The organism is Streptomyces sp. NPDC002935, from assembly GCF_040611295.1.
Taxonomy (GTDB): Bacteria; Actinomycetota; Actinomycetes; order Streptomycetales; family Streptomycetaceae; genus Streptomyces.
This window is the reverse complement of sequence record NZ_JBEXNW010000004.1, coordinates 1-230,686: the sequence shown is the minus strand read 5'-3', so window position 1 is coordinate 230,686 and position 230,686 is coordinate 1. Positions and strand designations below refer to the sequence as shown.

Below are 230,686 nucleotides of genomic sequence, written 5' to 3'. Positions count from 1 at the left end.
CGTGACGGGCACGCCGTCCAGCAGGCCCGCGGGCTCGCCCCGGCGCCAGCGGTCCGCCGACTCCCGTGCCCGGACCAGGGCTTCGTCCGCGAGGAGACCGACGAACGCGTTCACGCCCGGCTGCACGCGGCCGGCCCGTTCCAGGGTCGCGCGCGTCGCCTCCTCGGGGCTGAATTCGCCCTTGCGGTACCCGTCGACGAGTTGTACCGCCGTCAGCTCGGTGAGTTCCGGCATAGGCCCCTCCTGCGGGAGTTCAGTGTCCGGGCACGTACCCGCGCTTCTTGTCGACCACGTTCGGCAGCGGCTTGCCCGCCGCCCAGCGCTCGTACAACTCCACGAACTGCTCGCCCAGTTCGTCCCGCCAGCCGACCGTGTCCCCGCTCATGTGCGGCGACACGATCAGACCCGGGACCTCCCACAACGGGCTGTCGCGGCCGAGCGGTTCGTCCTGGAAGACATCGAGGGCCGCACCCGCGATCCACCGCTTCGACAGCGCCTCGGCGAGCGCCTCCTCGACCACGAGCTGCCCGCGCCCCACGTTGATGAAGCGGGCCGAGGGCTGCATCATCCCGAAGCGCCGCGCGTCGAACATGCCGCGCGTCTCCTCGGTGAGCGGCGCCGCGGACACCACCCAGTCGGCCCGCGCCATCAGCCGGTCCAGCTCCTTCGGGCCGTGGATCCCGGTACGCGGGACACGCCCCACCAGAGCCGTCGTGACATCCAGCGCCTTGAGGGTGCGGACGATCGCCCGCCCGATCGGCCCGGACCCCACCACACAGGCCCGGGTCCCGGCCACCCGCTGCGACTCGCGGTGCCGCCACTCGTGGCGCCGCTGCAGGTCCCAGGTCCGCGGCAGGTCCTTCGCCATGGCGAGCACCAGAGCGGCGACGTACTCGGCGATCGGCCGGTCGAAGATCCCGCGCGCGTTGGTCACCACCGTGTCGGAGGCGGCGAGCTCGGCGCACATCAGATGGTCCACACCCGCGCTCGCGGTGTGCACCCAGCGCGGCCGCGGCCCCTCGCCCGGCCAGGCGCGGCGCACGGCGTCCGAGGTGAAGTCCCACACGAGCAGCACGTCCGCGCCCGGCAGCCGCTCCGCGAGGGTGGACGCGTCGGCGTGCTCGATCCGTACGCGACCGGTGAGCCGGCCGAGACGGGGGAGCGGGTCGGCGTCCAGGACGAGCAGGGTGACCGGGGTCGACGGGTGGGACGCGCCAGGGGACATACGGGCGTTCATCGGGAGAAACCGTTTCGCAATGCGAGTCCGCTTTTCTGGGGGAACCTGAGGCGGGATGACCGGGGAGACGTGCGGGCGAACGGGGGCCGAGCCGTCTGAGATGCGCGGATTGACCACGCTCGCACCCGAACCTACCTTCGTCAACACGGGCTCGCATACGGTCCGTTGCCCGCCTGTTTCCCTCTCCGAGGCCGGTGCCTGCCGTGGACGTTTCCTTTCTCGGCGGTCCGCATCCGCAGCGCGGGGTCGGCGTCGTCGCCCCGTTCGACTTCGCCCTCGACCGTGAGCTGTGGCGGTGGGTCCCGGACGACGTCTCCCTGCATCTGACCCGCACCCCGTTCGTGCTCGTCGAGGCCGGCCTGGACCTGGCCCGCCTGGTCTCCGAGCACGAGACGCTCGGCGACGCGGTCCGGGCCCTGAACGCGGTCGCGCCCGAGGTCGTCGCGTACGCGTGCACGTCGGGCAGCTTCGTCGGCGGAGTCGCCGGGGAGCGGGCGATGTGCGAGGCGATGACACGGGCGGGCGCGCTCCCCTCGCTCACCACCTCCGGCGCCCTCCTCGCCGCACTGGAGGAACTCGGTGCCCGCCGGGTCGCCCCCTACACGGTCTCGGTCACCGAGTCCCTGGAGGAGTACCTCGCGGAGACCGGCATCACCGTCACGGAGCGCGCCTTCATGGGCCCGACCAGGCACATTTGGAAGGTTCCGTACCGCGATGTGGCCGACATGGCCCGCCGGGCGGCACGCGGCGCGGCGGACGCCCTCTTCATCAGCTGCACCAACCTTCCGACGTACGACGTCATCCCCCAGCTGGAGGCCGAACTGCGGATGCCGGTGATCTCGGCCAACCAGGTGACGATGTGGGCGGCGCTGCGCCAACTGGGTACCCGGGCGGTGGGTCCCTATCAGCGGCTGATTGATCAGGCCGCCCGCCGGGGACCCGTACTTCCCGAAGAACAGGAAGGTTGGGCATGACCGCACTCGGATTCCTCTACCCCGGCCACGCGGCCGAGGACGACTACCCGCGCATGGAGCAACTGCTCGGCAGCGACATCCGCCTGACCGTCGTCCACACGGACATCGGGGAGGACGCCCACGGTGTGGACGCGCTCCTCGAGATGGGCTCGGCGCAGCGCCTCGCGGCGGGCGTCGAGGAGCTGCGCCTGTCCGGCGCGGAGGCCGTGGTCTGGGCGTGCACCAGCGGCAGCTTCGTCCACGGACTGCAGGGCGCCCACGAGCAGGTCCGCGGCCTCGCCATGGCGGCCGGCCTGCCCGCCTCCTCGACATCCTTCGCCTTCGCGCACGCCGCGCGGGAGATCGGGGCGCACCGGGTCGCGATCGGGGCGACCTACCCCGACGACGTGGCCGCGCTCTTCGCCGCGTTCCTGAAGGAGACCGGCACGGAGGTGGTGGCGGTGCGCGGCTGCGGTGTCGTCACCGCCGCCGAGGTCGCCGGCTGGGACTACGACCGGGCCCTCGCGCTGGCCCGCGAGGCGGACCGCCCGGACGCCGACGCGATCCTCCTCCCCGACACGGCCCTGCACACCGTCTCCCACCTCCCGGCCCTGGAGAAGGCCCTCGCCAAACCGGTCCTCACCGCGAACCAGGTCACGGCCTGGGAGGCCCTACGCCTCACCGACCGCCGCGTGAACGCCCCCGACCTGGGCACCCTTTTCACGAGGGAACCGCTCGTCCAGGTGTGAGAACCCAGCCCTCCGGCGTGAAAATCCAGCCCCTCCGGCGTGAAGATCCAGCCCCTCCGGTTTGAGGATCGGGGTCTGGGGCGGAGCCCCAGGTAGGGACGGGCAGGGGCGGAGGGGGCGAATCAACTCGACCCGAGCCCCGGGAGAAAGCCTCCCGCCATGGGGCCCGGGGAATAACCGGAGTCACCCTCCTGTTCGTACGCGGAAGACAGCATCGCGTACGCAACAGGAGGCACCCCGGTGAACGAGACGGCCGAGACGGGCGAGATCCGAGGCACGGCACAGGGCACCGCCCCCGTGCCCCTGTCCGTACTGGACCTGGTCACCGTGGGCGCGGGCCGCACCGCGACCGACGCACTGCGCACCAGCGTCAAGATCGCCCGCCTCGCGGAATCCCGCGGCTTCCACCGCTACTGGGTGGCCGAACACCACTCCATGCCCGGCGTGGCCAGCTCCTCGCCCGCGGTGATCCTCGCCCACCTGGCCGCCCACACGGACCGCATCCGACTGGGCTCAGGCGGAGTGATGCTCCCGAACCACGCCCCCCTGGTCATCGCGGAGCAGTTCGGCACCCTCGAAGCGATGGCCCCGGGCCGCGTCGACCTGGGCCTCGGCAGGGCCCCCGGCACGGACGGCGCGACGGCCGCGGCACTGCGCCGCACCGAGCGCCTCAACGAGGGCGCCGACGACTTCCCCGAGCAGCTCGCGGAACTCACCCGCTTCCTGGACGACGACTTCCCCGACGGCCACCCCTACGCCCGTATCCACGCCGTCCCCGGGCCCGTCCAGTCGACCTCGCCGGGCGGGGTCCAGTCCCCGCACCGGCCCCCGATCTGGCTGCTCGGCTCCTCCGGCTTCAGCGCCCGCCTCGCCGGAGCCCTCGGTCTCCCGTTCGCCTTCGCGCATCACTTCTCGGCGCAGAACACGATCCCGGCGCTCGACCTCTACCGCGAGTCGTTCAGGCCGAGCGCGGTCCTCGACGCCCCGTACGCCCTCATCGGCGTCTCCGCCCTCGCCACGGACGACGAGAAGGAGGCCCGCCGCCAGGTGCTGGCCGCCGCGCTGAACATGGTGCGTCTGCGCACCGGCCGCCCGGGTCTCGTGCCGACCCCGGAGGAGGCGGAGGCCTATGAATTCAGCCCGCTGGAGCGGGAGTTCATCGACTCCTGGAACTCCAACGTCATCCACGGCACCGCCGACGAGGTGCGCGCCGGCCTCGACGACCTCCAGAAGCGCACCGGCGCCGACGAGTTGATGATCACAGGCAACGCGCACAGCGGTGACGTACGCCTGCGCTCGTACGAACTGATCGCGGACGCCTACGGGTTGCCGAAGGAGCGGGACACTCGGCTCTGAGGGCCGGGGCGCTCAGGTCTGCGGGCAGGCGGCCGACATCAGCAGCGCGGAGATGCGGTCCGGGGCCACCGGCCGGGAGTAAAGCCAGCCCTGGCCGGTGTCGCAGCCGATCCCGCGCAGCCGGGACGCCTGCGACGCGGTCTCCACGCACTCGGCGGTGACGGTCAGGCCGAGCCGGTGGGCGAGTTGGATGAGCGCCTCGACGATGACCTCGTCGGCGGGGTTGGGGTGGGCGGACGTGCCGTCGGCGTTCTCGTACTGGAAGCCGCGGACGAAGGAGCCGTCCAGCTTCAGCACGGACACCGGGAGCCTGCTCAGGTAGGCGAGGTTGGAGTAGCCGGTGCCGAAGTCGTCGATCGCGATGCGCACGCCCATGTCGCTGAGCGCCTGCAGCGCCTGGAGCGGCCGGCCCGCCGAGCCCATCACCGCCGACTCCGTCAGCTCCAACTGGAGCAGATGCGGGGCCAGTCCGGTCTCCGCCAGGATCTCCGCCACGTCCGCCACCAGATCGGAGTCCCAGACCTGACGCACGGCGACGTTGACGCTGACGAAGATCGGCGGGGCGTCCGGATGGTCCAGCTGCCAGCGGCGGGCCTGGCGGCAGGAGGTGGCCAGTACCCAGCGGCCGAGCTGGACGATCGAACCGTCCTCCTCGGCCAGTCCGATGAACCGATTCGGCGTGAGCACCCCGAACCGCGGGTGGTTCCAGCGGACGAGCGCCTCGACCCCGTGCACGCCACCGTCCTCCATGCCCACCAACGGCTGGTATTCCAGGGCGAATTCACCCCGCTCGACGGCCGCGCGCAGCGTGGACGACAGGGCCTGGCGGGTCATGCGGTGCGCGTTGCGCTCCGGGTCGAAGAGCGTCCAGCGGCCCTTGCCGTCCGCCTTCGCCCAGTACAGCGTCGTGTCCGCGGCCTGCATCAGACCGGTCGCGGTCGTGCCGGTGGCGCGCCGCTCGACGACCCCGATGGACGCCGACAGCGACAGCCGCTGCCCCGACAGGTCGAAGGGCGCCTGGAGCGCCTTCAGCACGGACTCCGCGAGGTCCGCCAACTGGTCGGTGCCCGTGGAGTCCTCGACGAGCAGCGCGAACTCGTCGCCGCCCAGCCGCGCCACCAGGGGAGTGGCCGCCCTGGTGAGGCCGGCCTCGTCCGCGCAGCGCGTCAGACGTTCCGCGACGGCCGCGAGCAGCCGGTCCCCGACCCGGTGGCCGAGGGTGTCGTTGACCGCCTTGAACCCGTCCAGGTCCAGATAGCAGAGCCCGATCCGGCCGGTGCCGCCCTCCTCGTACGCCTCCGCCTCCAGAGCCGCCGACAGGCGCTCGAAGAACAGGGTGCGGTTGGGCAGCCGGGTCACCGCGTCGTGCATCTGCAAGTGGCGCAGCCGCGCCTGGAGTTCGCGCCGGGCACCGATGTCGGCGACCGAGATCAGGACCGCCCGCTCCTGCGGGGGCAGTGGCGCGACCGTGACCTGCACCCAGATCGCGTGGCCGTCGGGGTGCTTGAGCCGACGGGTGCAGCGCAGCCGGGCCTGCCGGCCGCCCAGCACCTCGCGGTACGCGTGCCAGGTGCGGGCGTCGGTCGCCAGGCCCACCAGGTCGGCGGCGAGCCGCCCGGCGAACGTCCGCGCCTCGGCGCCGAGCAGCGTGCCCAGTGACTCGTTGGCGGTGACGACGAGACCCTCGCGGTCCACGACGGCCATCGCGAGGGGAGCGGTGGCGAAGGCCGCGTGGAAGGTCCGAGGTGACGTTCCGTCGGGAACCGCCGTCGGCGCGAGCGTCCCGGGAGACGGTCCCGCCGTTACGTGCGGTGCGGAAGGGACGGGTGGGCCGGGAGATGACCCCGCGGACGTACGAGGAGATGTGTCGACGTGACGCTCTGTGACGGTCGGCCGGACGAGGTCTCCCGCGGGCGCCGGCCCTTCGGACGTTCCGCTCACCGCTCGCTCCCGCAGTGCACTCGTTCTTCGTATGGGTCTCTCGGGGTGGTCGGCCGGTGATGGGCGGCCGCACAAGCCGTGTCCGTGCAGGAAAGTGTGCCGATCATAGAGGCTGACCTCCGGATGGTGCAGCCACTGTCCAGTGTCCCGGAACAACCACCCGTTCTGACAGATCGTTTCTGCCTGTATCTGGACGGGTTCCCTCCCCCGCCGACCGCATGTGACGTTCCGTGAAGGTCCGGGGGTGTCGGCGCGTCTGCCCTCTCACTCTTCCGGGGCAGACAAACAGGGCGAAGTAATACAAATTGAATCAGGCTGGGTGCGGTGTCCCGAAATCCGCATCCGGAGGTCGACGTGCCGCGTCCGCTCCCCCTGAGGGTTCTCACCCGTGAGGTCCTGCGCGGCCTCGCCCGTGACGGGGCGCCGCGCTGGCGCAGCACCGCGGCCGTGTTCACCTCGATGACCGCGCTCGCCGCGACCTCCCTGGTGCCGGGCCCCGCGCTCGCCGAGTCCCTCGCGTCCCCCTGTGCCCTGACGCGGACGGCCGCGCATCACTCGGAGGGCGTCGACACCTGGAACTCCGCCTATGTGCGCCCCACTCGTCCCCTCGACGCGGTGATGGTCTTCCTGTCCTTCCCGGACTCCACCCCGCGCACCACGCCCGCCGAGCTGACCGGCGACTACTTCCCGGCCACCAGCCGATTCTTCGAGCGTGCCTCGTACGGCAGGTTCACGGTCCGCCCCCATCCCCGGCGCGCCTGGATCCAGATGCCGCACGCCTCCACCTCGTACGCCATACAGCGCGACTGGAACGCCTCCGACCGTGCCGCCTATCTGCGCGACGCCCTCGCCGTCGCCGATCCACAGGTCGACTTCTCGCGCTACGACGTCGTCTACTTCGTGGCCGACCCGGACGCACCGGGCGTCGACTCCGACGCCACGAAGGTCGTCAACCTGGACACACCCCTGCGCGCGGACGGCAAGGACATCCGCCGCGTCGTCACGGTCTTCGAGAAGCACCCGCCGGACCGCCTCGTCCTCGCGCACGAGACCGGCCATGTCTTCGATCTGCCCGACCTCTACCACCGCCCCTCGGACGGCAAGGGCGACTGGGACACCTATGTGGGCGACTGGGACCTCATGGGCAGCCAGTTCGGTCTCGCCCCCGACCTCTTCGGGTGGCACAAGTGGCGGCTGGGCTGGCTGGAACCGCACCAGGTGGCGTGTGTACAGGGCACCGGCAGCACCCGCCTCACGCTGGAGCCGCTGGGATCCGGACCGGTCGGCTCCGCGACGGGCGCGGCGGGCGCGAGCGCCGGCCGGGCGGTCGGCGCCGGGGTTCTGGCTTCCACCCCGGCCGCCCAGGCTGCCCAGGCCGCACCGAGTGGGCCGAGGGCGGCCTCGCGCGGTCCCGGCGCGTCCTCGCGCTGGTCGGATCCCTCCCCGTACGGCCCGGATGCTTCCCCGTACGGCCCGGATCCCTCCTCGCGCGGGAAGGGGGCGGCCTCGGACGGCTCGGGTGTGCCGGGCGCCTCCTCGTCCGCGGTGGGCGTGGCGGCCCTCCCCGGCTCGCAGATCTTCGGCTCCGGCCGCGGCACCAAGCTGGCGGTGGTCCCGACGGGCCCCGACAGCGCGCTCGCCTTCGAGGCCCGCGGCTCGGCGGGCAACGACGACTCGACGTGCGCGCAGGGCATCCTGGTCTACCGGGTCCGCAGCGAGACCGAGTCGGGCAGCGGCCCCATCCAGGTCCTCGACGCCCACCCCGACTCCGAGTCCTGCTGGGAGGAGTCGGTGTACCCGCCTCTCGCGGACGCGCCGGTGGGCCTCGGTGAGAGCTTCACGGTCCCGGGCGCGAAGGTCCGCGTCGAGGCGGAGGACCGGACGGCTTCGGGGGCCTGGACGGTGAAGATCACGACAGGCTGAACCCTCGTGGCGCTGTTCGCTGCGGTGGGCGCGGGCGCGGGCGGTGGGCAGAAGTGTACGGAAACGACGAGAGCGGGATGCTCGCGTTTCCGCGAATCATCCCGCTCTCGTTGGCGTGCGCCGCCAGGGACTCGAACCCCGGACCCGCTGATTAAGAGTCAGCTGCTCTAACCAACTGAGCTAGCGGCGCCTGCTGACGTCGTAGACCTTAGCATCCTGATCGGCGGGAGGAAAAATCGATATCCGCACCGCCGCCGACGCCGCCGCACGGGCCGCCCGTACGGCGGCCCAGAGCAGGATCTCGGGGCCGGGGAGCCAGGGCTGCCGCGTGTCGGGGGCGACCAGCCAGCGGGAATCGGGCCGCGCGGTGTCCGGCCCGCCGCCCTCGGCGCCCGTGCTCGGCGCGGGCACGGTGACCGCGTCCCCCGTGCCGTGGCAGAGCAGCGGCGGCACCTCCCGGCACCGCCCCACATGCCCGCCCTGTCCCCCGTACTCACGTCCCGCGGAGGCGTCCGAGCCCCACTCCTCCCACCGCATCAGCGACGGGAGGCGCTGGGCGGTGCCGGGCGCGGCGAACAGCAGCATCCGCCCGCGGTGCACCGCCACCGGGCCCGAGCCCGGTCCGTCCTCCCAGAGCCGGTCGAGCATCCGCCGCCCGAAGAGCGCCGGCGCGCTGACGATGTCGAAGGTGCTGCCGCAGGGCAGGACGACCGGGGCGCTCGGCCGTTCGCGCCAGAGGGCGAGCGTGCTCCGCGGATATGTCCCCGCCGAGGCGAGCCAGGCGGCTCCCTCGGACGTGACGCCCGAGAGGTCCAGCCGCTCGGGCAACGGCGCTCCGGGGCTGTGGGGGGTGCTGCTTGCCGGGTTCCGTGTGCTGCTCATGCCGCATACATCTACCGGGGGTGAGCGGTCCGTCCCGGAGGGTTGCCGGAAATCGGGACAGGAGTGGGTGAGGTGGAGTATCTTGCCCGGCTGGCATATGCCAAGGGGGTGCGCAGGGGGTGTGGACCGGCGGGGGTGAGCCTTTCCGCCGCCGGTCGCCGAGCGGGCCCCGAGGTCCCCCGATCGGCCCCCGCAGTCCCGAGCGCGAGGGGGTCGGGGCTGCTCCTCAGTGCCGAGCGCGAGGGTCGGAGCCGTCCGCAGCCCCGTCCCCACTCCCAGCCCCGGTCCCGGTCGCGCGTGGCTCAGATCGGGTCGGTCACGCCGTGACCGTGTCCGTTGCCCTCCGTGCCCCGGAGCAGGTCCTGGCCGAACTCGACCATCTTCTTCGCGTAGTCCTCGGTCCACTCGGCGCGTTCGGCGATCGAGGCGGCGGTCAGCCGGTCGAAGCGGCGCGGATCGGCGAGCTGCGCGGCGGCGATGGCCTGGAACTCGACCGCCCGGTCCGCGGCGGCGCGGAACGCGTGCGTCAGCTCCGTGGCCCGGTCCAGCAGGGCACGCGGATCGTCGATCGACTCCAGGTCGAAGAAGTGCTCCGGATCCCCGGCGGCTTCCGCGGGCTCGAAGAGCAGGGGCGCGGGGCGTAGCCGCGGTTCGTTCCGACGCGGCGTGGGCTCCGCCATGTCTTCTCCTCCTCGTACGGTTCAGGGGCCCCTCTCGGTAAAGGGCCACCGTCCATTGTCCCCCGGTCGCGCAAGTGGGCCCGGAGGGTCGAATGCGCCCCCTGGGCCGGGACTCCGTGCGCCGGGTGCGCCCGGCGCACGGGGCTCAGGACCGCCACGCCACCCGATGCTCCGCCAGATGGGACAACACCGAATGATTGGCCTCCCAACCGTCCGGGAATTTCACGGTGACTCCGAGCTGTACGGGCTCGGTCGACGGATGGTCGTCCAGCAGTTCGGCGACCCCTTCCCGGCAGACCACGATGCACGCGTGCCGGTGCCGGGAGGCGAGCACGCACAGGCGCCCGGTCTCCAGATGGAACGCCGTCGCGTCGGGCCGCCCCGACAGCGGATGCAGGACGACCGTGACGTCGAACTCCCGCCCCTGGAGCCGGTTCGCCGTGTCGACGGTGACGTCCGCGACCCCGAGGCCGGCCAGCGCGGCCCGTACGGCCGCGGCCTGGTCCCGGTGCGCCGTGCCGACGGCGATCCGGTCGGCCGTCAGCGGCACCGGATCCTCCGACCGCTCCGACGTGGCCGCACCACCCCGGTCGAGCAGCCGCCGTACGACCTCGGCCACCGCGTGCACCGCCTCCGGGTCCGTACGCGGTGTGTGCCGGGCGGGCAGCTCCAGCAGGCCCCAGCCCGACTCGGCCGCCTCGTCGATGACCCGGTCGGTCCCCGAACCGTCCGACGGGACACCGAAGTTCAGCCGCCGGTCGCCGTGACCGGTGCCGCTGCGGAACGGCGTGTACGGGTAGAAGGCGTGCGAGACCAGGGGCGCCGCCGACGCGGGCAGCCGCCAGGACACCGGCAGCCGGTGCTGCGGCAGTCGCGGATTGTGCGCGAGCAGCGTGGTCACCGCGGACGCCGACGGGTCGTAGGACAGTCCCGCCCACTGCTCCGAACCGACGATCGCGAACGGGTCCAATTGCCCGGGGTCGCCCACGAACAGCGCCCGCTCGAAAAGCCCGGCCACGGCGAGCAGCGCGTCCGAGCGCATCTGGTACGCCTCGTCGACGATCGCGTGCCGCCAGGGCTCGACACCCTTGACGTGGGCCCACTTCGCGGCGGTGGAGATGACGACGTCCAGGCCCGCCAGGTCGGCCGCCTTCGTCGACTTGCGCACCTGGTCCAGGCCGTCGAGCGCCTTGTCGTACGGGTCGGAGTCGCTGCTGTGCAGCCGCCCCACCGGCAGCTCCGGGGCCTTCTCGGCGAGCCGCAGCACCAGGTCGTCGACCTGGGCGTTGGTCTGCGCGATGACCATCAACGGGCGCCCCGCGGCGGCCAGTTCGAGTGCCGCCCGGACGACGAGGGTCGACTTGCCCGCGCCGGGCGGAGAGTCGACCACGACACCGCGGTCGGTGCCGTGCAGGGTGTCGCGCAGGATCGCGTCGGTGGCGCGGGCGGCCTCGGCACCCGGGTCGAACACGGCGGTCAAAGGACGTCCTCCTCGGTCACCGGGTCCGGCAGCGGCAGGGCGTCGGGCTCACCCGGCGGCCCTCCGTGCGTCCACGGCGTCTCCTCCGGGTCGGGCAGCTTGGCGCCGCCGCGCTGCTCGTGCTCGAAGAGGGTGAAGCAGACGAGGTCGCCCTTCTCCGGCAGGGACCCGGTCTCGGGTTCCTTGCCGCGCCCCATCTTGTCGACGATCCGCAGCACCACGGAGGCGCCCTCGTCGTCGAGCTCCACGAACTCCGCGGCTTGCGGCTTCCCGCCCAACGACCGGTACACCCTGGCCCGTTCCCCCAGGTGCGGACGGTCGTCGGTGCGGACGGTCACCAGCGGGCGGGGGCTCGGACGCTTGCCCTCGCTGTACGCCATCACGACGTCGGTGACCTCTCCGGCGAACGCCTCTCCGGCGAGCCGCCGGCCCGCCATGACCAGCGGGTCGTCGAGGGCCTCCTGTGCTTCCAGACGGGACTGTTCGCGCTCGCGCGTGGCCAGTTTGTTCGCGGCGGTGACCGCGTCGTCGCGGCGCGGCTGCGGCGGCTCGCCCGCCACGACCCGGTCGCGGTGTCCGGTGAACGACCAGCGGTCGCGGGTCCACCGGTCGGCGGCGTGCGCCCCTTCCGGCAGCGTGCGCAACAGGTCGAGCCCCCGCCAGACCGCGTCCCAGGTGGGCCGGGTGACGCGCTCGACGAGTTCGCGGATGTCCCGCTCGGCGGCGGTGAGTTCACCGAGCCGGTCGTCGGCCTCGATGCCGTCCTCGGCGGCGGCCAGCGCGGTGCGCGCGCGGTCGTATCGCTCGATGGCGGGGGCCAGCAGCTGGTTGTCGAAGGCGGGGTCGGTGGCGGGTCCGGCGGGCGGGCAGACGAGCTGGCCGCGCCCGTCCCGCTGGAGCTCGGCCCGCACCGCGGCCTCGGCCCCCGGCTCGCCGTCCGGCGGATCGATCCAGGCGAGCAGCGCGCCGAGGTGCTGGTCCTCCAGGCTGCTCTGTCCGGTGGCCCAGTGCCGGGACAGGACGTCGGTGAGCGCGAGGAGCAGGGCGGAGCCGGGCACCCGGGCGCGCTCCCCGAAGTGGGTCAGCCAGCGCCCGAACAACGGCACCCGGGGCGGTGCCGGATGCGGTGCCTCGGGATCCTGCTCGGCGGTCCGGCGAAAACGCGTGGAGCGCCCGAGAAGGCGGATGAACTCGATGCCCGCGCGGCCCGGCACGATCAGCTGCGGCGCGTCCGCGCACAGCTCGACCTCGACCTTGACGCGCTTGCCGGTCTCCGGGTCGGTCTCGCTGCGCTCGGCCGCCTCGACCACGTCCGCGTACGTGTCGATGTACGGCAGGACGACGTCCGCCAGCTCGGCGAGGAACGCGAAACGCAGGTCGCGGTCGCGGGGCTGCGGCACGACCAGCAGCCGGGGCGCGTCCCGGTCCGTGCCGACGAGCGCGCCCAGCGGGGCTCCCGCCTCGCCGGCGGTGGTGAGCGGCACGAACACCAGAGGCCGTTCGACGAGATGGCGGTGGCGCACGGTGGCGGCGGGCTGCGCCCGGCCGCTCTCGACGGCTTCCAGCCGGGCGAGGGTGGCGATCAGCGACATGCGGTCGCCCCCTGGCCTTCCGAGGCGCCGGTCAGCGGCACGGGGGCCACCACGGCTCGGGCGTGGGCCCGTGACGTGGCACCGGTCAGGGCCTCCGCCCGCAGCCGCGCCGCTCTCCTGAGGGCCGCGACGGCCGGGTCCTCGGGGTCGCCCGCCTCCCCGTGCGCCGCCGCCAGGACGTCGGTGACGGTCGTCAGACCGCCCAGCTCCGCGCGCAGCGAGCGGCCCAGGGACGTCACCGCGCCCTTCTCGCGCGAGCGGGCACGGCAGTGGAAGGCCAGCTCGCAGGCGGACAGGCACTCGGGGGCGTAGGTCGCGGGGACCGCCTCGACGGCCGTGATCAGCTCCTCGGCCGGCAGGCCGGGGAAGAAGCAGCTGCCCTCGGGGAGGGCGGCCGCGATGTCCTCCACGCGGGTGAGGCGGGCGAGCTGGCGGCGGGTGACCGCGCGCTGCTTGCGGACGTCGACGGCCGAGGCGGCCGGGAGGTTGGAGAAGTCCTTGGGGCAGACCAGCAGGACGCGGTGGCGGACCTCGGGGGCGGGGTCGAGGCGGGCGGCGACCTCCTCCAGGGCGAGGACGTACACCGCGGACTGCCGGGCGGCGGCGCCCACCTTGGCCGGGTCGGCCGAACCGTCCAGCATCGGGAACGACTTGATCTCGACGACCGTCCAGCCGCCGTCGGGGTGCACGACCACGGCGTCCGGCTCCAGGAAGGCGGCGGAGCCCGCGACGTCGAGGGCGAGCATGGGGTGGTCGAGCAGCGTCCAGGTGCCGGCCCCGGTGGCCTCGCGCAGCGCCAGCGCCGTACGCGCAGCGCGTCCCTCGGGGCCGATCGCGCTCAGGTCGGGCACCGCACCGGAGCCGGGCGGCTCGGCGTCGGGGTCCAGCTTCTCGTGCACCAGCCGCAGCAACTCGGCACCGCCGTCGGCCTTGACCCGCGCCTCGAACGCGTTGCCGCGCATGAAGGCGAACTGCGACATCCCGAACGCGGACGGGGCGCCGAGCGCACTCGCCAGCTTGGCCTTGTCGACGCCCGCGCCGTCCAGCAGGGCGCGGCGGTCGCATCCGGGGTTGGCGGCGAGCGCCGCGAGGGCCCGCGCGTCGAGCGCCTTCGGTGCTACGTCCGGACCGCGCAGCTCAGCGAGCTGCTGCCGCAGCGCCGTCCCCCGCGTCCGTGGGGGAGGCACCCGGCTCGGCTCCCGGCCCGGTTCGGGACTCGCGCTGTCGGGGAATTCGTTCACCCGGGGAAGTCTGGCACCCCGCACTGACAATTGTGGAACCCTCGCCCCGTGCGGCACCCGCGACCCACGGGACACGGGCCGCCGGCAGCGTCCGCAGCCGGTTCGCCGTCCGCGTCACGAACGGGGTCAGCAGCAGGCCGGCCCCCATCACCGCGGCGCCCGCGACGGCGTCCAGGAAGTAGTGGTTGGCCGTGCCCATCACGACGATCGTGGTGAACAGCGGATACACGACGCCGGCGACCTTCGCCGCGGGTGTGCGGCCGTGGCGCCACAGCATCACTCCGCACCACAGCGCCCAGCCCACGTGCAGGCTCGGCATCGCCGCGTACTGGTTCGTCATCCCGCCCAGACCGCGCGGCGCGCTCGCCTCGCCGCCCCACCAGCCGTAGTCGCTGTACTGGGCCATCGTGTCGACGAAGCCGTGGCCGGGCGACAGCAGCCGGGGCGGGCAGGTCGGCAGCAGGGTGAAGCCGATCAGACCGATGAACGTGGAGGTCATCAGCCAGGTGCGGGCCGCGCGGTAGCGCACGGTGCGGGAGCGGAAGAGCCAGATCAGGATCGCGGGCGTCACCAGGTAGTGCAGCGACGCGTACCAGAAGTCGGCGGGCACACCCAGCCAGGCCTCACGCGTGAACCACCGGTTCAGCGGGTGTTCGGCGTTGAGGTGGAGGAGCTTCTCGATGCGCAGGATCTCGAGGCCGTGGCCGACGGCGCTCGCGGTGTCGCCCCGGGCGAGCAGCCGGCCCGCCGAGTACGACGCGTACACGAGCAGGATCAGCGGGAGTTCGGTCCACCAGCGGAGCCGGACCCGCGCCGCCGCGGACGTGAGCGGTTCGGTCCACCGGCCCGACCGGGCGCGTGGTGCCGCTTCGGTACGCGGTGCATCGGTCTGCGGCATCCGATCGCCCTCCCCCATCTGCTCGTGGTGCCCGACAGTCCGCAGTCTGCTGACGACGGTCCGTGGCCACCCGGATTTTACGGTGTACGTGAATGCCCCGAAGGGGCGCCCCGGTCCTCAAAGACGCGGAGATCGCCCCCCGGGTTGCCCGGAGCGGCGGTGAGCGATGATGGAGTGACCGACTCCTCAGTCGTCATCGGGTGAACCCAGCCCTCACTCGTGGCGCCCGTTCCGGAAAGGCTCCTCTTCATGGCACCGCGCATCCTGCTGGCCCGGCACGGACAGACGGAATGGTCGCTGTCCGGAAAGCACACCGGCAGGACCGACATCCCGCTCCTGGAAGAGGGGCGGCGCGGTGCCAAGCTGCTGGGCGAGCGGCTCCACCGGGCGCCCTTCGACTTGCTCTCCGGAGTCGAGGTGCTCACCAGCCCGCTCGCGCGTGCGCGCGAGACGTGCGAACTCGCCGGTTTCGGGGAGCGCGCGACCACCTGGGACACGCTCATGGAGTGGGACTACGGCGCCTACGAGGGCATGACACCGGCGGAGATCCAGGGGATCCGCCCCGGCTGGTTCATCTGGCGTGACGGTGTCCCCGAGGGGGAGACCCTGGAGCAGGTCACCGCGCGCGCGGACGAGGTCGTCTCCCGGGCCCGCTCCGAGGACCGCGATCTCCTGATCTTCGCCCACGGGCACATCCTGCGTTCCATAGGCGCCCGCTGGCTGGGCCTTCCCCTGGACTTCGCGGCCCGCATCCGCCTCAATCCGACCTCTCTGTCGGTGCTCGGCTGGGCCTACGGGGAGCCCGCGATCGAGGTGTGGAACGACTGCGGACACCTGAGCGCCTGACCGGCGCCCGCGGCGGCGTTCACGCCGTGCGCGGCAGGCTCGCGTGACGGTCGAGGAACGCGGAGACGCCCGAGGCACGGCGGTGCGGGAGCAGGACGCGGGCCGTGGCCGCCAGCATGGTCTGGATGCGGGAGGACTGGACCTCGTTCAGCAGGTCCAGGACGCGCAGACCGGCGAGGGCGGCCTCGTCGGGGCGGCCGCCGCGGGCCAGGTCGTCGGCGAGTTCGGCGGTGTAGAGGGCGATGTTGCGGGAGAAGTGCGGGTCCTGGAGGTGGGCTGCGCGGCGTGCGTGGCGGGCCGCCCGGGGCCAGTCGCCCAGCGTCGACCAGCACTGTGCTTCGAGACCCTCCAGTTCGGCCTCTCCGTAGAAGGTCATCCACTCGGGGTCCGTCTCCGAGGGGCCCCGCTCGTAGAGCGCCTGGGCCCGTGCCATCGCCTGCTCGCATCCCCTGCGGTCGGCGAGCCCGGCCCAGCCGCCCGCCTCGCGGAGCGCGAGCAGGGAGAGCAGCCGGGGGGAGCCCAGCGGGCGCGCGGCGCGTTGTGCCGCCTGGGCCGCGCGCACGGCCTCACGCGGCCGTCCCGCGTCCCGCGCGAGGAACGCCGTGTTGCAGAAGGCGTGGGCTTCGAGGCCCGGGTCGCCCGCCATCCGGGCGGTCGCGAGGGCCTCCGCGTAGTGCGAGCGCGCGTCGTCGAAGCGCCCGGAGTCGTGGGCCAACCAGCCCACCGAGATCGCCAGTTCGCCCGCGCCGGAGTACAGCCGGTCGGCGGTTGCCTGCCGGGTCGTGCCCGCGTCGAGCAGCGCGTACGCCGTGCGCAGCGGTGTCGCGGCGCGCCGGTAGAGCCCGTCGGCCCCGTGCCGATCGTCGAGCAGCCGGATCCTGCGGACGGCCTCTTCGAGGGCGCCCGCCTCGGACGTACCCGCCCGGTGGACGCGTCGTCCGGCGGCCGCGGCGTTGCCGCCGAAGGCGCCCGCGAAGGGTCCCAGTGAGGCCGCCGCCACGGTGGCGGTGCCTCCGGTCATGAATGCGCGACGTTGCACGTCGCTCTCCTCGTGGTTCTGATCGCGTTTCTCGTACGGGTCGTACGGGTCCCGCGAGTGGTGCGGGTCGTACGGATGATGCGGGTCGTGCAGGTGGTGCGCGGTGTGCGGCGTCGGGGGGCGATGCCGGCCCGGCGTCTCATACGTCTCGTGCGCCTCGTCCGTCTCATAGGGGGCGTGTGAAGGGTCCGTGGAGTGCGAGAGGGGAGCCTCGTCCGTGTCGCGCGCCCCGCGTCCGCGTACCCATGAGCGGGGAGTGAAACCGAGGTCGGTCAGTGTGCGGCCGGGGAACATGTGCAGGAACACCCGCTCGTACGCGTAGTTGGGGCAGCGGATCTCGCCCGCCTCGACGCGCCCGATGTAGCGCGCGTCGCAGCTGACCCGCTCTCCGATCTCGCGCGCGGCCCGCCGCACCGCCGCGGCGAACTCGCCCGGGGAGCGCTGGCCGCGCAACCGCCGGAAGGCGAGATTCGGCCGTGGTGGCCGGGGGGACGGGGACGAGGTCACCGTTGACGACGCCATGGCCGGGCCCTCTCTTACGAACCGTCGAACCATGCCGGAATTCGGGGCGAGTTGACCGGGTTGTGCCCAGTAGGTGCCCTGCGTCCGGCGGGCAAGAACGTACCTGCTGTGACAACGCCGCAACGCTGGGTTTGGCTACAAACCGGATATCTCATCCACGATCTGCCATGAACTGCCATCCTTTGTGGCGGAGTTTCGCCGTAGCCGTTGACGTCCTGGCGCGTTGAACCGTGTGGACCGGGAGCCGCCCGAACTCCCGACCCACTCGTCATGAGGAGGGGTTCCGTTGGAGGCCGGGATGCAGATCATGCAGAGCACCGAGTTCCGTACACCGCCGTCGACCGCGCAGCACGGTCCGTCCCCGGAGCGCGGCGTCCCGCCGCGGCCGGCCACCGAGTGCGACCTGGTGACCGTTCCGGCACGCCAGGGGCTGGAGGCGGTCGACATCCTGCGCCGCGGCGCGGGCGACGCCGTGGGGCCCGTCCTGCACGACGGCGGCTGCGACACCCTCGGCTTCCTGGTGCCGCCCGGCACCGCCGACGCCTGGGACGTGCCCGGCAGCACCTGCACGCAGACCGACGGCCGAGGCCTGCGGATGGCCCCCGAGCCTCCGGTCGAGGGCTCGGACTGGCTGCTCCCGCCCGGCGGCGCGGATCTCGCGACCGACCCGGCGGTGCTGCGGGCCGCGCTGGGCGAGGCGGCGCGGCTGATCGAGGCGGCGGACGGCTGCCGGTGAGCGCGCCTGGCCGCGCTCCGACGACGGCCGGGTGAGCGCCGCCCCGATCCCCGCGCCCCGATGCCCAAGGGCGGCCGCGAGCGAGGCCCGGGGACGACGGCCGTGAGCCCGTCGGCGCTCGTGGCGATGTCCCGCCCCGCCTCGCGGCCTCGGCGGCCTCCGTGCGTGGGTGGTCGTGGTCGCGGTCGCCAAGGAGCGCGGCCGCCTTCGTGGCCGGGACGGCTTCGGCCCCGGACATCCCCGCGCTCGTCGGGGTGCCCCAGTGACCGGTCGCTGAGCCGACCCGCCCCCGCGCCCCGATAATGGCGGGATGGCACGGGCGAAGAATCAGCGGGTGGACGACGGCCGCGACACGGGGCGCGGCGGGCGGCGCGGACAGGCCGCGGCCGAGGCGGTCGTCGAGGCCGTCGACGGCGGGCTCGCCGAGCTGATGCCCGACCGCGACCGGGCACGCGCCTGGACCCTGCTGATCGACGGCGCACCGCAGTCCCACGTCGACCTCGACGACCCCACCTACCTGAGCTTCGAGTACCAGCGCCGCCTCGGCCATGTCATCGACCTCGTCGCCCCGCCCGGCAAGCCCGTGCACGTCGTGCACCTCGGCGGCGGCGCCCTCAGCCTGGCCCGCTACACGGCCGCCACCCGCCCCCGGTCCACCCAGCAGGTCGTCGAACGCGACGCGGCCCTCGTCCAACTGGTGCGCCGCGAACTGCCGCTGGATCCGAACGCCCGGATCAGGGTGCGGTCCATGGACGCCCGGGAAGGCCTCGCCAAGGTGCCCGACGGCTGGGCGGACCTGGTCATCGTGGACGTGTTCAGCGGCGCGCGCACACCGGCGCATCTGACGTCCGTCGAGTTCGTCACGGAGATCCGCCGGGTGGTGAAGGACTCCGGCGTCTACGCCGCGAACCTCGCCGACGGGCCTCCGCTCGCCCATCTCCGCGGCCAGATCGCCACCGTGGCAGCCGTCTTCCCCGAAGTCGCCCTGGTCGCCGATCCGACGGTGCTGCGTGGCAAGCGCTTCGGGAACGCCGTCCTCGTCGCCTCCGGCCGGCCGCTGCCGATCGCCGAACTGACCCGCCGCGCCGCCTCCGACCCGCATCCCGCCCGCGTCGAACACGGCAAGGAACTCCTGGACTTCACGGGCGGCGCGGCACCGGTCACGGACGCGGTGGCGGTGGCTTCACCGGCACCGCCGCCGTCGGTGTTCCGCTGACCCGGCGTCAGCAAGCCCCGGCCTCCGACTCCGTTCGCGCCCGCGGGTCCGGCAGCCCGCTCGCCGGGTCGGGCGGTCAGTACGTCCCGATCTCCACGTGCGGCGGCCCGTCGTGCCAGGTGCAGAACACCGACACCCGGTCCGCGCCCGAGGAGAACTCCACGCGGATCCACGACTCCGTCTTCCACACCTGCATCGACCAGGCGGTCTCCGGCGTCGCGGACACCAGCGTCGCGTAGGCGCCGCCGATGTCGAAGACCACCCGGCCGCCGTCGGTGGCGTAGCTCTTGACCTGCCCGGAGGAGCCAGGGGAGGCCGCCGAGGTCGCGGCGGCCGACGAGGGGCTGCCGCTCGGAGGCCCGCTCCTCGAGGGCGTCGCGCTCGGTTTCGCGCTCGTGGACGGACTGTTCGACGCGCTCCGGGAGGGCTCGGCCCGCCGCGTCGAGGACGCCAGCGGCTTCGACTCCTGCGTCGTCGCGCCGCCCGCCGTGATGGGCAGGGCCCGCGGCGGGTCGTACGCCGTCCCCGTCATCACGGTGTGGACACCCCACCACGACAGCGTGACCGCCGCGCCCGTGGCGAGCGACCACGCGAGTACGTGAACGAGTCCTCTGCGCATCGCGGCCATACTGCACCACGCGCCCCACGGGTGTCTCACGGCCCTGTCAGGAACCGAGTTGTCCACCGAAGGCGGGCCGGGCTTGTCCACAGGCGCCCCGCGGGCGTTGTCCACAGGCACCGGACGGCATCGCCCGGATGGCGTACGGTGCCGCCCATGGCAAGTGTGCTCGTCGTCGAGGACGACCAGTTCGTTCGCTCGGCCCTCATCCGGCATCTGACCGAGGCCGCGCACATCGTGCGCAGCGTCGGCACCGCCCTGGAGGCGCTGCGCGAGGTCGCCCATTTCTCCTTCGACGTCGTGATCCTCGACCTCGGACTGCCCGATCTGGACGGGTCCGAGGCGCTGAAGATGCTGCGCGGGATCACCGATGTCCCGGTGATCATCGCCACCGCGCGGGACGACGAGACGGAGATCGTCCGACTGCTGAACGCGGGCGCGGACGACTATCTGACCAAGCCGTTCTCGGTCGAGCACCTGTCGGCGCGGATGGCGGCGGTGCTGCGCCGCTCGCGGACGAGCGCGGGCGAAGCGCCCGCGTCGACGGTCATCCGCGTCGGCGGGCTCGCCATCGACCCGCTGCGCCGCCAGGCGGAACTGGACGGCGTACGACTCGACCTCACCCGGCGCGAGTTCGACCTGCTCGCCTTCCTGGCCGGGCGCCCCGGCGTCGTCGTGCCGCGCAAGGAACTGCTCGCCGAGGTGTGGCAGCAGGCGTACGGCGACGACCAGACCATCGACGTCCATCTGTCATGGCTGCGCCGGAAGTTGGGGGAGACGGCGGCGCGGCCGCGCTATCTGCACACGCTGCGGGGCGTCGGCGTGAAGCTGGAGCCGCCGCGAGCGGAGCGGCCGCTATGAGGTGGGCGCTGGTCAAGGTGTGCGTGGCGGTGACGACGATGGTCGTGGTCGCCTTCGCGATCCCGCTCGGCCTGGTGATCAAGGAGATGGCACGCGACCGGGCGTTCTCGAACGCCGAGCGGGAGGCCGCCGCCGTCGCGCCCGCGCTCTCCATCACCACCGACCGGGACGAGCTGGAGCGGGTCGTCGCCTCGGCCGGCTCGGACGAGGGCATGGGCGTGCACATACCCGCCGCCGACGGCAAGCCGGCGGTCGAGATCGGCAAGCGGCGCGCCGCCGGCAGGGACATCACCATGACCCGCAGGCTCGGCCGGGCCTCCACCACGGAGGTGCCCGGCGGCTCCACGCTGCTCCAGCCCATCGCGCTCAGCTCCGGCGAGATCGCGGTCGTCGAGGTGTACGTCCCCGAGGCCGAGGTCAGCAATGGCGTCGGTACGGCCTGGGCGGTCCTCGCCGCGGTCGGCGTCGCCCTCATCATCGGTTCCGTCGCGGTCGCCGACCGGCTGGGCGTGCGGATGGTGCAGCCCGCGCAGCGCCTCGTGGAGAGCGCGCACGAGCTGGGCGAGGGGAAGCTGGGCTCCCGCGTGCCCGAGGAAGGGCCCACCGAACTGCGGCTGGCCGCCGTCGCCTTCAACTCCATGGCCGACCAGGTCGTCCAACTGCTCGCCAACGAGCGGGAGCTGGCCGCCGACCTCTCGCACCGTCTGCGCACACCGCTGACCGTGCTCCGTCTCAACACCGCCTCGCTCGGCGACGGTCAGGCCGCCGAGCAGACCCGGGCCGCCGTCGCGCAGTTGGAGCGCGAGGTCGACACGATCATCCGGACGGCCCGGGAGGCCAAGCCGCAGACCGCGGCGATCGGCATCGGCGCCGGGTGCGACGCGGCCGAGGTCGTCCGTGAGCGCATGGACTTCTGGTCGGCGCTCGCCGAGGACGAGGGCCGCAAGGTGCGGGTGGCCGGAGTGGACCGGCCGGTCCGCATACCCGTGGCCCGCGCCGACCTCGCCGCCGCGCTCGACGCCCTCCTCGGCAATGTCTTTCGCCACACCCCCGAGGGCACGGCCTTCGCGGTCGACGTGCACAACGGCGAGGACGCCGTGATCATGCTGGTGTCCGACGCGGGCGCGGGAATCGTGGACCCCGTGGCGGCGATGGCGCGCGGACGGGGCTCGGGCAACGACGGGTCGACGGGCCTAGGCCTGGACATCGTGCGACGGCTCGCGGAGTCGACGGGCGGGGACGTCCGGATCGGTTCCTCCGTGCTGGGCGGAACCGAGGTGCGCATCTGGATCCAGCTGGACGGAAGGGCCCCGGTCCGGCGTGGACACCGGGGCAGCGTACGGCGCCGGAAGCGCGGCGCGGGTGTGAGCTGGGGGCGTGGCGCGGGCGTGAGTTGAGGCCGCGGCGTGTCCGCCGCCGGACCCGCCCATCCGCCCACATTGGTCTCGACCATTAACCGCTCCCGATGCCTTCCTTAAGCGCACCCTAAGATCCTCGACCTCCGTCCGAATGAACCGGTTTGACCGATTCCGGATCGCTAGCGTGATGCCGCACCCCCTGGGACGTCCCCAGCGAACCCCCGTGAATCCGCGAAGGCAGGCACGCGATGAGCAGTACGCACCGGCGCAAGGTCAGTGGCAGGAACAAGGCGATAGGCGGCATCGTCGCCGCGGCCGTGGTCGGTGGTGGCGCCCTCCTGTTCACCGGTACCGCGCAGGCGGCGAGCGTCGGCGCCGCGTACACCAAGACCAGTGACTGGTCCACGGGTTACACCGCGCAGTACGTCATCACCAACGACACCGGTGGGACGAAGGCGGACTGGACGCTGGAGTTCGACCTCCCGTCCGGCGCCAAGCTCAGCTCGCTGTGGAACGCGACGTCGACGGTGAGCGGACAGCACGTCACCGTGAAGCCGCCGTCCTGGGACAAGGACGGCCTGGCGGCCGGCGAGTCCGTCACCGTCGGCTTCGTCGTGAACGGCACCGCGAACCCGACGGGCTGTGTCATCGACGGCACCAAGTGCTCGGTGGACGACGGCGCGACGCCCGAGCCGAGCGGCCGTCCGACGCAGACCGCCTCCCCGACGGCCACGCCCACCCCGACCGCCACCGCCTCGCAGAGCGCGACCCCGAAGCCGACGGCGACCGCCACCGCGACGCCGTCCCCCTCGCAGACCTCGGGCAGCGGCAGCACGACCACCGCGGGCTTCGCGCCCTACGTCGACACCTCCCTCTACCCGGCCTTCGACCTGGTCAAGGCGGCCGAGGCCACCGGCGTGAAGAACTACAACCTCGCGTTCATCACCGACGGCGGCGGCTGCACGCCCAAGTGGGGCGGCGTGAGCGACCTCGCCAGTGACGCGGTGGCGTCGCAGATCGGCGCGCTGCGCGCCAAGGGCGGCGACGTCCGGGTCTCCTTCGGCGGTGCCTCAGGCTCGGAGCTGGCCACGACCTGCTCCTCGGCCGACGCGCTGGCGGCGGCGTACGGCAAGGCCGTGGACGCCTACAAGCTCACGAAGGTCGACTTCGACGTCGAGGGCGGCGCGCTGCCCAACACGGCCGCGAACACGACCCGCGCGAAGGCCATCGCCAAGCTCCAGCAGCAGCACCCGGACCTGGACGTCTCCTTCACCCTGCCGGTCATGCCGGAGGGCCTCACCCAGGACGGTGTGAACCTGCTCTCCAACGCCAAGTCCAACGGCGTGAAGATCAACACCGTGAACATCATGGCGATGGACTACGGTCCCGCGTACAGCGGTGACATGGGCACCTACGCCGAGCAGGCCGCGACGGCCACGCAGGCGCAGGTCAAGAGCGTCCTCGGCCTCTCCGACAGCGCCGCCTGGAAGGCCGTCGCCATCACCCCGATGATCGGGGTCAACGACGTCGCGTCGGAGATCTTCAAGGTCGACGACGCCTCGCAGCTCGTGACCTTCGCGCAGTCCAAGGGCATCGGCTGGCTGTCCATGTGGTCCGCCACCCGCGACAAGCAGTGCGCCGGCGGTGCCAAGAACTCCGCCGACGCGGTCTGCAGCTCCATCGTCCAGAGCGACGGCGCCTTCTCCAAGGCGTTCGGCGCGCTGAAGTAGCCCGACAAGCCACTGTGAAACGGGGGTTGCGCGCCCCGGCCGGACTTCTCCACCCCCCACCCGGCCGGGGCGTCGTAGTCGTTCTCACCGGCCCCGGGGCGGCCCCCAGGAGTCGTCCTTGAGCGCGTGGAGCAGGCCGGCCAGGGCGTGGGGTGTGGAGGTGGCGATGTCACCGGGCCGATCGCTTTCACGGAGGTGGATGTGACCGGTCGCCGTCGCCGCCAGCTCTACGCACTCGCCCTCGCCGCCACCGCTGAACGAGGACTTCTGCCAGACGAGTTGGGGCATTTCAGTTCCTCTCAGAGGGCGTACATGACGTGTTGCACCAGGCTCAGCGAGTCGCGCGACGCGTGGCTCTCCGGGGCCGACTCCGGGTCGACCGGAGCCAGGGCCAACTCGGTGAGCCGCTCGAACATTTTGGCGTACTCGGCGAGGTGTTCTCCATCGCTGAGGAAGAGCGAAGTCATCGGGTGCTCCAGGTAGACCGTGTCCAACTCCGGTGCGACGCCCCCGAAAATGGCGAAGCTGCGGCTGTACGCGGAGTACCCGCCGCCCGCGAACGGAAAGATCTGCACGGTCACGTTGGGCAGTCGGGAAACCTCGATCAGGCGGAGGAGCTGGCGGCGCATGACCTGTGGGCCGCCGACCTGCGCGTGCAACGCGGCCTCGTGGATGACCGCTCGGTACGTCACTGCCGCGTCGCCGCGCAGGGCGCGCTGCCGAGCGAGGCGGAACTCGACGTACCGGCGGGCCCGTTGAGGATCCATCTCCGTCTCACTGAGCACCGCGTGTGCGTACTCCTCGGTCTGAAGCATCCCGGGGATGAACAGCGGTTCGTGTGTGCGCAGTACGGCGGAGCGGGACTCAAGCTCCGCCAGGTTCCGAGCCGTGGGGCCGATCGTGTCGTCGAACTCGTCCCACCAACCCTTTCCGCTCGCCTGGGCCATGCTCATGAGTTCGTCGAAGTGGGCCCCCGCTGGGCAGCCGTACTCGCGGAGCAGCCCGTACAACCGGTTGTGGGAGACGTTCAGCCGTCCGGCCTCGATGTGGCTGACTCGCGAGCGCTCACCCTCCAGTAGTTCGGCGGCGACATCGGTGGACATCCGCGCACGCAGACGGAGTTTGCGCAGCTCGGCGCCCAAGCGCCGCTGACGCTCGCTGGGCCTGCTCCTTGGTGGCATGTTCCCTCCCTGTAGCCGTGCGCAGTGTGCCGCGATCACATCGGCGGCGGCACCCTGTTGCCTCCGAGGTCACCCACATGGGTCATATGTGGCGTTCACGATTGAACTCAGATCACAGATGAACGTACCGTCGAAGCGATCCACCCGCCCCGCGCCCCGAGGAAGTACCCCCACCCTCAGCGGAGTTGAGGACCCCGGACCTGGTCACCACGGTCGCGCGCAACCCGAAGGAGCCCCTCCGATGGAGGACCCCCCACGCCCCACCGACGTCTCCCTCGTCTTCCCGCCCCACCCCGTCTGGGTCCGCACCGCCCGGGAGACCGTCCGCACTCTCCTCGCCGCGTCCCACCGGCCCGAACTGACCGACATCGCGGTGCTCTTGACCTCCGAGGCGGTCACCAACGCCATCAACGCCTCCACCGGACGCGGCTGTTCGACCCATGTGACCCTGCACGCGGGCTGGGCCGGCCCCCGGCGCCTGCGTGTCCTCGTCCACGACCAGGCGCCCGGCCTCCCCAACTTCCGCACCCCCGGCCCCGATGAAGAGGGAGGCCGGGGGATGCAGCTCATCTCGAACGGTGCCGACCGCTGGGGTGTGTGCGGGCACGGGCCGGGCCGGGGCAAGGCGACCTGGTTCGAGCTGGGTCGGTCAGACCTCGGCGGGTGACCGTCCCGGCGCGGCCGACGTGTCCTCGGGGATCGAGCCCTCACTGAGGCCGAGCCGTCCGTGCACCGCCCGCAGGGGCTTCGGCGCGTACCAGGCGGTGCGGCCGAGCAGCCGCATGGCGGCCGGGACGAGCACCCCGCGTACGGCCACCGCGTCGATCAGGATCGCCAGACCGCTGCCGAGGCCGAACATCTGGATGAAGCTGACATGCGCCGTCCCGAAGGCGAAGAAGCTCACCGCGAGCAGTCCGGCGGCCATGGTCACGATCCGGCCGGTGTGCGAGAGCCCGCTGGTCACCGCGGTCTCGGTGTCCGCGCCCGCGTCATGGAGCTCCTTGATACGGCTGGTCACGAAGACCTCGTAGTCCATGGACAGACCGAAGGCGATGCAGAACATCAGCACGGTCATCGAGGTGTCCATCGGCTGCGGCGTGAAGCCGAACAGGGAGGACAGATGACCGTCCTGGAAGATCCACACCATGACACCGATGGCCGCGGTGAGACTCACGGCGTTCAGGACCAGGGCCCGCAGGGGCTGGACCACACTGCCGGTGAAGAGGAACAGGATCACGAAGGTGCTGCCGGCCACCAGGCCGATGGCGGCCGGGAGCCGGTCCGCGATCGAGGACTTGGAGTCGACCAGCCGGGCGTCCGTACCGCCGACCAGGGCTTCGGTCCCGCCGGGCGCGTCGACGGCCCGTACGGCTTCGACCAGGTCCTGGGCCTCGTCCGACTTCGGGGTGAGATCCGTGACGACGCTGATCCGCTGGGCGTCGGGGCGGCCCAGCGAGACGGCCGCGGGTCCGGGCGGACCGGACCGGCCGTCGGTGTAGGTGCCGGCGGAGGTCTCGACGCGGGCCGCGCCGTCGAGCCGCGAGAGCGTGGTCGCGTACGTGCTCAGCTCGGCGGGTGACACCCGGCCCGTCGTCACGATCTGCACCGCCGACTCGTCGCTGCCGGTGAAGTCGCGCTGCACGGCGGTGGCGACCTGCCGGCTCTGCGCGCTCTCGGGCAGGACCCGTTCGTCGGGTGTGCCGAAGACGACACCGAGCAGCGGGGAGGCCGCGAGCAGCAGGACGGCCAGGACGGGGAGCGCGGTCAGGGCGGGCCTGCGCATGACCGTGCGCGACAGCCGGGCCCAGAGCGGGGCCTCGGCGCTGCGTACCGTCTTCGCCCAGGGCAGGCGGCCCTTGTTGATGCGGTGGCCCAGCACGGCGAGCAGCGCCGGCATGACCAGCAGCGCGCTCAGGGCGGCGATGGCCACCACGCCGATGCCCGCGTAGGCGAAGGAGCGCAGGAAGAACTGCGGGAAGACCAGCAGCGCGGCGAGCGCGGCGGCGACGGTCGCGGCGGAGAAGGTGATGGTGCGTCCGGCGGTGCGGACCGTGTGCCGCAGGGCGTCCGGCACCTCGGCCCCCTCCGCGAGGTGTTCGCGGAACCGGCTGATCATGAGCAGCGCGTAGTCGATGCCGAGGCCCAGGCCCAGCGCGGTGGTGAGGTTGATCGAGAACACCGACACGCTGGTGAGGCTGCCCAGCACATAGAGCTCGGCGAAGGTGCCGACGATCGCGATCAGCCCGATGACCAGCGGGAGCAGCGCCGCGACGACACTGCCGAAGGCGATCACCAGCAGGACGAGGATCAGCGGTACGGCGATGGACTCGGCCACCGCCAGGTCCTTGGCGACCTGGGTGGGCACCTCGTCACCGACCGCGGCCTCGCCGCCCGCCCGCACGGTCAGCCCGTTCCGGTCGCCGGTGTAGCGGTCGATGACCTTCGACGCGTTGTCGCCCTGCTCGGTCTCGTCGCCCTTGACGTGGGCCAGTACGAGGGCCTGTTTCCCGTCGCGGGAGGTCAGCGCGGAAGCGCCGGTGTCCCAGTACGAGATCACGTTCGACAGGGTGGGATCGGCCTTGAGGCGGGAGGTCAGGTCGCGCCCGGCGCGCTCGGTGGCGGGGGAGCCGATGGCGCCGCCGTCGTCGGACCGGGCGAGCAGGACGAGGTTGCTCTCGCCGCCGAACTTCTCGTCGATGAGGGTCTGCGCGCGGGCCGAGGGGGCGCTCGGATCCTCGAAGCCGCCGCTCTGGAGCTTGCCGAATGCCCCGAGACCGACGGCCGCCATGGCGACCACGGCCACTGCGGCGAGGGTGAGCAGGAGCCGGCTCCGATGGAGAGCCAGCTGTGCGATGCGGTCGAACACGATGATCGCCTCCGGATGTTCACGCTGTTAACATCGACGATGGCATAGGATGTTAACGGCGTCAACTTTAAAAGTCGGCGGCGTGGTGGAAGGCGGGACGGGGGGCTGGCGGAACCACTGATTCGGGCAGGATGGGGACATGGAATCGATCACGGGCGGCAGAGCGGACACCGGCGGTGACGCGGGGACCGGTGTCGGCGGCGGCTCCGGTGCGCGTGGCACCGGCACCGGAGCCGGTGGCGACGATGGATCTGGCGTGGACAGTGGCTCCGGTGCGGGCGGGGGCCCCGGTACGGCCGGCGTCGGCGGCTCTGGCGTGGACGGCGGTTCCGGTGCCAACGGCGGATCCGGCACGGGAGGTGTGGGCGCCTCCGGTGGGGACGGCGCCCCCGGTACGGATGGCGACGACGGCCCCGTCGCGGACGGCGGTGCCGCCTCCGGCGCGGTCGGCAGGGGGAGGGCGGGTGCCCGCGCGCGAACGGGCGGCGGCAAGGCGCGTTACCACCACGGCGACCTCCGCAACGCCCTGATCGAGGCCGCGGTCGAACTCGCGACGGAGGGCGGCCCCGAGCGGGTCGTGCTGCGGGAGGCGGCTCGCAGCGTCGGGGTGTCGCCCACCGCCGCCTACCGCCACTTCGAGGGCCAGGGAGAACTGCTGGAGGAGGTGAAGATCCACGGCCAGCAGGCGCTCGCCGCCTCGATGACCGAGGCCGTACGCGCCCTGCCCGCGACCGGCGACCCGGGCGAGGAGGCCGTGCGCAGGGCCGAGGCCATCGGGCGCGGCTACGTCCGCTTCGCGATCGAGCACCCCGGCCTCTACCGGACCGCCTTCTGCCGCACCACGTCGGCGGCGGAGCGGGACTTCACCGGTCTCGAAGCGCCGGACACCGGCGCGGAGTTCGCCGCGTTCAGGGAACTCTCCGACAGCCTCGACACCCTGGTGGCGACGGGCCGCATGCGGCAGGAGAACCGCCCCGCCGCCGAGGTGGCCGCCTGGTCGACCGTGCACGGACTGTCCCTGCTCATCCTCGACGGCCCGCTGGCCCTCCTGCCTCCGGACCAGCGCGACGCGGTGGTGGAACGGACGCTGACCGCGATCGTCGCGGGACTCGTCCGGTAGGCGTCGCGAACCCGCGGATGCTCGTCCGGCCGGCCGGAACGCCGGTGGGGCGCGGCACCCCCCTCGGGTGTCGCGCCCCTTCCCCCGTGTCCCCCGGGCGGTGGCCTACTCGGCGGGCGTCACCGGCGCCAGCGTCCCCGTGCGGGCCGCCCGGCCGTACCAGTGGGCGCTCGACTTCGGGGTGCGGATCAGGGTCGCGTAGTCGACGTAGACCGCGCCGAAGCGCTTGCCGTAGCCGTAGGCCCACTCGAAGTTGTCCATGAGGGACCAGAGGTAGTAGCCGCGCACGTCCGCGCCGTCGGCGATCGCGCGGTGCACGGCGGACAGGTGGCCGTTCAGATAGGCGATGCGCTCGGGGTCGTGGACGCGGCCGTCCGGGTCCGGTTTGTCGTCGTAGGCCGCGCCGTTCTCCGTCACGTACAGGGGCAGGCCCGGAGCCTCCCGGCTGTACCGCATGATCAGGTCGTGCAGGCCCGTCGGGTCGATCGTCCAGCCCATCTCCGTGCGCTCGCCCGGGGTCTGATGGAAGGTGACGTCGTCCGCTCCCGGCCAGGGGGAGTGCGAGCTGGCGCCGTGGCCGTCCGCGCGCGGGCCGTCCGCGGGCGCGGCGGCCGCCGAGACCAGCGCCGGCGTGTAGTAGTTGAGGCCGAGCGCGTCCAACGGCTGGTGGATCGTCCGGAGATCGCCGTCCTGGACGAACGACCAGTCGGTGACCGACCGCGTCGCCGCGAACAGGGTCTGCGGGTAGGCGCCGTGCAGCATCGGGCCGTGGAAGACGCCGTTGGCCAGGTCGTCGATGCGCTGGACGGCGTCCAGGTCCGCCGGGTCCTGCGAAACCGGCCTGACCACCGAGGAGTTGAGGCTCACCGCGACCGAGTTGCGGGACGGCATCACGGAGCGGAGCGCCGAAGTGCCGAGCCCGTGCGCGAGGTTCAGGTGGTGGGCCGCGCGCAGCGACGCCGCCGGGTCCGTCCGGCCAGGGGCGTGCACCCCGGAGCCGTACCCCAAGAAGGCGCTGCACCAGGGCTCGTTCAGCGTGATCCACTGCTCCACGCGGTCGCCCAGCGCCTCGCCGACGATCTGCGCGTACTCCGCGAACCGCAGCGCGGTCTCGCGCTCGGGCCAGCCGCCCGCGTCCTCCAGCTCCTGCGGCAGATCCCAGTGGTAGAGGGTGACGGCCGGCTTGATGCCGTGCGCCAGCAACTCGTCGACCAGGCGCCGGTAGAAGTCGAGGCCGCGCTGGACCGCGGGGCCCCGGCCGGTCGGCTGCACCCGCGACCAGGAGACCGAGAAGCGGTACGCGGACAGTCCGAGGTCCGCCATCAAGGCCACGTCGTCGCGGTAGCGGTGGTAGTGGTCGACAGCGATGTCACCGTGCTCGCCGCCGGCCGTCTTGCCGGGTGTATGGCTGAAGGTGTCCCAGATCGAGGGCGTACGGCCGTCCTCCCGTACCGCCCCCTCGATCTGGTACGCGGAGGTCGCCGCGCCCCAGAGGAAGGCCGGAGGGAAAGTCACGGGCGTTACGGACTCAGGCATGGAAGCGCTCCCAAGGGGGTCGTCAAGACCGACGGGTTGGAGGAGGGGAGGAGAGGCGGACGGAGGGGGCCGAGGCGGCGGTGACCCGGCCCCCGGAGGGGCGGTCAGCCCTTGATGGCGCCCTGCATGATCCCGCCCACGATCTGCTTGCCGAACAGGAGGAAGGCGATGAGCAGCGGCAGCGTGCCGAGCAGCGCGCCCGCCATGATGACGGCCTGGTCGGGGATGTAGCCGGTGCCCAGCGAGTTGAGGGCGACCTGCACCGTCGGGTTCTGCTGGTTCAGGGCGATGATCGGCCACAGGAAGTCGTTCCAGGCCATCACGAACGTCAGCAGGCCGAGCACCGCCATCGCGGGGCGCGCCGCCGGGAACACGACGTGCCACACCACGCGCAGACTGTTCGCGCCGTCCACCCGCGCCGCTTCGATCAGCTCGGAGGGCAGGGCCTGTATCAGGTACTGCCGCATGAAGAACGTGCCGAAGGCGCTCACCAGGGTGGGCAGGATGACCGTCTGCAGCTGGTTGGACCAGCCCAGGTCGCTCATCCACAGATACAGCGGTACGACGGCGAGCTGCGGCGGGATCATCATCGTGCCGATGGTCAGCAGCAGAAGAAGACCGGAGAACTTGAACCGCAGCTTGGCGAAGGCGAACCCGGCGAGCGTGGAGAACACGACCGTACCGACGGTGATGGTCCCGGCGACGATCGTGGAGTTGACCATCGCGGTGCCGAGCCCGGCCTGCTCCCACGCGGCCTGGAGGTTCTTGAACAGGTTCCCGCCGAACCACAGCGGCGGGGGCGCCTGCGCCAGCCGCACGTTGTTGCGTGAGGCCGCGATGGCCGTCCAGACAAGCGGAGCCAGCGAGACCAGCGCGAAGACGGTCAGGACGACGTAGGTGACCGGGCCCGCGTGCAGCTGCTTGCCCGCGCCGAGCACCCGGCGGCGTCCGGGCGCCCGGCCGGCCGGGGTTCCCTTCGCCTCTGCCTGAGGGACAGTCAGTTCAGTGGTGGTCATTGGGATTTCCTCAGCCGTCGGGTGATCAGCAGGTTGATCGCGGCGACGATCAGCAGGATCAGGAACATCGTCCATGCGATCGCTGACGCCTTGCCGAGGTTGCCGATGCCCCAGCCCTGGTCGTACATGTACAGGCCGAGCGTCTGGTACTGGTGCGCGGAGCCGCCCTTCGAGCCGCTGACCCCGCCGAACAGGAGCGGCTCACCGAAGAGCTGGGTCGCGCCGATGGTGGAGACCACCACCGTGAACAGGATGGTCGGCCGGAGCATCGGGACCGTCACATGGCGGAACTGCTGCCAGCGGCCCGCGCCGTCGAGAGCCGCCGACTCGTACAGATCGGCGGGGATCGCCTGCATCGCCGCGAGGTAGATCAGCGCGTTGTAGCCGGTCCATCGCCAGATCACGATCGAGGAGACGGCGAACTGGCCGCCCCAGTCGGACTCGCGCCAGTTGATCGGGTCGACCCCGACGAAGTGCAGCAGCCAGTTGACCATGCCGCCGTCCCACGAGTAGAGCAGCGTGAAGACCAGCGTCGCCGCCGCCACCGAGGTGGCGTACGGGGTGAGCATCACGACCCGCCACACGGTCGAGCCGCGCAGCCGGTAGTTGAGCAGGTGGGCGATCCCGAGCGCCATGATCAGCTGCGGCACCGTCGAGATCACGCCGATGGTGAAGGTGTTCCCCAGGGCGTTCCAGAAGAACTCCGAGGACAGCAGGTTCGTGTAGTTGTCGAGGCCGACCCAGGTCTGGTGGTCCAGGCCGGACAGCTGCACGTTGTGCAGCGAGTACCAGGCCGTGTACAGCAGCGGGAACAGCCCGAAGGCTCCGAAGATGATGAAGAAGGGGGCGACGAACGCGTACGGCGACGCCTTCATGTCCCAGCGGTACAGCCGGCTGCGCCAGGAACCCGGGCCCGGCGGCGGCGTACCGCGACCCTGAGCGCCCCGGGCCGCGCCCGGCTGGGAGCCGGGCGCGGCGTCGGCGCTCGTCGCGGGGTGCGCGAGAGCCTGCTTGGAGCTGGTCACTGGCCGAGCACGTCCTTGACCTCAGCCTTTGCCGCGTTCCAGCCCTGGTCGGGGGACTTGCCCTTCTGCTCGACCTGGAGGATGCCCACGTCGGTGATCGCGGTACCGATCGGCTGGTCCTTGGTGCCGAAGTACTGGACCGGGATGGTCTTCGCCGAGTCGCCGAAGATCTGCGTGATGGGCGCGTCGGAGAAGTACGCCGTGGTGGCGGCGGCCGGCTTCAGGTCCGCGTACGCCGACGGGGTCGACGGGAAGCTGGCCTGCTTGGCGAAGACCTTCGCCTGCTGCTCGGGCGCGGTCAGCCACTTGGCCAGCGCGACGGCTTCCTTCTGGTGCTTGCCCGCGGTCGGGACACCGATGAACGAGCCGCCCCAGTTGGCCGCGGTCGGCGCGGCCGCCACGTCCCACTTGCCCTTGCCCGCGTCACCGGACTTCTCCTGGATGTAGCCCATCATCCAGGCGGGGCAGGCCACCGTCGCGAACGATCCCTTGGCGAAGCCCTGGTCCCACGTCGGGTCGAACTGCTTCAGCTTCGCCGACATGTTGCTGGTCGCCACGGTCATCGCGGCGTTCCAGGACTTCTTCACGCCCGAGGACTTGTCCCAGATGACGTTGCCGTCCTTGTCGTAGTACCGCTCGCTCTCGCCACCGAGCGCCGCGTTGTAGACCGAGGAGGCGGAGTCCACGAACTTGGTGCCGCTCGGCGCCTTCTTCATGTAGTCCTTGCCGACGGCGACGTACTTGGACCAGTCGCCCTTCCACTGCTCGGCGAGCTTGACGCGGTCCGTCTCCAGACCGGCCTTCTCGAACAGGTCCTTGCGGTAGCAGATCGCCATCGGACCGATGTCGGTGCCGAGCCCGATCGTCTTGCCGTCCTTGGTGGTGGCCTGGGCGGTCTTCCAGTCCAGCCACTGCGACTTGTCGACGTCCTTGCCGAGGTCGACGAACTTGTCGGCCTGCGTCTGGACGGCCTCGGTGATGTTGCCGACCTCGATCGCCTGGATGTCGTCGGTGCCGGAACCGGCCTGGAGGCGCGTGAGGGTCTTGGGCCAGTAGACGTCGGTACGGGTGGTGACGTTCTCCTTGATCGTGATGCCAGGGTGCAGCTTCTGGTACTCGTCGTAGAGGCCGGCCTGCTTGTAGCCGAAGACGCCGAACGTGCCTATGGTCAGGGTCGTCTTGCCCTTGCCACTTCCACCGTTGTTCGCGTCCGACGAGCCGTCGTCCGGGTCGCTGGAACAGCCGGCCAGCAGTCCCGTAGCCAGCGCGGCGACGACCGCGATGGCCCCCAGCCTGCGGGACCGGCGGGTACTCGTGCGCATTGCGTCCTCCTGTTGCCTGACGTGCCGACCCCCCGGCCAACTGCATTGGTGGCGCCCGTTGTTTCTCGCTGCGGCTCGGGCGGGGAACGTGCGGGATGTGTATGTGTCAGGTACTGTGGGAGCGCTCCCACAGGTGATGTGTTGAAGAGTCGTCGGTTCCAGCGGGGGTGTCAAGGGTGGGGGAGCGGAGAGATGCGTTCAGTTATCGGCCTGTTAGCTGAAGATGTCATTCCGCCACATGGCCAGAAGAGTCTTATAGCTCGTTCGGTGTCCGAAGACGAGCGGCCGGTGCGGCAAGGGCTCCTGGGACGGTGGCCCGGTGACGCTCGCCTCCTCGGACGGGGCTGTTAGATTCCAGGCCACTTGGTATCGACGGGAGGCGGAGGCCATGGCAGTCCACGGAGCGCGGGGCCGCAGCGGCGGGCGGCCGACCCTCGAAGAGGTGGCCGCGCGCGCCGGGGTGGGCCGCGGCACGGTCTCCCGGGTGATCAACGGTTCCCCCAGGGTCAGCGACGCGACCCGCGCCGCGGTCGAGGCGGCGGTGGCGGAGCTCGGGTACGTCCCGAACACGGCGGCCCGCGCCCTCGCGGCCAACCGCACGGACGCGATCGCTCTGGTCGTCCCCGAACCCGAGACCCGGTTCTTCGCTGAACCGTACTTCTCGGACATGCTGCGCGGTGTCGGTGCCGAACTCTCCGAGACCGAGATGCAGTTGCTGCTGATCTTCGCGGGCAGCGACCGGGAGCGCCAACGCCTCGCCCAGTACCTGGCGGCGCACCGCGTGGACGGCGTCCTGCTGGTCTCGGTCCACGCCGACGACCCGCTCCCGGACCTGCTCTCCCAACTGGAGATCCCGGCGGTGATCAGCGGCCGGCGCTCGGCGGAGGAGACGCTTCCGTCGGTGGACTCCGACAACTACGGCGGCGGGCGCGCGGCCGTGGAGCACCTGATCGCCCGGGGCCGTCGCAGAATCGTCCACCTGGCCGGCCGCATGGACGTCTACGGCGCCCAGCGCCGCGTCGACGGCTACCGCCAGGGCCTGCTCGACGCGGGCCACGCGGTGGACGACCGGCTGATCGTCCCCGGCGACTTCACCGAGGACGGGGGCCGGCGCGCCATGTCCCTGCTGCTGGAGCGCTGTCCCGACCTCGACGCGGTCTTCGCCGGCTCCGACGTCATGGCGGCGGGCGCCCGCCAGGTGCTGCGCGAGAGCGGTCGCGGCATCCCCGACGACGTGGCGCTCATCGGCTACGACGACTCCGCCATCGCCCGCCACATGGACCCGCCCCTCACCAGCGTCCGCCAGCCGATCGAGGAGATGGGCCGCGCGATGATCGACCTCCTCCTCGGCGAGATAGCGGACCGCCGTCCCGCGGTCTCCCGGGGCCTGGAGAAGCGACAGTTGGTGCTGCCGGCGGAACTGGTGGTGCGGGCGTCGTCATGAAGCCGATGCCCCCGGCGCGGTGTTCGGTCCCCGGCTGACGACTCGGGGTGGGCCGGGGTGCCCGAGCCCTCCCTGGTTGCTCAAGCGTTGAAGGACTGGCGGGAAGCGGTGCGTGGCGAGCGTCACATCTGCCAACGAAAGCATTCGCGCACGCGGTGAAAGCCCTTCCAGGGTGAGTTGCGCGGCCGCTGTCACCTGTGGCGTATGCAAACGGAAGGGGCGTTTCGGCCGTCCATGGACTGCCGGCTCAGGGGAGCGGGATTACCTATGGAGTCCTCTGATCGCTTTCGCATAGCGTTGCCGTCGAACCGGGGGAGCCGTCCTTGACCAGGACTTCGGCGCGCCCCCACATCGATGATCAGGGGGAACAATGCGAAAGACTGTAGCCATGGCTACTGCCGCGACCGCGTTCGTCGGTTCGCTGGCCGGGTTCGGGGGTCAGGCGATGGCCGAATCGAAGAGCTCGGCGCCGCGGGTGTCGCAGGTTTCGTCGCAGGCGAGCAACTGCGTGACAGTGGTGCGCTGGTACAACAAGCGCTTCAACCGCCTTGTCGAGGTGAAGAACAGCTGTTCCCACAAGGCGTGCTTCAGTGTCACGGTGGCCGCACGGCGGGACCCGGACTTCTCGATCGGTAAGAACAAGAAGGAGTCCTTCGTCTACGGCGGGATCGCCTGGACCAAGGGCTCGGGCATCAAGAACAAGGCCTGCTAGCCGGCACGTTTCGCTCAGGGGCGCGTGCGGACCCTGAGCGGCGACGCGAAAGTGCCTTCTGGGCTCGGATGAATGAGACACGTCCAGGTCTCCGCAGTCCGAGCGGGAAGGCACTTTTCGCGTGCCCGCCACCGGGCACGACCGCTGCGGCGATCTCGCCGTCGAGCGGCGCCACGTCGGACCCTCGCGACCGCGCGGGACGCGTGACCCTGCCGCGTTCTCGTGGGCCGGCGATGCCTGCCGTGCGGGGAGACCAGAATGTGAACGGGCTTGCGGACAGGGGTCCGGACGGGGGGTGGCGCTACCCCCGACCATCCCCAAAGGTTGCGGCAAGGCGAAAGACCGACCTGTGTTCACCCTCGGCCGCGCCGCCCGCCTCCTGCTCAACTCGGGTGACGAGGAACGCGCCTGGCGTGGCACCGCGCGGCAGCCGGCGGTCATCGAACGCGCCACGTTTCCCGCTCCGGACGACCGCTTCCCCGACGTGCACCGTTTCGCTGCCGCGTGGCGCGCCGCCGGCGGAACCCGGGACGCCGCCGGAGGGACCCGGGAGAGGTGAGATCACCGCCGTACGGTCAGCTCCCAGCGGACCTCGCCGTCCTGGACGTTGCCGGTCGGGGCGAGTCCCGCCGCGGCGGCGACGGCGGCTGACGCGTGATGAGCGGGGTGCACGTGGGCCACGACCGTGCGGACGGGGAACGCGCGGATCACGTGCCGGACCAGCGACCGCGCCGCCTCCACCGCGTATCCCCGCCCCTGCCAGGGCGTGCCCACCACCCAGGCGATCTCCGCAACCTCTCCCGAGACGGTCGCCTGGACCGTCCCCACCAGGAATCCCTCCGTACGCTCCCGCAGCACCCAGTTGCACCAGAGCACGGCGGGATCGGGGGAGCCCGCGACGAGGCGTTCGTACCGGGACCGCAGCGACTGCGGAGTGGAGGGTTCCCCGCCGATGAACGTGTGCAGCGCCGGATCCGACAGCACCTCGGCCATCTCCTCGGCGTGCTCCACCCGCAGCGGCACGAGATCGAGCCGCGAGGTGTTCCCGGCTTCCATCACACCCCCCGTTTCGCCCGCTGGATCACGGACCGATGCCGTCGTGGAACGCAATCAGCCGGTGACCTGTTCAACAGGTCACCGGCTGATTACTCAGGGTGAGTGACGGGACTTGAACCCGCGGCCACCTGGACCACAACCAGGTGCTCTACCAACTGAGCTACACCCACCATGTCCGGTCTTCAGGATTTCCCTGACCGGCCGAGAAAAAGTGTACAGGGTCTGAAGGGGTGCTCGCGCACGGCTTTTTCCGGGGCCCATCAGGGCCCCGTCAAAGGCCTATTCGGTGGGCAGGACGTGCTTCGCCGCGATGGTGCGGGCGGTGTCGGAGTCGGGGCCGGGCTGCGGGACGAAGATCGCCTCGCGGTAGTAGCGGAGCTCGGCGATGGACTCGCGGATGTCGGCCAGGGCGCGGTGGTTGCCGTTCTTCTCCGGGCTGTTGAAGTACGCCCGGGGGTACCAGCGGCGGGCCAGCTCCTTGACGGAGGAGACGTCCACGATCCGGTAGTGGAGATAGCCCTCCAGCGTCGCCATGTCGCGCAGCAGGAAACCGCGGTCCGTGCCGACGGAGTTCCCGCACAGCGGGGCCTTACCCGGCTCCTTGACGTGCTCACGTACGTAGGAGAGGACCTGCTCCTCGGCGTCCGCCAGGGTCGTGCCCCCGGCGAGCTCCTCCAGCAGACCGGAGGCCGTGTGCATCTGGCGCACCACCTCCGGCATCGTCTCCAGGGCCGCGTCCGGCGGGCGGATCACGATGTCCACACCTTCGCCGAGCACGTTCAGTTCCGAGTCGGTGACCAGCGCGGCCACTTCGATGAGCGCGTCATCCGACAGCGAGAGCCCGGTCATCTCGCAGTCGATCCACACCATGCGATCGTTCATGTGTCTCACCCTACGGCCCGCCCCGGTCAGGTGGACCCGCCCGTGCGCCCCGCCGGGTCGGCGGATCGTGTCGGGGCCGCGCACGCAGGCGAGGGGGCCCGCACCCGAAGGTGTGGGCCCCGCGCGCGTCTTCCCGCCGCCGGACTACGGCGCGCTGCGCTGCCCGGGCAGGCTGGGCCTGCTCGCGGCGTACAGCTCCGAGCGCTCCCGCAGCGCCTCCGCGGAGAGCGACGCCGTCGCGCCGAGCGCGCCGGCCGCCGCGGTGCGACGGGTCTGCATCGGGACCGGGCCCGGGTGCTCCTGGTGCATCGACGGTGGCGGTCCGACCTGACCTGTCGGGCCGTCCGCTTCCGTCGAGCGGTCGGCCTGTGGCCTGCGAGCGCGGTACGCCGCCCGATACGCGGCCGGGGACGAACCCAGCTGGCGCCGGAAGTGACCCCGCAGCGCGACCGGCGAGCGGAAGCCGCAGCGGCCCGCGACCTCGTCGACCGAGTAGTCGGAGGTCTCCAGGAGGCGCTGCGCCTGCAGGACGCGCTGAGTGATCAGCCACTGCAGGGGAGCGCTACCGGTCAGCGAGCGGAACCGGCGGTCGAAGGTGCGGCGGCTCATGTACGCGCGAGCCGCCAGCGTCTCGACGTCGAACTGCTCGTGGAGATGCTCCAGCGCCCAGGCGACGACCTCCGCGAGGGGGTCGGCGCCGATCTCTTCCGGCAGTGACCGGTCGAGGTAGCGCTCCTGGCCGCCACTGCGCCGGGGTGGGACCACCAGGCGCCGGGCCAGCGCGCCGGCCGCCTCGTTGCCGTGGTCCGTCCGCACGATGTGGAGACAGAGGTCGATTCCGGCCGCCGTACCCGCCGATGTCAGGACGTCGCCGTCGTCCACGAAGAGTTCGCGGGGATCGACGTGCACCGACGGATAGCGCTTGGCCAGGGTCGGTGCGTACATCCAGTGGGTGGTCGCCGGACGGCCGTCCAGTAAACCGGCCGCCGCGAGCACGAAGGCGCCGGTGCACAGTCCGACTATCCGGGCGCCCTCCTCGTGGGCGCGGCGCAGTGCGTCGAGCGCCTCCTCCGGTGGTGGCGAGGTGATCGACCGCCAGGCGGGCACGACCACCGTGCCTGCCCTGGAGATCGCTTCCAGGCCATGTGGTGCGGTGAGTTCCAGGCCCCCTGTGGTCCGCAGCGGGCCTTCCTCGCCGGCACACACCAAAAGGCGGTAGCGCGGCACGCCGGCGTCCTGGCGGTCAATCCCGAACACCGACAGCGGTATGGAACTCTCGAAAATGGGGCCGCCGCTGAACAGCAGCACCGCGACGATCTCCTTGCGGCGTCGCCCGGACAGCTTCCGGGCCGCGGCTTCCGGCGCGGCAGTGGAGTCGTGGCTCATCCTGCTAAGCCCCCCTCGGTGGTCGCGGCTCCTCGGTTGTGTCGCTCCTGCACGTTTCCCCTCGGTCCTGCACGAGTCCCCCGCCGTAAGACAAGATCGAATCTACTGTGTCCCGTGGCGCCAAGGTGACCAGTTCGGTACTCCGCAGAATGTCGACATGGCAACTTGGCGTGAAGCATTCGATCACGAAGCGTTGCACTCGTGGGCCGTGCAGGGAAGTGCGCCTCGTGGCAGTGGCCAATCCACGTAGGGTGTGCGCGCCCTCCGTACCCCTTTCAGTGCAGGTGGAACGGGGGTTGGGGGGTCGTTCGAGCAAGGGATGCGCCACAACCAGAAGTTGGCTGAAAAGAAGCGTAGTCGTGCGCGCAAACCGGTCAGTCGTCCGGCAGGTTTCCCCCGCCGCGCCGACCGCCTCGGTGAGCTCCAGCGCCGCTTCTGCCGCGCGCGTCGGCTCCCGTCCCCGCTCCCGCTCCACTCCCGCGCGCTGTGTCCCCCGCCGTCCCCGGGCCGGACCGTCCGTGGCGTCCGCGCTGCTGCGGAGTCCGCTGCCGCGCACGGGAGCGCGACGCGTCCCGTTGCGCCTCGGGCGGCAGTGCGGCGCCCCGCTCGGACCGGCGCAACAGGACCAGACAGGCCCCGGTCACGGCCGCGAGACCCAGGGCCGTGCCGGCCGCGCCGGCGAGCGAGGTGCCGTACCAGAGGAGAACCACCGGGACCAGGACACAGCTGAAGGCCGCCCAGCGGACCACGTCGCTCACCGTGTCCGTCACCGGGGGCGCCGAGGGGTGTGATCCGGAGCGCGAGCCGGACGGGGGCGGCGCGGGGGGCGTGGCGGAGGCGGAGGGTGTGGAGGGCGCGAAGGGTGCTGAGGGGGCGGAGGGATGCGGGGTGGCGCCGGGTCCGGGCGCGTGCTGCTCCCTGGTACTCACGTGCTGCTCCCTGGTGCTCCGGTGTGCTCCATGCTCTCCATGGCGGCGGCTGCGACCGGTTCAACGCGTGTTCGACCGGCCGGTCACTGCCCGGCCGGTGGTGCGTGTGTCCGGAAGGGGCCGTACGGCCCTGCGGGGGCGATGGAATCCCGTCCCTCGGTGAACCCTGTGCAAACCGCCTGTACGGGGCAGCAACCATTGCGTTACGGGCGCCCTCTCGTGCATGCTCCCTGGAATGCCGCGTAAGGCGCGCGGGATCTGGGCAGAGGAGGCGTGCCGCCGTACCCTTGGGGGTATGGGGTTGGGAAGATGTTTCCCAGACACTGCTCTGCCGATCGTTGTCGTCCCCACCACGAGGATCCAAACGCCGAGACACCCATGGCCGGTCACGAATTCTTCGATCCCGCGGACCGCAAGCGCCCGCTCGCCGATCCCACGGCGGCCGAGCCCCTGGCGGCGGAAGAACCCCGCCAGTCCTGCGATCCCGCCTTCAAGCACGGCGTCGTCGTCGGTTTCGACGGTTCGACGTCCAGCGAGCGCGCCCTCGCCTACGCGATCGGGATGGCCCACCGCTCGGGCTCGGGCCTGATCATCGTCCATGTGGCCAACCGGCTGCCCACCACGGTGTGGGCGGGCTGCGAGCCGCCGGTCTTCGTCGACGTTCCCGACCATCGCACCGAGGTGCTGGGGCTGGAGCTCGCCTGCGCCGAATACCTCGCCGAGGTGCCCTGGATCCTGGTCGAGCGCGGCGGTGACATCTGCCACGAACTCGAAGAGGTGGGCCGGGAGTACGAGGCGGACGCGATCGTCGTCGGCTCCACGCACGGCATCGTCGGGCGCATCTTCGGCTCGGTCGCGGGGCGGCTCGCCAAGCGCGCCAAGCGTCCTGTCATCGTCATTCCGTGACGCGCCGTCGTCCCAGGTGGGACGGCCCCCGGACGGAGCGGTAGGCGTCCTGTGCGCGGTGCGTGAACCTACTGGCGCGTAGAGGTGTTTGTGCCTTTGTGAAGGGCATATACGGGACGCCGGTCCTTCAGCGGCGACCGGTACGACGCAGCACAACTGCACAGGCATGAAGGGAGCCCGCCGTGGACAATGACGTCTCTGCGGGAAGTACCACCACGATCGTCGGCCGACTCGCGCTCGGCATCACCCTGTTGGCCTTCGGCCTCGGATACACCGACCTGATCGACGGCGTGAAGGCGGCTGACGCCACATCACTTGCCCACTACGTAGGCGGCGTTGCGCTGTTCGTCGCCGGCCTGCTCGCGTTCCGTGACCGTGATACCGCCGGCGGTACGGCCTTCACGGGACTCGGCGCCCTCTGGTTCACCTGGGCCGTCTCGGCCGGTGGCCAGGTCTCCGACAACGCGGCGGGACTCTTCCTGCTGCTGTTCGCCCTCGTCGTCCTGTCGCTCACCCTCGCGGGCGGGGACGTCCTCGGCCAGGGCACCTACGGGCTGTTCTTCGTCTCCCTGCTGCTCCTCGCCATCGGCCGCTTCGCGGACAACGCCGACCTGTCCAAGGCCGGCGGCTGGTTCGCCGTCGTGGCGGGCGCGGTCGCCTGGTACGCGGCGACCGCGGCACTCGCCCACTGGCCCACGGCACTTCCGCGACGCGCCGCCGGCCGGGGGGTGACGGCCACCGGCTGACCTCGGCGCGGGCCGGGGTATTGGGCGGCTCCGGCCCTTGAAGAACGATCCCCGTGCGCGGGTGGTGCGCACGGGGATCGTTCATGTCCGGCCGACGGCGGGGGACTTGCGCGCCGGCGGATCAACCGACCGCGGATTACTCGACGGTGACCGACTTGGCCAGGTTGCGCGGCTTGTCGATGTCCCGGCCGAGCGCCAACGCCGTGTGGTAGGCGAGGAGCTGGAGCGGGATGCCCATCAGGATCGGGTCCAGCTCGTCCTCGTTCTTCGGGACGACGATCGTCTGGTCGGCCTTCTCCTGGTGCCGGTGCGCGACGGCGAGGATCTGCCCGCTGCGCGCCTTGATCTCCTCCAGGGCGGCGCGGTTCTTCTCGAGCAGGTCGTCGTCGGGGACGATCGCGACGGTGGGCAGCGCGGGCTCGATGAGCGCCAGCGGGCCGTGCTTGAGCTCCGAGGCCGGGTAGGCCTCGGCGTGGATGTACGAGACCTCCTTGAGCTTCAGAGAGGCCTCACGGGCCACCGGGTAACCCCGGACGCGGCCGATGAAGAGCATCGAGCGGGCCTCGGCGTACTGCGCGGCCAGCTTCTTGATCTCGTCCTCCTGCTCCAGGATCTCGGCGATCTGGGCGGGCAGCCTGCGCAGGCCCTCGATGATCCGCTTGCCGTCGCGGACCGAGAGGTCGCGGGTGCGGCCGAGGTGCAGGGCGAGCAGCGCGAAGGCGACGGTGGTGTTGGTGAAGCACTTCGTCGAGACGACGCAGACCTCGGGGCCCGCGTGGACGTACATGCCGCCGTCCGCCTCACGGGCGATCGCCGAGCCGACGACGTTGACCACGCCGAGCACCCGCGCGCCCTTGCGCTTCAGCTCCTGGACGGCGGCCAGCACGTCGTAGGTCTCACCGGACTGGGAGACGGCGATGTACAGGGTGTCCGGGTCGACGACCGCGTTGCGGTAGCGGAACTCGGAGGCCGGCTCGGCGTCCGCGGGGATACGGGCCAGCTCCTCGATCATCTGGGCGCCGATCATGCCCGCGTGGTACGAGGTGCCGCAGCCGAGGATCTTCACGCGGCGCACCGCGCGGGCCTCGCGGGCGTCCAGGTTCAGGCCACCGAGGTGGACCGTCGAGAACCGGTCGTCGATACGGCCGCGCAGCACGCGGTCCACGGCCTCGACCTGCTCGTGGATCTCCTTGTGCATGTACGTGTCGTGGCCGCCCATGTCGTACGACGCCGCCTCCCACTCCACGGTGGTCGGCTCGGACGTCGTACGGGTGCCCTCGGTCGTGTACGTCCGGAAGTCGTCGGCCTTGAGCGTGGCCATCTCGCCGTCGTCCAGCGTGACTATCTGGCGGGTGTGGGTGACCAGCGCGGCGATGTCCGAGGCGACGAACATCTCCTTCTCGCCGATGCCGAGCACGACGGGGGAGCCGTTTCGCGCCACGACGATGCGGTCGGGGAAGTCGGCGTGCATGACCGCGATGCCGTAGGTGCCCTCTATGACGCGCAGCGCCTCGCGGATCTTGTCCTCCAGCTTCTCCTGCTGGGAGCGGGCGACGAGGTGGGTGAGGACCTCGGTGTCGGTCTCGGAGAGGAACTCGATGCCGTCGGCCTCGAGCTTCTTCCGCAGGTCGGAGGCGTTGTCGATGATGCCGTTGTGGACGACCGCGACCTTGTTGTCGGCGGACATGTGGGGGTGCGCGTTCACGTCGGAGGGGGCGCCGTGCGTGGCCCAGCGGGTGTGGGCGATGCCCGTGGTGCCGGCGAAGCGCTTGGGGACCTTGGCCTCCAGGTCACGCACGCGGCCCTTGGCCTTGACCATCTTCAGGCCCGCCGACTTGGGGGACGTCACGACGATGCCCGCCGAGTCGTAGCCGCGGTACTCCAGGCGCTGGAGGCCTTCGAGCAGCAGCGGTGTCACGTCACGCCTGCCGATGTATCCGACGATTCCGCACATACAGGTGAAGTCCCTCAGCCGTAAACGATGCGGCGCAACTGCCTGAGCGAGAGCTCCGGCGGTGCGACCGCGCGATATTTCAGGTCCGCCTCGATCCGTTCGAAGATCGACGCGTTCACCAGGCCCTGGGCCTGGAGTTCGCGGTGGCGGCGACGGACGTACTCCTCGGTCGTCTCGTCGAAGTAGGCGAGCACGTCCTGGATCACTCGCAGCGCCTCGCCCCGGTTCAGGGGCGTCGACCGCGTCAAATGATCAACAAGTTCGTCGTGCACCCGTTGATCCTGGAGTACCGCAAACCGATTCGCAAGAATCCTGCCCGATATCGGGCAAGGCCTTGTTGAATCTCTTATGGACCGCTGTTTACAGGCTGTCCATCCAGCGTCTTGCGCAGCGTCGATCGCCCGGAGCAACTTCTGGAGCCATGGACACTCCACGCATGGGCGTACCCGAGCAGCTCGCCGAGAAGATGACCATGGCCGAGCAGCACGAGTACCTTCGCGCCACGTTCTCGCGGCGCAACATGATCAGAGGCGGCGCCGTGACCATCGGTGCCGTCGCCGGCGGCGCCTTCGTACCCGGCGTCGCGCAGGCCGCGGCCCCGGCGCAGCGGACGGCCGCCCCGACCTCGACGGAGAAGGTGGACGGCGCCCTCGTCGCCCCCTTCGGCCGCCACCTCGCCTTCGGCAACGACCCGCGCACCGAGATGACCGTCTCCTGGCAGGTGCCGACGGCGGTCAGCAAGCCCTACATCCGCATCGGCGCCCACCCCTGGGACCTCTCCCGCAAGATCGAGGCCGAGGTGCGCACCCTCTACACCCCGGCCGGCGTGGGCGCGAGCGGCGACCACACCCAGTACTACCTGCACGCCAAGCTCACCCACCTGCGCCCCGGCAGGACCTACTACTACGGCGTCGGCCACGCGGGCTTCGACCCGGCCGCGCCCCACCTCCTGGGCACCCTCGGCACCTTCACCACCGCGCCCTCGCACGCAGAGCCGTTCACCTTCACCGCCTTCGGCGACGAGGGCGTCGGCTACCACGGCCTCGCCAACGACGCCCTGCTGCTCGCCCAGAACCCGGCCTTCCACCTGCACGCCGGCGACATCGCGTACGCGGACCCGGCCGGCCAGGGCAAGACCGCCGACACCGGCTTCGACTCGCGCATCTGGGACCAGTTCCTCGCCCAGACCGAGACGGTCGCCAAGCAGGTCCCGTGGATGCCGGCCTACGGCAACCACGACATGGAGGCCTGGTACTCGCCCAACGGGTACGGCGGCGAGGAGGCCCGCTGGACGCTTCCGGACAACGGCCCCGACAAGGCCAACCTGCCCGGCGTCTACTCCTTCGTCCACGGCAACACGGCGATCATCTCGCTGGACGCCAACGACGTCTCCTTCGAGATCCCGGCCAACCTCGGCATCTCCGGCGGCACCCAGACCAAGTGGCTGGAGGCGCAGCTCAAGAAGTACCGCGCCTCGCGGGACGTCGACTTCATCGTCGTCTTCTTCCACCACTGCGCGTACTGCACCTCCACGGCGCACGCCTCGGAGGGGGGCGTGCGACAGGAGTGGGTGCCGCTCTTCGAGAAGTACACCGTCGACCTGGTGATCAACGGCCACAACCACCAGTACGAGCGCACGGACGTCATCAAGGCGAACGCGGTCACCAAGAAGCTGCCGATCGGCGGCACGGCGTACCCGGAGACCGACGGTGTCGTGTACGTGACGGCGGGCGCGGCCGGCCGCAGCCTGTACGCGTTCACCGCCCCGCAGTCCTACGAGGGCCACGAGAACGAGGTCGAGTCCGTCGCCTCCTTCATCAACCTCAAGGACGGCAAGCAGAACGAGACGGTCACCTGGTCGCGCGTGCGCTACCTCAACTACTCGTTCCTGCGCGTCGACGTCACCCCGGCCCCGAAGGGCCGCCTGGCCACGCTGAAGGTCCGCGGCATCGCCGAGACCGGTGAAGAGGTCGACCACTTCACGGTGGCGCGCCGGGCCAAGTAGGTCCCGGCTCCGCGGTACGCCCGGAAGGCGGGGCGTACCGCCTCCCTGGCGGGCGGCCGGCCCCCGCGAGCGGCGGTCCTCCAGCGCCCGTTCCTACAGGCGCTTGAGGACCGCCTGCTTGGCCAGGGTGAACTCCTCGTCCGTCAGGACGCCCTCCCTGTGCAGCTCGCCGAGTTCGCGCAGCCTGCGCAGCAGGGCGTCGTGGTCGGCCTCGGACGCGGGCCCCGGGATCGCCGCCCGGGCCGGCTCCTCGGCCGGCGGCCGGTCCTCCAACGCCGCGGCCGGATGCGGCAGCCGTGCCTGCACGGCCGCCGCGACCAGCGCCATCAACGGGTCCTTCTTGAAGCCCCACAGCTCCACGGAGTTGGGGTCGTACTTCGCCGGCGCCTTGGTCTCGGCGCCGCGCACGACGAAGCGCAGACAGCCGTTCTCCAGGCCGGCCGCCGGATGCCACTCGACGGCCGTGATGTCACCGAGGGCGAGCGTTCGGGCGCCCGCCGCCGACTTCGCGTCCTCCGTCTTCCAGTTCCACTCCAGGCGTACGCGCTCGCCGTCGAAGCTCGCCGTGCCGTCACCGGCGGAGGCGGACAGCGGAACCGCCGGGCCGGGGAGCAGATAGCCGTCGACCGGGTCGGACGGCACCTGGTCGAGAAGCAGCGCGCTCCGGACCTCGTCCACGAAGTACTCGGCGACGCCGAAACGGTCGGCCTCCACCGTGAGCTGGTACGGGTCGTTCGGCTCCGCGAGCTTGCCGCCCGTCGCCTGGAGCAGCGGGTCGGCGCCGTCGCGCAGCCGGAGCCTGAGCCGCCCGGCCTTCCTGCCCTGCTCCAGCGAGACACCCGCCAACGCGCCGAGCGGCACGGTCAGTTCACCCAACGTCCTGCGCAGCAGGCCGACGTTCTTGTCCCGCCCGGGGGTCAGTCGCAGCGCGTCCCCGTCGAAGATCCACGTGCCGTCCCGCTGGATGATTTCCGCCATGAGGGGGATTGTTTCACCGCGTCTGCGGGAGAGTGGTCTCGACCAATTCGAAGGGCACGGCGAAGGGCGCGGCCGAGGGCAGGCCGCGGGCCTCGGCCGGGCACCGAAGGGAGCGCATGTGAGACAGCACCACAGAACGCCCCGCCTTCTCGGTACGCTGCTGCTCGTGGCGGCAGCCGGTATCTCCCTCGTCGGCGCGGCACCGCGCGCCGAGACCGTCACTCCGCTGGGCCGCGTCGTCCCGGCCCCCGCCTCGGTCGACCCGGGCGGGTCCCCCTACCGCATCACCGGTGACACCCGCATCCGCGTCGACGACTCGCGCGAGGCCCGCACGGTCGGCGCGTACCTCGCGGACATCCTGCGGCCCTCCACCGGCTACCGGCTGCCGGTCACCTCGCACGGCGGGGGAGAGATCCGGCTCCGGCTCGGCGGCAAGGGACTGGGCGAGGAGGGCTACCGCCTCGACAGCGGCAGCTCGGGCGTCACCATCACGGCCGGACGGCCCGCGGGCCTCTTCCACGGCGTCCAGACCCTGCGTCAGCTGCTGCCCGCCGCCGTCGAGAAGAAGTCCGTACAGCGGGGACCCTGGCTGATCGCCGGCGGCACCGTGAAGGACACCCCGCGCTACGGCTACCGCGGCGCCATGCTCGACGTCTCCCGGCACTTCTTCACCGTCGCCCAGGTCAAGCACTACATCGACGAACTGGCGCTCTACAAGGTCAACAAACTGCATCTGCACCTGAGCGACGACCAGGGCTGGCGCATCGCCGTCGACTCCTGGCCGCGGCTGGCGGCCCACGGCGGCTCCACCCAGGTCGGCGGCGGACAGGGCGGCTTCTACACCAAGGCCGACTACCGCGAGATCGTCCGGTACGCCGCCTCGCGCTACCTGGAGGTCGTCCCGGAGATCGACATGCCCGGACACACCAACGCCGCCCTCGCCTCGTACGCCGAACTGAACTGCGACGGGATCGCGCCGCCGCTCTACACCGGCACCGACGTCGGCTTCTCCTCGCTGTGCGTGAACAAGCCGCTGACGTACGACTTCGTGGACGACGTGATCCGGGAGCTGGCCGCGATCACTCCGGGCGCGTACCTCCACATCGGCGGCGACGAGGCCCACTCCACCAGTCACGCCGACTATGTGACCTTCATGGACAAGGTGCAGCCCCTCGTCGCCAAGTACGGCAAGAAGGTGATCGGCTGGCACCAGCTGACCGGGGCCACCCCGGCGAAGGGCGCCATCGCGCAGTACTGGGGTCTCGACGACACCAGTGCCGAGGAGAAGGCGCAGGTCGCCCGTGCCGCGCAGAACGGGACCGGGCTCGTCCTGTCGCCCGCGGACCGGCTCTACCTCGACATGAAGTACACCGCCGACACCCCGCTCGGCCAGGACTGGGCCGGTCTGGTGGAGGTACGGCGGGCCTACGACTGGGACCCGGGCGCCTACCTTCCCGGTGTGCCCGCCTCGGCCGTCAAGGGCGTCGAGGCGCCGCTGTGGACGGAGACGATCGTGACCTCCGCCGACATCGACGTCATGGCCTTCCCGAGGCTGCCCGGGGCCGCCGAACTCGGCTGGTCGCCCGCGTCGACACACGACTGGGACACCTACAAGGTGCGGCTCGCCGCCCAGGGACCGCGCTGGGACGCCCTGGGCATCGGCTACTACCGCTCGCCCCAGGTTCCCTGGCCCACCCGCTAGCGGAATGCCGACGGGCGCCCCGGAGGACCGTACTCCGGGGCGCCCGCCTGTCTGTGGGGCTCCTGGCGGGCCCGGTGCTCAGAACCCGGCGATCGGGTTCTTCAGTGTGCCGACCAGCTGCAGCGCGCCCGACGGGTCCGCCAGGTCCACCATCTGCCGGTTGTCGCGCAGCTGGAGCCGGTTGAGGCAGGACAGCGCGAACTCGGGGGCGAACAGGTCGTACTGCCGGAACTTGTCGTCGAGTTCGGGCGTCGCCTCCTGGTACGCGCGCACCGACTCGGCGACCGTCCGCCAGAAGTCCTTCTCGCCGAGGACGCCCTCGTCCGCCAACTGGGCCGCCAGGAAACGGAAGAAGCAGTCGAAGACGTCCGTGAAGACGGACAGCAGCTTCGTGTCCTCGGGGACCTCGACCCGGATCCGCTCGACCGCGGGCGGCAGCACCGCCTGCGCGTCCATCACCGCGATCTCCTCGGCGATGTCCTTGTAGACCGCCCGCCGCACGGCGCCGTCCTTCAGGACCAGGATGACGTTCTCGCCGTGCGGCATGTAGACGAGGTCGTAGGCGTAGAAGCTGTGCAGGAGGGGTGTGAGGTAGGCGCGCAGATAGCGGCGCAGCCACTCCACCGGCGTCAGGCCCGACCGCTCGATCAGCGCGCCCGCGAACGAGTGGCCCTCGTGGTCGACATGGACGAGGGACGCCATGGTCGCCAGGGTCTCGCCCTCCTGGAGCGAGGGGACGGGGCTCTCGCGCCACAGCGCGGCGAGCATCTTGCGGTACGGGGAGTAGTGGTCGGTGGCCGCCTCGTACTCCAGGTGCCGGTAGCCGACGGCCGCCCGCTCACGGATGATCGACAGACCGGTGGACTTCAGCACCGGGTCGTTCTCGACGAGCTGGGCCAGCCAGTCGTTGATGGCCGGGGTCGCCTCCATGTACGCGGCGGAAAGCCCGCGCATGAAGCCCATGTTGAGGACACTCAGCGCCGTCTTCACATAGTGCTTCTCGGGGCTGCTGCTGTTGAAGAACGTCCGGATGGACTGCTGGGCCAGGTACTCGTCGTCGCCCTCGCCGAGGCACACCAGGTGCCGCTGGGCGACCTCGGCGGCGAAGGTCACGGACAGCTTGTTCCACCACTGCCAGGGGTGCACGGGTATGAGCAGGTAGTCCTCGGGGTCGAGGCCCTGATCGGTCAGTGTCCGGGCGAACCGCTCGACCGTCTCCGCGCCCAGTTCCTCGCGCACGAAGGACTCGTACTCGATGCCGACCCCCGCCGTGAAGGCGGCCCGTGAGCGGTGCGCCGCCAGCCACACCAGCCGGACCGGGCTCGCGGTCTCGGGGGCGTAGGCGAGGTACTCGTGCACACCGAAGCCGAGCCGCCCGTTGTTGGCGACGAAGCAGGGGTGGCCCTCGGTCATGCCGGTCTCGATGGCCTGGAATCCGGCGCCGGCCAGCTCGCGGACCGGGATCCGCGGCTTGGTCAGTTTGAAGCAGGTGCCGGAGAGGGTGGAGGAGATCTCCTCCAGGTAGACCGGCAGGACCTCGTCGCTCAGGCCGAGCGACTTCTTCAGTTCGATGAAGAAGTCCAGCGCGGACAGCGGGAGTTCGACGCCGTCGCGGTGCCGGGTGATCGACTCGGCGTCCACCTGCCAGTGGTCGAGGGAACGCCGTACGGCGCTGTAGCGGTACCGCGTCAGTCCGTCGTCGCCGCGGACCTCGAACCGGCCGTCCGGCAGGGTCTGCGGGGTGATCAGCCGCTCGTGGGCGAACTCGGCGAGCGCCTTGCGGAGAAGGAGGCGGTTGGCGAGGGCCCAGCGCTCGGGGGAGAGATGGGCGACGCTGTCGGCGAGGGTCATGCCGCCACCGCCTTCGTGAACCGCTCCCGGGTGCAGAAGCTCAGCAGCGCCTTCTTCTCCGGCTTCTGGATCTCCCGCTCGGGGACGAAGCCGACGGCCTCGTTGAGGGCGTGCACGGCCGTGTTGTTCACGTCGGGCTCGACGACGACGCGGTGGGTCGCCGGGTCGGCGAACAGGTGCTCCATCACCGCGGTGATCACGGCCCGGGTGAAGCCGTGCACGGGTGTGTCGCTCGGCGCGACCAGGAAGTGCATGCCGACGTCGCCGGGCTCCAGCTCGTACAGGCCGACGAGTTCGACGTGCGCCGGGTCGTAGCGCTCCATCAGGAAGACGGGCTCGCCGTCCAGCAGCCCGAGGAAGGCGTCGTGGTGCTCGCTCGCCGCGATGGCCATGTACTCGCGCTCCACGTCGTGCAGTCTCGCCTCCTGCATCATCCAGAAGGCGGCCTTGGGATGGGTCACCCACCCGTGCAGCAGCGGGGCGTCCTCGACGGGGTCGAGGGGGCGGACGGTGAAGGTGCCGATGGCGGTCGTGGTGGTCATACGGAGAACTCCTGGAACGCGATGGTCTTCTCGACCGGGTAGTACTCGGTGCCGAGCAGCTCACGGATGATGGACGCGTTGCGGTACGGGCCCATGCCGAGATCCGGCGATGTGATCGAGTGCGTGTGGACTCCCGCGTTCTGCAGGAAGATCCCGCTGCCCGTGGTGTCGATGGCGTAGTTGCGGGCCACGTCGAAGTTGCCCCGGTCGTCGTAGCGCAGCCGATCGCGGACAGGTGCGAGGAACGCGGGCTCGGCGTAGCGGTAGCCCGTGGCCAGGATCAGTCCCGCCGAGCTCAGCTCGTAGTCCTTGCCCTGTTCCTGCTGACGGAGGCCGAGGGTGTACGAGCCGTCCTCGTAACGCGCCGATTCGAGGCTGGAGTTGGTGAGGAGCCGGGCGGGGACCGGGCCGCCGAGGTTCTTCTGGTAGAGCAGGTCGAAGATCTCGTTGATCAGATCGCCGTCGATGCCCTTGAAGAGGCCCTTCTGCTCCGACTGGAGGCGGTAGCGGGTCGCTTCGGGCAGCGCGTGGAAGTAGTCGATGTACTCCGGGGAGGTCATCTCCAGGGTGAGCTTGGTGTACTCGAGGGGGAAGAAGCGCGGCGAGCGGGTCACCCAGTTCAGCCGGTAGCCGTGGACGTCGATCTCGCTCAGCAGGTCGTAGAAGATCTCCGCGGCGGACTGGCCGCTGCCGACCAGGGTGATCGACTCCTTGGCCTGCAGCTCCTGCTTGTGGTGCACATAGCGGGAGTTGTGGATGAAGTCGCCGCCGAGGTCCGCGCAGGCGTCCGGGACGTGGGGCGAGGTGCCGGTGCCGAGGACCAGGTGCCGGGCGCGGAACACCTCACCGGCCTCGGTCCGCACGACGTACACCTCGTCCTCGTACGTCACCTCCGCGACCGTCGTCCCGAAGCGGACGCTGCCGAGCTTCGACGCGGCCCAGCGGCAGTAGTCGTCGTACTCGACGCGCAGCGGGTAGAAGTTCTCGCGGATGTAGAACGCGTACAGACGGCCCGATTCCTTCAGGTAGTTGAGGAAGGAGTACGGGGACGTCGGGTCGGCGAGCGTGACCAGGTCCGACATGAAGGGGGTCTGGAGGTGCGCGCCCTCCAGGAACATTCCGGAGTGCCACTCGAAGTGCGGCTTCGACTCCAGGAACACGCCGTTCAGTTCGGCGATCGGCTCGGTCAGGCAGGCGAGGCCGAGATTGAAGGGCCCGAGCCCGATCCCCACGAAGTCGTAGGTCGTGTTCGTGGATTCAGCAAGCGCGGTCAAGGGACTCTCCCAGGTACTGCTCGGCGTGGCCGGCGATCAGATCGAGGACGGCGGCGATGTCGTCCGTCGTGGTCTCGGGGTTGAGCAACGTGAACTTCAGGTAGTGGCGTCCGCCGACCTTGGTGCCCGCGACGACGGCGTCGCCGGAGGCGAACAGGGCTTTGCGGGCGTACAGGTTGGCGCGGTCGATCTCGGCCGGGTCGGTGACGGCGGCCGGGATGTGCCGGAAGACGAGGGTGGACAGCGAGGGCTGCACGACGACGTCGAAGCGCGGGTCGGCGGCGAGCAGTTTCCAGCCCTCCGCAGCCAGGTCGCAGACCTCGTCGAAGAGTTCTCCGATGCCGTCGGCGCCCATCACGCGCAGCGTCATCCACAGCTTCAGCGCGTCGAAGCGCCGGGTCGTCTGGAGGGACTTGTCGACCTGGTTGGGGATGCGCTCCTGGACCATGCGGCGCGGGTTGAGGTACTCCGCGTGGTAGGTGGCGTGGCGCAGCGTCGAGGCGTCCCGGACCAGCACGGCCGAGGAACTCACCGGCTGGAAGAAGGACTTGTGGTAGTCGACCGTGACGGAGTCGGCCCGCTCGATGCCGTCGATGCGGTCCCGGTTCCTCAGCGAGGTGAGCAGTCCGCAGCCGTAGGCCGCGTCCACGTGCATCCAGGCGCCGAACTGGGTGCACAGCTCGGCGATCTCGGGCAGCGGGTCGATGGAGCCGAAGTCGGTGGTGCCGGCGGTGGCGACGACGGCCATGGGGACCAGGCCGTCCTGCTTGCAGCGTTCCAGCTCACGGGCGAGGGCGACGGTCTGCATGCGCTTGTCGTGGTCGACGGGGATCGAGACGACGGCGTCGGCGCTCAGGCCGAGGAGTTTGGCCGACTTCCGCACGCTGAAGTGGCTGACCTCGGAGGCGAAGACGCGCAGGTCGGCGAGGTGCTCCGACTTGGCCTCCTCGCGAGCCAGCAGCAGGGCCTGGAGGTTGGACTGGCTGCCGCCGCTGGTGAACACGCCGTCGGCGGCCGGGCCGAGGCCGATCCGCTCGTTGGTCCAGTCGATGAGTTTGCGCTCGATGAGGGTGCCGCCGGCCGACTGGTCCCAGGTGTCCAGCGAGGAGTTGACGGCGGACAGGACGGCCTCGCCGAGCACGGCCGGGATGACGACCGGGCAGTTGAGGTGGGCGAGGTAGCGGGGGTGGTGGAAGTAGATCGCGTCCTGGAGGTAGACCTCTTCCAGCTCGTCGAGGACGGCCGTGGTGTCGTGCAGGGGCTTGTCGAGGTCGATCCGCTCGATGCGGGGAGCGAGTTCGTCGACCGTGACACCCGTGAACGGGCGGTCGGTGGTGGCGAGTCTGGCCGCCACCCGCTCGACGCCTTCTGTCACGGAGCGGCGGTACCGGTCCGCGGTGGTGTCGTTGAGCAGGTGCGAGCGCATGTGGGGGTCCTCCGTGCGGGGGAGAGTCCGAGCGGGACAGGAGAAAGGGCGGAGTCGCGACGTTCAACTTAGGTTAGCCTAACCTAAGTCGATCGTGCGACCCCGCCCCACCTGGGTCTTTCGTTTCGCACGCCTCGGTCCGAACCTCCGGGAGGCGTTGTGGCGAGCGGCGCGAACTACTCGCCCTGCTCGCGCAGTTGCTCCTCGCTCAGCCCCTGGCGCCAGTAGCCCACGAAGGTGACCCGCCTGCGGTCGAAGCCGCGCTCGCGCACCAGATGACGGCGCAGTTCCTTCACGCGGCCGGACTCGCCCGCGATCCAGGCGTACGGGGCCTCGGCGGGCGGGAGTTCATCGGCCCGCAGGGCGGCGAGGGCCAAGGGGGAGCCCGGGGCGCTCGCGTCGGAGTGTTCGTCCCGCACGAGCCAGGTGATCTCGGCGTCGGCCGAGGTCACCACATCCTGGATGTCGGCGGCGTGATGGACCTCCAGCCACGCTCGGACACGCAGGCCCGCCGGCAGCGATTCGAGGATGGCCGAGGCGGCGGGGACGGCCGTCTCGTCGCCCCACAGGACGACGAGGTCGGTGTCCGCGGGCGGCCGGAACCGGATGGCCCGGTTGTCCTCGACAGCGGGGCCGAGCAGCACGACACGGTCACCGGCCCGCGCGCCGGACGCCCAGCGCGAGGCGGGTCCGGCGGGAGCGGTCGCACCCGGCTCCGTGCCGTGCAGCACGAAGTCGATGTCGATCTCGTCGGGGTCGCGGCGCAGTTCGCGCAGAGTGTACGAGCGCATCACCGCCCGTACGTCGTCGGGCAGTTCGCGCCAGCCCTGCCACCAGTTGTCGCCGAGCTCGATCGGCACGGCCGGCTCGCTCTGGCCGGGGTGCGGCAGGAACAGGGACAGGGACTGGTCGCGCCCGTCGGAGTGGAACGCGCGCAGATCGGGTCCCGCGAAGGTCACCCGGACCAGGGACGGACCGAGCCGCCTCGTCCGTACGACCTGGAGGGAGAAGAAACGGAACGGGGCGGCTACGGCCGTCGTCATAAGTGCTCCTGAGTCATCGTCAGGTGGTCACGGGAGGGGGATCAGGCGACCTTCTTCGCGTTCTCGATGGCCTCGGCGAGCTTGTCGAGGATCGGGGTGCACTTGTCGTACGACAGGATCGGCTCGGGCGTCCGGGCGATGACCTGACCGGCCTTGACGGCGGGCAGCTTCTTCCAGGTGGCCTCGGTGATGTCGGCCGGCTGGATGGTCGCGGAGCGGTCGTCCATGATGATGATGTCGGCCGGGTACTTGTCGACGTTCTCCCAGCTCAGGTTCTCGTACCAGCCACCGCTGGCCTTCAGGGCCTTGGCGGAGGGCTCGACGATGTTCACGCCGAGCGCCTTGAAGTACTCCAGGTCGATGGAGAGGTTGGAGCCGGACACGTAGAAGATGTCCTGGCTCGCGCTGCCGGCGAGCACCTTGATCTCGGGGCGGGCCTTGGCGGCCTTGCGCAGCCGCTCGGCGGCCGTCTCGAACTTCTTCTTCGCCTCGACGATCTTCGCGGACTTCACGTCGGCGCCGAGGGACTCGGCCAGCGCGAACATGCGCTCCAGCGGCTGGGGCAGCTGGATGTCGAAGACGGAGACACCGACGCTCGGGGCCACCTTGAGGATCTTGTCCGCCGACTCCTTGGGGACGTACCAGAGGGTGCCCGCGCCGTCGAACATCGTCGAGATCAGGACGTCGGGGGCGAGGCCCGCGTACTTCTCGATGTTGAACTGGCCCCACTCCTGTCCGAGGATCGTCAGCTTGCTGATGTCCATGTCGCCGGCCTGGACATCGGCCTTGCCGTCCTTCGTCCTGGTCGGGCCGAACACGCCCTTGACCTCGATGCCGTAGTCGAACAGGGCGGCGGCGACTCCGGTGAAGGCGACGATGTTCGCCGGAGCCTTGTCCAGCTTCACCGTCGTGCCGCGGTCGTCCTTGAACGTCCAGGGGCCGGACTTCTCGGCGGCCTTCGTCGAGTCCGAGCCACCGTTTTTCGAGGCGTCGTCGTCGCCGCAGGCGGCGAGGACGGCACCGAGGCCGAGGGCGCCGCCCGCGGCGAGGATGCCGCGACGGGTGAGGTGAGTGGCACGGGCGTTGGGCATGAGAGTGACTGCTTTCGGCACGGGGCGGGGAAGCGCCCGCCGGACAAGTTCGAAGGTAGGTTAGCCTAACCTCACCACTTGTCCAGAGGGCGGGGGCGCGGTGACGGGTCCGCGCCCCGCCTGTGCGGTGCGGCTGACGCGACGGCGTGGCTCCCGGTCCGGACCGGGAGCCGCGCCGCGTCAACTCATGGTCTGAGCCTGATCGGTTCGGCAAGGTGACGGACGGTCAGGCCTTGCCCCCGGGTGACCACCCAGTGGCCCTTGACCCAGTTGCCGACGGTCTCGTAGCCGGAGCGGAAGGAACCGAGCCGGTCCAGGGATCTCCGGGGTGGCGGCGCCGGACGCACCGCGGCCACCGTCGGGCGGGTGCCCGATGGTGGCCGCGGTGTTCCGGCTGTACCCGAAGGATCAGCCTGTGAGCCCCAGCTCACGGGCGATCAGCATCCGCTGGACCTCGCTCGTGCCCTCGCCGATCTCCAGGATCTTGGAGTCGCGCCACATACGGGCGACCGGGTACTCGTTCATGAAGCCGTAGCCGCCGTGGACCTGGGTGGCCTCGCGGGCGTTGTCGACGGCGATCGTGGAGGAGTAGAGCTTGGCGATCGCCGCCTCCTTCTTGAAGGGCTCGCCCGCGACGAGGCGGGACGCGGCGTCGCGCCAGCCGACGCGGGCCATGTGGGCCTTCATCTCCATGTCGGCGATCTTGAACTGGATCGCCTGGTTGGCGCCGATCGGGCGCCCGAACGCGTGCCGCTCCTTGGCGTACTTGACCGACTCGTCGACACAGCCCTGCGCGAGACCCGTGGCCAGCGCCGCGATGGCGATACGGCCCTCGTCCAGGATGCGCAGGAACTGCGCGTAGCCGCGGCCCTCCTCGCCGAGCAGGTTCGCCGCCGGGACCCGCACGTCCGCGAAGGACAGTTCACGGGTGTCGGAGGCGTTCCAGCCGACCTTCGAGTACGGGGCCGCGACCGTGAAGCCCGGGGTGCCGGAGGGGACGATGATCGCGGAGATCAGCGGCTTGCCGTCGGGCTTGCGGCCGGTGACCGCGGTGACCGTCACCAGGCCCGTGATGTCCGTGCCGGAGTTGGTGATGAAGCACTTGCTGCCGTTGATGACCCACTCGTTCGTCTCGGGGTCGAGCCGGGCCGTCGTACGGGTCGCGCCCGCGTCCGAGCCGCCGTCCGGCTCGGTCAGGCCGAAGGCGCCGAGGATCTCGCCGGAGCAGAGACGCGGGAGCCACTCGGCCTTCTGGGCGTCCGTGCCGAACAGGTGGATCGGCATGGCGCCCAGCGAGACGCCCGCCTCCAGGGTGATGGCCACGGAGGAGTCGACCCGGGCCAGCTCCTCCAGGGCGATGCCGAGGGCGAGATAGTCGCCGCCCATACCGCCGTACTCCTCCGGGAACGGCAGCCCGAACAGGCCCATGCGGCCCATCTCCCGCACGATCTCGTACGGGAATTCGTGCCGCTCGTAGAAGTCGCCGATCTTCGGCGCCACGACGTCATGGGCGAACTCCTCGACCGTACGGCGGAGTTCTTCGAGTTCGGGGGAGAGGCGGTGGTCCAGGGACATGGGGATCACTCCTGGTGGGACTGAGTCGTTTTACCGAGTGCTTTGACGGTGCGGGACGGGCTGGGTCGGCCCAGTTGTCCGGCCATCCACACGCTTGTGGCGGTGAGGCGGCCGAGGTCGACCCCGGTGTCGATACCGAGGCCCTGGAGCATCCATACGAGGTCTTCGGTGGCGAGGTTGCCGGTCGCGGACTTCGCGTACGGGCAGCCGCCGAGGCCGCCCGCGGAGGCGTCGACGGTGCTGACGCCGTGCTGGAGAGCGGCCAGCGTGTTGGAGAGCGCCTGGCCGTAGGTGTCGTGGAAGTGCACGCCGAGCGCGCTGGTGGGCACGCCCTCCTCGTTCAGCTCGGCGAGCAGGGCCTGCACATGACCCGGTGTCGCCACGCCGATGGTGTCGCCGAGGCTCAGCTCGTCACAGCCCATGTCCATCAGCGCCTTGCAGACGCGGACGACCTGATGGACCGGGACGGGCCCCTCCCAGGGGTCGCCGAAGCACATCGAGATGTAGCCGCGGACCGTGAGGTTCGCGGCCTTCGCGCGGTTCACCACCGGTTCGAACATGGCGAGCGACTCGTCGACCGTCCGGTTGAGGTTGGCCTTCGCGAAGGACTCCGTCGCACTGGCGAACACGGCCACGTGCCGGGCGCCGAGCGCCAGCGCCCGCTCCAGTCCGCGCTCGTTGGGGACCAGCACCGGAAGCGCCACCGGCAGGTCGGCGACCTGAGGGAACAGCTGCTCCGCGTCGGCCAGTTGGGGAACCCACTTGGGGTGGACGAAGCTGGTCGCCTCGATCGTGGTCAGCCCCGAGTCCGCGAGGCGCCGGATGAACTCCGCCTTGACCTCGGTCGGAACGGTCGTCTTCTCGTTCTGCAGCCCGTCGCGCGCGCCGACCTCGTAGATCCGCACCCGGGCGGGCAGGTTTTGGACGGGTACAGCCTGGGCGGGTACGGCCATCGGCAGGCCCAGTTCGGGAGTGCTCATTCCGTTTCCTCCGCGGGGGTGATGACCGCCAGTACCTGGTCCATGGCGACCGTCGTGCCCGGTGTGACGTCCAGCTCGCTGACCGTTCCGGCGTGCGGCGCGGAGATGACGTGCTCCATCTTCATCGCCTCGACCACCAACAGGCTCTGCCCCGCGGTCACCTCGTCGCCGACGGCGACCTTCACGACGGTCACCGTGCCCGGCATGGGGGCGGTCAGTGAATCGGCCCCGGAGTACGCGGCGCCGGTGAGCGACGCGGCCACCGGGTCGTGATCGCGCACATGCCAGGCGTCGCCGTCGCGGCCGATCCAGTCGGCGGCGCGGTGGAAGGTGTGGCGCACCCCGTCGAGGGTCACCGCGACCCGGTCGGCGGTGACGGTGTGGGTGCCGCGCGGGGTGTACTCCACGGGGTCGAGGACCCGCAGGGAGAAGCCCACCGGCCTGGGGGTGCCGCCGAGCCGCCATCCGCTCGGCACGGAGAACGGGTCGGTCCAGCCCTCGCCCGACGGGGCCAGCTCGTCGAGCCGTACGGCCGCCGCCGCCTCGTACACCTCCTCCGGCACCTCGGCCGGGACCAGCCCCGCGGCCTCCCGCTCGACCAGACCGGTGTCCAGGTCGCCCGCCACCACGGCGGGGTGGGCCAGCAGACGGCGCAGGAAGCCCGCGTTCGTCTGGACCCCGAGCGTGACCGTCTCGGCGAGCGCGGCCCGGAGCCTGCGCAGCGCCGTCGCGCGGTCGGGGCCGTACGCGATGACCTTGGAGAGCATCGGGTCGTAGAGGCTGCCGACCTCGGTGCCCTCGGACAGGCCCGAGTCGGTGCGCACACCGTCGCCCTGCGGCTCGCGCAGCGAGAGCACCGTGCCTCCGGAGGGGAGGAAGCCGCGCGCCGGGTCCTCGGCGCAGATGCGGGCCTCCACCGCGTGCCCGGTCAGGGTGATGTCCCGCTGCTCGTAGGGCAGGTGCTCGCCGGCGGCGACCCGCAGCTGCCACTCGACGAGGTCGAGGCCCGTGACGAGCTCGGTGACCGGGTGCTCCACCTGGAGGCGGGTGTTCATCTCCATGAAGTAGTACGACGACGGGTCGCCGCCGGGGACGATGAACTCCACCGTGCCCGCGCCCCGGTAGCCGCAGGAGCGGGCGGCCTGGACGGCCGCCTCTCCCATCGCGGCCCGCGTGGCCGGGTCGAGGAGCACGCTGGGCGCCTCCTCGATGATCTTCTGGTGGCGGCGCTGCAGGGAGCACTCGCGCTCGCCCAGGTGCACGACATGGCCGTGCCCGTCCGCGAGGACCTGGATCTCGATGTGCCGGGGCCGGTCGACCCAGCGCTCGACGAGGAGGGTGTCGTCGCCGAACGACGCCCGCGCCTCGCGTCGGGCGGCGGCGATCTCGTCGGCCAGGACCGCGGTGTCCCGCACCAGGCGCATGCCCTTGCCGCCACCGCCGGCGCTCGGCTTCAGGAGCACCGGCACGCCGATCTCGCGGGCGGCCGCGATCAGCTCCGCGTCCGTCAGGCCGCTGCCCGAGGAGCCGGGGACGACCGGGACCCCGGCCGCCTTCACCGTCTCCTTGGCGCGGATCTTGTCGCCCATGAGGGAGATCGCCTCGGGGGACGGCCCGATGAAGGCCAGACCCGCCTCCGCGCAGGCCCGCGCGAAGGCGGCGTTCTCGGCGAGGAAGCCGTAGCCCGGGTGCACCGCCTGGGCGCCGGTCCGGGCCGCCGCTTCCAGCAGCCGCTCCACCGACAGATAGCTCTCCGACGCGGGCGCCGGTCCGATCCGTACGGCCGTGTCGGCCTCCCGGACGTGCCGGGCGTCGGCGTCCGCGTCCGAGAAGACGGCCACCGAACGCACGCCGAGCGCGCGCAGGGTACGGATGACGCGTACGGCGATCTCGCCCCGGTTGGCCACAAGCACCGTGTCAAACATGGGTGGGTCCCCTCACATCCGGAAGACGCCGAACTGGGGGTCACCCAGGGGCGCGTTGGCGCAGGCGGTCAAGGCGAGTCCGAGGACCTGCCGGGTCTCCATCGGGTCGATCACTCCGTCGTCCCAGAGCCGGGCCGTCGCGTAGTAGGCGTTCCCCTGACGCTCGTACTGCTGCCGGATCGGCGCCTTGAAGTCCTCTTCGTCCGTGGCCGGCCAGGACTCGCCGCGCGCCTCGATCTGGTCGCGCTTGACGGTCGCGAGGACCGAGGCGGCCTGCTCGCCGCCCATCACGGAGATCTTGGCGCCCGGCCACATCCACAGGAAGCGCGGCGAGTACGCCCGGCCGCACATCGAGTAGTTGCCCGCCCCGTACGAGCCGCCGATCACGACGGTCAGCTTCGGCACGCGTGTGCAGGCGACGGCCGTCACCATCTTGGCGCCGTGCTTGGCGATGCCACCGGCCTCGTACTGGCGGCCCACCATGAACCCGGAGATGTTCTGCAGGAACACCAGCGGGATGCCGCGCTGGTCGCACAGCTCGATGAAGTGGGCGCCCTTCTGGGCCGACTCGGAGAACAGGATGCCGTTGTTGGCGACGATCCCGACCGGGTGGCCGTGGATCCGCGCGAAACCGGTGACCAGGGTCTGCCCGAACTCGGCCTTGAACTCGGCGAAGCGCGAACCGTCCACCACGCGTGCGATGACCTCGCGTACGTCGTAGGGGGTGCGGGAGTCGACCGGCACCGCGCCGTACAGCCCGTACGGGTCGACCTTGGGCTCGGCCGCTGCGGTGACCTCCCAGGGGAGCTTTCCGCGCGCGGGGAGCGTGGCGACGATCGTGCGCACGATCCGCAGCGCGTGCGCGTCGTCCTCGGCGAGGTGGTCGGTGACGCCGGAGATCCGGGAGTGGACCTCGCCGCCGCCCAGCTCCTCGGCCGTGACGACCTCGCCGGTGGCGGCCTTCACGAGCGGTGGCCCGCCCAGGAAGATCGTCCCCTGGTTGCGGACGATCACGGCCTCGTCGCTCATCGCCGGGACGTAGGCGCCGCCCGCCGTGCAGGAGCCGAGGACGGCCGCGATCTGCGGGATGCCGGCGCCGGACATCCGCGCCTGGTTGTAGAAGATCCGCCCGAAGTGGTCGCGGTCGGGGAACACCTCGTCCTGCATCGGCAGGAAGGCGCCTCCGGAGTCGACGAGATACACACAGGGCAGGCGGTTCTCCAGCGCCACCTCCTGGGCGCGCAGGTGCTTCTTCACCGTCATCGGGTAGTACGTGCCGCCCTTGACGGTGGCGTCATTGGCGACGATCACGCACTCGCGCCCGCTGACCCGGCCGATCCCGGCGATGACGCCGGCGGCCGGGGCCTGTCCGTCGTACATCCCGTCGGCGGCGAGCGGCGCCAGCTCCAGGAACGGTGAGCCGGGGTCGAGAAGGGCGTCCACGCGGTCGCGGGGCAGCAGCTTTCCGCGCGCGGTGTGCCGGGCGCGTGCCTTCTCGCCGCCGCCGAGCCGCGCCGCGGCCAGCTTGTGGCGCAGCTCCTCGCCCAGCGCGCGGTGTGCCGCCTCGTTGGCCCTCCAGGCCTCCGACGCGGGATCTGCCGCGCTCGTCAGCTCCGGTGCCTCTTGCATCCTGCGGTCCCCTCACCAGTGGTCGACCAGTTAATGAGCGTTAACGCACTTCCTTCAGGTTAACGACCGCTAACCTCAATGTCTAGAATTGTTTTCATGGCCACCAGAACCGACGCCCCGACCCGTCGTGAGCAGATCCTCAAGGAAGCCGCCCGGCTCTTCGCCGAGCGTGGTTTCCACGGTGTGGGAGTGGATGAGATAGGAGCGGCGGTCGGCATCAGCGGCCCCGGTCTCTACCGGCACTTCGCCGGCAAGGACGCGATGCTCGCCGAGCTGCTGGTGGGGATCAGCGGACAGCTGCTCACGGGCGGCAAGCGCAGGGTGGCGGAGGCCGAGGGGGGCGCCGAGACGCTCCTCGACTCGCTCATCGAGGGGCACATCGACTTCGCGCTCGACGACCGCCCCCTGATCACCCTGCACGACCGCGAGCTGGACCGCCTGCGGGACAGCGACCGCAAGCTCGTGCGCCAGCTCCAGCGTCAGTACGTCGAGCTGTGGGTGGAGGTGGTCCGCGAGGTGTACCCGGAACTGACCGAGCCCGCCGCGCGGTCGGCCGTGCACTCCGTCTTCGGCCTGCTGAACTCGACCCCGCACCTGGGGCGGCCGGGCGCGCTCCCGGGGCGCGCGGGGACGGCGGAGCTGCTCCACCGGATGGCACGGGGGGCCTTCGGAGCGGCTGCGGTGGCCCCTGGGACTTCCGTGGCTCCCGGGGTGGCGGCAGTGGCTCCGGAGGCGCCCGTGGCCCCTGGGGCGTGACGAGCGTCTCGGGGGGTGACATCTGGACGGCGCTCGTGACCGACGGGTAACCTCGTATCTGAGCAAGCGCTTAGAAATATCCCAAGGTATCCAGGCGGAGGTGGCGGCGGTGCGCCGTACTGTGTTCAACGAGGACCACGAGGCGTTCCGGGAGACCCTGCGCGCCTTCATCGAGGCCGAGGTCGTCCCGGTCTACGACGAGTGGTTCGCCGCCGGCCAGGCGCCGCGCGACTTCTACTACAAGCTCGCCGAGCTCGGCGTCTTCGGCATCCGCGTGGACGAGGAGTTCGGCGGCGCCGGCATCGACTCCTACAAGTTCGAAGCCGTGATGTACGAGGAGACCGCGCGCGCCGGTGTCCAGTTCGGCGGCTCCGGCGTGCACGTGCTGCTCGGCCTGCCCTACATCAAGTCGCTCGCCACCGACGAGCAGAAGAAGCGCTTCCTGCCGAAGTTCGTGAGCGGCGAGGAGATGTGGGCCCTCGCGATGACCGAGCCGGGCACCGGCTCCGACCTCGCGGGCATGAAGACCACCGCCAAGCTCTCCGAGGACGGCACGCACTACGTCCTCAACGGCTCCAAGACCTTCATCACCGGTGGCGTCCACGCCGACCGCGTGATCGTCTGCGCCCGCACCTCCGCGCCCACCGCCGAGGACCGCCGCTTCGGCATCTCCCTCTTCGCCGTGGACACCAAGTCCGAGGGCTACTCCATCGGCCGCAAGCTGGACAAGCTCGGCCTGAAGACCTCCGACACCGCCGAGCTGGCGTTCGTCGACGTGAAGGTGCCCGTCGAGGACCTGCTCGGCGAGGAGAACAAGGGCTTCTACTACCTCGGCCACAACCTCGCCTCCGAGCGCTGGGGCATCGCCTTCGGCGCCTACGCGCAGGCCAAGGCCGCCGTCCGGTTCGCCAAGGAGTATGTCCAGGAGCGCACCGTCTTCGGCAAGACCGTCGCGTCCTTCCAGAACACCAAGTTCGAGCTGGCCGCCTGCCAGGCCGAGGTGGACGCGGCCGAGGCCGTCGCCGACCGCGCCCTGGAGGCCCTCGACGCCGGTGAGCTGACCCCGGCCGAGGCCGCCAGCGCCAAGCTGTTCTGCACCGAGGTCGCGCACCGCGTCATCGACCGCTGCCTCCAGCTGCACGGCGGCTACGGCTTCATGAACGAGTACCCGATCGCCCGCCTGTACGCGGACAACCGTGTCAACCGCATCTACGGCGGGACCAGCGAGATCATGAAGACGATCATCGCCAAGGACATGGGCCTGTAAGGTCCGCGAAAAGACTGCGCGGTACAACTGCCCCATGAGTGAGGCACTTCAGAGTCTCCTCGATCTGCTCGACATCGAGCGGATCGAGGAGAACATCTTCCGCGGCCGGTCCCGGTCCGCCGTCGTCCCCCGGGTCTTCGGCGGGCAGGTGGCGGCGCAGGCCCTGGTCGCCGCCGGGCGCACGGTCCCCGAGGACCGGCTCGCCCACTCCCTGCACGCGTACTTCCTGCGGATCGGGGACCCCGGCGCGCCCATCGTGTACTCCGTGGACCGCATCCGCGACGGCCGCTCCTTCACCACCCGACGGGTGGTCGCGGTCCAGCACGGACAGCCGATCTTCCACCTCTCCGCGTCCTTCCAGACGTACGAGGAGGGCATGGAGCACCAGGCCCCGATGCCGCCCGCGCCCGACCCCGAGACGCTGCCCACGGCCGCCGAACTGCTTCCGCTGTACGCCGACGTCTTCTCCGACGCCGACGTACTGGAACGCATCCTGGAGGCCCGCGAGTCCGTCGACCTGCGCTATGTCGACGCGCCGCCGTACGGCACCGTCGGCGAGGTCCGCGAGCCGCGCTCCCAGGTGTGGTTCCGCACCAACGGCAAGCTCGCGGACGACCCGCTGCTGCACGTCGTCCTCGCGACCTACGTCTCGGACATGACGCTCCTCGACTCCATCCTGCTCGCCCACGGGCGCGGCGGCTGGGTGACCGGCGACGTCGTCGGAGCCTCCCTCGACCACGCGATGTGGTTCCACCGCCCGTTCCGCGCCGACGAATGGCTGCTGTACGACCAGGAGTCGCCCTCCGCGTCGGGCGGCCGCGGCCTCGGCCAGGCCCGGATCTACACCCAGGACGGCAAGCTGGCCATCTCGGTGATCCAGGAAGGTGTGGTCCGCGTCCCGCGATAGCGGCGCATTCCTCGGTAAGACTGAGGCATGACTGAAGCAGCGGCGCGGCCCGCGGACGGCGGCGGGGACAGCGGGGACGACGGCGGCGGCGAGAGTGTCTTCACGGTGATCGTCGCCGCCGTCGCCAATCTCGGGATCGCCCTCGCCAAGGCGGTCGCCGGTGTCATCAGCGGCTCCAGCGCGATGCTGTCGGAGGCCGCCCACTCCGTCGCCGACACCGTCACGGAACTGCTGCTGCTCACGGCTCTCAAACGCAGCGAGAAACCCGCCGACGAGGAGCATCCGCTGGGCTACGGCCCCGAGCGCTACATCTGGGCGCTGCTCGCCGCCGTCGCCACCTTCGTCGGCGGCGCGGTCTTCTCGATCTACGACGGAATCCACACCCTGGTCGCGGGCGAGGAGCTCGGCGACCCGCTCGTGTCGTACATCGTGCTGGCCGTCGCCTTCCTCCTGGAGGGCTTCTCCCTGCGGACGGGGCTGCGCCAGGCGCGCGGCGAGGCCGCCCGGGTGGACGCCCCCTTCAAGACCTACCTCCGGCGCACCCCCGACACCGCCGTGAAGGCCGTCGTCATGGAGGACTCGGCGGCCCTGGTCGGTCTGGTGTTCGCCGCGGGCGGCCTGCTCGGCGGCCAGCTCACCGGATCGGGCGTCTGGGACGGCATCGCCTCGCTGCTCATCGGGCTCCTGCTGCTCTACGTCGCCTGGGTGCTCGGCCGTTCCAACGCGGAGCTGCTGATCGGACGGCCGCTGCCCCGGCCGATGCGGGAGCGGATCCGGGCGGAGCTGCTGGCGTTGGAGCACGTGGAGGCCGTACTGGAGCTGACGACGCTCATGCAGGGACCGCGCGAGGCACTCGTCGCCGCCAAGGTCGACTTCCGGGACGCGTCGACCGCGGCCCAGATCGAGTGGGCCTGCGAACAGGCCGAGGACCGGATCCGGGCGGTGCTCCCCGCGGTGAGCAGGGTGTATCTGGACCCGACACCGGGGTACGCCCAGCGGCGGTCCGAAGGGCTGAATCCCTGGCCGTGAAAGGCGGTTGAGGCGGTCCGGCGGCTGAGGTTGGATGGCGGCCATGACCTATGGGGAAGAGTCGTGGAACTGGCGCGGGGCACGCATCCGGGAAGTCTTCCTGGAAGCGGCGGACACGGTCGTCGGGCTGCTCGCCGAACCCGCCGTCGCCGCCGCCTGGGAAAAGCCCAGCGCGCTGCGGGACTTCAGTGTCCAGGGACTGGCGGGGCACACCGTCTGGCCGGAACTCGCCCTGCCGGACCTGCTGGCGCAGCCGGTTCCGGTGGAGCCGGTGGTGTCGCTGCGGGAGTACTACCTGGAGCGGGTGACCTGGCTCGACGCCGGAGTCGACGGCGCGGTCAGCATCCGCATCCGGCGCGGCGGAGAGGCCACGGCGGCGGACGGCCACGAGGTGCTCGTGGGACGGGCCCGCGAGGCCGTCGAACGGCTGCGGGCGGAGCTTCCCGGGACCCCCGCCGTACGCCCGGTCCGGATGCCGTCCTGGGGCGACTGGTCCCTCGAACTCGACGACCTCCTGCTCACGCGGCTGATGGAACTCGTCGTCCACGCCGACGACTTGGCGCACAGCCTGGGCCTGCCCGCACCGGACTTCCCCGAGCGGGTGACCGCGCCGGTGGTCGACCTGCTCGCCCGCCTCGCGGTCCGGCGGCACGGCCCGCTCCAGGTGATCCGGGGACTCGCACGCGCCGAACGCGCCCCCGGATCGATCGCCGGGATCTAGGACCTGTCCGGTCGACAGGTCCTAGGCGGCGCCGGGGTTCACGCCAAACCCGCCGCGTTGAGCAGGTACGCCGTCATCGGGTCGTAGTGGCGCGGGCTGAGGACGTGGTCGTCGAGCGGGACCACGACCTGGAGCGTGCCCTCCGACTCGGCGAGGAACAGCGCCGGGTCGTTGCAGTCGGCGTAACCGACGGAGTCCAGGCCCTGTTGGCCCGCGAATCCGGCCCAGCCGTGGTCGGCCACGACCAGATCCGGCAGCGGACGGCCCTCCCGCTCCAGAGCGGTGAGGATCGCGCGCATCGGCTCGCCGGAGTGCGTGTGCCACAGCGTGGCGCCGTGTTCCAGGACCGCCACGTCCGCGAACTGCATGACGTAGCCCTCGTCCGTCCGCAGCCCGTCCGGGATCACCACGATCTCGCAGCCGGACGCGCGCAGGGCGGCGGCCGTGGCACGGTGCACGTCCAGCAGTCCGCCGGGGTGGCCGGTCGCGAACAGCACCCGCTGCCGGTCCTCGGCCGCCTTGCGCAGCCGGGCCGCGAGGCGGTCCAGGGCGTCCAAGGTCAGCTCGGGGTCGATGGTGTCCTGGCCGTACCGGTACTCCGGGTCGTCATTGACGCCGACCCGCTCCGCCATCACCGCGAGCACGTCCTGCTCGTCGGTCCAGCGGGCGCCGAGTTCCAGACCGAGCCACCAGTTGCGCTCGCCGTTCGCCAGTTTGCGGTAGTGGGAGAGGTTGTTCTCGCGGGGCGTGGCGACATCGCCCGCGATACGGGTCTTCACGAGATGGTCGACAAGTTCGGCGCGGCTGGGAGTCCCGGGTATCGGCATACCACCATTGTGCCGGTGCTCTCCCGCCGAGGGTGCGGCTGTCCCGGTCGCTGGGATGTGCGTCACTCAGGTGTACGGGACCTGGGGTGGAGCCACCCGCGGCCCCCGTCGGCCGGCTCCGTGCCGCCCGCTCAGTCGTCCCTTAGCGCGAACCACAACTCCATCCGTACGTCGGGGTCGTCGAGGTCCGTCCCCAGCAACGCGGCACAGCGGGCGATGCGTTGGCGGACCGTGTTGCGGTGGACGGAGAGGGCCACCGCGGTGCGGTCCCAACTGCCGTGCAGGGAGAGCCAGGTGCGGAGCGTCTCGGTCAGGGCCGGGGTCCCCGCGACGGGAGCGAGAAGGGCCTGGGCGTGGGCCTCGGCATCGGCCGGGGGGACGAGGTCCGCGAGCGCGGGACGGTCGCCGTGGCGGACCAGGGCCGCCCGGGTGGCGCGGGCGCGGGCCAGCGCTCGGGCCGCCTGGGTGTCGGCGGTCGCCCACGCGTGCGGGCCCGCGGGCGCGCTGACCCCGCAGGTCCAGCCCGGCTGCGCGGTGGGCTCGCGGTCGCCGGGGACGAGGACGCGGACGATGTCGCCGCTCACGTCGACCAGCGCCGAGCCAAGCGCCGCTCCCAGCGCGGACGCGGCGACGGCGTCCGGGGCGGGGCCGTCCCCGGCGGGGCGCGCGTGCACGACCACCCACCGCTCGCCGCCGAGAAGGGGTGCCACCGCCTCCGGCGCGGCACCGAGCAGCAGCCGCACCAGGGCCGCCGACCGAGCCGCGCCGCTCCCGCTCTGGTGCTCCCCGGTGAGCAGGGAGAGCAGCACGGACGCGACGGAGGCGATCGTGTGGTCGCCGGGGTCACGGCGTGGCGCGGCGACGCCCAGGACGAAGCCCTGGCCGCTGCCGAGGGCGTAGGCCGCTAGATGGATGCCGCCCACGGTGTCGGTGGCGGAGGAAGGGGTGGGTCCCTGAGCGGCCCCGGGCCGTACGACACCGGCGAGCTCGGCGAGCACCTCCCCGAGAGACGCCGGCGCCGGGGGTGCGCCGGGGGAGGGTGCGCCGATCGCGGGAGACGGGCCCCGGGTGGTCCCGGTCGAGGCTGTCCGCTCCGTCGGTCCCCCGACCGTGGGCGCTGCTCCCGACGGTCCCGTGTCCGCCGGGTGGGCCGGGATGCCCGGGCGGGTCCGGGGTGCCGATCGGGTCGCCTCCGGCGGGCGGGCCGGCGGGATCCTGCCGGCCCGTGCCAGCTCCGTGCCCTCCGGGCCGTACAGCACCGCCCAGCCCCCCACCCGCTGGGCGAGCTGCCGGAGCACCGCCGGGACCGGATCGGGGCGGGCGGCGGCGGCCGCCAGGCTCTGCTGGGCCTCGGTCACCCGGCGGAGTTCGGCCAGCCGGGCCTGGGCCATGAGCTGCCACACCGCGCGGGCGACCCCGGAGAACGTCGTCTGGGGCGGGACCTCCAGGAGGGGCAGCCCGTAGGTGTCGCAGGCCGCGACCAGGGCGCGCGGGACCGTGTCGTGGACCGGGGCCAGGCCGAAGCCGAGCGCCGCACCGCCCGCCGCGACGATGCGGGAGACATAGCCGTCGAAGTAGCCCCCCGGGCTGTCGGCCCCGCCCGACCCGGGGATGCCCTCGTCCGAGCCGGCCGCCTCGGGGACGTGGACCCCCGCCGTCAGCAGCAGCTCGCCGCCCAGCAGGTAGGGATAGGGGTCCGCCATCTCCGACGTGTGCGCCCAGTGGATCACCGTGTCGGGCTCCGCCGGTCCGGCGATCAGGCGCAGGGCCAGGTCCTCGCGGGCGAGGAGCGCCGACAGCGGTACGGGAGGGGTCGGCGGTACCGCCGGGGCGGACGGTGACTGTGGGTCCGGCATGGTGGACAGTTCCTCCATCCCGTTCGGAGCGAATGGATGAAACGTACACTTCGCAGTCGCTTTCCGGCCACCTAGTGTCGTCCCGACCGGCAGCCGTGGGTACGGGCGGATGTCCCCGCGATCAGTTGCCGGCTCGTCCCCACCTCATCTGCACGACACGCCACCGAGCGCTCGGAGGAGACCCCATGGCCGTCGACTACACAGTGATCGTCGTCTATCTGGCCGGCATGCTGGCCATGGGCTGGTGGGGCATGCGCCGCGCCAAGTCCAAGAGCGAGTTCCTCGTCGCGGGACGCAGGCTCGGACCCGCCATGTACTCCGGCACCATGGCCGCCATCGTCCTCGGCGGCGCGTCCACCATCGGCGGTGTCGGGCTCGGCTACCAGTACGGGCTCTCCGGTGCCTGGATGGTCTTCACCATCGGCCTCGGCCTGCTGGCGCTCAGCGTTTTCTTCTCCGCCCGCATCGCCCGCCTGAAGGTCTACACCGTCTCCGAGATGCTCGACCTGCGCTACGGCGGCCGGGCCGGTGTCATCTCCGGTGTCGTCATGTGGGCGTACACCCTGATGCTCGCGGTCACCTCGACCATCGCGTACGCCACGATCTTCGACGTCCTCTTCGACATGAACCGGACGCTCGCGATCATCCTCGGCGGCTCGATCGTCGTCGCGTACTCGACGCTCGGCGGCATGTGGTCGATCACCCTCACCGACATGGTGCAGTTCGTGGTCAAGACCGTCGGCGTGCTGCTCCTGCTCCTGCCCATAGCGGTCGTCAAGGCCGGCGGGTTCAGCGAGATGAAGGCCAAGCTGCCCACCGAGTACTTCGACCCGCTGGGCATCGGCGGCGAGACGATCTTCACCTACGTGCTGATCTATACGTTCGGCATGCTGATCGGGCAGGACATCTGGCAGCGCGTGTTCACCGCGCGCAGTGACAGGACCGCCAAGTGGGGCGGCACGGTCGCCGGTACCTACTGCCTGGTCTACGCCGTGGCCGGCGCCGTCATCGGCACCGCGGCCAAGGTCATGTACCCGAAGCTGCCCAGCGCCGACACCGCCTTCGCGACCATCGTCAAGGACGAACTCCCGGTCGGTGTGCGCGGACTGGTGCTCGCCGCGGCCCTCGCCGCTGTGATGTCCACCTCCTCCGGCGCCCTGATCGCCTGCGCCACCGTCGCCAACAACGACATCTGGTCCCGGCTGCGCGGCGCCGTGAAGCGCGACGCCGAAGACCACGACGAGGTCAAGGGCAACCGCGTCTTCATCCTGGTCATGGGCATCGCCGTGATCTGTACGGCGATCGCGCTCAACAACGTCGTCGAGGCGCTGACCGTCGCCTACAACCTGCTCGTCGCCGGCCTGCTCGTCCCGATCCTCGGCGGTCTGCTGTGGAAGCGCGGCACGGTGCAGGGCGCGCTCGCCTCCGTCGTCGTCGGCGGTGTCGCCGTCATCGGGCTGATGGCCTCGTACGGCATCCTCGCCAACGAGCCCGTCTACTACGGACTGCTCCTCTCGCTGGCCGCGTACCTGATCGTGTCGCTGGCCACACCGGCGACCGACACCGCGGTGCTGGCCGCCTGGCGGGAGCGGCTCGCGGGCCGCGACGCCGAACCCGTGTCCGAACCGGTCCCGGTTCCCCAGTAGAGTCGTACTAGTTGTACTTAGTTGTACATACGCGACGAAGCGTAGGAAAGAAGGCAATCCCTCATGAGCAGCAACGAGACGCCCCGCGGACCCGTCGACTCGTCCCGCATTCCGCGGTACGCCGGTCCCGCGACCTTCGCCCGGCTGCCGCGCCTCGACGAGGTCGGCACCGCCGACGTCGCGGTGGTCGGTGTGCCGTTCGACTCCGGCGTCTCGTACCGGCCGGGCGCCCGCTTCGGCGGCAACGCGATCCGCGAGGCGTCCCGGCTGCTGCGCCCCTACAACCCGGCGCAGGACGCCTCCCCGTTCGCCCTCGCGCAGGTCGCGGACGCCGGTGACATCGCGGCGAACCCGTTCAACATCAACGAGGCCGTGGAGACGGTGGAGGCCGCCGCCGACGAGCTGCTCGGCACCGGCGCCCGCCTGATGACCCTGGGCGGCGACCACACCATCGCGCTGCCCCTGCTCCGCTCCGTCGCCAAGAAGCACGGCCCGGTCGCGCTGCTCCACTTCGACGCGCACCTCGACACCTGGGACACGTACTTCGGTGCCGAGTACACGCACGGCACCCCGTTCCGCCGCGCCGTCGAGGAGGGCATCCTCGACACCTCGGCGCTCTCCCACGTCGGCATCCGCGGCCCGCTGTACGGCAAGCAGGACCTCACCGACGACGAGAAGATGGGCTTCGGCATCGTCACCTCGGCGGATGTCTACCGCCGCGGCGCCGACGAGGTCGCCGACCAGCTGCGCCAGCGCATCGGAGACCGCCCGCTCTACATCTCCATCGACATCGACTGCCTCGACCCGGCGCACGCGCCCGGCACGGGCACCCCGGAGGCGGGCGGCATGACCTCCCGCGAGCTCCTGGAGATCCTGCGCGGCCTCTCGTCCTGCAACCTCGTCTCGGCCGACGTCGTCGAGGTCGCCCCGGCGTACGACCACGCCGAGATCACCGCGGTGGCGGCGTCGCACACCGCCTACGAACTGACCACCATCATGTCCCGCCAGATCGCGGAGGCCCGGAACAAGTGACCCACGACCACGACCTGGTGCTCCGCCCGTCGGCCGCACAGACGGAGGCCGCGCTCAACCCTCCCCCCGGCCGCAACGGCGGAGACCTGGTCGTGGAGACCCTCTCCGGTCTCGGCGCGACGACCGTCTTCGGGCTGCCGGGCCAGCACGCGCTCGGCATGTTCGACGCGCTGCGCCGCTCCTCGCTCCAGTACGTCGGACTGCGCGTCGAGAACAACGCCGGGTTCGCGGCGGACGCGTACGGCCGGATCACCGGTGAGGCCGCGCCGCTGCTGCTCTCCACCGGCCCCGGGGCGCTGACCTCGCTCGCCGCGCTCCAGGAGGCGCGCGCCGCCTCGGCACCCGTCCTCGCCATCAGCAGCCAGGTCCCGACCGCCGGCCTCGGCGGCGGCCGCCACGGCTATCTGCACGAACTCCCCGACCAGCAGGCCTCGTTCCGGGGCGTGGTCAAGTCGGTCCACACGGTCCGTACGCAGTCCCAGATCCCCTCCGCGATCGCGGCGGCCTGGGAGTCGGCGCTGACCGTTCCGCACGGCCCGGTCTGGGTGGAGATCCCGCAGGACGTCCTCCTCGACGAGACGAGCCTGCCGGTGGTCACGGCGATGGACGCGACCCCCGAGGACGTGGTCCCGCGCCCCGAACTGACGGCGCTGGCAGCCCACTTGCTGTCCTCGGCTGTCCGTCCCGCGATCATCGCGGGCGGCGGTGTCGTCCGGTCGGACGCGTCCGGCAAGCTGCGCGCGCTCGCCGAGAGGCTGAACGCGCCCGTCGTCACCACCTTCGGCGGCAAGGGCGCCTTCCCCTGGGAACACCCGCTCTCCCTCCAGTCCTGGCTGGAGGACCGGTACACGACCGACTTCCTGGAGGACGCGGACGTCCTGCTGGTGGTGGGCTCGGGCCTCGGCGAACTCTCCTCGAACTACCACACGTTCAAGCCCCGGGGCCGGGTGATCCAGATCGAGGCCGACCTCGGCAAGCTGGAGTCCAACCACCCGGCGCTGGGCATCCACGCGGACGCCCGCCTCGCGCTGTCCGCGCTCCTGGAGACGGTGGAGGAACGCCCCGACCCGACGGCGGCGGACCGCGTGAGCACGGTCCTCGGCCGGGTCGCGGAGCGCATCGCCTCCCAGGAACTCACCCTGGAACAGGACGTGCTGGCGTCCGTCCGCCGGGCCCTGCCGGCCACGTCGCCGTCCTTCTGGGACATGACGATCCTGGCGTACTGGGCGTGGTCGGCCTTCGACCCGCGCGGCGCCAACACCATGCACTCCGCGCAGGGTGCCGGCGGCCTCGGCTACGGCTTCCCGGCGGCGCTGGGCGCGGCCGCGGCCGACCCCTCCCGCCCGGTCCTCGCGGTCTCCGGCGACGGTGGCGCGCTGTATTCCATCGCCGAACTGGCGACGGCGAAGCAGTGCGACCTCCCGGTCACCTGGCTCATCGTGGACGACGGCGGATACGGCATCCTCCGCGAGTACATGACCGGCGCCTTCGGCCGGGCGACCGCCACGGAACTGTCCCGCCCGGACTACGTCGCCCTCGCCGAGTCGTTCGGCGTGCCGGGCGTCCTCACGAGCCCCGAGACGCTGGAGGAGGACCTGGCCAAGGCCCTGGCCGCCCCCGGCCCCTCGGTGGTCGTCCTCCCGGCGGTGCTGCGGATGTTCGCCCCGACGCACTTGGGCTGACCGCGCCGGCCGCGGTCGCGGGAACGCGAGAGCGCCGGGGAGTGTGCGACACACTCCCCGGCGCTCCGTCGCCCAGGTCCCGGCAGTCGCCTGAACTCCCTTTGTCACGGAGGGAGTTCAGGCGGTCACGCTGACTACCAGATCGCTTCCACCCATTCCGGGTGGTCGATGAACGGGTTGCGGTTGTGCTGGTAGGTGTCGTAGATCGCCTGGTTGCGCTTCTCCTCGAAGGTGCTCGGCGGGTCCTCGTCGTTCCACTGCTTGAGCACGGACAACTTGCCGATGTACGGGGTGCTGCCGTTGTTGACCTTCTCGTCGGGCTCCAGGTTGGCGAAGCCGTCGTCGCCCTCGTAGCGGACCGCCATGTAGAGGATCATGCGGGCCACGTCGCCCTTGTCGGCGTCGCGCGGCTCGAACGAGTCGGAGTCGACGAGGCTGCCGCCGCCGTTGGTGACCGTGCTGCCGCCGTTGTCGAAGTCCAGATTGCCGCGGATGCTGTTGACCTGGACGTCCGCCGGGCGCAGATGGTGCAGATCCGTGCCGGGGCCGGTCACCTCGCCGAAGTTGCCGTGCGACTTGGCCCAGGTGTGCTCGCGGTTCCAGTCGCCGACGTCGCCGCCGTTGAGGGACTTGCTGCGCGAGACGCCGCTGTACAGCAGGATCACGTTGCTGCTGTTGTTCGGGTCCTGGTCGGTGACCTTCAGCGCGTCCCAGACCGCGGAGTACGAGATCTTGGTCTGGCTGCTGATGATGGTGTGCAGCGAGGACTTCAGGGTCGTGCCGGTCTTGCCGACCGCGTTCTTGTAGTACGTGCTGTCGTACGCGGTCGTCGTGGCGCTCGCGGGGGTCGCGGCCACGGTCGGCAGGGTGAGGCCGACGAGGACCGCGGAGGTGCTCAGCGCCAGGGTCTTCCAGCGGCGTATGTGCGTGGCGGGCATCGTGGGGTGTCCGTTCTACGCGGGTTGAATGGAGCGGGTAACCGGGAGGGTGACATGTGCATGAGGTGCTGGGGGTTAAGGGGAGGTGTCGGTTCAGTGTCGGGATTCAACAACTCGTGCAGTCCACGCGAGACATGACAGAACGACCGAGCGGCCCCTGACCGGACATGTGGTCAGGGGCCGCCGGGTGTCGGGCGGATGGGTCAGCCGACGTCGGAGGTGTCCAGCCGGTAGAGCGTCGAGGCCGACTGTCCGCTGCCCTGCGCGCCGGATCCGGAACTCGATCCGGAGTCGGACCCGGCACCGGACGCGGACCCGGACTCCGAAGTGGAGTCGGACGCCGCGGATTTGTCGTACGCGCTCTCCTTCACCGCCGTGCCGTTCTTCTCCACCCACGCGGTGATCTGCGAGTTGAGCGTGTTGTTTCCGCCCATCCCGCCGCCCATGCCGCCGCCGAGCTGGATGTAGTGCAACTCGCCCTTGCGCACGAGCTCCTTGAGCTTGGCGAGCGTCATCGCCTTGTCGGAACCGGTGAAGCCGAACATGGAGATGACGGGCTTGCCGGTGCTCACGATCAGCTGCGCCGCGCCCTGCGAATTGGGCACCGCCAGCAGCCACTTGGCGCCGTCCTGGTGCTTCTCCAGATAGGAGACCAGGGCGCTGCTGGTGGTGCCGCCCATGCCGCCACCGCCGCCGCCGGAGCCGCCCGCGCCGCCGGGCCGCTCAGCGGTACCGCCCGCGGCGCTGCCGTTCCCGGCTTCCGCCTGGCCGCCACCGGGGAACTCCCCGTTCCCGGCGCCCTGTTGGCCCGCGTCCTGGCCGACGCCGGGGGAGCCGCCCTGGGGCTGCTCGCCGTTCCCTCCGGGTGCCAGGCCACCGCCGGGGGCCTGCCCGCCTTCGGGGAGGCCGCCCGCCTGTCCGCCCGCCTCGGCGTTCGGACCGCCCTGCGGGGCGCCGCCGGGGGCCTCGCCTCCGAAGCCGCCCCGGCCGCCGCCCGGACCGCCCCCGAAGCCGCCGCTGCCGGTGGTCGGCCCCGCGGTCGGGTTGGTGCCGCCCATGCCGCCGCCCATACCGCCGGCGGCGGCCGCGGGTTCGGCGACGGCGTACGCCGCCGGGCCGGCGAGGGCCGCGACGACCGCCGCAGCCACGGACGCGGTGAGCAGCCGGGCGCGGTTGCCGGAACGGAAGAGGAACAGGCCCGTGATCGCCAGGGCCATGACCACCCCGACGGCCGGCCACAGCCAGCCGTTCCAGTCGGCGGCCCGGCGCAGCAGCACGATCGCCCAGATCGCGGTGACCGCGAGCCCGGCGGGCAGCACCCACTGCCACCGGGCGTCCGAGCCGCGGAAGGCGCCCAGCAGCATGACGCCGCCCGCGCCGGTCAGGGCCGCGATGCCGGGAGCGAGCGCGGTCGTGTAGTACGGGTGCATGGTGCCCTCGGCCATGCTGAACGTCAGGTAGTGCAGGACGGTCCAGCCGCCCCACAGCACCAGCGCGGCGCGCCTCACGTCGGTACGCGGCGCGCGTCCGCACAGCACCAGGCCGCCGACGAGCGCGATGCCCGCGAAGGGCAGCAGCCAGGAGATCTGGCCGCCGAGGATGTCGTTGAACATCCGGCTGAGGCCCGCGGTCCCGGCGAAGGTGCCGCCCCCGCCACCCCCGCCGCCTCCGCCGTTGCCCTCGCCGCCCAGCACCCGGCCCAGGCCGTTGTAGCCCATGATCAGGTCCCAGGCGGAGCCGTCCGTGGAGCCTCCGATGTACGGGCGGTCGCCGGCCGGTACGAGCGAGACGGCGGCCGCCCACCAGAAGCTCGCGACAGCCAGGGCCACGGTGGCGAGCAGCAGGTTGCGGACCTTCTTCGCCCAGCCGAGCCGGGAGGCGTACACGTACACGGCGAGGACGGCGGGCAGGGCGATGTAGGCCTGCAGCATCTTGGTGTTGAAGGCGAGCCCGAAGCACACCGCCGAGCCGAGCAGCGGCAGGAGTCTGCCGTCGCGGGTGGCCCGCAGGCCGAGGGCCGCGGCCGCGACCATCAGCAGGACCAGGAGGGTGTCCGGGTTGTTGTCGCGGTTGATGGCGACCGTGATCGGGGTCAGCGCGAGGACCAGCGCGGCCACGGTGGCCGCCGGGTGGCCGAAGACCCGCTTCACGCAGGAGTGCAGGATCCAGATCGTGCCGAGCGCGGCGGCGACCATGGGCGCCATCATCTGCCAGGTGCCGAAGCCGAGGACCCGACAGGACAGACTCATGATCATGAGCGCGAACGGCGGCTTGTCGACCGTGATGAAGTTGCCCGCGTCGAGCGAGCCGAAGAACCAGGCCTTCCAGCTCTGCGTACCGCTGAGCACCGCGGCGCTGTAGAAGCTGTTCAGGTCGGCGGACGACAGGTTCCAGGAGTACAGGACCGCGGCCAGGACGAGGATCGCGAGCAGCGCGGGCAGCGACCAGCGGGGCGCGGCCGGCGCCGGCTCCGCGGGCTCCGCGTGCGCGGGCGCCGGCGGCGGGGCGTGGGGAGTCGTGGGGGCGTCGGGCAAGGGGTCAGTGGCAGACGTCACCACCGCACCATGACGCGACGTGATGGGTGCGGACTGTGGTCCGCCTGGGGGCGAGCTGTGTGTCCGGACCCCGCCGCCGAAACACCCGGACACCCGCCGCCGGAACACCCGAACCCCCGTCCCCGGAACACCCGTACAACTTTCGGACCCCCCTGTGAGTCATCTGGGGCGAGCGCGCCGGGGGCGCGTTCGTATCGGTTCAAGGGGATGGGAAGCCTCCATGACTCACCGGATATCCCGGGGTGCCCGTGTGCTCGCAGCGAGCCTCGGTGCCGGCGTGATCGTGCCGTTCGCGGTCGCCGCGGCCCCCGCGGTCGCCGCGCCGGCGCCCACGGTCAGCTGTACGTCGGGCAAGGCCGGCCTGGCCGCCAAGCTGCAGAAGGACATCACCGCTGCCCTCGCCAACCGCAGGGGCACGGTCGCGGTCGGCCTCTACGACCGCACCACGAACACCACCTGCACACTCCGCGCCACCACCGCCTTCGACTCGGCCAGCACGGTGAAGGTCACCGTCCTCGCCGCGCTGCTCTGGGACGCGAAGAAGCACAACCGCTATCTGACGAGCACCGAGACGTCGCTCGCCACCAAGATGATCACCCAGTCGGACAACGCCTCGACCACCAAGCTGTGGAACCAGCTCGGTCTGACGAAGATCAAGGGCTTCCTGACCGCGGCGGGGATGACGAAGACCACGCCGGGCACCGGTGGCTACTGGGGTCTGACGCAGATCAACGTCACCGACGAGCAGAAGCTGCTGAAGCTCGTCACCGCCAAGAACACGGTGCTGAGCGACAACTCCCGGGCGTACATCCTGAAGCTCATGGGCCAGGTCATCTCCTCGCAGCGCTGGGGGACACCGGCCGGGGCGCCCTCGACGGTCGCGGTGCACGTCAAGAACGGCTGGCTCTCGCGCTCCACGAACGCGTGGCGGGTGCACAGCCTCGGCACCTTCAACGGCGGCGGCCACGACTACATGATGTCGGTGCTCACCGTCGGCAGCGGCACCATGGACTACGGCGTCGCCACCATTCAGGCCGTCGCCAAGGTCATCCACAAGGACCTCGTGCCGGTCACCGTCGCCGCCCAGCGGTTCACGCCGACCTCGCATCCGACGGAGGCCTTCCCGGCCGTCCCGGCCGACTGACCGAGGCCGCACCCCGGGCATCCTTACGCCCGTACTCCCGCGTTCGCACGCCTGTACGTCTTCTTCCGTCCGCCCGGCCACTCTGCCCGGCGGGCGGATGATTGTTGCGGAGGGATGAAATCCGCTCCGCCCGGCGTTGGTGCCTTCCGGCGGAGTGAGATCTACGGAAGGCACCGGAGTGGCAACGGAGCAGGGCTGGGCGCGGCGGCTCGCCGGGTACGCGTGGCGGTACCCGAAGGACGTGGTGCTCGCGCTCGGCTCCTCGCTGGGCGGCATGGCCGTGATGGCGGTGGTCCCGCTGGTCACCAAGGTGATCATCGACGACGTCATCGGCGACCACAGCCGGGGCATGGCCCCCTGGGCGGGCGTGCTCCTCGGCGCGGCCGTCGTCGTCTACGTCCTCACCTACATCCGCCGCTACTACGGCGGCCGGCTCGCCCTCGACGTCCAGCACGATCTCCGTACCGACATGTACGAGACGATCACCCGGCTGGACGGGCGGCGCCAGGACGAGCTGTCCACCGGCCAGGTCGTGGGCCGCGCGACCAGTGACCTCCAGCTGATCCAGGGCCTGCTCTTCATGCTCCCGATGACCATCGGGAACATCCTGCTCTTCCTGATCTCCCTCGGGATCATGGCGGCGCTCTCCCTGCCGCTCACCCTGGTCGCGCTGGCCGTCGCCCCGGCCCTGTGGGTCGTCGCCAAGCGCAGCCGCTCCAAGCTGCACCCCGCCACCTGGTACGCGCAGGCGCAGGCCGCCGCCGTGGCCGGGGTGGTCGACGGCGCCGTCAGCGGCGTCCGCGTGGTGAAGGGCTTCGGGCAGGAGGACCAGGAGACCGGCAAACTGCGCGAGGTCGGGCGGCGGCTCTTCGCGGGGCGGCTGCGGACCATCCGGTTGAACGCCAAGTACACCCCGGCCCTCCAGGCCGTGCCCGCCCTCGGCCAGGTCGCGATGCTCGCGCTCGGCGGCTGGCTGGCGGTGCGCGGCCAGATCACGCTGGGCACCTTCGTGGCGTTCTCCACGTACCTCGCGCAGCTCGTCGGGCCGGTGCGGATGCTGGCCGTCGTCCTCACCGTCGGACAGCAGGCCCGCGCCGGTGCCGAGCGCGTGCTGGAGCTCATCGACACCCAGCCGTCGATCAAGGACGGCACCAAGACCCTGCCGGCCGACGCGCCCGCCACCGTCGAGTTCGACGACGTGTCGTTCGGATACGAGGAGAGCCGGCCGGTACTGGACGGGCTGAGCTTCGAGATCCGGCCCGGCGAGACCCTCGCGGTCGTCGGCTCGTCCGGCTCCGGCAAGTCGACGGTCTCGCTGCTGATGCCCCGCTTCTACGACGTGACGCACGGCGCCGTCCTCATCGGCGGGCACGACGTCCGCGAGCTGACCACGGAGTCCCTGCGCGCCGCGATCGGGCTCGTCCCCGAGGACTCCTTCCTCTTCTCCGACACCGTGCGCGCCAACATCGCCTACGGCCGCCCCGACGCCACCCAGGACGAGATCGAGACCGCGGCCCGTGCCGCCCAGGCGGACCGTTTCATCGCGGAGCTGCCCCGCGGCTACGACACCAAGGTCGGCGAGCACGGTCTCACCCTCTCGGGAGGGCAGCGCCAGCGGGTCGCGCTCGCCCGCGCGATCCTCACCGACCCCCGGCTGCTCGTCCTCGACGACGCCACCTCTGCCGTGGACGCCCAGGTCGAGCACGAGATCCACGAGGCGCTGAAGCACGTCATGCAGGGCCGCACGACCCTGCTGATCGCCCACCGCCGCTCCACCCTGAACCTCGCCCACCGCATCGCCGTCCTCGACGGCGGCCGGCTCGCCGACATCGGCACCCACGACGAGCTCCAGGCCCGCTCCGCGCTCTACCGGCGACTGCTCACCGACCCCGACGAGCTGGGCGGCGTTTCCCCGGGCCACGCCCTGCCGGCGGCACCGCAGGAGGACACCTCGGTACGCGACGAGCTGGACGCCGAGTTCGACGCCGAGCGCGGGGTGACGCCGCACCTGTGGACCGGCGACCGCGAGCCCAGGGACAACGCCCTCGAAGGAATGCCCGCCACCCCCGGACTCCTCGCCCAGGTCGAGGCGCTGCCCCCGGCCAACGACGTCCCGGACGTCGACGAGGCCCGCGCGGTCAGGGCCGAGGACTCCTACGGACTGCGCAGACTGCTGGGCGGCTTCGGGGCCCCGCTGCTCGTCAGCCTCGCCCTGGTCGCCGTCGACGCGGTGATGACCCTGCTGCTGCCCATCCTGATCCGGCACGGCATCGACCAGGGCGTCACCCGGCTCGCGCTCGGCGCGGTGTGGGCGGCGGCCGCGCTCGCGCTGATCACCGTGCTCGTCCAGTGGGCGGCGCAGATCGGCGAGACCCGGATGACGGGCCGCACCGGTGAGCGGGTCCTCTACGCGCTGCGCCTGAAGATCTTCGCGCAGCTCCAGCGCCTCGGCCTCGACTACTACGAGCGCGAGCTCACGGGCCGGATCATGACCCGCATGACGACCGACGTCGACGCGCTGTCGACGTTCCTGCAGACCGGTCTTGTCACCGCCTTCGTCTCCGTCGTCACCTTCTTCGGCATCATGGTCGCCCTGCTCGTGATCGACGTACAGCTCGCGCTGGTCGTCTTCGTGACGCTGCCGCCCCTGGTCATCGGCACGTTCTTCTTCCGCCGCGCGAGCGTCAAGGCGTACGAACTCGCCCGCGAGCGGGTGTCGGTGGTCAACGCCGATCTCCAGGAGTCGGTGTCCGGGCTGCGGATCCTCCAGGCGTTCCGGCGCGAGGGCGCCAGCGCACGGCGGTTCGCGGAGGGCAGCGACAGCTACCGCAGGGCGCGGATCCGCGGGCAGTGGCTCATCTCCGTCTACTTCCCGTTCGTGCAGCTGCTGGCCTCGGGGGCCGCGGCCGCGGTGCTGATCGTCGGCGCCCACCGGATCGACTCCGGCACGCTCACGACCGGCGCGCTGGTCGCCTACCTCCTCTACATCGACCTGTTCTTCGCGCCCGTCCAGCAGCTCTCGCAGGTCTTCGACGGCTACCAGCAGGCCACCGTCTCGCTGGGCCGCATCCAGGAACTGCTCAGGGAACCGACGTCGACGAAGGTCGCCGACGAGCCCCTGGAGGTGCCGTCGCTGCGGGGCGAGATCGCGTTCGAGGACGTCGACTTCGCGTACGGCCTGGCGGACGAGGCCGAAGAGGCGCTCAGCGCGGTGTCGTTGCGCATCCCCGCCGGGCAGACCGTCGCCTTCGTCGGGGAGACCGGCGCGGGCAAGTCGACGCTGGTGAAGCTGGTCGCGCGGTTCTACGACCCGACGGGCGGGCGGGTGACGGTCGACGGCACGGACCTGCGCGACCTCGACATCACCGCCTACCGGCACCGGCTCGGTGTCGTCCCCCAGGAGGCCTACCTCTTCCAGGGAACCGTCCGCGACGCCATCGCCTACGGCCGTCCGGGCGCCACCGACGCCGAGGTGGAGGCCGCAGCCCGCGCGGTCGGCGCGCACGACATGATCGCCACGCTGGACGGCGGCTATCTCCACGAGGTCGCCGAGCGCGGCCGCAACCTCTCCGCGGGACAGCGCCAGTTGATCGCGCTGGCCCGCGCGGAGCTGGTCGATCCGGACGTGCTGCTCCTCGACGAGGCGACGGCGGCGCTGGACCTGGCGACGGAGGCCCTGGTCAACCAGGCCACCGACCGGCTGGCGGGCCGCCGCACGACACTGGTGGTCGCCCACCGGCTGACGACGGCCGCCCGCGCGGACCGGGTCGTGGTGATGGACCACGGCCGCGTCACCGAGGACGGCACCCACGACGAACTGCTGCGCCTCGACGGCCGTTACGCCGCGTTGTGGCGGACGTTCGTGGGCGCCCCGGAAACCGAGGAGCCCGTCAGCTCCTCGGCTTGATGTCGGAGATCTTCTTCGTCGCCAGATCCGACTGCACCGTCAGATAGGTGTACGTCGGATGCCGGTCGGAGCCCCAGGTCAGCCGGACCGTCGACCAGGTGTGCCCGGCGCCGCTGTCGCCCGGCGTCACCTTCCAGGCGCGCGGCACGTCCTGGGCGCGCAGCACCCCGTCGGCGTGCTGGCGGTTCTCCCAGGAGGCCAGGCGCGAGCGGAGCCCCGCGGTCAGATAGAAGGAGCGCAGCTGGGTGTCGAGGCGGCCGGAGCCCCCGTCGGTCACGGCGTCGATGTAGGAGCCGTAGAAGTCGGCCACCCGGTCGTAGGCCGGACCGTTGCTCCCGCTGCGGGCGGGCGGTGGGGCGACGGAGCCGGCGACGGCCGGCACCGAGGCACCGGCGGTGATCAGAAGAGCCGCGGCGACGACTGCGCGGCCGGTCGTGCGGGAGGGCTTGATGCCGGACATGAACTACCGCCTTTCGTTTTCTGATCAGTTGGACCCTCCATAAACGGGCACGGTTGCCCCAAAGAAGGAAAAAACCTCTCCTGGGTGAGGCGCGGATCGACAGAGACACTCGCGCGGTACGCAACCATCCGCCGTACGTCCTGCGTCCGTACACCAGTACGCTGATTGCTGCGGGAGGGACGACAGTGGACAGTGGTGCGATACGCCGACGGCTGGCGCTCGGCGTGGCCGTGCTGACCGCGTCCGGGTTGCTCGCGCTCATGAGTCCGGGCAGCGCCCAGGCCGCCCCCTCCTCCTGCTCGGGTCGCAAGGTCCGCACGCTGCCCTTCACGACCGGTTCCGTGCATGTGTACAAGCGCAGCGGCTATGTCTGCGCCGTGACGTTCCCCGAGGCACGGGGCTCCCGCAAGCGGATGTCCGTCAGCGTGCAGGCGCGGGGCGGCCGGCCGGTGGTCGACTCGGGGCACTTCGCCCATCGCGCGGGCCCGGTGACCGTGTACGCGGGCCACCGCTGCGTCCGGATCAAGGGCTCGGTCGGCTCGGGATCGGTGAGCTCCGGCTGGATCCTCTGCTGAGCCGCTGAGCCGTACGCCTTCGGGGACTCTCCCCTTCTGGCGGTGCCGCTCGGCCGGCCTGCCCCGCCGCATCACAGAAACTCCACAGCGTTGGCCCAAGAACCCCTGGTGTCACGGGAGTTGCTCCGCTAGGTTCCGGCGGACATCTGCGTATTCCCAGGGGAGGGTGCATGCGCAAGGCGCTCAGATGGCTGCTGGCGCTCACCGTGCTCATAGGCACGATGAGCACGGCCGGGGCGGCCACCGCTGCCCAGCCGGAGGCCACCGACACCGGCACGACAGGTACCGTCGGCACGGCCGACGAGGACATCCTGGACCGGCTTCTCGCGGTCCCGGGCATGAGCCTGATCCAGGAGAAGCCATACACCGGCTACCGGTTCTTCGTGCTGAACTACACCCAGCCGGTCGACCACCGGCACCCGTCCAAGGGCACGTTCCAGCAGCGCATCACCGTGCTGCACAAGGACACCGCGCGCCCGACCGTCTTCTACACCGGCGGCTACAACGTCTCCACCAACCCGAGCCGCCGCGAGCCGACCCAGATCGTGGACGGCAACCAGGTCTCGATGGAGTACCGCTTCTTCACGCCGTCCCGTCCCGACCCGGCCGACTGGTCCAAGCTCGACATCTGGCAGGCGGCCAGCGACCAGCACCGCATCTTCCAGGCGCTGAAGCCGATCTACGGCCAGAAGTGGATCTCCACCGGCGGTTCCAAGGGCGGCATGACCGCCACGTACTACGAGCGCTTCTACCCGCGCGACATGGACGGCGTCGTCGCCTACGTCGCGCCCAACGACGTCGTCAACGACGAGGACTCGGCGTACGACCGATTCTTCACTGCCGTCGGCACCAAGGAGTGCCGCGACAAGCTGAACGCCGTGCAGCGCGAGGCCCTCGTCCGCCGGGAGCCGCTGGAGAAAAAGTACGCGGCGTACGCCGCCGACAACGGCTACACCTTCACCACGGTCGGCAGCCTGGACAAGGCGTACGAGGCGGTCGTCCTCGACTACGTGTGGGGCTTCTGGCAGTACAGCCTGCTGAAGGACTGCGACGCGATCCCGGCGGACGCCGCCCACGCGAGTGACGACGACATCTGGAACTCCGTCGACACGATCTCCGGCTTCTCCTTCTACACCGACCAGGGCCTGGAGCCGTACACGCCGTACTACTACCAGGCGGGCACCCAACTGGGCGCGCCCACCATCCACTTCCCGTCCATCGAGAAGAAGTACATCCGTTACGGCTACCAGCCCCCGCGCGACTACGTGCCGCGCTCCATCCCGATGAGGTTCCACCCGTCGGCGATGCGTGACGTGGACGGCTGGGTCCGCCACCACGCGCACCACATGCTCTTCGTCTACGGCCAGAACGACCCGTGGGGCGCCGAGCGCTTCCGTCTCGGCTCCGGAGCGCGCGACGCCTACGTCTTCACGGCGCCGGGCCTGAACCACGGCGCCAATGTCGCGGGCCTCGTCGCCGACGAGAAGGCACTCGCCACCGCCCGCATCCTCGAGTGGGCGGGCGTGGCCTCCGCGACGGTCCGGGCGAACCCGTCGGCGGCCAGGCCGCTCGCGACGTTCGACGCCAAGCTGGACCGGCGTGACGTCGAACGCGAGATGACGCTGCGTCCGTAGCGTCCCGGTCCCGGCTGTGCCCGCCCCCCGTTCACAGCGGGCGGGCGCAGCCCACCGGCCGGGTGCCGCCGAGTTCGACATAGAGCTCCGTGGCGGACGGGCAATCGGAGCGGGCCGTGACCGCCGACGTCACCTTGTACTCCGGGCGCTTCTTGCCCGTGCCGTCGCACGCCGTCTCGCGGACCTGCCCGCGCCCCGCGCCGTAGACGCAGTCGCCGACGACGGTACGGGGCCCTCCGCCGCCGCCCGGGTCGCCGGGGTGCGGGGGTTCGAGCTTGCGCATGCAGGCGTAGCCCCGGGGGACGGCGCCGTCGCCGTTCTCGTCGGAGGCGGGCCCGGTCTCGCTGATGTGCAGGACGAAGTCCGTGGTCGCCGGGCAGGACGGGCCGTCGGCGATGTCGCCGTCGTAGCGGGCGATCACCCGGGCGGCGGCCCGTTCGCTGCCGCAGGGCACCTCCGTGAAGCTGGTCGTGCCGAAGGAACTGCACTCGTCACGGCCGAGGAAGACCGATCCGTAGCCGGAGGGGCGCGTCGAGGCCGGTGACGGGTCGGGTTCCGGGGCTCCGGAACCGGACCAGTGGTCGCAGCCCGCGAGGGCGGCCGCGGCCAGCAGCAGAGCGCACACCATTCCCGCGGAACGCCGACACACCGAGCTGGCTCGCATGGCTTCCCCCCAGAACCCCCGCCCAGCGTGACCCGCCGAGGCGGGCACACGCCAGACATGCGGGTCCCTTTGGCGCACTTGGAGGTGGTGCGCCGGGTGGGCTGCGTACGGGCTAGTACGTCAACCCGTACCCGATCGGGTACAGCACCTGCGCCGGGTCGTCCGCGCGCTGCACCGGCACCGGCAGCCTGCCCCGGGGGTCCGCCCGGCCTGCGATCACCCGGGCGGCGGCGCGCAGTTCGACATCGGTCCAGGAGTAGGCGGCCAGGCAGGCGCCGACGCCCGGGAGCCGGGCGACGTCGTACGGGTTGCGGATGGCGACGGCGATCACCGGGACACCCGTGGCCAGCAGACGCTCGACCAGGGTCTTCTGGGACCCGGTCGCCGTTACGTTGTACGTCCCGACGACCACCGCGTCCGCGTCGGCCGCCGCCGCGACGGCCTTGGCGATCGTGGCCGCCGACGGTGCCGTACCCGTGGACAGGGCCGTCGCCGTGAAGCCCAGCTCGGTCAGCGCCCCTGCGAGGACGGTGGTGGGCGGCCCGTCGGACAGCGAGGGGGAGGCGGGATCGGCGCCCACCACCAGCACCTTCGGGGTGCGCAGCCGGGACAGCGGGAGCAGCCCCTCCTTGTTGACCAGCAGCGTGGTGGTGCGCTCGGCGATCCGGTCGGCCGCCCGGAGATGCGCCGGGGTGCCGACCACGCGGTCGACGCCCGCGTCACGGACGTACGGGTCGCTCAGCAGCCCGTGCTTCGCCTTGAGCCGCAGGACGCGCAGGATCGACTCGTCGAGGCGGGCCTCGGTCAGTTCGCCGCCGCGTACGGCGTTCAGCACCGCGTTCCACGCGACGTTCAGGTCGGGCGGGTTGAGGAGCTGGTCGACGCCGGCCTTGAGAGCGAGGACGGGGACGCGGTCGTCGCCGTACTTCGTCCGGACGCCCTCCATGCCCAGCGAGTCCGTCACCACGACGCCGTCGTAGCCGAGTTCCCCGCGCAGGATGCCGGTGAGGATCGGGTGGGAGAGGGTGGCGGGGTCGCCGGCCGGGTCGAGCGCCGGGACCATGATGTGCGCCGTCATGATCGAGTCGATGCCGGCGCGGATCGCCGCCCGGAAGGGCACCGCGTCGAGGTCCGACCACAGCTCGCGGCTGTGGGTGATGACGGGGAATCCGAAGTGGCTGTCGACGGCGGTGTCGCCGTGGCCGGGGAAGTGCTTGGCCGTGGCCGCGACGCCCGAGCTCTGGTACCCCTTCACCTCGGCCGCGACCAGGCCCGCCACCGCGTCCGGGTCCGCGCCGAAGGAGCGGACGCCGATCACCGGGTTGGCCGGGTTGACGTTCACGTCGGCGACGGGGGAGTAGTCCTGGCGGATGCCGAGCGCGCGCAGTTCGGCGCCGCCGATATGGCCCACCGTTCGGGCGTCGGCCCGCGAGCCGCCCGCGCCCAGCGCCATGGCGCCCGGGAACAGCGTCGCGGGCTTGCCCACCCGTGCCACTATCCCGTGCTCCTGGTCGGTGGAGATGAGCAGCGGAAGTCCGCGCGGCAGTTCCAGCGAGGCCCGCTGGATCCCGTTCGACAGAGCGGCGATCTGGTGCGGATCGCGGGTGTTGTGCGCCCAGGCGAAGTAGATGATGCCGCCGACGCGGTACTTGGCGATCAGCTCGGCGGCCGTGCGGACGCCGATCTCCTTGAGGTTGGCGTCGATGTCGGCCTGGTCGGGCGCGGTGGCCGAATGGCCGTACACCCGCATCACGAACAGCTGGCCGACCTTCTCCTCCAGTGTCATACGGGAGATGAGGGCGCGCAGTGCCTTGTCGCCGTGCGGGCCGGCTTCGGCCGCGTGGGCGTGGGGGCCGGCGGCCAGCGCGGCGGTGATGCCCGCGGTGGCGGCGAGGACCGTACGCCGGGAGGGTCTTGACGGTCTGTCCGGCTCGGCTGGTCCGGACGGTCTTGTGGTGCTTCCCGTGCTGGAGTCGCGCACAAGCGCTCCTTCCCTCGTGAAGGAAACTTCCGAGGAGTCACGAATATCCGGGAAGTTTCTTCCAGTCAAGGGTGTGCACAGTATCCGGGAAGGGGCCGCCACCGGCGCAGTTGGAGGGGGGCGCGCCGGTGGCGGCGTGCTGCCGTCCGCAGGCGGCGGAGAGGGTTGGTCAGCGATCGCAGCCAGCAGCGAGGCCGACACCGCACTGCGGAGACTCATCCGGCAGCATGCGGATGGGACGAAGCGGGAGGGGCCCGGGTTCCCGGGATCGGGGGGAACGCCGGAAGTCGGTGCGGCTGGGGTGGGTGAGGGTCCTGGGCCCTTCCGGCGTAGGGTTCCGGGCCTCTCAACGGCGCGCCGACACCTTCGGCCAGTGCGCCTGGAGGGTGCGGACCGTTTCGGCGATGGCCGGCCGGCGCGCCGCCCCCGAGCGCCACAGCGCGTACAGATGGCGGACGGGCAGGGGGTCGAGCGGCACCTCCACCACCCCGGCGGGGAGCGGGCCGCGGCCGAGACGCGGGACGAGGGCGACGCCGAGACCGGCGGCGACGAGGGCGATGAGGGTCGGGTTCTCCTCGGCCTGGTGGACGATGTCCGGCTCGTGGCCCGCCTCGCGCAGGGTGCGGACCAGCCAGTCGTGGCAGACCCGGCCCGGCGGCTGGCAGATCCACCGCTGACCGCCCAGATCCTCCCGCCGTACGGAGGCCCGCCCGGCGAAGGGGTGCCCGGCGGGTACGAGCAGATCGCACAGGTCGTCCCCGATCACCGCCTGCTCCACCCCCGGCGGGGCGGGCAGCGGGGCGATGTCCCAGTCGTGCGCGACGGCCATGTCGACCGCGCCCTTGGCGACCAGGTCGACGGACAGATGCGGGTCGATCTCCGTGAGACGGGTGTCCAGGGCCGGGTGCCGCGCGGCCAGGTCGGCGAGGACGGCCGGCATCAGACCGCGTGCCGCAGAGGCGAACGCGGCCACCGTCAGCCGACCCGCCGGCATCCCCCGGCGCTCCTCCAGATCGGTCTCGGCCCGCTCCACGATCGCCAGCAACTCCTGTGCGGTGGAGGCGAGTTGTTCGGCCTGCTCGGTGAGACGGACACCGCGCCCCCGTCGTTCCAGCAGCACGGTCCTGGTCTCCCGTTCCAGTTTCGCGATCTGCTGGGACACGGCGGACGGGGTGTAGCCGAGCGCGGCCGCCGCGGCCCCGACCGTGCCGTGCACGGAGACGGCGTGCAGGGCGCGCAGGCGCTGGAGATCGAGCATGGGAGCCTCCCGGGTCGCGGCGTCGCTCACCTCCCAGCTTACGTAAGCGCTGCTTCATCCATCCCTGTAGATATTCGCGCTGGTGCTACATGGTGGAGGCGTCAGATGCTCGACGCATGCGACCCACCCACATCAGCCTCGCCGTCCTCGTCGCCGCCGTCTGGGGCGTGAACTTCACCGTCATCGAGGTCGGACTCGACCACTTCCCGCCCCTCCTCTTCTCGGCCCTGCGCTTCCTGGTGGCGGCCCTGCCCGCCGTGTTCTTCGTGGGCCGTCCCAAGGTGGCGTGGAAGTGGATCGTGGCGGTGGGACTCACCCTCGGCGTCGCGAAGTTCGGGCTGCTGTTCATCGGCATGGACGCGGGGATGCCCGCCGGACTGTCGTCCCTCGTCCTCCAGATCCAGGCGGTCTTCACCGCGCTGATCGCCTTCGCCTTCCTCGGCGAACGCCCCACCCGCGTCAAGCTGTCGGGCATGGCGGTGGCCCTGTGCGGAGTGGGCCTGGCCGCCGTCGACGAGGGCACGGCCGGTCCCCTCGGCGCCTTCGCCCTGGTCATCGCGGCGGCGGCCTGCTGGGGCCTGTCCAACGTCCTCACCCGCAAGGCGTCCCCGCCCGACCCGCTGAACTTCATGGTGTGGGTGAGCACCGTCCCGGTCCTCCCGCTGCTCGGCCTGTCCCTCCTCACCGAGGGCCCCTCCCGCGACCTCGACGCACTGCGCGCCCTGGACTGGCAGGGCGCGTCCGTGGTCGTCTACGTCGCCTGGGTCACGACCGTCTTCGGCTTCGGCGCCTGGGGCTGGCTGCTGCACCGGTACCCCGCCTCCACCGTCGCGCCCTTCTCGCTCCTCGTCCCGGTCTTCGGGATGTCGTCGGCGGCGCTGTTCCTCGGCGAGTCGGTCAGTCCGCTGCGGTGGGCGGCGGCGGCCCTGCTGGTGGGCGGGGTGGCGCTCACCTCACGGACGCCACGGAAGGTCCCGTCGGCGGAGGTTCCGGCGCGGGAGCGGGCCGGGACGCCGGCATGACCCCAGGGCCGTTGCCGGCGTTCCCGGTCTCCGGGCCATCACCGCCAGGGGTGTTCGGGGCGGGGCCGGCCGCCGGGGAGAACGCCTGGCCGGACCGCTGACCGCCGCGGGCGTCTTGTCGCGCGGATCCCGGGCGGCTAGCTTCGCGACGGACAGCGCCAACCGCGCCTGCGACCCGACTGGGAAAGCGGTCCACAGATGTCTCTGGTCGCCTCCGTTGTGACACTCGCCGTCGTCGGTGCCGGAGACCGGGGGACCGGCCACGCGCGCTGGGCCCTGGACCGTCCGGAGCGGGCCAGAGTCGTCGCCGTGGCCGAACCGCGGGAGACACGGCGCCGCCGGTTCGCCGCCGCCCACGCCCTGGAGCCGGACGCCGCGGTGGACGACTGGCGGGTGCTGGCCGCCCGCGGCCGGATCGCGGACGCCGTGCTGATCTGCACCCTCGACCGCGAACACCTGGAACCGGTACTGGAGTTCGCCGCCCTCGGCTACCACATCCTGCTGGAGAAGCCGATGGCCCTCACCGAGGACGAGTGCCGGCGGATCGTCGACGCCGTGGAGAAGGCCGGGGTGATCCTCGCGGTCGGGCACGTCCTGCGCTACACCCGGTACACCCGTGCCGTGAAGGAGGTCCTCGACTCCGGCCGGCTCGGTGACGTCGTCAATGTCCAGCACCTGGAACCCGTCGGCTTCTGGCACCAGGCCCACTCCTTCGTGCGCGGCAACTGGGGCCGCACGGACCGGGCCACGTCCATGCTGATGGCCAAGTCCTGCCACGACCTGGACTGGTTGCAGTACATCCTCGGTCAACCCCCCGTACGGGTCTCCAGCTTCGGACGCCTCTCGCACTTCCGGTCCGAGAACAGGCCCGAGGGCGCCGCCGACCGCTGCCTCGACTGCGCGGTGGAGAACGACTGCCCCTACTCCGCCCGGCGCGAGTACGGCGACCGGCTCGCCCGCGGCGAACACCACTGGCCGCTGAGCGTGCTGGTCGACGACTACACCCCAAAGGCCCTGGAGACGGCCCTGCGCGAGGGCCCCTACGGGCGGTGCGTGTACGCCTGCGACAACGACGTGGTCGACCATCAGGTGGTGTCGATGGAGTTCGCCTCCGGGGCCACCGCCACCTTCACCATGACCGCCTTCACCGAACAGGCCGACCGGCAGACCCGGATCTTCGGGACCCGCGGCGAACTGCGCGGCGACGGAAAGAACCTGAGCGTCTACGACTTCCTGACCCGCACCGAGGAGGCCGTCGACCTCGCCGCCACGGGCGGCATGAACGCGGCGGGCGGCCACGGCGGAGGCGACGCCGCTCTGATGGACGCGTTCGTCGCCGCCGTCGCCACCGAGAACCCCGACCTCGTGAAGTCCGGCCCGCGGGAGTCCCTCATCAGCCATCTCACCGTCCTGGCCGCCGAACGCGCCCGGTACGCGGGCACCGTCGAGGACGTTTAACCGCTGGACACACGCCGCCCCCACCGCATAGGAATCGCACCGGACACATACCGGTCGGCGAAGGAGTGCGGGGCGTTGGGTTTCCAGATGAAGGGGCCGGTTCTCGAAGGTGCGCTCGTACGGCTGGAACCGCTCGGCCGCCGGCACACGGCCGACCTCGCCGAAGCGGCGGAGGAGCACCGGGACTCGTACGCGTTCACCTGGGTGCCCCGGGCCGACGAGGTCGGGGACTACGTCGACGCGCAGCTCGCCCGCGCCGCGACGGGCATGCTCGCGCCCTACGCCCAGGTGTCCCTCGCCTCCGGACGCGCGATCGGTGCCACGGCGTACTGGGAGCCGCGCTGCTGGCGGACGGACGACCGGCTCGACGCCGTCGAGGTCGGGTTCACCTGGCTCGCGTCCTCCGCGCAGGGCACGGGCCTGAACGCAGAGTCGAAGCTCCTGCTCTTCCGGCACGCCTTCGAGGAGTGGGGCGTCTCCCGTGTGGACCTGAAGACCGATGCCCGCAACTCCCGATCCCGCGCCGCGATCGAGCGCACCGGCGCCCGCCTTGAGGGTGTCCTGCGCAACTGGTCCCGCTCCTGGGCGCCGGGCGAGGACGGACAACTGCGCGACTCCGCGATCTACTCGGTGACGGCGACGGAATGGCCCGAATGCCGGGACCGGCTGTCCGCGAGGGTGCGCAGAGCGGCCCGCGCGGCCGCGGACACCGTGGGCTAGGGCGGAAAGCGGTGGGCGTACAGCGGCCGGACGGAACGTGGGATCAGGGGCACGCCCCGGCTTGCCTGTTCCACCACGAGAGATGAGCTGGACCGAGAGGCCGGCCATCGGAAACGATCGGCCCATGACCTCGTACGACACGGACGACACCGCCCCGGCCGCGCGCGCCTTCCTGATCCTGCACGGCTGGCAGAACCACCGCCCGGAAGGCCACTGGCAGCACTGGCTCGCGGGCCGGCTCGGCGAGCTGGGCCAGCACGTCGTCTATCCGCAGCTCCCGGACCCCGACGACCCGGACCTGGAGGTGTGGCTGGCGGAAGTGGCCCGCCATCTCGGCGCGTTGGCCGGTGCCGAGCGCGTGGTCGTCGCCCACAGCGCCTCGGCCGTGCTGTGGCTGCACGCCGCCGCCCGCGGGCTGCCGGGACTGGCCGACGTCGACCGGGTACTGCTCGTCGCCCCGCCGTCGGCCTCCGTCCTCGCGGGGCTGCCGGAGATCGCCGCGTTCGCCCTGACCGAGCTGGACTTCACGCTTCCCGGGCACACCCGGCTGGTCGCCGGCGACGACGACCCGTACTGCCCCGAGGGTGCCGACACCGTCTACGGCGACCCTCTGGACGTACCGACTCGGATCCTGCATGGGGCCGCGCACCTCGACATGGACGCCGGGTACGGCCCGTGGCCCGCTGTTCTGGAGTGGTGTCTCGACGGAACGGCGGAGCTCACCGCCCGCGCTGGGTAGCCCGCCGGCCCGCCCGATGGTCCCGGGGCTCGAAGAGGGAGCCGGGGGAGTGCGCCGCGGGGCGCTCGGGCGGGGCGGCCGCGACGGGGCGCCGACGCGGGGCCGCCCGGCTCCAGTCCCCGTCGCCGAGGACGAGCTGGGGGTCGAACATGACCACCACTCCGGCCAGGATCAGGAACACGACCGGGCCGATGAGCATGGGGAGCAGGTTCGAGGCAGGCGTGTCACTGCCGTACGAGCCGCTGATGTACGACGCGTCGGTCGCGCCGTGGAGGTGTACTCCGACGGCGGCCATGCCGGTGTAGTGCATGCCGGTCAGGGCGATGCCCATCAGGAGACTGGCGCCGAGGGCGGACAGGAAGCCCCGGAACGAGGCGGCGGCCCACAGCGCGGCCGTCGCGGCGCCGACCGCGATCAGCACGGAGAGCGCGACCGTGAGCGAGTCGTACTGGATGGACCCGTTCAGCTGGACCGCCGACATGCCCAGGTAGTGCATGGCGGCCACGCCGAGCCCGGTGAAGATCCCGGCGGCGGTCAGGGTGGCGGTGGTGGCGCCGCGATATCCCACGGCGAAGACGCCGACACCGACCACCGCGATCGCCACGGCGAGGCTGAGCGCCGTCAGACGCGCGTCGTAGTCGATCCGGATCCCCTGGACGCGGAAGCCGATCATCGCGATGAAGTGCATGGTCCATATGCCGCAGCCGATGGTCGCCGCCCCGAGCGCCAGCCAACCGGGCTTCCACGACTGCCGGTTGTGCAGGGAACGGACGACGCAGCGCAGCCCCAGAGCGCTGCCCAGGCAGGCGACGAGGTAGGAGGCCACCGGAGTCACCACCCCGTATCCGAAGCCGTCCACTGTGCCTTGCATATATGCCAACTCCCCCTGAGAATGGGCTACTTGAGAGAGCCAAGGTCCCGCATCCAGGTTGCGTGGGCAGTCACGTACGGTAGGCGTTTGAGTTAACTCTGTGATGCGGCTTCGCTCAGCAGGCGGACGAGATGTTCACGCCCTGGACCCAGCAGCGCGCCCAGGGGCGCCGCCGTCTCGTACCAGCGCTTCTCGTACTCCCAGCACAGCCACCCGTCCCACCCGTGGCGCATGAGTTCGTCCACGCACGCGCCGAGCGGGAGGACCCCCGAGCCGAGTGGCAGCGGGGTCGTGTCCTCGGCCGAGGCGATGTCCTTGACCTGCGCGTACCCGAGGAACGGGGACAGCGCCGGGTAGGTCTGCGCCGGTGCCTCGCCGCCCAGCCAGGTGTGCATCACGTCCCACAGCGAGCCCACGTGTCGGTGGCCGACCCGGCCGAGGACACGGATCGCGTCCGCGCCGGTGCGGTGCGAGTCATGGGTCTCCAGCAGGACGCGCACGCCGAGATCGGCGGCGTACTCGGCGGCGGTTCCGAGCCGCCGCGCGGCCGTCGCGTCCGCCTCCTCGGCGTCGCCCCCGGGGTCGCCGCCCGGGAAGACCCGGATGAAGGGCGCTTTCACGTCCCGTGCCAGTTCGAGGAGTTCACGCATCTCGGCGAGGACGGGGCCGTCGTCCCCCGGCGCCGCGACCCGCGCGTATCCGGCGATCCCGAGCACCTCGATCCCGCCCGCCTCGAACTCCGCGGCCACGGCGGCCCGTTCACCCGGGCCGATCCCCGGATGCACGGGCTCCTCCGGATGCGCCCGCAGCTCCACCCCCTGATAGCCGTTCGCGACGGCCAGCCGTACGACGTCGGCGACGGGGAGTCCGGGGACGCCGAGGGTGGAGAACGCCAGCTTCATGGGGCGGACCTTACGGGCCGGGGGTGCGCCGCCAAAGGGGTCGCCCGTGTCGCACGGGGGGCGCGGGCGCACCCGGCGTCCGCCCCCGCACCCTGGGTGGTCGTCAGGGCCGCGTCACTCCGGTCCGGCGCGCAGATCCAGCCGCCAGTCCTGACCCACCAGGTCCGCGCCGAAGGACCGGTGCGGCTTCTCGGCGACCAGGACGAAGCCGTGGCGCTGGTAGATGCGGCGGGCGGCGGCGAGTACGTCGTTGGTCCACAGGACGAGCTCGTGATAGCCGACGCCGCGCGCGAAGTCGACGACGGACCCGACGAGACGGTCGCCGATGCCGAGGCCCCGTGTCTCCGGCTCGACGAGCAGCAGGCGCAGCCGGGCCGCGCCGGGAGCGTCGTCCCGTACGCACATCACGCATCCGACGGGCCGGCCGTCGAGCTCGGCGATCCACACCCGCTCCAGGTGGGGGTCGTGATCCTCGGCGAAGTCGGCGACGATCCTCGCGACCAGGCCCTCGTAATCGGTGTTCCAGCCGTACTCGGCCGCGTACAGCGCCGCGTTGCGCTGCACGATCCAGCCGAGGTCGCCGGGGCCCGGTTCACGCAGGACGACGTCCTCAGGGCCGGGCGCGGCCCGTCCGTCGCCCAGGAGCGTCCGCACCGTGCGCATCGCCTCCGCGAGCCGCGGCCGGTCGGCGGGGGCGACGGTCGCCAGCAGGGAGCCCACGGTCTGGCGCGCCCGTTCGTCGAGCAGGCCGGCGGCCTCCCGGCCGCGCGCGGTGAGCGTGATCCGCCGACGCCGCGGGTCCTTCTCGGAGGCCGCGCGTTCGACCAGCCCGTCCTGCTCGAACTTGTTCAGAATCCGGCTCAGGTAGCCGGAGTCCAGCGAGAGTTCGGTTCGGAGGTCGGCGGCGTCCGTCCGGGGTGTGTGCGCCAGCTCGTAGAGGACGCGGGACTCTGTCAGCGTGTACGGCGCGTAGAGATGGCGGCCGTAGTCGAGCGCGCCGATGACGTTCGTGTAGAAGCGGTTGAAGGAGCGGATGTCCTGGACGGTCATGATCGGCCCCGAGGTCGGCTCTGGATGGTCGAGGTGGCCTTTCGGCCCAGATATCTGACTCAGTCAGAGATACAGCCCACCCCGAGCATAGAACGCCCCACCGCGACCCGCCTACCCCTCCGCACCCGAGGCCCTGGAGTACCCCGGGGAAGGGCCAAGCCGGCCCCGGGATTCCCCGGGAAAGGGAGGTCAGTCCCGGGGAACCCCGGTGGACCCCCGCACCATCAGCTCACCGCGCACCGTGGCGATCCCGCCCGGCGGCGGCTCCTCACGGCCCATCGCTATCCGCCCTGCGCGCGCGCCCGCCTCGGAGAGCGGCAGCCGTACGGTCGTGAGGGCGGGCACGGCGTCGATGCTGAACGGCAGATCGTCGAAACCCGCGACGGACACGTCGTCCGGGATGAGCAGCCCGGAGTCGCGCAGGGCCGCGCATGCGCCCAGCGCCACGGTGTCGTTCGCGGCGACGACGGCCGTCAACGACGGGTCGCGGCGCAGGAGTTCGAGCGTCGCCTCGTAACCGGACCGGCGGTCGTAGCGGCCGTGCACGGTGCGCCGCGGGTCGTCCTCGATGCCGTGGGCGTCCAGCGCGACGCGGTGGCCCTCCAGACGGTGGCGGGTCGTCGTGCGCTCCTCGGGGCCCGCGATGTAGCCGAGCCGCCGGTGGCCGAGGCCGATCAGGTGCTCGGTGAGCTGCTTGCCGCCGCCGCGGTTGTCGAAGGTGAGCGCGATCGCCTCGGGTGCCTCCGGCGCGGGCGGCCGCCCGCACAGCACGACCCGGGTACCCGCCTCCGCCAGCCTGCGCAGCTTCGCGGCCACGGCACCGGCGTGGGCGGTGTCCTCGATGGCGCCGCCGGTCAGAACGACCGCGGCGGCGCGTTGGCGCTGAAGGAGTGTGAGGTAGGTGAGCTCGCGCTCCGGGGAGCCGCCGGTGTTGCAGACGACGCCGAGCCGCTCCCCGCCCGCGCGCCCCCCGGGACCGCCGATCTCGGACTGGATCGCGGCCGCCATGATCCCGAAGAAGGGATCGGCGATGTCGTTGACCAGGATTCCGACGAGGTCGGAGGTCGCCGCGGCCAGCGAGCTCGCGGGCCCGTTCAGTACGTAGTCCAGCTCGTCCACGGCGCGCAGCACCCGCTCGCGCGTGGAGGAGGCCACGGGATAGTTCCCGTTCAGCACGCGCGACACCGTCGCGGGAGAGACCTGCGCGCGAGCCGCCACGTCCGCCAGGGTCACCGTCATCTCGTCGTCCTCCGGTCGCGCGTTTCGTCGTACCGATTCGTACGTCTCGTACGTCGTCGTGCCTGGCCATGCCTCGTCGTACGGCGTCGAACGCGGAGTCGAAGGCCGAGTGCGCCGCTTGCCGTGGCCAGGGTTCGTGCAGACCATACGGCCATCGGCCCGAGTTGTTCGCCCCCTCGAACAACTCGTCTTCGCGGTGGTCTTGTCCGGACCGCTGCACAGAGGCTAGCTTCTCAACGGATAGAAAGCGCTTGCTAGTACGCTCACCTGTGAGCGCGCTCGGCGCCTGACGCGTACGAAGGGAATGACGTGACACGCAAGACGGTGCGTATCGCCATGAACGGCGTGACGGGACGCATGGGCTACCGCCAGCACCTCGTCCGTTCGATTCTCGCCCTGCGTGACCAGGGCGGTCTCGACCTGGGCGACGGCACCGTGCTGTGGCCCGAGCCCGTCCTCGTCGGCCGCCGCGAACGCGCCCTGAAGGAGCTCGCCGAGCGGCACGGCCTCGAACACTGGTCGACCGACCTGGACGCGGTCCTCGCCGATCCGACCGTCGACCTCTACTTCGACGCCCAGGTGACGTCCGCCCGCGAGGAGGCCGTCAGGAAGGCCGTCGCCGCGGGCAAGCACGTCTACACCGAGAAGCCCACCGCCACGGGCCTCGACGGAGCGCTCGAACTGGCCCGGCTCGCGCACGCCGCCGGCATCAAGCACGGTGTCGTCCAGGACAAGCTCTTCCTCCCCGGCCTGCTCAAGCTGAAGCGGCTCATCGACGGCGGCTTCTTCGGGCGGATCCTGTCCGTCCGCGGGGAGTTCGGCTACTGGGTCTTCGAGGGCGACTGGCAGCAGGCCCAGCGGCCCTCCTGGAACTACCGCGCCGAGGACGGCGGCGGCATCGTCGTCGACATGTTCCCGCACTGGGAGTACGTCCTGCACGAGCTCTTCGGCCGTGTCACCTCCGTGCAGGCGCTCACCGCCACCCACATCCCGCAGCGCTGGGACGAGCGGGACAAGCCGTACGACGCCACGGCCGACGACGCCGCCTACGGCATCTTCGAACTGGAGGGCGGCGCGGTCGCCCAGATCAACTCCTCCTGGGCCGTGCGCGTCAACCGCGACGAGCTCGTCGAGTTCCAGGTCGACGGCACGGAAGGATCGGCCGTCGCCGGGCTCCGCAACTGCCGTGTCCAGCACCGTAGTTCGACCCCCAAGCCGGTCTGGAACCCGGACATCCCGGCGACCTACTCCTTCCGCGACCAGTGGCAGGAGGTCCCCGACAACGCCGAGTTCGACAACGGCTTCAAGGCCCAGTGGGAACTGTTCCTGCGGCACGTCTACGCCGACGCCCCCTACCGCTGGGACCTCCTCGCCGGCGCCCGTGGCGTGCAACTCGCCGAGCTGGGCCTGAGGTCCTCGGCCGAGGGCCGCCGTCTCGACGTACCGGAGATCGCGCTGTGACCATCCGACTCCCGGGCGCCGACGGCCGGTTGCGGACCTACGAGCCGCGCACCGAGCCCCTCGCCGTCCTCCCCGACGGTGCGCCCCTCGCCTCCCGTACGGTCTTCTCGGCCGCGCACGTCGTCGCCGACCCGTACGCGGACGTCTCGCCCGACGGGCCCGCCGCCGTCGACTGGGACGCCACGCTCGCTTTCCGGCGCCATCTGTGGTCGCACGGCCTCGGTGTCGCCGAGGCGATGGACACCGCCCAGCGGGGGATGGGCCTGGACTGGGCCGGGGCGGCCGAACTCGTCCGCAGGTCCTCGGCCGAGGCCAGGGCCGTCGGAGGCAGGATCGCCTGCGGCGTCGGGACGGACCAGCTCACGGGCCCGGCCACGCTCCCCGAGGTGCGGGCCGCGTACGAGGAACAGCTCGCCCTCGTCGAGGAGACGGGCGCCCGGGCGATCCTGATGGCCTCCCGCGCGCTCGCCGCGACCGCCGCCGGACCCGAGGACTACCTCGACGTCTACGGCCACCTCCTGCGCCAGGCCGCCGACCCGGTGATCCTGCACTGGCTGGGCCCGATGTTCGACCCGGCCCTGGCGGGCTACTGGGGATCGGACGACCTGGACGCGGCGACGGAGGTGTTCCTGGAGGTGATCGCCGCCCACCCGGACAAGGTGGACGGCATCAAGGTCTCGCTGCTGGACGCCCGCCGGGAGGTCGAACTGCGCCGCCGCCTCCCGGACGGCGTCCGCTGCTACACCGGCGACGACTTCAACTACCCCGAGCTGATCGCGGGCGACGAGCGGGGCTTCAGCCACGCGCTGCTCGGCATCTTCGACCCCCTCGGCCCGGCGGCCGCTCAGGCCGTACGGGTACTGGACACGGGCGACGTCAAGGGCTTCCGTGAACTCCTCGACCCCACCGTCGAGTTGTCCCGGCACCTCTTCCAGCCCCCGACCCGCTTCTACAAGACGGGCGTCGTGTTCCTGGCCTGGCTCGCGGGTCACCAGGAGCACTTCACGATGGTGGGCGGACTGCAGTCGGCACGCTCGCTGCCGCACTTCGCGCGCGCCTACGAACTGGCCGACGGCCTGGGCCTGTTCCCGAGCCCGGAACGCGCCGAGACACGTATGAAGACCTTGCTGGCCCTGTACGGGGTGACCTCATGAGCAGCCTCGCCCGCTTCTCCGTCAACCAGATGACGGTCAAGCAGCTCTCGATACCCGAACTCGTCGAAGCCTGCGTGGAGATGGGCATCCCGGGCGTCGGTCTCTGGCGCGAACCCGTGAGGTCGTACGGCCTCGACGCCACCGCCCGCCTCGTCCGCGACGCGGGTCTGGCCGTCACCACCCTCTGCCGGGGCGGCTTCTTCACGGCGATCGACCCGCGGGAGCGAAAGCTCGCCCTGGACGACAACCGGGCGGCAGTCGACGAGGCCGCGGCCCTGGGCACCGACACCCTCGTCCTGGTCTCCGGCGGTCTGCCGCCCGGCTCGAAGGACCTGTACGGCGCCCGCGAGCGCATCGCCGACGCGCTCGCCGAACTGGGCCCCTACGCCGCCTCCCGTGGTGTGCGGCTGGCCATCGAGCCGCTCCACCCCATGTACGCCGCCGACCGCTGCGTGGTCTCCACCCTCGCCCAGGCCCTGGACCTCGCGGAACGCTTCCCCGCGGACCAGGTGGGCGTCACCGTCGACACCTACCACCTCTGGTGGGACGACACGGCACCCGCCCAGATCGCCCGCGCGGGGGCCGGCGGCCGCATCCACACCTTCCAGCTCGCCGACTGGACCACCCCGCTGCCCGAGGGCGTCCTCAACGGCCGCGGCCAGCTCGGCGACGGCTCGATCGACTTCCGCGCGTGGCGGGGTCATGTGGAGGCGGCGGGTTACGCCGGACCCATCGAGGTCGAACTCTTCAACGACGAGCTGTGGGCCCGGGACGGGCGCGAGGTGCTGGCCGAGACGGCGGCCCGGTTCGTGGAGCACGCCGGATGAGGCCAGCGAGCGGCGCCTGACCAGCGGCGGGTCCGTACGGCCGCGGTCGTCCGAAAGAATCTTCAGAAGTCCGTGCAACCCTTCGCCGACCTCGCGGGTCTACGTGGCATCAGGACTTCTTGGGGGAGGATCTGGGGGGATCGCGGGGGTTCTGATACGGAGGGGAAAGCCGAGGGGCCCGGTCGACAGACCGGGCCCCTCGAAGTCTTTTCCGCCCGCCGTCGGAGGTGACGCGCGCCCCGGACGACATCCCCTGGTTGTCCACAGTGCCGGAGCGCTGTCGGAGGCGGACGGTACCGTCGGATCATGTCCAATCAGGCGGGGGACGCCCAGACCGGCGAGCGGCGACTGGCCACGCTGGAAGGCGTGCTCGAACGCATCACGTACGCCAACGAGGAGAACGGATACACGGTCGCCCGGGTGGACACCGGCCGGGGCGCCGGCGATCTGCTCACCGTCGTCGGCTCGCTTCTCGGCGCCCAGGCCGGCGAGTCCCTGCGCATGGAGGGCCGCTGGGGCTCCCACCCGCAGTACGGCAAGCAGTTCACGGTGGAGAACTACACGACGGTGCTCCCCGCCACCGTCCAGGGCATCCGCCGCTACCTCGGCTCCGGCCTGGTCAAGGGCATCGGCCCGGTCTTCGCCGACCGCATCACCCAGCACTTCGGACTCGACACCCTGCGGATCATCGAGGAGGAGCCGAAGCGGCTCATCGAGGTCCCGGGACTCGGCCCCAAGCGCACGGGGAGGATCGCCGACGCCTGGGAGCAGCAGAAGGCGATCAAGGAGGTCATGCTCTTCCTCCAGACCGTCGAGGTGTCCACCTCCATCGCGGTCCGCATCTACAAGAAGTACGGCGACGCGTCGATCTCGGTCGTGAAGAACCAGCCCTACCGCCTGGCGTCCGACGTCTGGGGCATCGGCTTCCTCACCGCCGACAAGATCGCCCAGTCCGTCGGCATACCGCACGACAGCCCGGAGCGCGTCAAGGCCGGCCTTCAGTACGCCCTGTCGCAGTCCACCGACCAGGGCCACTGCTACCTCCCCGAGGAGCGGCTGATCGCGGACGCGGTGAAGCTGCTCCAGGTCGACACCGGCCTGGTCATCGAGTGCCTGGCCGAGCTGGCGGCGCCCGCGGAGGAGGGCGAGGACCCCGGTGTCGTACGGGAGAGGGTGCCGGGGCCGGACGGCGGCGACCCCGTGACGGCCATCTATCTGGTCCCCTTCCATCGCGCCGAACTCTCGCTCTCCGCACAGCTGTTGCGCCTGCTGCGCACCGACCGGGACCGGATGCCCGGCTTCCACGACGTGGTCTGGGACAAGGCCCTGGCCTGGCTGAAGGGGCGTACGGGCGCCGAGCTGGCCCCCGAGCAGCAGGCGGCGGTCCGGCTCGCGCTCACCGAGAAGGTCGCCGTGCTCACCGGAGGTCCGGGCTGCGGCAAGTCGTTCACGGTCCGCTCGATCGTGGAGCTGGCCCGCGCCAAGGGCGCCAAGGTGATGCTCGCCGCGCCCACCGGCCGTGCCGCCAAGCGTCTCGCCGAGCTGACCGGAGCCGAGGCCTCCACCGTGCACCGGCTCCTGGAGCTCAAGCCGGGCGGCGACGCGGCGTACGACAAGGACCGGCCGCTGGACGCCGACCTCGTGGTCGTGGACGAGGCCTCCATGCTCGACCTCCTGCTCGCCAACAAGCTGGTCAAGGCGGTGCCGCCGGGCGCCCATCTGCTCTTCGTCGGCGATGTCGACCAACTGCCGAGCGTCGGCGCGGGCGAGGTGCTGCGCGACCTGCTCGCCGACCGCGGCCCGGTCCCGGCGGTCCGCCTCACCCAGGTCTTCCGCCAGGCCCAGCGGTCCGGGGTGGTGACCAACGCGCACCGGATCAACTCCGGGCAGCACCCGGTCACCGACGGCATGAAGGACTTCTTCCTGTTCGTCGAGGACGACACCGAGGAGGCGGGGCGGCTCACCGTGGACGTGGCGGCCCGGCGGATTCCGGCCAAGTTCGGTCTCGACCCGCGCCGGGACATCCAGGTCCTCGCTCCCATGCACCGGGGCCCGGCCGGCGCGGGCCACCTCAACGGCCTGCTCCAGCAGGCCATCACCCCCGGCCGCCCGGACCTCGCCGAGAAGCGGTTCGGCGGCCGTGTCTTCCGGGTCGGCGACAAGGTCACCCAGATCCGCAACAACTACGAGAAGGGCGAGAACGGCGTCTTCAACGGCACCGTGGGGGTCGTGACCTCGCTCGATCCGGTCGAACAGCGTCTGACGGTGCGTACGGACGAGGACGAGGAGGTGCCGTACGAATTCGACGAACTCGACGAGCTGGCCCACGCCTACGCGGTGACCATCCACCGTTCCCAGGGCAGCGAGTACCCGGCCGTCGTGATCCCCGTGACCACGGGCGCGTGGATGATGCTGCAGCGCAATCTGCTCTACACGGCGGTCACCCGGGCCAAGAAGCTGGTCGTCCTCGTCGGTTCGCGCAAGGCGATAGGCCAGGCAGTGCGTACGGTGTCCGCGGGACGCCGGTGCACGGCCCTGGATTTCCGGCTGTCCGGCGCGTGAACCGCTGCCTCCTCGTCCGGTGAACCGGCCCGTTCGGCCGCCGAACGGGGCCTTTCGGGCGCGAGACGCGGTCGATCACAAAAAATGATCGATCAAACGAGTCATGAAGGTCACAGAACACTTCCAGATGCTGGACGAACGGGGCAGGATGAGCAGGTTGGCGGCACTGAGTGCCGCCAATAGGCCCAATGGTCGACCCCGAGTGCACTCTCCAGGGCCAAATGGGGGATGGTAGAGACAGTCAGGGCACCTCGAAGAAGAGGCACAACGTCGGTGAGGGATGACGTGAGCGACAACTCTGTAGTACTGCGGTACGGCGATGGCGAGTACACCTACCCGGTGATCGACAGCACCGTCGGCGACAAGGGCTTCGACATCGGCAAGCTCCGCGCCCAGACCGGTCTGGTGACGCTGGACAGCGGGTACGGCAATACCGCCGCCTATAAATCCGCGATCACCTATCTCGACGGTGAGCAGGGCATCCTTCGGTACCGCGGCTACCCGATCGAGCAGCTGGCCGAACGCTCCACCTTCCTGGAGGTGGCGTACCTGCTGATCAACGGTGAGCTTCCGAACATCGACGAGCTCTCCACCTTCAAGAACGAAATCACGCAGCACACCCTGCTGCACGAGGACGTCAAGAACTTCTACAGGGGCTTCCCGCGAGACGCCCACCCGATGGCGATGCTGTCGTCGGTCGTCTCGGCGCTGTCGACCTTCTACCAGGACAGCCACAACCCGTTCGACGAGAAGCAGCGCAACCTCTCCACGATCCGGCTGCTCGCCAAGCTTCCGACCATCGCGGCGTATGCCTACAAGAAGTCGATCGGCCACCCCTTCGTCTACCCGCGCAACGACCTCGGGTACGTCGAGAACTTCCTGCGCATGACCTTCTCGGTCCCCGCGCAGGAGTACGACCTCGACCCGGTGGTCGTCTCCGCGCTGGACAAGCTGCTGATCCTGCACGCGGACCACGAGCAGAACTGCTCGACCTCCACCGTGCGTCTGGTCGGCTCCTCGCAGGCGAACATGTTCGCCTCGATCTCCGCCGGCATCTCCGCGCTGTGGGGCCCGCTGCACGGCGGCGCCAACCAGTCCGTCCTGGAGATGCTCGAGGGCATCCAGGCCAACGGCGGCGATGTCGACTCCTTCATCCGCAAGGTGAAGAACAAGGAGGACGGCGTCCGCCTGATGGGCTTCGGTCACCGGGTGTACAAGTCCTTCGACCCGCGCGCGAAGATCATCAAGGCCGCCGCGCACGACGTCCTCTCCGCTCTCGGCAAGTCCGACGAGCTGCTGGACATCGCCCTCAAGCTGGAGGAGCACGCGCTCTCCGACGAGTACTTCGTCTCGCGCAACCTCTACCCGAACGTCGACTTCTACACCGGCCTGATCTACCGCGCCATGGGCTTCCCGACCGAGATGTTCACGGTCCTGTTCGCCCTCGGCCGGCTGCCGGGCTGGATCGCGCAGTGGCACGAGATGATCAAGGAGCCCGGCTCCCGCATCGGCCGCCCGCGTCAGATCTACACGGGTGTCGTCGAGCGCGACTTCGTGCCGGTCGAGGCCCGCTGAGGTTCGCAGACTGACTCGCCGGGCCCCGTACACGGGGCCCGGCGAGCCCGTACGAAGGCAGAAAAACGGAAAGCGCCCTGCTACTGGTCCCCCCACGGGCCGGCAGTCAGGGCGCTTTCCTTGTCCCGGTGCGGATTCCCCCCACGGGATCCGGCCGGGCGTCTGCGGGACAGCGCCTGAATCGCTGTGTGCCGGCACGGGGCCGGCGGTGAGCCGAGCGAGCAGAACTCGCTGTACTGCGGTGGTGCGGTGCGATCTGCCGGGACGCGTACGGATCGGGAGGGCCGCTCAAAGCTCCCCGGTGTACGTGCCCCGGCGACGCAATTTCCGGGAACGTCCCCCAAGACATCCCCAGATGTCAGTCACGCCCCCCAAGACGCTTCTGACATCGCCAACTTAGACTGACGAACCCCTTCGATGGTTACGTTCACATCACTGTGATCTGTGTCTCTTGCATATGTCCTGAAGATAGGCAAGAGCCCCGATATGGGAATCGAGGACCAAGCGTAAGGAAGATGCGTGAGCCCTGTGAAGAGCTTATGTGAGGCTCCCGTTGGACTCTAGGGGGACTCCTGCTCTGTCGTCACGCAAATGCTCTGAGTCGAAGGCTGTTCGTGACCACGAACACGGACGAGAAGGCCATCGCCGCTCCCGCGATCATGGGGTTCAGCAGGCCCGCGGCGGCCAGCGGCAGCGCCGCCACGTTGTAGCCGAAGGCCCAGACCAGGTTTCCCTTGATCGTCGACAGGGTGCTGCGCGCCAGCCGGATCGCGTCCGCGGCCACCCGCAGGTCTCCGCGCACGAGCGTCAGATCGCTCGCCTCGATCGCCGCGTCCGTCCCGGTGCCCATCGCGAGGCCGAGGTCGGCGGTGGCGAGCGCCGCCGCGTCGTTCACCCCGTCGCCGACCATCGCGACGGTCCGCCCCTCGCTCTGGAGCCGTCGGATCACGGCGACCTTGTCCTCGGGCAGCACCTCGGCGATCACCTCCGCGGAGCCGATGCCCACCGCCCGCGCCACGGACTCGGCGACCGCCCGGTTGTCCCCGGTCAGCAGCAGTGGCGTGAGTCCGAGGGCGCGCAGTTCGCGTACGGCCTCGGCGCTGGTCTCCTTGACGGTGTCGGCGACGGTCACGACGCCCACCGCCGCGCCGTCCCGGGCGACGACGACGGCCGTACGGCCCGCCGCCTCGGCCGTGCTCTTCGCACGAGCAAGCGTCTCGGGGAGCGTGTCCGGGAACCGGCCGACGGTGACGTCATGACCGTCCACCCGCCCGCGTACGCCGCGGCCGGGCACGTTCTCGAAGTGTTCCGGCGCGGGAAGGTCACCGGCGCGCTCCTGGGCGCCTGCCGCGATCGCCCGGGCGATCGGATGCTCGGAGGCGTGTTCCAGGGCTCCGGCGAGCCGCAGGACGTCCTTCTCGGCGGTGCCGTCGACGACGTACACCTCGTGGAGGCTCATGCGTCCCGTCGTCACCGTGCCGGTCTTGTCCAGGACGACGGTGTCGACGCGGCGGGTGGACTCCAGGACCTCGGGCCCCTTGATGAGGATGCCGAGCTGGGCGCCGCGGCCGGTGCCGACCATGAGGGCGGTCGGCGTGGCCAGGCCGAGCGCGCACGGGCAGGCGATGATCAGCACCGCGACGGCGGCGGTGAAGGCCGCGACCGTGTCGCCGGTGACCGCGATCCAGGCCCCGAAGGTGCCGAGCGCGATGAGCAGCACGACGGGCACGAAGACCCCGGAGATCCGGTCGGCGAGACGCTGCACCTCGGCCTTGCCGTTCTGCGCGTCCTCGACGAGCCGGGCCATCCGCGCGAGCTGGGTGTCCGCGCCGATCCGGGTGGCCTCGACGACGAGCCGGCCCCCGGCGTTCACGGTCGCACCGGTGACGGTGTCCCCGACGGTCACGTCCACCGGCACCGACTCGCCGGTCAGCATGGACGCGTCGACGGCCGACACGCCCTCGACGACGGTCCCGTCGGTGGCGACCTTCTCGCCCGGCCGTACGACGAAGTGGTCGCCGACCGCCAGCCGTGCCACGGGGACGCGGACCTCACGGCCGTCCCGCAGGACGGAGACGTCCTTGGCGCCGAGCTCCATCAGCGCCCGCAGCGCCGCCCCCGCGCGCCGCTTGGAGCGGGCCTCCAGGAAGCGGCCGAGCAGGATGAACGCGATGACGCCCGCGGCGACCTCGAGGTAGAGCGTGGACGCCCCGTCCGTACGGGAGACGGTGAACTCGAAGCCGTGCCGCATGCCCGGCATCCCCGCGTCGCCGAAGAACAGGGCCCACAGGGACCAGCCGAACGCGGCGAGGGTGCCGACCGAGACCAGGGTGTCCATGGTGGCCGCGCCGTGCCGCGCGTTCGTCAGGGCTGCCCGGTGGAAGGGCAGCCCGCCCCAGACCACGACGGGCGCGGCGAGCGTCAGTGAGAGCCACTGCCAGTTGTCGAACTGGAGGGCCGGGATCATCGACATGAGGACGACGGGCAGGGCGAGCAGGGCGGACACGGTCAGCCGCCGGCGCAGAGCGGCCGTCTCGGGGTCGTCGTCGGCGGGCGGGGCCGCCTCCTGGGGTGCCACCGGCGGCGGGGGCTCCTCGGCGGTGTAGCCCGTCTTCACCACGGTGGCGATCAGATCGGCGACCTGTACCCCCTCGGGGTAGGAGACCTTGGCCTTCTCCGTCGCGAAGTTGACGGTGGCGGTGACGCCGTCCATGCGGTTGAGCTTCTTCTCGACGCGGGCCGCGCAGGAGGCGCAGGTCATCCCGCCGATGGAGAGCTCGACGTCCGAGGTCGCGCCTATGGGTGTCTCGGGTGCTGCGGTGGTCATGGTCCGGCTCCAGGAATGAGCCGGGCCGTACGGAGCCGGTATGAGCCGGTCGGCACGGCCCGGTGCGGAGGAGAAGAGCTGCTGGGGTCCGCTCAGGCCAGGCCGACGAGCTCGAAGCCCGCCTCGTCCACCGCGGCGCGGACGGCACTCTCGTCGAGCGCGGCCGCGGAGACGACGGTGACCTCGCCGGTCGAGGCGACGGCCTTCACCGAGCTGACGCCGGGGATCCCGGAGATCTCGCCGCCGACGGAGCCTTCACAGTGTCCGCAGCTCATTCCGCTCACCTGGTAGACGGTGGTGACGGAACCCGTGGTGCCGGTCTGGGCGGTCATGGCGTTACTCCTCGTCGAGGCGTCTGGGGTGTGCGTGTACGGGAGGGATCCCTGGGAACCCCAGGGTTCTCCTCGATGGTCACCACACTATACCCCTAGGGGGTATGAAACCAAGTAGGGTCGCGTGCGTCGGCGGGCCGAGCCGCTCGTCCGTCCGGAGCGCGAGGACGACGGGCACCGGAGGGCTGCCGGGTGGGATCGGCGGCGGGGATCCGGGGTGCGGGAACGGCGGGCCCGGGGTGCGCCCGGTGGCTCATTCCGGTTCACGGCCGTCCCTTGGTGTCGCGGGGTCGGCCCCCGGGGTCCGGACGGGGGAGCCGCGTTTCGGCTCGTGGGCTCATCGGCTCGTCGGTGCATCGGGGCCTCGCCGGGGAGCGTGACACAGGGGTGCGCGGATGGGTCGATGCCGCGGATCGCTGATCGATTTGTCCGAACCTTATGGTATGTGTCCCCGGTGTCGCCGGCCGCAGTGCTGGTGGCGCCCCGGTCGCGCGCGGTTCAGCGGCAGGCGGGCTGCCCGACCTCGAGGATCGGTTCCAGGTAGCGGTGCATGACCGTTTTCAGCTCCGCGATGTAGGCGTCCCGTTCGGTGCCCTCGTGCGACATGATCAGGGTGAGGCCGGCCTTGAAGAGGTGGAGCGTCATGTTCGCCGTGCGGGCGCGCTCGTCGGACGCGAGGTCCGGCAGGCGGGTCGCGATCACCTCGTCGACGCGGGCGAGGAGGGTGTCGTGCAAGGTGCCGATCTCCTCGGCGATCGGTCCCGGGGTGTCGGGGCCGTGCATCAGGACGGCGAAGGCCGGGTTCTCGACGTTGAACGCGATCAGCGGGTCGAGGACCGCGTCGAGCATCCGGTCCAGCGGGAGGCCGATGTTCTCCGGCGTGAGCGCCCGTCCGTGCGACTGCGCCCAGTGCTCCAGCAACTGGTCGCTGAGGCCGACCGCGATGGCCTCCTTGTTCGGGAAGAACTGGTAGAGCGTGCCGGGTGACACACCGGCCTCGCGGGCGATGGCGTTCGTGCTCGCCGCCGTGTAACCGCACTGGCAGAACACCGAGGCCGCCGCCTCCAGGAGCTGGGCGATACGGCGCTCGCCTCGGGCCTGACGGCGGCGCGGCTTCTCTTCGGCGCGCTGCTGCCGCGTCGGCGACTCCTCGGTCTGCTGTTTCTCGGGCACGGGTTATCCCCAGCTTCTCGGGACGCGATTGACAAACGCGAGTGGCCGCTCGCATTCTTGAAAAACGCGAGCGCCGACTCGTGTTTGCCATTCTATGGCAATGGGCGATCCATGCTGCCTGCACGGATGCGGGTCATCGGGATCACGGTGAAGGGGACACCGCATCATGTCCGAAGTCAACAGCGCGGGTGACGGGCCAGGGGCGAGGCCCGACGAAGGCGCGGGCGGGGGCTCAGGCGGGGGTGCGGGCCGGGGCTCCGGCGACGGTGCGCGGCTCGGCGGATGGACCCGCTTCGTGACCGCCCGGCCACGGCTCTCCCTGCTCGTCGCCCTCCTGCTGACCGCGCTCGCCGTGGTCGCCGGCAGCGGAGTCGCGGACCGGTTGGGCAGCGGCGGCTGGGAGGACCCGACCGCGCAGTCGACGTACGCGACCAAGGCGCTGGAGCGCGAGTTCCCCGCCTCGCAGCCCAATCTGCTGCTCCTCCTCGACGCGGGCGGAGCCTCGGTCGACGATCCCTCGGTCGCCGCCGAGGCCAAGCGGCTCGCGGCGCGCCTGGCCGGCGAGCGGGGCGTCACGGGCGTCGGTTCGTACTGGCAGTCCGGTTCACCCGCGCTGAAGGCACGCGACGGCCACGAGGCGCTGATCGCCGCGCGCATCACCGGCGACGAGACGACCGCGGCCGACACCCTGGACCGCCTCGCACCCTCCTACCGGGGAAAGAGCGGCCCCGTCGAGATCGAGGTCGGCGGACCGGTCGCCGTGCGGCACGAGATGCAGACGACCATCCGTGAGGACCTGACGCGGGCCGAGATGATCGCCCTTCCGGTGACCCTCCTGCTGCTGGTCATGGTCTTCGGGAGCGCCGTCGCGGCCCTGCTGCCGCTCGGGGTCGGCATCATCGCGATCCTCGGCACCAACGCCGTGCTGCGCGGACTCACCGAGGTCACGGACGTCTCGGTCTTCGCGATGAACCTGACGACCGCCCTCGGGCTCGGTCTCGCCATCGACTACGCCCTGTTCATCGTCCGCAGGTTCCGCGAGGAGCTGGCCACCGGCGCCCCACCGCGCACCGCGGTCGGCACCACCCTGCGCACGGCGGGCCGCACGGTGCTCTTCTCCTCCCTCACCGTCGCGGTGTCGCTGGCCGCGATGCTGCTCTTCCCGCAGTACTTCTTGCGCTCCTTCGCCTACGCGGGCATCGCCGTGGTGCTGCTCGCCGCGGCCGCCGCCCTGATCCTGCTCCCCGCGGCGCTGGTGCTCCTCGGCGACCGGGTGAACTCCCTGGACCTGCGGCGTCTGTTCCGGCGCGGAAGGCCGGCTCCGGCCGACGGCGGGGCCGCCTGGGGACGTATGGCCTCCCTGGTGATGCGCAGGGCACCGCTCTTCGCGATCGCCACCACGGCCGGCCTGATCGTCCTCGGACTGCCCTTCCTGGGCGTGAAGTTCGGCACGGCCGACGACCGTCAGCTGCCCTCGGCCGCCGAGTCCCACGTCGTCCAGCAGCACATACGCGACGGCTTCCCGGGCAGCCCCGGCGGCGGTCTGGAGATCCTGGCCGAAGGCCGGGCCACCGAGACCCAGTACGCCCGGTACAAGGACCGGATCGCCGCCCTGCCCGAGGTGCTGCGTGTGGACGGACCCCTGGTGAAGGGCGACGCGGCCTACTTCACGGTCCTTCCGAAGGGCGAGGCCGTGGACGAGGGAGCCCAGCGGCTGGTGGGTGAACTCCGTGCGACGGACGCTCCGTTCGACACCTCCGTGACCGGCACGGCGGCCGTCCTGGTCGACTCCAAGCACGCGATAGCCGAGCGGCTCCCGTGGGCGGCCGCGTTCATCGCGATCGTCACACTGCTCCTGGTGTTCCTGCTGACCGGCAGTGTGCTGATCCCGGTCCAGGCGGTGCTGCTCAACGCGCTCAGCCTGACCGCGATGTTCGGTGCGATGGTCTGGGTCTTCCAGGACGGCCACCTCTCCGGCCTCCTCGACTTCACCAGCACCGGTTCGATCGAGACGACCCTCCCGGTCCTGATGTTCTGCGTCGCCTTCGGCCTCTCGATGGACTACGGCGTCTTCCTCCTCTCCCGCATCAAGGAGGAGTACGACCAGACCGGCGACCACCGGGAGGCGGTCCGTTTCGGACTCCAGCGCACCGGCGGGCTGATCACCGCGGCCGCGGTCATCCTCGCGGTGGTGATGGTCGCGATCGGCACCTCCCGGGTGGCCAACACCAAGATGCTCGGCCTGGGCATCGCGCTCGCCGTGCTGATGGACGCGATGGTCGTCCGCAGCCTGCTGGTCCCGGCGGTCATGCGCCTGACCGGCCGGGCCACCTGGTGGGCGCCCGGACCACTGCGGCGCTTCCACGACCGTTTCGGCCTCAGCGAGGCGGAGGCGCCGGAAGCGAAGCCGGCGGCGGAGACGGCACCGGAGGCGGCAGCGGACGTGGCACCGGCGGCGGAGGCGCCAACGGCAACGGAGCCCGGCCGGGACAAGGCCCCGGCACGCGGCTAGGGCCTGTCCGGCGGATCAGGTCGGAGGAAACCTGCGGCGCCTGATCAGCGCACGTGAGTGGGGCCTGGTGCGTGCAACTGCAAGGCGGAGGAGGGCGTCGATGCGGAGCATCGGCAACCGACGACAACGCCGCTGGGGGTCCCCCCTGCTCGAAGAGCTTGGGGGAGGGCGTGCCAGGCCCCGCGTCTCCGGCATGATCCGCCGGACAGGCCCTAGCGTTCCCCGCGGAAGGTGATCTCCGAGCGGAGGGCGGGAGCCGATGCGGGCAGTGGTGTTCGAGCGGTACGGAGAGCCGGCCGAGGTACGGGAGGTGTCGGACCCGGCGCCCGCGGAGCACGGGGTCGTGGTGCGGGTCGAGGCCACCGGACTGTGCCGGAGCGACTGGCACGGCTGGATGGGCCACGACCCGGACATCACGCTGCCGCATGTGCCGGGGCACGAACTCGCCGGGGTGGTCGAGGCGGTGGGTGCCCGGGTGACCGGCCGGCACCCCGGCGACCGGGTCACCGTCCCGTTCGTCTGCGCCTGCGGAAGCTGCCCCGCGTGCGCGGCGGGCGACCAGCAGGTGTGCGAGCGGCAGACCCAGCCGGGGTTCACGCACTGGGGTTCCTTCGCCCAGTACGTGGCGCTCGACCACGCCGAGGTGAACCTGATCGCCGTGCCGCCGGAGTTGTCCTTCGCGACGGCGGCCTCGCTGGGCTGCCGCTTCGCCACGGCCTTCCGTGCGGTGGTCGCCCAGGGGAGGGCGGCCGCGGGGGAGTGGGTCGCGGTGCACGGCTGCGGCGGGGTCGGCCTCTCGGCGGTGATGATCGCGGCGGCCTCCGGGGCACGGGTCGTGGCCGTCGACGTGTCACCGGCGGCGCTCGACCTGGCAAGGAAGTTCGGGGCGGCGGAATGCGTGGACGCGTCCGTCGTCGCGGACCCGGCGCAGGCGGTCCGTGAGCTGACCGGCGGTGGAGCGCATCTGTCGCTGGACGCCCTCGGATCGCCCGCCACCTGCGCGGCCTCGGTGAACGGTCTGCGCCGTCGCGGCCGGCACGTCCAGGTCGGCCTGCTGCCCTCACCGACCGGCGCCACCCCGGTCCCGATGGCCCGGGTGATCGGCCTCGAACTCGAACTCCTGGGCAGCCACGGAATGGCGGCCCACGCCTACCCGGCGATGATGGAGCTGGTCCGGGCCGGGGTCCTGCGGCCCGATCTGCTGGTGACGTCCACCATCGCGCTGGACGCGGTACCGTCCGCCCTCGCCGCCATGGGATCGGCGCCGGGTTCGGGGGTGACGGTCATCGAGCCGTGGAGCTGACGGCGGGGTGTCCCCGGCGGGCGGTCCACTCGTGGGCGAGGACCGACATCCGTACGGCGTCGATCCACTCGCCGTCGTGCAGCAGCGTCTGGCGCTCGACCCCCTCGGCCACGAAGCCGGCCTTCTCGTAGGCGCGGCGGGCCCGGGGGTTGAAGGCGAAGACGAGCAGCGAGACGCGGTGCAGGGCCAGTTGCCCGAAGGCGTGGCCGACGATCAGCCGGGTGGCCTCGGTGCCGAGTCCTCGGTTCCGGCCGCGCGGGCCGATGAGGATGCGGAACACGCAGTTGCGGTTGTGCCGGTCCCACTCGAACAGGACGACCTCGCCGACCAGTTCACCGGTGGCGCGGTCCACCACACCGAGGTCCAGCCTGTCCGGCTGTTCGTTGCGCGTGCCGTACCAGGAACGCAGCCGCTCCGGCCCGAACTCCTCGTCGGGGCTGCCGGTGAGCCGCAGGACCTCGGGGTCGCCCAGGATCTCCGTCATCACCGGGACGTCGTCCTCGGTGAAGGGGCGCAGCAGGGTCTTCTCGCCGGTGAGGACGGGTTTCACGGAGAAGCTCATCCATGGATCTTCGGCGGACGACCAGCATGAGGGCAATCCCTTTTGGGGCGTGCCTCACCCCGGTGCCCCACCGGCGAGGCACTGGGGTGAGGCACCGGGCGGGGCGGGTCAGGCCTCTCTGCGCCTCCGGTTTCCCGGTCGGGAGGCGTCCCAGGCCCGGACGGTGTCCGCGTACCAGTAGGGTTTTCCGCCCTCGACACGGTCGGGCGGCGGCAGCAGCCCGTGCTTGCGGTAGGAGCGGACCGTGTCCGGCTGCACCTTGATGTGCGCGGCGATCTCCTTGTACGACCAGAGCCTGCGGTCGGTCATGAGTGGCACCTCCCTGCGCGCACCGCGGCGGCGGCCTGGGGGCGGCCGTCGGGGGAGCCGGGCGCTGCGCTGGTGATCACAAAGCGTGTGCCCGTTGAACGACGCGGCGTGAGCGCTGGGCAGCGGCTGTCGACCGGGTGTGACGCAAGACCCGCGTACACGCGACATGTGTGACACAGCGGTGGTTTTTGTGACACGAGTGACGCAATAGCCATCGAGGGACGTAGGACCCGCCGAGCCCCGAGCGCTCGGCGGGTCCCCGGGATGCGGCGGTCACGCCCCGCAGGACCTCAGGAACGCCCGGGTGCGCCGGGCGATCGGCAGTGGCTTGTCCGGCGGGCACGGGTACATGTCCTGTTCGACGATCGCGAAGAGCTCGACGCCGAGCCGCTGAGCGGCGGCGAGAACGGGCTCCAACGCCGGTACACCGGACGGTGGTTCGCACATCACGCCACGCGCGACGGCGGGCCCGAACGGCACCTCCTCGGCGCGTACTCCGGCCAGCACCAGCGGGTCCACCTGCTTGAGGTGGAGGTAGCCGATGCGTTCGCCGTACGTCTCGATGAGCTTGACGCTGTCGCCGCCGCAGTAGGCGTAGTGGCCCGTGTCCAGGCACAGCGACACCAGGGAGGAGTCGGTCGCGTCGAGGAAACGCGTGACGTTCTCCTCGCCGTCGATGTGCGTGTCGGCGTGCGGGTGGACGACGATCTTCAGCCCGTACCGCTCGCGCACCTCATGGGCGAGCCGCTCGGTCTGGGCGGTCAGATTGCGCCATTGGGTCGGCGTCAGGGTGCTGTCCTCCAGCACCGCGCCGGTCTTGTCGTCGCGCCAGAAGGCGGGGATGACGACAAGATGCGCGGCGCCCATCGCCTGGGTGAGCGCCGCGATGTCCGAGACGTGCGCCCAGGTGGACTCCCACACATCGGGACCCCGGTGCAGCCCGGTGAAGACCGTGCCCGCCGAGACGGTGAGCCCCCGCCGGGCGGTCTCCACCTTGAGGACGTCCGGATCGGTCGGCAGATAGCCGTACGGGCCGAGCTCGATCCACTCGTAGCCCGACCCCGAGACCTCGTCGAGGAAGCGCTGCCAGGGGACCTGTTGCGGGTCGTCGGGGAACCAGACGCCCCAGGAGTCGGGAGCCGAACCGATCCGGATGCGCGACAGTGAGGAAGGAGGCGAGGACCGTGGTGACGACTTCGGCGAGGGCTCGGTCCGTGACCGCGGCGATGACTGAGGCGATGACTGAGGTGACAGCGACGTCATGGGCGTCAGCTTCCGGCGGCTCCCGAGACGTGTCAAGCCTCGTCCGAATGTCTGGACAAAACGTTGACAGGCTCCGCGTGCGGGACTAGACCTGGGGGCAGCCGTAGCGAAGGGAACTCGATGGCGTACGAGCTGATCACCATGGGGCGGATCGGTGTGGACCTCTACCCGTTGCAGACGGGGGTCCCGCTGTCCCGGGTGACGTCCTTCGGCAAGTTCCTCGGCGGCTCGGCGACCAATGTCGCGGTGGCCGCCGCGCGGCTCGGACGGCGTACGGCCGTCATCACCCGGACGGGCGACGATCCCTTCGGCGTCTATCTGCGCGAGGCGTTGCGCGATTTCGGCGTCGACGACCGCTGGGTCACCCCGGTCCCCGGACTGCCGACCCCGGTCACCTTCTGCGAGATCTTCCCGCCGGACGACTTCCCGCTCTACTTCTACCGGCAGCCCAAGGCCCCCGACCTGGAGATCCGCGCCCACGAACTCGATCTCGACGCCGTGCGCGCCGCCCGCGTCTTCTGGATGACGGGCACGGGGCTGAGCGCGGAACCGAGCCGCACGGCCACACTCGCGGCGCTGGCCCACCGCGCCCGGTCCGGTACGACGGTCTTCGACCTCGACTGGCGCCCGATGTTCTGGGGGGACACGGTCGGGGAGAACCCGGCCGGGAAGAACGGAACTCCGCACGACAGGGCGCGGCAGGACCTTGCCGCCTCGGCGCGCCCCTACTATGCCGAGGCCCTGCGCCACGCCACCGTCGCCGTCGGCAATGTCGACGAGGTCGAGATCGCCACGGGGGAGCGCGAGCCGCACGCCGCTGCCGCCGCCCTCCTCGAAGCCGGTGTCGAACTCGCCGTGGTGAAACAGGGACCCAAGGGCGTCCTCGCCGTGCATCGCGACGGCACCACCGCCGAGGTCCCGCCCCTTCCCGTCGAGGTGCTCAACGGACTCGGCGCGGGAGACGCGTTCGGCGGCTCGCTGTGCCACGGACTGCTCGCCGGCTGGGACCTGGAGCGGGTCATGCGCCACGCGAACGCGGCGGGCGCCATCGTCGCCTCCCGGCTCGAATGCTCCTCCGCGATGCCGACGCCGGACGAGGTCGAACAGGCCCTCGCCGCCGGAGCGGTGCGGTGAGGGCGGGCCACGTCGGGGGAGCCCACCACGAGCAGGGCGGCGACGCACCCACACCCCCCGGGACGACCGGCCCGGCCCGCACGAACGCCCCCGACGGCGCCCGGGACGCCGACCGGCTCACCGCCACCCCCGTCACCCCCACCACCTACGACCGGCTGCGCCCCGCGTTCCCCCGCGTCGACGTCCTCGCCCTCGTCCAGGTCCGTGCCCGTCACCCCGAGGCGATCGCGGAGGCCGCCGCGCGGCGGGTGCGGCGGCCGCTGATCGACGGCTCGGGGCGCCTGATGATCGTCGCCGCGGACCACCCGGCGCGCGGCGCGCTGGCCGTCGGTGACCGGAAGCTGGCGATGGCCGGGCGCGCCGATCTGCTGGAGCGGCTGTGTCTCGCGCTCTCCCGCCCCGGAGTGGACGGCGTGCTCGCCACCGCCGACATCCTCGACGACCTGCTGCTGCTCGGCGCGCTCGACGGCAAGGTGGCCATCGGGTCGATGAACCGGGGCGGACTCGCGGGCTCCGCCTTCGAGCTGGACGACCGGTTCACCGGGTACCGCCCGAGGGACATCGAGCGGTTCGGCTTCGACGCGGGCAAACTGCTGCTGCGCATCGGCTACGACGATCCGGGCTCGCTGCGCACCCTGGAGTCCACCGCCCGGGTGATCGACGACATGGCCGAGCGGCAACTTCCGGTCTTCGTCGAACCGTTCCTCTGCCGTCGCCGGGAGGACGGCACCCTGCGCAACGATCTGAGCGCCGAGGCCGTCACCAGATCCATCGCCATCGCCAGTGGCCTGGGCGGCAGTTCGGCGTACACCTGGCTGAAGGTCCCCGTCACCGAGAACCCCGACGACATGGCCCGCGTCATGGAGACCTCCACGCTGCCCGCCGTCCTGCTCGGCGGCGATGTCGGCGAGGACCAGGAGGGTGCCTACGAGAAATGGCGCGGGGCGCTTCACCTCCCCACCGTGCAGGGCCTGGTGGTGGGCCGTTCGCTGCTGTACCCCGCGGACGGCGATGTCGCCGCGGCCGTGGACACCGCCGTAGGACTTCTGTGAGGGCCGCATGAGTCGTCCGAGCAACGAGCTGTACGTCCCCAGGGGCACGACCGCCGACGCGTACTACGCCCTCGACATCGACCCCGAGCGGGCCGGCTGGACCCACAGCAGTCTGCGGGTCGTGGAACTGGCACCCGGTGGCACCCACACCTTCACCACCGGGGACAGTGAGTGGATCGTGCTCCCGCTCAGCGGCGGCTGCACGGTGCGCACCAAGGACGGCATGGAGCAGGAAGAGTTCCAACTCCTGGGCAGACCGAGCGTGTTCGACGGAGTCTCCGACTTCGCGTACGTGCCCCGTGAGGCCCGGGCCCAGATCGCCTCCGGCGTGGGAGGCCGCTTCGCCCTGGCAGGAGCGAAGTGCGAGCGCCGACTCCCCGCCCGCTACGGCCCCGCGCCGGAGGTTCCCGTCGAAGAGCGCGGCAGCGGCAACTGCGCCCGCCAGGTGCGCAATTTCGCCGCCGCGGACGTCTTCGACTGCGACCGCCTCATCGCCGTCGAGGTGATCACCCCCGGCGGCAACTGGTCCTCGTATCCGCCCCACAAGCACGACGAGGACCTGCCCGGCGTCGAGTCCCGGCTTGAGGAGATCTACTACTTCGAGATCGACGGCCCGAACGGTTTCGGCTATCAGCGCGTATTCCCTTCCCGTGAGGGCGGTTCGGACGTCCTCGCCGAGGTCCGCACCGGCGATGCCGTCCTCGTCCCCGACGGATGGCACGGTCCGTCCGTCGCCCAGCCCGGTCACGCCATGTACTACCTGAACGTCATGGCGGGACCGGGCGGGGACAGGGAGTGGCGGATCCGCTTCCACCCGGGACACGCAGAGAGCACAGGGGGATACCGATGACCTCGACGACGAGGCTGACGGTCGCGCAGGCACTGGTGCGGTTTCTGGCCGCGCAGTACACGGAACGGGACGGCGAGCGGCGTCGCCTGATCGGCGCCACCTGGGGCATCTTCGGCCACGGCAACGTCGCCGGGATCGGCCAGGCGCTCGTCGAGTACGCCGACGAGATGCCGTACCACCAGGGGCGCAACGAACAGGCCATGGTGCACGCGGCGGTCGGCTACGCGCGCCAGTGCGGCCGCCTGTCGGCGCACGCCGTGACCACCTCCATCGGGCCCGGCGCCACCAACCTGGTCACCGGCGCCGCGCTCGCGACGATCAACCACCTCCCGGTGCTGCTCCTGCCCGGCGACGTCTTCGCGACCCGCCCCGCCGACCCGGTGCTCCAGCAACTGGAGGTCCCCTTCGCCGGGGACGTGTCGGTCAACGACTGTCTGCGCCCGGTGTCGAAGTACTTCGACCGGATCAACCGCCCCGAAGCCCTGATCCCGGCGGCCCTCCAGGCGATGCGCGTGCTCACCGACCCCGTCGACACCGGCGCCGTCACGCTCGCGCTGCCCCAGGACGTGCAGGCGGAGGCGTACGACTGGCCGGAGGAGTTCTTCGCCGAGCGGACCTGGGCCGTGCGGCGCCCGGCGGCCGACGCCGGCGAACTGGCGCGTGCCGTCGCGGCGGTCCGCGAGGCCCGCCGCCCGCTGATCGTCGCGGGCGGCGGCGTCCATCACAGCCGCGCCGAGGAGGCGCTCGCCGAACTCGCCTCCGCCACCCGCATCCCCGTCGCCTCCACCCAGGCGGGCAAGGGCTCGCTGCGCTGGGACCACCCCCAGGACGTCGGCGGCGTCGGCCACACCGGCACCGCGACCGCCGACGAGCTCGCCCGCACCGCCGACCTGGTGATCGGTGTCGGCACCCGCTACACCGACTTCACCACCGCTTCCGGCACGCTGTTCGGCGCGTCGGGCGTCCGTTTCCTCAACCTCAACATCGCTCCGTACGACGGCCACAAGCTCGCCGGCATACCGCTGATCGCCGACGCCCGCGCCGGTCTGGAGGCCCTCACCGAGGCGCTGCTGATGCACAAGCACCGCGCCGAGCCCGCGTACGTCACCGAGTACACGGACGACAAGGAACGCTGGGAGTACCGCGTCGACGCGGCCTACGAGGCCGAGGACGTCGACATCCGGCCCACCCAGCCGCAGGTCCTCGGTGTCCTCGACGAGCTGGTCACCGAGGACGACATCCTGATCAACGCGGCCGGCTCGCTCCCCGGCGACCTGCACAAACTGTGGCGGGCCCGGTCGCGGGACCAGTACCACGTCGAGTACGGCTACTCGTGCATGGGCTATGAGATCCCGGCCGCGATCGGTGTGCGGATGGCGGCCCCGGACCGGCCCGTGTGGGCGCTGGTCGGCGACGGCACCTATCTGATGATGCCGACCGAGATCGTCACCGCGGTCCAGGAGGGCATCGCGATCAAGGTGATCATCCTGCAGAACCACGGGTACGCCTCCATCGGCGGCCTCTCCGAGTCCGTGGGCGGCGAGCGGTACGGCACGGCGTACCGTTACCGGGCCGGGGACGGTACGTACACGGGGGCGCCGCTGCCCGTGGACCTCGCGGCCAACGCGGCCAGCCTGGGCATGCGGGTCCTACGCGCGAAGACCGTGCGTGACCTGCGGGCGGCCCTGGCCGAGGCGCGCGACGCGGACACTCCCACTTGTGTCTACGTGGAGACCGAAACGGCAGACACAGTGTCGGGCGCGCCCCCGGCCCAAGCCTGGTGGGATGTACCTGTGGCCGAGACCGCGACCCGATCGTCGGCGGTCAAGGCCCGTGAGGAGTACGACCGGCACGTCGTCGCCCGACGCCGCCATCTGTGAAGGAGTGCATGGCCATGACGAAGACCGTCGACCACTGGATCGGTGGCAAGCCCGTCGGAAATGCTGCGGGTGCGTCGGGTACGTACGGGCCGGTCACCGACCCGGCGACCGGCGTCGTGACCACGAAGGTCGCGTTCGCGAGCGTCGAGGAGGTCGACGCCGCGGTCGCCGCCGCGAAGGACGCGTACGCGACCTGGGGCCAGTCCTCGCTGGCCAAGCGGTCCACGATCCTGTTCAAGTTCCGTGCCCTGCTCGACGCCAACCGGGACGCGATCGCCGAGCTGATCACCGCCGAGCACGGCAAGGTGCACTCGGACGCGCTCGGCGAGGTCGCCCGCGGTCTGGAGATCGTCGACCTGGCGTGCGGGATCACCGTGCAGCTGAAGGGCGAGCTGTCGACCGAGGTGGCCTCCAAGGTCGACGTGGCGTCGATCCGCCAGCCGCTCGGTGTCGTCGCGGGCATCACGCCGTTCAACTTCCCGGCCATGGTGCCGATGTGGATGTTCCCGCTCGCCATCGCGTGCGGCAACACCTTCGTCCTCAAGCCCTCGGAGAAGGACCCGTCGGCCGCCATGAAGCTCGCCGAGCTGCTGGCCGAGGCCGGTCTGCCCGACGGTGTCTTCAACGTCGTGCACGGCGACAAGGTGGCCGTCGACCGTCTCCTGGAGCACCCGGACGTCAAGGCGGTGTCCTTCGTCGGCTCGACCCCGATCGCCCGCTACATCCACACCACCGCCGCCGCGAACCACAAGCGCGTCCAGGCGCTGGGCGGCGCCAAGAACCACATGCTGGTCCTGCCGGACGCCGACCTGGACGCGGCCGCCGACGCCGCCGTCTCCGCCGCGTACGGCTCGGCCGGCGAGCGCTGCATGGCGATCTCCGCGGTCGTGGCGGTCGGCTCCATCGGCGACGAGCTGGTGGCCAAGATCCGCGAGCGCGCCGAGAAGATCAAGATCGGTCCCGGCAACGACCCGACGTCCGAGATGGGCCCGCTCATCACGGCCGCCCACCGCGACAAGGTGGCGTCCTACGTGAAGGGGGCCGCCGACCAGGGCTCCGAGGTCGTCCTCGACGGCACGGGCTACACGGTCGAGGGGCACGAGGACGGCCACTGGATCGGCCTCTCGCTCCTGGACCGCGTACCGGTGACGGCGGACGCGTACAAGGACGAGATCTTCGGCCCGGTGCTGTGCGTGCTGCGCGTGGACACCTACGACGAGGGCGTGGCGCTGATCAACGCGTCCCCCTTCGGCAACGGCACCGCGATCTTCACCCGGGACGGCGGCGCCGCCCGCCGCTTCCAGCTGGAGATCGAGGCGGGCATGGTCGGCGTGAACGTGCCGATCCCGGTGCCCGTCGGCTACCACTCCTTCGGTGGCTGGAAGGACTCCCTCTTCGGGGACCACCACATCTACGGCAACGACGGCACGCACTTCTACACCCGCGGCAAGGTCGTCACCACCCGCTGGCCGGACCCGTCGGAGGCGCCGACGGGCGTCGACCTGGGCTTCCCGCGCAACCACTGAGGCATCTTCGGTGCCCCGCCCCGCGTCCGGGGGGCGGGGCACCGTCGTGTTCCGGGCTTCCCGCGGTCCGGTCCTCCTGCGGTCCGGGCCTACTGCTGCTGCGCGGCGGCCTTCTTCATCAGCTCGGTGACGTCACCGGTCTGCGCGGCCGGCGGGGCCTTCACCGCGGCGGTGGCACCGAACTTCTTGAAGTCCATGGTGACCGTCACGGTGCCGAACACCTCCTTCAGGCGGACCGGAAGGTCCTTGGCGTCGACCCAGACGTCCATCGTGATCGAGTCGGCGCCGCCGGTCACCGAGTTGAAGAGGGTGTCCTCGTCCCCGGACGCGAGGGCGTCCTTGGCCTTGCCCATGTGGTCCTTGTCGATCACGGCCCGGTAGTGGGTCGTGCTCTTTCCGTCGACGGTCTCCTTGCCGAGGTCCTCGACGTCGTTCGCGTACTTCAGGCCCCTCATGGTGGCTGCCGGGCTGCCGCTGTTCGAGCTTCCGCTCATCGCCTGGGCGCCCTTCTCACCGAAGACGGCCGACCCGTCGATCTTCATCCACTCCTTGCCCTTGAGCGGGCCGGAGGGCTGCGGGTCGGTGTCGTAGTAGTAGGCGCCGTCCACGAGGAGCGTGCGGATCGAGGGGTCGTCCGTGAGCGTCTCCATCTTCGCGGCCTTGGTGTCCATCTCGACGTCGTACGCGAAACCGTCCCCCCAGGAGTAGGTGCCCTCCGCGGTTATGGGGGCGCCGCCGTTCACCTCGGTGGTCATCTTGACCTCGGCCGAGCCCAGGTCCTCCGTCCGGTCCGTCGCCCGCCCCAGCGCCGCCATGATCGCGTCGGCGTGGCTGACCACCTCGGCCGTCTTCTTCGTGGTCTCCGCACTGCACCCGGTCGTCCCGGCCAGCGCCGCCGCGGCCACCCCCGCCCAGACCACGCCCCGCGTGTAACGCATGTTCCCCACCCCTGTCCGTGATTCTTCTGTGGAGCAGGACTCTATGGGCAGGCAGTGACACGGCTACGCGCCGGTAGCCGTCCGGAGTGTGGACCAATTCCGGCGAGTTTCAGCTCTGCGACTGCTGTTCTCGTCATGCGGTGATGAAACGGGTGATGCAGGTAACTGGTTGGCGTGGCCTTCGAAAGCAAGGTCACACTCTGGAGGGTCTTGATGATTGCAACATGAGGGCGTCACCACCTGGGAAAGCGATGTGACATGCGTCGCTCCGCAACTGCGGATTCCGTAGGTGAACGGCCATTGACGCAACGGTTTCCGTCAAGGTTCCATCAGCGCGGGAGCGGACGAGAAGAGCACCACGCGAGCCGCCGGAGGCGATAGCGCTCCCGCCCGAACCACCTGACGCACGAGTCGATCGGAACCGCTTCATGACCGACACGCTCCGCCCTGTCGAGACCGCCGTCCTGGACGCCGCCCCCACGGCGACCGGGAACCCCCAAAAGCTCAAGCGCTCCATCGGCATCGTCGGCGGCACCCTGCTGACGCTCTCGTGCGTGACACCCGCGTCGACCCTGTTCGTCGTGGTGCCCGACCTCTTCTCGTCGCTCGGCACGGCGACCGCGCTGACCATCGCGATCGGCTCACTGCTCTGTATCGCCGTGGCGTTCTGCTACTCGGAGCTGGGCACCCTCATCCCCAGCGCGGGTGGCGAGTACGCCATGGTCTCCACGATGGCCGGACGCCTCGCGGGCTGGCTCGTGTTCGTGCTCTCCCTGCTGGTCGTCATGATCGTGCCACCGGTGATCGCGATGGGCACGGCGGACTACCTGGCGCCCATCGTCCATCTGAACCCCTCGATGGCCGGCGCCGCCGTGATGATCCTGGCCACCCTCGCGGGCCTGCTCGACCTGCGCGCCAACGCCTGGATCACCGGCATCTTCCTGGTCCTCGAAGTCATCGCCGCGGCGCTCGTGGCGGTCCTGGGCTTCGCGCACAGCCAGCGCGGTGTCGGCAGCCTGGTCTCGATGCAGGTCGCTGATGCCGGCGGCCACACGGACACCGTGACAGCCATGCTGGTCGTCTCCGGGCTCGCCATCGCCCTCTTCATCACCCAGGGCTTCTCGACCGCGGTCTACCTCTCCGAGGAACTGGAGAACCCGCGCCGCAACGTCGCCCGTACGGTCCTCGCCACCCTCGCCATCTCCACGGTCGTCATCCTGGTCCCGGTCGTCGCGATCACCATGGGCGCCACCGACCTGTCGGCCCTGACCGGCGGCGACATCAGCGGCATGGTCACGGCCTGGTCCAACTCGGCCGTCGGCACCTTCGTCAGCCTCTGCGTCGCCCTCGCGATCATCAACGCGGGCATCGTCATGGTCATCCAGAACTCGCGCGTCCTGTTCGCCTCCGCCCGTGACAAGGCGTGGCCCGGTCCGGTCAACGAGGGCCTGTCCCGGCTCGGCCGGTTCGGTTCCCCGTGGGTCGCCACGCTGCTGGTGGGTGTCCCCGGCGCCGCCCTCTGCTTCGTCAACCTGGACACCCTGTACGGCGTGACGGGCGTGTCGGTGACCGCCATGTACCTGCTCGTCGCGGTCGCCGCCCTGCTCGCCCGGCGCGGCCACCACCGCCACACGCCCGCCTGGCGGATGCCGCTGTGGCCCGCGATGCCGGTCGCGCTGATCGCGGTCCTCGCCTACATCCTCACCCAGCAGGAGACGGTCTACCTGCTGTGGACCGGCGGCATCACCGCGGTCGCCACCCTCTACTGGGCCTTCTACCTGCGGCCCCGCCGCGACACCCGCTGGCTGGTGTCGATCCCCGAGGACGCGCAGGCGTAACCACGCGGCACGCCCCGCCGGACCCGGCCCCGCACCGGCGGCCTCAGCCGAAGTCCCACGTCATCACCGTGCACGTCCCGTCGTCCTTGCCACCCGCGCTGCGGTAGGTGGCGAGGGCGACGTCGTTCCCGGTGTCCACACCGACCCACATCCCGTAGCAGCCGCGTTCCCGGGCCAGGGCGGCGAGTTCGCGGATCAGCGCCCGCCCGGTGCCGCGCCGCCGGAACGCCTCGGCCACCGCCAGCTCGTACAGGAACATCTCGGTGCCCTTGTCGGGGTGCACCGTCTCCACGCCGCTGATGAAGCCGACGGGCACCTCGCCCTCGTAGGCCAGGTACAGGTGATGGCCCTGGGTGTCCAGGAACCGCCGGGCCCACTCGGGACGCACGGGATGATCGAAGAGGTACTCGGCGGAGGTCAGTTCCCCGACGGTGGTGGCGCGGCGCATCTCCATGGTGCGTTCGTACCACGGACGCGGTATGCGCGACCCGTGCCGTACTCCCGTGGGAGGGGCACGGGTTCAGCCCGGCGGCTGCCCCGCTTGTCGGTGGGCGCCCGTACCGTTGAGGCATGGATCTTCGACTGCCCCGGCCGCGCGGGCCGCTCCGGGGGCGCCTCCCCGCCCGCACCAGGGCGCGAGCCCGCGGGCGATGGGCGGCCGCCACGGCGGCTGTCGCGCTGCTCGCCGGTGCGGGCACCTGGACCGCCGTCGCCGACGGCGGCGCTCCCGCCGTGCACCGCGCCGACCACGTCATGGCCATGGGCGGCGGGGTACGGATCGACACCTCGTACTTCACCGCCGGCCCCTCCTCGCACCGCCGCCCCGCCGTCCTCCTCGCGCACGGCTTCGGCGGCAGCAAGAAGGACGTCAGCGGCGAGGCGGAGAAACTCGCCCGCGACGGGTACGCGGTACTGACCTGGTCGGCCCGCGGCTTCGGCGAGTCCACCGGCAGGATCGGGCTGAACGACCCCAAGGGCGAAGTCGCCGACGTCTCCCGGCTCATCGACTGGCTCGCCCGGCGGCCCGAGGTCCGGCTGGACGGGAGCGGCGACCCGCGCGTCGGCGTCGCGGGCGCCTCGTACGGCGGAGCGGTCTCCCTGCTGGCCGCCGCGAACGACCGGCGCGTCGACGCGATCGCCCCGTCGATCACGTACTGGAACCTGGCCGACGCCCTGTTCCCCAACGGCGTGTTCAAGAAGATCTGGACGGGCCTCTTCATCAACTCCGGCGGCGGCTGCGACCGGTTCCAGGCCGAGCTGTGCGCGATGTACAACCGGGTCGCGGAGGCCGGGAAACCGGACGCGGCGGCGACGAAGCTGCTCCAGGAGCGCAGCCCCTCCGCCGTCGGCGACCGCATCAAGGTGCCCACCCTCATCACGCAGGGCCAGTCCGACTCCCTCTTCCCGCTCGGGCAGGCCGACGCCATGGCCAAGGCGATCAAGGCCAACGGCGCACCCGTGGACGTCGACTGGATCTCCGGCGGCCACGACGGCGGCGACCCGGAGACGGACCGCGTCACCTCCCGGGTCGGCTCCTGGTTCGACCGCTATCTGAAGGACGACAAGGGCGCCGACACCGGCCCCGCCTTCCGCGTCACCCGCACCGGAGGCATCGACTCCACCGACGGCGCCGCCCAGCTGCGCGGCGCGAGCGACGACACCTACCCCGGACTGGCGAGCGTTCGGCACGCCGTCACACTGACCGGCCGCGAGCAGAGCTTCGACAACCCGGCCGGCGCCAGTCCGCCCGCCATCTCCGCCCTGCCCGGCCTCGGCGGCCCGGGCGGCCTCACCCAGCTCTCCTCCCTCGGCGTGGGGGTCTCCCTCGACTTCCCCGGCCAGTACGCCCGGTTCGAGTCCGCTCCCTTCCGCGACGACCTGCGGATCACCGGCTCGCCGACGGCGACGGTGCACGTCAGGTCCAGCACCGGCGAGGCCGTCCTCTTCGGGAAGGTGTACGACGTCGGTCCGGGCGGCAGCGGGCAGGTGCTGCCCTCCCAGCTGGTCACCCCGGTCCGGGTCGAGGGCGTGAAGACCGGCAAGGACGTGAACATCACCCTTCCCGCCATCGACCACAAGGTCCAGCAGGGCCACCGGCTGCGCCTGGTCCTCGCCTCGACCGACCTCGGCTACGCCTCCCCGGCGGCCCCGGCCACCTACACCGTGTCCCTGAAGGGCGACCTCCGGGTGCCGACCGCCCCCGGTGTCACGACCGCCGCCGCGCCGCGGCCCGCCTGGGTGTGGTGGCTGCCGCTCGCCGGCGCGCTGACCGCCCTGGCGCTGCTGGTGACCGGCCGCCGCCGCACGACGACCCCCGCACCCGACCCCGAGTCGGCCGAAGTCCCGCTCCAGATCACCGGCCTGAGCAAGCGCTACGCCAAGTCGGCGGACCGGTACGCGGTACGGGAGCTGTCGATCCGCGTGGAGAAGGGCCAGGTCCTCGGCCTGCTCGGCCCGAACGGCGCGGGCAAGACGACGACCCTGCGCATGCTGATGGGCCTCATCAAGCCCGACGACGGCGAGATCCGCGTCTTCGGGCACGCGATCCGCCCGGGCGCCCCGGTCCTCTCCCGGGTCGGCGCGTTCGTCGAGGGCGCGGGCTTCCTCCCGCACCTCTCCGGCCGCGAGAACCTGGAGCTGTACTGGCGGGCCACCGGCCGTCCACCCGAGGACGCCCACCTGGCAGAGGCGCTGGAGATCGCCGGACTCGGCGAGGCGCTGGCCCGCGCGGTGCGCACCTACTCCCAGGGCATGCGCCAGCGTCTCGCCATCGCCCAGGCCATGCTCGGCCTCCCGGACCTGCTGATCCTGGACGAACCCACCAACGGCCTCGACCCGCCGCAGATCCGCGAGATGCGCGAGGTGATGATCCGGTACGCCGCCGCGGGCCGCACGGTCATCGTCTCCAGCCATCTCCTCGCCGAGGTCGAGCAGTCCTGCACCCACCTGGTGGTCATGGACCGCGGCCGGCTCGTCCAGGCCGGCCCGGTGTCCGAGATCATCGGCTCCGGCGACACCCTGCTCGTCGGCACCGGAGCACCCGTGGAGGAACCGCTCGTCGAGAAGGTGGGCGCCCTGCCCGGCGTCGCCTCGGCCGTCGCGACCGACGGCGGGCTGCTGGTCCGTCTCGACGCCGACGGCAGCGCACAGCGCCTGGTCGTGGAGCTCGTACGCCTCGAAGTACCGGTGGCCTCGGTGGGCCCCCACCGCCGTCTGGAAGACGCGTTCCTCACCCTGATCGGAGGCTCCGCATGAGCACGCTCGTCGAGCGGACCGAGACCGCGCACGGGTACCGGGCGCGCCGCACCCTGCCGCTGCGCGTCGAGCTCATCCGCCAACTGAAGCGCCGCCGCACCCAGGTGATGGGGGCGGTCCTCGCGGCCCTGCCCTTCGTCCTGCTCGTGGCGTTCGCGATCGGCGGCCAACCCGGCGCCCGCAACGGCCGGGTCACCCTGCTGGACACGGCCACCGCGTCGGGCGCCAACTTCGCCGCGGTGAACCTGTTCGTGTCGGCGGGCTTCCTCCTGGTGGTCCCGGTCGCGCTGTTCTGCGGCGACACCGTCGCCTCCGAGGCGAGCTGGTCCTCCCTGCGCTATCTGCTGGCGGCCCCCGTGCCGAGAGCCCGGCTGCTCCTGTCCAAGCTCACCGTCGCGCTCGGCCTCAGCCTCGCGGCCATGGTCCTGCTGCCCGTCGTCGCGCTGGCCGTGGGCACCGCCGCCTACGGGTGGGGCCCGCTGGAGATCCCCACCGGCGGCGCGCTCTCCGCGGGCACCGCCACCCAGCGGCTCCTCGTGGTGATCGCGTACATCTTCGTGTCCCAACTGGTCACCGCTGGGCTCGCGTTCTGGCTGTCGACGAAGACGGACGCCCCGCTCGGCGCGGTCGGCGGAGCGGTCGGCCTGACCATCGTGGGCAACGTCCTGGACGCCGTCACCGCGCTCGGCCACTGGCGCGACTTCCTGCCCGCCCACTGGCAGTTCGCCTGGGCCGACGCCGTCCAGCCGAATCTGGAGTGGGGAGGGATGATCCAGGGTGCGGCGATTTCGGTAACGTACGCGCTTGTCCTGTTCGCCCTGGCCTTCCGCGGTTTCGGGCGCAAGGACATCGTGTCGTAGGTCTCCGGAAGATCACCCACCGGTCTCGACGGGCCCCCGTCGTGGCCGCTTCGCAATCCTTCCGCAACGCATCCGAGCGCTCATCCCGGCCCCCTCGGCCGTCACAGTCACACATGTCGGCCCACACAAGGGCCGTAGGCCGAGGGGGCACAGATGGGGATGGATCACATACGGACGGCGGCGGACGCGGGCCGCCCACGCGGCGGCGCGCGGAAGACAGGCTTTCGACGGCTCAGCGCCTCGCTGCTCGCCCTGACGGCGGCGGGCGCGGTGCTGCTCACCGGATGCAGCGCGGGCAGCGGCAACAACTCCTCGGACGGCGGGGGGAACAAATCCGGCGACCGCCGCAACCTCCCGCTGCCGGCCCCCGTCCAGCCGTCGGGCGGCGCGGCCGAGCGCGACCAGCAGGGCGAGCAGTCGGACGCCCCCGATGTCGCGCCGTCGCCCGACTATCTCTCCACCTTCGCCCTCGACGTCGACACCGCGTCGTACGGCTACGCCCGTCGCACCCTCGCGAGCGGCCAGGTCCCCGACCCCGCGACGATCCGCCCCGAGGAGTTCGTCAACAGCTTCCGGCAGGACTACGAACGCCCCGACGGCAACGGCTTCTCGGTCACCGTCGACGGCGCCCGCACCAATGACGCCCGCTGGTCCCTCGTCCGGGTCGGCCTCGCCACGCGTGCCGCCGAGAGTGAGCGCGAACGCCCGCCCGCCGCCCTCACCTTCGTCATCGACATCTCGGGTTCCATGTCCGAGCCGGGCCGTCTCGACCTGGCCCGGGAATCCCTCGACGTGATGACGGACCGGCTGCGCGACGACGACTCGGTCGCCCTGGTCACCTTCAGCGACGAGGCCGAGACCGTGCTGCCGATGACCCGGCTCGGCGACCACCGCGGCCGCGTCCACCGGGCGATCGACGGCCTGGAGCCGACCGACTCGACCAACCTCGGCGCGGGCGTGAAGACCGGGTACGAGACCGCCGTCGACGGGCTGCGCGAGGGCGCCACCAACCGAGTCGTCCTGATCTCCGACGCCCTCGCCAACACCGGTGACACGGACGCGGACAGCATCCTGGAGCGGATCTCCTCCGCCCGCCGCGAGCACGGCATCACCCTCTTCGGCGTCGGCGTCGGCAGCGAGTACGGCGACGCCCTCATGGAGCGCCTCGCCGACAAGGGCGACGGCCACACGACCTACGTCTCCAGCCGCGACGAGGCCTTCACCGTCTTCTGCGACCAGCTTCCGCAGAACATCGACCTCACGGCACGCGACGCCAAGGCGCAGGTCGCCTTCGACCCCGAGACGGTCGAGCAGTTCCGGCTGGTCGGCTACGACAACCGCAAGGTCGCCGACGAGGACTTCCGGGACGACCGCGTGGACGGCGGCGAGGTGGGCCCCGGCCACACGGTCACCGCGCTCTACGCCGTCCGCACCCGCCCCGGCGCCTCCGGCCATCTCGCCACCGCGACCGTCCGCTGGCTCGACCCCGACTCCCGCGCCCCGCACGAGGAGTCCGGCAGTGTGGAGACGGGCTCCCTCCGCGACGGTCTCTGGACCGCGTCCCGCTCCTTCCAAGTCACCGCCGTGGCCGCCTACTTCGCGGATTCCCTGCGCTCGGGCGACGCCCGCTGGAGTTCGCTGCCCGGTGCCGTCCCGCTGGGTGAACTCGCCTCCCGGGCCCGCGATCTGGCGAGGGACACCGAGGACAAGGACGTCGCTGCTCTCGCTACCGCGATCGGCCAGGCCGACGAATTGGACGTCTGCGACGCGGACTGCGCACAGTAGCCGCCCCGCCCGGCTGCCCGGCAGCCCTGGCCGCCGGGCGGCCGCCGGTTCGTCCGCCACTGCCAGTGGGCCGCCCGTCAGGCGCGGGAACGGCCCACGGGGACGGATCGTGCGCGATCCATTGAAATTCTGTTACGCGCGGGTTAGTTGACTCTGGAGTAAGGACCCTGCGACCGGGAGCCGTGATGGGTGTACGCAAGGATGTCAACGGCCCGGGGCTAAAGTCCCGGGCTTGCAGAGCGGTCGCCACTGGCTGTGGTGCTGCGCTTGCGTCCTGTCCCACGCCCGGGTTCGGGGGGCGGGTCTGGGGCGGTTGACTGCGCCCCGCGTCGCCACAACTCTTCCGCGCGAGCACGGATGTTGCGGGAGCCGTTCCGGTCCGCGTGATCAACGAATCCGCAGTTCCGGCACGCGAACCAGGCCTGGGAGACCCGGTTCGCCCCGTCGTTGTGGCCGCATTCGGCACAGGTGCGGGAGCTGTACGCCGGATCGACGTACACCACCGGCACCCCCGCCCTCCGGGCCTTGTACGCGATGAACTGCCCCAGCTGGGCAAAAGCCCAACTGGAGTGGGTGGCCCGTTGGGGCTTGCGAAGCCGTACCCGCTCGCGGATGCCCGTCAGGTTCTCCAGGGCGATTCCGCGACCGGTGCGTTCTGCCTCGGCCACCACATGCTTCGCGATCTTGTGGTTGATGTCCTTGGCCCGCCGTGACTCCTTGCGTCGCCGCTTCTTCAATCGGCGCTTGGACGATGGGGTGTTCTTGCGTTGCAGCTTGTTGCGCAGGGTGCGTTCACGCAGCCGTCCCCGGTTCAGGGCTCGCCCGGCCATGATCTCGCCGTCGGAGGTGGTGGCGATGTTGACGATGCCCAGGTCGATGCCGAGAAAGTCCACCAGGTCGGTGTTCGGCTCGGCGTCGGGGACCTCGCAGGTCGCGTTCAAGAACCACATGCCGTCGCGGTACAGCAGGTCCGACTCACCCTTGCGGTACAGGGCGAGGGTGGCCAACTGCCCGGGTCCGGCGGTGAACGCCACATCCTTCATCCGCCCCGACAGTGTCCAGACCGACACCGTGCGCCGTGCGGTCTGCCAGGACAGCATCCGGTCGTCGTACGGTTGCGCGCCCTGCGGCCGGAAGGCGACGGGCTTCTCGCTCGCCCGCCGGTAGCGCTTCGAGCCCGGCCTGCCGAGGTTCCCCGCCTTCAGGTTCGCCCTGAGGGTGGCGTACGCGTCGCAGGTCTTCTTGATGACGTGCTGGGCGGCCTGTGCACCCAGCCCCCACCGCTCCTTGACCTCGGCATAGGTGTGCTCCCGCAACGCGAAATTCCGCTTCACACCCGTGGCGAACGCGACCTCACTCGCCCAGGTCGCCGCCTCGTTGCAGGCACGCAGGGTCGCCTCGAGTGCCGCCGCCTGCACCGGCGTCGGCAGCAGTCTGACCTGCACCACCAGCTTCACGATCACCAAACCTATACACACGTGCGACAGCCCGCTGAGCGTTCACCCCGCATCACCCGACCGAGTGAACCCACCACCACGAGAACACGGCGCCGGATCCGTGGTACACGACACCCGGCCGCATTTCGACCAAGCACGCACGAGCGATACCGCGCCGGGACGACGAGGACGCGATTCCTCCCAGGGTCGAAGCCCGGAGATCGCAAGAACCTGTTGAAACCGGCGAACAGCACGCGGGCCGGGCAGCCGCTTCGTGATCGTCAAAACCTCCGGGAACGCGGGGTCCGTGGCCATCGGCGTCATCCGCCACCCCGAACCCCCGTTCGTCTGGCAGTTGGACGCGGGCGCCTTCGCCGGAATCGCCTCCCCGGGGTGGGACATCAACGACGAGGAGGTCAGTAAGCGCCGCGTCGCGCTCACCCCCGAAACGACCGCGACGATTTGCCGCATCCGCGTGCACCGACAGGCCCATGGGCTGCGTCCTCATCCGTGCCACATCGCCGACGGCGGAGAGGCGCTCGCCGAGAGAGGTGTCGCCTTCGATGCTTACAGCAGCAACCGGGCGGTGAGCGATGCAGCATTGACCGAGGACTGGTTCGCCACTGGTGATCTCGGCACGCTGGACCAGGGCGACTGCATCACGATCACCGGCCGGAAGAAGAACATCCTCAGCAACGCGGACAGCGGGCCGCTCCGAAGAGCGACCCGCTGTCCGCGTTGCCGAGGTGATCAGCTGCCGACGGAGCCGTTGCCCGACAGGATCGGGATGTTGTCCAGGATGTGCGAGAAGGGCTCGTCGCCCTTGGCCTGGGTGGAGTTCTCGGTGCACTGCTGGTTCTGCGGGGCCGAGAGGATCGGCACGTCCTGCAGGGCGGTGATCGGGGCGGCGCCCGTGATGGTTGCGGTGTTGATCTTGGCCGGCAGACCGATGCAGGGCTTGTTCAGCGAGCCCTGCACCAGCCCGAGCTGGGGGCTCATGTCGCCGTGCGTGGCCTGGTTGCCGTACTTCTGGACGGAGCCGTTGCCGTTGACGGTGGTGACACCGTCGTCGTTGCCGATGGCCAGCGCCTGGGGCGCGGCGGCAGCCGAGACGCCGACGAGGGAAGCGGCGACGGCCGCGGTCGCCCAGAGCTTCTTCATGTTCGTTTGCCCTTTCGGAGAGCGGACTCCGATCGGAGCCGCGTCATGATCAACAGTGCTGTGGATGGTCTGGTTGCGGGGCGTCCCCCGGAAGGCCCATGAGGCCGACACGTCGCCGCCGCTGTCGTCGTGGAGGTGACAGCGGCAGCGGGTCGCCGGACGCGCCGGCGGCCCGCTGTGCGCGGCGCTGGGTCAGCTGTGGCGGGAGCCGTTGCCCGACAGGACCGGGATGTTGTCCAGGATGTGCGAGAAGGGCTCGTCGCCCTTGGCCTGGGTGGAGTTCTCGGTGCACTGCTGGTTCTGCGGGGCCGAGAGGATCGGCACGTCCTGCAGGGCGGTGATCGGGGCGGCGCCCCCCACGATGGAGGAGGTGTTGAGCTTGACCGGCAGGCCGAGGCAGGGCTTGTTCAGCGAGCCCTGGATGAGCGCCATCTGCGGGCTCATGTTGCCGTAGGTGGCCTGGTTGCCGTAGATCTGCGCGGCGTTGTTGCCGTTGACGGTGGTGACACCGTCGTCGTTGCCGATGGCCAGCGCCTGTGGGGCGACCGCCGCCGAGGCTCCGACGACGGAAGCGGCGATCGCCGCAGCAGCCATAACCTTCTTGATCACTTGCTGATCCCTTCTGGAGAAACCCCGTCCACCGGAGCGACCTGGACAACTGGGCCTGGGCCGCATAGTTGCTCCGATTCACCCCAATGGCCTATATGGGCGATGTGACGGACAAATCCTCGGTCATGGGTTCCATGAATTCGGACGGACTGAGCGGCCCGATCGGGTGACGTTACGCAACCAGTCCCGCCGGCTCCGGTTGAGGGGGGCGGGAATAGGTGTCACCGCCGGGAAAGGCCCCGAGGAAATGGCCAAGAAGGCACTGGTCATGACACCGACAACGGCGTCACCACGGTGAACGGGAACGGTGCCGGACAGTCGTACGGTAACGCCCTGACCAAGGGCGACATGAGCCCCCAGCTCTCGCTCGCGCAGGGCACGCTCAGCAAAGCTCTGCGTCGGCTGCCGGCCCAGGTCGACGCGAGCTCGGTCCTCGGCCGTACCCGATCACCGCTGTTCAGGGCGTGCCGATCCTCTCCGCGCGGCAGAACCGGCAGTGCGCCGAGAACTCCACGCAGGCCAAGGGCGACGAGCCGCTGTCGCACATCGCGGACAACGTCCCGGTCCTGTCGGGCGACGGCGCCGGCCACAACTGACCCTCCGCCCGGGGCCGGACCGCACGTCTCGTTCGGGCGGGCGGTCCGGCCTCGACGTGTGTTCTCGTCGTATAAATGAATTCAGTTCCTGTCGAGTTGACATTCCCGACCCGGGTGAAACGCTTCCTCTTCGGAAGGAGCGTTTCGCCTGCCGTGAAGCTCCCGTGCCGATTCGGTGCGGGGCGATTCGAGTGAATTCCTCATTGGCCTGCGCGCCGCAGTTTCTTCGGCCGCCCATCCGTCGTTTACAGCCCGCAGGTCATGGTGCGAGCCACTCGAGTTGTGCTCGCTCGGTTTCGGCCGACAAAGGGGCATGGCCGCAGAGAAGGGAAAGCACGTGAAGCACAAGAAGAGCGCTGCTGTCGTCGCCGGCGCGATCATGGCCCTGGGCATGGCTGCCCCGGCCTTCGCCGACGCGGGTGCCGAGGGTGCCGCCGTCCACTCTCCCGGCGTCCTCTCGGGCAACGTGATCCAGGTCCCCGTCCACATCTCCCACAACGTGTGCGGCAACTCGTTCAACGAGTTCGGCCTGCTGAACCCGGCGTTCGGCAACCGCTGCGCCAACGACTGACGTTTCGGCACTTCAGCCGCTTCGGCTGTGCCACGGCCGGCCTGGGCGACCTCTTCGGTCCTCAGGCCGGCCTCCTCACTTCTACCAGCAGGAAGACAAACAAGAGTGCGACAGAACCTGAGTAGGGGAGTGGTCGTGGCCGCGGCTGCGACGGGCATCATGTCCCTGTACGGCAGCCCGGCCTTCGCGGACTCCAACGCGGCCGCGACGGCCTCGAATTCGCCGGGTGTGGCGTCGGGAAACAACGTCCAGGTTCCGGTGAACGTGCCGCTGAACGTCTGCGGCAACACGGTCGACGTCGTCGCCGCCCTCAACCCGGCGTTCGGCAACTCCTGCGCCAACGGCTCGGGTTCGTACGGCCGGCACGCCGCGCCGCACGACGCCGCCCAGCACGATGCCGGGCCCCTCCACGGCTCGGGACACGGTGCCGGGCACAGCGGCGCCGGCCATTCGGGCGGCGGCTACGGCGGCCAAGGCGGTGAGCACGGCGGCCACAGTGGTCACTCGGGCGGTGGCCACGGCGGTGAACACGGCCGTCATGGTGGTCACTCGGGCGGTGGCTACGGCGGTGAGCACGCCGGCCAGAGCGGATATGGCGGTCATGGCGGTGGACCCGGCGGCTACGGCGACTCGGGTCACGGCCACTCCGGATACGGGGAAACCGATCACGGGCACTCCGGTCGCGGAGGCCCGGGGTACGGCGACTCGGGCGACCGCCACGGCGGCTGGAGTGGCTCCTCGTCGTACGGCGGGGCCCACGGTTCGCCCGGTGTCCTGTCGGGCGACCAGGCCGCGGCTCCGGTGGACGTTCCGGTCGAGTTCTGCGGCAACAGCGTGGACGCGATCGGTCTGCTGAACCCCGTGTTCGGCAACGAATGCGGCCATCACCACGCGCCGGAGGGCCACGCGACCACCCCGCACCACTGCACTCCGCCGTCGACCCCTCCGCACACGCCCCCGCGGACGGTCCACGAGCACCCGCCGACGCGGACGCCGTACACGCCTCTCGTGTACACCCCGCCCGTGAAGGTCCACGAGCAGCCCCCCGCCCCGCCGATGGTGCACCGGCAGTACACCCCGCCCCCGACGCTGGCGGAGACCGGCGGTGAGGGCCTGCTCGCCACCTCGGCCGCCAGCGCCGCCCTGCTGGCGGGCGGCATCGTGCTGTACCGGCGAGCCCGGGTCGCGTCCCGTACGTGACGTTCCGCCCCGGGAGCCGGACGCGTCCCCGCGCCCGGCGCCCGGGGCGGTCCGCGCGCCCGCCCGGTGCGCCGCCGGCGTCAGTGCCCGGTGCCGAGCCCCAGGTCCGACCCCTGCCGACGGCGTCCCCCGGGTGCCGGAATCCGCCCGCCGGTCGGCCCCGTGCGCAGCCGCCGTCGTACGCCGCGCACGAGCGTGTCCGCCGTGAAGCCGGCGCCCTGCACGAAACGCATCGCGGGGCCGAAGCCGGAGGCGGTGATCAGGCCCGCCATGAAGAGCCCCGGCACCGACGACTCGAAGTCCCGGCCGATGTAGGGGGAACCGTCGGGCATCGCCGCCAGCTCGGCGCGCAGATCGTCGGCGAGCAGGCCGAGTCGCTCGCGCCGCGCCCTGAACCCCGTGGCCGCGATGACGTGGTCGGTCTCCAGACACGTCGGCGTGCCGTCCCGGTCCACCGTCTCCAGCCGTACGCCGATGCCCGAGGTGTAGGCCGACGTCACCTCGTGACCCAGCATCAGCTCGACCACCGGTTCGACGCGGTCGCGCACCCACCAGGCACCCGCCGGGCCGAGCGCGGTGGCCGCGATCCGCGTCCGGGTCGGTTCCGGGAGCCGGCGGAAGAGGCCGGGGCGCTCGGCGTAGAACCAGTTGCGCCAGCCGCAGCCCAGACCGCTGTGCGGGGCGCGGGCGGACCGCCACCACGACCGCTCCAGGGCGGGCGGCAGGTCGTTCCAGTTCAGCCGGTCGGCGCGGGCCAGGACCCTTGCCCTGGTGCCCTGTTCGGCGAGCAGGGCCGCCGTCTCCAGGGCGGCCTGGCCGCCGCCGATCACCGTGACGTCATGGCCCCGGAAGCGGGAGAGCTCGCCGTGACGGCTGCTGTGCGACATCTGCTCGGGTCCGAGGGCGCTCAGCGCGGCCGGCACCTCGGCGAAGGGCATCACGCCGATGGCCAGGGCGACCGTGCGGGCGCGCAGCACCTCACCGTCGTCGACCAGGGCCTCGAAGCCTCCGGGGCAGGCCCGCACGCGTACGACCATGCGTTCGTCCACGGCGGGAACGGCGTTGCGGGTGAACCACAGTCCGTAGGAGGCGAACATCTCGACCGGGATCGGCTCGCCGTGCCGGGCTTCGACACCCCGGCCCGCGCAGTACGTCTCCAGACGCCAGCGGCGTTCGGGGTCGGAGAGACTGGACGCCCACGGCTCCGACTTCAGGAACATGCCGCGGGGCATGTGGTCCCGCCAGGACGCCATGGGGCGGCCGAGGACGCGCAGCTTCAGCCCGGCCGCCGCGGCGTGCGAAGCGATGGACAGGCCGTAGGGGCCGGCTCCCACCACCAAGAGGTCGTACATCAGCAGCTGCTCGCTTTCTCGTCGTCGGCAAGGGAGCGGTACACATGGCCCGCCGGCCGGGCGGTCAACGGGGCGGGTACCTGGGCGGAGCGGGGGTCCTTGCGCGCAACTGGTCCGCCGCGCGGTCGTACGACGGCCGGGTCCGCGCTGGTGATGACAGGCCGCTCCATCACGGCCGCCGCCGCGTCCGCGGCCTCGGGCACCGTCACCCCGGGCGCCCCGGTCGGCTCCCGCGGCTCGGCCGTAGTTCCGACAGGCTCCGTAGTTCCGACAGACTCCGTCGTTCCGGCCGTCTCCGCCGCCGCGGCCGGCCTCCGCAGCAGGCGGCCCACGCGCCGCGTCAGGCGCAGTGACACATGGCGGGCCCACAGACCCCACATCGCCCGCCCGGGGGCGCGGTCGTCCCGTGCGTGCCAGGCCAGTTCGCGCCCCGCGGACCGGGGGCGCAGCGCGCCGAGCGGCGCGTAGTTCTCCACCACGAACGCGCGGCCCGGCCGGGGTGCCGGTGCGGGCAGCGGACGCCGCGTCAGATCCAGGTGCAGTGCGCGTACGACGTCCAGACCGGCCCCGTCCTCGAAGAGCCGGAACTGGGCGCCGGGGCGGGGGTTGAAGTCGAGAAGGTGGTAGCGGCCCGTAGCGGCGTCCCTGCGGAAGTCGAGGTCGAAGACGCCGCGGTAGCCGAGGGCTTCGGTGAGCCGTTCGACGAGCGCCTGGAGCTGCGGGTTGGGCGTCCAGCGGCCGACTGCCGTGAGGCCCGCGCCTCGGGGCCAGGCGCGGTGTTTGCGGCCCGGACCGCCCCCGTGGGTCACCCCGGACCGGGCGACGTATCCGTGGAAGAACCAGTCGAGGTCGGGGCCCGGCGGCAGGAAGGCCTGGAGCAGCAGTCGGCTGCCCGCGTCCTCGGTGCGCAGATACAGTGCCCGCGCCTCCTGGACCGAGTGGACCACCATCGTGCTGCGCAGGCCCGTCCCGGCCGGGATCAGCCAGGGGCGGCTCCACTTGGCCACCACCGGCAGCCCCAGCTGCCAGGCAGCCTCGGCCGCCTGCGCCGGGCTCCGCGGAATCAGGGTCACCGGGTGCGGAACTCCCACGCTCTCGCAGACGGCGGCCAGTTCGGCCTTGTCGGCGACCCGTTCGGCGAGGGCGTGGGGCTGTTCGGGCAGCAGATACCCGACGGTGAGTTCGTCGCCGAGACGGTTGACGGCGAGGGCGCTCGCGTCATCCATCGGGACCAGTACGGCACGGCGGGAAACCCGGGCGGCCACTCGGCGCAATACGGCGGCGATGTCCGCGGTGGATGAACCGGGCGGGGGCGGTGGATGCATCCCGCTCACAAAGCGCGATCTGCGGACGGGACTTCCCTCGGAATCGGCGACGACGTGGACCTCCACACCGGCTCTGCCGAGTGAGCGTACGGCTCCCAGCGTTCCGTGGTGAAAGGGATTCCGGTCGATGCGCAGCAGGACGGCGGGGACCCGGGTGTCGAGAATCGGCACGGGCTTTTCCTTCGGATCGGGAACTCGGTCGTGAGGAACCGGGGACGGACGTGGTGACCGGGCGGGTCACCCGTGCGAGTGATCATCGGGGGGTGGGGGACGAAACCCCGGTTGGCTGAATGGGCATTCATATGACTGAGTGTCAGTAATCGGACATGGAATCCGAGGACCAAGAGGGAGAGAGGAGCAGGCATGGCCCCGCAGCAACAGCGGCCCCGGAGCGGAAGGCTGGCGTTCATCGCGGCCGGCATCGTCACGTCGGTCGCCCTTGCGTCCGGTTCGGCATACGCCGTGGGCGTCGGGGCGGTGCGGGTCGGTGACCCGCCGGCTCCGACACCCACGGTGGCGACACCGCCCGCGAACTCGTCAGCCACCGGCGGCGTTCCGGCCGCGACCCCGCCGTCGGCACCCGCGCCGAAGCCCACCGGGCCGATCACGACCGTCGCGGTACCGACGCGGCCCGTCACGACCGGCGTGAAGCCCACACCGCCCGTCAAGCGGGCCCCCGCCGAGCCGCCCGCGTTCGGCGCCTACCTCGACTACGGGGCCGGCGGTATCGCCGGCATCGAACAGTTCAGCCAGTGGCTGGGCGGCACCGAGCTGCGGGTCGGGCACACATATCTGCCCGGCGACCTCTGGAGCAACATCGAGGGCGCGCCCGGATTCCTGGATGGCTGGGCGGACTGGCGTCGCGAGCGGGACGACCGGATGCTCGTCCTCAACGTCCCGATGATGGAGCGCAACGAGGAGGGGCTCTCCGACGGCCACGTCCGCCTGTTGCTGCGGGAGGGCGCCGCCGGAGCCTTCGACCACCATTTCCGCGCTCTCGCCGAGCGGCTCGTCCAGCTGAACGTGCCCGACACCGTCATCGTGCTCGGCTGGGAGATGAACGGCACCACGTACACCCATCGCTGCGGTCCCGACCCGGAGGCCTGGAAGAAGTACTGGAACAGAATCGTCACCGCCATGCGGGCGGTGCCGGGACAGAAATTCCGGTTCGACTTCGCCCCGAGCCGCGGCCGGGACGATATTCCCTGGACCGAGTGCTATCCGGGGGACGACACGGTCGACATCATCGGCATGGATACGTACGACCAGCCGTCGGGGCTCTCGTTCGACGAGCAGGTGAAGGAGCCGTACGGGCTTCAGGAGCAGGTGGACTTCGCCAAGGCCCACGGCAAGTCCATTTCCTATCCCGAATGGGGACTCTTCCACAACGGCGACAACGCGGAGTACGTGAAGCGCATGCTCGCGTGGATCGACGAGCACAAGCCGCTGTACAACACGCTCACCGACTACTGCCCGCACGGTGTGTGGCAGTGCGGGGACAACCCGCAGGCGTCCCAGGCCTACCGTGCCGCGCTGTCCCACTTCACCGACCCGGCCACCGATCCGGTCACCGATCCGGTCACCGATCCGGTCACCGATCCGGCACCGGACCCGACGCCGACACCTGAGCCGGCCTCCACGCCTACGCCGACACCGACGCCCGAGCCGGCCTCGACCGCGACGCCCAAGCCGACCCCGACCCCGACCCCGACCCCGGAACCGGCTTCGACGCCGACGCCCAAGCCGACCCCGGAACCCGCCTCGACCCCGACGCCGACCCCGACGCCCAAGCCGACCCCGGAACCCGCCTCGACGCCGACTCCGATCCCGGCCTCGACCCCGACGCCCGAGCCGACGCCAACTCCGACACCGGCCAAGACTCCGACATCCGAGCCGACTCCGACGCCGACTCCGACGCCGACTCCGACGCCGACCCCGACCCCGATGCCGACCCCGTTGCCCGAGCCGGCCTCGACGCCGACACCTGAGCCGGCTTCGCCCACGACGCCGACGCCCACATCCGAGCCGGCCTCGGACGCGACCTGTTCGCCGCTGGATCTCGGTGACTGGGTGGAGTCCTGGATCGGCGGGAAGGTGTGCGTGCCCCTCGACGAGTGGTCGCGCGACTGGTGGTCGCGCGACTGGTGGTCGCGCGACTGGTGGTCGGGCGACTGGTGGTCGGGCGACCGGTGACACCCGGGTGGCGGCGGGTCGTTCAGGGCCTGCCGCCACCGCGCTCCCTCCAGATCCGCAGCAGCTCCTTGCCCCGCCGGCGCGCGTCGACATCGCAGACGACCGCCGCCATCAGCGGCGCCGTACGTCGGCGGGCGAGAAGCAGTCGCTGGTTGACGACGGGATCCGGGCGCCAGTGGTGTTTGTAGGGCTCGTCGCCGCGCAGCAGGCTCAGTGCCCCGCGGCCGCCCGCCTCGGTGTGCCGGGAGCACGCGTCGAGCAGCATCACCGCCACATCCGCCTTGCGCTCGCGCAGCCGCGGATGGGCGCCGTACAGATAGCCGCCCGCCAGACGGCGCGACAGCAGGGTGAGGTCCACGGCCATCACGGTGTCGTCGAGCCGGAACTCGGTGACCACCGCGTCCCCGGACCGCACCATCGGACCCACCGAGCGGACCAGATGCTCCGAGAACCGCTCGTGGAGGTGCTCGGACGTCACCTTCCGGCCCTCCCACTGCAAGCGGTGCAGTTCGAGGAGACGGCGCAGGGCCGCGTCCACCTCGTCGTGGGTCACCACCCGCTGTTCGACCCCGAGCGCGGTGAGTTTGCGCAGCTTGGCCCGGACGCGCTGGGCCTTGGCCGAGGGCAGTCGGTCCACCAGTTCGTCCATCGACGTGGCCGGCAGCTCCAGGCACAGAGAGTCCCGGACCTGGCGGCGCGGTCCGCGCCAGCGCTCGTAGATCCGTTCCACCGCGGCGCCGGGGCGGACCTCGCGGAAGTCGATCAGCGCGGTGCGGGCGGCGGCCGACAGGCCCTCGGCGAGCGCCGCGGCGGCCCGGTCGGCGTGCTCGTCGTCGAGGAGCACGTCCGCGTAGTCGGAGATCGCCCCGCCGAGCGGCACGAGCGCGGGCAGGAGACGGCGGACCAGCATCAGCGGCGCGACCGCCAGCAGTTCATCGCCCTCGCGCACGACCACCAGACGCAGGCGCCCCGGCGTTCCGTACGACAGCCACCAGGAGTGCAGCCATGCGTGGCTCTGGAACGCGGTGGCGGCGCCGCACCGGCGGTACAGGCGCCCCCAGGCCGGCGCCATTTCGGCGAACTCCCGCTCACCGGTGACGAGTTCGGCTCGCGCAGCCCTCCGCACACCGGTGTGGAGCGTCCCGCTCACAGCTGTCCGTGCACATCGGCGGCAGTGGCCGGGCTCGGCACGGAGGCCGGGCGGGCAATATCGGTGGACCGCCGGGGACGGACGAGCAGCACGAGACCGCCGAGCAGGCCGCCCGCACTCGCGCCGACCAGGCCCGTCAACTTCGCGGGCGCCGAGGACGCCGAGGTCGGCTTCACCGCGCGGGAGAACGACAGGAGTTCGACGTGGGTGCTCTTCTGACTGGCGTTGGCGTGCTGGATCAGCGAGCGGGTGACGGCGTTGGCCATGTCGGCGGCGCGGTCGGAGTGCGAGGAGGTGGCGGAGACGGCGACCATCGGAGCGTCCGGGGAGGTCGCCGTCCGCACGCTCGTCTGCAGTGTCTTCACCGGCACACCGGCCCACACCTGCGCGTCCCCGAGCACCGCGAGCTGCGTGGCGACCCGGCCGTACGCCTGGGCGAAACCGAGCGCGGCCGACGGGTCGCCCTGTTCGGTCGGTACGGCGATGACATAACTCGTGGCCGTGTAGGCCGGGGTCTTCACCACGCCGTACGCGCCGCCGAGCAGGCCGCCGAGCACGGCTCCGGCGGCGAGCAGCGACCACGGCGGCATGGTCTTCGCCCGGGCGAGGGCCGTTCCCTGGGAACGGTGGCCCCTGGTGAGGTTTTCGGACATGAGGAACTCACTCCAGTCAGGTGCGCGAGACAGCGGCCGCGTACACGTCCATGAGCTGTGCGGCGCTGCGGGTGATGCAGTAGTGGTGGGCGGCCTCCGCGGCCGAGCGGGGGGCGGGAGGCTCCGCGCGGACGCGGGTCAGGGCGCGGGCGAAGGAGTCAGCGCCGCCCCCGACCCGGACAGCGCCGCGGGCCGCCTCGGGCGGCAGGTCCTCGACGGCCGGGCAGGAGACGTACCGCACCGGCAGCCCGGCCGCCATCGCCTCCACGACGGCCAGCCCGAACGCCTCCTCGGGGCTGGGCGAGGCGAGGACGTCCATGGCCCCTATCAGCGACGGCAGATCGGCGCCGGGAGCGCCGCCGATAGGGCGTTCGCCGGTGAACAGCACCCGGTCCGCGACCCCGGCGTCGTGCGCCGTGCGTCGCAGCAGGCTCTCCTCCGTGCCGCCGCCGACCAGCAACAGCCAGCAGTCGCCGGGCAGTTCGGCCAGCGCGCGGATCAGGACGTCGAACCGCTTGCCCGCCGCGAGCCGTCCGACGCCGCCGATCACGTACGCGCCCTCCGGCAGCCCGAGCCGGCGGCGGGTGCGTTCGCGCAGCACCGGGTCGAAACGGAAGCGGGCGAGGTCGACGCCGTTCGGCACGATCTCGATCCGGGGCCCGGGCACCCCCCAGCGGCGCAGCCGTTCGGCGACCGTGGGGGAGACGGCGACGGTGGCGCGGCCGAGCCGCTCGCTGGCCAGATACAGGGCGCGCACGCCCGAGCTGAGCCGGCGGCCCTCCATCTGGGAGTCGCCGAGCGAGTGCTCGGTGGCCACGACGGCCTTCACTCCGGCCAGCCGGGCGGCGAGCCTTCCGTACACGCAGGCCCGGTAGAGGTGGGTGTGCACGAGGTCGTAGCGACCCGCGCGGATCACCTTCACCAGGCGGGGGAGCGCGCCGAGGTCGCGGTTGCCGGTCATGCCGAGATGGATGACGCGCACACCGTCGTCGGTGAGCCCGTCGGCGACCGAGCCCGGGTTCGTGAGCGTCACGACGTCGCATTCGACGGGCAGGTGCCGGAGCAGCAGCCGCAGTTGCTGCTCGGCGCCGCCGACGCCCAGACCGGTGATGATGTGCAGCGCCTTCATCAGACCCCCTCGGCCGGGCGTCGGCGCAGACGGTGCAGCTTGTACTTCAGGAACAGGCGTACGGGGGTGTCGTTCTCGCCGATGTGCACGCGGGGGAGGGCGTACGGGCCGGTCAGCGGGCCGGGGTCGATCGCGCAGCCGTAGCTGTACCCGGCGTCGCGGACAGCGTCGACGACCCGGCCGTCGATGGTTCCGTACGGGTAGCAGAAGCCGTCGACGGGAGCACCGATCACATCCGAGAGCACCGCTCTGCTCTCCGCGACCTCGGCGTGCAGCACGGTGTCGTCGGCCTTCGTCAGATCGACATGGGTGAGTCCGTGCGAGCCGATCTCGATGCCCTCGGAGGCGGCGGCGAGCCGGATGCCCTGCTTGCTCAGCAGTGGCCTGCGGGGGCCCAGCGGATCCCAGGCGTTGTCGCCGCCGAGCCGCCCGGGCAGGACGAACAGGGTGGCGCCGAAGCCGTGGCGCAGCAGGAGGGGCAGGGCGGTCTCGACGAAGTCGGCGTACCCGTCGTCGAAGGTGAGGCCCACCAGATCCTGCCCCTGGCCGCGGGCGCGGGCCGCGAGCAGCTCCGTCATGCGGACACCGCGCAGCCCGCGCCGGCGCAGCCAGCCGAACTGCTGGCCGAGGCGGTGCGGGGAGACCGTGATTCGGTAGGGGTCGTCGGAGCAGTCCCCGACGGAGTGGTACATCGCCACCCAGGGCGGAGCGTCGAGGGAGCTCGTGCCGGTACGTCTGCTGCTGTCAGCGGAAACGGGCATACGGAACCCTTCGTGTGACGGAACGGAGTGCGGATGCGAACCCCTCGACCCGGAGGGCCCAGGCCAGCAGGGCGAAGACGACGGTCACGACCGTGCCGCCGACGACGAGTCCGAGCAGCGGGGAGTCCACGCGGCTCGCGCACAGACCCCCGGCCGCCGCGGCGGCCAGTGCGGCCCGCAGTGGTTTGCCGATCTCGGACACCACCGCGCGGGTGCGGATCGGCACACTGCGCGGCCCCATACCGCGCAGCAGGAGCAGGGCGCTGAGGGTGATGCCGATCGCGTTGGCGACGGCGATCCCGCACACCCCGAAGGGGCCGACGGCCAGGACGCCGATCCAGGAGGTCGCGATGATCCCGGCGGTCATCGCGAACAGCGGGTACCAGGTGGGCCGCCCCGAGGAGAAGTAGGAGCGGGCGAGCGCGCCGACCAGGGTGTGTCCCAGCAGCCCGAGGGCGTACACCCGCATGACCGCGGCCGTGGCCGCCGTGTCCTGGGCGGTGAACGCGCCCCGCTGGAACAGGAGCTGGACGATCTGCGGAGCACACGCGACGACCGCCGCCGTGCCCAGGAGCACCGTGCAGGAGACGAGCGCCAGATCCCGCTCCACCCGGTCGCGGGCCCGCTCGGTGTCGCCCTCGGCGATGGCCTGCGCGACCACCGGGAAGGTGACCGTGCACAGCATCAGCGAGAGCACCATCGGCATCTGGGCCACTTTCTGGGCGTAGTTCAGATGCGAGATGGCTCCGGCCGGCAGCGAGGAGGCCAGGAAGCGTTCGACCAAGACCTGGGCCTGCCGGCACAGCGCGAAGAGCAGGACCGTGCTGATGAGGGTCAGATCCATCGGGCGGGCCGGTTCACCGGCCAGGGCGTCGTTCGCCGCCTGCCCGCGCCGGAGCTGCCGCCACAGCGAGGGTCCCTGCGCCACCACCATGAGCGCGCCGCCGACCGCGACACCGAAGGCCGCCGACCGTACGCCCCAGCGGCCGCCGAGGACGAACATCGCCGCGATGATGCCGGCGTTGTACGCCACGTAGATCGCCGCCGGGGCCACGAAGCGCCGGTGTGCCCGCAGGGCCGCGCTGCAGTACCCGGCGAGTCCGAAGGAGAACACACAGGTCGCGGTCAGCCGGGTGCAGTCCACCGCGAGCCGGGGATCGGGCAGGCCGGGCGCGAGCGCCTCGACCAGGTACGGCGCCCCCGCGATCAGCAGTGCGCCGACGACAGCGAACGCGAGCGTCAGCCGGGGCAGGGTGGCGGCGACCAGCGCGCGTACGGGATCACCGGCGGCGCCTTGTGCGCGCCGCGTCGCGGCCACGCTGAACGCCGGGATCAGCACGAAGGCCAGCCCGTCCTCGATCAGCAGCGTCGCCGCGAACTCCGGCACCGTCCACGCGACGAGGAACGCGTCCGTGTCCGACCCGGCCCCGAACAGATGCGCCAACGCCTGATCCCGGCCCAGGCCCAGCAGGGCTCCGGCGATCGAGAGCGCGACGGTGACGAGAGCGGCCCGGGCGAGAAACCGGTGCGAGACCGGTCCGCCCTGATCCTGAGGTTCCCGGGAGCCGGGGGGCTGTGCGGCGGCGGAGCCGGAAGGAGAGACGGTGGAGGAGCGGGAGGCGCGGGCGGAGGGCAACGGGACGGCGGACTCGGCCCCGGTCCCCGTGTCGGCCCCTGTGCCGGTGCTCATCCCCGGCCCCGTGCCCGTCCCCGCACCCGCAGCCATGCCTGTCCCCGCCCCCGCAGCCATGCCCGGCCCCAAGTCCGTCCCCATGCCCGGACCCGTGCCCGTCCCCGTCCCGAAGGCCGTGTTCGCGTCCGGGCCTTCCCCCGCCCTGGGAGGCGTCACCGTCATCGCGCCGCGGCCTCTTCCGGTACGGAGGAGGCCGGCGTCGTCGCGTCGGCGCCGGCCGGAGTCGACGGGTCCATCAGCGCCCACCAGCCGACGAGGCCGAAGACGACGGCCGTCAGGACGGTCGAGGGGCCGCCGATGTCCGCGTACACGAAGTCGATCAGCTGCCAGACGAGCAGCCCGCACGCGACGAGCGCGCAGTCCGTGCCGGGCGGGGTCGGGCCCGAGGTGAGGCCGGGCCCCGGGGGGTCCGATGGTGTGCGGCGCACCCGGACGAGCCCGCGCAGTGCGCACACCAGGAGCGCGAGCCAGCTGCCCGCGAGGGCGAGCAGCCCGATCAGGCCCTGTTCGCCGAGGACGAGGAGATACATGTTGTGGGGCGAGAGCAGCGGCTGCTTGCGGAAGGCGGCGCCCGCGCCCGCGATGTCGCTGCCCGAGGAGAGGGCGAGCGAGGCGTGACCGTCCCGGTTGTCGGGGAAGCCCTTCAACCCGACCCCCGTCAGCGGGTGTTCGCGCCACATGTCGATGGCCGCCGCCCACATCGTGTACCGGTCGACCACCGACTGGTCCGGCGCGTCGGCGACCTGCGTGATGCTGGTGATGCGCTCCTGGAGCATCGCGGTGCCGACGCCCAGCCCGCCCACGAGGATCACCCCGGCCGCGGCCACCATCGCGCCCACCTTCACCGCGCGCCGCAGTCCCGCCAGCACCAGTTGCGCGCCGCAGGCCACGGCCGTGGCGATCCACGCGCCCCGGCTGAACGACAGCGCGAGCGGCGGCAGCAGTGCCAGCGCGCACAGCACGGCGACGGCGCGCTGCCGCGCCGTACTCGTCCCGAGGGCCAGCGCCACCGCGCACACCAGCCCGAACGCGACCACCGACGCCATCCCCATCACATCGGTCGGCCCGAACGTGCCGACCGCCCGGACGTCCTCGCCCTGGTACGAGGCGCCGGTCCCGGTGACGTACTGCCGCACCCCGACGGCTCCCTGCCACAGCGCCAGACCGACGAACGACCAGGCCAGCAGCCGGAAGTCGCGCCGGTCGCGCACCAGCAGCAGGACCGCCGCCGGTACCAGCACGAAGATCTGCAGATAGCGGGTGAGGCCGGTGATCCCGGCCCCCGGGTCCGCCGCCCCGGCCGCGGCGACCGCGATGCCCACCACGGGGAGTCCGATGACCAGGGCGGCGGCCGCGGACAGTGGGCGTCGACGGGCCCGTACGAGATGGATCACGCAGCAGACCACCACGAGACCGGACATGGCGTCCGCGATGTTCGCGCCGCCCTCGCCGCTCGGCGCGATCGGCAGCCCGAGCAGCGCGATCACCGCGACGACGGGCAGCACCGGCAGCGCGCGCCGGAGGGCGGCCGTCAGGGTGTCCAGCGGGGTGGCGGGCAGGGCGTGGCTCATCGGCTCAGCTCCCCGTCGGGCGGACGAGCGCGGCGGCCGTGCGCAGCAGGATGCAGATGTCCTGCCACAGCGACCAGTTGTCGATGTACGCGTTGTCGAACCGGCAACGGTCCTCGATCGAGGTGTCGCCGCGCAGCCCGTGCACCTGGGCGAGTCCGGTGATACCGGTCTGCATCCGGTGACGGGCCGCGTAGCCGGGGTAGGTCTGGCTGAACTTGGTCACGAAGTACGGCCGTTCGGGGCGCGGTCCGACCATGCTCATGTCGCCCCAGAGGACGTTCAGCAGCTGGAGCAGCTCATCGAGCGAGGTGCGCCGGAGGAAGTGGCAGAAGGGGCTCATCTCCTGTTCGTTGGCCACACTCCAGCGGGTCGCGGCCTCGTGCGCGTCGACCGGGCGGTGGGTGCGGAACTTCAGCAGCGTGAACGGTCGCCCGTCCTTGCCGATGCGCTCCTGCCGGAACACCACCCCGGGCCCGTCGCTCAGCCGCAGGACGACCGCGCACACCACGAGCAGCGGACTGACCAGCAGCAACAGCGTCCCGGAGACGGCGACATCGAGGAACCGCTTGCCGATGCTGGTGTGCCGTCGGGCGATCGGCAGCCTGCGGCAGGAGAAGCCGGCCAGCGTGTGCCGGCCCCGCCCGTCGTACGACGGGGAGTCCGGGTCGACCTCCCACAGCTCGCAGCCCGCCTCGGCCAACGCCCGCAGCATCGGACCGCGTTCACCGGGCGGCTCCACCACGAGTACGACCCGCACACTGTTCTGGATGAGCGCCCGCTGCACCTCCTCGCCGGTGGTGAGGACCGGCAGCCCGTCGACGCCGGCCGGCTGGCCGGAGACGACGCCGACCGGCCGTACGCCGCAGCCCGGATGGCGCAGGAAGGCCGAGGCCACCCGCTGCGCCGTCCCCGCGGGACCGATCACCAGGGCGGCGCCGGGGCGCAGCACGAGGGCCCGGCGACGCCTCCAGTGCACCGTGCCGCGGCCCGCGCAGCTGATCGCCGACTGCGCGGCGCACCCCAGGGCCAGCGTCCGGGCCGACAGCGCGCCGTCGGGGGCGAACGCGGAGACCAGAGCGGCCAGCGTGCACCAGGTGACCGCGATCCGCGCGCAGACGGTGGGCAGTTCGTCGAGAAGGGCGGGCACGGGCGCCGGGCGGTACAGCGACGCCCGCGTGTTCAGCGCCATCACGCCGAACAGCAGCGCGACGACGAACATCGGGTGCCGCTGGATCTCCGGGAGACCCTGCCCGGTCGCCAGCGCCGCGACGGCGTCCACGGCGGCCAGCGGCAGCAAGTCGGCGTGCCGGGCGGTGGTCCGCTGCCCGGCCGGGAATCTGAAACCGCCGCCGGGCTCGCGCGGGGGCATGACCGAGACGGGCGAGGATCCGTACTCCCGGGGCTGTCCGCCGGGGGAGGGAACGGTGCTTTCCGCAGTCACGAGTGGATGGACTCCCTGCACTCGGTGTGGTCCCCGCACATGTCGCTCCCGGCGTGCTGCGCCTCTCGGCCGGCCAGCAGTTCGCGGTACAGCCCCGCGACCGCGTCGGCAGTGAGACGCACGTCGTGCGTGGTCAGTACGTGGCGGCGCCCCTGGTGACCGAGCGATTCGCGCAGCAGCGGATCGGACAGCAGCGCGCCGATCGCCTCCGCGAGCGGCTCCGGCTGCCCCGAGGGCACCAGGCAGCGGGCGTCATGCCCCGGCGGCAGGCTCTCGCGGGCGCCGTCCACGTCCGTCATCACGACCGGACGCCCGCAGGCCATGGCCTCCAGCGGAGCCAGCGCCATGCCCTCCCAACGGGACGGCAGCACCACCAGATCGGCGGCCTGGTACCAGGGCACGGCATCGGCGGCGGCCCCCGCGAACAGCACGTCACGCGGCGCCCCGGTGCGCAGCCGCGCGGCCTCCGGTCCGTCTCCGACGAGCACGAGCCGGGCCGTGGGCACCCGCGGCAGCACCGAGGACCACGCGTCGAGCAGAACGTCCTGCCCTTTCTGCCGGCACAGCCGCCCCACGCACACCACCAGCGGGGCCGCCGGATCGACCCCTTCGAGCAGCGGGATCGCGGCTCGTACGGTGTCCACGGCCGCGGGGTGGAAACGCTCCGGGTCGACGCCGTTGGGGATCACCCGCCAGGGGGCGCGCACTCCGGCGTGCACACCGGTCGTGCGCTCCGCCTCACTCACACACACCACCCGGGAGGCCCAACGCGCCCCCCACCGTTCCCACCGCAGCGCGAGTGCCGCGGCGGCACCGTCGACGGCCTCGAACGACCAGGCGTGCGGCTGGAACACCGTGGGAATCCGTCCGCGCAGCGCGAGCCGGGCGGCCAGCCCCGCCTTGGCGCTGTGCGCGTGCACCACGTCGGGCCGCACCCGCGCCACCACACGGCCGAGCCGGCGTACCTCCTGAGCCAGCTGCGGCCCCGGCGCACGCGTCGCGTGCCAGGGCCGTACGTCCGCGCCGAGCGCCCGCACCTCCCGGGCGAAGCCGTTGCCGTCCGGGCAGGCGAGGGTCACCCGTGTTCCGGCGGCGAGTTGTGCCCTGATGAGGTCGGTGACCACCCGGGCCACGCCGCCGTCGATCGGCTGTGTGACATGAAGGACCCGCGGCGGAGGGTCTGTTGGCAGATGCATGCGCGGTTCCTTGCTCACGGGCGGCGCGCCGGGGCGCGCGTCACTGCTTCGCGTCGACGGCGGCGAACAGTGCTCCGACCCAGGCCGCGTCCCGCTGCGAAACGATCCGGAAGGCCAACTGGTCACCCCCGCGGCGAATCCCCTTGCCGAGTTCGAGGACGTCCGAGTCGTAGCCGAGGGTGTTCGAGTAGGCGGGCACGCGTTCCATCGCGGCCGCTCCGGGCCCGCCGATGGTCGAATTCAGTACGTCGTCCCGGGGGTTGGCGGAGTCGCCCAGCACGGTCGGTGTACCGCGGCCCGTCGAGACGGCCAGCGAGTCGCCCTTTCTGCCGCGGTCGCCGTTGTACGCGACCAGGCCGACCCGGCCCCGCACGAACTCGGGAAGGGCCAGCCTGCCCAGCGAGACGACCTGCCCCTCGCGCGGGCCGAGCTTCTCGAAGCCGTCCCAGATCGCCAGATGCCTGAGCGGCTCCGCCTTCCTCTCGTACGCCACCATCAGTGTCCAGCCGCCCCACGCCCCGGCGGCGGACCGGCCCTTGGCCACATTGACCTGGGCCACGGTGTAGAGCCCCGAACGGCTCGCCCGCACCATCCTGGTGACGTCCGCCGAGGCCTGGAACGCGTCCGCCCCGCCTGCCGCCCGGTGTCCGACCACACGGTCCGCGAGCAGATCCTTGTACGCGCCGCCGGGCTCGGCGATCAGCACCCGCCCGTTGTCCTTCGGCGGCTTCTGCTCGCCGACGCGGAGGTTTCCGCCCCAGTACAGGCGCGCGTACGTGACGCGTGCGCCCTTGGGCAGACGGACCTCCGCGCGGCTGGAGTTGTAGGTGTTCGGGTCGTTGTCGACGTCGATGTAGAACATGTCGAAGTCGTCGTTCGCGGCCGCCGCGCCCTTGCGTGCCGCGGGGCAGGCGGGCGCCGTGACGCGGGCCGTCCCGGCTGTTTTCGCGGGGCCGTGGGGCCGGGCGGGCTTCGTGGAACTCCGGCAACTGATCGAGGAGTTCGCGGCCCGCACGATTCCGCCGTGCTGGAGTGCGTGGTACCGCTGCGTGAACGCGAGACTCTCGGCCTCCGCGGCGGGCGGCTGCGCGGCGGGTGGCGCCGCGGTCGCGGGGCCGCCCGCCGCCCAGAAGGTGGAGAAGATGGCGAGGGCGGAGCAGCCCACGATCGCACGGCGCAGCAGCAGGCCCGGGGAATTACGCATGACCGGCGGTGCCCTTTCGGCGGAAAAGGTTCTGGACCAGCGGACGGACGGAAATCTGCGGAGCAGAGGGGTGCGCGCCGGCTCCCCGTCCGTTTCCGACGCCGGTCGACGCCTGTTTCCAGGCGCCTGGGAGGTGCCCGACTCTAGCTGTTGTCCTTATTTATCCGTGAAAGCAGGCATGTGTGTCGGAATCGTGAAGCTCGGCCGTTTGCGAGATCACCCCTTTGGAGGCACAACCCGCGTGTGCGCCGCGCGTTGAATCCAGAGCCGGGCATCCCGCCCGGATGTTGTGTCGATTTCCAAGGAGCACTTCTCCATGTCGCGTATCGCGAAGGGCCTGGCCCTGACCTCCGTTGCCGCCGCCGCAGTGGCCGGCACCGCCGGCATCGCCGCCGCCGACAGCGACGCGCACGGCGCGGCCGCCCACTCCCCGGGCGTCCTGTCGGGCAACGTCCTGCAGTTCCCCGTTCACCATGCGGTCAACCTCTGCGGGAACACCGTCAACACCCCCGGTCTGCTGAACCCCACCTTCGGCAACACCTGCGTCAACGGCTGACGTCAGCGCGGACCCTTCTGCCGGCCGTCCACCCGAGAGGGAGGGCGGCCGGTTCGCGTTACCCCCGAACGGGGGATGCGGGTTCAGGTGTCCGGCATGGCTCCTCACCTGGGGTGTTGGCGGTGGTAACGGCGCGCAACGGCCAGCTCTCCGCCGACCAGGCGGCCACGCTCGGTCAGGCCGCGAAGGACGTGATCGCCAAACTCACCGCGGCGGCTCCGGTGGCACCGCCCGTCGCGCAACCCGTCTGCCGGCCGCCGCGCCGACCTCTCCGGTCGGCACGGCGGCCGGCGGCGTGCGGGGACTTAGCGGCGTGCGGGGACTTATATGAGGATGCGACGCGCCGTTCATCCGGGTGGGGTGCAGGAATTTCCTGCACGTGGAGTTTCCGTCGCGTTCGGGGCTCGTTAGCCAGCGCGAAGAGGAATTCCCTCTGGTGACATGAGTCGCCGAAGAAAGGAACACGATGAAGTCCCTCAAGGCCGCCGCTGTAGTCGCCGGGTCCCTGGTTGTCGCCGGTGCCGCCGCGCCCGCGTTCGCCGCCGGAGCCTCCGACCTCACGCCGTCCAGCCTCAACGGCGCCCTGGAGACCGTCACCAGCCAGCGTTCGCTCAGCGTGCAGGACGTGATGCCCCTGCAGCACCAGTCGAACGCGCTCGACACCGAGAACAAGAACTCCCCGCTCAGCACCGTGAGCGGGGCGACGAAGGCGCTCAACGCGGCCGGCGGCCCCTCGCAGCTCCTCGGCGGGCTTCCCCTTCAAGGCTAGTCGTCTCCTTTCGGCGCGTGTCTTTCCGCAAGGCCGCCGGCATTTCCCTAGGCTCTGGATGAATCTCCGAGGAAAGGGCTGGCGATGAACACCGCCAAGAAGGCCGCGCTGATTTTCGCCACCGCCGGAATGGCCGCGGGTGCCGCCGCGGGCAGCGCCGTCGCGGACTCCGGTGCCGAGGGTGCGGCAGTCAAGTCCCCGGGTGTCGCCTCCGGCAACGTCATTCAGGTCCCCGTGCACGTTCCGGTCAATCTCTGCGGCAACACCGTCAACGTCATCGGCGCGCTGAACCCGGCCTTCGGCAACGCCTGCTTCAACGACTGACGTCGTACGGCCGATGCGGCGAAAGGGCCGATTCCGCGGTTACGGAATCGGCCCTTCGCGGTGTTCGAGTCGCGTCCCTCGTTCGTGTGGTCACCCGTCCGGTCATCGCCCGGGCGGGTGATATCGGGTCCGAACCCGAACGGACGCGTCGATAAGGTTCCGCGGTGACCTCAACCTCAAGCGACATGCGCCCTCTTCGGCTTGCCGATCTCGGCACGCTCGCCGTCATGGCTTTCAGCGGTGAAGCCCCCGACGGCGACATGCCCTATCTCCTCGCCTACTCCCTGGGCGACGGCGAAGGCGGCCCGGAAGGATCGGCGGCCGCCATCCGGCAGCTGCTGATCGACAACGGACTGCCCGTGGGCGACACGCTCATCGACGGTTCCCGGCACCCGAGCCTGCCGCTCACCCTGCTCGTCGAGGCCGGCCAGGCCGTCGTCAGCATGCCGCACCTCAACGCCCAGTGCATCGCTCCCCAGGAGTGGCTCGCCGCGGTGGGTGAACGCGGCTACGCCTACTTCCTGTTCGCCACCCGCGCCTGGCCCGTGGCCCAGCCCGGCAAGCCCGTCGCGCCGGAGGACCTGACCGCCTTCGCGGGCGACGAGGAGACCCTGCTCAGCGCGGCGCACGTGCTGCTGCCCGCGCGCAGCCTGCGCGGCTGATGACGGCCGCCGCGGGACGGGGGCCGAGCGGCGGGAGCGGTGCGCGGGGACGCACCGTCGGCAGCAGCCGTGCCCTCGCCCTGCTGCTGGTGATCACGGGGGCGGCCGGCCTGCTGGCCGCGTGGATCATCACGATCGACAAGTTCAAGCTGCTGGAGAACCCGAACTTCGTACCGGGATGCAGCCTGAACCCGGTCGTCTCCTGCGGCAACATCATGAAGAGCGACCAGGCCTCGGCCTTCGGCTTCCCGAACCCGATGCTGGGCCTGGTGGCGTACGGCGTCGTGATCTGTGTCGGTGTGAGTCTGCTGACCGGTGCGGGATTTCCGCGCTGGTACTGGCTGACCTTCAACGCGGGCACGTTCTTCGGCGTCGGATTCTGCACCTGGCTCCAGTTCCAGTCGTTCTACCGGATCAACTCACTGTGCCTGTGGTGCTGTCTGGCGTGGGTCGCCACGATCATCATGTTCTGGTACGTCACATCATTCAATGTACGGAATGATTTTCTGCCCGCACCGGAATGGCTGAAGGGATTCCTCGCGGAATTCACCTGGGTTCTTCCGGTCCTGCACATCGGCGTCATCGGCATGCTGATCCTCACCCGCTGGTGGGATTTCTGGACGAGCTGATCTCCGTATCGGACGACTAATGGGTCCGTCGGGGGAATCTTGAGCTGATGGCGTTCCCGGAATCGTTACGCGGTACGGACGCTGAGCCCCCGAATCCTGAAAGGGACCGTACCTGAGATGAAGCCGACCACACGAGCAACTCTCGCCGCCGTCATGACCGGTGTGGCGGTGGTGGTGGGCGCCGCCGCAGCCCCCGCCGTCGCGGCCGAAACGGTCCCCATCCCCGTGCCGCTGAACGGTGTCGAGCAGGCCCTCAACCTGAAGGCGCCGAGGATCGCGGGTGAACTGCCGGTGCCCCTGCCGGGCGGGCTCGAGGGACCCCGGTACATCGAGGGCCGGATGATCCCCGAGCGGGCCGTTCCGCAGGTGCCGCTCAGCGGCGGGCTGCCCGGGGCGGACGTCCGTACGCCCCTCCCGCACATCCTCGGTGACGGTTTCGACCACCTAGGTCTCGCCGCACCGGCGGCCGACCTGCGGACGCTGACCCCGGGCTGTCCCTGGACACCCCGCTCAGGGTGCCGAACTCCGGCAACCTCGGCCTTCCCGAGCTGAAGCTCCCTCAGGCCGCCGTTCTCACACCGCTGCTGAAGACCGTGCCGGGGGCGAACCTGGAGATGGGCTCGGGGGCCTAGCCCCATCCGGGGGAGCAGGCCCGGGCGTCCGGACCGGGCCTGCCGACCGAACCAACGGGGGTCGCCGTCGTTGAACCCTGCTGAAGCCGGCCGAATCCGCCTGAATCCGTCGAGGAGAGAAGCATGTTCGTCAACTGGGTGTCGAGCAGAGTGCCGAGGCGAGGTCCGGGCCGTGTGCCGGCCGACCGGAGGCGCGGCCGTGCGGCGGCACGTGTGGCGGGTGGAGTGACGGTGACCCGGCGCGGTGCGATGCGGGGCCTGCTGGTGTCGGCCGTCGGCCTGGCGCTGGCCCCGGTCGTCGCGGCCTCGCGGCCGCCGCGTCCCGACGACCTTTCCTTCGACGAGGTGTACCGCGGTCGGCACATCCTCGGCACGAAGAGCGGTTCGGACGGCCGGGCCGCGTTCGCCGGTGGGGAGTGGCAGGTCACGGTGGACGGCCGGCCGCTGCATCTGATGCGCCGCGCGGACGGCAGCTACCTCAGCATGGTGGACCACTACGAGTCGTATCCGACACCGCTGGCCGCGGCGCGGGCCGCCGTCGACGAGCTGGGTCCCGCAGAACACCTCCGGGGCATGGACGGCGAGGAGGGCGGCGCGGACGCGCGCGGTGCGGACACGAGCGGTGAGCGGGGGACCGACGCGGAGGAGAACGGCGTGGCGGTGAGCGGCGCGGGAGGCGGCGACGCGGAGGAACGCGGCATCGGCAGGCGCGGTCTGGAGGAGAGCGGTGCGGAGGGGAGCGGCCACCACCATGGTGTACACCCGTAAGGACGTCAGCACCCTCACGAGCGCGGAGCGGCGCCGCTTCGTCACCGCGATGCTGAAGCTCAAACGCCGCGGAGAGTACGACGAATTCGTCCGGATGCACATCGAGTACTACGTCTCGGACGGCGACGGCGGACTGCGCGCGGCCCACATGGCGCCCTCCTTCCTGCCCTGGCACCGGCGGTTCCTGCTGGAACTGGAGCGGGCGCTGCGCCGCGTGGACTCCGGGGTGAGCGTGCCGTACTGGGACTGGACGCGGGACCGCACGCCGACCTCCGCTCCGTGGACCAAGGATCTGCTCGGCGGCGACGGGCGGCGCTCGGACCGGCAGGTCATGACCGGACCCTTCGCCTACGCGCAGGGCTCCTGGACGATCAAGGAAGGGGTGACCGACGGCGAGTTCCTCACGCGCCAGTTCGGGCGCCCGCAGGAGCCGCTCCAACTGCCCACGCGGCGCGAACTGGACTCCGCCCTGGAGGACCCCGTCTACGACACGGCTCCCTGGAACTCGACGTCCACACGGGGCTTCAGGAACCGGCTGGAGGGGTGGGGGCGCGGGTCCGGCAACGCCGCCTGGGGCAACCACAACCGCGTCCACCGCTGGGTCGGCGGCCACATGCTGGGCGGCGCCTCCGTCAACGACCCCGTCTTCTGGCTGCACCACGCCTTCGTCGACCTCCAGTGGGCTCGCTGGCGGAAGCGGCACGGCGGCGCGCGCTATCTGCCCGAGCGCCCCCCGGGTCTCGGCAACTCCCAGCACGGCCGCATCGTCGCCCGGCACGAGAAGATGCCCCCGTGGGGTGTGACGCCGGACGCGATGGAGGACCACAGCGGCATCTACCGGTACGCGTAGCAGGCACCCGGCGGCACGGGCGACGGGCATCCACCGGTACGCGTGACTGCCACGACAAGGCCCCCGGCAGTGACTTCCTGCCGGGGGCCTGTCGCCTGCCTGGGCTCAGTTGCCGTAGCCGCCGTGCTCCTTGTGGTGGCCACCGTCGTTGACGCAGGTGTTGCCGAAGGCCGGGTTCAGTAGACCGGGGAGGTTGACGGTGTTGCCGCACACGTTGACCGGCACGTTGATCGGGGCCTGGATGACGTTGCCCGAAAGAACACCGGGGGAGCCGACGGCCCCACCCTGGGCGCCGGCGTCAGCCATGGCCAGACCGGCCCCGCTGAGCGCCACGGCACCCGTGCCCACGGCGACTGCGGCGGCCTTCGCGATGCGAGACATCACGTTCTCCTTTGACTCGATGAGTGCGGTGGCACGGACGCGACCGCACTTCCCCTTCAACGCGCCCACCCACACCTGGTCACGGGCGTTCACCAGAGGATCACCGTTCGACCTGACCGGCCGGGGCCGACCGGGCGGCCGAGCCGGGTCAGCCGAGGCGGCGCAGCGGTGTGCCCGCAAGCCACGCCTGGATGTTCTCGACCGCCGCGCTGTAGTACGTCGCGTAGTTGGAGCGCGACACATAGCCGAGGTGCGGGGTGGCCAGCAGGCGGGGGGCCGAACGCAGCGGGTGGTCGGCGGGCAGGGGTTCGACGTCGAACACGTCGAGGCCCGCACCGGCGATCCGCCCCGCGTGCAGCGCGGCCAGCAGCGCGTCCTGGTCGACGATCGCCGAGCGCGAGGTGTTGACGAGAAAGGCGGTCGGCTTGAGGAGGGCCAGTTCGGCGGCGCCGAGCAGGCCCCGTGTGCGGTCGCCGAGCGCGAGGTGGACGGAGACGAAGTCGCTGCCCGCCAGCAGCTCTTCCTTGGAGGGAGCGAGCTCCACCCCCACCTCGTCGGCCCGCTCCGCGGTGAGGTTCTGGCTCCACGCGCTGACCCGCATGCCGAAGGCGAGGCCCACCTGGGCCACCCGGGCGCCGATCTTCCCCAGCCCGAGCAGGCCGAGCCGGTGGCCGTCCAGATCGGTGCCGACGGTGCTCTGCCACGGGCCGCCCGCCCGGACCGCGTTGTGCTCTACGACGATTCCCCGCGCGAGGCCGAGCAGCAGCGCCCAGGTCAGCTCGACCGGGGGCGTCGAGGAACTCGGGGTGCCGCACACGGTCACGCCGTGCGCCTCGGCGGCCGCGTAGTCGATCACCGTGTTGCGCATCCCGGAGGCGATCAACAGCCTCAGCCTGGGCAGCCGGGCCAGGAGAGACGCCGGGAAGGCCACGCGTTCGCGCAGGGTGACGACGATCTCGAACTCCGCCAGCGCGGCGGCCAGCGCGTCCTCGTCGGTGAAGTGCCGGTCGAACGTGGTGACTTCCACGGTGTCCGCGACCGGCGACCAGTCGGCGATCTCGGTCGCGACGCTCTGATAGTCGTCCAGCACGGCACAGCGAAGTCGCATGTCGGGTCCCTCCCAGGCTCAGCCGGACCCTACCCGAGCGGTGGTCGGGGCAGCCGGGCCCCGCGTGACGCACGGCTCCTCGGGAAGCCGCGACGGTCACTCCGTCCCCATGGCAGTATCTGGGCTCCATGAGTGCGTCCCTGGCAGTACGGAGCTTGCGCGCGGCGTTGTTCGCCGTGCTGTGCGTGCTGCTGGCCGCCGGGGGGCACCTGCTCGCAACCGGGCAGGCGCCGCCGCGCTGGGCGGACGGTGCGGGGCTCCTCGCCGTCTTCGCCGTCGGCTGTCCACTGAGCGGCCGGGAACGGTCCCTGTTCGGGATAGGCGGCGGAATGCTGGCCGCGCAGGCCGGACTCCACCTCGGCTTCGAGGCCGCCCGGCCGCGCATGGCGATGACCATGCACGGGGCGTACATGACGCACCCGCACACACACGCCCTGACGCCCCATGCCACGGCTGCGCATGTCGCCGCCGCCCTGCTGGCGACCTGGTGGCTGCGGCGCGGCGAGGCCGCCCTGTGGTCCCTGCTGCGCCGGGCCGTGGCGTTCGTGCCGGGGCTCGCCGCCTGGTGGAGGGTGCGGACGGGACTGCCTTCCGCCCGGCCGCCCGGGGACACCGCGAGCGGGACTCCCGCCCAGCCGCGGCCGCTTCGGCAGGCGCTGCTGCGTCACGCCGTCTCCCGTCGGGGACCGCCGACAGGGCTCGCGTACACGCCCTGACCACGTTCCCACCAGTACGGAGTCCCCAGATGTCCCCGATGAGCACCACCCTGCGCCGGACCGGCACGGTCGCCGCCCTCACCACCGCGGGCGTCCTGGCCGCCGGCGGCGCGGCCTTCGCGCATGTGACGGTCCACCCCGAGAGCTACGCCAAGGGAGCCACGGACGGTCTCCTGAGCTTCCGTGTCCCCAACGAGGAGGACACCGCCAGCACCACCAAGGTGCAGATCTTCCTGCCCACCGATCACCCGGTCCTGGGCGTCCTGGTCACCCCGCAGGCGGGCTGGACCGCGAAGGTGACGACCGTCAAGCTGAAGAAGCCCATCAAGACGGACGACGGCACGATCACCAACGCGGTCTCCGAGATCACCTGGACCGGCGGCAGGATTCGCCACGGCGAGTTCCAGGACTTCGACGTCGCCTTCGGCCAACTCGCGGACGACACCGACCAGCTGAGCTTCAAGACCCTCCAGACCTACTCGGACGGCACGGTGGCCCGCTGGATCGAGGAGGCGAAGGGTGGTGAGGAGCCGGAGAACCCGGCTCCGGTCCTGGCCCTCACCGCCAAGGGCGCGGGAGAGGAGACCTCGGCAGGAGCCTCCGGATCCGACGCGTCCACGTCGTCCTCGTCGACCGCGTCGTCGTCCGCCTCGTCCGCCTCGTCCGCCTCGTCCTCGGAGACCGAGCAAGCGACCGCGAGCGACAAGAGCAGTGACTCCACCGCGCGCGCCCTGGGCACAGCAGGCCTGATCGTCGGCGTCCTCGGCCTGATCGCCGCCGGATTCGCCGTCGTGCGTGGCCGGAGCGCCCGCTCCTAGCCGGTGTGCGGCTGCCGCCCCGCCGGTGTCAACTTCCGTCGGCGGGGCGGCAGAACCCCGATGTCACGCCCCGCACCTCGTGGATCCCTCTGTGGGATGCCGTGGCCGGAACTTCGCCGGCCGCCGAGCAATGGCCGCCGAGCGCCGAGCGCGAGCACTGAGCCCTGACCGCCGAGCCCAGACCGCCGAGCCCAGACGGCCGAGCACCGAGCACCGAGCACCGAGGTGCCGTGCCGCTCAGTCCTGCGGCGGTGTCTGCTTCCTGCGGAGGAGAACCACCACCGCTCCGCCGATCAGCACGAGGGCGATGGCCACGCCCGCGATGACCGGAGTCGCGTCGGAGCCGCCGGTCTCGGCGAGATCGGTGCCCCCGCCGGAGGCGCCGCCCACCGACGCCGGGCTCGGCTCGCTGAGCGTCTGGGTCGAGATGTCGCTCGTACCGCCCTGCGTCTTGCAGTCCAGCACGCCCTTGAACCGCTGCTCGACGCCGTTCGGGCCGGCGATCGTGAAGTCGTACGCCTGGTCCTCCTGCAGCGGAATGGTGATCCGCTGGGAGACGCCTGCCTCGATGGTGTGCTCGATCCCCATCAGCTCGAACGTGAAGGCCTCGTCGCCGCCCTTGTTCGCCGCGGTGATGTCCACACCGCCCTTGGCGCAGTTCTTCTCGGCGGACAGGGCCGGTATCGCGCCCTTCTCCGCCCAGTTCGCGGTCGCCGTGGCGGAGACGGTGGACTCGCTGGAGCCCGCGAGGATCTGCGTCTGGCTGCGGGTCTCCGAGGTGAAGGCGCGGCCGACCGGGACGGTCGTGGAGGCCTGCACGGCGAGCGAGGCGGAACCGTCCGCGCTGTCCTTCGGTACGTCGAAGAAGAGCCGGCTGCCGTCGACCGCGGAGGTGATCGCCTTGCCGTCCTTGTCGACGACCTGCACCCCACTGGCGGCGGTGTCCGCGGGGGGCGTCACCGTCACGCTGGCCGCGTTGGTGTGCACCGTGACCGGGCCGAGTCTCTCGCCCGCGTGGCCGGAGACCGCGGTCGGGGCGAGCGTCAGCGAGGCCTCGGGCTCCAGCAGGTTCCGCGCGTTCTTCTGCAGATAGTCCGCGAGCTTCTCCGCCTGCGGGTCCGACGCGTCCACGTCGGCGCCGTCCGAGTACCGCCAGATGGCCACCTGGGTGCCGGCCGCCGCGTCCTGCTCGGTGAGGCCCGTGACACCGGCCTTCTCGGCCAGCGCCGCCAGGTCGTTCACCTGCGGGTAGGAGTTCTGCAGGATCCAGCGGATCCTGCCCGCGTCCTTGTTGCCGCTCAGCGACGTGCCGCTCCAGGAGGTCTCCTGGTACCTGGCGTCCGGCTGTGTCGGGTTGTGGAGGTCGATGCAGTAGGTCTGCAGCATGCCGCCGTCGTCGACGGACATCTCGAACAGGCCGGCCGAGACCCAGGAGTCCTCGCCGTTGTCATGGATGACCGCGGACCCGTACGTCTTCAACTCGCCGATGGTGGCGGTCGCTCCACCCTGGCGCTGCGGGGTCCCGTCGGCGACGGCCGTGCCGGCGGTGGCGATCGTCCCCGCGGCGGCGAGCCCCCACACCACCGTCGCGGCGGCGAGGCGGGCGGCCCCTCGCCTGCGCGCGGACAACACAGAGAACGCAGAAAACACAGAATTCCCCTTCGAGCAGGACCCTTTGACATGGGGGACGGTCCCGCCAGCAGAATCAGAAGCCCCGAGAGCTGTGTTCGGCATCCTAAGGAAGCGGTGCATCGCTCCCCCCGGTCATGTCATCCGATAACCGATCCGACTCGGAATCGTTATCGCGAGCACGGTCGTGAGCTGCGCCTATCGACAAATCCACGAGTGCGGTCCGGGGTGTATTTGTCGATAAGCCGCAGTTCGGTCAGATGATGGCCGTCTCTGACATCACGTCACCCCGGCTGGTTCGGGACGCTGTTGGGACGTCTCCTCCGGCGGGGCGTCCTGCGCCGATTCCCAACTGGGCTCGGGGCGGTGCGCCGAAGCCGGCTCGCCCTCCTTGGACGGACGCCGGAAGGCCGACGTACCGCGCGAGAGATCGTGGCCGATCGCCACCGCGTCGATGTCCGCCGATGTCCAGCTCTGCCCGTCGCGTGTCTCGGTGCGCACCTTCAGCCTGCCCTGCACGATGACGGGATCGCCCACCGACACCGAGGCCCCCACATTCGTGGCGAGCGCGCGGTTGGCCCACACCGTGAAGAAGTTCGTGTGCCCGTCCGTCCACCCGCTCTTCTCGCGGTCCCAGTACCGCGAAGTCACCGCCAACCGGAATCGCGCCGACGCGCCGTTCGCCAATTCCCGGTACACGGGCCGTGTCGCCACATTGCCCACCGCGCACACCATCGTCTCGTTCATCGTGAATTCCTCCCGTGCGAATGCGTCTGCCGCGGCGAGCGCTTGCGCTGCGATCGCCGCGGGATTCAGACTGCCTCCGCCGGGCCGAGCCCGCTGAGCGCTGTGTACCGCCGGCCGGTTGTGGAGAACCGCGTCACCCGACCGGGGCACCCGCCTTCGCCGTTCCCATGACCCGCCCGTACTGCTCCCGCACCTCGCGGTACCGCAGCAGTTCCGCGGCCACGGGATCCAGGACCCGGGCTCTTCCGCACCCGGCGGCGGCCTCGCGCAATCGCCGTTCCGCTTCGAGCCCGTAGCGCCGGGCGGGCCCGCGGGCCGCCATCCTGCTGCTCCACTCGACGGCCGGGCCGCCGATGATGCCCGCGACCATCAACAGCACCGGAACCCCGAGATTCGGTGACATGACCCCGATGATCTGCCCCACCAGCCAGAGCCCGCCGATGACCTGGAGGATCGTCATCGAGGCCTGCGCCAGCACCGCGACGGGCCACCAGCCGGGCCGCGGCGGCCGTCCCGCCGGTGTCGTCGCGCGCGCCGCCATGTCGTCCAGCGCCTCGGGCAGCCCCTGGGCGCCGCGTACGGCCGCCTCGCGCACCGCCTGCGCCCACGGCGCGGGAAGCCCGTACGCCGCCCGGTCCGCGACCGTCCGCACCGCCTGCTCGACGCGCTGGCGCGCGGTGGCCTCCTCGTCCGCGGGGGTGCGCACGGGCATGCGCCCGGTCGGGGGTTCGCGCCGGTCCTGATACCAGCGCCACAGCCGCAGCCAGGGCGTGCCGCACGCGCGGTTGGCGTTGCGCCGCCAGGCCCGCTCGGCGGCCTCGCCGGTCGCGACGGCGCCCACCGCGTCCGCGAGCCTGTCCGCGAACTCGTCGCGCGCCTCCTCGCTGAGCCCGACCCGCCGCCCGGTCGCGTAGACGGGCCGCAGTCGTGCGGCGGCCGCGTCGAGATCGGCCGAGATCCGCCGTGCGGCGGCGCCGCGCTCCGCCACGAACTGGCCGAGACACTCCCTCAGTTCGGCGATTCCCTGCCCGGTGAGCGCGGACAGCGAGAGGACGGTCGCACCCGGTTCGCCGTACTCGCCGAGCGCGATGCCGTCCTCGTCGAGCAGCCGCCGCAGATCGTCGAGCACTTGGTCGGCGGCTTCGCCGGGGAGCCGGTCCACCTGGTTGAGGACCACGAAGGTGACCTCCGCGTGCCCGGCCAGGGGCCGCAGATAGCGCTCATGGAGCACGGCGTCCGCGTACTTCTCCGGATCGACCACCCAGATGACCGCGTCGACGAGCGCCAGGACGCGGTCCACCTGCTCGCGGTGCTGGACGGCCGCGGAGTCGTGGTCGGGCAGGTCGATCAGGACCAGGCCGCGCAGTTGTGCCTCCGCCTCGGCGCTCTGCAACGGGCGTCTGCGCAGCCGCCCGGGGATGCCGAGCCGGTCGATGAGCGTGGCCGCGCCGTCGCTCCAGCTGCAGGAGATGGGGGCCGAGGTGGTCGGCCTGCGCACGCCGGTCTCCGAAATGGCCACGCCCGCGAGCGCGTTGAAGAGCTGCGACTTGCCGCTGCCCGTGGCCCCGGCGATGGCGACGACGGTGTGCTCCCCGGAGAGCCTGCGTCGGGCCGCCGCCTCGTCCAGGACCCGGCCCGCCTCGGCGAGCGTCTTGCTGTCGAGACGCGCGCGGGAGAGGCCCACCAGCTCGCGGAGCGCGTCCAGACGCGAGCGCAGCTGTCCGTCGTACGCGAGGGGGGCCGGTACGGCCGGGACGGTGGCTTTCGTCTCCACCAGCGGCGTCTGGTACCGGCCGGCGGCCGTCTCGCTCACGCGCCGTGCGATGAGTCCGTCGTCCCAGACGGGACCGTCCTCCGCGCGCGTCGGATCGTCGCCGTCCCCGCGCGCGGGGGACTCGGCCTCGGTGGCCTCCGCCGAAGTGTCCTGCCCGGACGTGGCGTCGCCCTGCGCGGCCTCGCCGTTCCCGTCTTTCCCCCCACTCCTGTCTCTCCTGTCACTCCCGTTACTCCTGTGGCTCTCGCCGCTCTTGCCGCCCTTGGCGTCTTCGGCGCCCTTCCGGGACCCGGCCGCGGAACTCGCCGCATCCGGGGGGCCGTTCTCCGAGTCGGGCGCGGCGCGGTCATTGCCCTCGGGGCCGTCGGCGCCCGCGGTGCCCACCTCGGAGGAAGCGTTCTCGGGGGCGCCGCCTTCGGAGCGGTCGTCTCCGGGACGGCCGTCCTCGGGTCGCTTGTCTCCGGGACGGTCGGCGTGATCCGTGTGGTCAGTGACGGCAGTCACCGCGGTCACCTCTCCTTCTGCAGTACGGACAGCGCGGCGATGAGTTCGGCCTGGGGTTCTGGATGGACGTCGAGCGCGTCGAGCGGCGCGAGACGGCGCTCGCGCTCGGTGTGCAGGGCCTTGTCGATGAAGTCCGTGAGCAGCCGGCCGCCCTTGTCGCGCAGCCGCAGCGCGCCGTGCGCCCCGATCCGCTCGGCGAGTCCCTCGCCCGCGCTGCGCGCCCTGCGGCCGCCCAGGAGCGCGGTGGCGACCAGAGCGGCGACCACCGCGGAGTCCGGCGCGACACTCTTGTCGAGGTCGCGCACTTCGTCCTCGGCGTACTCCTCCAGGACGCGCCGCCAGCGTCGTACGGCCAATCCGATGCGGTGCTCGGCGCTCTCCAGCGTCGGATCACGGTCCGTCAGCCCCGGCGCTCCCGCGGCCGGTTCGCGGCGCCAGGCGTCGTCCACACGTTCGTCGGCGGCCGTGACGGAGCACAGCAGCAGGGCCGACAGGCTCTCCACGAGCGCGTCCAGCAGTTCGTCCGCGGTGCAGTCGAGGGGATAGGCGCGCCAGCGCTTGAGGGCGTCGCCGGAGAGCACGGCCCCGGCCTGCAGACGCCCCTTCGCGCGCGTGTGCTCGCTGTCGTACGCCCCGTCGACGGCCGCGGTGAGCCGTGTCGCGGCGGCGTACTGAGCGGCGGCGGCACTGGCCAGTTCCGGCATCCGCGACTTCAGGGAGTCGAGGACTCCGTGGGCCGTGCGGGCCATCGCCGCGTGGCGGGCCCCCGGATCCTGGGCCTGGTGCGTGAGCCAGGTACGCAGCGGGGCGACGGCGGTGGCGGGCAGCAGGCCGCCGCCCCAGGCGGACTCGGGCAGTTCGGGCACGGTGAAGCGGGGTACCTCGCCGAGTCCGGCCTTGGTGAGCAGTGCGCCGTACTGGCGCGAGACCTCGGACACCACCTGGTGCGGCACCCGGTCAAGGACCGTCACCAGGGTCGCCTTGTGCTCCTTGGCGGTGCGCAGCAGATGCCACGGCACGGCGTCCGCGTACCGTGCGGCCGTGGTGACCATCACCCAGATGTCGGCCGCGCAGATCAGTTCGGCGGCCAGCACACGATTGTCGGCCACCAGGGAGTCGACGTCGGGTGCGTCGAGGAGGGCGAGGCCGCGGGGGAGCGTGTCGGCGGTCTCGATGCGCAGCACCCGCTCCCCGCGGTCGGTGAGGGCGGGGAGGTCGTCGCCGGGCTCCTGATGGGGCACCCACACGCGCGTGAGCTGGGGCAGCACGCGCATACCGCTGAACCAGTGGTGGTCCTCCGGATGGCACACCAGCACCGGCGTACGGGTCGTCGGGCGCAGCACGCCCGCTTCGCTGACCCGGCGCCCCACAAGGGAGTTGACGAGGGTCGACTTGCCCGCGCCGGTGGACCCCCCGATGACGGCGAGAAGCGGTGCTTCGGGTTCTCTCAACCGGGGCACCAAATAGTCGTCGAGTTGTGCGAGCAGTTCGTCGCGGTTGGCACGCGCGCGTGGAGCCCCCGCCAGGGGCAGCGGAAAGCGCGCGGCGGCGACACGGTCGCGCAGGGCGGAAAGTGCGTCGAGCAGCTGAGGCCGTACGTCCAAGGTCACCACATGCGAAGAATGCCCAATTTTGGAGTCTTTCTGAAGCATATGGGTATGTCTGCGCGCCGACAGGACACACGGGGCGGAAGGGATGACTGGGACGCAGGCATAACGAGTGCACAACACCCGATGCGCGAGACGCCAAAAGCGGTGCACGATTCGTACCTGCCTGCGATTATCAGGACCGCTTCACTGAACCTCCACATCGAGCCACGGAGGCGAAGCACGAGGGACAGGGATGCGGGAGCCCTATTCTTGTCCCCGGCAAGGTCACGGATCAGCCCACACCCGGGCACCAGGACACAGGCCGACACACCCGGCCCCCGTAGCTCAGTGGATAGAGCAGGCGCCTTCTAAGCGCTTGGCCGCAGGTTCGAGTCCTGCCGGGGGCGCCAGTCTCCGCCCTCCCTTTGGGAGGGCCTTTTTGCTGGTCAGGACATGTTTCACCCGATACGACGAAGCCCCGAACACCTCCCCGACGATCAAGGGGAAGGTCCGGGGCCGTCCGGCTGTCACCGGGTTTTCGCGGGTGGCCCTGTCGAATACGTGTCGAAGTTTTCGGCGAGGGGCCTCAGCCCGCGGCGGGCGGCTCGGGAAGATCTCCCGCGGCTTCGAGGCGCCTTTTCAAGTCAGGGAGCTGTCCCTCGACGCATCGCGCGTAGGTCGCCAGGAGCACCGGGACGCTGTTCCCGGCCCAGTCCGCCACCTGGGCGGGTGGAATCCCGTCGTTGAGCCATTTGGTCAGGCGCGTGTGTCGGTTGTCGTACACCCGCCGTCCCGTGGGCGAGTCGAAGACGTGCGGGGGCAGGACGGCCTTGCGTGCACTGCGCCACGCCCGACGGATGACCGACCCGGCGAGAATCCCGCCCGTCTCCCCCTGAAACAGGAGATCACCGGGCTTGAGCTGCTCGTCCTCGACGTGCTGCCGCAAGATGCGCGTCAGCGCGGGATGCCCTGGTGCGGTGCGGGTCTCACCCTCGGCGCGGCCCTTCAGATCGCGTTCCTCGTGGATCTCTCCGGTGTCGGTCCACTGCTTGCCGACCTCCGGGGTAGCCGTGTGGATCAGCAGCTCGCACCACTGGTCGACGGCAGACGGGATGGGAGCCGGGGTGAGTGGTGGGCTGGAGAAGCCATCTGGCCGGCCGTTGGTTCGGCTGTCGCCATGGAATGCCCTGCCTGCGATCATTCGGGCATGACCTACGATCTTGCCGTTTGGGAGGGAGAGCCCCCGCTCGACGACATCGAAGCGGGCTCCGTCTACGACGAGCTGTATGAGCGCTACCTGGAGTCGGAGGACGTTGCCGTACCACCGTCTCCGCGTATTGAGGCGTACGTACAGGCACTCGTTGAGCGCTACCCCGAGGATGATCACGACGGCTACAAGAGCCCCTGGGCATCCCCGCCGTTGATCGCCGAAGCGTCCGGACCGATGGTGTATCTGCTGATGTCCTATAGCCAGGTCGAGGAAGTCTCGGAATACGCTGCCCAACTGGCCAGGAGTCACGGATTGGTCTGTTTTGATCCACAGGGTGAGGACTTGCGGCCTTGAGGTTTGGCGACGGAAGCGCGACCACGACCCCGGGTGAGTCGGCGCAATACAGCAACGAAGTACAGCAACCACCGCGCCCGCTGCCCACCGCGACCAGTTCCGGACCACTAGCCAGTTGAATTGGCTCCACCTGGGGTGTTCCGGTGGCACCGAACGAAGGGGAGGACCCATCCGCATGATGAACCCGCCGTCCGAGCGCGCCCTCGTCTTCGCTGCCGACCTGACCCGCGAGGACGTTCGCGCTATGGAAGCTTTCCTCAACGCTCAGTTGGGGCGGGTGTATGAGGAGGTCGGCGAGACCGGCGAGACCTCCTTCGCGATGCGGTCCCTGCTCATCCTGGTCAGTGACTCGGCAGGTCTCCTGGACATGCTGCTCCGGGTAGAGCGCCCCGAGCCGTGGCAACGGGCCGCGATCGTGCGTGAGTGGCGGCGGCTGCGTAGTACCGCCCATGACTTCAACCACTGCGTCGGCTACAACCACGACCGCTGGTGGAACCAAGTGCGGCACTATGACTCAGCAGACGAGACCGCCGAGCAGGAGCGGATCCGTCGATTCGCCAACGTTGGGCCGCTCACCGAGACGGCCGACGAAGACGGCTAGGACGGTACGGACTAGCAAGACCTAAGGCCTGTACTCGGGACCGTGCAGCCCAGCGGCCGGACGCCGCGCCTTCGGCTCCGTTAAGCCTGGGGCAACCCCGTGGCGACGTGTCCACGTTGGAGTGTGGGCACCAGCGTCACGGCCGGCGAATCCCGGACCATTCTTGCGTCGGGGAATCAAGCCCGATGACTCCCCTGACATCAGCGCCTGACACCAACAAGGGCGAACAGCCGTGGTCGGCGCCGACCGTCAGCAGACTGTCAGTCGAGGTACCGGATGGGCGGACCCGCATCGACAGCACCCCGTCATCGACCTGATAAAGATGAGGTCAACTCGCAAAAAGCTGCGTTCCGCGTCGGCGTCGGCCTCAGCGTTCCACGGCGGTCCGCCAGCTGAGGCAGTAGCCAGTCGGTTTTGAGGCCACCGTGCACGCCGCGGGAGGGAGGAAGCGATGAAGCGGTCCGTAGGAACTTGGGTACGAGTCCGGCGTGCGCGCCGACAGCGCTGGGATGCAGACATCATCCGCGCCCTCCAGATCACCGTCCCATGGCCCACGCAGGAACGAGCACGACAGCTGATCCAGCAGGGGAAGTGGCGAGAAGCAAGCACCGAGATCACGGGAGCGACGGGCTACGACCGCCGGGATGCCAGATGCGTCGTGCTCGCCCTGACGCACGGTTGCAAGGTCCCCACCCCCTGCCGCCTTCCTTGGACTCGGAGGCGACCGACCCCGAACGTCTCTGACATCCACAGGTGACATCAACAGCGCCGGACGTAGACACGCATGCACGGCCCGGCACGTCCGTCCTGATCAGGCTGGGCCCTTGCCGGGCCGCGCCTGGATCGAACTCCTAAAGCGGGTGTCGCAGGTTCGAATCCTGCCAGGGCACCAGGCAAAACGGCCCGGACCGATCATGGGCCGGGCCGTTTTGGCGGCAGGCTTTGACGGCATTCGTCTCTGAATCGTCCTAGTTGGTCGCACATCGCCCCACTCACTGCCGCCCATCGGGTGTACCAGGGCTTCGACGCGTCCGCACCGCAGGCTGCAGGCGCAAGCTGGGCTCCCGGCTTGATCCGGCGGCAAGATTCGCGGCCCCCGAGCACCCGCGTCGGCACCGGCCACCCGTCTGGGCCTCCTCACAGCGCGGTATCGCGTGGTCAGCGAGGGGTGACAGGCCGCTTCAGAAGCTGATAGGAAGATCGCATTGTCCGGCCGATCACTCGAGTAAGCATCCGGCAATCGGCTCCTCGGCGATCACACAACGAGCGCACACGTCTCGCCACTGCAATCCCGCACACGACGCCGACCAGGACCAGCCCGCCTCCCCGCGGTCAGACCTTCGCACCTCTGGAATTGCCATGCCCTCTTCCCTCAGTCCTCGCCTGGCCAACGCCCTCCTGCTGGCAGCCGTCGCCATTCCCGCCCTTACTGCTTGCAGCACCGACTCCCGCCCCGCTCATGTTGCGTCCGCTCCGACCGCCTCGGTAGCCAGACCCGGGCCGTTCGGTCCACGAACCCTCGCGTCCCAGCCGCGTGAGCTCAGCAGCAAGCCGATTGCGGTCGGTGCTGGTGTCGTGCTGACGCTGCCGGACGACCGATCGTCCTTGGTTGCCTACGACCCGGCTACCGGTGCTCAGCGATGGAAGTCATCCGTCAGGTCCGGCTACGCCGAGCAGGCATGGCCCGTCGGTAGCGACTTCATCGTCAGCTGGGGAAACCAGTCACCTGAGGGGAACGACCAGAGCACCGTGGGCGACTTTGTGGCACGCCTCAACGGGCGAACCGGAAAACCTGTCTGGGCCACCAGAGTCTCCGAGTGGCCCAGTCGGGGCGGTGGCAGCATCAGTTTCCGCCCAAGGGCGGGAGTCGTACTGGTCTCAGGCCAATCGCGTTACAGCTGGACGACCGCTCTGGATCTGGAGTCAGGCAAGACTCGGTGGAATCAGACCGACTCTGTGCTCACCGCCCACGATTTTGACGCCGGCGACTTCGGGGGAAACTACGCCCTTGTTTACAAGCAGTTGGACTCGTATGCGGACACCGGGCGCCTCATGCGCATCAATCCCTTCAAAGGAAAGGCCCTGTGGACGGTAGCCTTGGGCAAGGCATACGGCACCACCTTGTACAACGTGCGCAATCACGTTGTGGTCTCCCGCCGCGGACGCGACGGCGTGGGAATCGTGATGTTCCTCGATGGTGCCACCGGCAAGCGAGTCTCTGTGATTCATGGTGCGGTACGGGCACACGACGACAACATCGTCGTCGTCTCTTCCGAAACCGGCGTAGCTGCCTACGACCAGAGCGGAAACAAGCGCTGGGAGGTGGCCGACCTTGTGATCGAGGACGGCCGGCGCGCCTTCAGCGATGGCAAGACCGTCTATTTGCTCACCGGCAGCGAGAAGCAGGGCACGCTCAGCCTCGTGGGCTTGGACGCCGCGAGCGGTAAGCAGGTGGCATCCCTGACGCATCAGATGGAGGCTGAGCTGCTCGGCACCGTCAACGGCTTCCTTGTTGCCGAGAGCCCCTACGGAAATGAAGGACTGATCTTCGCCAGCAAGCCGGAACACGCTTGAAATCGTGACTCAGGCGGTACGCAGTCCGTTCCGCAGTTGTAGGGCACGGTGCCAGCGCGTTCGGAACAGATTGGGCCCAGTCAGATCGAGCCTCCTGGTTCCCTCCGTGCTGAGTCCGGCACGGGCATCGTCGACGCACACCGGGGGAGAGGTACCAGGTTTTGGCGGGGCACAGCACAGGCCCGGAGTACGGGTGATCACGGCCGCACCACAAGCGCACCAGATCGAGTGGGGAACAACGGGCAACAACGGTGAAAGCTGCCGAGGCCGAGAGGACAACGCCCAGGTCGTTCGCCAGGTCAGCGGACAAGCGGGCCTCAAATGCCCGCAGCTTCCCAAGCTCAGAGCATGGGTTCGATTCCCGTCACTCGCTCCAACAATTAAGGCCCAGCTCAGGGGTATGATCCCAGAGCCGGGCCGCTCTGTTGTCTAGACCGATTTAGGCGTCACGCACCAAAGCGCAGCGAGTCGCCCTGGGCCAGGGCGTCCGCCCGTCGGCCGGATTGGAAGTGGCCGCGGGAATACCGGCCCAACCCCCGCCAGGTTCAGAGCAGGGCGCCGATCGCGGTGGTAAGGAAATCTGACAGGGAAGCAAGTATCGAGGTCAACAGCATGGATGTCACATCCTTCTTCTCGGGCTCTCTTGCGGGCCCTGGGGCGGACCCGCGGACCTCCTGATCCTCACCCGCCAAAGAGATCAAATACCATAAATAGATCATCGTTCACCCTATCGGCCCACGGCACGGGACAGCCTGGGTGGACTCCATGGGCAGGGCGCGCCGTCCGCGAAGAGCCGGGCCGAAGCAAATGGGGAGCTGTCCGCGCTGTCCGGTTACAGAGGGCACAGCGCCACCGCGGGTGTTCCAGCCGTCGGCGAAGCCGCCCTGATGGTCGGGAACGCTCCTCTCAGTTGGGCAGGGCCCGCGTGTCCGCGTCGAGGGCGGCGGTCGCAGGCGGTAGCTCGGTAGTCGACTGGCTGCTCGTACCCGCCTTGAAAGCGGAGCCGGGCCGTCTGTGGGCCGTCGGAGGGCGGCCCACAGTGACCGATATCGACCGTGGACGGCCGCTTGGTCGCAGGTCACCGCTGCCTCGGTGTGGGTCGTTCGCGGTCCGTTCGGCGCCGAACAAGTTCCCAAGTGGTAAGCCGTCGTAGGCGCGGGTGATTGCCCAGGTCGGGGCCCAGCCACAGGCGTACGGGCCAAGCGCCTTCTAAGCGCTTGGCCGCAGGTTCGAGTCCTGCCGGGGGCGCCAGTCTCCACCCTCCCCTTTGGGAGGGCTTTTTGCTGGTCAAGGAACGTTTGACTCCTGGCGCGGATAACCGGACCGCCTCCACGTGACTACGGAGAGGGTCCGGCGCTGTCCGGTCGGCACCGTGTTTCTGTGGGTCGCCGTGTCGCATACGTGTCGGAAGTTCTCGTAGGCCCGTCGGAGGACCTCTGGCGTGGTGTGGCTCGGACTCGCCGGTGTCGTCGCCGGTTCGCACACGGCCGATGTCCTGGAGATCGCCGCGCCGGAAGGCGGCAACCGGCCTTCCCGAGGGTCCTTACGCGGGGAACGCATCAGTCCTGGCCCTGTCGCCTCTGAGCCGTGGAGTAACGCAGGCCAGAAGCGCAGACGCCGTTCCGGGGGTCCCATGCGAGCCAGACGCTTCCCCAGGGGAAGTCCTTCTCGTAACCGGTGCCCCGGCCAGGAAGCCGGCCGGGGCCGAATGCCCGGGTAAGGATCTGCGTCATCTGGTCCATCTCCTTGGCCACGGTGCCCGGGCTGGGCCGGCCACCCGGGTACTCTCCCCCTGCGACTCGTATCGACCAGTCGACCTGTGACAGGTGGCCGTGGAAGGCGCCGAGCGACAACGTGCACGGTCGACCGTTCAGCGTGGTGCTGCTGACAGTCGTCCACGTCCAGCCGTTGCCCATGTCGCTCCGCGACGTGACCATCGCCGCGAGGTCGACCGGGAGTTCCGCCATCCTCACCCGACGACTGATCTTCGCGGCGAGTCCGCTGATGCTGATCGACCCGTCCGTGACGTCGAACGTGACGGCCTTACCGAGCTCAGCGTTCGCCGATGTCATTGACGGCTCCGTCCCTGATCGTCTGCTGTTCTCGCTGGGGCAAGATGCGTCCAGTCCAGCCCAGCCCAGCCCAGTGTCAGTGGGTGTTGGCAGGATGCGTCGTATGACTTCCGCCACCGCGGCCGATTACGGCTGGATACGTTCCTCGTCCTCGCTGTTCGCCTATGGGCTGGACGTCGGGTACACCCTGACGATGGTGCGGGGAGTCTCGCCTTCGGAGTTGTTCCGGATCGTGGGGGCCGAGCCGCGAGGTGTGTGTCAGGGGCTCAACGAGCTCATCGAAGCGCAGCAGGAGTTCTTGGACGGGTACGAGGAGTGGCCCGAGGCCTTCCTCGCAGGAGCGTTCACCGCGCAGGGCGAGGGAGGGGACTGGACTCTCGCTCTGGAGTTCGGAGGTGATCTGGGCACGCGAGCGCGCCTCATGGAGGCACTCTCCGCCGGGACGCGTGCTGTCTCGCATTCGAGCAACGGGGGGAAGCCCATGGACTTCTTCCACTGGTACGAAGAGGGCGAGTTGCGGACCACTTTCGAGTGGCCCGCGGCCAGGACCGGCAGCACTCCCGATGAGCTGAACGGCCTGATGATGGAGGTCGGTCTCAACCCGTCGGGGGACGAGGATCCCGGTGTCGACAGGAAGGCGGCGGTCCTGGCGCTGACAGAGCGCCTCACAGGCGTACGGGTGACCGAGGAGCTACTGGCGGAGGCCGAGTACCAGGTGGGCGAAGTCCCGGAGGAACCCGCCGAGGAGTGGCAGAGCATCACCATCGACCTCTCGGACGCGCACGGCGAGGGGACACACGTACAGCTGCGACGAGATCACCTCTGACACGCGAGGTGTCGGCAGACCGTGCCCGGACTTCAATGTCCCCGGGGCCGCCCGACCCGTCGTTTCGCAGAGGCGATCGCGGAAACGACGGCGGTCACGGCGAGGCTTCCCACCATGATCAACCCCACGCCGACCATGAAGAGGCCGCTGGAGTCGTCCGACCAGTCGTAGTAGGCGGCAACGGTGAGGCCGGCCGTGGTGCCGAGCACAGCGCCTGCGATGTAGCGCCGGGATGCCGCCCAGTACACCGGTACCAGCAGAGCCAGCACCAGCCCGATCACCTGCCACGCCTCGTACGGACCGGTCGTCGTGCCGTCGGGTTGCACGTCACGATGCTGGTCCCAGCCCAGCCAGGCAGCCCATACCGCCAGCGACACCCCGGCCAGCAGGAGGATCGACACCAGCTGGGGCACAGGTCTCAGTGGTCCTTGACTCATGACCCAAGCGTTTCCGCTCGCTCCATCACCGACCAGAGCGCAAGTACTCAGCTCCGCCCGAGTACATCAGTCATGGACGGAGCGAGTGCGCCGAGGCTGGGCCCAGGTCGGCTGTCCAGCAGCCAAGGGAGCCGAGCGACCTCGCTGCGGCCGGAACGGCCCTGTCGCCCCGGTCACCTGAGTGTGTGCGACGTCCTGCCCGATGCCGCGTCGATCTCGTCGTGGGCCTTGGTCAGCAGTTGCATGGCGAGCTCGTTCAGAGCCCTCCCGCCCGCGACCTCCTCGCCGACCCTGGGCTGGTTGGAGTCGGAGGGGTGGCGGCTGGCGTACCCGTGGGCGCGCACCTCGCTTCCGTCGGGGAGCCGCAGAAGGGCGGCCGCACGGGTGCGGTGCTCGTCCTCCTGGAATTCCATCTCGACGTGCCACCCGACCGTGGTCCGTGTCTGCGTCTGTGTCATCGCGCTCACCTCCGAAGCCGCCGCCCCCTGGTGAAGCCCCTAAGAAGAAGTGTGCGCCTCCAGCCGTCCTGGCACGAGGTGAGGGCGCGGAGGGTCACGCGACGTGGTGCGCCTGTCGCTGTGCTGCGACCGCGGCTGCCGTCCTCGCCCGAGCGCCCCGGTGGAGTCACGGCCGTCACCGGGGGCGAGCGGTCGACAAGGGCGCGTGCTGTGATCGCTGACTGAATGCCCGTGTCTGAAAAGTGGGACCTCGCCTGGACGTGCGCGGTTTGCGTTCCGGCAAGTCCTTGCCATGGCGAGGACTTGCCGTCATCCGGCCTTCACGTCGGCGTGAACCGGCCGATAGACCCTTGGCATGTCCTCCCCCTTTCAGTCTTCCGCCTCCCGGCGCAGGCGTCGGCGGCTCGTCTCCGCCGCCACCGCGTTGCCGCTGCTGGCGTCGGGGCTCGCGCTTCTGCAAGCGCCCGCACAAGCCGCTCCGAGCAAGCCCACGGTTCCCGCCAAGGCCTCGGCGACCCACAAGGTCACCCTGGTCACCGGCGACATCGTCACAGTCACCACGATGGCCGACGGCAAGCAGACCGCCGACGTCGACCGTCCGGACAGCGCCGTCGGGGGCGTGAAGATCCAGGAGATCAAGGGCGATCTGTTCGTCATCCCGGACGAGGCGGCTCCGCTGCTGGGCACGGACAAGCTGGACCGGCGGCTCTTCAACGTCACCGACCTGATCGAGATGGGCTACGACGACGCGAAGTCGGCCGCGGTGCCGCTGATCGCGGCGTACGCCCAGCCGAAGTCCCGCTCTGCCGTCGAGCCGACGGCCCCCCGCGGCAGCAAGCTGACCCGCAAGCTCAAGGGCATCCACGGTGCCGCGCTGAGCACCGAGAAGCGGCAGGCCCGCACCTTCTGGACCACCGTCGCGCCGCAGGGCAGCGCGAAGTTGGGCGCGGGTGTGTCGAAGCTGTGGCTCGACGGTCGCGTGAAGGCCAGCCTGAAGGAGAGCGTGCCGCTGATCGGCGCGCCCGAGGCATGGAAGGACGGCTACACCGGCAAGGGCGTCAAGGTCGCGGTGCTCGACACCGGCATCGACGTCAACCACCCCGACTTCGCCGGCGCGATCGACGGCACGACCAGCTTCGTGCCGGGTGAGACTGTCACCGACGTCAACGGGCACGGTACGCACGTGGCCGGCACGATCGTCGGTTCCGGCGCCGCCTCCGGCGGCGACAACAAGGGCGTCGCCCCCGGCGCCGACCTGTTCGTCGGCAAGGTGCTCGGCGGCGCGCAGGGCTCCGGCCAGGACTCCTGGGTCATGGCGGGCATGCAGTGGGCCGCCGAGTCCGGTGCGGACGTCGTCAACATGAGCCTCGGCGACTCCTACCCGACGGACGGCAGCGACCCGATGTCGCAGACGGTCGACGCGCTGTCCAAGCAGTACGGCACGCTGTTCGTCATCGCCGCCGGCAACGCGGGCCCGGAGAGCATCTCCGCCCCGGGTGCGGCCGCTTCGGCGCTGACCGTGGCCGCCACGGACAAGCAGGACCGGCTCGCGTCCTTCTCCAGCACCGGCCCGCTGGCCTACTCCGGCGGTATGAAGCCGGACATCGCGGCGCCCGGCGTGGACATCACCGCGGCCCGCTCGCAGGACATGACCGACGGTGGTGAGGGCCTTTACCGCACCCTCAGCGGTACCTCCATGGCCACTCCGCACGTGGTCGGCGCGGCGGCGATCCTGGCCCAGCGGCACCCGGACTGGACCGGCGCGCAGCTCAAGGAACACCTGATGAGCACCGCGAAGGGCCTGGACGGCGGGTACTCGCCGTACGAGGTCGGCACCGGTCGTGTCGACGTGGCCGCGGCCGTGCGCACCACGGTCCGCGGTACCGGATCGCTCTTCTTCGGCAACTACACGTGGCCGCACGAGCCGGGCGACGTCGCCGTGACGAAGGACCTGACGTTCACCAACGCCGGTTCCGCCGCCGTCACGCTGGATCTGGCGCTGACCGACGGCGGCGGCCCCTTCTCGCTGGGAGACACCACGGTGACCGTCCCGGCGGGCGGCACCGCCGCCGTCCCGGTGACCGGCGACCCGCAAGCCGCCTCGGCAGGCCGGCACGTGGGCTACGTGACAGCCACCGACAGGGCCACCGGGAAGCCGGTGACCCGCACGTCCGTGGCGCTGCTCAAGGAGGAGGAGCGCTACGACCTGAACGTCAAGCTGGTCGGCCGGGACGGCAAGCCCGCCGCCGGCTGGGTCACGATCAACCTGGCCGGCGACTTCTGGCCGTGGAACGTCTACGTCGACGGCTCGACCACCATGCGCATGGCACCCGGCCAGTACAGCGTCGCGGGGTACCTCGACGTGGCCGGCGAGAAGGCGGACCGCTCGGGTCTGGCCGTGCTCGTCGACCCGGAGACCGTGCTCAAGGACGGCTCCGCCGACGTGGTGCTGGACGCGCGCAAGGCACACCTGCTGCAGACCGAGGCACCACAGCGCACCGAGGACCGCCAGCGCAAGGTCGACTTCAACGTCCACTACAAAGGCCTCGACCCGTTCATGGACTACCGCAGCGCGTACGTGGTGCCGCCGACGTACGACGACGTCTACGTCGCGCCGACGGAGCCGATGAAGCAGGGCGAGTTCATGCTGACCACCCGCTGGCGCAAGGGCGAACCGCAGCTCAGCGTGAGCACGTCGGGCGGTCGCCTCCGCCTCGACGCCCTGGTGCAGGCGGGTAGCGCTCTGGGCACCGCCACGGACAGGCTGCACACCGTCTACGCGGGCGACGGCTCGGCGGCCGCCTACGAGAAGGTCAGGGCCAAGGGCGCGCTCGTCGTCATCGAGCGCAGCGACGAGGTCTCGCCGCAGGAGCGCGCCGAGGCCGCGGCCTCGGCCGGCGCGAAGGCGCTGATCGTGGTCAACGACGGTGTCGGTGCCCTGAGGGAGTACGTCGGCGAGTCGGCCATTCCGGTCGCCACCGTGCACCGCGATGCGGGCAAGTCCCTTGTCTCGATGGCCAAGGCCGGCATCTTCGAGCTGACCGTGAAGCAGACCGAGTACACGCCGTTCGTCTACGACCTGACCCGGGAATACCCCGGCCAGGTGCCGGACCGGGCGCTGGTCTACAAGCCGACGAAGAGGGACCTCGCCCGGATCGACGCCCGCTACTACTCGGCCACGGGCGGCACGTCGGCGGAAGGTTACCGGTCCGACTTCACCCTCAGCCCGTCGTTCAACTTCCCCGAGCGCGAGTGGCACCCGGGCACCCGCACCGAATGGGTGACCCCGGGCCAGAACTGGAGAGAGTTCCACGCTCAGGGCGTCGACGGAGACCTGCCCTGGGTGATGGTGTCGGGCGACAACACGTACGCCAAGGGCAGCACCACCCGTCTGGACTGGTTCGCTCCGGCGACCCGGCCCGGCCAGAGCGAGTCCTTCGGCGTGTACAACTCCCGCTGGCAGAACTACATGACCTGGAACGTGCAGCCGTGGGCCTCCGCCAGCGACAACATGCGGCTGGGCGGCTTCCTGGACTGGGGTGAGACGCCGACCCACCTGCAGGTCTTCCAGGGCGACACGCTGATCCACGACAACCCGTACAGCACCGACATGCAGTGGGTGGAGGTCCCGGCGGGCAACCTGCCCTACCGCGCCGTCCTCGACGCGGAGCGGCCCGGTGACGTCTTCCGGCTGTCGACGCGCACCCACACCGAGTGGACGTTCATGTCCGACACCGTCGACTCGGACTTCTTCGAGCCGTTCTCGGTGCTGAACCTGGACTACAAGCTGGAGTCGGACCTGCACGGTGACGTGAAGGCCAATGCGACGCAGCGGATCGCGCTCAAGCCGGTGTCGATGGGCCTCGGCAGCGTGCCGGGCAAAGTCACCACGGTGAAGCTGGACGTCTCGTACGACGACGGTGCCACCTGGCAGAAGGTGACCCTGGCCAAGGGCGCCGACGGCTATTGGAAGGGCTCGTTCAGGACGGCGAAGAAGCCCGGCGGCTTCATCTCGGTCCGCGCGAGCGCCGGGACGGACCGCGGCTTCAGCGTCAAGAACGACATCATCCGGGCGTACGGCCTGCGATGAACCGCACTGTCGGGCCCCGGGGAGGCGACTCCCCGGGGCCCTTCCCGTCACACCTGCTCCCAGCAGGCACTATTCAGTCTCTGCCGTCATGGCGGATACTCTCCCCGCTGCGGCAAGTGGAAGAAGGTCGGTCGCCGATGCTGGACGCTCTGGGCCTCGGACCCGATGACGAGCGCGTCTACCGGGCGCTGGTCGGACGGCCGAACTCCACCGCGACGCTGCTGTCGGATCTGCTCGACGTACCGCGGGTCCATGTCGACAAGGCCTTGTCCCGCCTGGTCGAGTGGGGACTGGTGATCGGGTCGGCGGACGAGCAGTTCACCGCCGCGCCGCCGGCCATGGCGTTCGGCGCGCTCATCACTCAGCGCCGGGACGGGCTGCGGATGGCCGAGCAGGCACTGGTGACCCTCGCCGAGGAACACCGGGCGGCGATGACCGGGAACAGCATCAACGATCTGATCGAAGTCGTCACGGGCCGCGGCGCCATCCGTCATCGCTTCCTCCAGGTGCAGCAGGCGGCCCGCACGCAGGTCCGCAGCTTCATCACGGCACCGTTCCTCGCCGTCCCGCCCGACGAGAACACGGCCGAGCCCATGGCCATCGGCCGCGGTGTGCAGTTCCGGGCGGTACTGGACCGGGCCGTGCTGGCGGAGCCGGGCATCATCACCGACGCGATCGATTCACTGCGCAACGGCGTGCAACTGCGTGTCGCCGACCAACTGCCGATGAAACTCGTGCTGGCCGACGCCGACCTCGGCCTGGTCCCGCTCGCGGTCACACCGGCCGGAGAGCCCGGCGCCGTGCTGCTGCACCGCAGCGGCCTGTTGGACGCGTTGGACGCGCTGTTCGAGACGGTATGGCGCACCGCCCACCCGTTCGAGCTGTCGGGCACCGGCACCGGAGCTGAAACCACCGTGGAACTCGGCGCGGAAGGCCCGACCGACCTCGACCGAAGGATCCTCGCGCTCCTGCTGGCCGGCCTGACCGACCAGACGACCGCCGCACAGCTGGGCCTGTCACCGCGCACGCTGCACCGACGCCTGCGCCACCTCATGGACATGGCCGGAGTCCGTACCCGGATGCAGCTCGGCGCTCACGCCGTCCGACACGGCTGGGCAGAGCCACCGGTGCCGAGCCGGCAGGCGTCTTCTCCTGCGACGGCGACGGCGACAGCGACGGCGACGGAGTGGTGATCGGTGAAGACGGCCGACTCCTGGCGATCCGCCGCGCGGACAACGGCACTTGGGCACTTCTGGGCGGCGTTCTCGAGCCCGACGAGACTCCCGAGGCCGGCGTCGCCCGCGAGGCCCTGGATGGCTCCCGCGAGGTAGGGCCGCGCATTGCTGGTCCCATCCCGACCGCCTTCGACTCCGGCTGCACCTTCGCTCGATGCGTGTTGGTATGGAGCCGTGGGCCCGCCCCAAGCAGGCATGGTCATGCACGGTAGTCAGGTCTTGATCCGGTCACTCATCCGCGGAGGATACGCACATGACCTCCGACCCCGACCCGGTCGCGGAATCTGGGCAGGAATCGGTGGTCATCGCCAGCTTCGATGGACACCGGGACGCCGAACGCATGCTGGCATCGCTCGGGCGGGGTTTTCGCAGGAAGGCCCGCAAGGGCGGAACGACTGCTGTCGTCATCAGAGGCAACACCGACGGGTCACTGAAGCTGACCCAGTCTCGCGTGATGACAGCCAATGACCTGACTTACGCCCTGATGTCCGTCTCGCTCGCATGGACGGTCGGACTCATGGGACTCCGGTCGATGTTCAAAGGGGCCAAGGGCGAGGCCCACGCCGCGCACGTGCGTCAAGGACACCTGCGGGCGGATGCACACCAAGCCCACGAGATCCTCGCCGAAGCCGGCCCACACGCGGCAATCACGTTGGTCCGTTGCGAGGACCAGGACACGCGGCAAATGGTCGTCGCAGCCGCCGCCGACCGGGCAAGACGAAGCTGGGACGGCTCGCTCACAGATCTTCTCGCAGCCCTCGATACCGGAAGCACTCACGACTGGGTGCGCGCCGCCCTCGGCGAGCCCACCAGCACGAACCGCTAAGGCCTGTCCCGCAGTCATGATCTGGGTGAATGCGGGTGCGTCACCGGCCTGGCCTGGCGTGAGTACGAAGGCCAGTGCCTCCGGTGTGGGTGCCGGTCGGCCGAGTCATGGGCCGTCCCTGGGCCGTGCGAGGTTGCTCAGCGGTGACCGGCGGTGGCAGTCAGTAACAGACCGGCTACGGGTGAGGACGGGGAAGGGCCAGGTCACGGCCCCGGGACCGAACGGGTTTCCCCCGAGGGGTAGCCGTCAGGCAAGATGGGGTGTATCTGCCCACTCCCGATTTCAAGCGTCCGGACGGTTTCTCTTGGCTGAGTTCATTTACACCATGCGCAAGACGCGCAAGGCGCACGGCGACAAGGTGATTCTCGACGACGTCACCTTGAGCTTCCTGCCGGGTGCGAAGATCGGTGTGGTCGGTCCCAACGGTGCCGGTAAGTCCACCGTTCTCAAGATCATGGCGGGCCTTGAGCAGCCCTCCAACGGTGACGCGTTCCTGTCGCCCGGCTACAGCGTGGGCATGCTGCTCCAGGAGCCCCCGCTCGACGAGTCCAAGACGGTCCTGCAGAACGTCCAGGACGGTGCCGCCGAGATCATGGGCAAGCTGCACCGGTTCAACGAGGTCGCCGAGCTGATGGCGACCGACTACTCGGACGCGCTCATGGAGGAGATGGGCAAGCTCCAGGACGACCTGGACCACGCCAACGCGTGGGACCTGGACACCCAGCTCGAGCAGGCCATGGACGCCCTCGGCTGCCCGCCCGGCGACTGGCCGGTCACCAACCTCTCCGGTGGTGAGCGCCGCCGCGTCGCGCTGTGCAAGCTGCTGCTCGAGGCCCCTGACCTGCTGCTTCTCGACGAGCCCACCAACCACCTGGACGCCGAGTCCGTTCAGTGGCTGGAGCAGCACCTCGCGAAGTACCCCGGCACCGTCGTCGCCGTCACCCACGACCGGTACTTCCTCGACAACGTCGCCCAGTGGATCCTGGAGCTCGACCGCGGTCGCGCCATTCCGTACGAGGGCAACTACTCCACGTACCTCGACAACAAGGCCTCGCGTCTCAAGGTCGAGGGCCAGAAGGACGCCAAGCGCGCCAAGCGGCTCAAGGAAGAGCTGGAGTGGGTGCGGTCCAACGCCAAGGGGCGTCAGGCCAAGTCCAAGGCGCGTCTGTCGCGCTACGAGGAGATGGCCGCCGAGGCGGACAAGATGCGGAAGCTGGACTTCGAGGAGATCCAGATCCCGCCGGGCCCGCGCCTGGGCTCCATCGTCGTCGAGGTCAACAACCTCTCCAAGGCCTTCGGCGACAAGGTCCTGATCGACGACCTCAGCTTCACGCTGCCGCGCAACGGAATCGTCGGCGTCATCGGCCCCAACGGCGCCGGCAAGACCACGCTCTTCAAGATGATCCAGGGCCTCGAGACCCCGGACTCCGGCACGATCAAGGTCGGCGAGACCGTCAAGATCTCGTACGTCGACCAGAGCCGCGAGAACATCGACCCGAAGAAGTCGCTGTGGGCCGTCGTCTCCGACGAGCTGGACTACATCAACGTCGGCCAGGTCGAGATGCCGTCCCGCGCCTACGTCTCCGCCTTCGGATTCAAGGGTCCCGACCAGCAGAAGCCGGCCGGTGTCCTCTCCGGTGGTGAGCGCAACCGCCTCAACCTCGCGCTGACCCTCAAGCAGGGCGGCAACCTGCTGCTCCTCGACGAGCCCACCAACGACCTCGACGTGGAGACGCTGTCCTCGCTCGAGAACGCGCTGCTGGAGTTCCCGGGTGCGGCCGTGGTCGTCTCCCACGACCGCTGGTTCCTGGACCGGGTCGCGACCCACATCCTCGCGTACGAGGGTGACTCCAAGTGGTTCTGGTTCGAGGGCAACTTCGACTCGTACGAGAAGAACAAGGTCGAGCGGCTCGGTGCCGACGCCGCGCGCCCGCACCGCGCCACCTACAAGAAGCTGACCCGGGGCTGATCGATCTTGCGCCACATCTACCGCTGCCCGCTGCGCTGGGCGGACATGGACGCGTACGGCCACGTCAACAACGTGGTCTTCCTCCGCTACCTGGAGGAAGCCCGTATCGACTTCCTGTTCCGCCCGGAGAAGGACTTCAAGCAGGGGTCCGTGGTGGCGCGTCATGAGATCGACTACAAGCGGCAGTTGGTCCACCGGCACGCGCCGGTGGACATCGAGCTCTGGGTGACGCAGATCCGGGCGGCGTCCTTCACGATCAACTACGAGGTGAAGGACCCGGACCAGGTCTACGTCACGGCCTCGACGGTGATCGTGCCGTTCGACTTCGAGCAGCAGCGCCCGCGCCGGATCACGGCCGAGGAGCGCGACTTCCTGGAGTCGTTCCGGGACGACGAGGACGAGGCCGTCGCGGCATGACCGTCCTGCACCTCGCCGACGCGGGGGAGGCGGCCGATCTCGGCGCCTTCCTCGCCCGGCTCGTCCACTACGACCGCGCGGCCGCCGTGCGCCTCCAGGCGCACGGCACCACGCTCGCGGTCTTCGGCCGGCCGCCGTCGTTCGAGGTCCTCGCGATCCGTACGGCGCGCCTGGCCAAGCCGTACGAGAAGGGGCTCGACGTCACCCTCGACGTGACCGTCTCGGCCGGTGAACTCCTGGAGTCCGTCGAGGAGTCGGCGGCCACCGCCACCGTTCCGGAAGCCGTCACCGGGCCACCGTGGGCCGGCGTCCTGCCGCCCCGCGGCGGCTGGCGGCAGGAGCCGGGGCTGCCCGCCCCGGAAGCCGTAAAAGCGATGGTCACGGCCGCGGTGGCCGAATTCCGGTCCCGTACCGAAGAGTTGGCTCCCGAGCTGCGGACCCGTGCCGAACTCGACCGTGTCGGGCGGGAGATATGGTCCCGGCCGATCGGTGACACCGGACTTCCCGTGCGGGCCGCGCACGCCGCGCAGTCGCTGGGATTCCTGCGGCCCGTGCCGCCCGCGCCCGCAGCCGTAGCCGCGGGCGTCCCGGAGCAAGTCCCTTCGGGCGAGAGTCCCTTGGCGCTGTACTCGTCCGGGGCCTGGCTGCGCCTGCGCACGCCCTTCGGGTCGATCGCCGTCCGCAGGGCGGGACTCCTGGCCCTGGACGTCAGCGTCCACTGATCCCCGCGTAACCGTCCCCGCCCCGCCCCCGCCCTCGCGAGGGCGGTCAGTCGGGTCGGCGCCCGTCCGGCCATACGCCGATGTGGTCCGGCTCCAGTTCCAGGGCCACGCGGTCCCGCATGCCCAGCGCCTGGGTGTACTCGGCGGGGAGCTGGAGACGCCCGGCCCGGTCGAGCATCGCGTACTCGCGGGCCACGACCGCCTCCTGACCGGTCGCCGCGTCCACCTCCGTGCGACGCAGGACCTCGGTGGAGGTGCGGCCGTCGCGGATGGCGACCGTGCGGCGGACCTCGGAGGCGACGGTCTGATCGTGGGTGACGATCACGACGGTGGTGCCGAGGAGCTCGTTGGCGGTACGGAACGCGGCGAAGATCTGCTCGGCCGTGTGCGAGTCGAGCTCGCCGGTGGGCTCGTCGGCGAGCAGCACGGCAGGGGCGTTGGCGAGAGCGACGGCGATCGCCACGCGCTGCTGCTGACCGCCCGACATCTCGTGCGGACGCCGACCGCGACAGTCGGCGACGCCCAGCAACTCCAGCAGTTCCAGAGCCCGTTCGGACCGGGCGCGTCGGCGTGTGCGGCTGCCGGCCAACTGCATCGGCAGGACGACGTTCTGAGCTGCCGTCAGGTAGGGCAGGAGGTTGCGGGACGTCTGCTGCCAGACGAAGCCGACGACCTCCCGCTGGTAGCGCAGGCGCCTCTTCGCCCCCATCGTGAGCAGATCGCGGCCCGCGACCCGCGCCGCTCCCGCGGTGGGCGTGTCCAGGCCGGCCAGGATGTTCATCAGCGTCGACTTGCCGCTGCCCGACGCACCCACCAGTGCCATCAACTCGCCCTCCTGGACCAGCAGATCGAGGCCCTGGAGCGCCTGCACCTCCACACCGTCCGTGGAGAAGATCCGGACCAGACGGTCGCAGGTGATCAGGGCGTCGTGGCCGTAGGCGGGACGGTCCCGGCGGGCGGCGGCACGGTCGGCGAGGTCGGCGAAGGTGGGGCCGGCGGGGTTCGCGGCGCCGGTGGCCTCCGTGGGGTCGGCGGTGGTCATGGGCGACTCCTCGTGGCGCTGGTCGAGTGGGGTGCCCGGGGCGGTGGCCGAGTCCATCCGGTGCCCTGCCTCTCCCCGTCGGTTGTTGCCTGTGTCTCTCATCGGCTGTCCCCCGCCCGCAGCTCCCGGACCGATCCGCGTCTGCCCGTCCACCACGCCTGCGCCGCCGCGATGCCCGTCGCCAGAGCCAGGACGGTTGCCGACGGCAGGAGCAACGAGAGCGCGTCCGCGCGGAGCCGGGCGGTCCCCGCGGGCGCGCTGTGGGCGGAGAGGGCGATGGCCGTCAGGTCGATGCCGGGGGACAGGAGGCGGATCGCCGCCCAGCCCGTGAGCGCGCCGCCCGCCGCCGCGAGGAGGGCCTGGGGGAGGGACTCCAGAACCAGGAGGTGGCGCCCCTGGGCCCGGGTGAGACCCATCGTGCGCAGCCGGGCGAGGAGCGCGGCCCGTTCGGGGGCGGCGCGTACGAGGGTCAGCAGCAGGGCGAGCAGGGCGTACCCGGCGCCCGCCGCGACCGCCGCCGTGTAGATCCGCTCGGCGCCCGACTGCAGGGGCGAGTCCACGTACCGCGCCCGCTCCTCCGCCCGCAGCCGTACGTCCACGCCGGTGCCCGCCGCCTTGCGCAGCGCGCCCCCGTAGAGGTGGCCGCCGGTCACGAGCAGTGCGGTCGGGCGCGCGGCACGAGGGGCGAGACCGGCCCGGTCCACGACCAGGAAGTCCAGGTCGGACACGGCGGGCGTCGACTCCCGCACCACCGTGATCCGCACGGTCACCTCGCTGTTGTCCTCCATCAGTACGGAGACAGGGTCGGTGCCGTAGCGATCGGCGACGGCGGGGGAGGCGATGGCGGGGAGCACAACGGCGCCGGAGCCGGAACGGGGTGCCCGCAATTTCGCCTCCGGGAATCCGCCGAGGCCGACCTCCCGGGCCAGGCGTCCGTAGGCCCCCGGTTCCACGCCCACCACCGCCACCGTCTCTCCCGCCGTGCCCGACCCCATTCCGGTCCGGGCCCGGTAGGCCACGCTCACCGGCGTGACCTCGCGCACGCCCGGTGACCGGCGGACCCGGGCGGGGAGGGCGGCGGGCAGGGCGTGGGTCGCCTCGACGCGGGCGTCGGCGCCGGTGGCGAGGAGGGCCGCGTGGTCGCGGGCGTCCTGGACGCCCGCGAGGACCGAGCCGCCGAAGGCCGCCGTGGTGAGTGCGGTGAGGAGCGCCAGCAGCGGCAGCACCGTGGAGGCGGACGTGCGGCCCGCGCGGGCCAGCGAGAGATGCGCGACCGCTCCGCGCAGCCGCCCCGCGGGGCGGGACAGGCGCCGCAGCGGCAACGGGTAGAGCCGCACCAGGACCAGCGCCGCGATGACACCCACCAGCACCGGTGCCAGGGCGACCAGTTGGTCCCCGGAGGCTCCGGCGGAGTCCGTGGCGCCGGTTCCCCTGCGCCGCAGGGCTTCCACCGCCCCCGCCGCCAGCACCAGCACGGTGAGTTCCGCGACCGTGCGGCGCCGTGAGGGACGTACGGACGTGATGTCCTCGCGCGCCCCGTGGACGTGCAGCGCGCGGTGGGCGAGCGCGGCGCGTACCGGCAGGGCGGCGCAGGCCAGGACCGTCACCGCGACCGCGGCGGCCACCGCGTAGCCGGTACGGCCGTGCGGGACGGCGAGCAGGGCGCCGGTGAGGCCCAGGGCGCCCGCCGGGACGGCGACGACCGCCGTCTCGGCGAGCAGCCGTCCGAAGACGCCACGCGGCGAACCGCCACGGGCGCGCAGCAGGACGAGTTCGGCGCGGCGGCGCTCCGCGGCGAGACCGCTCGCCATGAGGAGCACGACGGCGGCGACCGTTCCCGTGCCGGACGCGGCCACGGCCACCAACGGGGCGACGCCGGAGCGCAGTTCGGTGAAGGACTTCAGGACGTCGTCCAGGTCCGTGGTCGCGTCGGCCAGCGGGTCCACGCGTTCCCGGATCCGCCCCAGGCCGGGGCCCGACTCCAGCGCGGCGATCGCGGAGGTCAGCCGGGGCACGTCGTGGGCGGCCGGAGCGGAGATGTCGGGGGCCAACTGCCAGTAGCGCTCGGGCCGTGCGGACGTGCCGAGCATGACGGGTGCCGCGTCCGGCGGCAGCAGCAGGGCGCCGAGCCAGTACTTGTCCGCGTCGCCCCCCTGGTCGGGGAGCTGGATGAGGGACGGCTCGCGCACCACCGGCTGGGCCGTCCAGTAGGCGCCGCCGGGCTCGCGCGGGTCGACGACGCCGGTGATCCGAACCGCCAGCGGCGCGCGCTCCACAGCGGACACGTGGATCACCGAACCCGCCTTGATGCGCAGGGTCCTGGCCGTCTCGGCGGTGACGGCCGCCTCCACCTCGGGTGTCGACGCGGTCACCGTGCCCGTCGAGCGCGGAAGGCGCCCGGACCTCAGCCGGGAGTGATCGCCGAGGCCGTTCTGCGCGACGAGCGCGATATGGGTGGGCACCCCGGTCGGCCGGGGCAGCCAGGGGTCCGGCGCGGCCGCGGGGTCGGTGGTGCGCACCCCGTACGAGGACTGCCCGGCGTCGACGGACAGGGGCTTGTCGACCGCGGCCAGCACATCGGCGTACCCCTTGCGCAGGGTGGCCGCGCTCAGGGCCTTCTCCCGTTCCTCCTGCGGGAGTTCGACACCGGGCTGCGGGGTGAACACCTGGAGGGTGGTCCGCCGGGCCGAGGCGTCGTCGAGGACCCGGCGCAGCCCCGCGTCCTCGTACCGGTCGAGCGCGCGCGGGAAGAGGGCGGCCAGACAGGCGGTCAGCGCGACGAGCAGGGCCAGGGCGAGGGCCGCCCCGGGCGCGGCGCGCAGCCGGGTGCGCACCCAAGGGGCCTCGACGGTCGTCCGGCCCCCGTGGGGCGTCCTTCCCTTGCCGGTTCCGGTCATGTCACTCGCCTCCCAGCCGGCGCAGCGAACCTGCCGTGTCCGGGCGGCGCAGCGCCAGGAACGCCGTGATGGCCAGCGGCGTCACGGCCACGGCCGCCAGCAGCACGGCGACGTGCGCGAGCGGGAGCCGGACCAGGACCCCGGGGACCGGCCGGCCGGCCTCCGACGTCAGGACGATCAGCGGGACGACCGCCCTGGTCAGCACCGTGCCGAGAGCGACTCCCACCACCAGTGCCAGGAACACCAGGACGCCCTGCTCGGCGGCGATCAGCCGGGCCAGCTGGCGGCGCGGCGCGCCCAGGGCCCTGAGCACCGCGAACTCGGCGCCGCGTTCGCGCAGCGATCCGGCCGTGCTCACCGCGAAACCGACCGCGGCCAGGGCCGCCGCCACCACGGCCGCCGCGGCGAACGCGGCCTGAGGGCCGGCCCCGAACGGGTCGTCGCGCAGCCGGTCGGCGAGCTCGTCGCGCACGACGACCTGCGAGGGATCGATGCCGGGCAGCTCGCGCAGAGCCGCCGCCACCCGCGCCGCGTCGCCGGACGCGGTGTGCAGCCACCACTCGGTGGGCGCGACGCTCAGCCCCTGGCGCGCCTGCAACACCCGGTTCACGGACCGGAGATCGACGAGCAGCGCCCCGCCCCCGTCGTCGCCGTCCGAGGTCGTCGGCAGCGCCCGTACGGTGTCCACGATCCGCACCGGGACCGTCCCGCCGGCGAACGGCACGTCCAGCCGCTGCCCCGGCCGCGCGCCCGACGACTCCAGGAAACGGTCCGTCGCGATGGCGGTGATCCCTGGAACCGGAGGCTGGACGACCCGCAGACGGACCGTCAGCGAGGTGATCTGCCAGGCGAATTCGTTCGGGACGTAGCCGGTGCCGTAGCGGACCGAGAGGGACCGGTCCGAGGACGTCGTCGTCCGCGGGGGTGTGGGGCGGGTGGACGCGTCCGGCGACGCCGACGTGCTGTTGGTCCGCGAGGTGGTGTCCCAGTCGGTCGGCAGCGGGAGTCGCCGCCGCGCCCCGCCCGCGTCGGTCGCGCTCAACTCCTCGACGTCGACCCGGTGTTGCTGGGCCTTGTCGATGGGCTGGGTCATGTCCAGCTGGAGTCCGGTGAACGTCAGCGGGCCCGAGGGGAGGTCCAGCGACAGGGGGTGCGGCCTTCCGTCGCCGGGCAGTTCACCGATCCGCACGGTGTACGGCGTTCCGAAGCCGTCCTCCAACGTGACCGACACGTCCGCGGTCGCCCCCTCCCCGGTGCTGCGCATCCGCAGCGTCATGCCGAGCCGTGTCGCGCCCTTCGGGATCGCGGTGCCCTTGGTCGCGCCCTTCGGGGCGAGCCCCGCCAGCAGGGGTTTCACCGGTCGGCCGGCCAGATCGCCGCGCAGCAGCACCCCGTCCGCCGCGTGCGTGGTGTCCAGCGCGAGGACCGTCGCCGTACGGCTGCCCGACAGCGGCAGGGTCGTGCGGGCGGCGGGCGCCGCCGAGCGGACGTCCGGGAGCGCCGTGTAGGTGCCGGCCTGGCCCGGACCGGCGTCGTCGCCCGCGAGGACGCGCACGGACGTACCGGCCCGGAAGTCCGCCTGATCGTCCTGCGAGCGGTCCCAGGAGGCGCCCTGGCCGATGGCGAGCATGCCCGTGGCCACCGCGAGGACCAGGAGCAGGACCGGTCCGGCGCCACGCGTCGGGCGGCGGCCGATCTGCCAGCCCGCGAGGGCGGCGGGCAGCCCCCGGCCGCTCGCCGCCCGGTGCTCGGCGAGCCGGGCCACGGGAGGCAGCAGCCGCAGGGTGAGCACGGTTCCGGCGAGCAGCGCGAGGGAGGGCGCCGAGACCAGCAGCGGATCGATGCCGAGGGTGCCCCGGCCGCCCGCGTCGGAACCGGGCGTCGGGGAGGAGGAGCCGGTGAGGGCGCCCGAGGTCTGCCGGTCCAGTTGCCAGTAGGCGACCCCGGCGATCACCAGCAGGCCGACGTCCGCGCCCGCGCGCACCGGACCCGGCAGCGAACGCGCCCGCCCCGCCGGCCCGTCCCCGGCGGTGAGCGCCGGGACCGTCACGGCCAGCGCGCACCCCAGCGCCACCCCCGCCGCGACCAGCCACACCCCGCCGCGCCCCGCGGCGAGGTCGAGGTGCAGCCCGATCCGCCCCGGTGCGCCCAGTCCCGCGAGCAGCCGGGTCAGCGGCCCGGCGGCGGGCGGCGCGCAGAGGGCCGCGGGCACGGCCAGCAGCAGTGCCTCCAGCGCGGCGAGCCCGGCGATCCGGCCGCGTGAGGCTCCCCGCGCCCGCAGCACCTGTGTCTCGCCCGCCCGTTCGGCGCTCAGCAGCCGGGCGACCAGCAGCAGCGCGTAACCGGCGAGCAGCGCCAGTTGCAGGGCGACGATCAGCAGCGTCGAGCGCGACACCAGCAACGAGCGGTCGACGCTGTCGAGGACTTCGGGCAGCGAGGTCGTGACGGCCGTCGCCCCGCTGAGGGCGTGGTTCTTGCGCAGCCCCGACTGGCCCGCGCGGGCCGCGTCCCGCAGGGCGCCGATCCCGCCGGGCGTCAGGGTCGAGAAGTCGGCCGACGCGAGCCACGCGGACTCCCCGGCGCTCACCCGGCCGCCGGTGAGGGTGCCGGGATCGGCGAGCAGGGGGCCGTACGTCGTGAAGTCGACCTTCTTGATGCCGCGTCCGCCCAGTTCGTCGAGCCGCCAGTAGGCCGCGCCTGCCCGGGCGGGCCGGTACAGGCCGGTGATCCGCACGCGCACCTTCGGGCCGCCGAGCCGGTCCACGAGGGTGAGCCGCGCTCCCGGCCGCAGCCCGAGCCGGTCGGCGGCCCGCGCGGGCAGGGCGACATCGATGACGGAGGTGGCGGAGGTGGCGGAGGCGCCGGACCCGGCGGGCAGCCGTCCCGCGGTGACCCTGACCTGGGTGCGGTCGAGGGCGGCGAAGCGGGTGAGGTCCGGGTCCCCGGCCCGTGCGGCGGGCTCCTGGAGGGAACGGGGGAGCGCGTACGGGCCCGAGCGCACCAGCGTGCGCACGGTGACCGGGAACCCGTCGAAGGTGCGCCCGGCCCCCTCGCGTACGGCCCTGGCGGCGGCGGCCCGCCCGCCCGAGGCGACGTCGGCGCGGACGAGCAGCGAGGTGGCGTCGGCGTTGGCGGGGTCCTGGAGCGCGTGGCGCAGTGAGGCGTCGCCGATCGCGCCCGAGTACGCGGTGAGCGTCGCGAGAACCGCCGTGGTCAGCAGGACGGTGAGCAGCGCGGCGGCCGGCAGCAGACGGTGTGCCCGCGCGCGCAGTAGGACGAACCCCGTCACCCGGCCCCCCGCCGTTGTCCCGGATCTCGGACTTTCGCGTGATGCTTCCAGAGGGGAGGGCCCGGGTGTAAGCGCTTGTAGAGCGGCCTTGACCGGATTGTGACCGGAATCCGACGCCGCGCGACCGGAATGCGCGCGTCAGTGACCGGTGGTCAGCTCGCTGTGTTCACCATCGAAGCGGCCGCGTACGTCAGGTAGTTCCACAGCGTGTGCTCGTGCTCCTCGGAGAGGCCGAGCTCGTCGACGGCGACGCGCATGTGCGTGAGCCAGGCGTCGTGCGCGGCCTGGTCCACCTTGAAGGGGGCGTGCCGCATCCGCAGCCGGGGGTGGCCGCGGTTCTCGCTGTACGTCGTCGGGCCGCCCCAGTACTGGATCAGGAACAGCGTGAGGCGCTCCTCGGCCGGACCCAGATCCTCCTCGGGATACATGGGCTTCAGCAGCGGATCGCCGGCGACACCCTCGTAGAAACGGTGCACGAGGCGCCGGAAGGTCTCCTCGCCGCCGACCTGCTCGTAGAAGGTCTGCTCCTGAAGCGTGCCGCGCCGAATCTCTTTCACGCCCCCATGCTCTCAGACGGGGTGACCGAGGACTCAAGGCTTAGGACTACGCACCAGACGGTGGACGGACCGCTCCGTCCACGCACCACACGGTGGACGGACCCGCTCCGTCCACGCACCGCGCCGTGGACGGATCCGCTCCGGATCGGCCGGGTCCGGCGCTCGCCTCGTGGCCCGTCCGGCAGCACAGTGGAGGTATGGGTGCGCACGCTCTCGACACCGGCACCGACCCGGAGGACCTCGCCGACCTGGCGCGGGCGTCCCTGGTGCGCGAGATCGACCGGAGCGGGGCCTGGGAGAGCGACCCGGTCTGGCGGGAGGCCTTCGAGGCCGTCCCGCGCCACCTCTTCGTGCCCTCCTACTACATCGGCGTCAGCGGCGGCTTCGAGCGCGTGTGGGGCGAGGACCCGGACCCGCGGGCCAGGGACCGCTGGCTGCGCGGCGCGTACGCGGACGCCCCGCTGGCGACCCGGGTGCGGGACGGGGAGCTGGTCTCCTCCAGCAGCCAGCCGTCGCTGATGGCGAAGATGCTGACCGAGCTGGCGGTACGGGACGGGGACGCCGTCCTGGAGATCGGCGCCGGCACCGGCTACAACGCGGCCCTGCTCGCCCACCGCCTGGGCGACGACCTGGTGACCACGATCGACCTCGACGTGGAGATCACCGAGGCCGCGCGACAGCATCTGGCCATCGCCGGGTACCGGCCGACCGTCGTCACCGGCGACGGCGCCCGCGGGGTCCCCGAGCGCGCTCCCTTCGACCGGATCATCGCCACCTGCACGCTGGCCACGATCCCGCGCCCGTGGCTGCCCCAGTGCAGCCCCGGTGCCCGCATCCTCGCGCCGCTGGCCACCGGCCTGATCGCGCTGCGCGTGCGCGACGCCGGGCATGCCGAGGGGCGCTTCCTGCACACGCCCGCCTTCTTCGTGCCGCTGCGCGGCGCCACCCGGCCCGGGCCGGAGCCGGAGCCGGCCCGGCTCGGCGGGCTGCCGCGCCGGGCCCGCGGCCACGACCTGTTCCGGTTCCTGCTGACCCTGACGGCGGGCAGCCTGGACCCGCACGACGCGTACGCGCTGTGGGAGCGCGAGGGGCAGCCGACACGCGAGCGGTACGGGATCACGGTCGACGAAGGGCGCGCCTGGGCCTGGCTGGACGACCCGGAGGGGCCGTACGCCTGGCCACTGCCGTGAGCCCGCCCGCGCGGCCGGGAGCGGCCCCCGGCGGTGGGAGCCGCCCGGAGCCGCTGAAGCCTGCTCGGCCGGGCGGGGTGGTGACCAGCGCGCCCGGGACCGTGCTCAGCCCCGGCGGATCGTGATCGTCGTCCAGGCGCCGACGTGCACCCGGTCCCCGTCCTGCAGCGGTACCGGAACGAACGGCTGGATGGGCTCCTCGCCGCCGTTGACCGTGGTCCCGTTCGTCGAGTTCTGGTCGACGACCGCCCAGGTGCCGTCCGGCTGCTGGACCAGGACCGCGTGCTGGTGCGAGACGCCCGGGTCCTCCGGGGGCACCGACAGGTCGATGTCCGGGGTGTCGCCGGTGGAGTGCCGGCGACGGCCGATGGTGATCTGGTTGCCGATGAGCTGCCGCTGCTGCTCCGGCGAGTACGCGGGAAGGTTCAGGCCCGCGGCCTCGGGCCCGGAGCGCTGCATCATCGCCATGAAGTACTCACGGTCGGGTCCGATGGTCGCGCTCCAGGACAGCGGCTGCTGCTGCTGTTGCTGCTGGTAGCCGGGGCCGGGCGGGGCCTGGGTGACACCGGGCTGCGGGTAGCCGTAGCCGCCCTGACCCGGGCCGTTCGGGCCGCCCTGACCGCCCGGGCCGCCGGGCGAACCAGGCGACGGCGGGGGGATCACCCAGTCGTCGTCAGCGCCGCCGAAGGCCGCGCCGCCGGACTGCGGTCCGCCCTGCTGCGGCGGTCCGCCCTGCGTGAAGGGCGACGCGGGCTGCTGGGTGTAGGCCTGCTGCGGGGCACCGGGGCCGCCGGGCGTGGGCCCGGGCGGCGGCGGAACCGGACGCGACGGGTCGCCGCCGAAGCCCGAGGGGCCGCCGTAGGGCTGGGCCGAGGGGCCCGGCGGGATCGGTTCCGCGGGCCGGTTCATCTGCGAGGGCCGCGAACTCTGGTACTCGAACGGGTCGTGCCCGGGGCCACCGGCACCCGGACCGCCCTGCTGTCCCGGTCCCTGCTGCTGGAACCGCAGCGCGGGATTCTGGCCACCGGGACCACCGGCACCGCCGGGACCACCAGGACCGCCGTACGGCGCCTGCCCGCCGGGACCGCCCTGCGCGGACGCGGGCGGACGCGGGGCCGCCGGGGTGTACGACGTCGCCGTGTTGGTCAGGAAGTTCCACCGGCACTCCTCGCAGAACGGCGCCGCCCCCTCACGGGGCGTACGGCACTGCGGGCAGAGCTCCGGCTCGGAGTCCGGGACGGCGGACAGGTGCGACCGGCCGCCGGGGCCGGGCGGCGGCGAACCGGGCGGCGGATAGGCGTAACCGGCGCCGGGTGGCGGCGGGGGAGGGAGCGGGGGCACGGCACCGGCCATACGGTGACCGCAGACCTCGCACCAGTCGTCGGAACCCGACTGGTGTCCGTTCGGGCAGGTCGGCATGTCGGCGCTTCCCCCTTTCCTTTTCCGGCCGTTGTGACCGGGTTTCTCCGGCTCCCCACGGGAACCGGGCTCGCTACTTCTTTACACGAACAGTCTTTGTGGACCGTGTCTCGAGGGTCATCTCGTCAGCTTCTGCGACCCTTGCTTTCAATCGCACAGTACCTGCCGCGGCGTCGACCACGTCCACCACCTTCGCGAGCAGTTTCGCGGTATCGGCGTTTCCGGAGGCTCCGGCGAGCTGAACGGCCCGTCCCAGCTTGGCTGTTGCTCCGTCCACATCTCCCGCTTTACGAAGATCCAGCCCCTGTTGGATGACTTGTGCCAGTTCGGCCTGACCCGTGTAGTGCGCGACCTGCGGGTTGATGGACGTCGAGGCGACCATGTCGTCGGTCCACACGGCCCGTACGAGCCCCTGCGCGCCGAGGTTCTGCACACTGCCGTCGCCCTGCGGGATCACCAGCGAGACCCGGGCGGCGAGCATCTCCTGGCCGAGGCCTGCCGTCGGGACCTGGACGCACACGTGGTAATCGCGGGACTCGTCGCCCCAGGAGCCGGTCGGGTAGTCGCCCGCGCGGGGGCCGGCCTCGGTGCGACGGTCGGTCAACTCCTCCACCGTGGGCGCCACTTGCTTGACGAACTTGATCTCGGTGCCGACCGGCGTCCACAGCCGCAGGGCCACGTCGGCGACCTCCTTGCCCATGGCCGTCTCCATCATCTGCGTGAAGTCGGCGGCGAGGGCCGCCGGGTCGGCGACGATGTCGGCGGTGCCGAGCAGCGCCGAGGCGATCCCGGTGACCTCCTTGACCTCCCAGTCGGTGCCGACTCCACGCGCGTCACACGTGAAGCGTCCGGCACAGGAGTCCAGCGCGGCCTTCAGGTCCTCGGGCGACTCGTGCTCGTTGCGGCCGTCGGTGAGCACGATGCCGTGCCGGATCGACACCTCCGCCGAGGACAGCAGCCGGTCGGCGAGCCGCAGCCAGGTGCCGATCGCCGTACCCCCGCCCGCGCTGAGTTTGCGCAGCGCCTGTTTGGCCTGGTCGCGGGTGGCCGTGTCGGCCACCGCGAGCCGTCCGTTGCCCGGATAGACCTCTTTGGCGACGTGCGTGCCGCCGATCACCGCGAAGTGGACCCCGTCGCGCAGGGTGTCGATCGCGGCGGCCGTCGCGTCGCGGGCGTTGCGCATCTTGGTCGGCGGGTAGTCCATCGAGCCCGAACAGTCGACCATGATCGCCACGGCGGCGTCCGGGCCCTGCCCCGCCGTGTACAGGTGCGGCGCGGCGACCGCGCTTCCGACGGTGCCGCCGCCGGTCGCGCTCACCGTGACGATCGCGTTGACCTCGCGACCGCCCTCCGGCAGGTACGCGTTCTGGTACACGTCGACCGAGAACTGCGGCACGTTCGACTTCGAGAAATTGGCCATGCTTTCTCTGTCCCCCTCGGGCCTCCGGCTCTGGCGGAGGTGATGACTGTGTGCGGACCGGTCCCCTCCGGTCCGCGGCCGTCCCCGTTCGTTCACGGCCTCAGGCCGATCCTGCCCCCTGGGAGGGGGCGGGGAACGGCAAGACGGCCACTGTTACGTTGTCGTGGCCCCCGCCGTCCAGGGCGTGACCGACCAGAACCTGGGCGCTGTGCAGCGGCCTCTCGGCGGCGTCGAGGGGGACGGCCTCGGCCATGTCCTCCGCCGCCTCCGCGTAGTTCCACAGCCCGTCGGTGCACACGACGACCACACCCGGCCGGTCCGGCTTGAACGAGACGGTGTGCGGCTCCAGTTCGTAGGCGTCGGCGCCGAGCCAGCCGGTGATCGCGTGGGCCCGCTCGTCGGCGTACGCCTCCGCCTCGTTCATCAGGCCCGCGGCGACCATCTGCGCGGCCCACGAGTCGTCCTCGGTGAGCCGGGCCGGCAGCGAGGAGCGGTCGACGGGCACCCAGTAGACGCGGCTGTCGCCGACCCAGCCGACGATCAGCAGGGCGGGAGTGACGACGGCGCCGACGATGGTGCAGGCGGGCGCGTTCACGTGCGGCGCGTGGTCGCCCTGGGCGGTGGACGGGTCGGCCAGCGCGTTGACGGCCTCCGCGGCCGCGACGATCGCCTCGTGCATGGCCTGCTGCGGGTGCGTGCCCAGCGGAAGAGCCGCCAGGAGCGACTCGTTCGCCGCACGGGACGCGGCGAGCGAGGCCTCGTCCGGGCGGGTCGCGGAGGAGACCCCGTCGCAGACGATCGCGACGACCGCGGGGGAACCGTCGGGCAGCGCGGTCGAGGAGATCGCGAACGCGTCCTCGTTGCGGTGGTGGCGCAGACCGCGGTCGCTGACCGCGGCGACCGCGTCCAACTCCTGTTCCATGTGGTCCCGTTCCCGTGGCTGCGCATGCCCGCAGTTCTCGCAGTAGCCGTCGGTGTCGACATGCCCCTCACGGCAGGCCACACACAGCTTGGCACCCGCGGGGGGCGCCGGGAGGTCGGCGGTCCGGGGATCGGCGGGGATCTCGGGGTCAGGTCCCCCGGCCGGACGGCCCTCCGCGGTCCGGGCCCCGTCGGCCGGCGGGGCGAGCGGGTACTCGTCGGGCTCCGAGGGCCGGTCGAACCGCACGCCCGTCGGCTGCCCGGCGGGCCGCTTGGGAACGGACGGCCGGACGCCCGCCGGATCCCCGTGCGGGTGCTCCGGACGCGGGAGTTCGGAACCACTCGGATCCCCGTGCGGGTGCTGCGGATGCGGGAGTTCGGAACCACCCGAATCGGTGCCCCGTATGTCGGTGGCGCGGTGCACCGGCGCGGGTACGTCGGAGCTGTCGACCTCCGGCGCGAGGGGCCAGTCCACGGACGGGGCCGCCGGCGGGGGAGACGCCGACGTGCCGTTCATGGCGATCGTGGGATGGTCCTGCGGCGGTGCGGGCACCGCCGACAGGTCGTAGCCGCACGCACCGCAGAAACGGTCGGCCGCCTCCAGCGGCTCCTCGCAACTGGGGCACCGCGAAACGGCCGTCGGCTGGGGCATCTGGGACATCAATCACACCCACGTCCGGGGGCGGAAACGGTTGGCACGTTCCACCAGGTCGATCCTCTCCTCGCCGCCCCGCGCGAGCCGGGCCAGCGTCCGGTACGAACGTTCGAGGCCGAAACGGAGGCCGCGTTCGTCCAAATCGCTGCCGAGCAGCGCAGGTCCGCCTCCGGAAGCCGGAGCGGAACCCTGGCTACCGGAGAGTACCCAGTCCAGCGCGCAGCCGAGGACCTCCGTCGACAACTGCTCGCGCCGCACCGCGTCCAGACCGAATCCGTCGAGGGCCTCGACCTGCCCGGCGGCTGCCGTCAGATCGCCCAGGAACGGCGCCGCCGCGGCCTCCGCGGCCGACCGCTGCCGCAGCCGCGCCCGCACGGCCGCGACCCGCGCCGCCGTGTAGTGGATCGACGACTCCGGTACGGATTCCAGGGTGCGTACGGCACCACGGCGGTCGCCCGCCGCGAGCTGCACCCGGGCCAGGCCGAACGCCGCGCTCACATAGCTGGGGTCGGTCGTCCACACCAGGCGGTAGTACTCGGCCGCGTTGTCCAGCTGGCCGAGCACCTCCGCGCACAGGCCGAGGGCCAGCTTGGGCGCGGGCTCGCCGGGGAAGGCGTCGTAGATCGCATCGAAGGACAGCGCCGCGACCTCGTTCTCCCCGGTCGCCAGCGCTGTGACACCGCGGTACCAGACCACCCGCCAGTCGTCCGGGTGATCCGTCTCCAGCGCCTCGACGGCCCTGCCCGCGCCGACCAGTTCGCCCATCTCCAGACGGGCCCGCAGCTCACGCAGCCGCAGTTCCGGTGAACCGGCCGGGGCGGCGCGCAGCGCGGCGATCAGCTCCGCGGGCGCGGACGCGATGAGTCCCGCGAGGAAACCGGCGTTCGGGTCGCCCGGGTCCACCCGCGGGACGGGCAGCGCGAGCGCGGTGGCCGCCGCCTGGACGGGCTTGACCAGGGCGGTGGAGGCCGGCGCGAGCGGCGGCCGGGTGCCGTTCGTCCCGGCGGGCAGCCGGGGCGCGCCCTTCTTCCCCCGTACGGGGACCACGCGGCCCCCCAGCCGCGACACGTCCTGCGTCGCCTCGCCGAACAACTCCGTGTCCGTGACCTTGGTCTCCGGTCCGAACAGGGTCGACAGAGACGGCCGCGCACGCCCCGTCTGGAGCGAGACCACCTCGCGCAGCACGCCGGTCAGCTGCTCCGACATCTCCTGCGCGGAGGCGAAACGGCGGGCCGGGTCCGGGTCGGTGGCCCGGACGAGGAGCCGGTAGAAGGACTCGTACTGGCGGAAGACCTCGATGTTGTCGGGGTCGGGCAGGGAGTCCACGAAGACGTTCGTGTAGCCCTGGAAGTCGAAGGCGAGGACGGCGAGCGTACGGGCGACGGTGTAGAGGTCGGAGGCGACCGAGGGACCCGCCTCGGCCACCTCGGGGGCCTGGTAGCCCACCGTGCCGTAGATGGCCGACTCGTCGTCGTCCATCCTGCGGACCGCGCCCATGTCGATCAGCTTGAGCTGGTCCTCGGTCTGGATCGCGTTGTCGACCTTGAAGTCGCAGTACAGCAGATTGCGGCTGTGCAGATGGCCGAGGGCCTCCAGGGCCTCGATGCCGTAGGCGCAGGCCTGCTCCACCGGCAGCGGGTCGCGCTTGCCGTCCGCCGTACGGCGCCCGTTGGCGATCTCCTTCAGCGACTTGCCGCCGACGTACTCCATGACGATGTACCCGTCCAGCGAACCCGTCCGCTGGTCGAGGTGCTCGACGAAGTTGTAGATCCGCACGATGTTGGCGTGCTCGATCTCCGCGAGGAAGCGCCGCTCGGAGATCGCGGCCGCCATCGCGTCCTGGTCGCCGGTGTCGAGCAGGCCCTTGAGGACCACCCAGCGGTCGGACACCGCGCGGTCGACGGCGAGATAGACCCAGCCGAGCCCGCCGTGCGCCAGACAGCCCACCACCTCGTACTGGCCGTGCACGATGTCACCGGTGTGCAGCTTCGGCACGAACGAGTACGGGTGGCCGCACTTCGTGCAGAACCCCTCGGTGCGACCGGGCCGGTCACCGCGCGAACGTCCCACCGGCGCACCGCAGTCGGAGCGCGAACAGAACCGTTTGCGCTCGGGCACCTCCGGGTTCTCCAGGACCATCACGCGCGGGTCGGGCCGCGGCACGTCCGGAACCTCGACGAGCCCGGCACCGAGCCGGCCCCGGCCGGAGGAGGCCGCCGTCGAACCCGAGCTGCGCACCGACACCGAACGGCCCGTCGAACTGCCCGACAGCGACCGCGACAGCCGGCCGGAGACCGAGCGCCGCGACTGCGAGGAGCGCGACGACGTACGCGCGCTGGCACGTGAACCGCTGCGCGCACTGCTGCTGTTGGAGCCGCGCGAACCCCGGCCGCCGCCCGTCGGGCCGGTCGGGGGAGAACTCACCATGCCTTCCCCGGGTTCCCGGCCGCCCCCGAGGGGAGACCCCGACGCCGGCACGACCGGGGCGAGCCCGCACGTGTCGCAGTACAGCTCGCCGCCGCCCATGTCCTCGTACGACCCCTCGCAATCGGGCCGCTGGCACTTCCGCTGTTCGCTCACAGCCTGCTCACTCACACCGCATCCCCTTCAACGCTCACGCGTCGGGCCCCCTCCGGTCCGCACGGTCATGAGGCCCGCCCTGCTCGGGCACCCGCGGGCTCAGCAGCTCGGCGGCCGCCCGCTGGTAGCGCAGCACCGCCTCCTCCGCCACCCGCAGATCGCAGGGAGCGCTCCACAGCATGCGCCGGGCCGCGTCGTAGCGCTCCACCAGGAACGGGTCCTCGGCGAGGCCGTGCCGGGCGACCTTCGCCTTGTACGCGTCGAGACGGCCGCGCAGCTCCGCACGGACCGCCAGCGGCTGGGTGACCGCCGACAACGACTCGCGGGCGCGCAGGAGTTCGTCCTCCGCCTTCTCCTCCAGCGCCTCCAGCAGCGGGGAGAGGCGGTGCCACTGCGCGTGCCTGCGGTACTCCGCGGCCGTCGCCAGCTGCTCCTGCAACGCCGTCGGCGGACCGCTGACGGCCGGCACCTCGGACGCGGCGATCTTCGCGAGCACCTCACCGCGGGCACTCCTCGCCTCGGCGAGCGTGCGGTCCGCGCGGCTGAGCACGTCCCGCAGCCTCACCAGCCGCGCCTCCGCGTCCTGCCGCACGGTGAGCACCGCGTCGATCTCCCGGCGCACCTCCTCCAGGGCGCGCGCCTCACGGTCGTACGTCGTCGTGTCCGGGCGACCGCCGCCCGGGGCCGAACTCCCCTGCGCGGGAACCCAGAAGGCCAGCGGGTCGGAGACGACCCGCTCGCGCAGGGTGGTCAGGGTCCGGGTGATCCGCTCCAGGTCGTCGCCCGAGGGATGCTCGCCGGGGCGCACGCCCACGGAGTGCGCGAGCGTGCGGGTGCGCTGGAGCTCCGCGGCCAGTAAATCGATCCGGGCGGGCAGCGCGGACCACACGGCGTCCGCGGTCACGACCATGTCGAGCGAGGACGCGTACAGCTCGTTCATCCGGTCCACCAGCGCGGCCAGCGAGAACTGCTCGCTGAGCTTTCCGGTGCCGGCCAGCGTCGGCGCGTTCGCGGTGGCCGTGGTGGAACCGGCGACCGTGATGCCGGCACCGCGCAGCAGCTCCGTCAGCTCGACCAGGTCCTCACGGCTGGACCAGCGTCTGCGCGAACGGATCTCGCGCGCGGAGTGCAGCGCGTCCGTGTACGCGTCGAAGTACGCCCACAGCAAGGTGATCGACGCCTCGGCGGACGTCCAGCGCTCCTTGGTCGTGCCGGTGAGTTCGGCGCCTTCCAGGAGTCTGCGGCCCGCGTGGTCCTGCAGGGCGAGGAGCGAGGTCTCGATGGCCTCGTGCTCCGCGCCGAGGCGCGCCAGCGCACGGTCCGCCTCGTCCCGGTCCATCACCGGCCCGGGGGGTCCCGTGACGCCCATCGATCACCTCTCGTTCTCGTGCGTTCCCTGTGCGCTCGGTGTGTGCGCCCGGGCAACTCTCCAGTGGTATCAGGTCGATGACTTGTACTGGGCGGTGGGCGGGTTCTCCGAGGGGGAGTCCGGTCCGAGGGTCGGAGCGAGCCACTTGTCGTACGACTCCCGCCAGCCGTCCTGGCGGTAGTCCGCGAGGATCCGGTTGACCCGGCGTACCAGATCGTCGGAGCCCAGCTTCATCGCCACGCCGTAGTACTCGGTGGTGAAGGGGCCGCCCTTGAGCGCGACCGTGGGGTCCTGGGCCGCCTGGCTCGCTGCGAGCGCGCCGTCCGTGACCACCGCGTCGGCCTCACCGAGCTGGAGGCGCACCAGACAGTCGAGCTGGTTGGGCACGGGAGGGGCGATGACGGCGGAGGACACGAGCTTGCCCGCGTCCCGGTCCGCCTTCAGCCGGTCGTACGCCGTCGACCCCGCCGCCGAGCAGATCCGCTTCCTGGCGAGGGTCTCGTCGTACCCCTTGACGCCGGACTTCGCCGGGGCCAGCACCTGCTGGCCGGTCTTGAAGTACGGCGCGGAGAACGCGACCTGCTGGAGGCGGTCACAGGTGATCGTCATGGTGCGCACCACCATGTCGACCTTGCCGCTCTGGATCGCGGGGATGCGCTGGCTGGTGGGGATGGCCCGGAACTGGACGGCGTTCTCGTCGCCCAGGATGTCCTTGGCTATCGCGTGGACCAGGTCGATGTCGAAGCCCTCCAGGTCGCTGCCGGCCTTCGGGTTGTTCGGGTCGCGGTAGCCCCAGTGGTAGCTGTTCTGGTCGACGCCGACGATCAGCCGCCGGTCCTCGCGGTTCTTGATGGCCTCGATCGTCGCCCCGTCCGCGCCCGACGGGGCGAGACTCCGGTTCTGCGGGTCGGTGCACGCGGCGGCCCTGGCCTGGGTGCCCCGGGCCACGCCCTGCCCGCCGATGCCGGTGCCGCCGGTCCCGCGCACGTCGCTCATAGGCAGCATCAGTGCGAGGACCAGGGCTGTCGCGCAGGCGACGGCCATCGCGCCCACGCCGCCCCAGCCCTTCAGGCTTGCCCTCAGGCGTCGTGCGATCATCGCCGCTCCCCCTCTCACCGGTACTCCGAAAGCCTGCGCCCGATGCCGAGCAACGCGCCCGCCGCGGCCAGCACCGCGAGGACCGCGGCGCCGACCGGGAGGCCGGTCATGGCGCCCAGGCCGTCGCTCGCCGCCCGCTGGAACTCGCTCTCCTCGTGCGTCAGCGCGAGCGTCAGGTTCTTGTCGACGCCGTCGAAGCACTGGCCCGTGGGCTGCTTGTCGGCGGCGCCGATGACCTTGTCCAGGGCGAGCTGGTACCTGCCGTCGTTGTCGGCCTTGCGGGCCTCCTGGTGACGCAGCTTCCATTCCTCCATGTTGGAGGTCGCGGCCTGTACGGGCTTCTCGCCCGGCTGGTCGTCCGCGAGGCCCGCCGCCAGCGCGAGGCCCTTGGTGAGCGTCTTCATGTCCTGGTCGAAGTTGTAGTCGTACAGGTCCACGGTCGTCTTGCCGTCGGCCAGGGTCTTCGTCTCGGCGCCCCGGCTGACCAGGGTGAGGTTCTCGTTGCCCCGCGCCTTCAGGGACGCGATCTGCGCGTCGTGCAGGACGTTCAGCGAACGGACCCCGTGGTCGTAGGAGTCGTTGAGCCCGGCCCGGGCGACGCTGTGCCCGACGGTGAGCCACAGCAGGACGACCACCGAGGCCGCGGTGGCGGCGGCCATGCCCTGGTTCAGAACCCGGTTCGTACGGTGGTAGTTGCGCCGCTGAGCCCAGGCGAGGGCGCCGAGCGCGACGAGACCGAGGGCGATCGCGGCCCACGGGTAGGGCTTCGCGTCGGCGTAGTCGGCGCTCAGCCGCTGGTTCTCGCGCTGGTAGAGATCCTCGGCCTTCGGGAGCATCTCGTGCTGCATCTTCTCGTTCGCGTACCGCAGGTAGGCGCCGCCCAGCGGGTAGCCCTGCCGGTTGTTGGCGCGGGCCCGCTCGATCAGGCCCTTGTACTCCGGCAGCAGTTCGTTCAGCTGGGAGATGGTCCTGGCCGAAGGGGAGCCCGGCTCCGAGCTGTTGGCCGCGGTGATCAGCTTCGCGGCCGCCGTCCTGATGTCCCGCTCGTAGCGGTCGCGGGAGTCCTTCGTCTCCTGGCCGCCCGCGAGGAAGCCGCTGGAGGCCGCGGTGTTGGCGTCGGCGAGGGAGCGGTAGATGTCCGCCGCGCTCGCGCTAAGCGGCTGACTGCTGTGCAGCACGTTGTCCGCGGCGGCCGAACGCTCCGTCATCTGCCAGGCGGTGACCGAGCCGAACGCGACGACCAGCAGGGCGAGGAAGGCGCCGATGATCCGCAGCCGCCCCGGCTCCGTAGTCGCCGCGGCACGCAGCCGGTCCACGCCCTCGGCCCACGCCGTACGCCGTGGTGCCGTGCCGGGAGCCGGCGGGACGCCCTGGTCGGCGCCGAACCCGGCCTGCGGCACGGTGGATCCGCCCGGCGGCACGGGAGGCCCGGGCTGCGACGGCACGGCCGGCATCGTGGGCGCGCCGCGCCCCGGTGGCGCCGCGTTGCCGCTCGGCGGGTGTGTCACTTTTGACCTCCCCCATGGTCATCCGGTCGGTCACGCTCGCCGCGGGCGCGGGAAGCGCGGCCGGCCGGCGTACGTGCACGGCGGCAAGTATCGCCGCCGGGACCGGCATCCGCACAGGCCTTGCCTGGATCTTGTTCGGATCACGGCGCAGCACGTTTCCCCCGTGCCACCCCCCTTCTCATGAACACGTGTTCCGGTTCTGTTTGGTTCCCGGCCCTGCGCGGCAGGTCATGGAGGGTCCGGGAGCCGCCGTGCGACGCACCGGTGCCCCACGCCCCGCGGGCCTCCTCAGCCCCGTTCGTAGAACGACCGCACCCGCGCGTGGATCTCGTCCGCGGCCCGTACGTGGTCCAGGCCCAGGAGCGCCGCTCCCAGCACCGGAGGGGCCGTGACCACCCGGGGGACCGCCTTGGGCGCGCGGGCGGCCAGGAGTTCGTGGATGCGGTCGTCGAGCTGGGGATGGCGGGCGGCGAGGATGCTGCCGCCGAGGAGGACCGGGGTCTCCTCGGTGAGGAGGCCGAGGCGGGTCAGGGCCACCGTGGCCATCGCGACCACCTCGTCCGCGAGCCGGTCGACGAGTCCGCGGGCCACCGGATCGCCGTCCACGGCCGTGGCGAACAGGACCGGGGTCAGCTCGTGGCGCCGCGCGTTGCCGATGTGTTCGAGGTGGAGCGCCTCGATGAGCGCGTACATGGAGTCCAGGCCGAAGTGCGCGGGCAGGGTGCGGGCCAGGGCGGTCGGTCCGCCCCGGCCGTCCTCGGCCCGTGCCGCGTGCCACAGGGCCTCCTCCGCCAGACCCCAGCCGCCGCCCCAGTCACCGGAGATACGGCCGATGGCGGGGAAACGGGCGGTGCGGCCGTCGGGACGCATGCCGACGCAGTTGATGCCGGCCCCGCAGACGACGGCGACGCCGCGCGGCTCGGCGATCCCGGCCCGCAGGATCGCGAAGGTGTCGTTGCGCACCTCCACCCCCGCGCCCCACGCGCGCGCGTGCAGCGCGGCCGCCAACTGCTCCTCCTCCACGGGCAGATCGGCGTTGGCGAGACAGGCCGAGACATGGTCGACCGAGGTGACGCCCGCCTCGGCGAAGGCCCGCCGTACGGCGTCGGCGACCGTGTCCACCGCCGTCTCGACGCCGACCGCCGGGGGCCGGAACCCGCCCCCGCGCGCGACGCCGGTCACCCTGCCGTCCGCGCTCACCACGGCCACGTCGGTCTTGCTGTTCCCCGCGTCGATGGCCAGCACGAGGCCCGCGGCCGCGGGGCCGGACCCGGCGGCCGTCCCGGCGCCGGATTCCGTCGAGGTCATGCCCACGCGAGGTGCTCCCGGTTGTGCGCGATCAGCTGGTCGGTCAGGGCGTCGGCGTAGGCGTACTGGCCGACCAGGGGGTGCGCGAGCAGGGCCCGGAAGACCCGGTCGCGGCCGCCGCGCAGGGCGGCCTCCAGGGCGAGGTCCTCGTACGCCGTCACGTTCGCCATGAGGCCCGCGTACAGCGCGTCCACGGCCGGCACCGGAAGCGGCGTCGGGCCCTTGGAGCTGACCGCGGCCTGTACCTCGATCACCGCGTCGTCCGGCAGGAACGGCAGGGTTCCCCGGTTGTACGTGTTCACCACCTGGTAGGGGCTGCCGCCCCCGCCGAGCAGCGAGGCGGCCAGGTCCACGGCGGCCTCGGAGTAGAAGGCGCCGCCGCGGCGGGCCAGCAGCTCCGGCTTCTCGTCGAGCGCCGGGTCGCCGTACATCGTCAGCAACTGCCGTTCCATCTCCGCGACTTCGGCGGCCCGGGAGGGCTTGGTGCGCAGCTCCTCGACGACGGCGTCGTGCGCGTAGAAGTAGCGCAGGTAGTACGAGGGGACCACGCCGAGGCGGTCGACGAGCGTGCGGGGCAGGCGCAGGTCGTCGGCGACGGCGTCGCCGTGCTCGGCGAGCAGCTTGGGCAGGACGTTCTCGCCCTCGGGACCGCCCAGGCGCACACCGGTCTCCCAGGTGAGGTGGTTGAGGCCCACATGGTCGAGATGCACATCGGCGGGGGAGACCCCGAGCAGCCCGGCGAACTTGCGCTGGAAGCCGATCGCCACGTTGCACAGGCCGACCGTCTTGTGGCCCGCCTGGAGGAGGGCGCGCGTGACGATGCCGACCGGGTTGGTGAAGTCGATGATCCACGCGTCCGGGTTGGTACGGCGGACCCGCTCCGCGATGTCCAGCACCACCGGAACCGTGCGCAGCGCCTTGGCCAGGCCGCCCGCGCCCGTCGTCTCCTGCCCGACGCAGCCGCACTCCAGCGGCCAGGTCTCGTCCTGCCGGCGGGCCGCCTGGCCGCCGACGCGCAGTTGGAGGAGCACCGCGTCGGCGCCCTCCACGCCCGCGTCCAGGTCGGACGTGGTGACGATCCGGCCGGGGTGGCCCTGCTTGGCGAAGATCCGCCGGGCGAGGCCGCCCACCAGCTCCAGGCGTTCGGCGGCCGGGTCGACGAGGACCAGCTCCTCCACGGGCAGGGTGTCCCTGAGCCGCGCGAAGCCGTCGATGAGTTCGGGGGTGTAGGTCGACCCTCCGCCGACCACGGTGAGTTTCATGGTTAACCCTTCACTCCGGTGAGCGTGACGCCCTCGACGAACGCCTTCTGCGCGAAGAAGAACACGAGGATCACGGGGGCCATGACCAGGACGGTCGCGGCCATGGTGAGATTCCAGTCGGTGTGGTGCGCGCCCTTGAACGACTCCAGGCCGTAGGAGAGGGTCCAGGCGTTCTGGTTCTCGGAGGCGTAGATCTGCGGGCCGAAGTAGTCGTTCCAGGCGTAGAAGAACTGGAAGAGGGCGACGGCCGCGATCCCCGGCTTCGCCATCGGCAGGACGACCTTCAGCAGCGTCCGCAGGTCCCCGCACCCGTCGACCTTGGCCGCGTCCAGGTACTCGTTCGGGATGGTCATCAGGAACTGGCGCAGCAGGAAGATGGAGAACGCGTCCCCGAACGCCATCGGGATGATCAGCGGCCACAGCGTGCCGGACAGGTCCAGCTGCTTGGCCCAGAAGAGGTACATCGGGATGATCACGACCTGCGGCGGCAGCATCATCATCGAGATGACCAGCATCAGCGACAGGTTCCGGCCGCGGAAGCGGAACTTGGCGAGCGCGTAGGCGACCGGGATCGAGGAGACGACCGTCAGAACGGTGCCGGCTCCCGCGTACAGCAGGGTGTTCCGCCACCAGGTGAGGAAGCCCGGGGTGTCGAAGACCTTCTTGTAGTTGCCCCACTCCCAGGTGTGCGGGATGAGATCGCGGCTCAGCGCCTGGGTGTCGCTCATCAGCGAGGTCAGGAACACGAACACGAAGGGCAGCACGAAGAAGAGGGCGGCCGCGAGGCCGAGGGAGTGGATCGCGACCCACTCCAGGAGGGCCCTGCGGCGGGCGGTGCGCTCGGCGGGGGAGACGGGAGCCGTCAACTCCACCGGCTTGTCGAGTACTTGAGTCATCGGTCAGTCACCTGCCTGGATGAGACCGCCCCGGCGCCGCATCAGGAACGCGGTGAACACCATGGACAGGGCGAACAGCACGAGCGCGACCACACAGGCGGAGCCGTAGTCGAAGCGCTGGAAGCCGAGGTTGTAGACGAGCTGCGGCAGGGTGAGTGTCGACTTGTCGGGATAGCCGGGCTCGAACTGCGTACCGGCGCCCTGGATGACGCCCGAGGCGACCTTCCCGGCGATCAGCGGCTGTGTGTAGTACTGCATGGTCTGGATCACACCGGTGACGACGGCGAACATCACGATCGGCGAGATGTTCGGCAGTGTGACGTACCGGAAGCGCTGCCAGGCGGAGGCGCCGTCCAGTTCGGCGGCCTCGTACTGCTCGGTGGGCACGTCGAGCAGCGCGGCCATGAAGATGACCATCAGGTCGCCGATGCCCCACAGGGCGAGCAGGGTCAGGGCCGGCTTGGACCAGGTGGGGTCGTTGAACCAGCCGGGAGCCGGGATGCCGATCTTCTCCAGGAGCGAATTGACCGGTCCCGTACCGGGGTTGAGGAGGAAGGCGAAGGCCATGGTGGCCGCGACCGGCGGGGCGAGGTAGGGCAGGTAGAAGAGGGTGCGGAAGACACCCGTGCCCGTCTTGATCTTCGTGATCAGCAGTCCCACGCCGAGTCCGAACAGCACCCGCAGGGTCACCATGACGAGGACCAGCCACAGGGTGTTGCGCAACGCGGGCCAGAACAGCGGGTAGTTCTCGAAGACGTACGTCCAGTTCTTCGTTCCGCTCCACGTCGGCGGTTTGAAGCCGTCGTAGTGCATGAAGGAGAAGTAGACGGTCGAGATCAGCGGGTAGGCGAAGAAGACCGCGAAACCGATCAGCCAGGGCGACATGAAGGCGAGGGTCCGAAGCGCCGATCGCCGGCGCTTCGAAGCGAGCGTGACAGTACTCATGTCCGTGCGGCTACTTCGCCTGCGCGATGTCCGTGTCGATCTGCTTGGCGGTGGCTTCCAGGCCCGCCTTCAGATCTTTGGTCTTGCCGCTCTCGTAGTCGTATCCGAACTGCTGGAGCGTCACGAGGTAGGTGCCGCCGTTGATGGACGCCGGAGTCGTCGTCGAGTTCGGGTTCGACGCGATGTCCAGGAAGGTCTTGAACCGCGGGTCGTACTTCAGCTTCGGCGACTTGAGGGCCGCGAGCGTGGAGGGCACGTTGTGGATGTCGTTGGCGAAGCCGACCACCGCGTCCGTGTCCGTGGTCATGTATTTGACCAGTTCCCAGGCCGCGTTCCGCTTCTTGCTGGTGGCCGCGACGCCCGCGATCGTGCCGGTGATGTAGCCCTTGCCGTACTGGTCGGCCTGGTCGTCCGGGACGGGCAGCGGGGCGACCCCGATCTCGAAGCCGGGCTTGGCCTCCTCTGCCATGCCGAGCCGCCACTCGCCGTCGAGCTGCATGGCGACCTGACCGGTGTGGAAGGGGTGCTTGGGGCCCCATTCGTCACCGAGCTTGGAACGGTAGGTCTCCAGCTTCTTGTAGCCGCCGAGTTCGTCGACCAGCTTCTTCTGGAGGGTGAACCCGGCTGTGAAAGCGGGGTCCTTGGCGATGTTCGACTTGCCGCTGCTGTCGAAGTACGTCGGCGAGAACTGCCCGAAGTAGTGTTCGGTGGTGGACTCCCAGCCGTGGTAGTTCGGCATGAAGCCGAGCTGGGAGTACGAGTCGCCCTTGGCGACGGTCAGCTTCTTGGCGTCCTTCTCGAACTCCGACCACGTCTTCGGAGGAGAGCTGATCCCGGCCTTCTCGAAAGCGGTCTTGTTGTAGTAGAGCCCGTACGCGTCACCGAGCAGCGGCACCGTGCAGCGGTTGCCGTCGAACTGGGTGTACTCGTTCATCGCCTTCGGGAAGGTCGTCTCCGGGTCGATGTCCGCCTTCTTGAAGAAGGGGTTCAGATCGACGAAGGCACCGGACGAGCAGAACTTGCCCACGTTGTTGGTGGTGAAGGAGGAGACGACGTCGGGGGCCTTGTCGCCGCCCGCGCGCAGCGCCTGGTTGATCTTGTCGTCGGTCATGTTGCCGACGACGTTCACATGGATGTTGGGGTGCGCCTTCTCGAAGCCCGCGACCAGCGACTTCACGGCCTTGACCTCGTTCGGCGCGCTCCAGGCGTGCCAGAAGTTGATCGTCTGCTCCTTGGACGCGTCGTCGCTCGCGCCGGAGTCGGACTGGCCGGTACAGGCGGTGGCGAGGAGGGCTATCGAGGCGGAAGCGGCGAACGCGACAGCCGTCTTTCGGGACATTCCGGGCATGGCGAGATCTCCCTGCGAGGGACGGGGCGGGACGGGGGAGTTGCGGGCTGAGGACGGATTCAGCGGGAGGTGTCGAAGACCTCGTCGCGGGTGGCTGCCAGGGCGCTCTCCAACGCGCCGCGCAGCACGGGGTGTTCGTGTACGTCGCCGACGACGAGGCGTGGCCGGGACGCGGCCAGCTCCTCCAGCTCGGCCTGGACCAGGGCGCGCAGCGGTTCCCCGCCCGCGGTGAGCGACGATCCGCTGAGGACGACCAGTTCGGGGTCGAGCACGGAGACCAGGGAGGCCAGACCGGTGGCGAGCCCGGTCGCGTACGTCTCCAGGAGCCGCCGGTAGGGGCCCTCGTCGACGGCGGCGGCCCGTTCGACGACGGTGGCCGCGACCTCGGCGTAGGGGCCCGTGGGCAGGTCCTTGATGCCGAGCTCGCGCGCCAGCTTGGGGATGGCCTGCGAACCGGCCAGTTCCTGGTAGCCGCCGCTGTTGGCCTTGGTCACCTGGCGCACCAGGGGCGCGCCGGGCACCGGCAGGAAGCCGACCTCGCCGGCGCCGCCGGTCCAGCCGCGGTGCAGCCGGCCGCCGAGCACCAGCGCGGCGCCGAGACCGCCCTCGTTCCACAGCAGGACGAAGTCCTCGTGGCCCTGGGCGGCACCGAGCCGCTGCTCCGCGATGGCGACGAGGTTGACGTCGTTCTCGTATTCGACGGGCATCGGCAGCGCGGCCGCCAGTTCGTCGAGGAGGGCGGGGGTGTGCCAGCCGGGCAGGTGGGAGGCGTAACGCAGCCGGCCGGTGTTGGGGTCGAAGGCGCCGGGGGTGCCGATGACCAGGCGGCGGACGTCGTCCCGGGCGAGCCCGGCCGCCTTGACCGCGCCGTCGAGGGCGTCGGTGACCTGGCGTACGACGGGCTGGGCCGGGCGGCGGCCCGGGGTGGGCAGCTCGTACTCACCGACCGTCCGGCCGGTGATGTCGGCGACGGCGGCCAGGATGCGCTCGGGGGTGACGTCCAGGCCCGCCGCGTGGCCGGCGCCCGGATTGACCACGTAGAGCTGGGCGTTGGGGCCGGGCCGGCCCTCGCTCGTGCCGGTGGCGAGCACGAGGCCCGCGGCTTCCAGGCGGGCGAGGAGCTGCGAGGCGGTGGGCTTCGACAGCCCGGTGAGCTTCCCGATCCGGGTCCGGGAGAGCGGGCCGTGCGCGAGCAGCAGATCGAGCGCGGCGCGGTCGTTCATCGCGCGCAGGACGCGGGGGGTGCCCGGCGTACCGGCGGATCCTGCCATGTCTGTCGCCACCTGCCCTTCTTGACCGACCAGCTTCCCAGGGGTGCCTTCGGGAAGTCCACCGCAAGATCATTGTTAGGAAAGTTTCCTATTGCTGGTGCGAGGAAAGTAGGCCGGGGGAGGTGGGGGCGTCAAGAGAAACCGCCCCCGCGGCAACAGAGTCGTTACCTGCGAGGGCGGTGTGTCGGTGCTGGACAGCGCGCGTTCGTGGCGCGCCGCGGCCTACTTCACGTCGACGTAGTCACCGGTGGCCGCCTTGGCCCCGGTGGTGGACGTTCCGGCGAAGGAGAAACGGTAGGTGCCGTCGGCCGAGGCCGTGACGGTGGTCTTGAGCGCGCCGGACGTGCCGGACGTGACCGTCTTGACGGTCGTGTAGGCGCTCGCGCCCTTGGCCTTGAACTGCAGGGCGACCGGCTGGCCGGTGTAGCCCGCGTACTCGCCGCTGTACCAGTTGGCGCGGGTCAGGCCGCCGGTGACGGTGAGGGTTTTGCCCTTGGTGACCGGCTCCGGGCCCGCGTTCACGGTGAGCTTGGCGGCGCGCTTGACCTGCACGGAGGCCAGGGGGCCCCACATGTCGTCGGCGTAGTCGAAGCTGACGTGGCCGTCGGAGTCGTCCTCGTCCGCGGCGATGCGCCCGTAGTAGCCGGCGGCGTGCCAGGTGGTGGCGTCCGCGGCCTCGAACAGGAGGAACGGATCGACGGCGATCGTCTCCTTGCAGGACTCGGTCACCATCGTGGCGGTCGTGGCCGTGGTGGTGCAGGTGGGAAGGGCGTCGTTCTCGACCTCGTTCTCGATCCGGGAGAGCGAACCCCGGTAGAGGACGACGCCGGCCGCCTTCGTCTTGTAGTCGAGCACGATGTCGGCGGGGCGGGTCAGGGTGTAGGTGACCGGAACGTTCACCACGTTGGTGGTGCCGACGACGATCGGCTTGCCGCCGTTGACGACCACCTTCGAGAAGGTGAAGTCCGGAGTGGTGGCCGACGCGGCCGGCACGGCCAGGGCGGACAGAGCCAGGGCGCCGGAGACGACGGCGCCTATGGCGTACTTGCGCATGGATTCCCCACCTTCGTGGCGGACCCCAGGGCGTTGCGCTCCAGAACAAGGGTCCGCTGTCGAGGCTGACGATAAGGGGCGGGTGAATGTGGCCACCATGCGGGTGACCTGTGAATACAGGCGATTCAGGCCGGGTGGGCGCGACGGGTGCGGACCAGGCTCGGCAGGCGTCACGAGTTGATCACGATCGCCCATCGGCCCAGGTCGCGGGCGTGCACGGCCTGTTGTCGCCCATCTGTCCGGTGTTGCGGCGGATTGCCGCACTGTCCGCGCACAGTTCCGTCACAGGCGTGAAGGGCGCGAGTGCGCTCCCGCCGCGCGGGTCAAGGGCGTTGGCGCGGTCCGAGATCACCGAGCGATGACGCGGGCCCTCCCGCGCGGACCGTCGCACAGGTCGTCACTTCCTCGATGACATACGGTGCCGGGCCAGGGCCTCGGCCCGGACCTCCGCACCTGGGCCGAACCATCCGGAAGTGACTCCATGAAGGCGAACCGTCGGACGACACGGGCGGCGCTGACCCGTCTGCTCATGGCGTGCTGGGGCACGGTCGCGGGCCGGTGTGTTCCGCTGGTTGCCGTCCAGTTGTTCTTCGCCCTGCCGGACGGCGACTTCGCCTGGCCCGCCGCGGGCCGGGAGACCGCCGACGTGCTCCTCGCGTGGACGGTCGTGAGCTTCGTCGGGGCGGCCCTCGGGGTTCTGGTGCTGCGTCGCCGGGCCCACGCCTCCGGTCTGACGCTCCCCGCCGACGCGCTGGGCGTGCGGCAGACGCACCTGCTGCGGCCGATGTCCCTGGCGGTCGGCTGGCAGGAGCGCGTGCGCGGGGAACTGGTCGGGTCGCGGCGGGCGTTCCTCGTCGCCGAGAGGGGCCAGGAGGAGATCCACTTCCGGTGGCGCCCCGGGCGCGGGGACCGCTCCGTGTGGGGATCGCTGGCCTTCGACCCGACAGCGGGGACGGTGCTGCTCGACGTCCGTGACCAGGAGGGGCTCCTGGGGGTGGCCGGACTGGGAAAGGGCTCCGCGTTCGCCGCGGCCTGCCAGATAGCGCGGGTGACCGGACTGGAGTCGCCCGCGACGGCGCCGGCCTGACCTCCCGTCGCGGGGACGTCTCCCTCCCCGCGACCGCTCCGCGCGGGGGCGGCACCAGGCCCCCCACGCGCAGGAGACGGCATCGGAAGCGCTACGGCGAAGGCGGCATCCGAAGCGCTACGGCAGAAGGCGGCGCCCGGAGAATTCCGGGCGCCGCCTTCTGCTTCTACGGTCGGGTCCGCGCGCCTACTTCTGAACGGGCGTCGGTGTGATCGGTGAGGCCGCCATGGCCTGCGGGGACGCCGGGTTCGCCTGGGCCGACGGGGCGGCCACGCTCTCCGTCGGGTCGGGAGCCGGCTCCTCCTCCGGCTCGGCCGCCACGCCGCCCACGATGCGGATGTCCGCCGCGTCGAAGGCGCGCTTGATGCGCCAGCGGAGTTCGCGTTCCACGGACAGGGCCTTGCCGGGCATGGTCTTCGCCGACACGCGGACCACCATGGAGTCGAGGAGGACGCTGTCCAGGCCCAGGATCTCGATCGGGCCCCACAGACGCTCGTTCCAGGGCTCTTCCTTGCTGAGGGTCTCGGCGACCTCGTCGATGACGGACCGGACGCGGTCCAGGTCCTCCGAGGCGCGGACGGTGACGTCCACACCCGCCGTGGCCCAGCCCTGGGAGAGGTTGCCGATGCGCTTGACCTCGCCGTTGCGGACGTACCAGATCGCGCCGTTGTCGCCGCGCAGCTTGGTCACGCGCAGGCCCACCTCGATGACCTCGCCGGAGGCGACGCCCGCGTCGATCGAGTCGCCGACGCCGTACTGGTCCTCAAGGATCATGAAGACGCCCGAGAGGAAGTCGGTGACCAGGTTGCGGGCACCGAAACCGATCGCGACACCGGCCACACCGGCCGAGGCGAGCAGCGGGGCCAGATTGATCTCGAACGTGCCGAGGATCATCAGCGCGGCCGTACCCAGGATCAGGAAGGACGCGACGGACCGCAGGACCGACCCGATGGCCTGGGAGCGCTGCCTGCGGCGCTCCACATTCACCAGCAGGCCGCCGAGCGCCGTGCCGTCGACGGCCTCCGCGGTGCGGCTCATCCGGTCGATGAGCTTGGTGATGGCCCGCCGCACGAACACTCTCAGTACGGCGGCCACCACCAGGATCAGCAGTACGCGCAGACCGATCGCCAGCCAGGTCGACCAGTTCTCCTCGACCCAGCTTGCAGCGTTGGTCGCACTTTCCTGGGCGTCCTGAAGCGTGGGGGGCACCGGACCGGTCGACGTCGAGGGAGACGGCGACGGGGTCGAACCGGCGGCCAGGGCCAATAGGACGGGCAGGGACACGGCAGGTACCTCCAGGCGTAGCGGTCTGCCCACGGCCGGGGACACGAGGGGCGCCGTTCGGGCAGAACCACAACACTAACGGGGCAAAGCGCGAGGCTCGTTGCCATGTTCGGGGGAGAGACGGTGCTCACCTGGGGATGAAGGGAGTGTGGTCGAAAACACTCCCAGCCCGTTACCGGGACATGGTGGCGCTTCCACCAGGCATGAGGGGAGACTGGCTGCAGATCGTCCCGGCGCGAGCCACGCGCCGCCGGCGTACAAGGAGGCATCCGTGCCGCACGTCCTGGTCCTCAACGCGTCGTACGAGCCGCTCGGCGTCGTACCGCTCCGCCGCGCGCTCGTCCTCGTCCTTGAGAACAAAGCCGTCTCTCTCGAGGAATCCGGCGCCTTCATGCACAGCGCGACCGTTACTGTCCCCGCACCCAGCGTGGTCCGGCTGAAGAGGTTCGTACGGGTTCCCTACCGAGGGCCCGTCCCGCTGACCAGGCGAGCTCTGTTCGCCCGCGACGGCGGCCGGTGCATGTACTGCGGTGGCGTCGCAACCAGCGTCGACCACGTCATCCCGCGCAGCCGCGGGGGTCAGCACGCCTGGGACAACGTGGTGGCATCCTGCCGCCGCTGCAACCACACCAAGGCCGACCGCCACCTGGTCGAGATCGGCTGGCGCCTGCGCCACAAACCGGCCCCGCCGTCGGGGCTCGCATGGCGCATCATCGGAACCGGGCACCGGGACCCACGCTGGTTGCCCTACCTGCAGCCGTACGGCGCGGACGACGCGATGGCCCGGATCGACGGCATTTCAGCCTGACGATCCGGGCTTTTGTGTCGGCTCGCGAGGCCCGGCCTGCGAGACCCCGCGTCAGGCGCGGGGTCCTTCGGGGCGGGCACCGCGGGCCGCGCAGAGTGCCGTCCCGATCACGAAGAGTGCGAGTCCGGCTGCCCAGGCGGCGCGCTGGGGGCCCGGCTGCATGAACCAGGCCAGGACTGTCGCGTTACTCACACGGGGCGAGGAGGCCGAGAGGTACACGGCGCCGAAGTACAGCGTCGTCGGCATCCAGCTGAGCCGGGCGCCGAGCAGCACCGCCGCGGTCGCCGTGAGGCCGACGGCCCCCAGTGTGTTGCGGACCATCGCCGCCGCGCCGAACACCTGGGATTGTCCCGGAACGGCGAGGGCCAGCAGTGCCGCCGCAAGGGCGCTGAGCACCAGCAGGTGGGCCAGGCGCCTCGGCCACCAGGGGCGTACCGCGGTGTCGTCCAGGTCGCGTGTGTACGTGTGAAGGCTCACGCCGATCACCGCCGAGGCCAGCAGTGGCGCGAGCGCGACCAGCGGCACCCTGAGGTACGGGTCGAGGTAGGCGTCCGGACGGCCCGCCACCCACACGGTGAGCAGCGCGGCGCCGGCCAGGGCCGCCAGGGTCGTCGGGATGCCCCGCGAGCGGGCGTACAGGGCGAGAGTGCGGAGTGCGTGCCCGGGCTTCAGGAGTGTCTGTGGGACGTTCACAGGGACGGAACCTCGCTCGGCTTCGGGTCGCACTGGTCGGCCGTCGCGAAGTAGCGGCCGAGCCAGGAACGGCGTTCGTCGTCGGTCATGGCGGTGAGGTGCGCGTACGCCCTGTCCTCCGCCCGGTACCTCGCGAGTTCCTTCGTGTCACCCTGCTGCCGGGCCCGCGCCATGAATCGCCGACGCAGATCCTCGGACAGGGAATCCGGGGCCAGCCAGCGCAGTACCGCCTCGTCGGTGACCTGGACCCGCTGCGCGGGCGGCGACGCGGGGCAGTCCCAGCGCACCAGCGCATGGGCCGCCTCCCACGCGTACCGCTCCGGATCGGTCACCTCGGCGCGGACGGCGCTCCAGCCGAACGGAGTGAGGTTCGGCAACTGCGCCTCGTTCCGGCGCGGAGACCGCCGCAGGTCCTCGTAGAGGACCGGCAGGTTCCGCACGCCCTCCAGCCGGCCGGTGAGGCCGGACAGCGCCCGCGTCACCTCCGGCAGCATGCCGGGATAGGTGGCGTTGACGCAGATGTCCGGGGCGGCCGAGGTGTCGCACACCTGGTGGTGGGCGAGCGGGTTGTCGCGCAGCAGGCCGTCGCCCGTCTGGACGAGGAGGACGGCGGCGCCGAGCGCGGCCGCGAGCGGCAGCAGCGCGGTGGCACGGCGGTACGCGGTCAGGGCCAGGACCGCGGCGGCGGCGAGCCCGGCCGCCCACAGGGCGGACACGAGCGGGTACCACCAGACGGCGAGGTTTTCGTCACCGAGGATGTGGACCGCGCAGAACGCGAGGTAGCGGAGGTCGGACCGCTGGGTGCCGAGGACGCCGGCGACGAGGTATCCGCCGATCGCGAGCAGGGGAGCGGTCAACCGGAAGGAGACCGCCCGCCCGGCCGTGTGACCGAGGACCGCGCAGGCGGCGAGCGAGAGGGCGTTCCCGGCGTACACGGTCGGCGCCGGGCCGCCCGCCGACGCGTACGGAGCGCAGGCGATCAAGACCCCCGCCGCCACCAGCAGGTAGGCCGCGGCCAGCCAGCCGGCGAGCGGCAGGGCGGCCACCAGGAGTTGGACGAGCGGTGTACGGGCGGTCGAGGAGCGCAGCTCCGTCATCCGCAGCCTGCGCTCCCGGCCGCCCTGCCAGGAGCCCGCGGCAAGCGCGAACGGAACGCCGATCATGGCGGCCGCAGTACTCAGCATCTCGGTCGTCTCACCCCAGCTGCCCTGCCACTCGGCCGACTTGGCGGCGACGGCCCACGCGAGAGCGAGCAGCAGTCCGGCGCCCGCCCAGGGGGCGAAGCCGCGCAGCGACTCGACGCGGAGGGGATGGGGGGTGGAGCGGGGTTCAGGAGCGGAGGCGGCGCCGGGGCGGGTGCCCTTGTGACCACGTGCGCCGGACGGATCGGAACGGGCGTCCGTCAGGCGTACTTCATCGGTCCCCGGCTCTGTCGAGTGGCCCTCGTGGGGCCGCTGGACCGTCGGGTGGCCGTCGTCCGGCCCGGTCCCCCGGCTCGTACCGAGGTCTCCGTCGGTCTGCGCGGGTGGGCCCGCCGGACCGACCGGGCCGTCTGCGTCGGGCTGGACACGCATGTTCATCGGCCGGCACCCATCGCCGTGCGGTGGCCGCGCAGGGCCGCCGTGTAGCCGCGCTCGATGGCGTTGCCGTCGGACTCGTGACCGTCCGCGCCGAGCGCGGCGAGCGAGCGGGGCGTGCCGCGGTAGGCGACCTGTCCGGCCTCGATCAGGGTCACGTCCGTGCACGCCGCGGCCACGTCCTCGACCAGGTGGGTGGAGACGATCACGGTGGCGGTCCGGCCCAGATTCCGCAGCAGCGCCCGGAACTCGACGCGCTGTTCCGGGTCCAGGCCCGCGGTGGGCTCGTCGAGCAGCAGCAGGCGGGGGTCGTTCACGATGGCCTGGGCGATGCCGACGCGCCGGATCATGCCGCCGGACAGGGTCTTGACCTTCGCGTCGATGCGGTCGGCGAGGCCGACCCGGGCCACGGCCCGTTCGACCGCGCCGGAGGCGGCCGCGGGCGGCACCTCCTTCAGCCAGGCCACGTAGGCGACGAACTCCCGCACCGTGAAGCCCGGGTAGTACCCGAAGTCCTGGGGCAGATAGCCGAGTTCCCGGCGCACCGCGCTGCGATCCCGATGGTCGCGAAGGTCGCTGCCGAGCATCTCCACCCGGCCCGACGTGGGCGCCGCGACCGTCGCGAGGACGCGGATGAGGGATGTCTTGCCGGCACCGTTGGGGCCGAGCAGGCCGTGGACTCCCGGGCTGAAGTCCAGGTCGACGGCGTCCAGGGCGGTGGTCCTGCGATGTCTGACAGTCAGTCCGGAGACCCGTACGGCGGCGGTCCGCGGACCGTCTCCGCCGTGCTCGGCCGGGTCGGTCCCGGGGCGGTCGTCGCCGCCGAGGGCCGGCATATCGGTCGTACCAGGGATGTTCACATCGTCTCCAGACGGTCGTACGAGGTGCGGCGCGCGGCGAGGAGGAGCGCGCACAGCACAGTCGCCGCGGCCCAACCCCCCTGGGACGAGGCACCGGTGAAGTAGAGGGAAAGCTGATCGCTGAGGCGGACCGTCAGACGGGTGCCGGTGGACGCGAAGAGCGGAGCCGTGACGGCGAGCACCCAGCCCCCGCCGACCACCGCCGTGGCGGTACGGCAGCCCACGTACCCGCAGAGCACGAGCGAGGCCAGGGTCAGGGCCAGTCCCGGCAGCAGCCAGCCGGCCGTGGCGGGTCCGGTCGGCAGGTGCGGGCCGGAGGGCGGGAGGAGCAGCCCCGCCACCGTCAGCAACGGCAGGCTGACCGCCAGCACGGCGGCCGTTCGTGTCAGCAGGAGGCGCAGCCCGCCGGAGGGAGCCGACGCGGCGATCTCATGCAGCGGATCGGCGTGCCGTCCGTAGGAGAGGGCGACTCCGGCCACGGGGACGACGGGCGCCGCGGCCAGCAGCCAGGGCCGTGCCCCCGTCCATCCGCCGCCGTACGCGAGCGCGACCGCCCCCACGGCGACGAGCACCACGGCACCGGCCCAGGCCCCGCGTACGGCGGGCCCGGCGGCCCAGACGAGCCGAGCGAGCCGCCCCCCGACGGCTCGCGCGGCTCTCGGTACCGTCGGCGCGAGCCCGAGGGCCGGAACCGGCATCGGGGCGCGGCCCGGTACGGGTGCGGCAGCCGGAGGTACGGCGACCGGGACCCGGACGGTCGCGGCGGCCAGGGCGGTCGCGGCGGCCGGGGCCGGTTCGCGCACCGCGTTCAGGACCGCGTCCCGGACCTCCGCCAGCACCACGCCCGCCGCGCCTGCCCGCACCGCGTGCGAGACGCGCGCGGCGCAGGAACCGCAGTGTTCCAGATGTTTCTCGAGGGACCAGGCGTCCGTTTCCGGAAGGGAGCCGTCCGTGTAGCGGGCGACGAGGTCGTCGGGGGCGTGCCAACCGGTCATGCCGGGCCTCCCAGCGGGGACGGAGCCAGGGACGGATGCAGGTAGTGGTTCTGCGACGGGTTCAGCTGGGCGAGCGCGGCGCGGAGTTCGGCGCGGGCCCGCATGGCGCGCGTCTTGACCGTGCCTTCCGGGATGCCGAGGAGACGGGCGGTCTCGCGCGTGGTCAGCCCGTCCACGACCGTCGCCCGCAGCACCTCGCGCAGCTCGGGAGAGATGCGGTCCAGTGCCGTGCCCACGTCGCCGTACTCGAGTTCCGCCAGCACGCGGTCCTCGGCCGACGGCGCGGGCACCGGCGCCGCGTACTCCACACGCGCCGCCCGCTCCTGCACCCGTCGCGCGTCCACCAGACGCCGCGCGGCGATCGTCCACAACCAGCCGCCGGCCTCCGCGCCCCGGTGGGTGCCGGCCGACCGCCACACGGTCACGAACGTGTCCTGCAGCACCTCGCGCACGACCTCGGGATCGGCGCAGCGCCGGGTCAGCCGCAGGTGCAGCCAGCCGGCGTGCCGGTCGTACAGCGCGGCCATCGCCGCCGAGTCTCCGTCCGAGACGGCCCGCAGCAGCGCCGCGTCCGTGTCGTCCTCCCGGTGGCCCCTCGTGGGGCGGAACAGTCTCACACCCCGTCTATCGATCACCTCGGGGTCACCGGTTCACTCGGCGGAGGATTCCTGCCCGGCAGCCTTCTCCGCGACCGCGTACGCCTCCACCGACCACAGCGAATACCCGTACCGCGTCGCCCGCTCGATCCCCTGGACGCGCACGTAGCGGACGTCCCGCTCGTCGAAGCGGAGGGATTCGCGGCCGCCGCGGCCGTCGGTCACGGTCGTCGCGGTGCGCCAGACGCGGCCGTCGGCGGAGACCTGGACGCGGTACGCGGACGGGTACGCGTCCTGCCAGCTCAGCACGAGCCGGCCGAGGCGGACCGGTTCGGCGAGCTGGACCTGCCACCAGGCGCCGTTCTCGACGGGGGAGGACCAACGGGTCCCCGGATCACCGTCGTTGGCCGCCGACGCCGGGAAGTCGGGGGTCTCGTCGCCGGAGGAGGAGGCCGTGCCGTTGCGAGCCAGGTCGGGGCCCGCCGTGCGCGGGAAGGCCCGGACGGTCAGGGTGCGGGTCTGCGAGCCGAAGGCGACCGTGACGTCGTACGAGCCCGACGGTGTCCCCGGCGGGACCGTGACCTCGACGAGGCTGTCGACGACGGCGCCGCGCGGGATGGTCCCGGAAGGCTGCGCGACCTCGACCTCGATGCCCTTCGGGGCCCGCGCGGTCAGTTCACCGCGGACGTCGGATGGACGCAGCGACGTCAGCCGGGCCGTCAACCGCTGCGTGCCGCCGATCTCCACGTCCGTCACGGAACGGGCCAACTCCAGGGCCACGGCGGGGGAGTCGGCGAACCACGGCACGAGATGGCGGACCTGGGAGCGCTCGGGACCGATGACCTGGAGGGCGTCCGCGCGCACGTCCGCCGCGTCGACCTCCGTCGCACCCCCGGCGCCGAGCGCGCCGAGGTAGCGCCAGCCCTCGCCCGGGACATGTGCCTCGACGAACCCCGTCGTGCCGGGATCGGTGAGCACGCTCACGGCGGTGAGGGTGCGGGGGCGCGCGAAGCGGACGATGCGGCCGTCCTGCTCGCCGCCGCCGTCCTCCCGGGTGCCGTCGTCCCGCGGCCGGTCGGCCCGCGGAGTCCCGCCGTTGTCCGGGGCGCCGCCGCCGTCCGCCGCGTCGCCGCCGGTCCCCGTGCCGCCGCCCGCCGTCGCGCCGGTGTCCTTTCGCGCGCCGTGGCCCGTGGACGGCTCGTGGTCGAGGCCCGCCCACTGCTCGTACGCCGTGCGGGCCTTCGTCAGGAACGGGTCGAGCACACCCTTGCCGACCGTCACCCCGCTCGCCGCGAGCTCGGCACGCAGCCGGTTCAGCGTGCGGTACGCCGTCCAGGCCGCCGTCGCGTCACCGCTCGACTGGGCGCCCAGCAGCGTGACAGCCGTCTCGCCGGCCTCGCCGTAGCGCGCCAACTGCTCGGTCCAGGGCTCCACTTCGGTGGCGATCGGACGCCCCGCCAGCCGCTTCGGGGTCTCACGCATCACCGTGAACGCGGCGCGCAGCCGCTCGGCCGCCCTCTCGTTCGCGGCCCGGTCCGTGGTCGTCCGCGCCTGCCAGAACGCCTCGATGAGCGGGCGCAGATACGCCGACTCCTCGCCGCCCAGGACGGAGGAGGCGTCGTTCCCGGCCAGCGCGCGGAGCGCGTCCGCGCTCCGGGCGTCGCCGTCCGCGAGGTCCTCGATCGCGGCCCCCCAGGACTCCTGGGGCCGGTAGTCCCGCGGATTCCACGCGTAGTCGGCCGCGGTGAACAGCGGGATGCGGGAGGCCTCGGCCTGGGGCATCGCGTTCGCCAGCAGCGCCGCCGAGCTCGTGGCGACCGCCGGCTCGCGTCCCTGGTAGGGGCCCAGGAACACCCGGTCCTGCGCGTAGTCGTTGACGGGGTAGTTGTCCATGGTGACGAGCCGGTGGCTGCCGAACACCTCGCGGGTACGCGCCAGTTCGGCGCCCGTGATCGTCTTCGGCACGACACCGACGCCGGTCCACGCGACCTCGACGCCCTCGTCCAGGGCGCTCGCCAGCTGCCGGCGGTAGGCGGTCGAACCGTCCTCGTAGTACTCCGTCGGCATCAGGGACAGCGCGGCCACGTCCGGGAGGCGCGCGGCGAGATGACGGGCCACGGCGTTCGCCACCCGCGCCTGCGCCTTCGCCGCCGCCTCGGAGCCGGAGCCGAACGCGTCCGCGTCCGCCCCGCAGTGCCACTCGGTGTAACTGACGTCCTGGAACTGCAGCTGGAAGGCCCGGAACCCGAGTGCCCACATCGCGTCGATCTTGCGCGTCAGCGCCTTCACGTCGGCGTCCGAGGAGAAGCACATCGCCTGCCCGGGAGCCACCGCCCACGTCGGCGTGACGTGGTTGCGGCGCGCGCGCTCCGCCAGGTCCCGGAAGTGGGCGCGCTGCCCGGCCGGGTACGGCTCACGCCAGCGCGCCTGCCGGAAAAGGTCGTCACCGGGCGCGTAGACATAGCGGTTCTGCTTGGTGCGCCCCATGAAGTCCAGCTGCGCGAGGCGCTGCTCGGCGGTCCAGGGGCTGCCGTAGAACCCCTCGGTGGTGCCGCGCACGGCGGTGCCGGGCCAGTCCCGGACGACGGCACCGGCGATCCGGCGGTCGGCTCCGAGAAGCTGACGCAGCGTCTGCACCCCGTGGTACAGGCCGTCCTCGCCGACTCCCGCGAGGGCGACGGTGTCACGGCCGTCGGTGCGGCCGACGGCCAGCCGGTAGCCACCGGAGGGGAGATCGGCGCGGGGCGCGGCGCCGAGCGCCGTGAGCGCCCGCTCCAGGGAGCCCGATGCGGCGCTCGCGCCGGTGAAGGAACTCGCGCCGCGGGCGCCCTGCCGGCCGGTGCTCGCCGATTCCGTGCCCGCGCGCACCACCAGAGCGTGCGCCGGGAGCGCGTCGCCGTCGAGCGCCGTCGTGATCCTGCGGGCACCGGCCTGCCGCAGCAACGCGCGGAGCGCTTCGAGGGCGTACGGGTCGAGCGCGGTGTCCGAGGCGTACGCGTCGACGGTCACGCCGGGGGCGTACGGAGTGTGAGGTGCGCCGGGGGAGTAGGAGCCGGCCGGGGAACCGGAGCGCGCGCCGCCGGGCGAGCCGGACGCCGCCGGGCCCGTCGTGCCGGTGATCAGGACGACCTCGTCCGTGACCGCGACCGGAGTGCCGTTGGCGCTCAGGGACTGCGGGCGGGGCCAGACGGTGGGCACACCGCTTCCGGTGGGCTCGCGGTCGTCCGCGGAGGCCGTCGGACCGGGAGGTGCCGCGACAGCGGCGGGAGCTGTGCCGAACGCGCTCGCGACTACGGCGAACGCCAGTGCGGTCGCCCCTTTCCCACGGCCGAGTCGCACGGTTCCCCCTCGTAGCCTGCCGCCCCCGACTGCGGCGTCGGGTGGCGTCGAGCCCACCATCCGGGCGGTGAAGGTGTCAACGAGAGTGGCCGATGTGCCGCGATTGCCCCAGCCTGGAAGGGCGGCCCGGAGAGGCGGGACGGCGACAGAGTGTGACCAGAAGCACGTTGTTCGTCCGTGTGCGTCTGCCGTCGCGCCCACGGGGTAGGGCTGAGGTGGCCGCCAGGGCATCCGTTTCCGGCACGATCTGCCGGAATGCCCTCGGCCGCCGTACCCGACCTCGACAAGGAGGCCCCTGTGGCCGCATCGGCACACCTTCTCCTCTCGGCCCTGTCCAAACGCGGAGCGGAGCCGTCCGTCCCCGGCCCGCGCGCGGGCCGGGCGTCCGTCGAGCCCGAGGGCGCCCATCCGTGTCTGCTGAGCGCGGAAGGCGCCTGCGCCGAGGTGCCGCTGACCAGCGAACCCCCGCTGCCCGACGCCGAGCCGCTGACCAGCGAACCGCCGCTGGCCGACGCCGCGCACCTGACGAGCGAGCCCACCTCGACCGGCGCCGCGTCGGGGGTCTGATGGCACCCAGTGGGCCCGCCGACCCGCCGCGGACGGCATCGGAACCGGCACCGCGGACGCCGCTGTCCCGGCTCGCCGAACTGCATGGTGTCGCCCCTGACTACAACCCCTCCCCGGACCGCACGGTCGCGGCCCCGGACGCCGCGCTCGTCGCGATCCTGGCGGCGCTCGGGGTCGACGCGAGCACCCCCGACGCCGTGCGCGCCGCCCTCGCGCTCCACGAGGCCGGGACGGCGCGGCGGCTGCTGCCGCCGACGCTGGTGTGCTGGGGCGGCGACACCCCCGCCGCGCTGGCCGGACTGCCGGACGGCACCCGGCTGCGTATCACCACCGAACAGGGCGAGACCCGCGCCTCGGCCGAACAACTCCCCTCCGGCGTCCACGCGCTGCACGCCACCGCCCCCGACGGCCGCAGCGCCGACGTCCACCTCGTCGTCGCCCCCACCCGGCTGCCCGCGCCGCCCGGACGCACGTACGGCCTGCTCGTCCAGCTCTACTCGCTGCTCTCCCGCCGCTCCTGGGGCATGGGCGACCTCGGTGACCTCGCCGAGCTGACCGCCTGGGCGGGCCGGGCGCTCGGCGCCGGATTCGTCCAGGTCAACCCGCTGCACGCGGCCGTGCCCGGCGACCCCACCGACCCCTCTCCGTACCGGCCCTCCTCCCGCCGCTTCCCCGACCCGGTGCACCTGCGGGTCGAGGACATCCCCGAGTACCCGTACGCCGAGGACCACGACCGGCTGCGCACGGTGCTGGAGCGCGCCGAACAGCTGCGCGAATCCGTCCTGCGCAAGGGCGCGCTGATCGACCGTGACGCCGTGTGGGACCTCAAGCGCGAGGCGCTCGCATCGGTCCGCGCGGTGCCGCTCGGGCCCGGCCGACGCGCCGCGTACGCCGACTTCCTCGCCCAGGAGGGCCAGGAGCTGGAGGACCACGCCACCTGGTGCGCGCTCGCCGAGGTGCACGGCTCCGACTGGCGGAACTGGCCCACCGGCCTGCGCGACCCCCGCTCGTCCGAGACCGCCCGCGCGCGGGGCGAACTGTTGGACCGCGTCGACTTCCACAGCCGGCTCGCCTGGCTCACCGACGCCCAGCTCGCCACCGCCCAGCGCTCCGCGCGTGACGCGGGCATGGCCGTCGGCCTCGTGCACGACCTCGCCGTCGGCGTCCACCCCGACGGCGCCGACGCCTGGGCCCAGCAGGAGTACTTCGCGGCCGGCATGTCCGTCGGCGCGCCCCCCGACGCCTTCAACGCGCGCGGCCAGGACTGGGGCCTGCCGCCCTGGCGGCCGGACCGGCTCGCCGCCTCCGGATACGCCCCCTACCGCCGCCTCCTGCGCGCTCTCCTCCGGCATGCCGGCGCCCTGCGCATCGACCACGTCATGGGCCTGTTCCGGCTCTGGTGGATCCCCCAGGGACAGCCGCCCACCGAAGGCTCCTACGTCCGCTACGACGCCGAGGCCATGCTCGCGATCCTGGTACTGGAGGCCTCGCGGGCCGGAGCACTGGTGATCGGCGAGGACCTCGGCACGGTCGAACCCGGGGTGCGCGAGACGCTCCAGGAACGCGGAGTGCTGGGCACGTCGGTGATGTGGTTCGAACGCGACTGGGACGGCGACGGCACGCCCCTGCCCCTCGACCGCTGGCGCGCCGACTGCCTGGCCACCGCCACCACCCACGACCTGCCGCCCACCGCGGCCCGGCTCACCGGCGAACACGTCGAACTCCGCGACCGGCTCGGCCTGTTGACCCGCTCCCTCGACGAGGAGCGGGCGGCCGCCGCCACGGACGCCCGGGAGTGGCTGGCGCTCCTCTCCCGCCTCGGGCTGCTGCGGGGCACGAGCGGCGGGGCCCCCGCGACGGCGGAGGAGGCCGAGATCCAGGCCGTGCACCGCTTCCTGCTGCGCACCCCGGCCCGCATGATCGGCGTCTGGCTCCCGGACGCCGTCGGCGACCGCCGCCCGCAGAACCTGCCCGGCACCTCGGACGAGTACCCCAACTGGCGCCTGCCCATCGCCGATGCCGAGGGCCGCCCGATGACCCTGGAGGAACTGGCCGCGTCACCCCGGCTGCACGCCCTGATCGACGTGGTGCGGGCGGAGAGCGGCCCGGCCGGCGCACCCGGGAGCCCACCGCGCCGTGCCCCGTGACGTCCGTACGGCACCCCGGGCGCGCGGGTCGGTCGGGTGTTCGCTACGTTTGCACCGTGGACAAGAAGAACGCTCTGCGCGCCGGTGCCCTGGCCGCCGGTACGACGCTGATGATGCTGCTCATGTCGTCCCCCGCGCTCGCGCTGACCCGCGACGACGGCGACGACCCCGGCCCCGGCCTGAGCGTGATCGAAACGCTCGGCCTCTACGTCGCGCTGCCGATCGTGCTGTTCCTGGTCATCGCCGGCCTGGTCATGGTCCTGGACAAGTCCCACAAGCAGCCGAACCAGGGCTGAGCCCCGCTCTTCGCCCCAACTCTCTTCGTCGAGGGAGTCCACGCACCCACCGGTGCGAGGACTCCCTCGACGCGTTTCACGACCACCGCGTCCGCCCGGACGGGTGCTGCCGGACCGGCCCTAGGGAGCGGTGGCGGCCAGCAGCGGGCGCAGGAGGTCGGCCAGTTGGGCGGCCTGGCCGCTGTCGAGGGTCGAGAGCGCGGCCGTCTGGACGGCGAGCCCCGCCCCGACCGCCTCGTCGATCAGGCGCAAGCCCTCGTCCGTCAGGGTGACCTGGAGGCCACGCCGGTCGTGCGGATCGGGCGAGCGGCGGAGCAGCCCGGCGCGTTCCAGCTTGTCCAGGCGCCCGGTCATCCCGCCGGTGGTCAGCATGAGCGTGGCCGAGAGCTGGCGCGGCGAGAGCGTGTAGGGCGCGTCGGAGCGGCGCAGGGTCGCCAGCACGTCGAACTCCCCGCGCGAGATCCCGTACCGCGCGTACGCCTTCTCCATCCGGTCACCCATGGCGCGCGAGAGCCGGAAGACGCGCCCGAAGACCTCCATCGCCGCGGTGTCGAGGTCCGGCCGGACGGCGGCCCACTGCTCGATGATCGCGTCGACGGGGTCCTTGGGGGTGCTCATGAGGGCGAGTATCCGCCGCGTCGCAGGTCGGCCGCAAGAAAGTAGCTAGGAAGAGAGTGGGTCACCGGGAAGCGGGTCATTGCTAAGCAGCTTGACTATAAGTAGCTTAGAACTAAGCTATTTATAGCTGACCTACTTCGGTTGGTCTGCCGAGTGTCCTGCTTCCCCTTCCCACCGTCCTGCTCCCGCCGGCCCTCTCGTTCGGCCTTCTCGAAACCGGGTGTCCCGTGGATGCGCGCCGATCCGCCCTGATAGCCCTCACCGCGCTCGCTCCCATCTCCTGGGGCAGCACCTACGCCGTCACCACCGAGTTCCTCCCGCCCGACCGGCCGCTCTTCACGGCCGTGCTGCGCGCCCTGCCCGCGGGACTGCTGCTCCTCGGGCTCGCGCGCGTGCTGCCGCGCGGGATCTGGTGGGGGAAGGCGACCGTGCTGGGCGCGCTGAACATCGGCGCGTTCTTCCCGCTGCTGTTCCTCTCCGCGTACCGGCTGCCCGGCGGGATGGCGGCCGTGGTCGGGTCGATCGGTCCCCTGTTCGTGGCGGGCCTCTCGGTGCTGCTGCTCGGTGACCGGCCGACCCTCCGTACGCTCCTCACCGGCATCGCCGCGGCCCTCGGCGTCAGCCTCGTCGTGCTGAAGGCGGCGGGTGCGCTCGACCCCGTGGGTGTTCTCGCGGCGCTCGCCTCCACCGCGTCGATGTCCACCGGCACCGTGCTCACCAAGCGGTGGGGGCGGCCGGACGGGATCGGTCCACTGGCGCTGACCGCCTGGCAGTTGACCGCCGGCGGGCTGCTGATCGCGCCGGTCGCCCTCGTGGTCGAGGGTGCGCCGCCCGCGCTGGACGGCCGGGCGATCGGCGGCTATCTGTACCTCGCGCTGGCGAACACGGCGGTCGCGTACTGGCTGTGGTTCCGGGGCATCGGCCGGCTCACCGCCACCCAGGTCACGTTCCTCGGCCCGCTCTCGCCGCTGACCGCGGCGGTCATCGGCTGGGCGGCGCTGGGGCAGGCGCTGACACCGGTCCAGCTGGCGGGCATGACCCTGGCCTTCGGGGCGACGGTGTTCGGCCAGCTGCGAGTCCGCGCGACCGCCACCGGCTCCGCCCCGGTTCTCCGGGATCTCACCAGGGCACCCCGGCCCGACCGGGAGCCCGGGCCCGACCGGGCTCCCCTGCCCGACCTGGCTTCCCGGCCCCGCCGTACCTCGCACGGGAACTAGCCCCGCCGTACCTCGTACAGGAAGCAGCCGTACTCCACCGCCCGCACATGGACCAGGGCCACCTCCGGATCGGCGAACGCCGTCGTGAAGGCCTCGTCGAACGCGTCCGGTGTCCGCACCAACTGGCCGCCCAGGATGTGCCCCTCGGCCGAGTAGCGGCGCACCGTGCGGTGGGCGGCCGCGAAGGGCAGGCCGTCCCCGGCCGGGCCCGCGCACGCGTCCGCGTGGATGAAGACCGGGCCCTGCTCGTCGTAGGCGCCCGGATCGGCCCCCGTCGACGCGGCCCAGCGGCGCAGCGGGGCGTAGGAGACCAGGGCGATGCGCTCGCCGGGCTCGCTGCGACGCAGGCAGCAGCGCAGCGGGGCGCCGCCCTCCGCGTCGGTCAGCGGGGCGAGCGGACGGCCCGCGTCATCCGTGTCGCGGAGCTCCTTCAGGACGGTCGGGCCGATGGGGCGTGCGGTGTACGTCGTCATACGTCCAGACTCGCGCCCGCGCGGCCACGGCACCGGCGGGAAACGGACATCGCGTTCCGTGTGGGCCCGTGGAAGGATGGCGCAACCCACACATAACGAGGAGATGACCGCGTGCCTGGCACAAACCTGACCCGCGAAGAGGCGCAGCAGCGCGCGAAGCTGCTCACCGTTGACTCGTACGAGGTCGATCTCGACCTTTCCGGCGCGCAGGAGGGCGGCACCTACCGGTCCGTGACCACGGTGCGCTTCGACTCCGCCGAGACCGGTGCGGAGACGTTCATCGACCTGGTGGCCCCGGCGGTCCACGAAGTCACCCTCAACGGCGACCCGCTCGACCCGGCCGAGGTCTTCGAGGACTCGCGGATCGCGCTGCCCGGGCTCCTTCAGGGCCGCAACGTCGTCCGCGTCGTGGCGGACTGCGCGTACACCAACACCGGTGAGGGCCTGCACCGGTTCGTCGACCCCGTCGACCAGCAGGCATACCTGTACACCCAGTTCGAGGTCCCGGACGCCCGCCGCGTCTTCGCCTCCTTCGAGCAGCCCGACCTGAAGGCCACCTTCCAGTTCACCGTGAAGGCGCCCTCCGGCTGGACGGTCATCTCCAACTCGCCGACCCCGGAGCCCAAGGACGACGTCTGGGTCTTCAAGCCGACGCCGCGGATCTCGACGTACATCACCGCGCTGATCGTCGGCCCGTACCACTCCGTGCACAGCGTGTACGAGAAGGACGGACAGTCCGTGCCGCTGGGCATCTACTGTCGTCCCTCGCTCGCCGAGTTCCTCGACTCGGACGCGATCTTCGAGGTCACCCGTCAGGGCTTCGACTGGTTCCAGGAGAAGTTCGACTACGCGTACCCGTTCACGAAGTACGACCAGCTCTTCGTGCCCGAGTTCAACGCGGGCGCGATGGAGAACGCGGGCGCGGTCACCATCCGCGACCAGTACGTCTTCCGCTCGAAGGTCACCGACGCCGCGTACGAGGTGCGCGCCGAGACGATCCTGCACGAGCTCGCCCACATGTGGTTCGGCGACCTCGTGACGATGGAGTGGTGGAACGACCTCTGGCTGAACGAGTCGTTCGCCACCTACACCTCCATCGCCTGCCAGGCCTACCACCCCGACAGCCGGTGGCCGCACTCCTGGACGACCTTCGCCAACTCCATGAAGACGTGGGCGTACCGGCAGGACCAACTGCCCTCCACCCACCCGATCATGGCCGAGATCCGCGACCTCGACGACGTGCTCGTCAACTTCGACGGCATCACGTACGCCAAGGGCGCCTCCGTCCTCAAGCAGCTCGTCGCCTACGTCGGCATGGACGAGTTCTTCAGCGGCGTGCAGGCCTACTTCAAGGCCCACGCGTTCGGGAACACGCGCCTGTCCGACCTCCTCGGCGCCCTGGAGGAGACCTCCGGACGCGACCTCGGGACCTGGTCGCAGAAGTGGCTCCAGACCGCCGGGATCAACATCCTGCGCCCGGAGATCGAGACCGACGCCGACGGTGTCATCACCTCCTTCGCCATCCGCCAGGAGGCCCCGGCCCTGCCCGCCGGCGCCCAGGGCGAGCCCACGCTGCGCCCGCACCGCATCGCGGTCGGCCTGTACGACCTCGACGGCGCCGAGGGCGGCAGTGGCAAGCTCGTGCGTGACGAGCGCCTTGAGCTCGACGTGGACGGGGAGCTGACCGCCGTACCGCAGCTCGTCGGCAAGCGCCGCCCCGACGTGATCCTGCTCAACGACGACGACCTGTCGTACGCCAAGGTCCGCCTCGACGAGGACTCGCTGGCCTTCGTCACCGAGCACCTCGGCGACTTCGAGTCCTCCCTGCCGCGCGCCCTGTGCTGGGCCTCGGCCTGGGACATGACCCGCGACGCCGAGCTCGCCACCCGCGACTACCTCGCGCTGGTGCTGTCCGGCATCGGCAAGGAGTCCGACATCGGTGTCGTGCAGTCGCTGCACCGCCAGGTGAAGCTGGCGATCGAGCTGTACGCCGACCCGACCGCCCGCGAGGCGCTGCTGACCCGCTGGACGGACGCGACGCTCGCCCACCTGCGCGCGGCCGAGGCCGGCAGCGACCACCAGCTGGCCTGGGCGCGCGCCTTCGCCGCGACCGCGCGCACGCCGGAGCAGCTGGACCTCCTGGAGGCGCTGCTCGAAGGCCGCGCGACCATCGAGGGCCTCGCCGTCGACACCGAGCTGCGCTGGTCGTTCGTGCAGCGGCTCGCGGCGGTCGGACGCTTCGACGACGCGGAGATCAGCGCCGAGTACGAGCGTGACAAGACGGCCGCCGGTGAGCGGCACGCGGCCACGGCCCGGGCGGCCCGTCCCACCGAGGAGGCGAAGGCGGAGGCGTGGGCCTCGGTCGTCGAGTCCGACAAGCTCCCGAACGCCGTGCAGGAAGCGGTCATCGCGGGCTTCGTCCAGACCGACCAGCGTGAGCTGCTCGCCCCCTACACGGACACGTACTTCGCCGTGGTCAAGGAGATCTGGGACGCCCGCTCGCACGAGATCGCGCAGCAGATCGCGACCGGTCTCTACCCGGGCATCCAGGTCGCCCAGGAGACCCTCGCCAAGACGGACTCCTGGCTGGAGGCGGCCGAGCCCAACGCCGCCCTGCGACGACTCGTGTCGGAGTCCCGCTCCGGCGTCGAGCGGGCCCTGAAGGCACAGGCGGCGGACGCGCAGGCGACGACCGCCTAGTCCGCGGTAGCACGGTAGGCGGACAGCGGTCCGTGGACACGACGACGGCCTGCGCCGGCGGATCGTCACGGCCATCAGGAGCCGGCTGTCCCCGCGCCATGTGCCCGACGTCATCGTGCCGGTCCCCGCGGTCC

The 230,686-nt window shown here is 71.5% G+C and carries 186 protein-coding genes, 5 tRNA genes and 4 pseudogenes (1 of these 195 cut by a window edge); 87 read left to right on the top strand and 108 right to left on the bottom strand.

What is annotated here, in order from left to right:
- Both ABZX90_RS06890 and ABZX90_RS06885 read right to left on the bottom strand, forming a co-directional pair.
- Positions 1-234, bottom strand: the 5' end (the start) of a protein-coding gene (locus ABZX90_RS06890; RefSeq protein WP_355202068.1) for an amidase. Its footprint begins 1,173 nt before the window's first position; 234 of the gene's 1,407 nt are visible here — the first part of the coding sequence; its start codon is at positions 232-234; the stop codon falls past the left edge of the window.
- Between the two features lie 19 nt (positions 235-253).
- Complete coding sequence (locus tag ABZX90_RS06885; RefSeq protein WP_351122422.1) at positions 254-1,225, bottom strand: D-2-hydroxyacid dehydrogenase; 972 nt, start codon at positions 1,223-1,225, stop codon at positions 254-256.
- 215 nt (positions 1,226-1,440) lie between these two features.
- Here ABZX90_RS06885 and ABZX90_RS06880 point away from each other — a divergent pair, with 215 nt between their 5' ends.
- From ABZX90_RS06880 to ABZX90_RS06870, 3 genes are all read left to right on the top strand, one after another.
- Positions 1,441-2,211, top strand: coding sequence for a decarboxylase (locus tag ABZX90_RS06880; protein WP_355202065.1), 771 nt, complete (start codon positions 1,441-1,443; stop codon positions 2,209-2,211).
- Entirely contained in the window at positions 2,208-2,939 is a 732-nt protein-coding gene (locus ABZX90_RS06875) for a decarboxylase (RefSeq protein WP_355202062.1), read from the top strand. The genes ABZX90_RS06880 and ABZX90_RS06875 overlap by 4 nt, the downstream gene beginning before the upstream one ends.
- Before the next feature lie 240 nt (positions 2,940-3,179).
- Positions 3,180-4,295: an LLM class flavin-dependent oxidoreductase gene (locus ABZX90_RS06870; protein WP_351122414.1), complete on the top strand. Its 1,116-nt coding sequence runs from the start codon at positions 3,180-3,182 to the stop codon at positions 4,293-4,295.
- A gap of 12 nt (positions 4,296-4,307) precedes the next feature.
- Here the strand turns inward: ABZX90_RS06870 and ABZX90_RS06865 are convergent, their stop codons facing one another.
- On the bottom strand, positions 4,308-6,236 hold the full coding sequence (locus ABZX90_RS06865) for an EAL domain-containing protein (protein ID WP_355202059.1): 1,929 nt from the start codon (positions 6,234-6,236) through the stop codon (positions 4,308-4,310).
- A gap of 324 nt (positions 6,237-6,560) precedes the next feature.
- Here ABZX90_RS06865 and ABZX90_RS06860 point away from each other — a divergent pair, with 324 nt between their 5' ends.
- On the top strand, positions 6,561-8,159 hold the full coding sequence (locus ABZX90_RS06860) for a M6 family metalloprotease domain-containing protein (protein WP_355202057.1): 1,599 nt from the start codon (positions 6,561-6,563) through the stop codon (positions 8,157-8,159).
- A 116-nt stretch (positions 8,160-8,275) separates the two neighbouring features.
- Here the strand turns inward: ABZX90_RS06860 and ABZX90_RS06855 are convergent.
- The 7 genes from ABZX90_RS06855 to ABZX90_RS06825 all read right to left on the bottom strand — a co-directional run bounded on the left by ABZX90_RS06855 (position 8,276) and on the right by ABZX90_RS06825 (position 14,932).
- Positions 8,276-8,349: transfer RNA gene (locus ABZX90_RS06855), tRNA-Lys, on the bottom strand.
- The gene (locus tag ABZX90_RS06850) at positions 8,340-9,041 is read right to left on the bottom strand and encodes a bifunctional DNA primase/polymerase (protein WP_355202054.1); all 702 of its coding nucleotides are present in this window, start codon (positions 9,039-9,041) and stop codon (positions 8,340-8,342) included. Before ABZX90_RS06850 ends, ABZX90_RS06855 begins: the two co-directional genes overlap by 10 nt.
- Positions 9,042-9,343: 302 nt before the next feature.
- The gene (locus ABZX90_RS06845; RefSeq protein ID WP_351122406.1) at positions 9,344-9,721 is read right to left on the bottom strand and encodes a hypothetical protein; all 378 of its coding nucleotides are present in this window, start codon (positions 9,719-9,721) and stop codon (positions 9,344-9,346) included.
- Positions 9,722-9,866: 145 nt separating this feature from the next.
- On the bottom strand, positions 9,867-11,201 hold the full coding sequence (locus ABZX90_RS06840; protein WP_355202051.1) for an AAA family ATPase: 1,335 nt from the start codon (positions 11,199-11,201) through the stop codon (positions 9,867-9,869).
- Complete coding sequence (locus ABZX90_RS06835; protein WP_355202048.1) at positions 11,198-12,793, bottom strand: hypothetical protein; 1,596 nt, start codon at positions 12,791-12,793, stop codon at positions 11,198-11,200. The genes ABZX90_RS06840 and ABZX90_RS06835 overlap by 4 nt, the downstream gene beginning before the upstream one ends.
- Positions 12,784-13,980: a hypothetical protein gene (locus ABZX90_RS06830; RefSeq protein WP_355202045.1), complete on the bottom strand. Its 1,197-nt coding sequence runs from the start codon at positions 13,978-13,980 to the stop codon at positions 12,784-12,786. Before ABZX90_RS06830 ends, ABZX90_RS06835 begins: the two co-directional genes overlap by 10 nt.
- Positions 13,931-14,932, bottom strand: coding sequence for a phosphatase PAP2 family protein (locus tag ABZX90_RS06825; RefSeq protein ID WP_351122394.1), 1,002 nt, complete (start codon positions 14,930-14,932; stop codon positions 13,931-13,933). Before ABZX90_RS06825 ends, ABZX90_RS06830 begins: the two co-directional genes overlap by 50 nt.
- A gap of 249 nt (positions 14,933-15,181) precedes the next feature.
- On the opposite strand from ABZX90_RS06825, the gene ABZX90_RS06820 reads away from it, so the two are divergent.
- Positions 15,182-15,778: a histidine phosphatase family protein gene (locus ABZX90_RS06820; RefSeq protein WP_351122392.1), complete on the top strand. Its 597-nt coding sequence runs from the start codon at positions 15,182-15,184 to the stop codon at positions 15,776-15,778.
- A 19-nt stretch (positions 15,779-15,797) separates the two neighbouring features.
- On the opposite strand, the gene ABZX90_RS06815 is transcribed toward ABZX90_RS06820, so the two are convergent.
- On the bottom strand, positions 15,798-17,339 hold the full coding sequence (locus ABZX90_RS06815; protein WP_355202041.1) for a hypothetical protein: 1,542 nt from the start codon (positions 17,337-17,339) through the stop codon (positions 15,798-15,800).
- Between the two features lie 298 nt (positions 17,340-17,637).
- Here ABZX90_RS06815 and ABZX90_RS06810 point away from each other — a divergent pair, with 298 nt between their 5' ends.
- The gene (locus ABZX90_RS06810; protein ID WP_351122387.1) at positions 17,638-18,075 is read left to right on the top strand and encodes a hypothetical protein; all 438 of its coding nucleotides are present in this window, start codon (positions 17,638-17,640) and stop codon (positions 18,073-18,075) included.
- A 310-nt stretch (positions 18,076-18,385) separates the two neighbouring features.
- The gene (locus ABZX90_RS06805; RefSeq protein WP_351122384.1) at positions 18,386-19,291 is read left to right on the top strand and encodes a fused MFS/spermidine synthase; all 906 of its coding nucleotides are present in this window, start codon (positions 18,386-18,388) and stop codon (positions 19,289-19,291) included.
- Between the two features lie 76 nt (positions 19,292-19,367).
- Here the strand turns inward: ABZX90_RS06805 and ABZX90_RS06800 are convergent, their stop codons facing one another.
- Positions 19,368-19,910: a hypothetical protein gene (locus ABZX90_RS06800; protein ID WP_355202037.1), complete on the bottom strand. Its 543-nt coding sequence runs from the start codon at positions 19,908-19,910 to the stop codon at positions 19,368-19,370.
- A gap of 156 nt (positions 19,911-20,066) precedes the next feature.
- Here ABZX90_RS06800 and ABZX90_RS06795 point away from each other — a divergent pair, with 156 nt between their 5' ends.
- From ABZX90_RS06795 to ABZX90_RS06785, 3 genes are all read left to right on the top strand, one after another.
- The gene (locus ABZX90_RS06795; protein WP_351122380.1) at positions 20,067-20,771 is read left to right on the top strand and encodes a response regulator transcription factor; all 705 of its coding nucleotides are present in this window, start codon (positions 20,067-20,069) and stop codon (positions 20,769-20,771) included.
- Positions 20,768-22,168 (top strand): HAMP domain-containing sensor histidine kinase, encoded by a 1,401-nt coding sequence (locus ABZX90_RS06790; RefSeq protein WP_351122377.1) that lies wholly within the window; start codon positions 20,768-20,770, stop codon positions 22,166-22,168. Before ABZX90_RS06795 ends, ABZX90_RS06790 begins: the two co-directional genes overlap by 4 nt.
- Positions 22,169-22,377: 209 nt before the next feature.
- Positions 22,378-23,859, top strand: a complete 1,482-nt coding sequence (locus ABZX90_RS06785; protein WP_351122374.1) for a cellulose binding domain-containing protein — start codon at positions 22,378-22,380, stop codon at positions 23,857-23,859.
- An 84-nt stretch (positions 23,860-23,943) separates the two neighbouring features.
- Here the strand turns inward: ABZX90_RS06785 and ABZX90_RS06780 are convergent, their stop codons facing one another.
- Both ABZX90_RS06780 and ABZX90_RS06775 read right to left on the bottom strand, forming a co-directional pair.
- Positions 23,944-24,147 (bottom strand): DUF397 domain-containing protein, encoded by a 204-nt coding sequence (locus ABZX90_RS06780; RefSeq protein ID WP_351122372.1) that lies wholly within the window; start codon positions 24,145-24,147, stop codon positions 23,944-23,946.
- 11 nt (positions 24,148-24,158) lie between these two features.
- Complete coding sequence (locus ABZX90_RS06775) at positions 24,159-25,040, bottom strand: helix-turn-helix transcriptional regulator (RefSeq protein WP_351122369.1); 882 nt, start codon at positions 25,038-25,040, stop codon at positions 24,159-24,161.
- A gap of 241 nt (positions 25,041-25,281) precedes the next feature.
- On the opposite strand from ABZX90_RS06775, the gene ABZX90_RS06770 reads away from it, so the two are divergent.
- Positions 25,282-25,707 carry an ATP-binding protein gene (locus tag ABZX90_RS06770; RefSeq protein WP_351122366.1) on the top strand — a complete coding sequence of 142 codons (426 nt, stop codon included), beginning with the start codon at positions 25,282-25,284 and terminating at the stop codon, positions 25,705-25,707.
- Here the strand turns inward: ABZX90_RS06770 and ABZX90_RS06765 are convergent.
- Positions 25,690-27,906, bottom strand: a complete 2,217-nt coding sequence (locus tag ABZX90_RS06765) for an MMPL family transporter (RefSeq protein ID WP_351122363.1) — start codon at positions 27,904-27,906, stop codon at positions 25,690-25,692. The genes ABZX90_RS06770 and ABZX90_RS06765 overlap by 18 nt on opposite strands.
- Before the next feature lie 139 nt (positions 27,907-28,045).
- Between ABZX90_RS06765 and ABZX90_RS06760 the strand changes: the two genes are divergently transcribed.
- Positions 28,046-29,026 (top strand): TetR/AcrR family transcriptional regulator, encoded by a 981-nt coding sequence (locus ABZX90_RS06760; protein WP_355202030.1) that lies wholly within the window; start codon positions 28,046-28,048, stop codon positions 29,024-29,026.
- Positions 29,027-29,131: 105 nt separating this feature from the next.
- On the opposite strand, the gene ABZX90_RS06755 is transcribed toward ABZX90_RS06760, so the two are convergent.
- The 4 genes from ABZX90_RS06755 to ABZX90_RS06740 form a co-directional block, all read right to left on the bottom strand.
- Positions 29,132-30,562, bottom strand: a complete 1,431-nt coding sequence (locus ABZX90_RS06755; RefSeq protein ID WP_351122357.1) for a GH1 family beta-glucosidase — start codon at positions 30,560-30,562, stop codon at positions 29,132-29,134.
- Between the two features lie 104 nt (positions 30,563-30,666).
- Positions 30,667-31,578 (bottom strand): carbohydrate ABC transporter permease, encoded by a 912-nt coding sequence (locus tag ABZX90_RS06750; protein WP_355202026.1) that lies wholly within the window; start codon positions 31,576-31,578, stop codon positions 30,667-30,669.
- Positions 31,575-32,603 (bottom strand): sugar ABC transporter permease, encoded by a 1,029-nt coding sequence (locus ABZX90_RS06745; protein WP_355202023.1) that lies wholly within the window; start codon positions 32,601-32,603, stop codon positions 31,575-31,577. The genes ABZX90_RS06750 and ABZX90_RS06745 overlap by 4 nt, the downstream gene beginning before the upstream one ends.
- The gene (locus ABZX90_RS06740; protein WP_355202020.1) at positions 32,600-33,925 is read right to left on the bottom strand and encodes an ABC transporter substrate-binding protein; all 1,326 of its coding nucleotides are present in this window, start codon (positions 33,923-33,925) and stop codon (positions 32,600-32,602) included. Before ABZX90_RS06740 ends, ABZX90_RS06745 begins: the two co-directional genes overlap by 4 nt.
- Before the next feature lie 388 nt (positions 33,926-34,313).
- Here ABZX90_RS06740 and ABZX90_RS06735 point away from each other — a divergent pair, with 388 nt between their 5' ends.
- From ABZX90_RS06735 to ABZX90_RS06725, 3 genes are all read left to right on the top strand, one after another.
- Positions 34,314-35,369 (top strand): LacI family DNA-binding transcriptional regulator, encoded by a 1,056-nt coding sequence (locus ABZX90_RS06735; protein ID WP_351122348.1) that lies wholly within the window; start codon positions 34,314-34,316, stop codon positions 35,367-35,369.
- A gap of 388 nt (positions 35,370-35,757) precedes the next feature.
- Positions 35,758-36,081, top strand: coding sequence for a hypothetical protein (locus ABZX90_RS06730; RefSeq protein ID WP_355202016.1), 324 nt, complete (start codon positions 35,758-35,760; stop codon positions 36,079-36,081).
- Positions 36,082-36,430: 349 nt separating this feature from the next.
- Positions 36,431-36,640 (top strand): hypothetical protein, encoded by a 210-nt coding sequence (locus ABZX90_RS06725; RefSeq protein ID WP_355202013.1) that lies wholly within the window; start codon positions 36,431-36,433, stop codon positions 36,638-36,640.
- Positions 36,641-36,642: 2 nt separating this feature from the next.
- Here the strand turns inward: ABZX90_RS06725 and ABZX90_RS06720 are convergent, their stop codons facing one another.
- The 5 genes from ABZX90_RS06720 to ABZX90_RS06700 form a co-directional block, all read right to left on the bottom strand.
- Positions 36,643-37,137, bottom strand: coding sequence for a GNAT family N-acetyltransferase (locus ABZX90_RS06720; protein WP_351122342.1), 495 nt, complete (start codon positions 37,135-37,137; stop codon positions 36,643-36,645).
- A gap of 97 nt (positions 37,138-37,234) precedes the next feature.
- Positions 37,235-37,307 (bottom strand) — tRNA-His (locus tag ABZX90_RS06715).
- Positions 37,308-37,416: 109 nt separating this feature from the next.
- Positions 37,417-38,019, bottom strand: a complete 603-nt coding sequence (gene orn / locus ABZX90_RS06710; RefSeq protein ID WP_351122339.1) for an oligoribonuclease — start codon at positions 38,017-38,019, stop codon at positions 37,417-37,419.
- Between the two features lie 144 nt (positions 38,020-38,163).
- Positions 38,164-39,405 carry a helix-turn-helix domain-containing protein gene (locus tag ABZX90_RS06705; protein WP_351122336.1) on the bottom strand — a complete coding sequence of 414 codons (1,242 nt, stop codon included), beginning with the start codon at positions 39,403-39,405 and terminating at the stop codon, positions 38,164-38,166.
- Between the two features lie 374 nt (positions 39,406-39,779).
- Complete coding sequence (locus ABZX90_RS06700) at positions 39,780-40,175, bottom strand: hypothetical protein (RefSeq protein ID WP_351122808.1); 396 nt, start codon at positions 40,173-40,175, stop codon at positions 39,780-39,782.
- 537 nt (positions 40,176-40,712) lie between these two features.
- Here ABZX90_RS06700 and ABZX90_RS06695 point away from each other — a divergent pair.
- Positions 40,713-41,240, top strand: coding sequence for a universal stress protein (locus ABZX90_RS06695; protein WP_189184879.1), 528 nt, complete (start codon positions 40,713-40,715; stop codon positions 41,238-41,240).
- A gap of 182 nt (positions 41,241-41,422) precedes the next feature.
- Positions 41,423-41,986 carry a GPR1/FUN34/YaaH family transporter gene (locus ABZX90_RS06690; RefSeq protein WP_355202008.1) on the top strand — a complete coding sequence of 188 codons (564 nt, stop codon included), beginning with the start codon at positions 41,423-41,425 and terminating at the stop codon, positions 41,984-41,986.
- A gap of 136 nt (positions 41,987-42,122) precedes the next feature.
- Here ABZX90_RS06690 and glmS read toward each other — a convergent pair whose 3' ends face one another.
- Positions 42,123-43,940 (bottom strand): glutamine--fructose-6-phosphate transaminase (isomerizing), encoded by a 1,818-nt coding sequence (gene glmS, locus ABZX90_RS06685; protein ID WP_355202005.1) that lies wholly within the window; start codon positions 43,938-43,940, stop codon positions 42,123-42,125.
- Between the two features lie 14 nt (positions 43,941-43,954).
- Positions 43,955-44,212, bottom strand: a complete 258-nt coding sequence (locus ABZX90_RS06680) for a hypothetical protein (RefSeq protein ID WP_351122326.1) — start codon at positions 44,210-44,212, stop codon at positions 43,955-43,957.
- Between the two features lie 149 nt (positions 44,213-44,361).
- Between ABZX90_RS06680 and ABZX90_RS06675 the strand changes: the two genes are divergently transcribed.
- Entirely contained in the window at positions 44,362-45,945 is a 1,584-nt protein-coding gene (locus ABZX90_RS06675; RefSeq protein WP_351122324.1) for a metallophosphoesterase family protein, read from the top strand.
- Between the two features lie 93 nt (positions 45,946-46,038).
- On the opposite strand, the gene ABZX90_RS06670 is transcribed toward ABZX90_RS06675, so the two are convergent.
- Positions 46,039-46,923, bottom strand: a complete 885-nt coding sequence (locus ABZX90_RS06670) for a DUF4429 domain-containing protein (protein ID WP_351122322.1) — start codon at positions 46,921-46,923, stop codon at positions 46,039-46,041.
- Between the two features lie 118 nt (positions 46,924-47,041).
- Between ABZX90_RS06670 and ABZX90_RS06665 the strand changes: the two genes are divergently transcribed.
- Positions 47,042-48,625 carry a beta-N-acetylhexosaminidase gene (locus ABZX90_RS06665; RefSeq protein WP_351122320.1) on the top strand — a complete coding sequence of 528 codons (1,584 nt, stop codon included), beginning with the start codon at positions 47,042-47,044 and terminating at the stop codon, positions 48,623-48,625.
- Positions 48,626-48,703: 78 nt separating this feature from the next.
- Here ABZX90_RS06665 and ABZX90_RS06660 read toward each other — a convergent pair whose 3' ends face one another.
- The 10 genes from ABZX90_RS06660 to ABZX90_RS06615 all read right to left on the bottom strand — a co-directional run bounded on the left by ABZX90_RS06660 (position 48,704) and on the right by ABZX90_RS06615 (position 61,961).
- Complete coding sequence (locus ABZX90_RS06660; protein WP_355202001.1) at positions 48,704-50,476, bottom strand: IucA/IucC family siderophore biosynthesis protein; 1,773 nt, start codon at positions 50,474-50,476, stop codon at positions 48,704-48,706.
- Positions 50,473-51,018: a GNAT family N-acetyltransferase gene (locus tag ABZX90_RS06655; RefSeq protein WP_355201999.1), complete on the bottom strand. Its 546-nt coding sequence runs from the start codon at positions 51,016-51,018 to the stop codon at positions 50,473-50,475. The genes ABZX90_RS06660 and ABZX90_RS06655 overlap by 4 nt, the downstream gene beginning before the upstream one ends.
- Positions 51,015-52,292: a lysine N(6)-hydroxylase/L-ornithine N(5)-oxygenase family protein gene (locus tag ABZX90_RS06650; protein WP_355201997.1), complete on the bottom strand. Its 1,278-nt coding sequence runs from the start codon at positions 52,290-52,292 to the stop codon at positions 51,015-51,017. The genes ABZX90_RS06655 and ABZX90_RS06650 overlap by 4 nt, the downstream gene beginning before the upstream one ends.
- A complete protein-coding gene (desA, locus tag ABZX90_RS06645; protein ID WP_355201994.1) occupies positions 52,276-53,718 on the bottom strand; it encodes a lysine decarboxylase DesA in 1,443 nt (480 codons plus the stop codon). Before desA ends, ABZX90_RS06650 begins: the two co-directional genes overlap by 17 nt.
- 176 nt (positions 53,719-53,894) lie before the next feature.
- Complete coding sequence (locus tag ABZX90_RS06640) at positions 53,895-54,761, bottom strand: siderophore-interacting protein (RefSeq protein ID WP_355201991.1); 867 nt, start codon at positions 54,759-54,761, stop codon at positions 53,895-53,897.
- Positions 54,762-54,802: 41 nt separating this feature from the next.
- Positions 54,803-55,852 (bottom strand): ABC transporter substrate-binding protein, encoded by a 1,050-nt coding sequence (locus ABZX90_RS06635; RefSeq protein ID WP_351122305.1) that lies wholly within the window; start codon positions 55,850-55,852, stop codon positions 54,803-54,805.
- Positions 55,853-56,260: 408 nt separating this feature from the next.
- Positions 56,261-57,421 carry an acyl-CoA dehydrogenase family protein gene (locus tag ABZX90_RS06630; protein ID WP_351128535.1) on the bottom strand — a complete coding sequence of 387 codons (1,161 nt, stop codon included), beginning with the start codon at positions 57,419-57,421 and terminating at the stop codon, positions 56,261-56,263.
- Between the two features lie 11 nt (positions 57,422-57,432).
- Positions 57,433-58,407: a hydroxymethylglutaryl-CoA lyase gene (locus ABZX90_RS06625; protein ID WP_351128526.1), complete on the bottom strand. Its 975-nt coding sequence runs from the start codon at positions 58,405-58,407 to the stop codon at positions 57,433-57,435.
- Complete coding sequence (locus ABZX90_RS06620; RefSeq protein ID WP_351128524.1) at positions 58,404-60,332, bottom strand: acetyl-CoA carboxylase biotin carboxylase subunit; 1,929 nt, start codon at positions 60,330-60,332, stop codon at positions 58,404-58,406. The genes ABZX90_RS06625 and ABZX90_RS06620 overlap by 4 nt, the downstream gene beginning before the upstream one ends.
- A gap of 12 nt (positions 60,333-60,344) precedes the next feature.
- Positions 60,345-61,961 carry a carboxyl transferase domain-containing protein gene (locus ABZX90_RS06615; protein WP_351128522.1) on the bottom strand — a complete coding sequence of 539 codons (1,617 nt, stop codon included), beginning with the start codon at positions 61,959-61,961 and terminating at the stop codon, positions 60,345-60,347.
- Positions 61,962-62,057: 96 nt separating this feature from the next.
- Here ABZX90_RS06615 and ABZX90_RS06610 point away from each other — a divergent pair, with 96 nt between their 5' ends.
- The 5 genes from ABZX90_RS06610 (at position 62,058) to ABZX90_RS06590 (ending at position 66,641) form a co-directional block, all read left to right on the top strand.
- Complete coding sequence (locus ABZX90_RS06610; RefSeq protein ID WP_355201986.1) at positions 62,058-62,717, top strand: TetR/AcrR family transcriptional regulator; 660 nt, start codon at positions 62,058-62,060, stop codon at positions 62,715-62,717.
- A gap of 109 nt (positions 62,718-62,826) precedes the next feature.
- Positions 62,827-63,984 carry an acyl-CoA dehydrogenase family protein gene (locus tag ABZX90_RS06605; RefSeq protein WP_351128518.1) on the top strand — a complete coding sequence of 386 codons (1,158 nt, stop codon included), beginning with the start codon at positions 62,827-62,829 and terminating at the stop codon, positions 63,982-63,984.
- Between the two features lie 34 nt (positions 63,985-64,018).
- Entirely contained in the window at positions 64,019-64,891 is an 873-nt protein-coding gene (tesB, locus tag ABZX90_RS06600) for an acyl-CoA thioesterase II (RefSeq protein ID WP_351128516.1), read from the top strand.
- 27 nt (positions 64,892-64,918) lie between these two features.
- Complete coding sequence (locus ABZX90_RS06595) at positions 64,919-65,920, top strand: cation diffusion facilitator family transporter (protein WP_351128514.1); 1,002 nt, start codon at positions 64,919-64,921, stop codon at positions 65,918-65,920.
- A 43-nt stretch (positions 65,921-65,963) separates the two neighbouring features.
- Complete coding sequence (locus ABZX90_RS06590; protein ID WP_355201981.1) at positions 65,964-66,641, top strand: maleylpyruvate isomerase N-terminal domain-containing protein; 678 nt, start codon at positions 65,964-65,966, stop codon at positions 66,639-66,641.
- Positions 66,642-66,679: 38 nt separating this feature from the next.
- Here the strand turns inward: ABZX90_RS06590 and ABZX90_RS06585 are convergent, their stop codons facing one another.
- Together ABZX90_RS06585 and ABZX90_RS06580 are read right to left on the bottom strand one after the other, a co-directional pair.
- Positions 66,680-67,468: a phosphatase gene (locus ABZX90_RS06585; protein WP_351128510.1), complete on the bottom strand. Its 789-nt coding sequence runs from the start codon at positions 67,466-67,468 to the stop codon at positions 66,680-66,682.
- A 131-nt stretch (positions 67,469-67,599) separates the two neighbouring features.
- Positions 67,600-69,324 (bottom strand): helix-turn-helix domain-containing protein, encoded by a 1,725-nt coding sequence (locus ABZX90_RS06580; protein ID WP_355201978.1) that lies wholly within the window; start codon positions 69,322-69,324, stop codon positions 67,600-67,602.
- Between the two features lie 185 nt (positions 69,325-69,509).
- Between ABZX90_RS06580 and ABZX90_RS06575 the strand changes: the two genes are divergently transcribed.
- The 3 genes from ABZX90_RS06575 (at position 69,510) to ABZX90_RS06565 (ending at position 73,684) form a co-directional block, all read left to right on the top strand.
- Entirely contained in the window at positions 69,510-70,970 is a 1,461-nt protein-coding gene (locus ABZX90_RS06575) for a sodium:solute symporter (protein WP_351128506.1), read from the top strand.
- A gap of 63 nt (positions 70,971-71,033) precedes the next feature.
- Complete coding sequence (speB, locus tag ABZX90_RS06570) at positions 71,034-72,002, top strand: agmatinase (protein ID WP_351128504.1); 969 nt, start codon at positions 71,034-71,036, stop codon at positions 72,000-72,002.
- Complete coding sequence (locus ABZX90_RS06565; protein WP_351128502.1) at positions 71,999-73,684, top strand: thiamine pyrophosphate-binding protein; 1,686 nt, start codon at positions 71,999-72,001, stop codon at positions 73,682-73,684. The genes speB and ABZX90_RS06565 overlap by 4 nt, the downstream gene beginning before the upstream one ends.
- Positions 73,685-73,818: 134 nt before the next feature.
- Here the strand turns inward: ABZX90_RS06565 and ABZX90_RS06560 are convergent, their stop codons facing one another.
- Together ABZX90_RS06560 and ABZX90_RS06555 are read right to left on the bottom strand one after the other, a co-directional pair.
- A complete protein-coding gene (locus ABZX90_RS06560) occupies positions 73,819-74,622 on the bottom strand; it encodes an endonuclease (RefSeq protein WP_355201973.1) in 804 nt (267 codons plus the stop codon).
- Positions 74,623-74,825: 203 nt separating this feature from the next.
- Positions 74,826-77,177, bottom strand: coding sequence for a glycosyltransferase family 39 protein (locus ABZX90_RS06555; protein WP_355201970.1), 2,352 nt, complete (start codon positions 77,175-77,177; stop codon positions 74,826-74,828).
- 220 nt (positions 77,178-77,397) lie between these two features.
- Here ABZX90_RS06555 and ABZX90_RS06550 point away from each other — a divergent pair, with 220 nt between their 5' ends.
- A complete protein-coding gene (locus tag ABZX90_RS06550; RefSeq protein ID WP_355201967.1) occupies positions 77,398-78,321 on the top strand; it encodes a serine hydrolase in 924 nt (307 codons plus the stop codon).
- Between the two features lie 178 nt (positions 78,322-78,499).
- The gene (locus tag ABZX90_RS06545; RefSeq protein ID WP_355201964.1) at positions 78,500-82,228 is read left to right on the top strand and encodes an ABC transporter ATP-binding protein; all 3,729 of its coding nucleotides are present in this window, start codon (positions 78,500-78,502) and stop codon (positions 82,226-82,228) included.
- On the opposite strand, the gene ABZX90_RS06540 is transcribed toward ABZX90_RS06545, so the two are convergent.
- A complete protein-coding gene (locus ABZX90_RS06540) occupies positions 82,212-82,688 on the bottom strand; it encodes a hypothetical protein (protein ID WP_351128492.1) in 477 nt (158 codons plus the stop codon). The genes ABZX90_RS06545 and ABZX90_RS06540 overlap by 17 nt on opposite strands.
- A gap of 185 nt (positions 82,689-82,873) precedes the next feature.
- Between ABZX90_RS06540 and ABZX90_RS06535 the strand changes: the two genes are divergently transcribed.
- Complete coding sequence (locus ABZX90_RS06535) at positions 82,874-83,263, top strand: hypothetical protein (protein WP_351128490.1); 390 nt, start codon at positions 82,874-82,876, stop codon at positions 83,261-83,263.
- Between the two features lie 170 nt (positions 83,264-83,433).
- Positions 83,434-84,897 carry a S28 family serine protease gene (locus ABZX90_RS06530; protein ID WP_355201961.1) on the top strand — a complete coding sequence of 488 codons (1,464 nt, stop codon included), beginning with the start codon at positions 83,434-83,436 and terminating at the stop codon, positions 84,895-84,897.
- A gap of 31 nt (positions 84,898-84,928) precedes the next feature.
- Here ABZX90_RS06530 and ABZX90_RS06525 read toward each other — a convergent pair whose 3' ends face one another.
- The 3 genes from ABZX90_RS06525 to ABZX90_RS06515 form a co-directional block, all read right to left on the bottom strand.
- The gene (locus tag ABZX90_RS06525) at positions 84,929-85,561 is read right to left on the bottom strand and encodes a hypothetical protein (protein WP_355201958.1); all 633 of its coding nucleotides are present in this window, start codon (positions 85,559-85,561) and stop codon (positions 84,929-84,931) included.
- Positions 85,562-85,673: 112 nt separating this feature from the next.
- Positions 85,674-87,437, bottom strand: a complete 1,764-nt coding sequence (locus ABZX90_RS06520; protein WP_355202349.1) for a glycoside hydrolase family 3 protein — start codon at positions 87,435-87,437, stop codon at positions 85,674-85,676.
- A 451-nt stretch (positions 87,438-87,888) separates the two neighbouring features.
- Positions 87,889-88,800, bottom strand: a complete 912-nt coding sequence (locus tag ABZX90_RS06515) for a LysR family transcriptional regulator (protein WP_355201955.1) — start codon at positions 88,798-88,800, stop codon at positions 87,889-87,891.
- A 116-nt stretch (positions 88,801-88,916) separates the two neighbouring features.
- Between ABZX90_RS06515 and ABZX90_RS06510 the strand changes: the two genes are divergently transcribed.
- From ABZX90_RS06510 to ABZX90_RS06495, 4 genes are all read left to right on the top strand, one after another.
- The gene (locus tag ABZX90_RS06510; protein WP_351128482.1) at positions 88,917-89,822 is read left to right on the top strand and encodes an EamA family transporter; all 906 of its coding nucleotides are present in this window, start codon (positions 88,917-88,919) and stop codon (positions 89,820-89,822) included.
- 198 nt (positions 89,823-90,020) lie between these two features.
- Entirely contained in the window at positions 90,021-91,280 is a 1,260-nt protein-coding gene (locus tag ABZX90_RS06505) for a Gfo/Idh/MocA family oxidoreductase (protein ID WP_351128480.1), read from the top strand.
- Positions 91,281-91,355: 75 nt separating this feature from the next.
- On the top strand, positions 91,356-92,000 hold the full coding sequence (locus tag ABZX90_RS06500) for a GNAT family protein (protein WP_351128478.1): 645 nt from the start codon (positions 91,356-91,358) through the stop codon (positions 91,998-92,000).
- A 124-nt stretch (positions 92,001-92,124) separates the two neighbouring features.
- On the top strand, positions 92,125-92,739 hold the full coding sequence (locus ABZX90_RS06495; protein WP_355201950.1) for an alpha/beta hydrolase: 615 nt from the start codon (positions 92,125-92,127) through the stop codon (positions 92,737-92,739).
- On the opposite strand, the gene ABZX90_RS06490 is transcribed toward ABZX90_RS06495, so the two are convergent.
- From ABZX90_RS06490 to ABZX90_RS06475, 4 genes are all read right to left on the bottom strand, one after another.
- Complete coding sequence (locus ABZX90_RS06490; protein WP_355201947.1) at positions 92,720-93,610, bottom strand: MHYT domain-containing protein; 891 nt, start codon at positions 93,608-93,610, stop codon at positions 92,720-92,722. The two genes, ABZX90_RS06495 and ABZX90_RS06490, sit on opposite strands and share 20 nt — an antisense overlap.
- 92 nt (positions 93,611-93,702) lie before the next feature.
- Positions 93,703-94,512, bottom strand: a complete 810-nt coding sequence (locus tag ABZX90_RS06485; RefSeq protein ID WP_351128472.1) for a sugar phosphate isomerase/epimerase family protein — start codon at positions 94,510-94,512, stop codon at positions 93,703-93,705.
- A 114-nt stretch (positions 94,513-94,626) separates the two neighbouring features.
- Complete coding sequence (locus ABZX90_RS06480; protein ID WP_355201944.1) at positions 94,627-95,562, bottom strand: bifunctional helix-turn-helix transcriptional regulator/GNAT family N-acetyltransferase; 936 nt, start codon at positions 95,560-95,562, stop codon at positions 94,627-94,629.
- 189 nt (positions 95,563-95,751) lie between these two features.
- The gene (locus ABZX90_RS06475) at positions 95,752-96,801 is read right to left on the bottom strand and encodes a LacI family DNA-binding transcriptional regulator (protein WP_351128468.1); all 1,050 of its coding nucleotides are present in this window, start codon (positions 96,799-96,801) and stop codon (positions 95,752-95,754) included.
- Positions 96,802-97,110: 309 nt separating this feature from the next.
- Between ABZX90_RS06475 and ABZX90_RS06470 the strand changes: the two genes are divergently transcribed.
- From ABZX90_RS06470 to ABZX90_RS06450, 5 genes are all read left to right on the top strand, one after another.
- Positions 97,111-98,262 carry a Gfo/Idh/MocA family oxidoreductase gene (locus ABZX90_RS06470; RefSeq protein ID WP_355201940.1) on the top strand — a complete coding sequence of 384 codons (1,152 nt, stop codon included), beginning with the start codon at positions 97,111-97,113 and terminating at the stop codon, positions 98,260-98,262.
- A complete protein-coding gene (locus tag ABZX90_RS06465) occupies positions 98,259-99,416 on the top strand; it encodes a dihydrodipicolinate synthase family protein (protein WP_355201937.1) in 1,158 nt (385 codons plus the stop codon). The genes ABZX90_RS06470 and ABZX90_RS06465 overlap by 4 nt, the downstream gene beginning before the upstream one ends.
- On the top strand, positions 99,413-100,243 hold the full coding sequence (locus ABZX90_RS06460; protein WP_355201934.1) for a sugar phosphate isomerase/epimerase family protein: 831 nt from the start codon (positions 99,413-99,415) through the stop codon (positions 100,241-100,243). The genes ABZX90_RS06465 and ABZX90_RS06460 overlap by 4 nt, the downstream gene beginning before the upstream one ends.
- Positions 100,244-100,549: 306 nt before the next feature.
- Positions 100,550-102,805 (top strand): ATP-dependent RecD-like DNA helicase, encoded by a 2,256-nt coding sequence (locus ABZX90_RS06455; RefSeq protein WP_355201931.1) that lies wholly within the window; start codon positions 100,550-100,552, stop codon positions 102,803-102,805.
- A gap of 285 nt (positions 102,806-103,090) precedes the next feature.
- On the top strand, positions 103,091-104,380 hold the full coding sequence (locus tag ABZX90_RS06450; RefSeq protein WP_351128458.1) for a citrate synthase: 1,290 nt from the start codon (positions 103,091-103,093) through the stop codon (positions 104,378-104,380).
- A gap of 583 nt (positions 104,381-104,963) precedes the next feature.
- Here ABZX90_RS06450 and ABZX90_RS06445 read toward each other — a convergent pair.
- The 3 genes from ABZX90_RS06445 to ABZX90_RS06435 all read right to left on the bottom strand — a co-directional run bounded on the left by ABZX90_RS06445 (position 104,964) and on the right by ABZX90_RS06435 (position 108,712).
- Positions 104,964-107,207: a heavy metal translocating P-type ATPase gene (locus tag ABZX90_RS06445; RefSeq protein WP_355201927.1), complete on the bottom strand. Its 2,244-nt coding sequence runs from the start codon at positions 107,205-107,207 to the stop codon at positions 104,964-104,966.
- 92 nt (positions 107,208-107,299) lie between these two features.
- Positions 107,300-107,539, bottom strand: coding sequence for a heavy-metal-associated domain-containing protein (locus ABZX90_RS06440; protein ID WP_351128454.1), 240 nt, complete (start codon positions 107,537-107,539; stop codon positions 107,300-107,302).
- A 498-nt stretch (positions 107,540-108,037) separates the two neighbouring features.
- Positions 108,038-108,712, bottom strand: coding sequence for a TetR/AcrR family transcriptional regulator (locus tag ABZX90_RS06435; RefSeq protein WP_355201924.1), 675 nt, complete (start codon positions 108,710-108,712; stop codon positions 108,038-108,040).
- Between the two features lie 166 nt (positions 108,713-108,878).
- Here ABZX90_RS06435 and ABZX90_RS06430 point away from each other — a divergent pair, with 166 nt between their 5' ends.
- Positions 108,879-111,224: an MMPL family transporter gene (locus ABZX90_RS06430; RefSeq protein WP_355201921.1), complete on the top strand. Its 2,346-nt coding sequence runs from the start codon at positions 108,879-108,881 to the stop codon at positions 111,222-111,224.
- 259 nt (positions 111,225-111,483) lie between these two features.
- Positions 111,484-112,527: a zinc-dependent alcohol dehydrogenase family protein gene (locus ABZX90_RS06425; protein WP_351128449.1), complete on the top strand. Its 1,044-nt coding sequence runs from the start codon at positions 111,484-111,486 to the stop codon at positions 112,525-112,527.
- Here the strand turns inward: ABZX90_RS06425 and ABZX90_RS06420 are convergent.
- The 3 genes from ABZX90_RS06420 to ABZX90_RS06410 form a co-directional block, all read right to left on the bottom strand.
- Positions 112,508-113,089: a GNAT family protein gene (locus ABZX90_RS06420; protein ID WP_355201917.1), complete on the bottom strand. Its 582-nt coding sequence runs from the start codon at positions 113,087-113,089 to the stop codon at positions 112,508-112,510. The genes ABZX90_RS06425 and ABZX90_RS06420 overlap by 20 nt on opposite strands.
- 108 nt (positions 113,090-113,197) lie before the next feature.
- The gene (locus ABZX90_RS06415) at positions 113,198-113,398 is read right to left on the bottom strand and encodes a MerR family DNA-binding transcriptional regulator (RefSeq protein WP_355201914.1); all 201 of its coding nucleotides are present in this window, start codon (positions 113,396-113,398) and stop codon (positions 113,198-113,200) included.
- 273 nt (positions 113,399-113,671) lie between these two features.
- Complete coding sequence (locus tag ABZX90_RS06410; RefSeq protein WP_355201911.1) at positions 113,672-114,661, bottom strand: sugar phosphate isomerase/epimerase; 990 nt, start codon at positions 114,659-114,661, stop codon at positions 113,672-113,674.
- A 120-nt stretch (positions 114,662-114,781) separates the two neighbouring features.
- Here ABZX90_RS06410 and iolC point away from each other — a divergent pair, with 120 nt between their 5' ends.
- The 5 genes from iolC to mmsA all read left to right on the top strand — a co-directional run bounded on the left by iolC (position 114,782) and on the right by mmsA (position 121,103).
- Positions 114,782-115,795, top strand: coding sequence for a 5-dehydro-2-deoxygluconokinase (iolC, locus tag ABZX90_RS06405; RefSeq protein WP_355201908.1), 1,014 nt, complete (start codon positions 114,782-114,784; stop codon positions 115,793-115,795).
- A gap of 155 nt (positions 115,796-115,950) precedes the next feature.
- Positions 115,951-116,847, top strand: a complete 897-nt coding sequence (locus tag ABZX90_RS06400) for a deoxyribose-phosphate aldolase (protein ID WP_355202346.1) — start codon at positions 115,951-115,953, stop codon at positions 116,845-116,847.
- Between the two features lie 7 nt (positions 116,848-116,854).
- Positions 116,855-117,697, top strand: a complete 843-nt coding sequence (gene iolB, locus ABZX90_RS06395; protein ID WP_351128439.1) for a 5-deoxy-glucuronate isomerase — start codon at positions 116,855-116,857, stop codon at positions 117,695-117,697.
- Complete coding sequence (gene iolD / locus ABZX90_RS06390) at positions 117,694-119,577, top strand: 3D-(3,5/4)-trihydroxycyclohexane-1,2-dione acylhydrolase (decyclizing) (protein WP_355201905.1); 1,884 nt, start codon at positions 117,694-117,696, stop codon at positions 119,575-119,577. Before iolB ends, iolD begins: the two co-directional genes overlap by 4 nt.
- Before the next feature lie 14 nt (positions 119,578-119,591).
- Positions 119,592-121,103: a CoA-acylating methylmalonate-semialdehyde dehydrogenase gene (gene mmsA / locus ABZX90_RS06385; protein WP_351128435.1), complete on the top strand. Its 1,512-nt coding sequence runs from the start codon at positions 119,592-119,594 to the stop codon at positions 121,101-121,103.
- An 89-nt stretch (positions 121,104-121,192) separates the two neighbouring features.
- On the opposite strand, the gene ABZX90_RS06380 is transcribed toward mmsA, so the two are convergent.
- The gene (locus ABZX90_RS06380) at positions 121,193-122,041 is read right to left on the bottom strand and encodes a hypothetical protein (protein ID WP_355201902.1); all 849 of its coding nucleotides are present in this window, start codon (positions 122,039-122,041) and stop codon (positions 121,193-121,195) included.
- A 428-nt stretch (positions 122,042-122,469) separates the two neighbouring features.
- Here ABZX90_RS06380 and ABZX90_RS06375 point away from each other — a divergent pair, with 428 nt between their 5' ends.
- The gene (locus ABZX90_RS06375; protein WP_355201899.1) at positions 122,470-123,879 is read left to right on the top strand and encodes an APC family permease; all 1,410 of its coding nucleotides are present in this window, start codon (positions 122,470-122,472) and stop codon (positions 123,877-123,879) included.
- 43 nt (positions 123,880-123,922) lie between these two features.
- Here ABZX90_RS06375 and ABZX90_RS06370 read toward each other — a convergent pair whose 3' ends face one another.
- Positions 123,923-124,333 carry a GNAT family N-acetyltransferase gene (locus tag ABZX90_RS06370; protein ID WP_355201896.1) on the bottom strand — a complete coding sequence of 137 codons (411 nt, stop codon included), beginning with the start codon at positions 124,331-124,333 and terminating at the stop codon, positions 123,923-123,925.
- Between the two features lie 116 nt (positions 124,334-124,449).
- Between ABZX90_RS06370 and ABZX90_RS06365 the strand changes: the two genes are divergently transcribed.
- The 3 genes from ABZX90_RS06365 (at position 124,450) to ABZX90_RS06355 (ending at position 129,779) form a co-directional block, all read left to right on the top strand.
- Positions 124,450-127,134, top strand: a complete 2,685-nt coding sequence (locus ABZX90_RS06365; protein ID WP_355201893.1) for an alpha/beta fold hydrolase — start codon at positions 124,450-124,452, stop codon at positions 127,132-127,134.
- Positions 127,131-127,994 (top strand): ABC transporter permease, encoded by an 864-nt coding sequence (locus ABZX90_RS06360; protein WP_355201890.1) that lies wholly within the window; start codon positions 127,131-127,133, stop codon positions 127,992-127,994. Before ABZX90_RS06365 ends, ABZX90_RS06360 begins: the two co-directional genes overlap by 4 nt.
- 159 nt (positions 127,995-128,153) lie before the next feature.
- Positions 128,154-129,779, top strand: a complete 1,626-nt coding sequence (locus ABZX90_RS06355; RefSeq protein ID WP_355201887.1) for a von Willebrand factor type A domain-containing protein — start codon at positions 128,154-128,156, stop codon at positions 129,777-129,779.
- Between the two features lie 218 nt (positions 129,780-129,997).
- On the opposite strand, the gene ABZX90_RS06350 is transcribed toward ABZX90_RS06355, so the two are convergent.
- The 3 genes from ABZX90_RS06350 to ABZX90_RS06340 all read right to left on the bottom strand — a co-directional run bounded on the left by ABZX90_RS06350 (position 129,998) and on the right by ABZX90_RS06340 (position 132,985).
- Entirely contained in the window at positions 129,998-131,236 is a 1,239-nt protein-coding gene (locus ABZX90_RS06350) for a transposase (protein ID WP_355201885.1), read from the bottom strand.
- Positions 131,237-131,965: 729 nt separating this feature from the next.
- Positions 131,966-132,376 carry a rodlin gene (locus tag ABZX90_RS06345; protein WP_355201882.1) on the bottom strand — a complete coding sequence of 137 codons (411 nt, stop codon included), beginning with the start codon at positions 132,374-132,376 and terminating at the stop codon, positions 131,966-131,968.
- Between the two features lie 192 nt (positions 132,377-132,568).
- Entirely contained in the window at positions 132,569-132,985 is a 417-nt protein-coding gene (locus ABZX90_RS06340) for a rodlin (protein ID WP_355201879.1), read from the bottom strand.
- Positions 132,986-133,261: 276 nt separating this feature from the next.
- Between ABZX90_RS06340 and ABZX90_RS06335 the strand changes: the two are divergent.
- The 3 genes and pseudogenes from ABZX90_RS06335 to ABZX90_RS06325 form a co-directional block, all read left to right on the top strand.
- Positions 133,262-133,581 (top strand): annotated as a pseudogene (locus ABZX90_RS06335) (rodlin); the annotation flags it as partial.
- Between the two features lie 313 nt (positions 133,582-133,894).
- Positions 133,895-134,152, top strand: coding sequence for a chaplin (locus ABZX90_RS06330; protein ID WP_351128417.1), 258 nt, complete (start codon positions 133,895-133,897; stop codon positions 134,150-134,152).
- Positions 134,153-134,287: 135 nt separating this feature from the next.
- Positions 134,288-135,352 carry a chaplin gene (locus tag ABZX90_RS06325; RefSeq protein ID WP_355201876.1) on the top strand — a complete coding sequence of 355 codons (1,065 nt, stop codon included), beginning with the start codon at positions 134,288-134,290 and terminating at the stop codon, positions 135,350-135,352.
- Between the two features lie 80 nt (positions 135,353-135,432).
- On the opposite strand, the gene ABZX90_RS06320 is transcribed toward ABZX90_RS06325, so the two are convergent.
- Positions 135,433-136,704, bottom strand: a complete 1,272-nt coding sequence (locus tag ABZX90_RS06320; protein WP_351128413.1) for an FAD-dependent oxidoreductase — start codon at positions 136,702-136,704, stop codon at positions 135,433-135,435.
- Entirely contained in the window at positions 136,704-138,200 is a 1,497-nt protein-coding gene (locus ABZX90_RS06315) for an ATP-grasp domain-containing protein (protein WP_355201874.1), read from the bottom strand. Before ABZX90_RS06315 ends, ABZX90_RS06320 begins: the two co-directional genes overlap by 1 nt.
- A gap of 192 nt (positions 138,201-138,392) precedes the next feature.
- Here ABZX90_RS06315 and ABZX90_RS06310 point away from each other — a divergent pair, with 192 nt between their 5' ends.
- Positions 138,393-140,222 carry a glycosyl hydrolase gene (locus ABZX90_RS06310; RefSeq protein ID WP_355201872.1) on the top strand — a complete coding sequence of 610 codons (1,830 nt, stop codon included), beginning with the start codon at positions 138,393-138,395 and terminating at the stop codon, positions 140,220-140,222.
- 22 nt (positions 140,223-140,244) lie between these two features.
- Here the strand turns inward: ABZX90_RS06310 and ABZX90_RS06305 are convergent, their stop codons facing one another.
- The 9 genes from ABZX90_RS06305 to ABZX90_RS06265 all read right to left on the bottom strand — a co-directional run bounded on the left by ABZX90_RS06305 (position 140,245) and on the right by ABZX90_RS06265 (position 151,020).
- Entirely contained in the window at positions 140,245-141,294 is a 1,050-nt protein-coding gene (locus tag ABZX90_RS06305; RefSeq protein ID WP_355202343.1) for a GNAT family N-acetyltransferase, read from the bottom strand.
- A 74-nt stretch (positions 141,295-141,368) separates the two neighbouring features.
- Entirely contained in the window at positions 141,369-142,025 is a 657-nt protein-coding gene (locus ABZX90_RS06300) for a lipopolysaccharide biosynthesis protein (protein WP_351128407.1), read from the bottom strand.
- A gap of 16 nt (positions 142,026-142,041) precedes the next feature.
- Positions 142,042-143,154, bottom strand: a complete 1,113-nt coding sequence (locus ABZX90_RS06295) for a glycosyltransferase (RefSeq protein ID WP_351128405.1) — start codon at positions 143,152-143,154, stop codon at positions 142,042-142,044.
- Positions 143,154-143,915, bottom strand: coding sequence for a polysaccharide deacetylase family protein (locus ABZX90_RS06290; RefSeq protein WP_351128403.1), 762 nt, complete (start codon positions 143,913-143,915; stop codon positions 143,154-143,156). Before ABZX90_RS06290 ends, ABZX90_RS06295 begins: the two co-directional genes overlap by 1 nt.
- A complete protein-coding gene (locus tag ABZX90_RS06285) occupies positions 143,899-145,605 on the bottom strand; it encodes a lipid II flippase MurJ (protein WP_355201869.1) in 1,707 nt (568 codons plus the stop codon). Before ABZX90_RS06285 ends, ABZX90_RS06290 begins: the two co-directional genes overlap by 17 nt.
- A gap of 161 nt (positions 145,606-145,766) precedes the next feature.
- Positions 145,767-147,179 carry an O-antigen ligase family protein gene (locus tag ABZX90_RS06280; RefSeq protein WP_351128399.1) on the bottom strand — a complete coding sequence of 471 codons (1,413 nt, stop codon included), beginning with the start codon at positions 147,177-147,179 and terminating at the stop codon, positions 145,767-145,769.
- A gap of 4 nt (positions 147,180-147,183) precedes the next feature.
- The gene (locus ABZX90_RS06275; RefSeq protein ID WP_355201866.1) at positions 147,184-148,620 is read right to left on the bottom strand and encodes a sugar transferase; all 1,437 of its coding nucleotides are present in this window, start codon (positions 148,618-148,620) and stop codon (positions 147,184-147,186) included.
- Positions 148,617-149,816, bottom strand: coding sequence for a glycosyltransferase (locus ABZX90_RS06270; protein WP_351128395.1), 1,200 nt, complete (start codon positions 149,814-149,816; stop codon positions 148,617-148,619). Before ABZX90_RS06270 ends, ABZX90_RS06275 begins: the two co-directional genes overlap by 4 nt.
- 40 nt (positions 149,817-149,856) lie before the next feature.
- Positions 149,857-151,020: a DUF3344 domain-containing protein gene (locus ABZX90_RS06265; protein ID WP_355201864.1), complete on the bottom strand. Its 1,164-nt coding sequence runs from the start codon at positions 151,018-151,020 to the stop codon at positions 149,857-149,859.
- A gap of 316 nt (positions 151,021-151,336) precedes the next feature.
- Here ABZX90_RS06265 and ABZX90_RS06260 point away from each other — a divergent pair, with 316 nt between their 5' ends.
- From ABZX90_RS06260 to ABZX90_RS06225, 8 genes and pseudogenes are all read left to right on the top strand, one after another.
- Entirely contained in the window at positions 151,337-151,576 is a 240-nt protein-coding gene (locus ABZX90_RS06260) for a chaplin (RefSeq protein ID WP_351128391.1), read from the top strand.
- Between the two features lie 466 nt (positions 151,577-152,042).
- Positions 152,043-152,345, top strand: coding sequence for a hypothetical protein (locus ABZX90_RS06255; protein WP_351128389.1), 303 nt, complete (start codon positions 152,043-152,045; stop codon positions 152,343-152,345).
- 84 nt (positions 152,346-152,429) lie between these two features.
- Positions 152,430-152,669 (top strand): chaplin, encoded by a 240-nt coding sequence (locus ABZX90_RS06250; protein ID WP_351128387.1) that lies wholly within the window; start codon positions 152,430-152,432, stop codon positions 152,667-152,669.
- Between the two features lie 164 nt (positions 152,670-152,833).
- On the top strand, positions 152,834-153,331 hold the full coding sequence (locus tag ABZX90_RS06245) for a DUF5949 family protein (protein ID WP_351128385.1): 498 nt from the start codon (positions 152,834-152,836) through the stop codon (positions 153,329-153,331).
- The gene (locus ABZX90_RS06240) at positions 153,331-153,960 is read left to right on the top strand and encodes a vitamin K epoxide reductase family protein (protein ID WP_355201861.1); all 630 of its coding nucleotides are present in this window, start codon (positions 153,331-153,333) and stop codon (positions 153,958-153,960) included. Before ABZX90_RS06245 ends, ABZX90_RS06240 begins: the two co-directional genes overlap by 1 nt.
- Before the next feature lie 117 nt (positions 153,961-154,077).
- Positions 154,078-154,592: pseudogene (locus ABZX90_RS06235) on the top strand (hypothetical protein).
- Between the two features lie 249 nt (positions 154,593-154,841).
- A pseudogene (locus tag ABZX90_RS06230) lies at positions 154,842-155,153 on the top strand (tyrosinase cofactor); the annotation flags it as partial.
- 190 nt (positions 155,154-155,343) lie between these two features.
- On the top strand, positions 155,344-156,210 hold the full coding sequence (locus ABZX90_RS06225; RefSeq protein WP_351128381.1) for a tyrosinase family protein: 867 nt from the start codon (positions 155,344-155,346) through the stop codon (positions 156,208-156,210).
- 105 nt (positions 156,211-156,315) lie between these two features.
- On the opposite strand, the gene ABZX90_RS06220 is transcribed toward ABZX90_RS06225, so the two are convergent.
- Together ABZX90_RS06220 and ABZX90_RS06215 are read right to left on the bottom strand one after the other, a co-directional pair.
- Positions 156,316-156,591 carry a chaplin gene (locus tag ABZX90_RS06220; protein ID WP_351128379.1) on the bottom strand — a complete coding sequence of 92 codons (276 nt, stop codon included), beginning with the start codon at positions 156,589-156,591 and terminating at the stop codon, positions 156,316-156,318.
- Positions 156,592-156,739: 148 nt separating this feature from the next.
- Positions 156,740-157,699: a D-2-hydroxyacid dehydrogenase family protein gene (locus ABZX90_RS06215; protein ID WP_355201860.1), complete on the bottom strand. Its 960-nt coding sequence runs from the start codon at positions 157,697-157,699 to the stop codon at positions 156,740-156,742.
- Positions 157,700-157,827: 128 nt separating this feature from the next.
- Here ABZX90_RS06215 and ABZX90_RS06210 point away from each other — a divergent pair, with 128 nt between their 5' ends.
- Together ABZX90_RS06210 and ABZX90_RS06205 are read left to right on the top strand one after the other, a co-directional pair.
- Entirely contained in the window at positions 157,828-158,415 is a 588-nt protein-coding gene (locus ABZX90_RS06210) for a hypothetical protein (protein WP_355201858.1), read from the top strand.
- A gap of 29 nt (positions 158,416-158,444) precedes the next feature.
- Positions 158,445-159,233, top strand: a complete 789-nt coding sequence (locus ABZX90_RS06205; RefSeq protein WP_355201856.1) for a YcnI family protein — start codon at positions 158,445-158,447, stop codon at positions 159,231-159,233.
- A 237-nt stretch (positions 159,234-159,470) separates the two neighbouring features.
- Here the strand turns inward: ABZX90_RS06205 and ABZX90_RS06200 are convergent, their stop codons facing one another.
- From ABZX90_RS06200 to ABZX90_RS06185, 4 genes are all read right to left on the bottom strand, one after another.
- Complete coding sequence (locus tag ABZX90_RS06200; RefSeq protein ID WP_355201854.1) at positions 159,471-160,883, bottom strand: Cys-Gln thioester bond-forming surface protein; 1,413 nt, start codon at positions 160,881-160,883, stop codon at positions 159,471-159,473.
- Between the two features lie 258 nt (positions 160,884-161,141).
- Positions 161,142-161,609, bottom strand: coding sequence for a single-stranded DNA-binding protein (locus ABZX90_RS06195; RefSeq protein ID WP_355201852.1), 468 nt, complete (start codon positions 161,607-161,609; stop codon positions 161,142-161,144).
- 133 nt (positions 161,610-161,742) lie between these two features.
- Complete coding sequence (locus ABZX90_RS06190) at positions 161,743-163,887, bottom strand: GTPase (RefSeq protein WP_355201850.1); 2,145 nt, start codon at positions 163,885-163,887, stop codon at positions 161,743-161,745.
- Between the two features lie 5 nt (positions 163,888-163,892).
- Positions 163,893-165,500 (bottom strand): dynamin family protein, encoded by a 1,608-nt coding sequence (locus ABZX90_RS06185; protein ID WP_355201848.1) that lies wholly within the window; start codon positions 165,498-165,500, stop codon positions 163,893-163,895.
- 310 nt (positions 165,501-165,810) lie between these two features.
- Here ABZX90_RS06185 and ABZX90_RS06180 point away from each other — a divergent pair.
- Positions 165,811-165,886: transfer RNA gene (locus tag ABZX90_RS06180), tRNA-Arg, on the top strand.
- A 176-nt stretch (positions 165,887-166,062) separates the two neighbouring features.
- Here the strand turns inward: ABZX90_RS06180 and ABZX90_RS06175 are convergent.
- Positions 166,063-166,677 carry a hypothetical protein gene (locus tag ABZX90_RS06175; RefSeq protein WP_355201847.1) on the bottom strand — a complete coding sequence of 205 codons (615 nt, stop codon included), beginning with the start codon at positions 166,675-166,677 and terminating at the stop codon, positions 166,063-166,065.
- A 6-nt stretch (positions 166,678-166,683) separates the two neighbouring features.
- Here ABZX90_RS06175 and ABZX90_RS06170 point away from each other — a divergent pair, with 6 nt between their 5' ends.
- The 5 genes from ABZX90_RS06170 (at position 166,684) to ABZX90_RS06150 (ending at position 171,466) form a co-directional block, all read left to right on the top strand.
- The gene (locus ABZX90_RS06170) at positions 166,684-167,040 is read left to right on the top strand and encodes a hypothetical protein (RefSeq protein ID WP_355201845.1); all 357 of its coding nucleotides are present in this window, start codon (positions 166,684-166,686) and stop codon (positions 167,038-167,040) included.
- Between the two features lie 175 nt (positions 167,041-167,215).
- Positions 167,216-167,641 (top strand): hypothetical protein, encoded by a 426-nt coding sequence (locus ABZX90_RS06165; RefSeq protein ID WP_351128360.1) that lies wholly within the window; start codon positions 167,216-167,218, stop codon positions 167,639-167,641.
- An 820-nt stretch (positions 167,642-168,461) separates the two neighbouring features.
- Positions 168,462-168,533, top strand: a tRNA-OTHER gene (locus ABZX90_RS06160).
- A gap of 467 nt (positions 168,534-169,000) precedes the next feature.
- On the top strand, positions 169,001-170,215 hold the full coding sequence (locus tag ABZX90_RS06155; protein ID WP_351128358.1) for a PQQ-binding-like beta-propeller repeat protein: 1,215 nt from the start codon (positions 169,001-169,003) through the stop codon (positions 170,213-170,215).
- A 1,165-nt stretch (positions 170,216-171,380) separates the two neighbouring features.
- Positions 171,381-171,466, top strand: a tRNA-Arg gene (locus ABZX90_RS06150).
- 308 nt (positions 171,467-171,774) lie between these two features.
- On the opposite strand, the gene ABZX90_RS06145 is transcribed toward ABZX90_RS06150, so the two are convergent.
- A complete protein-coding gene (locus tag ABZX90_RS06145; RefSeq protein ID WP_355201843.1) occupies positions 171,775-172,287 on the bottom strand; it encodes a hypothetical protein in 513 nt (170 codons plus the stop codon).
- 103 nt (positions 172,288-172,390) lie between these two features.
- Here ABZX90_RS06145 and ABZX90_RS06140 point away from each other — a divergent pair, with 103 nt between their 5' ends.
- Positions 172,391-173,113: a DUF6461 domain-containing protein gene (locus ABZX90_RS06140; protein WP_355201841.1), complete on the top strand. Its 723-nt coding sequence runs from the start codon at positions 172,391-172,393 to the stop codon at positions 173,111-173,113.
- Between the two features lie 32 nt (positions 173,114-173,145).
- On the opposite strand, the gene ABZX90_RS06135 is transcribed toward ABZX90_RS06140, so the two are convergent.
- Both ABZX90_RS06135 and ABZX90_RS06130 read right to left on the bottom strand, forming a co-directional pair.
- Positions 173,146-173,550 (bottom strand): hypothetical protein, encoded by a 405-nt coding sequence (locus ABZX90_RS06135; RefSeq protein WP_355201840.1) that lies wholly within the window; start codon positions 173,548-173,550, stop codon positions 173,146-173,148.
- A gap of 173 nt (positions 173,551-173,723) precedes the next feature.
- A complete protein-coding gene (locus ABZX90_RS06130; protein ID WP_351134122.1) occupies positions 173,724-174,008 on the bottom strand; it encodes a DUF1876 domain-containing protein in 285 nt (94 codons plus the stop codon).
- A gap of 355 nt (positions 174,009-174,363) precedes the next feature.
- Here ABZX90_RS06130 and ABZX90_RS06125 point away from each other — a divergent pair, with 355 nt between their 5' ends.
- From ABZX90_RS06125 to ABZX90_RS06095, 7 genes and pseudogenes are all read left to right on the top strand, one after another.
- Positions 174,364-178,098 carry a S8 family serine peptidase gene (locus ABZX90_RS06125; protein ID WP_355201837.1) on the top strand — a complete coding sequence of 1,245 codons (3,735 nt, stop codon included), beginning with the start codon at positions 174,364-174,366 and terminating at the stop codon, positions 178,096-178,098.
- Positions 178,099-178,235: 137 nt separating this feature from the next.
- Complete coding sequence (locus ABZX90_RS06120) at positions 178,236-179,291, top strand: helix-turn-helix domain-containing protein (RefSeq protein WP_355201835.1); 1,056 nt, start codon at positions 178,236-178,238, stop codon at positions 179,289-179,291.
- Positions 179,291-179,404 (top strand): annotated as a pseudogene (locus ABZX90_RS06115) (NUDIX domain-containing protein); the annotation flags it as partial. The gene ABZX90_RS06120 and the pseudogene ABZX90_RS06115, both read left to right, overlap by 1 nt.
- 182 nt (positions 179,405-179,586) lie before the next feature.
- Complete coding sequence (locus tag ABZX90_RS06110; protein ID WP_351134128.1) at positions 179,587-180,159, top strand: hypothetical protein; 573 nt, start codon at positions 179,587-179,589, stop codon at positions 180,157-180,159.
- 304 nt (positions 180,160-180,463) lie between these two features.
- Positions 180,464-182,128, top strand: a complete 1,665-nt coding sequence (ettA, locus tag ABZX90_RS06105; protein ID WP_351134130.1) for an energy-dependent translational throttle protein EttA — start codon at positions 180,464-180,466, stop codon at positions 182,126-182,128.
- Between the two features lie 6 nt (positions 182,129-182,134).
- On the top strand, positions 182,135-182,545 hold the full coding sequence (locus ABZX90_RS06100) for a thioesterase family protein (RefSeq protein WP_351134132.1): 411 nt from the start codon (positions 182,135-182,137) through the stop codon (positions 182,543-182,545).
- Positions 182,542-183,267: a hypothetical protein gene (locus ABZX90_RS06095; protein ID WP_355201832.1), complete on the top strand. Its 726-nt coding sequence runs from the start codon at positions 182,542-182,544 to the stop codon at positions 183,265-183,267. The genes ABZX90_RS06100 and ABZX90_RS06095 overlap by 4 nt, the downstream gene beginning before the upstream one ends.
- Positions 183,268-183,313: 46 nt before the next feature.
- Here the strand turns inward: ABZX90_RS06095 and ABZX90_RS06090 are convergent, their stop codons facing one another.
- The 4 genes from ABZX90_RS06090 to ABZX90_RS06075 form a co-directional block, all read right to left on the bottom strand.
- A complete protein-coding gene (locus ABZX90_RS06090; RefSeq protein ID WP_355201830.1) occupies positions 183,314-184,309 on the bottom strand; it encodes an ABC transporter ATP-binding protein in 996 nt (331 codons plus the stop codon).
- 98 nt (positions 184,310-184,407) lie between these two features.
- Positions 184,408-187,206: an ABC transporter permease gene (locus ABZX90_RS06085; RefSeq protein WP_355201828.1), complete on the bottom strand. Its 2,799-nt coding sequence runs from the start codon at positions 187,204-187,206 to the stop codon at positions 184,408-184,410.
- Position 187,207: 1 nt separating this feature from the next.
- A complete protein-coding gene (locus ABZX90_RS06080; protein ID WP_355201826.1) occupies positions 187,208-190,495 on the bottom strand; it encodes an ABC transporter permease in 3,288 nt (1,095 codons plus the stop codon).
- 152 nt (positions 190,496-190,647) lie between these two features.
- The gene (locus ABZX90_RS06075) at positions 190,648-191,052 is read right to left on the bottom strand and encodes a globin (RefSeq protein ID WP_351134143.1); all 405 of its coding nucleotides are present in this window, start codon (positions 191,050-191,052) and stop codon (positions 190,648-190,650) included.
- A 197-nt stretch (positions 191,053-191,249) separates the two neighbouring features.
- On the opposite strand from ABZX90_RS06075, the gene ABZX90_RS06070 reads away from it, so the two are divergent.
- A complete protein-coding gene (locus ABZX90_RS06070; protein ID WP_351134145.1) occupies positions 191,250-192,242 on the top strand; it encodes a methyltransferase domain-containing protein in 993 nt (330 codons plus the stop codon).
- 105 nt (positions 192,243-192,347) lie between these two features.
- Here ABZX90_RS06070 and ABZX90_RS06065 read toward each other — a convergent pair whose 3' ends face one another.
- From ABZX90_RS06065 to ABZX90_RS06000, 14 genes are all read right to left on the bottom strand, one after another.
- Entirely contained in the window at positions 192,348-193,661 is a 1,314-nt protein-coding gene (locus tag ABZX90_RS06065; protein WP_351134147.1) for an FHA domain-containing protein, read from the bottom strand.
- A 73-nt stretch (positions 193,662-193,734) separates the two neighbouring features.
- The gene (locus tag ABZX90_RS06060; protein WP_355201823.1) at positions 193,735-195,081 is read right to left on the bottom strand and encodes a VWA domain-containing protein; all 1,347 of its coding nucleotides are present in this window, start codon (positions 195,079-195,081) and stop codon (positions 193,735-193,737) included.
- 100 nt (positions 195,082-195,181) lie between these two features.
- Positions 195,182-196,666 carry a protein phosphatase 2C domain-containing protein gene (locus tag ABZX90_RS06055; RefSeq protein WP_355201821.1) on the bottom strand — a complete coding sequence of 495 codons (1,485 nt, stop codon included), beginning with the start codon at positions 196,664-196,666 and terminating at the stop codon, positions 195,182-195,184.
- Complete coding sequence (locus ABZX90_RS06050) at positions 196,667-199,183, bottom strand: tetratricopeptide repeat protein (RefSeq protein WP_355202340.1); 2,517 nt, start codon at positions 199,181-199,183, stop codon at positions 196,667-196,669. It abuts the gene before it with no gap.
- 88 nt (positions 199,184-199,271) lie between these two features.
- On the bottom strand, positions 199,272-200,606 hold the full coding sequence (locus ABZX90_RS06045; RefSeq protein WP_355201819.1) for a hypothetical protein: 1,335 nt from the start codon (positions 200,604-200,606) through the stop codon (positions 199,272-199,274).
- A gap of 69 nt (positions 200,607-200,675) precedes the next feature.
- A complete protein-coding gene (locus ABZX90_RS06040; RefSeq protein ID WP_351134155.1) occupies positions 200,676-201,704 on the bottom strand; it encodes a glutamate ABC transporter substrate-binding protein in 1,029 nt (342 codons plus the stop codon).
- A gap of 14 nt (positions 201,705-201,718) precedes the next feature.
- Positions 201,719-203,158 carry a hypothetical protein gene (locus ABZX90_RS06035; RefSeq protein ID WP_355202337.1) on the bottom strand — a complete coding sequence of 480 codons (1,440 nt, stop codon included), beginning with the start codon at positions 203,156-203,158 and terminating at the stop codon, positions 201,719-201,721.
- A 342-nt stretch (positions 203,159-203,500) separates the two neighbouring features.
- The gene (locus tag ABZX90_RS06030) at positions 203,501-204,457 is read right to left on the bottom strand and encodes a BadF/BadG/BcrA/BcrD ATPase family protein (RefSeq protein WP_351134164.1); all 957 of its coding nucleotides are present in this window, start codon (positions 204,455-204,457) and stop codon (positions 203,501-203,503) included.
- A 59-nt stretch (positions 204,458-204,516) separates the two neighbouring features.
- Positions 204,517-205,782, bottom strand: a complete 1,266-nt coding sequence (locus ABZX90_RS06025) for a 6-phospho-beta-glucosidase (RefSeq protein ID WP_355201817.1) — start codon at positions 205,780-205,782, stop codon at positions 204,517-204,519.
- Between the two features lie 2 nt (positions 205,783-205,784).
- Positions 205,785-206,678: a carbohydrate ABC transporter permease gene (locus tag ABZX90_RS06020; RefSeq protein ID WP_355201815.1), complete on the bottom strand. Its 894-nt coding sequence runs from the start codon at positions 206,676-206,678 to the stop codon at positions 205,785-205,787.
- A gap of 3 nt (positions 206,679-206,681) precedes the next feature.
- The gene (locus ABZX90_RS06015; protein WP_351135249.1) at positions 206,682-207,623 is read right to left on the bottom strand and encodes a sugar ABC transporter permease; all 942 of its coding nucleotides are present in this window, start codon (positions 207,621-207,623) and stop codon (positions 206,682-206,684) included.
- Positions 207,624-207,633: 10 nt separating this feature from the next.
- On the bottom strand, positions 207,634-208,971 hold the full coding sequence (locus ABZX90_RS06010) for an ABC transporter substrate-binding protein (protein ID WP_351135251.1): 1,338 nt from the start codon (positions 208,969-208,971) through the stop codon (positions 207,634-207,636).
- Positions 208,972-209,030: 59 nt separating this feature from the next.
- On the bottom strand, positions 209,031-210,242 hold the full coding sequence (locus tag ABZX90_RS06005) for an ROK family transcriptional regulator (protein ID WP_351135253.1): 1,212 nt from the start codon (positions 210,240-210,242) through the stop codon (positions 209,031-209,033).
- Positions 210,243-210,464: 222 nt separating this feature from the next.
- Positions 210,465-211,295: a hypothetical protein gene (locus tag ABZX90_RS06000; RefSeq protein WP_351135255.1), complete on the bottom strand. Its 831-nt coding sequence runs from the start codon at positions 211,293-211,295 to the stop codon at positions 210,465-210,467.
- A gap of 481 nt (positions 211,296-211,776) precedes the next feature.
- Here ABZX90_RS06000 and ABZX90_RS05995 point away from each other — a divergent pair, with 481 nt between their 5' ends.
- Positions 211,777-212,382 (top strand): hypothetical protein, encoded by a 606-nt coding sequence (locus ABZX90_RS05995; RefSeq protein WP_355201812.1) that lies wholly within the window; start codon positions 211,777-211,779, stop codon positions 212,380-212,382.
- 186 nt (positions 212,383-212,568) lie between these two features.
- On the opposite strand, the gene ABZX90_RS05990 is transcribed toward ABZX90_RS05995, so the two are convergent.
- Positions 212,569-213,666 carry a mechanosensitive ion channel family protein gene (locus tag ABZX90_RS05990; protein WP_351134859.1) on the bottom strand — a complete coding sequence of 366 codons (1,098 nt, stop codon included), beginning with the start codon at positions 213,664-213,666 and terminating at the stop codon, positions 212,569-212,571.
- A gap of 271 nt (positions 213,667-213,937) precedes the next feature.
- Between ABZX90_RS05990 and ABZX90_RS05985 the strand changes: the two genes are divergently transcribed.
- Positions 213,938-214,474, top strand: a complete 537-nt coding sequence (locus ABZX90_RS05985; RefSeq protein WP_266758820.1) for an HNH endonuclease — start codon at positions 213,938-213,940, stop codon at positions 214,472-214,474.
- Between the two features lie 51 nt (positions 214,475-214,525).
- Here the strand turns inward: ABZX90_RS05985 and ABZX90_RS05980 are convergent, their stop codons facing one another.
- The 6 genes from ABZX90_RS05980 to ABZX90_RS05955 are packed head-to-tail and all read right to left on the bottom strand — an operon-like array spanning position 214,526 to position 222,204.
- Positions 214,526-215,167: a hypothetical protein gene (locus ABZX90_RS05980; protein WP_355201810.1), complete on the bottom strand. Its 642-nt coding sequence runs from the start codon at positions 215,165-215,167 to the stop codon at positions 214,526-214,528.
- Complete coding sequence (locus ABZX90_RS05975) at positions 215,164-216,747, bottom strand: hypothetical protein (RefSeq protein ID WP_351134855.1); 1,584 nt, start codon at positions 216,745-216,747, stop codon at positions 215,164-215,166. Before ABZX90_RS05975 ends, ABZX90_RS05980 begins: the two co-directional genes overlap by 4 nt.
- On the bottom strand, positions 216,744-217,604 hold the full coding sequence (locus ABZX90_RS05970) for an ABC transporter ATP-binding protein (RefSeq protein ID WP_351134853.1): 861 nt from the start codon (positions 217,602-217,604) through the stop codon (positions 216,744-216,746). Before ABZX90_RS05970 ends, ABZX90_RS05975 begins: the two co-directional genes overlap by 4 nt.
- Entirely contained in the window at positions 217,601-218,599 is a 999-nt protein-coding gene (locus ABZX90_RS05965; RefSeq protein ID WP_351134851.1) for a zf-HC2 domain-containing protein, read from the bottom strand. The genes ABZX90_RS05970 and ABZX90_RS05965 overlap by 4 nt, the downstream gene beginning before the upstream one ends.
- The gene (locus tag ABZX90_RS05960) at positions 218,596-219,216 is read right to left on the bottom strand and encodes an RNA polymerase sigma factor (RefSeq protein ID WP_351134849.1); all 621 of its coding nucleotides are present in this window, start codon (positions 219,214-219,216) and stop codon (positions 218,596-218,598) included. Before ABZX90_RS05960 ends, ABZX90_RS05965 begins: the two co-directional genes overlap by 4 nt.
- A 33-nt stretch (positions 219,217-219,249) precedes the next feature.
- A complete protein-coding gene (locus ABZX90_RS05955) occupies positions 219,250-222,204 on the bottom strand; it encodes a beta-N-acetylglucosaminidase domain-containing protein (protein WP_351134863.1) in 2,955 nt (984 codons plus the stop codon).
- A gap of 627 nt (positions 222,205-222,831) precedes the next feature.
- On the opposite strand from ABZX90_RS05955, the gene ABZX90_RS05950 reads away from it, so the two are divergent.
- From ABZX90_RS05950 to ABZX90_RS05940, 3 genes are read left to right on the top strand one after another with little or no spacing between them, the layout of a single operon-like run.
- Positions 222,832-223,101 carry a hypothetical protein gene (locus ABZX90_RS05950; protein WP_355201807.1) on the top strand — a complete coding sequence of 90 codons (270 nt, stop codon included), beginning with the start codon at positions 222,832-222,834 and terminating at the stop codon, positions 223,099-223,101.
- Positions 223,101-225,248, top strand: a complete 2,148-nt coding sequence (gene malQ, locus ABZX90_RS05945) for a 4-alpha-glucanotransferase (protein WP_355201805.1) — start codon at positions 223,101-223,103, stop codon at positions 225,246-225,248. Before ABZX90_RS05950 ends, malQ begins: the two co-directional genes overlap by 1 nt.
- Before the next feature lie 56 nt (positions 225,249-225,304).
- A complete protein-coding gene (locus ABZX90_RS05940) occupies positions 225,305-225,544 on the top strand; it encodes a hypothetical protein (protein WP_351134845.1) in 240 nt (79 codons plus the stop codon).
- Positions 225,545-225,664: 120 nt separating this feature from the next.
- Here the strand turns inward: ABZX90_RS05940 and ABZX90_RS05935 are convergent, their stop codons facing one another.
- Entirely contained in the window at positions 225,665-226,162 is a 498-nt protein-coding gene (locus ABZX90_RS05935; protein WP_355201803.1) for a MarR family transcriptional regulator, read from the bottom strand.
- Between the two features lie 227 nt (positions 226,163-226,389).
- Here ABZX90_RS05935 and ABZX90_RS05930 point away from each other — a divergent pair, with 227 nt between their 5' ends.
- A complete protein-coding gene (locus tag ABZX90_RS05930) occupies positions 226,390-227,379 on the top strand; it encodes an EamA family transporter (protein ID WP_355201801.1) in 990 nt (329 codons plus the stop codon).
- Here ABZX90_RS05930 and ABZX90_RS05925 read toward each other — a convergent pair.
- The gene (locus ABZX90_RS05925; protein ID WP_351134839.1) at positions 227,376-227,852 is read right to left on the bottom strand and encodes a DUF1203 domain-containing protein; all 477 of its coding nucleotides are present in this window, start codon (positions 227,850-227,852) and stop codon (positions 227,376-227,378) included. The two genes, ABZX90_RS05930 and ABZX90_RS05925, sit on opposite strands and share 4 nt — an antisense overlap.
- 111 nt (positions 227,853-227,963) lie before the next feature.
- On the opposite strand from ABZX90_RS05925, the gene pepN reads away from it, so the two are divergent.
- The gene (gene pepN / locus ABZX90_RS05920; RefSeq protein WP_355201799.1) at positions 227,964-230,552 is read left to right on the top strand and encodes an aminopeptidase N; all 2,589 of its coding nucleotides are present in this window, start codon (positions 227,964-227,966) and stop codon (positions 230,550-230,552) included.
- Positions 230,553-230,686 lie beyond the last annotated feature (134 nt).

What these genes read in the sequence shown, in the direction of transcription:
- ABZX90_RS06805 (WP_351122384.1), top strand. Translation starts at nt 18,386, where the DNA reads ATGGCACGGGCGAAGAATCAGCGGGTGGACGACGGCCGCGACACGGGG.
- ABZX90_RS06800 (WP_355202037.1), bottom strand. Translation starts at nt 19,910, where the DNA reads ATGCGCAGAGGACTCGTTCACGTACTCGCGTGGTCGCTCGCCACGGGC.
- iolD (WP_355201905.1), top strand. Translation starts at nt 117,694, where the DNA reads ATGACCTCGACGACGAGGCTGACGGTCGCGCAGGCACTGGTGCGGTTT.
- ABZX90_RS06440 (WP_351128454.1), bottom strand. Translation starts at nt 107,539, where the DNA reads ATGACCGCCCAGACCGGCACCACGGGTTCCGTCACCACCGTCTACCAG.
- ABZX90_RS06610 (WP_355201986.1), top strand. Translation starts at nt 62,058, where the DNA reads ATGGCCACCAGAACCGACGCCCCGACCCGTCGTGAGCAGATCCTCAAG.
- ABZX90_RS06475 (WP_351128468.1), bottom strand. Translation starts at nt 96,801, where the DNA reads ATGACGGTGACCCTGGCGGACGTGGCGGCTCGCGCGCAGGTCTCTCCC.
- ABZX90_RS06300 (WP_351128407.1), bottom strand. Translation starts at nt 142,025, where the DNA reads ATGTCCGAAAACCTCACCAGGGGCCACCGTTCCCAGGGAACGGCCCTC.
- ABZX90_RS06560 (WP_355201973.1), bottom strand. Translation starts at nt 74,622, where the DNA reads ATGCCCGCCACGCACATACGCCGCTGGAAGACCCTGGCGCTGAGCACC.
- ABZX90_RS06795 (WP_351122380.1), top strand. Translation starts at nt 20,067, where the DNA reads ATGGCAAGTGTGCTCGTCGTCGAGGACGACCAGTTCGTTCGCTCGGCC.
- ABZX90_RS06790 (WP_351122377.1), top strand. Translation starts at nt 20,768, where the DNA reads ATGAGGTGGGCGCTGGTCAAGGTGTGCGTGGCGGTGACGACGATGGTC.
- ABZX90_RS06365 (WP_355201893.1), top strand. Translation starts at nt 124,450, where the DNA reads ATGGATCTTCGACTGCCCCGGCCGCGCGGGCCGCTCCGGGGGCGCCTC.
- ABZX90_RS06615 (WP_351128522.1), bottom strand. Translation starts at nt 61,961, where the DNA reads ATGCAAGAGGCACCGGAGCTGACGAGCGCGGCAGATCCCGCGTCGGAG.
- ABZX90_RS06785 (WP_351122374.1), top strand. Translation starts at nt 22,378, where the DNA reads ATGAGCAGTACGCACCGGCGCAAGGTCAGTGGCAGGAACAAGGCGATA.
- ABZX90_RS05925 (WP_351134839.1), bottom strand. Translation starts at nt 227,852, where the DNA reads ATGACGACGTACACCGCACGCCCCATCGGCCCGACCGTCCTGAAGGAG.
- ABZX90_RS06135 (WP_355201840.1), bottom strand. Translation starts at nt 173,550, where the DNA reads ATGAGTCAAGGACCACTGAGACCTGTGCCCCAGCTGGTGTCGATCCTC.
- ABZX90_RS06550 (WP_355201967.1), top strand. Translation starts at nt 77,398, where the DNA reads ATGACTCACCGGATATCCCGGGGTGCCCGTGTGCTCGCAGCGAGCCTC.
- ABZX90_RS06740 (WP_355202020.1), bottom strand. Translation starts at nt 33,925, where the DNA reads ATGCGCACGAGTACCCGCCGGTCCCGCAGGCTGGGGGCCATCGCGGTC.
- ABZX90_RS06210 (WP_355201858.1), top strand. Translation starts at nt 157,828, where the DNA reads ATGAGTGCGTCCCTGGCAGTACGGAGCTTGCGCGCGGCGTTGTTCGCC.
- malQ (WP_355201805.1), top strand. Translation starts at nt 223,101, where the DNA reads ATGGCACCCAGTGGGCCCGCCGACCCGCCGCGGACGGCATCGGAACCG.
- ABZX90_RS06205 (WP_355201856.1), top strand. Translation starts at nt 158,445, where the DNA reads ATGTCCCCGATGAGCACCACCCTGCGCCGGACCGGCACGGTCGCCGCC.
- ABZX90_RS06510 (WP_351128482.1), top strand. Translation starts at nt 88,917, where the DNA reads ATGCGACCCACCCACATCAGCCTCGCCGTCCTCGTCGCCGCCGTCTGG.
- ABZX90_RS06120 (WP_355201835.1), top strand. Translation starts at nt 178,236, where the DNA reads ATGCTGGACGCTCTGGGCCTCGGACCCGATGACGAGCGCGTCTACCGG.
- ABZX90_RS06320 (WP_351128413.1), bottom strand. Translation starts at nt 136,704, where the DNA reads ATGTACGACCTCTTGGTGGTGGGAGCCGGCCCCTACGGCCTGTCCATC.
- ABZX90_RS06835 (WP_355202048.1), bottom strand. Translation starts at nt 12,793, where the DNA reads ATGTCGCTGATCGCCACCCTCGCCCGGCTGGAAGCCGTCGAGAGCGGC.
- ABZX90_RS06445 (WP_355201927.1), bottom strand. Translation starts at nt 107,207, where the DNA reads ATGACCACCGCAGCACCCGAGACACCCATAGGCGCGACCTCGGACGTC.
- ABZX90_RS06085 (WP_355201828.1), bottom strand. Translation starts at nt 187,206, where the DNA reads ATGACCGGAACCGGCAAGGGAAGGACGCCCCACGGGGGCCGGACGACC.
- ABZX90_RS06755 (WP_351122357.1), bottom strand. Translation starts at nt 30,562, where the DNA reads ATGCCTGAGTCCGTAACGCCCGTGACTTTCCCTCCGGCCTTCCTCTGG.
- ABZX90_RS06225 (WP_351128381.1), top strand. Translation starts at nt 155,344, where the DNA reads ATGGTGTACACCCGTAAGGACGTCAGCACCCTCACGAGCGCGGAGCGG.
- iolC (WP_355201908.1), top strand. Translation starts at nt 114,782, where the DNA reads ATGGCGTACGAGCTGATCACCATGGGGCGGATCGGTGTGGACCTCTAC.
- ABZX90_RS06215 (WP_355201860.1), bottom strand. Translation starts at nt 157,699, where the DNA reads ATGCGACTTCGCTGTGCCGTGCTGGACGACTATCAGAGCGTCGCGACC.
- ABZX90_RS06035 (WP_355202337.1), bottom strand. Translation starts at nt 203,158, where the DNA reads ATGCCGGCCGTGCCGTCGCAGCCCGGGCCTCCCGTGCCGCCGGGCGGA.
- ABZX90_RS06585 (WP_351128510.1), bottom strand. Translation starts at nt 67,468, where the DNA reads ATGCCGATACCCGGGACTCCCAGCCGCGCCGAACTTGTCGACCATCTC.
- ABZX90_RS06670 (WP_351122322.1), bottom strand. Translation starts at nt 46,923, where the DNA reads ATGGCGGAAATCATCCAGCGGGACGGCACGTGGATCTTCGACGGGGAC.
- ABZX90_RS06280 (WP_351128399.1), bottom strand. Translation starts at nt 147,179, where the DNA reads ATGAGCCACGCCCTGCCCGCCACCCCGCTGGACACCCTGACGGCCGCC.
- ABZX90_RS06575 (WP_351128506.1), top strand. Translation starts at nt 69,510, where the DNA reads ATGGCCGTCGACTACACAGTGATCGTCGTCTATCTGGCCGGCATGCTG.
- ABZX90_RS06810 (WP_351122387.1), top strand. Translation starts at nt 17,638, where the DNA reads ATGCAGATCATGCAGAGCACCGAGTTCCGTACACCGCCGTCGACCGCG.
- ABZX90_RS06330 (WP_351128417.1), top strand. Translation starts at nt 133,895, where the DNA reads ATGGCCGCAGAGAAGGGAAAGCACGTGAAGCACAAGAAGAGCGCTGCT.
- ABZX90_RS06240 (WP_355201861.1), top strand. Translation starts at nt 153,331, where the DNA reads ATGACGGCCGCCGCGGGACGGGGGCCGAGCGGCGGGAGCGGTGCGCGG.
- ABZX90_RS06090 (WP_355201830.1), bottom strand. Translation starts at nt 184,309, where the DNA reads ATGACCACCGCCGACCCCACGGAGGCCACCGGCGCCGCGAACCCCGCC.
- ABZX90_RS06540 (WP_351128492.1), bottom strand. Translation starts at nt 82,688, where the DNA reads ATGTCCGGCATCAAGCCCTCCCGCACGACCGGCCGCGCAGTCGTCGCC.
- ABZX90_RS06480 (WP_355201944.1), bottom strand. Translation starts at nt 95,562, where the DNA reads ATGACCGTCCAGGACATCCGCTCCTTCAACCGCTTCTACACGAACGTC.
- ABZX90_RS06110 (WP_351134128.1), top strand. Translation starts at nt 179,587, where the DNA reads ATGACCTCCGACCCCGACCCGGTCGCGGAATCTGGGCAGGAATCGGTG.
- ABZX90_RS06595 (WP_351128514.1), top strand. Translation starts at nt 64,919, where the DNA reads ATGACTGAAGCAGCGGCGCGGCCCGCGGACGGCGGCGGGGACAGCGGG.
- ABZX90_RS05935 (WP_355201803.1), bottom strand. Translation starts at nt 226,162, where the DNA reads ATGAGCACCCCCAAGGACCCCGTCGACGCGATCATCGAGCAGTGGGCC.
- ABZX90_RS06155 (WP_351128358.1), top strand. Translation starts at nt 169,001, where the DNA reads ATGCCCTCTTCCCTCAGTCCTCGCCTGGCCAACGCCCTCCTGCTGGCA.
- ABZX90_RS06720 (WP_351122342.1), bottom strand. Translation starts at nt 37,137, where the DNA reads ATGGAAGCCGGGAACACCTCGCGGCTCGATCTCGTGCCGCTGCGGGTG.
- ABZX90_RS06780 (WP_351122372.1), bottom strand. Translation starts at nt 24,147, where the DNA reads ATGCCCCAACTCGTCTGGCAGAAGTCCTCGTTCAGCGGTGGCGGCGAG.
- mmsA (WP_351128435.1), top strand. Translation starts at nt 119,592, where the DNA reads ATGACGAAGACCGTCGACCACTGGATCGGTGGCAAGCCCGTCGGAAAT.
- ABZX90_RS06730 (WP_355202016.1), top strand. Translation starts at nt 35,758, where the DNA reads ATGGCTACTGCCGCGACCGCGTTCGTCGGTTCGCTGGCCGGGTTCGGG.
- ABZX90_RS06770 (WP_351122366.1), top strand. Translation starts at nt 25,282, where the DNA reads ATGGAGGACCCCCCACGCCCCACCGACGTCTCCCTCGTCTTCCCGCCC.
- ABZX90_RS06020 (WP_355201815.1), bottom strand. Translation starts at nt 206,678, where the DNA reads ATGACTCAAGTACTCGACAAGCCGGTGGAGTTGACGGCTCCCGTCTCC.
- ABZX90_RS06625 (WP_351128526.1), bottom strand. Translation starts at nt 58,407, where the DNA reads ATGAGCACTCCCGAACTGGGCCTGCCGATGGCCGTACCCGCCCAGGCT.
- ABZX90_RS06530 (WP_355201961.1), top strand. Translation starts at nt 83,434, where the DNA reads ATGCGCAAGGCGCTCAGATGGCTGCTGGCGCTCACCGTGCTCATAGGC.
- ABZX90_RS06580 (WP_355201978.1), bottom strand. Translation starts at nt 69,324, where the DNA reads ATGCCGGACCCACAGTCACCGTCCGCCCCGGCGGTACCGCCGACCCCT.
- ABZX90_RS06375 (WP_355201899.1), top strand. Translation starts at nt 122,470, where the DNA reads ATGACCGACACGCTCCGCCCTGTCGAGACCGCCGTCCTGGACGCCGCC.
- ABZX90_RS06815 (WP_355202041.1), bottom strand. Translation starts at nt 17,339, where the DNA reads ATGGCGTCGTCAACGGTGACCTCGTCCCCGTCCCCCCGGCCACCACGG.
- glmS (WP_355202005.1), bottom strand. Translation starts at nt 43,940, where the DNA reads ATGTGCGGAATCGTCGGATACATCGGCAGGCGTGACGTGACACCGCTG.
- ABZX90_RS06845 (WP_351122406.1), bottom strand. Translation starts at nt 9,721, where the DNA reads ATGGCGGAGCCCACGCCGCGTCGGAACGAACCGCGGCTACGCCCCGCG.
- ABZX90_RS06060 (WP_355201823.1), bottom strand. Translation starts at nt 195,081, where the DNA reads ATGGCCAATTTCTCGAAGTCGAACGTGCCGCAGTTCTCGGTCGACGTG.
- ABZX90_RS06485 (WP_351128472.1), bottom strand. Translation starts at nt 94,512, where the DNA reads ATGAAGCTGGCGTTCTCCACCCTCGGCGTCCCCGGACTCCCCGTCGCC.
- ABZX90_RS06175 (WP_355201847.1), bottom strand. Translation starts at nt 166,677, where the DNA reads ATGATCGCAGGCAGGGCATTCCATGGCGACAGCCGAACCAACGGCCGG.
- ABZX90_RS05975 (WP_351134855.1), bottom strand. Translation starts at nt 216,747, where the DNA reads ATGAACATGCGTGTCCAGCCCGACGCAGACGGCCCGGTCGGTCCGGCG.
- ABZX90_RS06260 (WP_351128391.1), top strand. Translation starts at nt 151,337, where the DNA reads ATGTCGCGTATCGCGAAGGGCCTGGCCCTGACCTCCGTTGCCGCCGCC.
- ABZX90_RS06195 (WP_355201852.1), bottom strand. Translation starts at nt 161,609, where the DNA reads ATGAACGAGACGATGGTGTGCGCGGTGGGCAATGTGGCGACACGGCCC.
- ABZX90_RS06590 (WP_355201981.1), top strand. Translation starts at nt 65,964, where the DNA reads ATGACCTATGGGGAAGAGTCGTGGAACTGGCGCGGGGCACGCATCCGG.
- ABZX90_RS06165 (WP_351128360.1), top strand. Translation starts at nt 167,216, where the DNA reads ATGATGAACCCGCCGTCCGAGCGCGCCCTCGTCTTCGCTGCCGACCTG.
- ABZX90_RS06705 (WP_351122336.1), bottom strand. Translation starts at nt 39,405, where the DNA reads ATGAGCCACGACTCCACTGCCGCGCCGGAAGCCGCGGCCCGGAAGCTG.
- ABZX90_RS06660 (WP_355202001.1), bottom strand. Translation starts at nt 50,476, where the DNA reads ATGACCCTCGCCGACAGCGTCGCCCATCTCTCCCCCGAGCGCTGGGCC.
- ABZX90_RS06675 (WP_351122324.1), top strand. Translation starts at nt 44,362, where the DNA reads ATGGACACTCCACGCATGGGCGTACCCGAGCAGCTCGCCGAGAAGATG.
- orn (WP_351122339.1), bottom strand. Translation starts at nt 38,019, where the DNA reads ATGAACGATCGCATGGTGTGGATCGACTGCGAGATGACCGGGCTCTCG.
- ABZX90_RS06655 (WP_355201999.1), bottom strand. Translation starts at nt 51,018, where the DNA reads ATGACCACCACGACCGCCATCGGCACCTTCACCGTCCGCCCCCTCGAC.
- ABZX90_RS06360 (WP_355201890.1), top strand. Translation starts at nt 127,131, where the DNA reads ATGAGCACGCTCGTCGAGCGGACCGAGACCGCGCACGGGTACCGGGCG.
- ABZX90_RS06130 (WP_351134122.1), bottom strand. Translation starts at nt 174,008, where the DNA reads ATGACACAGACGCAGACACGGACCACGGTCGGGTGGCACGTCGAGATG.
- ABZX90_RS06305 (WP_355202343.1), bottom strand. Translation starts at nt 141,294, where the DNA reads ATGGCGCCGGCCTGGGGGCGCCTGTACCGCCGGTGCGGCGCCGCCACC.
- ABZX90_RS06430 (WP_355201921.1), top strand. Translation starts at nt 108,879, where the DNA reads ATGTCCGAAGTCAACAGCGCGGGTGACGGGCCAGGGGCGAGGCCCGAC.
- ABZX90_RS06250 (WP_351128387.1), top strand. Translation starts at nt 152,430, where the DNA reads ATGAACACCGCCAAGAAGGCCGCGCTGATTTTCGCCACCGCCGGAATG.
- ABZX90_RS06285 (WP_355201869.1), bottom strand. Translation starts at nt 145,605, where the DNA reads ATGAGCACCGGCACAGGGGCCGACACGGGGACCGGGGCCGAGTCCGCC.
- ABZX90_RS06310 (WP_355201872.1), top strand. Translation starts at nt 138,393, where the DNA reads ATGGCCCCGCAGCAACAGCGGCCCCGGAGCGGAAGGCTGGCGTTCATC.
- ABZX90_RS06145 (WP_355201843.1), bottom strand. Translation starts at nt 172,287, where the DNA reads ATGACATCGGCGAACGCTGAGCTCGGTAAGGCCGTCACGTTCGACGTC.
- ABZX90_RS06775 (WP_351122369.1), bottom strand. Translation starts at nt 25,040, where the DNA reads ATGCCACCAAGGAGCAGGCCCAGCGAGCGTCAGCGGCGCTTGGGCGCC.
- ABZX90_RS06010 (WP_351135251.1), bottom strand. Translation starts at nt 208,971, where the DNA reads ATGCCCGGAATGTCCCGAAAGACGGCTGTCGCGTTCGCCGCTTCCGCC.
- desA (WP_355201994.1), bottom strand. Translation starts at nt 53,718, where the DNA reads ATGCGCTCGCACCTGCTCAACGACACCACCGCGGACCGGTACCGCCGC.
- ABZX90_RS06140 (WP_355201841.1), top strand. Translation starts at nt 172,391, where the DNA reads ATGACTTCCGCCACCGCGGCCGATTACGGCTGGATACGTTCCTCGTCC.
- ABZX90_RS06460 (WP_355201934.1), top strand. Translation starts at nt 99,413, where the DNA reads ATGAGCAGCCTCGCCCGCTTCTCCGTCAACCAGATGACGGTCAAGCAG.
- ABZX90_RS06005 (WP_351135253.1), bottom strand. Translation starts at nt 210,242, where the DNA reads ATGGCAGGATCCGCCGGTACGCCGGGCACCCCCCGCGTCCTGCGCGCG.
- ABZX90_RS06125 (WP_355201837.1), top strand. Translation starts at nt 174,364, where the DNA reads ATGTCCTCCCCCTTTCAGTCTTCCGCCTCCCGGCGCAGGCGTCGGCGG.
- ABZX90_RS06370 (WP_355201896.1), bottom strand. Translation starts at nt 124,333, where the DNA reads ATGGAGATGCGCCGCGCCACCACCGTCGGGGAACTGACCTCCGCCGAG.
- ABZX90_RS06295 (WP_351128405.1), bottom strand. Translation starts at nt 143,154, where the DNA reads ATGAAGGCGCTGCACATCATCACCGGTCTGGGCGTCGGCGGCGCCGAG.
- ABZX90_RS06695 (WP_189184879.1), top strand. Translation starts at nt 40,713, where the DNA reads ATGGCCGGTCACGAATTCTTCGATCCCGCGGACCGCAAGCGCCCGCTC.
- ABZX90_RS06425 (WP_351128449.1), top strand. Translation starts at nt 111,484, where the DNA reads ATGCGGGCAGTGGTGTTCGAGCGGTACGGAGAGCCGGCCGAGGTACGG.
- speB (WP_351128504.1), top strand. Translation starts at nt 71,034, where the DNA reads ATGAGCAGCAACGAGACGCCCCGCGGACCCGTCGACTCGTCCCGCATT.
- ABZX90_RS06885 (WP_351122422.1), bottom strand. Translation starts at nt 1,225, where the DNA reads ATGTCCCCTGGCGCGTCCCACCCGTCGACCCCGGTCACCCTGCTCGTC.
- iolB (WP_351128439.1), top strand. Translation starts at nt 116,855, where the DNA reads ATGAGTCGTCCGAGCAACGAGCTGTACGTCCCCAGGGGCACGACCGCC.
- ABZX90_RS06380 (WP_355201902.1), bottom strand. Translation starts at nt 122,041, where the DNA reads ATGCGTTACACGCGGGGCGTGGTCTGGGCGGGGGTGGCCGCGGCGGCG.
- ABZX90_RS06025 (WP_355201817.1), bottom strand. Translation starts at nt 205,782, where the DNA reads ATGAAACTCACCGTGGTCGGCGGAGGGTCGACCTACACCCCCGAACTC.
- ABZX90_RS06290 (WP_351128403.1), bottom strand. Translation starts at nt 143,915, where the DNA reads ATGCCCGTTTCCGCTGACAGCAGCAGACGTACCGGCACGAGCTCCCTC.
- ABZX90_RS06825 (WP_351122394.1), bottom strand. Translation starts at nt 14,932, where the DNA reads ATGCCGCAGACCGATGCACCGCGTACCGAAGCGGCACCACGCGCCCGG.
- ABZX90_RS06000 (WP_351135255.1), bottom strand. Translation starts at nt 211,295, where the DNA reads ATGCGCAAGTACGCCATAGGCGCCGTCGTCTCCGGCGCCCTGGCTCTG.
- ABZX90_RS06170 (WP_355201845.1), top strand. Translation starts at nt 166,684, where the DNA reads ATGACCTACGATCTTGCCGTTTGGGAGGGAGAGCCCCCGCTCGACGAC.
- ABZX90_RS06640 (WP_355201991.1), bottom strand. Translation starts at nt 54,761, where the DNA reads ATGACGACGGCCGTAGCCGCCCCGTTCCGTTTCTTCTCCCTCCAGGTC.
- ABZX90_RS06820 (WP_351122392.1), top strand. Translation starts at nt 15,182, where the DNA reads ATGGCACCGCGCATCCTGCTGGCCCGGCACGGACAGACGGAATGGTCG.
- ABZX90_RS06220 (WP_351128379.1), bottom strand. Translation starts at nt 156,591, where the DNA reads ATGTCTCGCATCGCGAAGGCCGCCGCAGTCGCCGTGGGCACGGGTGCC.
- ABZX90_RS05995 (WP_355201812.1), top strand. Translation starts at nt 211,777, where the DNA reads ATGAAGGCGAACCGTCGGACGACACGGGCGGCGCTGACCCGTCTGCTC.
- ABZX90_RS06505 (WP_351128480.1), top strand. Translation starts at nt 90,021, where the DNA reads ATGTCTCTGGTCGCCTCCGTTGTGACACTCGCCGTCGTCGGTGCCGGA.
- tesB (WP_351128516.1), top strand. Translation starts at nt 64,019, where the DNA reads ATGAGTGAGGCACTTCAGAGTCTCCTCGATCTGCTCGACATCGAGCGG.
- ABZX90_RS05965 (WP_351134851.1), bottom strand. Translation starts at nt 218,599, where the DNA reads ATGACCGGTTGGCACGCCCCCGACGACCTCGTCGCCCGCTACACGGAC.
- ABZX90_RS06355 (WP_355201887.1), top strand. Translation starts at nt 128,154, where the DNA reads ATGGATCACATACGGACGGCGGCGGACGCGGGCCGCCCACGCGGCGGC.
- ABZX90_RS06070 (WP_351134145.1), top strand. Translation starts at nt 191,250, where the DNA reads ATGGGTGCGCACGCTCTCGACACCGGCACCGACCCGGAGGACCTCGCC.
- ABZX90_RS06065 (WP_351134147.1), bottom strand. Translation starts at nt 193,661, where the DNA reads ATGCCGACCTGCCCGAACGGACACCAGTCGGGTTCCGACGACTGGTGC.
- ABZX90_RS06735 (WP_351122348.1), top strand. Translation starts at nt 34,314, where the DNA reads ATGGCAGTCCACGGAGCGCGGGGCCGCAGCGGCGGGCGGCCGACCCTC.
- ABZX90_RS06040 (WP_351134155.1), bottom strand. Translation starts at nt 201,704, where the DNA reads ATGATCGCACGACGCCTGAGGGCAAGCCTGAAGGGCTGGGGCGGCGTG.
- ABZX90_RS06410 (WP_355201911.1), bottom strand. Translation starts at nt 114,661, where the DNA reads ATGACGTCGCTGTCACCTCAGTCATCGCCTCAGTCATCGCCGCGGTCA.
- ABZX90_RS06095 (WP_355201832.1), top strand. Translation starts at nt 182,542, where the DNA reads ATGACCGTCCTGCACCTCGCCGACGCGGGGGAGGCGGCCGATCTCGGC.
- ABZX90_RS06525 (WP_355201958.1), bottom strand. Translation starts at nt 85,561, where the DNA reads ATGCGAGCCAGCTCGGTGTGTCGGCGTTCCGCGGGAATGGTGTGCGCT.
- ABZX90_RS06045 (WP_355201819.1), bottom strand. Translation starts at nt 200,606, where the DNA reads ATGGGCGTCACGGGACCCCCCGGGCCGGTGATGGACCGGGACGAGGCG.
- ABZX90_RS06635 (WP_351122305.1), bottom strand. Translation starts at nt 55,852, where the DNA reads ATGCCCAACGCCCGTGCCACTCACCTCACCCGTCGCGGCATCCTCGCC.
- ABZX90_RS06265 (WP_355201864.1), bottom strand. Translation starts at nt 151,020, where the DNA reads ATGCGTAATTCCCCGGGCCTGCTGCTGCGCCGTGCGATCGTGGGCTGC.
- ABZX90_RS06455 (WP_355201931.1), top strand. Translation starts at nt 100,550, where the DNA reads ATGTCCAATCAGGCGGGGGACGCCCAGACCGGCGAGCGGCGACTGGCC.
- ABZX90_RS06750 (WP_355202026.1), bottom strand. Translation starts at nt 31,578, where the DNA reads ATGACCACCACTGAACTGACTGTCCCTCAGGCAGAGGCGAAGGGAACC.
- ABZX90_RS06875 (WP_355202062.1), top strand. Translation starts at nt 2,208, where the DNA reads ATGACCGCACTCGGATTCCTCTACCCCGGCCACGCGGCCGAGGACGAC.
- ABZX90_RS06050 (WP_355202340.1), bottom strand. Translation starts at nt 199,183, where the DNA reads ATGGGCGGCGGCGAGCTGTACTGCGACACGTGCGGGCTCGCCCCGGTC.
- ABZX90_RS06015 (WP_351135249.1), bottom strand. Translation starts at nt 207,623, where the DNA reads ATGAGTACTGTCACGCTCGCTTCGAAGCGCCGGCGATCGGCGCTTCGG.
- ABZX90_RS06850 (WP_355202054.1), bottom strand. Translation starts at nt 9,041, where the DNA reads ATGAGCAGCACACGGAACCCGGCAAGCAGCACCCCCCACAGCCCCGGA.
- ABZX90_RS06415 (WP_355201914.1), bottom strand. Translation starts at nt 113,398, where the DNA reads ATGACCGACCGCAGGCTCTGGTCGTACAAGGAGATCGCCGCGCACATC.
- ABZX90_RS06620 (WP_351128524.1), bottom strand. Translation starts at nt 60,332, where the DNA reads ATGTTTGACACGGTGCTTGTGGCCAACCGGGGCGAGATCGCCGTACGC.
- ABZX90_RS06495 (WP_355201950.1), top strand. Translation starts at nt 92,125, where the DNA reads ATGACCTCGTACGACACGGACGACACCGCCCCGGCCGCGCGCGCCTTC.
- ABZX90_RS06490 (WP_355201947.1), bottom strand. Translation starts at nt 93,610, where the DNA reads ATGCAAGGCACAGTGGACGGCTTCGGATACGGGGTGGTGACTCCGGTG.
- ABZX90_RS06420 (WP_355201917.1), bottom strand. Translation starts at nt 113,089, where the DNA reads ATGAGCTTCTCCGTGAAACCCGTCCTCACCGGCGAGAAGACCCTGCTG.
- ABZX90_RS06760 (WP_355202030.1), top strand. Translation starts at nt 28,046, where the DNA reads ATGGAATCGATCACGGGCGGCAGAGCGGACACCGGCGGTGACGCGGGG.
- ABZX90_RS06515 (WP_355201955.1), bottom strand. Translation starts at nt 88,800, where the DNA reads ATGCTCGATCTCCAGCGCCTGCGCGCCCTGCACGCCGTCTCCGTGCAC.
- ABZX90_RS06270 (WP_351128395.1), bottom strand. Translation starts at nt 149,816, where the DNA reads ATGCATCTGCCAACAGACCCTCCGCCGCGGGTCCTTCATGTCACACAG.
- ABZX90_RS06345 (WP_355201882.1), bottom strand. Translation starts at nt 132,376, where the DNA reads ATGAAGAAGCTCTGGGCGACCGCGGCCGTCGCCGCTTCCCTCGTCGGC.
- ABZX90_RS06255 (WP_351128389.1), top strand. Translation starts at nt 152,043, where the DNA reads ATGAAGTCCCTCAAGGCCGCCGCTGTAGTCGCCGGGTCCCTGGTTGTC.